This is a genomic window from Rhizorhabdus dicambivorans, from assembly GCF_002355275.1.
Classification (GTDB): Bacteria; Pseudomonadota; Alphaproteobacteria; order Sphingomonadales; family Sphingomonadaceae; genus Rhizorhabdus; species Rhizorhabdus dicambivorans.
In genome coordinates, this window is the sequence record NZ_CP023449.1 from 4,430,075 (window position 1) to 4,652,988 (window position 222,914).

Genomic DNA, 222,914 nt, shown 5'->3' on the forward strand with positions numbered 1-222,914 from the left:
CCGTCCGGAACACTTGGCCGATTAAGAAGCAGGGATGGATTGGCATTCAACTCGATATTCAAATCATGACTCATCGGGGTTTGCGCCTCGAATTTCTCTTCACGATATATGCCCGTGGGCTTCTGCGTCAATCGACGGCGAGGTACAAGAAAATCGGAACTGAAAGGCGCGCGGCACTGGGCTTTTGTTGCAAACGGGTGATGCCGGATATAGGTATGCTTCCATACCCATATGGGTTGCTGTTATAAGATCGATGCGCCTGGATGTCGTGCAGCTTGGCAGTCGCGCTGTCCCGTGGAGAAAAAATGCCATCCCTACCGCGTAAAAAACGCAAGGCGGCTCTCGAGCCGCTTTGGGAATCAGAAGGGCGATCCAGCGTCAAAAGAGAAGGAAGAGCGCTTGTTCTGGAAGCCGCAGCCGATGCTTTCATGGAACGTGGTTATGCTGCAACGTCGCTGGACGATATCGCGACATTGCTCGGAACTACCAAGGGGCAGATTTACCACTACTATCGCAGCAAGATCGATCTTTACTTCGACGTCGCGGTAGGCGCGTTCTACATGATCAATGCGCGTGTCGGTGAAGCAGCCGAACATGAAGGACTAAGCGCCATCGAACGCTTGCGGCGAGGGGTTCACGCAGCCGCCATGGAGATCATGCAGAATTACTCGTTCCACCGGGTTGCGCTGGAGGCGACGCAGTTTCAATTGATCGGGCGTCGTTCGACGACGCAAGAGAGGGCGCAGGAGCGTATTGCCGCGTTGCGGAAACAACTGGAAATGAGGCTGGGCGATCTCATTGGCAACGCCGTGAAGGAAGGCAGCTTGCACGTTCCGTCCATTCCCCTCGCCACAAAGGCGGCAGGCGGCTCGATCGCTTGGCTGACTGTTTGGTATGATCCCAAACGGCCCACGCCGCCCGAGAAATGCGAGAGGATTGCTTCCGGGGTAGCCGATTTCGTCATCGGGGGGCTCTGTCAGCCTGAGGTGGCGCCCTAGACGACGAAAGTGCTAAATGATGGTTGCATAGCCGTTGTTGATGGCCACCACACCACGCTCGACCGATTTCACGCGGAAGCTCACATGCCCTTCCTCCTGCCAAATCTCGGTGCTGAGCGTCTCTCCCGGATATACCGGCGCAGTAAAGCGCGCCTTCATCGTCCCGAGAGTCTCCGCGTTATAATTGCCCAGGCCGCGCAAGAGCGCGTGGCCTGCTACCCCGAAAGTCGCCAAGCCGTGCAAGATCGGGCGCTCGAAGCCGGCGGCGCGGGCAACGGCGGGGTCTGCATGAAGCGGATTCCAATCGCCGGAGAGGCGATAAATCAGCGCGGCCTGTGGCGACGTGGGTAGAACACATTCGAGATCCGGCGCGCGATCGGGAAGCTGGTGCGGCTGGGGTTGCGCACGCAATGGGCCGCCAAAACCCCCATCGCCTCTGCAAAATGCGACCGTTTCCACGGTAGCAAGCTGATCACCGCTCGCCTTATCGTATAGCGTCTTTTGCCAAACAACGAGCGCCCCGCGCCCTTCCCCTTTATCAATGACATCCGTCACTCGACTCGAACTGACGACCGTGCCTTCCGGGGGTAGCGGCTTGTGCAACGAAATGCCTTGCTCTCCGTGCAAGAGCTTCACCCAATCGACGCCCGTATCAAGATCGCGTATCCAGAAGCCGGGATATGCGAGCACGCTCGCCATCGTCGGTAACGCTTGAAGACCCTCCTCATAAGCGAAAGCCAATTGACCCTCGTCGCTGGGGTCGAGGCCGAGACCACAGCCAAGCGCATAAAGAATGGTGTCCTTGATCGTGTAGGACTGTTCCCTGTCCGGAATATGCAGGTTCAGCAGTTTATCGGGGTTTATCGCCACAATGATGATTTCCTGACAGCTCAATTTTAGGTGCAGCCGCATCTCGTTCGCGGGGATAGCGCATCTATTAATACATGATTCACAGCAAATGCTAAGACGAACGAGCACGTCCGACTTCACATATGTAATAAGTGGGAGGGTCGAGCGATGTAGATGGCACATCCTTGTTCGAGGAGGCATGATCGTTGTCATGCGTTTGGGGCATGTGCAGTGAAGAATGAGCAGTGGCGGACTTTTTGGAAACTGAGCGGGACGGTGCTGTGCTGCTCGTGGCGATGAACCGTCCCGAAGAGGTGCTTCACATCAAACAACACATTGCTGATAATTGCCCGGCTGGCGTTGTTGGGCGCCCAATTCGTGAGTAGGCACCTTCACCCTGCAGATTCTGAATGGAAGCCCAATTGATCTACAGCGGCATGAGCGAGGTTCAACGGGACGTCGTTGCGCGTTCCTTGCTCGGCAAGGTTTCATGACACGGTCTTTCTTCGACGCTCAGGCGACCTCGCCGCGTCTCCCAAGAATGCCGCAATTCCTTCAAGTTGATGGGCGCAAGCGAGATCCATAATGAGCAATTATCGCGGGTTCGAGAAATTCCTGATTGGTTCACAATGGGCTGAGCCTCACGGCAATGTCCGGCACACCGTCCTCGATCCCAGCAGCGGCGATGAAATCGGTACAGTGCGCCTTGCTGACGAAGCTGACATCGATGCTGCCTTGAAAGCAGCCCGCGCGGCATTGGATAGCCGTGTCTGGACAGACGCTCCGTTTGAGGAGCGCGCGGAAAGAATACGGGCGGCGCGCAGCTATTGCGAGGGTCAGATTGATCGGCTCGTTGAACTGAGTGCCAATGAGCTCGGCTTGCCAGTGTCCCAAAATAGAGGGCGGCATCTGGCGGCGCTCACCTATTTCGATGACGCGATCGAGCGCGCGAGGCCCTTTACGCAAACGGAGCTGAGGCCGGACCCCCTTACGCGCAAGACGGCTCTGGTAAGTCGCGAGCCTGTCGGCATCGTAGTCGCGATAATTCCGTTCAACGGACCATTCGCGATGGGCGTCAACAAGACCGCCCGTGCTCTGATGGCCGGCTGTCCGGTGATCCTGAAGACGTCCCCCGAAGGTTCTCTCCATGCGGAAGTGCTGGCAGAGGCTTATGCCGCTGCCGGCTTCCCCGCTGGCGTGGTCAGCGTGTTGCCGGGCGGTGCCGATGCGGGCATCCGCCTCGTCAACAGCCCAGACATCGGCATGGTCACGTTTACGGGTTCAACTGCGGCCGGCCGCGCGATCGCAAAGAGCTGCGCCGAAAACTTCACACGCTCCAGCCTCGAGCTCGGCGGCAAGTCCGCGAGCATCATCTGCGACGATGCCGACCTCGATGTCGTCATGGGCTGCCTGCCGATCGGCGCCTTTGGAAATTCGGGGCAGGTATGCCTGACGTTAAGCCGTACCTATGTGCACCGCTCCTTATTCGACACGGTCCTGGAGCGTCTCAAAGAGGCTGTTCAGGCCTTCGTCATCGGCGATCCGCGGGAAGAGACGACGATGCTTGGACCGATAGTGTCACGCCGTCAGCTCGATCACATCAACGGGCTGGTGCAAGGTGCGATCGCCGCCGGCGCAAAGGTGGTGACGGGAGGATCGATCATCGATCGGCCAGGAAACTTTTTCGAGCCCACTATTTTGACTGATGTCGCCAATTCGGCTGCTATCGTGCAGCAGGAAATCTTTGGGCCGGTGAACGTCATCCTCCCATTTGACGATGATGATGAGGCGATCCGCTTGGCCAATGAGAGCAACTTCGGCTTGCATGGCGCTGTCTTCACCCGCGATTTCGAACGCGGCCTCAGGATCGCCGAGCGCATCAAGACGGGTACGATCGCCCTTAACGGCTACGGCATCACCGCAACCGGCCCGTTAGGTGGCGTGAAATGGTCCGGCTGGGGCCGGGAGAACGGCCCCGAAGGCATGGAGCACTTCTACGAGTTCAAGAGCTTGTCGCTCGATACGGCCGCGGCTGAGCAGTATCGGGCGCTCAATGAGAAGTAACTAACTTGACCATTGCCGATAGCGACGCGACAAAAAAGGCCCAATAACGAAATGCACAACAGGAAAATCTTCTCCGCCGAACATCAATTGTTTCGTGAAAGCGCGCGCCGCTTCTTCCGTGAGGAAGTGGAGACCAACATCACGCAATGGGAAGCGGGCGGCATTGTTCCCCGTTCATTCTGGAAGAAAGCGGCGGCGCAAGGTTTCCTGTGCTGCAGCGTCCCCGAAGAATATGGCGGCGCCGGCGCCGACTTTTTTTACAACATGATCCTCTCCGAGGAAGGCGGGTACGGCATCGGTGCTTCGGCTCTCGGCATCTTCCTGCAATCCGACGTCGTGGCCTATTATCTGCTCAATTTCGCGTCCGAGGAACTCAAGGACAAATGGCTACCCGGAATGGCAGCGGGTGACGCCATAAGCGCGATCGGCATGACCGAGCCCGGCGGCGGAAGCGATCTCAAAGCCATCACCACGACGGCGCGGCGCGAGGGTGACGAGTACGTCATCAATGGCCAGAAGACATTCATCACCAACGGACAAAACTGCGATTTCGTGGTGTTGGCGTGCAAGACCGACCCAAGCAAGGGCGCCAAGGGCATCAGCCTCATTCTTGTCGAGACAGACCGTCCCGGATTCATGCGCGGCAAGAACCTCGAAAAGATCGGCCAGAAGTCATCGGACACGTCAGAGCTGTTCTTCACCGATGTGCGCGTTCCGGTGAGCAATCTGATTGGCGAAGAAGGCCGCGGCTTCGCGATCATGATGTCAGAACTGCCGCGAGAACGCTTGACAATCGCCGCGCGCGCGCTGGGCGAGAGCCAGCGAGCTTTCGAACTGACGCTGGACTACGTCAAGCAACGCAAGGCCTTCGGGCAAACCATATTCGACTTTCAGAACACGCAGTTCACGCTCGCCGAAATTAAAACGAGCATCGAGGTCGGCTGGGCTTTCTACGACCAGTGCCTCGCAAAGGTGCCAGATCGGACGCTGACCATCGAAGACGCGGCAATGGTGAAACTCTGGACGACGGAGAACAACAGCGTCGTCATCGACAAATGTCTGCAGCTGTTCGGCGGCTGGGGCTATATGAGCGAGTACCCAATCTCACGCCTTTACGTGGACAGCCGCGCACGCCGCATATTCGGTGGAACTTCCGAGATTTGCAAAACCATCATCGGGCGGTCGCTATAATACGGGGCCGCCGTGGACCGCTGTAGCGCGAACATAGAACAGGGCAAGGCGAACATCGCCTCGCTCGTCGAGCGCAGAAGTCGCTATACCGCCTATCCGCATCTGAGGGAGAAGCTTGGCGTCGAAAGCTTCGGCGAGCCGGTAGCCGAGCGTCGGGCCTGCAATGCTCGCACCTGATATAACAATTTTCAAACCAACTTGACGGCACTTCCAGTCTTCTCGACCCGCAAATCCCGCAGCAATGCCGCGACGGGAGCGCCCCGACGGTCGTCGCCCCTAGGGGCACAGCTTATGAAGCGAGACTTGCCCTGCAGTATCAGAGCGCTATCCTTGATGTAAGGGATGCCAGTGCATCTTCCATCGTCAACCAGGGTATGAGAATGAGTCTTAAAGCTGCGATCAGCACGACCGACGCGCCAGAGCCAGCCGTCAAGACGCGACGGCGCGGTGCCGCGCTCGAAGGCGCGCTGCTCGAGGCAGCCTGGGCGGAACTGCTGAGAGGTGGCTATTCCGGATTCACCATCGAAGGCGTGGCGCTACGGGCCAGGACCAGTCGCCCCGTAATTGCGAGACGCTGGCCCAGCCGTGGGGCTCTCGCCTTGGCCGCCTTCAAGCATCATATCGAGACCAGGCCGCTAACCATTCCGGACGAGAGCGACGTCCGTAGCGAGCTTATCAGCTATATCGTCGAGCTGTACGAACGCGATTTCCGCTTGGTGTTGATGATGTGGACGCAGATGGACGAATATTATCGTGAGGAGAATTCTTCGCCTGCCCGCTTTCGCGAGAGCCTGCTGGGCGGACAGGCATCAGCCGTCAGGTTCCTTCTCGAACGGGCGGCCAGGCGCGGCGAGGTCGACCCCGACAAGCTCACGGGAATGGTCATGGCCATCCCTGGCGCTTTCCTAGCCTACATCAGTGCAACGCAAGCGCCTATTGGCATCCGCGCAGCTGTCGAAGAAGTGATCGACACCATCCTCCTCCCGCTGGTCGCGACGAAAAAATATCTTCGAAGCCTGGGGATGTAAGAGGGCGTAGCGGCCATTCTCCGGCCCTCCTTTCGAGGGATCCGACAAAGTGACAACCGGTACGCCACCCGCTCCCACGCCAAGATTTACGGCTGGTACGTCGTGACGGCGTTGCTGCTCTGTCAGACGCTTGCCTCGCTCGATGCCAAATTGCCTTTCATTCTGGTCGAGTCGCTCGAGCACTGACTCTTGTGGATCAACAGCGTCGGCTTTGCCTCAGGCGCCTTCATCTGCGGCTTGCTCAGCGATTGCTCCAGCCCGATCAAGGCGCAAAATCTTGAAGATCGCCCTTTTGATCCTGTCGGTCTTCAACCTCTGAAGCGCTGTGCATTATGTCCTCGCAGGCCGTCGCATGCCGACCGCCATAGCGACCGAACCGGCGAGATGAGCGCCGAACGCGCGCCGCAATGCATTTTCAAGCGATAATGCGGGTCGCGGCAGCTTGCCGGTCAAGCCTTTGGCCCCTCGCCTCGCGAGCAGATCACCAGGGCGAGGCCTTGACGATAAGATTTGTTCAAGTATCTTATCCAGCTATCGCACCCTACTACCCGGGAGAGTGGAATGCCCCCGCTTCGGCTGGACCATGTGACGCTCAGCACCGCGCGCATGGATGAAACTGTCGCCTTTTACGGCGACATTCTTGGAATGCGGCCGGGCTATCGCCCCCCCTTGAGTCCAATGGCGTCAAAGTCGATGGCGCATGGCTTTATGCCGAGGGTGGTGATTATCCCATGCTGCACATCATCAATCGCAAACCAGAGGAAGGAGCGACCGGCGCGTTCAATCACTTCGCGCTTCGCGGTACCGGTCTTCTCGCCTTCCTCGATCACCTTCGAGCCCGTGCGATCGAGTTCAAGGCAGCACCTGTCGCCGACACTGCCGACAGTCAGGTTCACTTCTTCGACCCCAACGGCGTCAAGGTCGAAATGATCTTCGCTGAGCGCGTCGATCCATCTCTGCTGACCTGATCCGGCATGACCAACCGTCACAGCCTGCCGCCGCTCGACTATTCCCAGCCCTATCCGTCGCGGCGGATACCGGCGATGGGGCGCGCTGCCATCGCCACCTCGCATCATCTCGCTTCGATCGCCGGCATGGATATGCTGGCCAAGGGTGGCAACGCCGTGGACGCAGCCATCGCGGCAGCGATGGTGCTCACCGTCGTCGAACCCACCGGATGCGGAATCGGCGGCGACGGCTTCGCGATTCTGTGGGATGGAAAGGAACTGCACGGCCTTAACGGCTCTGGCCGATCGCCGGCCGCATGGACGCCCGAATATTTCAAGGAACTTAAAGCGGTACCGGAGCGCGGCTGGGATTCAGTCACCGTTCCGGGCGTGGTGTCGTGCTGGATCACGTTGTGGGAGCGATTCGGTTCGCTGCCGCTCGAAACCCTCGCATCGCCCGCCATCCGCCATGCGCGGGACGGCTTTCTCGTCACCCCGACGATCGCCGGCCTGTGGGCGCTCGGGGGGCAGAAGCTGAAGAGCCAGCCTGGCTTCGCCGAATGCTTCCTGCAGGGCGGTCGCGCCCCTCGCGCGGGCGAACTGTTCCGCTCCCCCGCCCATGCCGCGACGCTTGAGGCGATCGCGGCCACGCGGGGCGAAGCCTTCTACCGTGGCGCGCTTGCCGAGCGCATCGTTGCCGACGCTCAGGCGCATGGCGCCGCGCTCAGCATGGCCGATCTGGGCGAGCATCGCGCGGAATGGGTGGGCACCATTTCACAGCGCTTCGCCAATGGCGTCGTGCATGAACTGCCGCCGGCAAATCAGGGCCTGGCGACGCTGATCGGCCTTGGCATCCTGGAAGCGGCCGGCTGGCAGCCCTCGTCGACCGACGATCCGCATCAACTGCATCTGGCGATCGAGGCGACCAAACTCGCGCTTGCCGACGTCTATCGTCACCTGACGGACGTCGATGCGATGCGGATCGCGCCCGAGGCATTCCTCGACCCTGCCTATCTGCGGGAGCGGGCGAAGCTCATCGACCCCGATCGTGCGGGCGACCCTGGCCATGGCAAGCCGCGGCCCGGCGGCACCGTCTGCCTGGCGGCGGCCGACGACAGCGGGATGATGGTGTCGTTCATCCAGTCCAATTACAAGGGGTTCGGGTCGGGCGTGGTCGTCCCCGACACTGGCATCGCGTTGCAGAACCGAGGTGTCGGCTTCACGCTGGAGCCAGGGCATGTCAACCAGGTGGCGCCGCGCAAACGCCCCTTCCACACGATCATCCCCGGGTTCGCCATGGACCTGAATGGCGAGCCGTTGATGGCGTTCGGTCTGATGGGCGGACCCATTCAAGCGCAGGGCCATCTGCAACTTGCGCTCAGGATTCTCGGCTATGGTCAGAACCCCCAGGCGGCGGCCGATGCACCGCGCTGGCGGATCGATGCCGGGCGCAGGGTCGGCATCGAACCCGGCACCGACCCGGCACTGATCGATTATCTTCGGGCCAGAGGGCACGATATCGTCAGCGAAGAGCTGGATGCCACCTTCTCGTTTGGCGGTGCCCAGATCGTCCTGAAAACCGACGGCGGCTATGTTGCCGGCTCCGATCCGCGCAAGGATGGGCAAGCCCTTGCACGCTGAAATCGACCTTACCGGACGCTCCTTACCTCTCCCGTTCAAGGAATCGACAAAGTGAAAACCGACACACTCCCCGGCTCCCGTACCAAGCTTTATGCTTGGTACGTCGTGGCGGTGCTGATGCTCTGTCAGACGCTCGGCGCCATGGACTCCAAAGTGCTCTTCATTCTGGTGGAGGCGCTCAAGCGCGACCTGGGGTTGAGCGACACCCAAATCGGCCTGATCACCGGACCGGCATTTTCGCTCACCTATGCGATCAGCGCGATACCGATCTCCAAGCTTTCGGATCGCGGAGTCCGCGTTAATGTCATTGGCGGCGCGATCGTTTTCTGGAGCGCGCTGACCGCTCTGGGCGGGTTTGCGCTGGGCATGAAGACGCTGCTCCTGAGCCGCATCGGCGTGGCGGTCGGCGAGTCGGCGCTGACGCCGGCAGCCCATTCGATCATCGCTGATTACACCGACAAGGCCACGCGGCCCAAGGCCATCGCAACCTATTCGCTGGGGCTTGCGGTCGGAACCTTCCTTGCGCTTTCGCTCGGCGGCTTCCTGAACGACCAGTTCGGTTGGCGCACGACGCTGTTCATTATCGGCGCCACTGGCATCTTGCTGTGCGTGCTGGTGCTCACCACCGTCCGCGAGCCCGCACGCGAGCAGGCGACCGGCGCGCGCGAACTGCCCAAGGGAGACATTCGCAGCCTCCTCCGCAACAAGCCAATCCGCAACCTGATGTTGGGCGGCGCCGTGCTGGGGCTCAGCTCGGGCGCCCTGGGCGCCTGGGCTCCGGCCTATGTGATGCGCACTTTCGACCTCAGCGCAACGGCGACCGGCGCCTCGTTCGGCGCGGTCGCTGGCGGGACAGCCATATTGGGCATATTGGGCGGCGGCTTCATCGGCGGGTGGCTGGCGCACCGCGGGCCCCGCAGCGCGTACAATGTGCTCGCCCTGGCTTTCATCGTCGCCATGCTTGCCCAGATCGGCTCGCTGCTGACGAGCAACTATCCGCTGTTCATCGTTCTTACGGCGCTCAGCATCTTCCTGGTCGCCTTCTACCTCGCCCCGACTTACTCGACCATCCAGTCTGCCGTCGATCCGAGCGCGCGGAGCTTCGCTGCCGCAGTGACGATGTTCAGCATCAGCGGCGTGGGAATGGCCTCAGGCGCGTTCGTCTGTGGTTTGTTCAGTGATCTCCTCCAGCCCTATTACGGCGACGACTCCTTGAGGGCCGCTCTTATCATCCTGTCATTCTTCAAGCTCTGGGGCGCCGTGCATTATATTCTCGTCGGCCGTCATTTGGCGGACGTGGAGGTGCCCGAGGCCGCACCGGCGGGATGAATATTAGGAAGTGCGTACGTCTCCGCCATGGCGGAGACGTACATGAACAGGTGCCGGTGCTCGTGCCAAACTTTCCTCTGGCAGGAGCGGGACTGGCCGACCGGCAATTGTGACGCGCGCCGCCAAAGCGAGGCGAGAGCCAGGTGAATGTCTTAGTGCCTCAAGACGGTCGAGATAGCGACGTGCGAGGTCTTTCTCACCGCGGATCAGACGCGAACTATGCCAGTTTCCGCGCAATAATCGCAAACGAGCCGCCATTCAAAAAGCGGACGTCCAGCTGTAGGGAAGGAGACTTGCCGCATAGGCGGCGCAATACCCTTACCAGGTTGCGGCCATGTGGGTTCAATCAAGAATCAGCTTTTGCAGCTCACCAAGAGGCACGGGCCTATCATTATATCCGGAGACGACAATATTCGTCTTTCCAAGCCGCGAGAACAACTCGGCCAATTCAATCGCTTCGCTTGGGCTCCGGGCGCAGACGGTGGTCTGGCCAATGCCATCGAAGCGGATCCGGTAGAGTATGTTTGTCATTTTTGTTCCATAAGCACAAAGCTACGTTCTGGTGATACGAGAGCAGACTCCTTCCGGCGGCGGTCAATCATCCCAGTTGAGCCAGTTACGCGCTGTGCGCCCAAGCACATATTCACGCTCTTCAGCGGAAAGGTCGGGATTGTCCTTGATCGCGAAGAGCAGCTCCGCCCAGGTTTCGCCGGTCGGATTTACCGTCACGTCGCTTGCCCACATGATCCGCTCTGCGCCAAAGACGTTGATGGCCTTGCGCAGAAATGGACGAGCGCCTTCGTTTGGATAGCCCGCAGCATTGAGTCTGGACGGTGCGTGCGCCCATTTGAGCGCGACATTGTCCCGCTTCGCCAATTGAAGAACCGTGTCGAACGATGCCTCGAGCGGAGCGCCGCAGAGCTTGGACCAGTAATCCTGGCTGTCCGGCAGTCCTTCCATCTGCGTGATCGTCGGCACCATCGACATGCTCGGCGGCATGCCGCAGTGATCGATGATGATCTTGATATCCGGGAACTTCTCGAGATATCGGTTTAGCAGCGGCGCGTGCCCAAGAAGCGAGACAAAAAGCGGCAACCCGAATTCGGATGCGGCCGCAAATACGCTGTCATAGGCGCCTTCGGCGAAGGCAGCCAATTGGGATCGTGGCATGGGGCTCGTGATGCGCAGCGCGCGCGCATAGGTGCTGTCGCGCGCGAACCGTGCGACGCTTCGTATGTCCGGATCTTGAGGATCGACGCGCACGAGATATGAAAATCGGCCAGGATAGGTCCATGAGGCAAGCTCAGCGGTCGGCGACGTCGTTCTGACCGCGCCATCGCCGACTTTATAGGCTGGCTCGCCGGGCTTGGTTCCCCACCAGCCGCCCCACCATTCGTCGATGAGGACCGATTTGATGCCGATCGCGTCCATGGCAGCGATCTTTTCCGCAGCACCGCCGGGGCCAAGATGCACCTGAGTGTCAACAATATCCATCTTCTCTCCATCAAGTTCGTCAGTGCCGGTTGCCCCGGATTTTCCGGTGGCGGTATATTGCCGGACCGACATGTTCCTCCACCCTTCCCTTGTTCTTGTGCCCGGCCACCATCGTCCGGCGCATCAGAAGCCGTAAAGGTCGGCGGCGGTCTGGTAGACGATCTTGTGGCGCACCTTCTCGTCGACGCCGGCGAACATCTCGTCGCTCATCCGGCGCGAGTTCGGGTAGGTGCTGATCCCGTGCGGGAAATCCGTCTGAAACATCAGCGTGTCCTCACCCAGAAGGTCATAGGTGCGGATGGCCACCGTGTCGCGCAGGAAGGTGAGCTTGATGTTGCGGCGGAAATAGGCGCTCGGCTTTTCGGGGATGCGGCTCTCGAAGCCCTTCAGCTCGACGTTCTGGTAGCGCTCCCACTCATAGTCGGCGCGCTCGAGGATGTGCGTGACCCAGCCCGCCTCGTTCTCGGCCGAGATGAACTTGAGCTTGGGGTGGCGAACAAACACGCCGCCGAAGATCATGTTCAGCATCACCCGGACAAAGAGGTCGTACTTCATCGGCGACTTCGTCGGATCGCGGCCGCCCGACGACTGGATGAGGCTCGTCTTCTTGTTGCGGTCCCGCGCCGTGCCGGCGTGGATGTTGATCGACATGTCGTGGTCGACAGACGCCGCCCAGAGTGCGTCCATGCCCTTCTCGTGATACTGGGGCACGCCTTCGCCCGCGACCGTCGGGATCATCACGCCGACCAGGCCAAGCTTCTTGGCGCGCTGCATCTCCTCGATGGCGAGCGCCGGATCGTCGTTGGCGACCATCGCCACGCCCTTGAACCGGTTCGGATAGGCGCTGCAGAACTCGGCGAGCCAGTCGTTGTAGGCGCGCAGCAGCGCCCATTTGAACTCCGCGTCGTCGATGCCGTAAAAGCCAAGCCCGAACGTCGGGTACATGACCTCGCCCCAGATCGAGTCGCGGTCGATCTCCGCGATGCGCGCGGTCGGATCATAGGCCGACGGCGGAATGTCCTCTTCCCAGCGACCCGTCTGCCGGACCTCGCTGTTGCCCCGGAACACGCCAGCCGCCGTGCCTATGGGCGGCAGTTCGATGTCCTCGCACACCAGCCTGTCGCTGCCGTCCTCGCTGCGGACAAGCCGCGGCGCACGGTCGCGGAACTTGGCCGGAACACGCTCCTGCCACAAAAACCAGGGCTCTATGACGTGGGAGTCAGATGAGATGATCTTGTAGTCGGTGCCCATGAGATCCCTAACCATCACTATCTAGCCAAACCGAGCCCGCCCAAAACAGCTCCAAACGGGAAACTCGATAGATCCTCAAGCGGCAGCAGTATCTATCATCCTGCACCCCTTCTGCGAGGCATGGACGGGGAAATTATGTACATGATCGAATAGCGGGCCGAGTTGCGTGCCCTATAATTGAGACCGGCCGCCAACTTGACGGTAAGATGCTTATATGTATCTTAATCCCATATAGCCTGGAGGGACCAATGCCGGCGAGTCTAACCATTTCAAGCCGCGCCGCGGCAATGAAGCCTTCTGCCAGTATCGCGGCCAAGAAGATCGTCGCGGATCTGCGGGCAGCAGGCGAGCAGATCGTGGATCTGACGATCGGCGAGCCTGACATTCCCACACCGGCTCACATCATCGAGGGCGCGCTGCAAGCGATGGGGGCCGGGGAAACGCATTACACGCCCTCGGCTGGAGAGCCGGCCCTCCGCCAGGCGATTGCCGAGACGCTCCAGCGAGAAAAAGGACTGGCGTGCAGCGCCGAGCAGATCGTCGTCGGCTGTGGCGCCAAGCAGCTTATCTACGAGACGTTCGCCGCCACGCTCGATCCGGGCGACGAAGTTGTCATACCCGCACCCTATTGGGTCTCCTATCCCGACATCGTCACCCTGCACGGCGGCAGCCCCGTGATCATCCCCTGCGGGCAGGACACGGGCTTCAAGCTCACGCCTGCGCAGCTTGAGGCGGCGGTCACCCCGCGCACGCGATGGCTGGTCCTCAATTCTCCAAACAACCCGACGGGCGCGGTCTATTCGCGGCGCGAACTGGAAGGTCTTGCCGAGGTGCTGCGGCGCCACCCGCATATATGGGTCATGACCGACGAGATTTACGAGCATCTCTGCTATGAAGACATACGCGCGCTGAGCATGGTCGAGGTTGCGCCGGATTTGTTCGACCGCGCGCTGATCATCAACGGCATGTCCAAGGCTTATGCCATGACCGGCTGGCGGATCGGCTATGCCGCCGGTCCACGGCCGCTGATCGACGTGATCGTCAAGATGATCGGGCAGAGCACGACCTGCGCCAGTTCGGTGGGCCAGGCGGCGGCGGTCGTCGCGCTGACTGGGGATCAACGTTGCGTTAGCGAGGCGGCGGCGATGTACCGCGCTCGGCGCGACCGCATGCTGGAAATCCTTTCAGATGTGCCGGGCCTCGAGCTGAATGTGCCAGCGGGCGCCTTTTACCTCTATGTCGGAATAGCTGCCTTCATCGGTGCCCGCACACCCGCCGGCAAGCGCATCGCCACGGATCTCGATTTCTCGCTCTATCTGCTCGAGGAAGCAAAGGTCGCCGTCCTTGACGGGGGGGCCTATGGTCTCTCCCCATATCTTCGCCTGTCATTCGCGGCAGCGCCCGACGCGGTCGAGGCGGGCAGCAAGGCAATCGCCGCAGCATGCGGAGCGCTGGTCGTACAGAAGGAAGTGGTTCATGGCTGACGCAACCGCGAATACGCTCGAAGGGTTGGTCGCGGCGTTCCAGCGCAGTTCAACCGCGATCATCAGCGACAATCTCGAACGCTTGCCCGGTGCGATCGGGATACGTCCCTTTCACCGTGTCACGCAAACCATGGCGGGCCCCGCGCTTACCGTGCGTGTCGCCGCCGGCGACAATCTGGCGATTCACAAGGCGCTGGAACTCGTAAAGCCGGGCGACGTGGTCGTGGTCGACGGCGATGGCGACATCAGCCGCGCATTGGTAGGCGAAATCATGATGACGATCGCCCAGGTCGGGGGCGCGGCGGGCTTTGTCGTCGACGGCGCGATCCGTGACCTCAATGCCTTCGTCGAGGCTGGCTTTCCCTGCTTTGCCCGCGCGGCCATCCATCGCGGGCCTTTCAAGAACGGCCCCGGGCAGATCAACGTTCCGGTCTCGATTGGCGGCCTTATCGTAGGGCCCGGCGACATCGTGGTCGGCGATGACGACGGCGTGGTGGCGTTCCCGCAAGCAATCGCTGCCGATCTGCTCCAAGCGGTGCGTGCGCAGGAAGCCCGCGAAGAGGAAATTCTGCGCAGCATTCGCGACGGCACCTACACTGGCGCGTATGGCAAGACCTCCTGACGCCTACCAATAGCCCCGCTCTTCCCATCAGGGAAAGAAGCCGGGCATGTCGCGCGACATCCGGTCCGAGAAGTGCGTGGCGCGCTTTTCCAGGAACGCCGTGACGCCCTGGGCAGCATCGCTGCTGCTGCTGCGGGTGAAGATTCCGCGGCTACCAATGCGGTGCGCTTCCATCGGAAGGCTCATGCCCAAGCCGCGCCACAACATCCGCCGGATGAGCGCAGCCGCGACCGGTGCGGTATGGGCGGCGATCTCGCGCGCAAGCGCGCGGGTGGACGCCAAAAGCCCGTCATCAGGATACAATCGGGAGACCAGCTCGCCTCTCGACGCTCCCCGGGCATGAAGATGCGGCGAACATGAGTGCGATATCCGGGTCGAAAAGCGTGACCATCCTGATCATCGCACTTGCGTTCGTTCTGGCACTCGCGATTGTAAATGCAAATCGCTCGTGAACCGACACACCCTTCCGGATATCTAATACTTGATCCGTTCTCCGCACATCACGTTTGCCGACCGCACCTGCTTCCGCACCGTAACGGAAGCTCAGGAAGTGGCGGACTTGATCGCGGTGCTTCTTGACGGCGCGCGCGCAGGTGACGGCGATGCCATGCCCGATTCGATCAAGCTCGAATCGCTGAGCGGGGGGCGCAGCGGGGCCCATGTCTTCAGAATCGTCTCCTCCCAGGCCAGGGATCACACCTGTGCCGTCGCGCCCGCTGTGCTCAAGATCGCCACACGCGATGCAGGAATCGCCGAACAGAGGAACTACGAACGCTTCGTCCGCCCGCTGCTGCCGCCCTCATGCCGGCCCGACCTTCTGGCCTTCGCGAGCAAAGGCGGCCGGGCGGCGCTGCTCTATTCCTTGTTAGGGAATGGCGAGCGGCCGGTGACGCTCACCGATCGTCTGCTGGCAGGTGACGCCGTCGCGCTGGATAGCGTGCTTTCCTCGCTCATCGATACGCTGTGGCGATGCTGGTACCACCCCACCATCGCACGGGATCAGAGTGATCTTTCGCGCTATTATCTGCACCGCTATTTTGGCGATCTCTCCGCCGCGAGCGCAGCTGAAAGGGTGCTGTTCGAACATGCTGCGCGTTATTTCGGCCTGCAGCGCTGCGCCGAGGGCTACCGTGTCGGAGATGCCCGCTTCCCCAATCTTACCCGGACTCTGTTCGCATCCGGCCCTCGCGAGCATGTGAGCTGCGTGGTTCACGGCGACCTTAATTCGGATAATGTCGTGTTGGCGGCCGATGCCGGCGGGGGGCAACTGGTGGATTTCCAACGCGTCGGCCGGGGACATGCGCTGCAGGATCTCGTCACGCTCGAGGCCAGCGTGCGGATCAATCATCCCGTCTCGATGACCTTCAACGAAATCCTGTATCTTGAACGTCAGATGGCGTTCGGCCGGCCGGAAATCCAATCCCCTCATGCGACTGCCATCGCCAAGATCCGCGTCGTTGCGAGGCAGTTCTTCGGCGCCCTCGAATCGCCCGGCAACCACCATTTAGCAGTTGGCGCGGTCGGGCTGCGGTTGATGCGCGCGACCGACCTTTCCGATGCGGCCCGCGCCAGCATCATCGCCAGCGCATTGTGGTCGGCAAAGGCCCTCTCTGACGCTGAGACGGCCACGCCCCCGACGTCGTAACGCCGGGGGCGCGCCATCCGCGGCCTCCTCCATTCGCCGCCGGCGGCAGGAGGAGCGCCGCGAACCGACAGATCAGAAGTTAGCGCCGAGCTTTACGCCCCACAGGCGAGGTTCGCCGACCTGGGTCAGCAATGAGCCGGCACCCAGATTGGCATCGCTAATGCCGTTGAAATAGGTCTTCTTGAAAGCGTTGGTAACGAATGCCTGAACATTGAACCGCTGGTCTTCCGATTCCCACATGACCCGGAAATTGACCAAGCCATAGGAAGGAATATCCGCCAGCGAGATATTGCTCAATCCCGTGTTCTGCTTCGCTTGGGCTCGTCCGTCCGCCTGCAGCGTGAACGTGCCGACACCGCTCACAGGAATATGGTGCGCAATCGAAGCACTGAGATTCCATTTGGGCGTCGCCGGCAGCGGTCGCCCGACGAGTGGAACAGTGGTGCCCAGCGGGGTCTGGAAACGAACGGGAGACTTGGTGATCTCCGTGCGCAACAGTCCTCCCGAGAAGTTGAAATCCCACCTTTCGTTCGGCTTGTAATCGAGCTCGACTTCGGCACCGTACATCTCGGCTCGGCCGACATTGATGAACTGGGTCAAAACAGCGATTCCGCCCCCGGCCTGATTACCCGCTACAGTCAGCAGTTCCTGCTTACCATTGAACAGGTAATAGAAGGCCGCGAGGTTTAGACTCAGCGTCCGGTCGAAAAGGCGATTTTTGCTGCCAATCTCGAACGCGTTGACATGCTCCTGTCCGACCGGACCGGTCTTGGCTGCGTTCTCGGCCAGGCTTCCTGCAACATAGAAGACACTGTAGCCGACGCTTTTGGCGCCGCGCGAGTAGCTCCCATAGAGGCTGTGGTCCGGGGTCGCTTCGAACGTCAAGCTCACTCGACCGGTCACATCTTTGGTGACCGGATCAGGGTCGGCCACACCTGAACGCACATCGACTGCGGGAAGCACAGCGGGGCCGGCTTGCGTGGCGCCCCGGACCGCTGTGACCAGCTCGCGGTTCTCGATCGTATAGCGTGCCCCCGTGGTGAGCGTCAGTCGATCGGCGAACCGCCAATCGATCTGGCCGAACGCGGCGCCCGAGGTAGTATCGACACGCGCATTGGATGGCGCGATCACGGAAGCTGCATTGGTATTGGTGCGCCGCTGAACGACGTTCCGATTCTTCTTCTTGTCCTGATAGTAGAAGACCCCGGCCACCCAGTCGAAGGCCTGGCTTTCCCCCTGCAGCCGCAGTTCGTCGCTGAACTGCTCGCTTTCGTTGAACAGCTGCACATAGACGCGAAGATTGAGCGTGCTCGGCGTGGTGCCATCGCCGTCCAACCCGACCCGCGACTTGAAATGGGTGTAATTGGCGATGTTGATCAGCGATGCGCCGCCCAGGTCGGTTTCGAACTTCGCGGTGGCCGACGTCAGCTTGTGCTTGATCGCCAACTCATCGCGAGTGAGTTCAGTGATCGCGTCACCAGGCCGGATCGAGGTGATCGGCGGCTGCCCTCCGAGAACGATGGCGTCCACGCAGCGCGCAGCAAAAATCTCGGCTCGTGAACAAAGAGCGCGCGAAGCATCCCGCCACACGCCCGGCCCGTAATTGGGCGTGGACTCCGAATCTGTTTCCGAGTGAGTCACCTGCAGCCGCAGCGATGACGCGTCACCGATATCGAAATCGGTCGTGCTGCGCACGCTCCAGACCTCCCTGGCGCCAAGCTTGCGCGGTACACCCGCGAGCGTGGCCCGGTTTGTGTGATGGCCATCATGCGTTTCGAACTGGCCCGCGAGGCGCGTGCGTATGCCAGGGCTCAGCGCCCCGCTGACAGCGCCGTTGATGTTAAGCCAATTGTCCGATCCATAGAGCACGCTGGCCTTTTGCGTGAACTCGGCGGTCGGCGCCGCGGACACAAACTGCACCAGGCCGCCGGTCGTGTTCCGGCCGAACAACGTACCTTGAGGGCCACGAAGCACTTCGACGCGCTGCACATCGAACATGTGCCCCGCCAGGCTGTTCTCGTCGCCCAGATAGATGTCGTCGACATAAACCGCGACCGAGCTCTCGTTCACACGAGCCGTCGATCCATCCCCGCGCACGCCACGAATGCTCAGATCGGGTGCCGAGTTGGCGCCGCGCTCGAAGGTGATGTTGAAGTTCGGGGTTTGCTGGGCCACCGAAGTGAAGGTCGACAGATTGAGAGTCTGGATTTTTGCGGCGCTGACCACGCTGACAGAGATCGGCACATCCATCACCGCCTGTTCGCGGCGCTGTGCAGTCACGACGATTTCCCCGCTCCCTTCGCGTTGCTGCGCCAGAGCTTCGCCGCTCGGGATAACTAGCAGACAAGCTGTCGATCCGAGCAGCATCGCCGTCGTCGACTGCCAAGCGCGACGCGGCGCGGCGCGCAACTTCCAACCCATTTTGATCATCTCAATCTCCCCGTTTGATACTCTTCACCGTCATCAAACAATGGCTGCCCAGCTGCGGACGTTGCCGCCCTCAGACAAAGTCCTTCCTTGATCCCCTATCGATTCAGTGTCCGCTGCCGCGGCGACCCCGCCGACCTGCTCGACCTTCATCCGGCGATGCGAGGTGGGGATGAATGCCGAAATGCGCGGCCAACTTATTTCGTCTATTTATTTTGCACGGCATGCTCTTCGGGGTAAGTTACATAAGAAACCCGAAGAACTAAATTACATATGTGTTTCTGCTCTTACCCGCACATTCTTTTAATAACGTCAATTGGACAGTTATTATTGATGAATTGCGGTTCACACCGCCAATTCAGTAATTGCTTTAATCCCTTGTCCAATATTCTATCGCGTCTCCGCGAAAATCTGGATCGCCTCCTAGATAATAAGCATCCCATTTGGGCCCGTTGGACAGCTCCCAATGTTCGACCGCGATACCGTTCTCGAAACGCCACGCGCCCATGCCATCGCGTTCCCACACATGATCACCGCGCTTCGTGCGCGAGCGGAAATGCAGGATGCCGTAATTGTCGTCCGCAAGGATTTGGTTGATCGCGATAATCGAAACATCGCCGCCATCGCTGAGCGAGGCGCGTCGGCGCGCATAGGCTTTCAGGAAGGCCATGTCGCCTGTCGCCGCCAGCTTCACACCGCCGGTGTGGACGATCAGGTTCGGCGACATGCGAGACATGTACTTGGCAACATGCTCGGCATGGCGCTTGTCGCGCTCCTCGTCCGAGAGCTGTCCGCTCGCGGGGTCGGATTGCAGTTCGTGCCCGTACATCCCCGCCAGCCAGAGCGCATTGGGGTGATCAGCTGTCAGCATGATAATCCTTGATCTTGATACCGTTGTGGATTGCGCGCTTCTGCTCGGCAGGTGCGGCCGGCAGTCCGCTTGAACGCAATCGCTCGTTGCGCTGGCGTTCGCTTTCGACATCGGCCGGAATGAACTGCCACCCTTTGCCGACGAGGTTCTGGTTCGCCTCGGCAAAGGGCCGGTATTCCGCGTCATAGGCAGCGAAGGCCGCTTGCGGATCTTCGGCGTGGCGGGACAACTCGCCAGCAAGCACATAGGCGCCGATGAGCGCTAGACTGGATCCCTGACCCGTCACGAAGGATGGGGCATAGGCCGCGTCGCCCACCAGCGCGATTCTGCCCTTTGACCAGCTCGGCATACGGATCTGGCTGACAGTGTCCAAATAGAGGTCGTCTGCCTGGTCCAGCGCTTCCAGCAAGCGTGGAATGTGCCACTTGTCCTGGGAGAACAGCGCCCTGAAGCGTTCCCGCTGGACGTCGGGATCGCGCTCATCTGATGTCGGCATCGCATCGAGCGCCATCGTCAGCAGCGCAGTTATACGCTCGCGTCCGCGCACACTGCTTAGCCCAGCCATTCGTCCGACCGTGGAGAACACCTGCTGCTCGCGATCGAGGCCAAAGTCGTTGGGCAGGGTGAACCCGACGAAGAAAAAGCCGAGATGGCGGATGAACGCCGCTTCGTCCCCGAAGATGAACTGGCGCGTGGCGGAATGAAGTCCATCAGCCCCGATCACATAGGCGTAGCAGCCGCGCCGCCCCGAAGCGAATTCCACCTCGACCTCGCCACCGCGGTCGTTGAGCGCGATCACGTGATCGTTGAAATAATAGGTGCAGCGGTCTCGCGTGCGATCATAGAGCAATTTGGCCAGATCGCCGCGGGGCACCTCGACATCATGTCCGCGGCTTCCACCGCTGAATTGCTCGGGGTTCACGGACAACACCGTCTCGCCTTGACCGTCAAACAGCGTGAGCTTGCCTATATCGAGATGCGCTTCGCGCAACGCTTCGGACATCCCCATCCGCTCCGCGACGTCCATGGCCGATCCTCGCAGATCGATCGGATAACCGCCTCCACGAACCTCGGACGACCGCTCGACGATTTCCACATCGAACCCATATTCGGTGAGCCAATAGCCAACCGTTGGGCCCGCGATGCTCGCGCCGCAAACCAGAACCTTTAGACCATTACCTGGCGCCACCACTCACCTCGCTTGACAGCAAGCCGGCGAAACTCCCCGCCGCCTAAACCTCGCCAAAACAGCGCCGGAACCGAGGCTTACCTTGCCTCATCGCTGCGCTATTCCTGTAATAAGAGATGTTAGCGCATCTTATTTTTCTCGTCAACTAGAGTACGTCAATGAGTCTTAATTCGACCTCGAGCAGCGCCATTGAAGCGCGAATCGCACGTGATGGGGGTATGTCCACCGAGACCTTCCATGGCGCGATCTTCGGGATGCTCGCCTTGGGCGTGGCGCCGGATCGAAGCGATCCCGGCGGTGCGCAGCCTCATCATGAGATCATCTTGACGCCGGAGCCCGACGACTCCGGCTTCCAGAGCGAGGTGGAAGGCCGCTTGGCGAAGCTCCCAGACCTGCGCTCGGCCGCAAGGCAGCGCTTCTCCAATCAGGGATGTTTCTGTTGGTAGCGGAGGAGGGACTTGAACCCCCGACACGCGGATTATGATTCCGCTGCTCTAACCAGCTGAGCTACTCCGCCCCAAAGGCGCCCGCCAAAGCGGTGGAGCGGGCCTATAAGCGGGCCGTTGATCGCGGTCAACTGGACATTGGCGCTGTGCGCGATAGAGAGCGCGGTGACAGTCGAAAAGGCGGGGGAGATTCGAAATTGGCGCAGTATGACGTTCTGATCGTTGGAGCCGGCCATGGCGGGGCGCAGGCCGCAGTGGCGCTTCGGCAGAACAAGTTCGAAGGCACGATCGCCATCGTCGGCGACGAGCCCGAACTGCCCTATGAGCGCCCACCTCTCTCCAAGGAATATTTCTCGGGCGAGAAGAGCTTCGAGCGGATCATGATCCGCCCGGCCGCCTTCTGGGCCGATCGCAACGTCGAGATGCTGCTGGGCAAGCGCGTCACCGCCGTCGATCCCGCCGCGCACCAGGTCACGCTGTCCGACGGCTCGACCCTCTCCTACGGCAAGCTGATCTGGGCGACCGGCGGCGCGCCGCGCCGGCTGAGCTGCTCGGGCAACGATCTGCCGGGCGTCCATGGCGTGCGCACCCGCGAGGATGCCGACCGGATGCTGGCGGAGATGGAGCGCACCACCAACGTCGTCGTCATCGGCGGCGGCTATATCGGCCTGGAAGCGGCCGCCGTCCTCAGCAAGTTCGGCAAGAAGGTGACCGTGCTGGAGGCGCTCGACCGCGTTCTCGCCCGCGTCGCCGGCGAGGCGCTGTCGCGCTTCTACGAAGCCGAGCACCGCGCCCATGGCGTCGACGTCCAGCTCGGCGCCAAGGTCGACTGCATCGTCGGCGAGGGCCGGGTCACGGGCGTCCGCATGGACGACGGCACCGTCATCCCCGCCGACATGGTGATCGTCGGCATCGGCATCGTGCCCGCCGTCGAACCGCTGGTGGCGGCCGGCGCCGCGGGCGCCAACGGCGTCGACGTGGACGAATATTGCCGCACCAGCCTGCCCGACATCTATGCGATCGGCGACTGCGCGATGCACAGCAATGCCTTCGCGGACGGCGCGCGCATCCGCCTCGAATCGGTCCAGAACGCCAATGACCAGGCGACCACGGCGGCCAAGCACATCCTGGGCGCGGCCGAACCCTATCATGCGGTGCCGTGGTTCTGGTCGAACCAGTATGACCTGCGCCTCCAGACGATGGGCCTGTCGATCGGCTATGACGAGACGATCGTGCGCGGCGATCCGGCCAATCGCAGCTTCTCCGTCGTCTACCTCAAGAACGGCAAGGTGCTGGCGCTCGATTGCGTCAACGCGGTCAAGGACTATGTCCAGGGCAAGGCGCTCGTCGTCGGCGGCCATTCGCCCGACAAGGCCGCGCTGGCCGATCCGGAGACCCCGCTCAAGAGCCTGCTCCCGGCCTGAAGGGCCCCTTGGAACCGTAGCATCGCGTCCACGTTGGAAAACGCGCCGTACCGCTTGGGGACGAGGGATCGAAAATGGAACTGACGGTTTCGCTGGATACGTTATGTCGGCTGATCGTGCGGGCGCGCGAGCTTGAGGCTCAGGTGCCCGCGATCGAGAATGACGATGAGGACGATCCCACCGACAGCGACGATCCGCTGGCGGTGCTGGAGGACGAGGCCAACGAAGCGGTCGAGGACGAAGTCCGCACCCTGCTCGAGGACCTGCCCGAGGACGAGGCGGCGGAGGTGCTGGCGCTCGCCTGGGTCGGACGCGGCACCTATGACGCCAGCGAATGGGACGAGGCGCTGGAAGAGGCCAACGAGGACGACAATGATTCGGTCGTCGATCAGCTGCTCGATATGCCGATGCTGGCGGGCTATCTGGACGCCGGCCTCGCCGCCTTCGATCTCAGCTGCGACGGGGCCGAGCCTGATCGGTGAAGGAGGAAGCGCCGCGCGCTTCCGCCGAAGGCGTGAATCAGGCTCTTCGATGGTTGAGACCTTGATTCACGGATCAGGCTAACCAGCCTGATCCGATCAAGGTCTTCCAGGTCGACTGAACCTGTATTCCGCGATCGGCTCCCATGGGCCGCCGCGATACCACCAGAGGGCCATCCCGGTGATCCCGATCGGGCGCGGCCGAAAGTCGCTGCGCAAGTCCTGAAACAATGCCCGCGCCTCGGAAGCAGCCACCTTGTTCTGCACGGTGATGTGCGGTCGCCAGGCGGCGCGGTCCTGCGGCGTCAGACTTCCCTCCAGCGCTTCGGCGATCCGGCTTCGGATGGCGACGAGGCCCGGGCTGTCGACGCCCAGCGCGACGCCCCGCCCCAGCGCCAGCAGCCGGGCCACCCGCGCTGCCGGCCGCGCCGTCGTCCTGGCCTCGGCCATCAGCCGGCGCCTTATCTCGTCGAGCGCGGAGGGCGGGAGGTGGTGGAACAGGGTCAGGTGCGCGGGCAGCCGGTTATGTTCGGCCGGGTAATGGGCCCGGCGCAGACCGTCGGCCCAGGCGAGGTCCTCGGGGGCGAGCAGCGCGGAGACGATGATCGGGGCGGCGGCCATGCACCGCCAGCCTACACGCTCAGCGCTTGCGGATGAAGCAGACGCCTTCCTTGCCATCCCATCCGCTCGGCAGGCATTCCACGCGAGCGTCAGGAATGTGCCTGCGGACGTGGAGCTTGGCGGTGTCCCGCCAGATGGTGCGCTTGTAGCCGGGGAAGTCGGCCATGTCCTTCCAGGCCTGGCCCGCGTCGGCCGCCAGATCGCTGGCGAGATGGTCGAGCGGGGTGTTGTCCTTGAACATCATCATCCGGTCGATCTAGCCGAAGCCCGAATCGCCCGCTGTTACCGATGTCACAGGGGATATAAATGCGATCGATTCGCAGAAATCCCGGGTGCATGGGGTTGTTCGTTCGTTTTTTTATTTTTTTATGAGAAGGAGCCCGTTACGGCCCGACGGACAGCCATGCCGCGACGGCAGCCAAGCCACGGCAATCCTACATGTCAAGAACAAAAAGAAAACACCAGGCCCTATATCTCGACTTGGCTGCCGAGTTCCACGACGCGGTTGGTCGGCAGCTTGAAGAACTCCATCGCGCTTTCGGCGTTGCGGAGCATCCAGGAGAAGAGCTTCTCGCGCCACACCGCCATGCCGGGATGCTCTGACGGGAGCAGCGTCTGCCGGGCGAGGAAGAAGCTGGTGTCCATCATCTTGAACGCGGGCCCGCAGCTGCGCGTCGCGCCGAGCACGGCGGGCACGTCCGGATCCTCCATGAAGCCATAGTTGATCACGATGCGGAAAAAGCCTTGGCCGAGATCGCTGTGGCTTATGCGGTTCTCGAGCGCGACATAGGGCACGTCGGCGATGGTGACAGTGAGCAGGATGACCCGCTCGTGCAGCACCTTGTTGTGCTTGAGGTTGTGGAGCAGCGCGTGCGGCACGCCCTGCGCCTGCGAGGTCATGAACACCGCCGTCCCCGGCACCCGCACCGCCGAGTTGACCGCCGACTGGACGAACACCTTCACCGGCATCGCCGCCTCGCGCAGCCGGTTGATCATCAGCATGCGCCCCCGTGCCCAGGTGGTGAGCAGGGTGAAGGCGATGAAGCCGATCAGCAGCGGGAACCAGCCGCCATCCGGCACCTTGGTCAGGTTGGCGCCGAAATAGGCGAGGTCGACCAGCGCGAACACGCCGATCAGCGGCGCCGCCAGCCACTTGTTCCAACCCCACAGGTGGACCAGCACCACCGCGATCAGGCAGGTGTCGATCGCCATCGCGCCGGTCACCGCGATGCCATAGGCAGCGGCAAGGTTGGACGAGGTGCGGAACGAGATGATCAGCAGGATCACCATCACCATCAGTCCCCAGTTGATCGCCGGGATGTAGATCTGGCCGATCGATCCGGCGCTGGTATGGGTGATGCGCAGGCGCGGGATGAAGCCAAGCTGGATCGCCTGCTGGGTAACCGAGAAGGCGCCGGTGATGACCGCCTGGCTGGCGATCACCGTCGCCATGGTGGCGAGGATGACGAGCGGCAGGCGCAGCATCTCCGGCGCCAGCAGGAAGAAGGGGTTTTGGATCGTCTGGAGGGCGGTCGCCATGTCCTGGCTCAGGATCATCGCGCCCTGCCCCAGATAGTTGAGCATCAGCGCGGGGAGCACGAAGACCATCCAGGAAAGGCCGATCGGCTTGCGGCCGAAATGGCCCATATCGGCGTAGAGCGCCTCGGCGCCCGTCACCGCCAGCACCACCGAGCCCATGGCGAGGAAGGCGAAATGACCCTCCTCCAGGAAGAAGCGCACCGCATACCAGGGGTTGAGCGCAACCAGCACGGCGGGATTGCCCAATATGTGCCAGAGCCCCAGCACCGCCAGCACGGTGAAATAGACCAGCATGATCGGCCCGAACAGCAGCCCGACCCGCGCGGTGCCGCGCGACTGGATCATGAACAGGCCGATCAATATGCCCACCGCGATCGGCAGCACCCATTGTCCGAACCCCGCCTCCACCGTGGTCAGCCCCTCGACCGCCGACAGCACCGAGATGGCGGGCGTGATCATGCTGTCGCCGTAGAACAATGCCGTCGCGAACACCCCGAGCAGGATGATCCCCTTGCTCCAGCGCTTGCCCTCGGTCTGCCGGTTGATCAGCGCGAGCAGCGCCAGGCTGCCCCCTTCGCCCTTATTGTCGGCGCGCATGATGATCGCGACATATTTGAACGTCACCACCAGCATCATCGACCAGAAGATCAGGCTGAGGACGCCGAGGATGTGGAGTTCGTCCGGCGGCAGCGGATGATGCCCGGCGAAGGTTTCGCGGAAGGCGTAGAGCGGGCTGGTGCCGATATCGCCGAAGACGACGCCGATCGCGCCGACCACCATCGCGCCAAGGCTGCCCTGGCCGTGGCCGCCGCCATGCGACGCCCCCGGCGCAGCCGGCCCGGCCTGCTCCGCACCCGCTGTCGCGGCGCCCGTCATGCGACGATGGACTTCATGCCTGAAATACGCCCATTCCCAGCGCCCTTCGATCCCCCGGCGCATAGCGGCGGGCACCTAGCATTTGTTCCATGGGCCCGCAACACGCGGCGGTGAAAGCGCGCTGTGCCGTTAGGGGACCATTGCGAAGCGAGGGCCGTCCTTTCGAACAGGTCATCCCGGATGTGATCCGGGATCCAGCTTTTCCTGTCGACATTGGAGGAAGAAGCGGGATCCCGGATCACGTCCGGGATGACGCTGGGAAGGGTCGTCAATTTCCGGCGAGCAAGGTCCGCAGGGTCATCTGCGTCACCAGCCGCTGCACCCCCGGCAAAGCAGACAGCACGTCGCGGTGGACCCGCTCATAGCTGTCCCCCTCGGGCACCTGGACCTTGAGCAGATAATCCGACTCGCCGCTGAGCAGATAGGCTTCGCCGATCTGTGCGGTGCGCGCGAGCGCCTCCTCGAAAGCGAGCATCGTCGCCTGGCGCTGATCGACAAGGGTGACCTGGACGAACATCGTCGTCGGATTGCCGCGCGCCTCGGCCGAAAGCAGAGCGCGATAGCCGAGGATCACGCCCGCCTTCTCCAGCGCCTTGACGCGCCGGTGCGCCGCCGACGTCGACAGGCCGACGCGCGCGCCGAGCTGCTCGCTCGTCTGCGCCGAATCGCGTGCCAGTTCGGCGATGATCTTGCGATCGATCCGATCCATCGGGGATAATTTCCCACATGCTTGAAGGTGGAGCAAATATATCCCAGCGCCGGCTCCGTTACGACCCCAGTTCGCAACCTTTTTGCGGTCCATCGGCTTTATCATCGGCACCGGGTTACAGAGGGGTCAGGCATCATGCGCATCGGCATTCCGAAGGAAATCAAGAACCACGAATATCGGGTCGGTCTGACCCCGGCTTCGGTGGCCGAGCTGGTCGCCGCCGGCCATCAGGTGATCGTGCAGACCGGCGCCGGCATGGGCATCGATTTCGGGGATCAGGATTATCGGGATGCCGGCGCGACGATCGCCGCCGACGCGGCGGCCGTGTTCGCGGGCGCCGACATGATCGTCAAGGTCAAGGAACCGCAGCCGTCCGAGATCGCGCTGCTGGAACCGCGCCATACACTGTTCACCTATCTCCATCTCGCCGCCGACAAGCCGCAGGCCGAGGGGCTGATGCAGTCGGGCGCGACCTGCATCGCCTATGAAACGGTCACGTCGCCCTCGGGCGCGCTGCCGCTGCTCAAGCCCATGTCCGAGGTGGCGGGGCGCATGTCGATCCAGGTCGGCGCCCATTATCTGGAGAAGGAACAAGGCGGCCGTGGCGTGCTGCTCGGCGGCGTGCCGGGCGTGGCACCCGCGCGGGTCGCGATCCTCGGCGGCGGCGTCGCCGGTGTCCATGCCGCGCAGATGGCGGTCGGCCAGCGTGCCGACGTCACCATCTACGACATCAACAATGATCGCCTCGCCGAACTCGACATGCATTTCGGCAGCCAGATCAAGACCGCCTATGCCTCCAGGGCCGCGGTTGCCGCGGCGGTGGCGAAGGCGCATCTGGTGATCGGCGCGGTGCTGGTGCCGGGCGCCGCCGCGCCCAAGCTGGTGACCCGCGAAATGCTCAAGACGATGAAGCGCGGCTCGGTGATGGTCGACATCGCGATCGACCAGGGCGGCTGCTTCGAGACGAGCCGCCCGACCACCCACAGCGATCCGGTGTTCGAGGTGGAAGGCGTGATCCATTATTGCGTCGCGAACATGCCGGGCGCGGTCGCCCGCACCTCGGCCTTCGCGCTCAACAACGCGACGCTGCCCTTCGTGCTGAAGCTCGCCAATCTGGGCGCCGAGAAGGCGATGGCGACCGACCGGCACCTCGCCGCCGGCCTGAACGTCTCGGCCGGCAAGATTCGCCACCAGGCCGTCGCGGAGGCGCTGAACCTGCCGTTCGCCGGATGAATTGAAGTTTCTCCCCTCTCCCCCGGAGGGGAGAATCGGGAGAGGGGGATCGAGGCCCTGCCCCCTAACCTCCGGGCCTGACTACGCGGTTTCCCCCAAACCGCAGACCCCCTCTCCCACCCCTCTATGGGCACATCTCCAAATCGTCGCCCCGGCGGAGGCCGGGGCCGGCACGGGCTCTTGCGGCGACTTGGTCGCATAACCTCTTGCGGCCCCGACCTCCGCCGGGGCGACGCTGGTGGAGGGCGCTTACTGCGCTGCCTGGCCCTTGAGCCTTTCCAGCTCGATCAGCCGCTGTTCCAGTTCCGGGCGCCAGGGCGCATTGGCGGGGGAACGATCGAGCAGTGCGCGCCAGGTGGCCTCGGCGCGGTCGAACTGGCCGGCCTGCGCATAGGCGAGGCCCATGAAGAAGGGCGGCGCGGGATGATCGGGCGCGATCGCCTCGGCCCGCTGGAAGGCGAGCTGGGCGGCCGGAGACATCTGTCCGCCGTCATGGATCACCATCGCATTGCCCAGGCCCGCCCAGAGATCGGGGCTGTTGGGCCGCTTCGCCAGCCCCGCCTTGATGATCGCGATCGCATAGAGGTTGAGCCCCTGCGACTGCAGCCCTTCCGCGCTGCGCATCACATCCGCGTCGGTGCCGACCTTGGCCAGCATCTTGTCGTCCTGATGGAGGAAGGCGCTGTCGGGGACCTTCGATGCCTCCGGCGGCGGGGTCGGCTTGCCGGAGAGGCCGGGACTGCCCTGCCAGGCATAGCCGGCGACGCCGAGCAGCAGCGCGGCGGCGACCAGCTCGACCCCGCCCCTGGGCAGGCGCCCGAAGCGATAGAGCGCGGCGGCGACGATCAGCGCCATGCCCAGGAAGATCAGCCAGCCCGTCATCAGCTTTTCCTCCGCCGCTTGAGGCGACCGCTCACGATCCACAGCCCCAGGCCGAGGAACAGCGCCGGCAGCAGGTATAGCGGCCAGGTCAGCCCGTCGAGCGGGGGCTTGAAGCTCACCCAGTCGCCATAGCGCTCGATCAGCCAGGCGCGGATCGCCTCGGGCTTCTCGCCCGCCTCGATCCGGGTGCGGATCAGCGCGCGCATGTCGCCGGCCATCTCGGCATTGGAATCGGCGATCGACTGGCCCTGGCACACCAGGCAGCGGATCGTCTCCATCAGCACCTTGGCCTGATGCTCCTTGGCCGGATCGGCCAGCTGCTCATCGGCATATTTCGCCGCCGGCATCAGCGAATCGGCAAGGACGGGGGTGGCGAAGGCGAGGAGGAGGGCTGCCACCAACGATCCTCCCCATCGCAGATGGAGCGCCAGGTTGAATTGCCCCCGGCAATTCAAGATCGTGCCGGGGGCACGATCGACCTGGCACTGGGGACCGTCCGCGTTGCGGATGGTGGAGGGGTCGGGCAGAACCGAGAGGCTGGAAGACCCCTCCACCACGCTTCGCGCGGTCCCCCTCCCCATGCTGCGCACAGGGAGGATCTTAGGAAGAATATTCCTCATTTCGCATCCCCCAGTGCCGACATGATCCCCGGTACATCCTCCGGGTTGATCGCGCCGATATGCTGTTTGCGGATGATGCCCTTGCCGTCGACGATGAACGTCTCCGGCACGCCGGCCGAACCCAGCGCGATCTGGACGCTGCTGTTGGGATCGCCGCCGATCGCGCGGAAGGGATCGCCGTTGCGTTCGATGAAGCGCTGCAGATCCTCCGGCCGGTCGCGGATCGCGATGCCATATACCGGCACGCCCGCCTCGGCGAGCTGACGCAGCTGCGGCGCCTCCGCGATGCAGGGCACGCACCAGCTGGCGAAGACGTTGACGAGGTGCGGCTGGCCATTGGCCAGTTCGGCACTCGACAGGCCCGGCTTGCCGGGCAGCGCCGGCGCCAGGGCGAAGGCCGGCATCGGCTTGCCGACCAGCTTGGACGGGATCACCCGCCCCTCGGGCTTGATCAGTCCCCCCGCGAACACGACCAGGAAGACCAGGAACATGCCGAGCGGCAGCCAGATGAGCAGCCGGCGCATCAGATCGTCTCCCTGGGCGGCGCGTGCCGCATCTCGCGGCGCACCCGGCCGATCAGCGACAGCAGGCCGCCAAACGCGACCAGCGCGCCGCCCAGCCAGATCAGGGTGACGAACGGCTTCCACCACAGGCGAAGCTGCCACCGCCCTTCATCGTCGGAGCGGCCGACCACGACATAGAGCTGGCCGTCGAGGAGCGTCGTGATCGCCGCCTCGTTGGTTTCGGTCTGCGGCGAGGGGAAGTTGCGGGTCTGCGGGTGCAGCGTGAAGGGGGCGCCGTTGCCACGCCGGGCGACGACGGTTCCCTCGATCGCGGTATAGTTCGGCCCGGCGATCGGCTGCACATCGTCGAGCCGGACGCTGTAGGGGCCGACGCGATGCTCCTCGCCGATCCGGCCGGCGACCAGCGTCTCCCTGGTGAAGGCGCTCTCGGCGGCCATGCCGGCCATGCTGACGGCGATGCCGAGATGGGCGACGACCATGCCCCAGATATAGAGCGGGGTGCGCCGCAGATTGCGGCCCCATAGCGGCGCGATGCTGGCGACACCGACGCCCGCCGCCGCGACGAGGCCGAGCAGCGGGAGGATGCCGATGCCGGGCGCCAGCAGGACGACCGCCAGCAGCACCAGCGCCGAGAGCAGCATCGGCCCGGCGAGCCGGGTCAGCGTCGCCTTCAGGTCGTCGCGGCGCCAGCGCATGATCGGGCCGGCCGCCATGATCGCGACGAGGATCAGCGCCAGCGGACCCGCCGCGCTGTTGAAATAGGGCGGGCCGACCGACAGCTTCTCGCCGGTCACCGCCTCCGCGACCAGCGGATAGAGCGTGCCGACCAGGACGATGCCGAGGATCGCCGAGAGCAGCAGATTGTTGATGACCAGCGATCCTTCGCGGCTGACCGCATCGAAGCGCGATCCTTCGCGCACCGTGCCGACCCGGAAGCCGAACAGCGCCAGCGCGCCGCCGATATAGATGGCGAGCAGCGCCAGGATGAAGGTGCCGCGCCGGGGATCGACCGCGAAGGCATGGACCGAGGTGAGGATGCCGGAGCGCACCAGGAAGGTGCCGACCATCGACATCGAGAAGGCGACCACGGCGAGCATCACCGTCCAGGCGCGCAACCCCTCGCGCGTCGCCAGCACCGTCACCGAATGGAGCAGCGCGGTCGCGGCCAGCCAGGGCATCAGCGAGGCGTTCTCGACCGGGTCCCAGAACCACCAGCCGCCCCAGCCCAGTTCATAATAGGCCCAGTAGCTGCCGGCGGTGATGCCGAGCGTCAGCAATATCCAGGCACCCAGCACCCAGGGCCGCATCGCCCGGGCGAAGGCGGCGCCGACATCGCGCGTCACCAGTGCGCCGACCGCGAAGGAGAAGGCGACCGACAGGCCGACATAGCCGAGGTACAGCGTCGGCGGGTGGAAGGCGAGGCCGGGATCCTGGAGCAGCGGGTTCAGCCCCTGCCCCTCGGCCGGCGCCGGGTTGAGCCGGGCGAAGGGATTGGAGGCGAACAACAGGAAGGCGTAGAAGCCGAGGCCGATCGCCGCCTGGGCGGAGAGCGTCGCGATCAGGGTGCGTTCGTTCAGCCGCCGCTCGAACAGCGCTACCGCGCCGCCCGCCACCGCGAGGATCGTCACCCACATCAGCATCGAGCCTTCGTGGTTTCCCCAGGTGCCGGCGAATTTGTAGAGCAGCGGCTTGGTGGAGGCATTGTTGGCGGCGACCAGCGCCACCGACAGGTCGACCGTCACGAACAGCCAGATCAGCGTGACGAAGGAGATGCCGGCCAGCACCGCCTGCACCACCGCCACCGGGCGCACCGCCGCCAGCAGATCGGTCCGCTGGCTCGACACCCCCATCCAGCCGAGCACAAGCTGCAGGGCGGCCAGCGCCGCCGCGAGCCAGAGCGCCGCCAATCCCGCTTCAGCGATCATTTGTCGAGACTTTCCGTCTTGTGCATCTGGCCGGCCACCTGCGGCGGCATGTAGCGCTCGTCATGCTTGGCGAGGATGTTGGTCGCGACGAAGCGGCCGTCGGGCTGGAAGCTGCCCTCCGCCACCACGCCCGAATCCTCCTTGAACAGATCGGGGACGATGCCCTTGAAGGTCACCGGCACCGTCTCGGCATTGTCGGTGACGATGAAGTTGATCGTCACGCCGTCCGGCAGCCGCTCGATCGAGCCTTTCTGCACCATGCCGCCGAGCCGTACCGCGCGGCCGGTTTCGACATGGTCCTTCTTCGCGTCGCTCGGCGTATAGAAATAGGCCGCCTGGTCCTTGAGCGCCGACATGGCGAGCAGTGCCGCGCCGACAATCGCGGCCAGCGCGAGCAGCGCCAGGATGAGCCGCTGGTTCTTCGCCTTGAGTGCCATCAGTCCCGCCTGTTGAGAGCGTCGGCCTGCCGCTCCGCGCGGCGCATCCGCACGAAGCTGAGCGCCACCACGCCGATGGTGCCGATGATCGTGAGCGCATAGGCCGCGACGATGAAGGGCCAGTGATTCATGCGCCCGCCCTCATTCCGCCGTCATGCGCTTGAGCCGCGCCTCAACCTTCGCCTCGGCCAGCATCGCCCGCATCCGCATCAGCACCACCGCCGCGAACAGCAGCGTGAAGCCCAGGGTCGAGACGAGCAGCGGCCAGAGCAGCGAGGGATCGATCTTCGACCCACCCAGGCCGATGCTCTGCCCCTGGTGCAGGGTGCGCCACCATTCCACCGAATAATGGATGATCGGGATATTGGCCGCGCCGACCACCCCGAAGATCGCCGAGATGCGATCGTTGCTGCCGCGTTCGGCCCCGGCGGAGGAGAGCGCGATATAGGCGAGGTAGAGGAAGAAGAGGACGAGCATCGAGGTCAGGCGTCCGTCCCATTCCCAATAGGTGCCCCAGGTCGGCCGGCCCCAGAGCGAACCAGTGATCAGGCAGATCGCGGCGAACAGCGCCCCCGGCAGCGCGATCGCCCGCGCCGCAACGGCGGCGAGCGGATGGCGCCAGATCAGCTGCATGAGGCTGCAGACCGCGATCCCGCTCCAGCCGGCCATGCCCAGCCAGGCGGCGGGGACATGGACGTACATGATCCGCACGCTCTGCCCCTGCAGATAATCGGCGGGGGTCAGGAACAGGCCCGAAACGAGCGCCACCGCGATCAGCAGGCCGCCCGCCCAGCCTGCCCAAGGGGTCAGCGGGCGCGCGATCGACAGGAAGCGGGCGGGATTGGCGAAGATATGCACGGCGGAAGCGGGGAATAAGGGTCATTCGCGCCAACCGCAATGGGCCGTGGACGCCACCCTCGCCCGCGACGGGGCGAAGGGCTTGTGCGGCGGGCGGATCGAGGCCATTGGCCGCCACGATGCCCGAACCCGCCACGATGCACCGCGAAAGCCAGATAAGCCGCGGAATCCTGCTGCGCTGCCTGGCGGTGATCTGCTTCTCCATCATGAGCGCCGCGATGAAATGGGCGAGCGAGGATGGCGTCGCCGAGATCGAGATGCTGTTCTTCCGATCGACCATCGGCCTGCCGGTCGTGCTGGCATGGCTCGCGCTGGGGCCCGGCATCGGGGTGGTGCGGACCCAGCGGCCCAGGGCCCACCTGATCCGCTCGATGATCGGCATCATCGCCATCCTGTTGAATTTCGGCGCGCTGATCCGGTTGCCGCTGGCCGACGCGGTCACCATCGGCTTCACCGCGCCGATCTTCGCGACGATCCTGTCGGTGCTGCTGCTGGGGGAGAAGGTGGGCGTGCAGCGCTGGTTCGCCGTCGCGCTGGGCTTTGTCGGTGTCGCCCTGATCGTGCGCCCGGGCGGGATGATGCTCGACCATCTCGGGCTGCTGATGGCGATCGGCGGGGCGGTGGGCACGGCGGGCGTGACGGTGACGATCCGCCAGCTCGGCGCGACCGAGCATCCCGGCGCCATCGTCCTGTGGTTCTTCCTCGCTTCATCCCTGGTGAGCGGCGTGGGCATGCTGTTCGTGGCCCAGCCGCACAGCGCGTCCGCCTGGATGGCGCTGATCGTCGCAGGCGTGGCGGGCGCCGGCGCGCAGGTAGCGATGACCAGTTCGCTTCACGCCGCCCCGGTTTCGGTGATAGCGCCGTTCGACTATCTCCAGATCATCTGGGCGACACTGATCGGCTGGCTGGTGTGGACGGCCCTGCCCGATGCGAACATCCTGCTCGGAGCCGCGCTGATCGCGGCCAGCGGTCTTTACACCGCGTGGCGCGAGCACCGGCTGCGCCGCGAACGGATCGCCGCGACGCCGCCGCTGGAGTGACCGGGAGGGCTCAGCCCCGCCCGATCAGCCGCATCGCCATCCGATCGGCGACCACCGCCGCCGGCACGCCGGTGGCGGCGCTCTCGGCCCAGATCGATTCGAGCCGCTCGGGGATCTTCGCGACCCGCGCCTCGACCTCGGCCCGGTCGCCCTGGCCGAGATATTCGAGCGCGACATTGATGATGCCGCCGGCGTTGATGACATAATCGGGCGCGTAGAGGATGCCGCGCGCATGGAGGCGATCGGCATCGGCCGGGGTGGCGAGCTGGTTGTTCGCGGCGCCGGCGACGATGGGGGTCTGCAGCGCCTCGATCGAGCGCTCGTCGAGCACCGCGCCAAGCGCGCAGGGGCTCAGCACGTCGGCCTCGACCATCATGATCTCGTTCGCCGCGACCGCGACCGCGCCCAGTTCCTCGGCCAGGGTGCGGGCGCGCTTGCCGTCGACATCGGACAGGGTGAGCTTCGCGCCATCGGCGGCGAGCAGGCGGGCGAGCCCGCCGCCGACGCTGCCCACGCCCTGGATCGCGACATGCACGCCGCGCGGATCATCCTTGCCCAGCCCGCGCGCGATCGCCGCGCGGACGCCGAGATAGACGCCCTTCGCCGTGGTCGGCCCCGGATCGCCGCCGGCACTGCCCGCCGTCACGGGCAGGCCGGAGACATGGCGCGTCTCCTTCGCGATCGCCACCATGTCGGCGTCGCTCATGCCGACATCCTCGGCGGTGACATAGCGCCCACCCAGCGAATCGACCGCCCGGCCGAAGGCGGCGAGCAGTTCCGGCGTCTTGGTGCGCAGCGAATCGGCGAGGATGACGCCCTTGCCGCCGCCCATCGGCAGCCCGGCCATCGCGTTCTTGAAGCTCATCCCGCGCGAGAGGCGCAGCGCGTCGGTGATGGCGTCCGACGGGTCGGCATAATGCCAGAAACGGGTGCCGCCCGCGCCCGGCCCGAGATGGGTCGAGTGGATCGCGATCACGGCCGTCAGCCCCGACGCGGCATCGCGGAACAGGTGGACGCCCTCATGGTCGTCAAAATCGGGATAGGTCCAGGGAGCGGTCATCCGAGTCTCGCGCAATTTGATTACAATGTTGCGCAATAATATTTTTCTCAGGCGAGCGCCAGTCCGGAATCGCCATGGGGAAAAATGGGGCGATCGACGGGGATTGAACCCGCAACCTCCGGTACCACAAACCGGCGCTCTAACCAATTGAGCTACGATCGCCATGGACGCCGCTCGGCGTCGCGATGGCGCTCCATAAGGAAAGGCCCCGGCGGACGCAAGCCGGCATCGGCCGCAACGCTAACTCTACTCTTTCATTATCGTTGGGAATGCCTACATGGAGAAAGCTTGGAAGGGGCCGATCCGTGCTGTCTCAACGTACCCGCTACGCCATCCGCGCCCTGCTCCATCTCGCCGATAAACATGGCCAGGGGCCGATCCAGCTTGCCGAGATCGCCGAGCGGCAGAATATTCCGGCCAAATTCCTCACCGTCATCCTGTCGGAGATGAAGCGGGCCGGCTTCGTCGAGACGATGCGCGGCAAGGAGGGCGGCTATTGGCTGTCGCGCGCGCCGACCGAGATCACCTATGGCGATATCGTGCGCGCGACGCGCGGATCGCTGGCGCTGGTCCCCTGCGCGGCGCGCCTTGCCTACACGCCGTGCGACCATTGCATCGACGAGGCGGAGTGCCGCCTGCGCGGCGTAATGCTGTCCGTGCGGGACGAGACGGCGAAAATTCTCGACCAGCTGTCGCTCGCGGAAAGCATCCCCGCCTGACCCCGCAGGCGCTAGGCCGACTCCGCAACGATCCCGGAATACTGCGGCCTTGAGGCGCTTTAACGAGGCCTGAATGGGTACGGTGAACCGTGCCGATATTGCGCTTAGCCCTTCTTTTCCTGTCGATTTTTCGTTGACGCTCTTTCCCCCCGCGTTATGTCAACGGCAGGAACGGCGTTCGAGCCGGGCCGATATAATGCTTTGGGAGCTGCTCGAATGAAGAAGCTGAGCCTCGTTATTGTCGCCGCCGGCCTGATGGCTCTGGCTGCCTGCAACAAGCAAACCCCGGCTGAGAACGCCGTCGACAACGCCGCCGCCGCCCTGGAAAACCAGGCCGACGCGCTCGAGAACGCCGCTGACGCCGCCACCAACGAGGCGACCGAGAGCGCGCTCGAGAATGCGGCCGATGCGGTCGAGAACAAGGCCGACGCGGTCGAAGATTCGAAGTAATGGGCCGGCTCCGCACGGAGCCGTCATTGCTGAACGAGACGGGCGTCCCCTTCGGTGGGCGCCCGTTTTGCTTTGAACCAGCCCCGCTTCAGTCCGTCGCGGGCGTGATGCGCGTGGTAAGCCGGTCACTGACCACCGTCATGGTGAAGATCGGATCGGCGTCGGGGGGAACCTCGCACACCGCGTCCTCGAACGCGGCCCGGGTCGCGGGCTCCTCATAGGTCATCTTGTGGTCGAAGGCGTAGCGCCAGGTGGCCTCGTCGGGCCATTCGGCATAGCCGACGAAGCGGCCATCGGCGTCGCGGTGGAGGCGCGAGCCATAGCTGCCATATTTATCCCGGATCAGTTCGGTGCCGCGCGTCCACGCCTTGACGAACTGCTCCTCCTTGCCGGGATGCACCCGCCACCAATAGACTGCGACGAACATGAACTGCCCCTCCCCTTCCGCCTTATAGATTCGGCAGCGACTGGTCCGCCACGCCCCATCCCTTGAGCGTCCTCGATGTGGCCCGCTTCAGCAATGTCTTCGTATCACGGATCGTGAAGGCACCGGCCTTGTCGAAGCCGTCAAGCTCCTCCCATCCGATCGGCACCGCCACCGGGGCATTCTCGCGCGCCCGCGCGCCATAGGGCACCACCGCGGTCGCGCCCCGCTGGTTGCGCAGATAATCGATGAAGATGCGGCCCACCCGCTTGGCCTTGGCCATGTTGGCGACGAAGCGCTCGGGCTCGGCCTGGGCCAGCGCCTCGGCGAAGCGGTGGGAAAAATCCTTGACCACCGGCCATTCGGCCTCGGGCCGCAACGGCACGACGACATGGATGCCCTTGCCGCCCGACAGCATCGGGAAACTGACCAGCCCGATGTCGGCCAACATCGTCCGGATGTCCTTCGCCGCCTTCTTCACGTCGGCGAAATCGAGCCCGACATCGGGATCGAGATCGAAGATCATGCGATCGGGCTTCTCGATATCCTGGACCCGCGATCCCCAGATGTGGAACTCGATCGTCCCCATCTGCACGCAGGCAAGGATGCCCGCCGCGTCGTCGAGATAGAGATAGTCCTCGGTCTGGCCGTCCTTCTCCCGGATGGGGACGTGGTGGACATGGTCGCCGAACGAACCCGAATCATGCTTCTGGAAGAAGCATTGCTTGCCGCGCCCCTGCGGGCACCGGACCAGGCTGACCGGGCGGTGCGCCAGCCAAGGCAGGATCAGCGGCGCGATCGTCCGGTAATAGCCGGCGAGATCGCCCTTGGTGACTTTCGCCTCGGGGAAGATCACCCGGTCGGGATTGGTGATCTTCACATCCGAATCTTCGGGCTTGTCGACCTGTTCCACCGGCATCGGCTCCTCCCGTCGTACTTCGGCGGCCTTCTTGTCCGAACGCAGGCCGATGAAGCTGGCCTGGCGCAACACATCGTCATGAGTGAATTCGGCGAAGGCGATTTCGGCGACAAGATCGGGCTCGATCCAGTGAGCGCCCCGCCGCTCCGCGCGGGGGACGTCGGCAGCGGGCGTCTCGCGGGCGCGCTTCTCGAACTTCGCCGTCAGCATCTCCATGCTGTCCTGGTTGAAACCCGTGCCGACCTTGCCGGCATAAACCAGCTTGCCGTCCTTGTGCTGGGCCAGCAGCAGCGCCCGGAAGCGCCGACTGCTCTTGTCGCTGCGGCTCCAGCCGATGATCACGAACTCCTGCCGCCGCGTGCATTTGACCTTCAGCCAGCTGGTGCTGCGATCCCCGCGATAGATCGCGTCGGCGCGCTTCGAGATGATGCCTTCCTGCCCCGCCCTGCACATCGCGGCGTATAGCTTCTCGCCGGCGCCGATGACATGATCGGCATAATGGATCATCGGATGCTGGTCGGGCAACAGCCCGGCAAGCCTCGTCTTGCGTTCCACCGTGCCGAGGCCCGTCAGATCCTGTCCGTCCAGCGACAGCAGGTCGAAGGCGAACAGCTCGAAACCGCCGCCTTCGCCCTTGATCGCCTTCTGCAGGGCGGAGAAGCTGGGATTGCCCTGCTCGTCGAGACTGACGATCTCGCCGTCGATCAGGGCCGGGGGCAGGTCCAGCGCGGCGATGGCGTCGGCGACGGGCTGGAATTTCTCGGTCCAGTCGAGGCCCGAGCGGGTGTAGATCTTCACCTTGCCGCCCGCCGCCGCGACCAGCGCGCGATAGCCGTCGAACTTGATCTCGTGGATCCAGGCGCTGCCGGTGGGAACGCTGTCGACCAGCGTGGCAAGCTGGGGCTTGCGGAAAGCCGGCACCTTGCCGCTGCCAGGGGCCAAGGCATTGCCCGATCTCTTGCGGCCCCGGCCTCCGCCGGGGCGACGGCTGACTTCAGCGGCATGGCTCTCCGCCTTTGCCATCAAAGCATCGAACGCCTTGCCGCGCTTGCCCTTCAGGCTGGTCTCGCCCTTCCTGTCGGCGGCGATCTCCGCCATCGTACGGCCGGTCTTCACGCTGGTCAGTTCGCGCGCGACGAGATCGTCGCTGCCGCCCGCCGCCTCGTCGTCGATCTTGCGGAGCAGCCAGTTCTCGCGGCCGCGCTTTTCGCCAGGCCTGGGCTTCAGCCGGATCAGCAGCCATTCGCCCTTCATCCGCTCGCCATCGAGGGTGAAGTGGAGATGGCCCTTCTCCAGGTCCTTCTCGCTCTTGCCTTCGATCGGCGCCCAGCTGCCCTTGTCCCACAGCATCACCGTGCCGCCGCCATATTCGCCCTCGGGGATACTGCCCTCGAATTCAGCATAGGAGATCGGGTGGTCCTCGGTGCGGACGGCGAGACGCTTGTCGGCGGGATCGAGGCTGGGGCCGCGCGTCACCGCCCAGCTCTTCAGCACGCCATCCATCTCCAGCCGGAAATCATAATGGAGCCGGGTCGCATCATGCTTCTGGACGATGAAGCGGTGACGGTTGGAAGGGTCGAGCTTTCCAGCAGGCTCGCGCGTCTTCTTGAAATCGCGCTTGCGATTATATTCGGAAAGGCCCGCCATCGCTCAGGCCCGCTTGCGCGCCGGAGCTTTCGCGGCGGCCGGCTTCTTCGCGGGAGCCTTGCGCGCCGGTGCGGCCTTCTTTTCCGAAGCCGCCGGCCTGCCGCCCTCGACCGACTTCTTGAGCGCGGCCATCAGGTCGATGACATTGCCCTTGGCGCGGGGCGCCTCTTCCGCTTCCTCCTCGATGATCTTCCTGCCCTTGGCCTTGCGCTTCTTCTCGATCAGCGACTTGAGCGCATCGACATAGCGATCGTGGAACTCGCCCGCGTCGAACGTACCGCTCTTCTTCTCGATCAGCGTCTCGGCGAGATCGAGCAGGTCGGCATCGGGCTTGCTGTCGGGAATATCGCGGAAAAAGCCCTGCGCCTTGCGCACCTCGTCGGCATAGCGCAGCGTCTCCAGCACCATGCCGCGTCCGCACGGCTTCAGGCTCACCACATATTCGCGCCCGCGCATCGCCAGCTGGCCCAGCCCCACCTTCTTCGTCCGCCGCAGCGCATCGCGCAGGACGATATAGGCTTGCTCGGCCAGTTCGTCGGCGGGGACGACATAATAGGGCTTCTCGAAATAGATAACGTCGATCGCATCGGCATCGACGAACTGGATAAGCTCCAGCGTGCGCTTGCTCTCCAGCTTCACCGCGTCGATCTCGTCCTGCTCGAGCAGGACGTAATTGCCCTTCGACACCTCATAGCCCTTGACGATGTCGTCCGCGTCGACCGGGCCGACGCCGGGCACCACTTTCTCATATCTGATCCGCTTGCCCGACGGCTCGTGGATCTGGTGGAAGGCGATCTGCGCGCTGCTGCCGGTCGCATTATATATCTCGACCGGGATCGAAACGAGCGCGAGGCGGATCTGCCCCTGCCAATAGGCACGCGCGGCCATGATGATTCCTCCTGCGGAACGATGTGACGATTCAACCGCAGCGGCGCAGCTTCGTTCCCCTCTCTGCGCTAGGCGCATCGCAAAAGCCTGTCATAGTGCGGCGATGGACATCACCCGTCGCACCCTGCTGGCCGGAGCCGCCGCGCTGCCCGCCGCCGCCGAAGCCCTGGCGCAGGGCGAAGCGATGCCGCCGCCCGCCGAACTGGCGAGGGACGATGGCTGGTGGTCACGGGTGGCCGCGCTCTACGATGCACCACCGGACGAGACGATCCAGCTGGAGGCCGGGCAGTTCGGCGCGATGGCGACCAATGTCCGCCGCGTCTATGAGCGCCGGCTGGCGCGGATCAACCGGGAGACGACGATCTACACGCGCGGGCCCCTCGCCGCCGACCTGGCGGCGGTGCGCGAAAGCGCGGCCGCGCTGCTGGGCGTCGGCGTCGACGAGATCGCCTTCACGCGGGGCGGCAGCGAATCGATGGCGGCGCTGATCGGCGGCTATAACCGGCTGAAGCCCGGCGATGCGGTGCTCTATGCCGACCTCGACTATGACGCGATGCAGACGGGGATGGAATCGCTCGCCCGGCTGCGCGGCGTGAAGGCCGTGAAGATCGACCTGCCCGAGCCCGCCACCCGGCAAAACATCATCGACGCCTATGAACGCGCCCTGCGCGATCACCCCGCCGTGCGGATGATGCTGCTCACCCATCTCAGCCACCGCACCGGGCTGGTGCCGCCGGTCAAGGAGATCATCGCGCTCGCGCGCGCCCGCAATGTCGATGTGCTGCTGGACGTCGGCCATGCGCTGGGCCAGCTCGAATTCTCGCTGCGCGACCTGGGCGTCGATTTCGCGGGGATCAACCTGCACAAGTGGATCGCCAGCCCGCTGGGCGTCGGCCTGGTCTATATCCGCAAGGATCGCATCCCCGACATCGACCCCTGCCTGCTGGAGGGGGCGAGCGACCGGATCGACGCGCGGGTCCACACCGGCACGGTCAACTATGCGGCGCTGCTCACCGTCCCCGACGCGATCACCGTCCACCAGTCGATCGGCCTCGCCAACAAGGCGGCGCGGCTGCGCCACCTGCGCGATCGCTGGGCCGAGGTGCTGCGCGACGACAAGCGCTTCGAGATACTGACGCCCGACGATCCATCGATGCACGGCGGCATCACCTCGTTCCGGATCAGGGGCCGGACCAGCCCCGCCGACAATATCGCGCTCCGCAAGGCGCTGTTCGAGAAGCACGGCATCTTCACCGTCGAGCGGCTGGGGCCGGCGAAGGGCGCCTGCGTCCGCGTTTCGCCCAGCTTCATCAACGACAGCGCCCAGATCGACCGGCTGGTGAAGGCGTTGCGCGAGCTGGCGACGGTGACGGTGTAGCCGGACCGTGGCTTCCGCTTTCGCGGGAGCTTTGAATTCATCCTCTCCCTCCAGACCTGTCATTCCCGCCCTTCGACTGCCTGCAAGGCAGGCGCTCAGGATAAACTTCGGCTATATGCCGAAGGCGGGAATCCATATTCTCTGAAGTTCGAGCCTCTTGGCGGAAGGCTTATGGATCCCCGCATCCGCGAGGATGACGCGTGTTGGGAGCGGACGCTCTTTACGCAAAGGTCCCGGCTGCGCGGGAATGGCGATCCAAGAGTCCACCCGCCGCAGGAACCGGAAGCGCCCCTCTTGCGTAGTTAGGATGACCAGCCCCTGGCGAGTGCGCATATGAGCAGCTTCGTTTCCGTCAGAACGCCCCTGAAAATGGCCGGATATTGTCTGGCCCTGGCGCTGTCGTCGGCGGGTGGGGCGGAGGAAAGGCCCGTCAATGCGGCGGGCTATCCGACGATTTCCCTGGCCGAGGCGGGGCTGTCGGTCATGCCGCCGCATCCGGCCAGCGGAACCTCCACGAGTCCCGCCTGCGCCCGGACCGTCCGGCGCGAGGGGCAGACCGTACGCACCGACCCTTCTTCACAGCTGTTTCGGTGCCAGCGGTCCCGAGAGGCGAACGCGGCATCCCAATCGGAGCGGTAACCATCCTCAGCTGATCAGCTTGCGGAGGGTGGCGATCGTGTCGGCCTCCTCCGGCGGCTTGTCGCGCCGAATCCGCGCGATGCGGGGAAAGCGCATCGCCACGCCCGACTTGTGCCGCTTGCTGTCATGCACGCTGTCGAAGGCCAGTTCGACCACCAGCTTCTTCTCGACCTCGCGGACCGGGCCGAAGCGGTTGAGGGTGTTGTTCCGGACGAAGCTGTCGAGCCATTTCAGCTCCTCGTCGGTGAAGCCCGAATAGGCCTTGGCCACCGGCAACAATTCGCCCTCATCCGACCAGCAGCCGAAGGTATAGTCCGAATAGAAGCTCGACCGCTTCCCATGGCCGCGCTGGGCGTACATCATCACGCCATCGATCGTCAGCGGATCGCGCTTCCATTTGTACCACAGGCCGGTGCGCCGCCCCGCCACATAGGGGCTGTCGCGGCGCTTGAGCATCACACCCTCGATCGCCGCGTCGCGAGCGCCGGCGCGGGTTTCGGCGAGGTCCTCGAAATCGCGCGCGCCGATCACGGCCGAGACGTCGAAGCGGTCGGCGTCGAGCCGCGCCGCGAACGCCTCCAGCCGGGCGCGGCGCGCTTCCCATGCCTGTTCGCGCAAGTCGTCCTCGCCCTCGATCAGCAGATCATAGAGGCGGACGAAGGCGGGATAATCGGCCAGCATCCTGGCCGAGACATTCTTGCGGCCGAGCCGCTGCTGGAGCGCGTTGAACGAGGCGGCCGATCCGCCATGCTCGGCCGCGCCCTGCGCCTCGCCACGCACCAGCATCTCGCCATCGAGCACCGCGTCGATCCCCTGCGCCGCCGCCGCAATGTCGGGGAAAGTGGCGGTGATATCGTCGCCGGCCCGGCTGTAAAGGCGCACGTCGCCGCCGGTGCCGACGATCTGGACGCGGATGCCGTCCCATTTCCATTCGGCTGCATAATCGGCAAGGTCGACCGTCCCCTCCTCGAGCGGATGGGCGAGCATGAACGGACGGAAGAAGGGGGTGCCGCGAGGATCGGGCCGCTCGCCGCCCTGCCCCCAGGCGAACAGTTCGGCATAGGGCGGCCGCAGCGCGTGCCATACCTCTTCGACCGCATCGACATCGAGACCGAACGCCTGCGCGAAGCCCGTCTTGGCGAGCCGCGCAGAGATGCCGACCCTGAGGCCGCCGGTCGCCAGCTTGAGCAGCGCGAAGCGGCCGCTGGCATCGAGATGGTCGAGCATCTCGCCGAGCGCCGCCGGGGCCTCGGCCCGGCCCAGCTTCGACAGCCGATCGATCACGGCCGACAGGGTCAGCGAACCGTCGTCGATCTCGGCGGGCTGATCGATCCGCTTCGGCCAGATCAGTGCCACTGTCTCCGCGAGGTCGCCGACATAGTCGCGGCTCATCCGGAACAGCATCGGATCGACCCGCTCGTCGACGATCGCGTGGATCGCCGCGCTCTTGACCGCCGGCAGGCTGAGGTCGCCGGTCAGCGCCGCGAGCGCCCAGCCGCGATCGGGATCGGGGGCGTCACGCATATAATCGGCGATCAGCGCCAGCTTGGCGTTGCGCGAGCGGGTGTAGACGAGGCCGTCGAGCAGTTGGGAGAAAGCGCGCATCAGGCGGGCCTTGCCTCAAAACCGCCGTCATCCCGGACTTGATCCGGGATCCCGCTTTTCTTGCCCACGTCGGAAAAAGAAGCGGGACCCCGGGTCAAGCCCGGGGTGACGAAAATATGACTTCGCATCATCCCTCGTCCTCATCCTCATACCCCACCAGCGCCAGCGCGCGGGCGCGCATCTGGTGGAGGTCGCACCAGTGGACCAGGGCCTCCTCGCGGCCGTGGGTCACCCATATTTCGGAAGGGGCGACCTCACGGATCGTCGCGGTCAGCTCATCCCAATCGGCATGGTCGGATATCACCAGCGGCAGTTCGACATTCTTCTGCCGCGCGCGCTGGCGGACCCGCATCCAGCCCGAGGCCATCGCCGTGATCGGATCGGGCAGCCGCCGCGACCAGCGATCGTTGAGCGCCGAGGGTGGGGAGATTACCACCTTGCCGCGCATCTGATCGGCCGAGGCGCCGGTCGCCGGGTAGAGCTCGCCCAGGTCGACGCCGAAATCGCGATAGAGGTCGCACATCCGCTCCAGCGCGCCATGGATGTAGATCGGATCGGCATGGCCGTGGGCGCGCAGCTCCGCGATCACGCGTTGCGCCTTGCCGAGCGCATAGGCGCCGACCAGCACGCAGCGATCGGGCGCGGCGTGGAGCGCGCCGAGCAGCCGATCCATCTCCTGCCCGATCGGGGGATGGCGGAACACCGGCAGGCCGAAGGTCGCCTCGGTGATGAAGATGTCGCAATTGACCGGCTCGAAGGGCGCGCAGGTGGGATCGTCGCGGCGCTTGTAATCGCCGGTGACGACGACCCGCTCGCCGCCATGCTCCAGCAATATCTGCGCCGATCCCAGCACATGGCCGGCGGGCACATAGCTGATCTCGACCCCGCCCAGCCGGATCGTCTCGCCATAGGCGACGGGCACGCCCTCGGTCGTGCCATAGCGCAGCGCCATGATCGCCAGCGTCTCCGGCGTCGCCCAGCTGGCGCCGTGGCCGCCGCGCGCGTGATCGGCATGGCCATGGGTGATCAGCGCGCGCTCGACCGGCACCGACGGATCGATCCAGGCATCGGCCGGCCGGACATAGATGCCACGGGGGGAAGCTTCGATCCAATGCGCCATGCCCGATAGACGATAGCGCGCGACGGCGGTTCCCTCCAGCGACGGCGAAACCGCTATAAACGGCCATATATATCACAGTTTCGGGTGACAGCCGCCGTGACGGTCGATAATATGTTACCATCCGTAACATGGAATCCCGCCCATGGCTTTCACGATCAAGGTCAACGGCACCGATCGCAGCGTCGATGTCGATGAGGATACCCCGCTGCTGTGGGTGCTGCGCGACGATCTTGCCCTCACCGGCACGAAGTTCGGCTGCGGCGTCGCGATGTGCGGGGCCTGCACCGTGCATATGGACGGCCAGCCGCTGCGGTCCTGCTCGATGCCGGTTTCGGCCGTCACCGGGGAGATCACCACGATCGAAGCGGTCGACGGACGCGAGGCCAAGGCGGTGCAGGATGCGTGGATCGCGCATGACGTGCCGCAATGCGGCTATTGCCAGTCCGGACAGGTGATGAGCGCGGTGGCATTGCTGCGCGAGAATCCGAAGCCCGACGACCGGGACATCGATCTGGCGATGAACGGCAATCTGTGCCGCTGCGCCACCTATGTCCGCATCCGCGCCGCGATCCACAGCGCGGCCAAGGCACTGGAGGCCTGATGATGGGCAGCCACGATCTCCACCTCTCCCGCCGCGACGCCCTCATGGGCGCGGGCGCGCTTGTCATCGGCCTGTGCCTGCCGCTGGGCGGCGCCAAGGCCCAGGGCGCGGCCAAGGGCCCGCCGCCGATCCATCCGAACGCCTTCATCCGCATCGGCGCGGACGACAGCGTGACGATCATCTCCAAGCATATCGAGTTCGGCCAGGGCCCCTATACCGGCCTCGCCACGATCGCGGCCGAGGAGCTTGACGCCGACTGGTCGAAGGTCCGCGTGGAAAGCGCGCCCGCCAATGCGGCGCTCTACGCGAATCTCCAGCTCGGCGCGCAGCTGACCGGAGGATCATCGGCGATCGCGAACAGCTACGACCAGCTTCGGCGCGCGGGGGCGATGGCACGGGCGATGCTGGTGCAGGCGGCCGCCGCCGAGTGGAAGGTGCCCGCCACGGAGCTTACCGTGGAGAAGGGCGTGATCAGCCATGGGAAGAGCCGCCGCTCCTCGGGCTTCGGCCGGTTCGCGGCAGCGGCCGCCAAGCTGCCGATGCCGAAGACGGTCACGCTCAAGGACCCGTCGGCCTTCACCCTGATCGGCAACGACAATGGCGTGCGGCGCGTCGACAGCAGCGCCAAGTCGACCGGGCGCGCGACCTTCTCGATCGACATGTCCGCGCCCGACATGCTGACCGTCGTCGTGGCGCGCAGCCCGCGCTTCGGCGGCAAGCTCGCCAGCTTCGACGCGACCGAAGCGCTCAAGGTCAGGGGCGTCGTCGCGGTCAAGCCGATCTCGAACGGCGTCGCCGTCTATGCGAAGGGCATGTGGCCCGCGATCAAGGGCCGCAAGGCGCTCGCCCTTAGCTGGGACGACAGCAAGGCGGAGATGCGCGGCACCGAGGAGATGCTCGCCGACTATCGCGAGAAGACCAAGAGCCCCGGCCTGTCGCATGGCGCCACCGGCAAGGCCGACGCGGTGCTGGCGGCGGCGGGCGGCCAGGTGATCGAGGCCGAATATCTTTTCCCCTATCTCGCCCACGCGACGATGGAGCCGCTCGACGGCTTCATCCTGTGGGACGGCACCACCGCCCGCGCGCGCTTCGGTTCGCAGGGCCAGACGCTCGACCAGGCCGGCATCGCCAAGGTGTTCGGTATCGGCATGGACAAGGTCGAGATCGAGACCCTGCTGGCCGGCGGCAGCTTCGGCCGCCGCGCGCAGACCAATGCGCAGTTCGCGGTCGAACTGGCCGAGGTCGCCAAGGCGATGCCGGTCGGCACCCCGGTCAAGCTGGTGTGGACCCGCGAGGACGATATCCATGGCGGCTATTACCGCCCGATGTTCGCCCACCGTTTCAAGGGCAAGGTCGACAAGGGCCGGATCACCGCCTGGGCCCATACGGGGGCCGGGCAGAGCTTCATGATCGGATCGGCGTTCGAGCCGTTCGCGGTCAAGAACGGCGTCGACGCGACGATGAGCGAGGGGGCCAGCAAGCTGCTCTACGCCATCCCCGATTTCCGCTGCGACATGCATGTCATGAAGTCGCCGGTGACCACCTCCTTCTGGCGGTCGGTGGGCCATACCCATACCGGCTATGCGGTCGAATGCTTCGTCGACCAGCTGCTGGCCGCCGCCGGGCAGGACCCGGTCGAGGGTCGCCTGGCGATGATGGGCGACAACCCGCGCGCGGCGGGCGTGCTGCGGGCGGTAGCAAAACTCGCCGGCTGGAAGGGGCCGCAACCATCGGGCGGACGCGCGCGCGGCGTGGCGGTGGTCGAAAGCTTCAGCTCCTATGTCGCCCAGATCGCCGAGGTATCGGTCGGCGACAATGGCGAGCCGCGCGTCCACAAGGTCTGGGCGGCGGTCGATTGCGGCGTGGCGGTCAATCCCGACGTGATCCGCGCCCAGATCGAAGGCGGGATCGGCTATGCGCTGGGCCACGCCCTCTATGCGGAGGTTCCGCTGGTCGAGGGCATTCCCGCCGTCTCCAACTTCAACGATTATCGTTCGCTGAGGATCAACGAGATGCCCGAGATCGAGGTCTTCATCGTCAAGTCGGCCGAGGCGCCGACCGGGATCGGCGAACCGGGCGTCCCGCCCCTCGCGCCCGCGGTCGCGAACGCGATGGCCGCGCTTGGCCAAAAGCGTCCGGCCCGGCTGCCGATGGTGCGGGCATGAGCGGCCGGATCGCCGCCGTCGCCGCACTGGCGGGGCTCGCGCTCGCGGGCGCCGGCCTTGCCGCCGACACGGGACAGCCGGCGCCGCCGATGGCGACCGAACTGAAGCCGCTTTCCGATTTCCAGTCGATCGCCAACCGCAAGCAGCGCTCGCTGGCGCTGTTCGCGGAGGTCGGCAAGGTCATCCAGCATCCGCGCTGCCTGAACTGCCACCCGGTCGGCGAGCGCCCCACCCAGACCGACGCGATGCAGCCGCACATGCCGCTGGTCGTGCGCGGCGATGGCGGCATCGGCGCGGCGGGCCTGCGCTGCACCACCTGCCATCATGACCGGAATTTCGATCCGGCGGGCGTGCCGGGCAATCCCAAATGGCATCTCGCGCCCGAGGAGATGGCGTGGGCCGGCAAGTCGCTCGGCGCGATCTGCGAGCAGATCAAGGACAGGAAGCGCAACGGCGGCCTCGCCATGCCCGAACTGATCCGCCACATGGCCGAGGACGAACTGGTCGGCTGGGGCTGGCATCCCGGCGGCAAGCGCACCCCCGCGCCCGGCACCCAGGCGCAGTTCGGCGCGCTGTTCAAGGCATGGGCGGAATCGGGAGCGCATTGCCCGCCGGCGTGAACTGCAAGGCTTCCCAAGCCGTGATGCGTGAACCATCGCGGCTCCGTTATCAGTTCTCGGCCCATTGCTCAGCCGCCTGGCGGTCGGCGCGATAGCCGGCCAGCCTCTCTTCGACCTTCCCCGACTGGGCATTGGCCTCACGCTGCCGCGCCGCCGCTTCGTCGTAGAGGAACGGCAGATCGGCGTAGCGCGTGCCCCTGGTGACGGGCAGCGCCTCGTGCAGCATGCCGCAGCCGAAGATCACCGCCCCGCCGGTGGGCGCGCGGTATCGGCGCGAGCCGAATTCGGGGAAGACCAGATCGCCCCCCTCGAAGCCGTCCGCGTTGAGGTTGATCGTACAGGCGAAACGGCGGTGCGCCGTGCCCGCCGTGGTATTGTCGCGATGCGCCGCGAAGAAGCCGCCCGCTCCATTGGCGCTGTCGTAACAGGCGACGATATAGCGCTCCACGCGGGTGACGCGAAAGTTCAGGAAACGCTCGATGAGCGGAACCAGCCGTCGGCGCAGCCTGATCCGGATCTGCTCGCGCAGCGCTTCGTCGTCGATGGACAGGTCGGCGCGGCGCTTGGTCCGGTCGTCGACCATGCCGATCGTCTTCCCGTCGACTTCCCGCATGAAACCCGAGGGCCTGCCGCCCCGGGATTCGTAAAGCCCGACCAGATGCCGGCACAACGCTGGTTCGAAGACGCCCGGCACGATCAGGACCGGAGCATGCCCTTCGTCGCGCGGCGCCGACAGCTCGTCGGCGAGCCGGGCGAGCAGCGCGTCGCCCTCGCCGATCGGCGCGCGGGCGAGGACCCGCAGCATCGGATCGACCAGCAGCCAGAAATCGGTTTGGCCGCCCTCGGCGTCGATCGCGCCATAGCGCCGCGCCACGGACCCATCATAGTCCAGGAACCATCTGATCCCGGGCAGCAGGGTCGCGACCCGCCCGGCCGCGACGTCGCCCGGATCCCGCGTGACGCCGAAGAAGCGGGCGCGATCATCGTCGAACAGGCTGCGCCGCGCGATCAGCTGGCGCGCGGCAACCGCGCCCGCCTCGCTGCCCGCACTGCCCAGGAACAGCAGCGCCAGATACCGGCCCGCCTGGGTTTCGAAATGGAAATCGGGCGAGTTTCCGAGCACCGGCGCCGCGAACCAGGGCGCAATGTCCCCCGGCAGCGGCGCGGCTGCCCCCGCTTCACGCTGGACGGTCATCAGCCTTCGCCCGGCTCCTCGGCCAGGTCCTCGGCGGCATTGTCGATCTGTTCGGGTTCCTGGCCGCCGGTCACCGCATAGGACATGTCCCCTTCCCGCCAATAGGCGACCGAGGCCCCGTCATGGCGAACCGCCGCCGGCTCCTCCGGGGCGTCGCTGTCGGCGCGGATCGCGAAGATCGAGAGCTTCTGATCCTCGGGCGTGCGGACCATCAGCTGAAGTGCCGGCCCACTCTGGGAAGGGAATATCTGCGCATCGGTCACGGTCCAGCGCGCGGGCAGGCGAGGAAGCCGTATCTGCGTCTGGCGCTGCACCTCCCCGGCATCGAAGCGCGGGGTTTCGACCTGCGACGCCATCGCCTCGCGCAGCAGGCCGGTATGGTAGGCCTCGACCGCATCGCCGATATATTCGGGTGGCTTCGCCATCACGTCACGCGCAGGCATCAACACGATCGCCAGCAGCGCCGCAGCCGCCAGCCCCTGCACGATGCGCGTCGAGAACAGATGACGCAGCCGGCGCCCCTGCCCCTCGCCGAGCCGTCCCGCCAGCCGGGCCGCCGCCTCGCGCATCGCCGCCGGCGGCTCGTCCATCCCCTCCGCCAGCAGGCGCAGACTGGTCCGCAGCCGCAGGTCCCCCATGAACCGCCGGGCCGCCTCCGCGTCATGGGCCAGATGGTCCTCCACGGCGAAGCGGCGGCGCAGATCGAGTTCACCGTCCAGATAGGCCTGGATCTCAGCTTCGGTGACGGGTTCAGGATGCATCCTTGCCTCCCACGATATGGAGCCGCGTGGCTTCTGCGGCGGCGGGCTCGCGCAGTGCGGCGCGGGCGCGATGGAGCCGCGACATGACCGTGCCCACCGGGACGCCCAGGGTGGTCGCCGCCTCCTGATAGCTGAGCCCCTGCACCCCGATCAGGCTGAGCACCGCCCGATGCTCCTCGGGGAGCCCTTCGAACCGGGCGCCGATTTCGCGCAGGTGGACCACATGTTCCTGATGGGCTGGTGCGACCAGCCCTTCCTGAAGCTGGCCGATGCGCGTGTTGCGGCGCTGTTCATTCCCTTCGCGGCGCTTGGAGTCGATGAAAAGATTGTGGAGGATGGCGAGCAGCCAGGATCGCAGCGCATGTTCGGCACGATAGGTGGCGGCGCGCTCATAGGCGCGCAGCAGCGCCTCCTGGACGAGGTCGTCGGCGGCGACCGGATCGCGCGTCAGCGCCCGCGCATAGGCGCGCATCCGGGGCAATTCCCGTTCGATGTCGGCTGATGTCCATCCGCTCATGCCCCACCATACGGCGGGGCGCGGCCTTTATTCCATCGACGAGGCGCGGTTCAGCCGGCGCTCCGCCAGCAGATCGGCCACTGCCACCGCCGCCACGATGCCCAGGGCCAGGAAGGCCATCTTGCGTTTCGGATTGGCGGGGGCGGCGATATAGCCAAGCGCCGCCAGATCGAAGATGTCGCCCGCCAGCCGCCAGCGCACCGGGCCCACACTGGCCGGCGCAATCAGCCCGGCGACCCCGGTGGCGATCTCGCGCGCGGCGGCGATGCGGAACAATCGGCCGCCCATCTCGGCGCCCGCGCCGATGCCGCGCCCGAAGCGCGGCCCCAGGATCATGTCGGTGACGCCTGCCGCCAGGCTTGCCGCGCCGACCACGCGGCCGATCGTCTCGGCCTTCATCTCATCCTCCCACCTGTCGCACGGCCAACGCCGCCAGCCGCCCAAAGCTCCCTGCGCTAGTCAGGCGGCGCGCTTGCGGCGGGTTTCCCAGCCTTTCTTCGCGGCCGCCGAGCGCTTTTCATCGCTCTGTCTGGATCCCGACTTCCGGCCGCCCTTCCGCGAAGAATCGTGATTTTCCTTCTTGCCGCGACCCGAACCCGATTTGTTGCCGCCGCCCGATTCCTTGTTCACCGTAGCCCAGGCGCGGCGCTCGGCCTCGTCCTTGCCGACGCCGCGATCCTCATAGCCTTCCTCGATATGCGCGGCCTTCCGCTTCTGCTTGTCGGTATAGCTGCTCTTGTCGCCACGGGGCATGACGTCTCTCCTATGCCCGCTCCGCAGCTCAAAACTCCATCCGGGCGACGCTGTTCCAGCTATTAGCGAATTGGTCCAATGACTTGATGTGGATCAGTCTCGTCTGAGAATCGCTCGCAGCAGCAGCCGTATCCCCCGTCGCGCGTTCTCCCGCCGACACCACAGGAGGAATGACATGGCACAACCGGAGTTCACCGACGCGATAGCCCTGCTGAAGGCCGACCACCGCAAGGTGGAGGGTCTGTTCGAACAGTTCGAGAAGGCACGGGGCGACGCGACCAAGCAAAAGCTTTGCCACCAGATCTGCATCGAGCTGAAAATCCACACGCTGCTCGAGGAAGAAATTTTCTATCCCGCGCTGCGCGGCAAGATCGAGGACGACACACTCGACGAGGCCTATGTCGAGCATGACGGCGCCAAGGTGCTGATCAACGACCTGGAGGCGGCAACCCCCGACGCCGATTTCTACGATGCCAAGGTCAAGGTGCTGTCCGAGGAGATCAAGCATCACGTTCACGAGGAGGAGATGCCCAAGGAGGGCATGTTCGCCCAGGCGCGTGATACCGATGTCGATCTGGTAGAGCTGCGCGACCGGATGCTGGCCCGCAAGCAGGAACTGATGGCGCAGGCCGAGGCATCGGGCCTGCCGGCAGCGAAACCGCACGCGGTCAACCTCGTAACCGCCTGAGGAAGGGGCCGTGCCGGCTGGACAGCCGGCACGGCGGCCTCAGGGCCGAAGCCTGTCCTTCGGAGGCCGAGAATGAAAAGATATGCCTATGGGTGGCTGACGGCCATCTTCTTCCTGGTCTCGATCGCCGGCCATTGGGTGTTCGGCTGGTTCGCCTATGTCGACGAGGCGGCCCAGCACGCGCAGCAGCCGCAATTCGCCGAATATGCGGTGCTGATCGCGCGCGACACGTTCGAGAACTGGCAATCCGAATTCCTCCAGCTGATCTGGCAGGTCGTCGGCCTCGCCTATTTCCTCTATGTCGGCTCCCCGGCGTCGAAGGAGAATGACGACCGGCTGGAAGCCAAGGTCGACGCGCTGCTGCGCCTGACCGGCGAGCGGGGCGAGAAGATCATAGCCGATCTCGACGAGCGTTATCTGCGCACCCACGGCCACGCCCTGCCCCACGCGCATGGCGAGCCCCCCGTGGGAGAGTAAGCCGGCGATGACGGAGACCCTGTCGGCGACGTTGCCGGACGATGTCGAGGCGCTGACCCATGGGGTTCTGGAGCGGGCGGTCGCCGCCAAGCTTTCGCTCGTCACCGCCGAGAGCTGCACCGGGGGGCTGCTCGCATCACTGCTGACCGATGTCGAAGGGTCCAGCCATGTCTTCGAGCGCGGCTTCGTCACCTATAGCGAGGAGGCCAAGTGCGAACTGTTGGGTCTGAGCCAGGCGATGATCGACGAGTGCGGCGCGGTCAGCGAGGAGGTGGCGCGTGCCATGGCGCTCGGCGCGCTCGCAGGATCGCATGGCGACATCGCGCTGGCGATAACGGGCTTCGCCGGCCCGGGCGCGCCCGGGGACGAGCCCGGCCTGATCCATTTCGCCTGCGCCCGGCGCGACGGGCCCATCGCCCATCGCGAGGTTCATCTGGGGCCGCTCGATCGCGGCCCCGCGCGGATAGCCTGCATCCGCATCGCACTGGAGATGCTGGACGAGGCGATTACCCGAATCCCCTAGGCGCGGCCCCAAGGAATCGCTATCGGGCGCGCCATGACCGAGACCGTCTCCGAGATCGCCCCCGCCCCCATCACGCCACAGGTCGTCGCCGAGCACGGCCTGTCCCCCGAGGAATATGAGCGCATCCTGCATGCGATGGGGCGGACGCCGAACCTGACCGAACTCGGCATCTTCTCGGTGATGTGGTCCGAGCATTGCAGCTACAAGTCGAGCCGCATCCACCTGAAGAAGCTGCCGACCACCGGCCCGCAGGTGATCTGCGGCCCAGGCGAGAATGCCGGCGTGGTGGACATCGGCGACGGCCAGGCCGCCATCTTCAAGATGGAGAGCCACAACCACCCATCCTATATCGAGCCCTATCAGGGCGCGGCCACCGGAGTCGGCGGCATATTGCGCGACGTGTTCACCATGGGCGCCCGCCCGGTCGCCAACATGAACGCGCTGCGCTTCGGCCGGCCCGACCATCCCAAGATGCGCCACCTGATCTCGGGCGTGGTCCACGGCATCGGCGGCTATGGCAATTGCGTCGGCGTGCCCACCGTCGGCGGCGAGGTGAATTTCCACCCCGCCTATGACGGCAACATCCTGGTCAACGCGATGACGGTGGGCGTCGCCGAGACCAACAAGATCTTCTATTCGGCGGCCTCGGGCGTCGGCAATCCGATCGTGTATGTCGGCTCCAAGACCGGCCGCGACGGCATCCATGGCGCGACCATGGCCTCGGCCGACTTCTCCGAGGATTCGGAGGAGAAGCGCCCGACCGTGCAGGTCGGCGACCCCTTCACCGAGAAGCTGTTGATCGAGGCCTGCCTGGAGCTGATGGCATCCGACGCGATCGTCGCAATCCAAGACATGGGCGCGGCCGGACTCACCTCCTCCTCGGTCGAGATGGCGTCCAAGGGCGGGGTCGGCATCGAGCTGGACATGAACGCGGTCCCCTGCCGCGAGACCGGCATGACCCCCTATGAGATGATGCTGTCGGAATCGCAGGAGCGGATGCTGATGGTGCTCCAGCCCGGCCGCGAGGGCGAGGCCGAGGCGATCTTCCGTAAATGGGAACTCGATTTCGCGGTGATCGGCCATGTCACCGACACCGGCCACATGATCCTGAAGTTCAACGGCGAGACGGTGTGCGACATCCCGCTCGGCCCGCTTGCCGACGAAGCGCCGGCCTATGACCGCCCCTGGGTGCCGACGCCGAAGCGCGCGCCGCTCGGCCCGGTGCCGGCCAAGGGCAGCGTTCCCGACAATCTTCTCGCGCTGATGGCGTCGCCCGACCTCGCCAGCCGCCGCTGGATCTGGGAGCAATATGACCACATGGTCGGCGCCGACACCGTCCAGCGGCCTGGCGGCGATGCCGCCGTGGTGCGCGTCCACGGGACGAAAAAGGGGATCGCGATCAGCACCGACTGCACGCCGCGCTACGTCTTCGCCGATCCGGTGGAGGGCGGCGCCCAGGCGATCGCCGAATGCTGGCGCAACATCACGGCGGTCGGCGCGAAGCCGCTCGCGACCACCGACTGCATGAACTTCGGCAACCCGCAGCGGCCCGAGATCATGGGCCAGTTCGTCGGTGCGATCGAGGGCATGGCCAAGGCCTGCGCGGCGCTCGACTTCCCGATCGTGTCGGGCAATGTCAGCCTCTACAACGAGACCAAGAATGACGACGGGACGGGCAGTGCGATCCTCCCGACGCCGGCGATCGGCGGCATCGGCCTGCTCGCCGATATCGACGCCATGGCGACGATCGCCTTCAAGGGCGAGGGCGAGCATGTCCTGCTGATCGGCGACGATGGCGACCATCTCGGCCAGTCGCTATGGCTGCGCACCGTCGCCGGCCGCGAGGACGGCCCGCCCCCGCCGGTGGACCTGGAGCTGGAGAAGCGCAACGGCGATTTCGTCCGCGAGCTGATCCTCGACGGCAAGGTCAATGCCGTCCACGACATCTCGGACGGCGGCCTGCTGGTCGCGCTGGCCGAAATGGCGCTGGCCGGCGGCATCGGCGCCAAGATCGAGGAACTCGACCATGTGAAGGCCTTCGGCGAGGACCAGGCCCGCTATATCGTCACCACCGGCAACAGCGACGCGATCCTCGCCGCCGCGCTGACCGCGGGCGTCACCGCGCGCCGCCTGGGCACGACGGGCGGCGACAGCATCGTCGGCATTCCCCTCGCCAAGCTGCGCACCGCGCATGAGGGATTTTTCCCCGGGTTGATGGGGGCGTGACCAACGATCCTCCCTGCGCGAAGCGTGGGGAGGGGGACCACCCGCAGGGTGGTGGAGGGGTATTCGCGCTGGCCGCAAGCCCGAGACCGCTCGCAAGCAGGCACGTCAACTCCGCAAGGCGATGAGCCTGCCGGAAGTGCTGCTGCGGCAGGAACTGCGGAAGAAGGCGGCGGGCGCGAGGTTCCGGCGCCAGCATCCGATGGGCCCCTATATCCTCGATTTCTACTGCGCAGAAGCAAAGCTGGTCATCGAGGTCGATGGCATCAGCCATGACATGGGCGATCGGGCGGAACGCGACGAAGCGCGGGACGCGTGGCTGAAAGAACAGGGTCTCAAGGTTCATCGCATTTCCGCCAAGGACGTGTTGCGAGACCCTGTGGCCGTGGCCGATTCCATCCGTCGCCTCTGCGAGGAGCGCGGATAACCCCTCCACCATTCGCTTTGCGAACGGTCCCCCTCCCCATGCTTCGCATAGGGAGGATCTTTTAGCCCGCCGCGCTGCGCGCCATCTTTTGCGGGGTGAGCTGCTCGATCTCGATCGGCTCGTCGAAGGCGACGCCGAAGCGTTCCTCGTCGGCCCAGCGGACGGCTGCGGCGATCCAGTGGCCATCGCCGAAATCGATCTGCACCAGATCGCCGTCGCGGAAGCAGATGCCGCATTCGAGCATCGCGCCCGAGCGCGACAGGTTGCGCACCCGCCCGCTTTCGGTGCCGCGCGCGCTGCGGATCGTCGCCGTGCGGAGCACCGCGACGCGCGGGTCGCGGGTCACCAGCAGGCCGGGCATGGCGAATTTGGTCGAGCCGGCGACGCGGGCCCGTGCCTCGTCCGATGGCATCGGACGTCCGAAGATATAGCCCTGGATATGGCTGCAGCCCAGCGAGCGGATCAGCGCCAGTTCGTCCGGGGTCTCGGCGCCCTCGGCGGTGGTCTCCATGCCGAGGCTGTCGGCCAGCGCCACGATCGCGCGGATGATCGCGGCGTTGCGATTGCCGGGCACGGCGGCGCCGCGCACGAAGCTCTGGTCGATCTTGATCTTGTTGAACGGCGCCTTCTTCAGATAGCCGAGCGACGAATAGCCGGTGCCGAAATCGTCGAGCGCGAAGCGCACCCCGATCGCCTTGAGACGGGCGAACATCGTGTCGGTCGCGGCATCGTCGTTGAGGAAGACGCCCTCGGTGATCTCCAGCTCCAGCCGGTGCGCCGGGAGCTGCGCCGCCGCCAGCGCCGACATGACGATGCCGGGCAACGCCGGATTGGCGAACTGGATCGGCGAGATGTTGACCGCGACGCGCACGCCATCGGGCCAGTTGACCGCCTCCAGGCAGGCGGTGCGCAGCACCCATTCGCCGATCTGCGGGATCAGCCCGATCTCCTCCGCCACCGGAATGAAATCGGCGGGCGAGACGGGGCCGCGCGTCGGGTGGTTCCAGCGCACCAGCGCCTCGAAGCAGACCGTCGCCTCGCTCTGCGCATCGACCACCGGCTGATAGACGAGGTGGAGCCCGCCGTCGTTCATCACCTTGCGGAGGTCCATCTCCAGCAGGCGGCGGTCCTTGGCGCTGGCGTGCATCTCCGGCTGGTAGAAGCGATGGACGCCCTTTCCGTCCGCCTTGGCCGCATAAAGCGCGAGATCGGCGTTGCGGATCAGCGCGTCGGCGGCGGCACCATCATCGGGCGCCAGAGCGACGCCGATCGAAGCTCCGATCGAGACATGCGATCCTTCGACCAGATAGGGCTTCGACACTTCCTGGATGATCGCCTGGGCCAGCTGGGTGAGCCGGGTCCGCTCGACGATGCCGGGCAGCACCACCTTGAACTCGTCGCCGCCGAGCCGGCCGACCTGCCCGTCATTGTGGACGACCCGCTGGAGGCGTTCCGCGACCTGGCGCAGCAGGGCATCACCCACCGGGTGGCCGAGCGTGTCGTTGACCGTCTTGAAACGATCGAGATCGAGCAGGAACAGCGCGACCTTCTTCGGCCGCCCCGCGACGTCGCGCATCGATTCGTCGAGCGTGCGCCGCATCATGATCCGGTTGGGCAGGCCGGTGAGCGGATCATAGCTGGCGAGCCGCTTCACCTCGGCCTCCGAGCGGCGCATCTCGGTAAGGTCGGTGCCGCTGCCCCGGAAGCCCAGGAAATTGCCATATTCGTCGAAGGCCGGCCGGCCCGACAGCGACCACCAGCGGACATCGTCGCCCAGCGCCGCGCGCACCGCGATCTCCGAGAAGGCGAGCCGGGTCGCGAGATGGAAGCCCAGCGTCCGCTCGCCATCGCCGGTGCCGGTGCCGTCGCCGCTTTCGTGCAGGACGAGGCCGGTCATCGGGGTGCCTAGCAATTCTTCTACGGTCCGACCGAAGACGGCGGGGATCTGCGGCGAGATATAGCTGATCAGGCCGCGATCGTCGGTTTCCCAGAACCAGCCGCGGCCGCTCTCCTCGAACTCGCTCAGCAGCACCGACGCCTTGAGCGCGGCTGTCGCGTTGGTCAGCCAGCGCCGCGAAGCGACATAGCTGCGCTCCGAAATGCCACCGAGAGCGATCGCGGCGATGCCGAGCAGCGGCAGCAGCATCAACCCCGCAACCCACTGGCCGAGCGCGGCGACGACGGTGATCGACAGCGTCAGCCACAGCGCCAGCGCGGCGGTGGGCACGGGCGCGAAGACGAGGGTGGTGATGACCAGCAGCGCGGAATAGGCGATCGCCGCGAGCGGCCATTGCGGCGAGGCCATGTCCGCGGCCGCCCCGAGCATCCATGCCGACCAGCCCAGCCCCTGGACAAGGCCGAACAGGGCGACCACGAAGTGCATCCGTTCGGGGCTGCCCCACCCGGCCCGGCTGCGCAGCGCGAGCAGCCTGACCATGCCGCCGGCCGCCGACACCCCGAGCAGGGGTGCCAGGATCATCCAGGAACCGCCACTGCCGATGGCCGGCCAGCGGATCAGCCAGAGCCCGGCCGCGACCATGAGATTGGCGAGCAGCAGCATCGGCAGCGCATCCACCGCCATGCGCACGCGGTTGGCGATCGACTGGCGATCATGGGCGTCCCCGCGCGGAAACAGCCCGCGCAGGAAGCGAACGCGCCTCGTCTCGCCCTCACCCTTGGCCTCGATCGCCAGAGCCGATCGTCCCCGTACCCGCCGCATGCGGCGCTTCTCCTCAAACCCGGAAATTCGGAACGCCGCCGCCACCATGGCGGAGTCGCGTGCGAACCCCCGAGTCGGGGGTTAACCCAAGCTGCTTAATTTCGTTTGAACTTCGCCGTCGACGACGCTCGCGCGCAGCAGCCAGCGGCGGTCCCCCTCCAGCCCCAGCGCGGTGAGGGTGCCGCTGCGATAGGCGCCGGTATCGATCCCCATGCGGTTGGGCTGGATGTCCGGCTCGGTGCTGATCGAATGCCCGTGGACGATGAAGGCGCCATGATCGCCGCGATGTTCCAGGAACTCATGGCGGATCCAGCGCATGTCGCTGGGATTCTGTTCTTCCAGCGCGATTCCCGGGCGGACGCCGGCGTGGACGAAGACATAATCGCCGAAGCGGATCGCGTCGGGCAGGTTTTCGAGGAACTGGCGGTGCCGCTCGGGAATATGATGGCGCAGCGCCTCGATCGGGGGCAGCTCGTCGCCGAGCGTCGCGACCGGCACGCCATAGCTGGCGAGCGTCTCATAGCCGCCGAATTTCAGCCAGAGATTCTCCGACCGGTCCTCCATCGGGTCCATCGCGCGGACCATCGCCTCCTCATGATTGCCCATCAGCACATGGAAGGTGGCGAAGGCCGGCAGGGCGCTGATCGCATATTCGACCGTCTCGGCCGAATAGGGCCCGCGATCGACCAGATCGCCGAGCAGCACGACATGGTTGTCGGCGTGGGCACGGGCGCCGATATCGTCGCGGATATGGGCGAGCAGCGGGATCAGCAGGTCCAGCCGGCCATGGATGTCGCCGACCGCATAGACGCGCTGGCCGGCCGGTATCTGCGGCCGGGGCGCGTCGCCGCGCCGCTGCGTCAGCGTGTTCATCCGCTGCCGCCAACCGCGATCGCCGCCCTGATCTGGTCCCGCCTGGTTCAAGATATCGTCTCCGAACGGGTAAATATGGCGCTCCCCCGCCGGATTGGCAATGGAAGCGCCCCGGCCCGGACAGGCGCGGTTCAGGTGGATTGGTGATGAGCATCACCACGGCGATGGCCGCACCCCATCTACATGGTTGAAACCCCGCCCCTGTGACGCCATAGAGCAGCCGACCCATGACGCTGAACACACCCATCTCGTCCCGCACATCGCCATCCCAGGAAAGGTCTTTGCTTCGCTCGGTGGCGGTGCGCGCCTGGCGCTGGTGGCATGACCGCCGCACCGGCGGCCGCCGCGACGAGGTGGCGCTGGAGCTCAAGCCCTTCTCCTTCTGGGCTGGCCAGACCAGCGCGCTCTCGGGCGAGGGCGGCAGCAAGCCGAGCCTGGTGCCGGGCTATGCCTTCCACACCGAATATGTCCCGTCGACCGGCGGCCGGCTGAGCTATCGCATCCTGCTGCCGGGGCTGACCGGCACGCGCGGCCAGCTGCTGATCAATATCAACGGCATCACCGAGGATGGCGAATCGGTGGCGCCCAAGGTGATGGCCTTCCCGATCGACAAACTCGTCGCCGAAGGCGGCGAGATCGAGATGTCGAAGCTCGGCGCGCCGGGGCACAGCTACGCGATCATGGGCACGCTGACCGACGATTCGGACGCGCGGGCCGACCGGATCGAGATCAGCCTGACCGGGGGCGACAGCAGCGACGCCCTGCGCGCCCGCTACGATGCGGCCCGGCAGGATTTCCTGTCGGCGCCCGGCAAGGGGCCGCTGAAGAAGCTGGTCGTCAAGCGGCGCGCCACGCTGGCCCAGCCCACTTCGCAGATGTGCACTGCAGCACAGATGAAAGAGCCGGTCTATGCCGACTGGTGCCATCGCATGGCGAACGTCCCCAGCCGCCACCGCAAGCAGTGGGAATTCGTCTTCATCCTGCGGACGCTGGAATATCATGGCATGCTGCGCCCCGGCGCGCGCGGCCTGGGCTTCGGTGTCGGCATCGAGCCGCTGTCGTCGATCTTCGCCGCCAATGGCTGCACGGTGGTCGCGACCGATCTGGCCGCCGATGACGACCGCGCCCAGGTGTGGAACGACACGGCCCAGCTCGGCTCGAACCTGCGCCAGATCCACAATCCGCACCTGTGCGACGAGGCCAGCTTCTTCGAGCGGGTCAGCTATCGCGCGGTCGACATGAACGCGATCCCGGCCGACCTCGTCGATTTCGACTTCACCTGGTCGTCCTGCGCCTATGAGCATCTCGGCTCGATCGAGGCGGGCCTCGCCTTCTTCGAGAATTCGGTGAAGTGCCTGAAGCCCGGCGGCATCGCGGTGCACACCACCGAGCTGAACCTGAGTTCGAACAGTTCCACGCTCGAGAAGGGCGGCACCGTGATCTTCCGCCGTCGCGATTTCGAGGAGCTGGCGATGCGGCTGACCGCCCAGGGCCATGAGGTGATGCCGATCACCTTTGACAGCGGCGACAGCGAGCTGGACCGCTTCATCGACCTGCCGCCCTATTCGAGCGATCCCCACCTGAAGCTGCAGTTGCTGCGCTGGGTTTCCACCTCGTTCGGGCTGGTCGCCAGAAAAAAGTCCTGAAACCCTAAGGCAAAGGGCCGGCAACTCCGTCTTTGGCCTATGAGCCCGCGCGTTTTTGGTGCATTGCCGCAATAGAGCTTGCAACATATGCAAGCCTGTATATTTTCGGCGCACGCGGGGCCAGGGAGACGAGCGTGATAACACACGACATCCGGTCCGGAGCGACCACATCTGCACTATTGGAACGTGGCCGGGAGGTTATCCGGGCCGAAATCGACGCCCTCATCCAGCTCGAAGCGTTCCTCGACGAGAATTTCGCCACTGCGGTACAGATGCTCGATGCGACCCGGGGCCGCATCGTCGTCACCGGCATGGGCAAGTCGGGCCACATGGCCCGCAAGATCGCCGCGACCTTCGCCGCGACCGGCTCGCCCGCCATCTTCATCCACCCCGCCGAGGCCGCCCATGGCGATCTGGGCATGGTGCAGGATGGCGACACGCTGATCGTCCTCTCCAATTCGGGATCGACCCCGGAGCTTACTCCGGTGATGCAGCACTGCCGGGCGCTTCGCATCCGGATCATCGGCGTCGCCTCGCGCGCCGATTCCCCGGTGATGCAGGCCGCCGACGTCAAGCTGCTGATCCCGCAGGTGCGCGAAGCCTGTCCCAGCAACATCGCGCCGACCAGCTCGACCGCGGTCATGCTGGCCCTGGGCGATGCGCTGGCGATGGCGCTGATGGACCTTCGCGGGGTCCAGCGCGACAGCCTCAAGCAGCTCCACCCTGGCGGCGTGATCGGCCTGCGGCTGATGGCGGTGAGCGAGATGATGCACGGCGGCGCCAGCCTGCCGCTGGTTCGCCGCGAGACGCCGATGCGCGAGGTCATCATGACGATGACATCGATGGGCTTCGGCGCGGCGGGCGTGGTCGACGACGACGGCCGGCTGGTCGGCGTCATCACGGACGGCGACCTTCGCCGCCATATCGGCGATCTCGGCGACGGCCATGCGGTCGACGTGATGACCGCGAACCCCAAGACGGTGCCGCTCGACACGCTCGCCGAAGACGCGCTGATGATCATGAACGACTGCAAGATCACCACCGTCTTCGTGATGGAGGATGAACGCCCCGAGGTTCCGGCCGGCATCGTCCATATCCACGACTTCGTACGCTACGGCCTGAGCTGAGTCTTCCCGCTCGCATGACGGACGTCGCGGTCATCATCCCCGCGCGCTACCAGTCCTCGCGCTATCCGGCCAAGCCGCTGGCGCTGCTGACCGGCGCGACCGGCACGCCCAAGCCCCTGATCCAGCGCAGCTGGGAATGCGCCGCGACGATCGCCGATCCCGCCTCGGTATGGGTCGCGACCGATGACGAGCGGATCGCGGAGGCGGTGCGCGGCTTCGGGGGCCAGGTGGTGATGACCGCCGAAGCCTGCGCCAACGGCACCGAACGCTGCGCCGATGCGATCGCACGCCTCAGCATCGAGCCCGACATCGTCGTCAACCTGCAGGGCGATGCGCCGCTCACCCCCGCCCATGTCGTCACCGCGCTGGTCGACTCTCTACGGGCGGCGCCCGACATGGCGATGACCACGCCGGCGATCCGCTGCGCGCAGACCACCTATGCCCATCTCGTCGAGGATCAGGCGCAGGGCCGCGTCGGCGGCACCACCGTCGTCTTCGGCGCCGACCGGCGCGCGCTCTACTTTTCGAAGCGGGTGATCCCGCATCTTCCGCCCGAGGCGGCGTCGCAGCCCTTCCCGCCGGTCCATCTCCACCTCGGCGTCTATGCCTATCGGCCCGATGCGCTGCGGCGCTATGTCGCGCTCGGCATGTCGGAACTGGAGCAGCTCGAAGGGCTCGAGCAGCTTCGCTTCCTGGCCGGCGGGGTGCCGGTGGGAGTGGTGCCGTTCGATCCGATCGGCTGGGACGCGATCGAACTCAACAATCCGACCGACGTCGCCCCGATCGAGGCTATCCTCAAAGCGCGCGGGATCGAATAATAACCGCACGATGAGGGGTAGGATTCTGCGCAATCTGCTGGCGCCCTGGTGGGCAGCGCAGCTGCTGACCGGGGCCAAGTCGTTCCTCGACAATCCACTGATCGGATCCGACCGGCTCAATCGGCGGGGCCTCCACGCCGGCCGGGTGGAGCTTACCTATCGGCTGGCCGAGAAGCGCCGCGCGCGCCTTGGCGCGGCGCTCGAGCCGGCCGATCTGGCGGACTTCCGGCGCGACGGCTTCGTCGTGAAGCGGGATTTCCTGCCGCCCGAGACCTTCGCCGCGCTGCGCGACCAGCTGCTCGGCTGGACGGGCCCGGCCCGCGAGATGGTGCAGGGCGACACGATCACGCGCCGCTATGCCGTCGACCCGGCGATGCTGCGCGACGTGCCGGCGATGCGCGCCTTCGCCCGCGATCCGCGCTGGCAGGCGCTGGCCCGCTACGTCGCAAGCTTCGATGTCGAGCCGCTGCTCTACGTCCAGTCGATCCTCAGCCACCGCCGCGAGGCACCCGCCGATCCGCAGACCGCGCTTCATGCCGACACCTTCCATCCGACGATGAAGGCATGGCTGTTCCTGCAGGATGTCGGGCCGGAGGACGGGCCGCTCACCTATGTTCCCGGATCACACCGGCTGACGGCCGAGCGGATCGCCTGGGAAAGGCGGCGCAGCCTCGCCGTACGCGACAGCGGCGATTTCCTGTCGGCGCGCGGGTCCTTCCGCGTCGAGCCGGAGGAACTGGCGGGCCTGGGCCTGCCGCAGGCCACCGCCTTTGCCGTCCCGGCCAACACCCTCGTCGTCGCCGACACCTTCGGCTTCCATGCGCGCGCGCTCAGCCGTCTGCCGACCACCCGGATCGAGCTGTTTGCCTATAGCCGGCGCAACCCCTTCCTGCCCTTCGCCGGGCTGGATCCGTGGAGCCTGCCCGGGATCGCCGAACGGCGGATTCCGCTGCTGTGGCTGACCCATGACATCTATCGGCGCTGGATCGGCCAGCCCTGGGCCAGGGCGGGACGCAAAAGGCCGGGCGATGAGTGAGCCCGCCATTGCCGCAGCCCGGTTTCGATCACGGAGCCGGTCCGCTTCGGACTGAATCGGATCGACTCTGATTTCCTTTTGTTGCCGTGATTTCCAAGCCGGCAGATGTTCCATCTGCCTCGAAATCACTCTAAGGGCGAGCAGATGGACGCAGGCACCCAGGACCCCATCCGCGATCTCGACCCGTTCGGATTCATGGAGGGACAGGCCAGCGTCATCCGGCCGCTGGGCGGCAAGGAACGCAGCCTCGATCCGCGCTATGCGTTTCACACTCCCTATGTCGAGTTCCGCCCCGGCCGGGTGATGTTCACGATCCGCTTCGACCGGCTCCGGGCGACCTTCGGCGAGCTTCGCGTCAACATCAACGCCTTCATCCCGGGCAGCGGCCGCGACGCGATCTTCGTGACATCGGCGCGAATCCCGCTGAGCGACAGCATGGCGGCCGAGCGCGGGCTGGCGATCAGCTTCATGAGCGTCGCCGGCGCCACCTATGCCGCCTATGGCTATTGCACCGAGGGCACCGACGCCCAGGCCGCCGGCCTCTCGGTCCGGGCCGAACAGATAGAGAGCAGCGACGATCCCGCGCTCCAGCAGCCGCTGCTGCCGACCCGGCTGAGCACGCCGCCGCTGGTATCCGCAGTCCGGCTGGTGAACGACGCGGCGCCCTCGTTCCAGGACCCGGTTTCGCAGGCGATGAGCGCCGGCCAGCTTGCCGAGCCCGACGCGCATAAATGGCTGTCCAGGCTGTCGCCGCGTCCGAGCGATCCCGAGGCGCAATGGCGGCTCGCCTTCCTGGCCCAGGCGCTCGATCGCTATGGCGCGCTCCAGCCCGGCGCGCGCGGCATCGGCTGGGGCGAGGAGAGCCGCGCGCTCGCCCCGGTCTTCGCCGCCGCCCAGGCCGAGGTGGCGCTGGTCGATCCCCCCGCCGGGGACGGCAGCGCCCTGTCCTGGAACGCGATCGCCTGTTCGACGCTGGACGCCCGGCCGGGCCCGGACGGCCTGCGCCCCGGCATGATCCTGTCGCTGACCGACCAGCCGGCGGACGAGCGCGGCTTCGATTTCCTCTGGACGATCGGCCAGGCCGAGCAGGGCCATGCCGCCGGCAGCTGCGCCAACCACCTCGTCGAGCTGATGGCGATGCTGCGGCCGGGCGGGCCGGCGGTCCATCTGTTCGACGTGACGGCGGACATGAGCGACGGGCCTGCCCTTCCCCGCCGCGAGATCGACCGGCTGGCAGTAATGCTGCTCGCGCGCGGTTTCTCGGTCGCCCAGCTGAACTTTGCGGGGCTCGCCGAGCGCGGCGGCCCGGTTCCCTTCGGGCTGATCGTCCGCAAGGATTGAGCAGGCGCCGCCGACACCCGGCACGCGATTGATCTGCATCATGTCGTTTCGGTTGCAGCATTTCGGGCGCTCGCGCGTTTACCGCCCAGCCCATGACCGAACCCCAGATCCTCGCCTTCCTCATCCTCGGCGGCATGATGTTGCTCTTCATCTGGGGGCGGCTGCGTTACGACGTGGTTGCGATGGTGGCGCTGCTGGCATCGGTCGCCGCGGGCACGGTTGATCCGAAGAAGGCCTTTTCGGGCTTCAGCGACGATATCGTCATCATCGTCGGCAGCGCCCTGGTGGTGAGCGCGGCGGTCGCCCGGGCCGGCGTGGTGGAGAATCTGCTCGACCGGATGGCGCAGCGGATCACGCGTGTCCGCTGGCAGATCACCGTGCTGGTGGGCTCGGTCACCCTGCTGTCGGCGCTGGTGAAGAATATCGGCGCGCTGGCGATGCTGATCCCGGCCGCGCTCAAGATGGCCAAGCGCTCGGGCGGTTCGCCCGCCGTCTTCCTGATGCCGATGTCGTTTGGATCGCTGCTGGGCGGGCTGATCACGCTGGTCGGCACCTCCCCCAACATCATCGTATCGCGGGTGCGCGAGGAGATGACGGGCCAACCCTTCCTGATGTTCGATTATGCGCCGGTCGGCCTGGGCCTGTCGCTGGCGGGCTTGATCTTCCTGCGTTTCGGCTACCGGCTGCTCCCGCGCGATCGCCGCGCCGCCGCGTCGCTGAGCGAAGCGCTGGACATAGCGGATTATAACACCGAGGCGGAGGTGCCGCCGGGATGCCCGACGGCAGGCAGGACGGTGGGCCAGTTCGTCGATGCCAATGATGGAACGATCGTGGTGACCGGCATGATGCGCGGCACCCGGCGGCGCCGCGTCACCCTGCCCGACACGGTGATCGAGGACGGCGACACGCTGTTCCTGCGCGGCGAGCCCGACGCCCTGGCGAAGGCGATTGCGCGCGGCGGGCTGGAACTTGTCGGCCAGGACCGGGCGATGGTCACCGGCACCCGCGCCGAAGGGCGCGGCGTCATCGAGGCGGTGGTGACCCCGCAGTCGGCGCTGATCGGGGAAGCGGCCGGCGGCCTGGAGCTGCACGACCGCCACGGCCTGAACCTGATCGCCATCTCGCGCGCCGGCCATGTGATGACCGAACGGCTGGGCGATACGCGGCTGGCGGCGGGAGACGCGCTGGTGGTGCAGGGTCCGATCGACATCCTGCCCGGACAGATGCGTGCGCTCGGGCTGCTGCCCCTCGCCGAGCGGCCGATCCGGCTGGGAAGCATCCGGCGGGGCCTGTTGCCGGTGGCGATACTGACGGCGGCGATGGCGGCCACCGCGGCGGGGCTGGTGCCGGTCGCGGTCGCCTTTTTCGCGGCCGCGGCGGCGATGATGCTGACCGGGTCGATCAGCCCGCGCGAGGCCTATGAGAATGTCGAATGGCCGATCCTGATCATGCTCGGCGCGCTGATCCCGGTCAGCCAGGCGCTGCAGACGACCGGCGCGACCGACCTGATGGCGCATTGGCTGTCGGAAACCGCAAGGCAGCTGCCGGTGTGGGGCGCGCTGGGGCTGATCCTGGTCACCGCCATGGCGGTGACGCCGTTCCTCAACAACGCCGCGACAGTGCTGGTGATGGCGCCGGTGGCGGCGATGTTCGCGGGCGATCTCGGATACCGGCCCGAAGCCTTCCTGATGGCGGTGGCGGTCGGCGCGGGCTGCGATTTCCTCACCCCCATCGGACACCAGTGCAACACGCTGGTGATGGGGCCCGGCGGCTACCGCTTCGGCGATTATGCCCGGCTGGGCGCGCCGCTGTCGCTGATGGTGGTGCTGATCGGCGTGCCGCTGATCCTGCTGGTCTGGCCGGTGCGCTGACCGGCGGGCTCGACCTTCAAGCCCGATCCACGCTTCCACCCCGGAGGACCTGGCTTTAAGCGGAAATCATGAGCCTCGAATCGGTCCGCGCCTTCATGGCGCAACATGCCCCCGACATCGCGATCATCGACCAGGGCGCCAGCACCGCGACCGTGCTGGAGGCGGCCGCGACGCTGGGCGTCGAGCCGGGCCAGATCGCCAAGACATTGTCCGTCCGCGTCGGCAACGCGGTGATGCTGATCGTCGCGCGCGGCGACGCGCGGCTCGACAACCGCAAGACGAAGGATGCGCTGGGCGCCCGGCCGCGCATGCTCGGCGCGGAAGAGGTGGAGGCGCTGACGGGTCATCCGGTCGGCGGCGTGTGCCCCTTCGGCCTGGCGACGCCCCTGCCGGTCTATTGCGATCTGTCGCTTCGGGATTTCGACCTGGTCTATCCCGCCGCCGGCTCCCGCACGGCATCGGTATGCCTGACGCCGGAACGGCTCGCGGACCTTACCGACGCCCGATGGATCGACGTCTGCCAGCCGCCTGTCATCACCTGAAAAGAAAAAGGCCGGCGGAGCATCTGCTCACACCGGCCTTTCGTTCCTGGGAATATCGGAGTGGATCAGGCCTTGCAGCTCTGCGCCGGCTTGCCGGGCGCCGCGATCTCGACCTGGGGGCCATCGCCGCTCACCGAATAGCCTTCGGCCGTGTAGGGCTTGCCCGGCTCAGCCGCGGTCAGCGTGGTGCCGGGGGCGTCCTTCGCGGTCTTGTAGGCGGCGGTGTTGTTGCTGAAGAAGTCGACATAGACCAGGCCGCCGTCCGCGCAGCGATAGGTGCGGCTGGCGGTGACCATCGGCGGAAGCTCGACCGGCGACGCGGCGTTCAGCGTCGCGGCATCGGGATCATTGTCGTCGGCAGTGATGGTTTCCGGCTTGCCGCAGGCGGTCAGCAGGAGAGCGGAGCCGAGAACGGCGGCGGTGATGAAGCGGGAATGGATGTGCATAGCGGCGGTGTCTTGGAGTCCTTGTGTGCGGTGCGTCAAGTACGCCAAGCGGATGAAGGCCAGCTGAATGCCGAATTTTGCTCAGATTCGGGAAAAATCCGCGCTATCCAGCAAAAAATCCCGCAAAACCATCCACCGCTCCCGCTTTTCGCCATAGGGCCGCGTATAGGCGGGGCTGCTGGACGGCAGATCGAACAGGCTGAGACCGCTCCGCTCGCCCAGCAGCCGGCGACCGAGTCGCGCCGCCGTGCCGCCATTGAAGCCCACCGCGCGGAGCATCGGCAGGCCCGCGACCAGGCTCGCCAGATCGTTCGGCCGGTGGTCGCGGATCGCCCCGTCGAGACTTCCGGGGCGGACCGCATCGGCAACCACGTCCCACAGCCCCACGCCCGCCTGCCGCAATGCAGCGAGCCGGGCTTCATAATCGAGCCCGTGTAGATCCTCCTGCCCGATCACGGCGCCGGCCAGCCGCCAGAACTGGTTCTGCGGATGGGCATAATAGCGGGTGGCGCGCAGCGACGCCTCACCGGGCAGGCTGCCGAGCAGCAACAGCCGTGTGTCGGGCTGAACAATCGGGGGAAAACTGGCCTTGCGGGTCATGATATCTCGACAAGCAGCACAGAGACGCGCCAAAGAGAAGCTATGTTGGCAAGCCCGAGCCCGCTCGGCTAGGTAGCCGACCATGGCTACTGACAGCATCGCACCGAACGCGCTCGCCTTGATCGGCAACACTCCGCTGGTCCGCCTCAAAGGGCCGAGCGAGGCGACCGGCTGCGAAATTCTCGCCAAGTGCGAGTTCATGAATCCGGGCGGATCGGTGAAGGACCGCGCCGCGCTGGCGATCATCACCGACGCCGAGGAGCGCGGCCTGATCGCGCCGGGCGGGATCATCGTCGAGGGCACCGCCGGCAACACCGGCATCGGCCTGGCGCTGGTCGGCAATGCGCGCGGCTATCGCACGATCATCGTGATGACCGACACACAGAGCCAGGAGAAACAGGCCACGCTGCGCGCGCTGGGCGCGGAGCTGGTGCTGGTGCCGCCGACCGCCTATTCGAACCCCGCCCATTACGTCCACACCTCGCGCCGCATCGCCGAGGAGACGCCGGGCGCGCTGTGGGCCAACCAGTTCGACAACACCGCCAACCGGCTTGCCCATATCCGCACCACCGCGCCGGAGATCTGGGCCCAGACCGGCGGCCGGATCGATGGCTTCACCTGCGCGGTCGGCACCGGCGGCACGCTGGCGGGCGTCGGCCTCGGTCTAAAGGAATTTCGCGAGGACATCGTCATCGGCCTCAGCGATCCCCATGGCGCCGCACTGTACAATTATTTCGCCCATGGCGAGCTGAAGGCCGAGGGCAACAGCGTCGCCGAGGGCATCGGCCAGAGCCGAATCACCGCCAATCTCGACGGTGCACCGATCGACACCCAGTTCCGCATCTCCGACGAGCAGGGGCTGGAGCAGGTGGCCGCGCTCCTCGAGCATGAGGGCCTCTGCGTCGGCCTTTCCTCCGGAATCAACGTCGCGGGCGCGATCGCGCTCGCAGGGGAGCTGGGGCCGGGCAAGACCATCGTCACGATCCTGTGCGATTCGGGGATGCGCTACCTGTCCTCCCTGTTCAACCCGGCCTGGCTGGAGGCCAAGGGCCTGCCCGTTCCCCCGCTGCTGCGGCGCTGAGCCGTGCCGTCGCCCCGGCGGACCTTAGGCAAAAAAGATTGGCGATTGACCTCCGCCGCCGGCTGACGGACATATCCTTCATGGAGTTCGTCGCCTGATGCAGCGGGTCCGGATCGGCATAACCGGTTTGGCGGTCGTTTTCCTCGTGGTGCTCCTGGCGGCCGCGATCGTCGGCTTCCGCACCAAGGAGCGCACCGCCGAGACCAACGCCGCCGCCAATGCCAGCGAGGCCCCGCCCACCGATCCGCTCGCCGAACTGGGGGTGGCCCCCGGCGGCACGCCCAGCGACTCCAGCGCGACTCGCAGCGACCCCAGCACCCCCTGACGCCCCCGGCGGCGCCTGTCCCGACCGCCTGAACCGCCAGCCGCCCCTTTCAGCCGGGCGGACCGCCGATGCGCGTCCCACAGACTTATCCACAGGACCACCCACGCGGCACGCCGCGGATTCCCGGCCTGCGGAGCCGCTGACGCGCGCCCAGCGATGGCATGCGATTCCTGGAATCCACAGCCTGAACCATGGAAAACCATGAAATGGATCAAAAATGCTTTGAAAAACCAAACCGAGCCAAGTACACCCACATGGTGAAATGGGGTGGGGAGTATCGCGTGGCGTTTTGACGCCTCGGGCCGTCCAATCGGGATGGTCCGGCGCCTGCGATCCTCCCCTCTTGCTAACGGGGTGCGTCGGTGGCGGCGGGTGGTGCGGTCTTCAATGACGTTCATTTGAACGGCGTCGACCCCAAGGGGCGGGTATCGCTCCCGGCTGCCTTCCGTCAGACCATCGAAATCCGCTGCAGCAACGGCAGGGTCGCCAGCGGCCTGGGCAAAACGCTGCGCATGGCGATGCACCCGACGCTGCGCTGCATCGAGGTGAGCGACGGTCTCCAGATCGCCGAGACCGAGGAACAGATGACCGCGCACGCGCAGCGCATCTCGGAACAGACCAACGAACTGGTGGGCGACGTGCTGGACCGGCTGGAGGCCGAGACCTTCCCGCTGATGAAGGACGTCAACTTCGATCAGGCGGGCCGCATGGTCCTGCCCGACCGGCTGCGCGCCAAGGCCAATATCGGCGGCGACGCCTTCTTCGTCGGCCGTGGCCGGCGGTTCCGCATCTGGGCGCCGGACGAGCTGCGCAAGGCGGAAGCCGGCGAATCCACCGACGTGCTCGACGAGATGGACGACCTGCTCGCCCGGCGGAAGGAACGCGGATGAGCCCCGCCGCCCCCCATGTTCCCGTCCTGCGTGACGAGGTGATCGCCGGTCTCGCTCCGCAGGCCGGCGAAACCCATGTCGACGGCACGTTCGGCGCCGGCGGCTATACGCGCGCCCTGCTGCAGGCCGGCGCGCGGGTCTACGCCTTCGACCGCGACCCCGACGCGATCGCCGAGGGACGCGGCTTCGAGGCCGAGCAGGACGGCAAGCTGATCCTGGTGCCCGAACGCTTCTCGCGCATGGCCGAGGCGCTGGCCGAGCGCGGCGTCGACCAGGTCGACGGCGTCACCCTCGATATCGGCGTGTCGTCGATGCAGCTCGACCGGGCCGAGCGGGGATTCTCCTTCCAGGCCGACGGGCCGCTCGACATGCGGATGGAGCAGGCGGGCATGAGCGCCGCCGACTTCGTCAACGAGGCCGACGAGGAGGAGATCGCCGACGTCCTCTACGATCTGGGCGAGGAGCCCCGCGCGCGCCGCGTCGCCCGTGCGATCGTCCAGGCCCGCCCGATCAGCCGCACCGGCGAACTGGCCGAGGTGGTCCGCCGCGCGCTGGGCCACAAGCCGCACGAGAAGAAGGACCCGGCGACCCGCACCTTCCAGGCGATCCGCATCCACCTCAACGCCGAGCTGGACGAGCTGGAGCAGGGGTTGGCCGCCGCCGAGAAGGTGCTGCGCCCGGGCGGAAGGCTGGCGGTGGTCAGCTTCCATTCGATCGAGGACCGGATCGTCAAGCGCTTCCTGCGCGAGCGCAGCGGCGCGACGCCGGCCGGCTCCCGCCATCTTCCCGACATGCGCGGCGGGGGGCCGCGCCCCAGCTTCGAGGCGGTCGCCAAGCCCGTGCGCGCGGGCGAGGCGGAGATCGCCCGCAACCCCCGCTCGCGGTCGGCGACGTTGCGCGTCGCCCGCCGCACCGAGGCCTCGGCCTGGGCCTCCGGCCCGAAAAAAGAAGGACGTCAGGGATGATCACGACCCGCTTCAAGGATGTGGTCTGGACGGGGGGCATCTGCGTCGCCGCCCTCTCCTTCTACATGGTCTCGCAGTCGGTCGCGGCGAAGCGGGCCGAACTGTCGGGGGTGGAGCGCAAGATCGCTTCGACCCAGCAGGAGATCCGCCAGCTCCGTACCGAGATCGACACCCGCGCCGGGCTCGCCCAGATCGAGAAATGGAACCAGAATGTCTATGGGCTGCAGGCGCCCGGCGCCGAGCAGTTCGCGATGAATTCCGTCCGGCTCGTCGCGCTGACCGAGCCGCAGCCGCTGCCGCTCGATCCCGCGATCGTCGCCAGCCATGGCGCGGTCAGCAAGGTCAGCTATGACCGGATCGAGGATGGCGGCGCCAATGCCACGACCGCGCGCACCGCGGCGGCCACGCCCGCTCCGGCCGCGCCCGCCATCGCCCAGCCGGCGCTGCGCCAGGCCAATTATGTCCAGCCCAAGCCCTCGGCGCTGGCCCCCCAGGCCGCCTCGCCGGTACGCGAGATCGCGATGCGCAAGCCTGCGAAGCTGACCCGTCTCGACGACAGCTTCCTCGAGGATATAGGCGACGAAGGATCGGCTCACGCCCGCAAAGGCAGGCCATGAACGCGCCCGCCACGGGGCTCGCCCCGTCGCGCGAGCGCGCCATCGCCAGGATCAATGAGGGCGTCGGCATCGCCCATTACCGGCTGATGGTGCTGATGCTGCTGTTCGGGCTGATGGTCGGCGTGATCGGCATCCGCCTGCTCTACCTGGCCCTGTTCAACGCCCCCGACCGCACCCCGCAGGTCTCCCTGACCGTGCCGCGCGCCGACATCACCGATCGCAACGGCATCGTCCTTGCCGGCAACATCAAGGGGATCAGCTTGGCCGTGCGCCCGCCGCGCGTGATCGGCGACAAGGAGCGGCTGGCCGTCGAGCTGGCGCGGCTCTTCCCGACCCGCCCGGTCGACTATTATCGCGCCGTGCTGAACGGCAAGCGCAAGTTCGTCTATCTCGAGCGCGGCGCCACCCCCGCCAAGATCCACGCCGTCCGCCTGCTGGGCGAACCGGCGATCGAGGAGGTGCCCGAACCCAAGCGCTTCTATCCGCAGGGCACGATGGCCAGCCAGGCGATCGGCTATATGGATATCGGCGGCGTGCCGGTGAGCGGCATGGAGGCCTATCTCGACAAGCGGCTGACCAGCGCAGCCAATGGCGGAAAGCCTGTCGCGATGTCGATCGACGTGCGCGTCCAGGCGGCGGTGGAGAGCGCGCTCGCCGCGCAGGTGATCAAGCATAGCGCGGTCGGCGGCGCGGGCGTGGTGCTGGATGTCCACACCGGCGAGATACTCGCGATGGCGTCGCTGCCGGTGTTCAACTCCAACGCGCCCGGCCTCGTGCCGGTCGGCACCGATCCGCTGCGCCCCGACGCACGCTATAATCGCGCGATCAGCTCGGTCTATGAGCTGGGCTCGACCTTCAAGATGATCACCTTCGCCAATGCGATCGAAAACGGCGTCATCACCGATTTCGGCAAGCGCTACGACGCGACCGCTCCGCTGCAGGTCGGCCGCTTCAAGATCAAGGACGATCACCCCGAGAATCGCTGGATGTCGATCCCCGACATCATGATCCACTCGTCGAACATCGGCACCGCGCGGATCGCCGACGAACTGGGCGAGGCCCGCACCGCCGCCTTCTTCCGCAAACTGGGTTTCGACCGGCCGGTCGATCTGGAGCTGGGCGCGCGCGGCAAGCCGCTGTGGCCGGGCTTCTGGGCGCGGACAACGACGATGACCGCGGCCTATGGCCATGGCATCGCGGTGAGCCAGCTCCACCTCGCCAATGCCTATGCGGCGCTGGTCAACGGCGGCATCATGCGGCCCGCGACGATGCTGAAGCGCTCGCCGGGCGCGGTTCCCGCCGGCCAGCGAGTCATCTCCGAGGCGACCAGCCACCGCATCCGCCAGTTGATGCGGCTGGTGGTGACGCACGGCACCGGCAAGACCGGCAACGTCCCCGGACTGCGCATCGGCGGCAAGACCGGCACCGCCGAGAAGAACCTGAACGGCCGCTATATCCACAACAGCCTGGTCACCACCTTCGCCGGCGCCTTCCCGATGGATGCGCCCCGCTATGTGGTGGTGGTGACGATGGACGAGCCGCAGGGGATCAAGGAAACCTACGGCTTCCGCACCGCCGCCTGGACCGCGCTGCCCGCGGTCAAGAACATCATCGCGCGGATCGGGCCGATGCTGGGCGTCATCCCCGACACCAGCAAGGACATCGATATCTCCGACCTCAGGCCCTATATCTACGAAGAGCAGCTGGCCGCGAAGGACAGGGAGAAGAAGGAAAGCGCAATCCATGCGATTGACTGACCTCCTGCCCGACCTCGCTTCCGCAGCCGGTGATGCCCGCATCACCGGCTTCGCCATTGACCACCGCAAGGTGGCGCCGGGCACGGTGTTCGGCGCGTTCAAAGGCGCGCGTTTCAACGGAGAGGATTTCATCGCCCAGGCGGTGGCCGACGGCGCGATCGCGGTGGTCTCCGCGCCCGGCGTGTCGGTGGAGGGCGCGGCCCATGTCGCCGATGCCGAGCCGCGCCGCCTCTTCGCCCGGCTGGCGGCGCGCTATTTCGCGCCCTTCCCCGAGACGACCGTCGCCGTCACCGGCACCAACGGCAAGACCTCAACCGTCGAGCTGACCCGCCAGCTGTGGCGGATGGCGGGGTTCCACGCCGCCTCGATCGGCACGCTGGGCGTCACCACCGCCGACGAGCAGGTCTCGACCGGGCTGACCACGCCCGACATCGTCACCTTCCTGTCGAACATGGCGGGCCTGCGGAAGGAAGGCGTAAGCCATGCCGCCTTCGAGGCATCGAGCCACGGCCTGTCGCAATATCGTACCGAGGGCCTGCCGGTGCGCGCGGCGGCCTTCACCAATCTCAGCCGCGACCATCTCGACTATCACGGCACGATGGACGCCTATTTCGCGGCCAAGCTGCGCCTGTTCACGGAGGTGGTGGACCAGGACGGCGCCGCCGTCATCTGGGCGGACGATCCCCGGTCGGAGGAGGTGATCGCCGCCGTGCGGGCCCGTGGCGTCGGGTTGCTCAGCGTCGGCACCAAGGGCGAGACGATCAGGCTGGTCGAACGGACCCCCACCGCGCTCGGCCAGACCCTGAAGCTGGAGGTGGACGGCAAGACCCGCGAGGTGAAGCTGCCGCTGATCGGCGCCTATCAGGCCGCCAACGCGCTGGTTTCCGCCGGCCTCGTCATCGCGACCGGCGGGGAGATCGACCTGACCCTTGCCAACCTCCAGCGTGTCGCCCCCGTGCGAGGGCGGCTGGAGCGGGCGGCGATCACGAAGACGGGCGCGCCGGTCTATGTCGACTACGCCCACACCCCCGACGGGCTCGAAGCCGCGATCACGGCGCTGCGCCCGCACACCGAGGGGCGGCTGATCACCCTGTTCGGCGCGGGCGGCGACCGCGACACCGGCAAGCGCCCGCTGATGGGCGAGGTCGCGACCCGGCTATCCGACCGCACGATCGTCACCGACGACAATCCGCGCAGCGAGGACCCGGCACTGATCCGCCGCGACGTGATGGCCGGCGCGCCCGGCGCCACCGAGATCGGCGGCCGCCGCGAGGCGATCGCCGCCGCCATCGCCGAAGCCCGGGCGGGGGACGTCGTGCTGATCGCGGGCAAGGGCCATGAACAGGGCCAGATCATCGGCGACCGGGTGCTGCCGTTCGACGACGTCACGGTGGCGCGGGAGTGCGCGGCGTGAGGGGGCCCTCCCACTTCCGTCATGCTGAACTTGATTCAGCATCCATTGCCGCAACGCCCGATGCTGAAGCGCTGCGTGTCTGGATCCTGACTTTCGTCAGGATGACGATCGAGGAAGTGACCGCATGACCCCGCCTCTCTGGACCGCCTTCGACATCGCTGCCGCCGTCGACGGCGAGGTGCATGGCGACTTCGAGGCGACCGGCGTCGCCTTCGACAGTCGCGAGATCGGCCCGGGCGATCTGTTCATCGCGCTGTCCGGCGAGACCACCGATGGCCACCGCTTCCTCGACAAGGCCTATGCCGCGGGCGCGGCGGGGGCGATTGTTTCCCAAACTGCCAATGGCCCGCATGTTCGCGTCGCCGACACCATGGCGGCGCTCAATGCGCTGGGCGTCGCGTCGCGGGCGCGGGTGCAGGGCAAGGTGATCGGCGTTACCGGATCGGTGGGCAAGACCGGCACCAAGGAGGCGCTGTTCGCCTGCCTCGATCGCGCCCGGCCGGGCAAGATCCACCGCTCGGTCAAGAGCTACAACAACCATACAGGCGTGCCGCTCAGCCTCGCCCGCATGCCCGCCGACACCCGGATCGGGGTGTTCGAAATGGGCATGAACCATAGCGGCGAACTGGCCGCCCTGACCCGGCTCGTCCGCCCGCATGTCGCGATCGTCACCGCCATCGCCCCCGCGCACAGCGCCTATTTCGCGAGCGAGGCCGACATCGCCGACGCCAAGGGCGAGATATTCCAGGGGCTGGAAACCGGCGGCACCGCGATCATCCCCCATGACAGCCCGCATCGCGACCGGCTGATCGCCGCCGCCCAGCCCTATGCGTCGCGCATCCTGACCTTCGGCCTGACCCGCGACGCCGACATCCACGCGCAGGAGGTGATCCCGCTCGAACGCGGCACCCTCATCTCGCTGGTGCTGCCCGACGCCGAGCTGACCTTCACCATCGCCCCGCCCGGCGACCATTGGGTGTCGAACGCGATGGCCGTGATCGGCGCGGTATGGGCGGTGGGCGGCGACCTCGCCGCCGCCGGCCTGGCCTTCGCGGAGATGGAGGGCCTGCCGGGGCGCGGACAGCGCAGCCGCGTGCCTGTCGGAGACGGCGAAGCGCTGATCATCGACGAGAGCTACAACGCCAATCCCGCCTCCATGGCGGCGACGATCAAGATGCTGGGCGAGGAAAAGGCCGAACGCCGCATCGCCGTGCTCGGCGAGATGCGCGAACTGGGCGCGGGATCGCCCGACTATCATGCCGGGCTCGCCGGGCCGCTGCGCGAGGCGGGGGTGGATTATGCACTGCTCGTCGGATCGGAAATGGGGCACCTCGCAAACGCCCTTGAGGGGCGGATCGATTTCGCGCATGTGCCCGACGCCGGAGCGGCGCTCGAGTCGATCGAGACGCTCCTCGCGCCCGGCGACGCCATATTGATCAAGGGATCGAACGCGATCGGCCTGTCGCGCCTTGTCGAGCGTCTGCGCTCGCGGGCCGATGCCGTCGAAAGGACAGCATGCTCTACCTGATTGCCGATCAGCTCGGGTTTCCGGGGATCCTGAACCTCATCCGCTACATCACCTTCCGGGCGGGGGCGGCGGCGCTGACGGCGCTGTTCATCGGCCTGATCATCGGCCCCAGGTTCATCGGCTGGCTGCGCGTCCGCCAGGGCAAGGGCCAGCCGATCCGTGCCGACGGGCCGCAGACCCATCTTTCCAAGGTCGGCACCCCCACCATGGGCGGGCTGATGATCCTGATCGCGGTGATGGTGTCGCTGCTGCTGTGGATGGACCTGAGCAACCGCTATGTCTGGGCCTGCATCGGCGTGACGCTGGGCTTCGGCCTGATCGGCTTCATGGACGACTACGACAAGGTCAAGAAGCGCAGCCATCATGGCGTGTCGGGCAAGGTCCGACTGCTCGGCGAGTTCATCATCGCCGGGCTGGCGAGCTGGCTGATCGTCTCCGGCAACGGCACCCAGCTCTACGTGCCCTTCTACAACGGGCCGGTGATCGATCTCGGCCCCTTCTACATCGTCTTCGCGGCCTTCGTGATCGTCGCCTTCGGCAATGCGGTGAACCTGACCGACGGGCTGGACGGGCTCGCAACCATGCCGGTGGTCATCGCCAGCCTCGCCTTCTTCGTGATCGTCTATCTGGTGGGCAATGCGAAGTTCGCCACCTATCTGGGCATTCCCCATGTCCCCGGCGCGGGCGACCTGACGATATTGACCGCCGCGATCATCGGCGGCGGCCTGGCCTTCCTGTGGTTCAACGCGCCGCCGGCCGCCGTCTTCATGGGCGACACCGGCAGCCTGGCGCTCGGCGGCGCGCTCGGCGTCATCTCGGTCGTCGCGCATCATGAGATCGTGCTGGCGATCGTCGGTGGGCTGTTCGTGATGGAGACCGTGTCGGTCGTCCTCCAGGTGTTCTTCTACAAACGGACCGGCAAGCGCATCTTCCGCATGGCCCCGATCCACCATCATTTCGAACAGCTCGGCTGGAGCGAGCCGACCGTGGTGATCCGCTTCTGGATCATCAGCTTCGTCCTCGCCCTCGCCGGCCTCGCTACTCTCAAGCTGCGGTGATCACCAGTCCCGCCTTCTCCGGCAAGCATTATGCCGTCCTCGGCCTCGCCCGCTCGGGGCTGGCGACGGTCGAGGCGCTGCTCGCTTCGGGCGCGAAGGTGACGGCGTGGGACAGCAAGGAGGAGGCGCGGGCCAAGCTGAAGATCCTCCCCATCGCAGATGGGGAGGGGGACCGCGCGCAGCGCGGTGGAGGGGTCGGGCAGGACCTCAACACCGGAAAACCCCTCCACCGTCAGCCTGCGGCTGACGGTCCCCCTCCCCACCCTTCGGGCAGGGAGAATCTGGTTTTTGCCGATCCCCTCACCATCGATCTCACCGGCTATGAGAGCGTGATCGTCTCGCCGGGCGTGCCGCTCAACACGCATCCGATCGTCGGCCATGCCGCGCAATATGGCGTGCCAGTGATCGGCGATATCGAACTGTTCGCCCAGGCCCGCGAGGCCCTGCCGCCGCATGAGGTGGTGGGCATCACCGGCACCAACGGCAAGTCGACGACGACCGCGCTGATCACGCACATCATCGAGACGGCCGGCGTGCCCACCCTGATGGGCGGCAATATCGGCCTGCCGATCATGGGCCGCGACCCGCTCGAAAAGGGCGGCATCTATGTGCTCGAACTGTCGAGCTACCAGATCGACCTGACCTTCAGCCTCGATTGCGACGTGGCGGTGCTGACCAACATCACCCCCGACCATCTCGATCGCTATGACGGGTTCGAGGGTTACGTAGCGTCGAAGTTGCGCCTGTTCTCGATGCAAGACGCAGAACATTTTGCTGTGCTGGGCGAACCCCATATCGGCGAACGTTGGCTATCGCCCCGGATTCCGAACGCGAACCTGTTGTTGGCACTTGATTACAGCGATCGACAGGCGAACTGGCCAGCCTTGCAAGGGCCGCATAACCATCAGAACGCCGCTTGCGCTATCGCGACATGCGAAGCCCTCGGCATTTCTGAGGCTGCCATCGAGGAAGGCCTGCGCACCTATCCCGGCCTGCCGCACCGCATGCAGCGCGTTGCCGAGAAGAAGGGCGTGCTGTTCGTCAACGACAGCAAGGCGACCAACGCCACCGCCACCGCCCCGGCGCTGGGCGCCTATCCGAAGATCCACTGGATCCTCGGCGGCCTGCCCAAGACCGACGATCTCGACGATTGCGCGCCCTATTTCGATCATGTCGCCGCCGCCTACACGATCGGCCAGGCCGGGCCGATGTACGCCCGCATCCTGGCCGAGGCGGGCAAGAAGGTGACCGAGAGCGGCACGCTCGACCAGGCGGTGAAGGACGCCGCCGCCGCCGCCCGGCCGGGCGAGGTGGTGATGCTGTCGCCGGCCTGTGCGTCGTTCGATCAGTTCAGCGATTATGAGGCACGCGGCGACGCCTTCCGTCGCGCGGTGGAGGGGCTTTCGCTATGAACGTCACCATGTCCTTCGACTCCACCGTGTCCCAGCCCTCGCCCTATAAACGATCGCGTTTCGGGCGCGGCAAGCGCACCCCGATCGCCCGCTGGTTCTGGGAGATCGACCGGGTGCTGCTGCTGCTCGTCACCATGCTGATCGGCATCGGCCTGATCGCGGTGGCGGCCGCCTCCCCCGCCGCCGGCGTGCGCTATTCCTCGGCGGCGGCCGGCGTCACCGTCGCCGCACGCCATTATTTCTGGATGCAGATCGCCTGGACGATGATCGCGGTGCCGGTGATGCTCGGCGTCTCGGCTCTGCCCATGCAGGTGGCGCGTCGTCTTGCGCTGATCGGCGCGGCGGTGTTCCTGGTCCTGCTCGCGCTGGTGCCGGTGATCGGCAGTAGCGCCAACGGCGCCACCCGCTGGATCGGCGTCGGATCGGCCAAGCTGCAGCCGTCCGAATTCCTGAAGCCCATGTTCGCGGTGAGCATGGCCTGGCTGCTGTCGCTGCGCTCGAAGAATCCGGATCTGCCCTTCGCGCTGATCTCGGTGGTGCCGATGGGCGTCGTCGCGGTGCTGCTGATGAAGCAGCCCGATTTCGGCCAGACGGTGATCTTCGCCGCAGTGTGGCTGGTGCTGCTGATCATCGGCGGGGCGTCGATGAAGCTGATCGGATCGCTGATCGGCGGCGCATTCGGCGCGATCGTCGCCGCCTATTTCTTCTATTCGGTAGCCACCGAGCGCATCAACAAATTCCTGTTCAAGGAAGGCGACACCTATCAGGTGGACCGCGCCCATGCGACGCTGACCAATGGCGGCCTGCTTGGCACCGGCCCCGGCGCCGGCACCGAGAAATTCACCCTGCCGGAGCCGCACACCGACTATATCTTCTCGGTGATCGGCGAGGAATTCGGGCTGATCGCGTGCATCGCCATCGCCTGCCTCTACCTCGCCATCGTCGCGCGCGTGTGCCTGCGGCTGCTGCGCGAGGAGAATGATTTCCTGCTGCTCGCCAGCGCCGGCCTCGTCTCGCAATTCGGGATGCAGGCGCTGATCAACATGCTGGTCAATGTCGGCCTCGCCCCGTCCAAGGGCATGACCCTGCCGTTCATCAGCTATGGCGGCTCGTCGATGATCGCGCTGTCGATCGGCATGGGGCTGCTGCTCGCCTTCACCCGCGAGAATCCCCACCTCAAGGAGGCCACCTACACGGTGCGCTGGAACGGACGATGAGGGTATCGCGCCATTTCGCCCTCGCGGCGGGCGGGACCGGGGGCCATATGGTCCCCGCGCACGCTTTGGCGGCCGAGCTGATGCGGCGCGGCCACCGTGTGGCGCTGGTCACCGACGAACGCGGCGCGCGCATCCCCGGCCTGTTCGACGGCGTCCAGACCCATATCATCCCGGCCGGGCGGCTGGGCGGTGGCCCGCGCGAATGGCTGCAGGCCTTCCGCGATATCCGCGCCGGCACCGCGATGGCGGGCCGGCTCTACGACACGTTCGAGCCGTCGGCGGTGATCGGCTTCGGCGGCTATCCGGCGCTGCCCGCGCTGCGCGCCGCCTTCAAGCGCCGCATACCGACCGTGATCCACGAGCAGAACGCGGTGCTCGGCCGGGTCAACCGGCTGGTGGCGGGCCGGGTCGACGCGATCGCCACCGCCTATCCCGACGTCCAGCGGCTGAAACCCCGCTTCGACGGCAAGACGGTGCTGGTCGGCAATCCGGTGCGCGACGTGGTCCGCGAGATTCGCGAGCAGCCCTTCCCCGATCTTGGCCCCGACAGCATCTTCCGGGTGCTGGTGACCGGCGGCAGCCAGGGCGCCTCCATCCTGTCCGACGTGGTGCCCGACGGCCTGGCGCTGCTGCCGCAGGGCTTTCGCCGCCGCCTGCAGGTCACCCAGCAATGCCGGCCCGAGGATATCGAGGCGGTGCGCAGCAAATATAAGGTGCTGGGCATCCCCGCCGATCTCGGCACCTATTTCACCGACCTGCCCGAGCGCCTGGCCTGGTCGCATCTCGTCATCGCCCGTGCCGGCGCCTCGACGATCGCCGACATCAGCGTGGCGGGCCGCCCCGCCATCCTGATCCCGCTGCCGTCGGCCGCCGACGACCACCAGACCGCCAATGCCCGCGAGCTGGCCCAGGTCGGCGGCGCACGCGCGATCCGGCAGGAGAATTTCACGCCGCAGGAGCTGGCCAAGCAGATGCAGAAGCTGGCGCTCGACCCCAAGGCGCTGATCAATGCGGCCCGGCGCGCCCACAGCGTCGGCCGCCCCAATGCCGCGGAGGAGCTGGCCGACCTCGTCGAGCGGATCGGCCCCGATCCGATCGTCGAGCCGATCCCCGTGGAGAAACTGGAACTCCGTCCTCTGAAAGGCGCATTCGCATGAAGGGTGTCGCAACCGACATCGGCACCATCCATTTCATCGGCATCGGCGGCATCGGCATGTCCGGCATCGCCGAGGTGATGCACAATCTGGGCTACAAGGTGCAGGGCAGCGACATCGGCGAAGGCTATGTCGTCGAGGGCCTGCGAAAGCGCGGCATCGAGGTGTTCATCGGCCACAAGGCCGAGAATCTGGGCGATGCCGCCGTCGTCGTCACCTCGACCGCGATCAAGCGCGGCAATCCCGAGGTGGAACTGGCGCTGGAGAAGCGCATCCCCGTGGTCCGCCGCGCCGAGATGCTGGCCGAGCTGATGCGGCTAAAATCGACCGTCGCGATCGCCGGCACCCATGGCAAGACGACGACCACGTCGATGGTAGCAGCCCTGCTCGACGCGGGCGGCGTGGACCCGACCGTGATCAACGGCGGCATCATCAACAGCTATGGCTCGAACGCCCGGCTCGGCGCGTCCGACTGGATGGTGGTCGAGGCCGATGAGAGCGACGGCAGCTTCCTGCGGCTGGACGGGACGATCGCGGTCGTCACCAATATCGATCCCGAGCATCTCGACCATTATGGCTCGTTCGACAAGGTGAAGGACTGCTTCGTCGAGTTCGTCGAGAATGTGCCCTTCTACGGCGCGGCGCTGCTGTGCATCGACCATCCGGAGGTGCAGGCGATCATCCCGAGGGTGCGCGACCGCAAGGTCGTGACCTATGGCTTTTCGGCGCAGGCCGACGTGCGCGGCGACAATGTCACCCCGATCCCGGGCGGCAACCGCTTCGACGTGGTGGTCCGCAACCGCGACGGCGCCACCCGCCGGATCGAGGGCGTCACCCTGCCGATGCCGGGCCGCCACAATGTCCAGAACGCGCTGGCCGCGATCGGCGTCGCGCTGGAGATGAACATCTCCGACGAGATCATCGCCAACGGCTTCGCCAAGTTCGGCGGGGTCAAGCGCCGCTTCACCAAGGTCGGCGAGGTTCCGGCCGGCGACGGCGTCGCGACGATCATCGACGATTACGGCCACCATCCGGTCGAGATCCGCGCGGTGCTGGCTGCGGCGCGCGAGGGCGCCAAGGCGCGGGTGATCGCGGTCGTCCAGCCGCACCGCTTCACCCGGCTGCGCGACCTGATGACCGAGTTCCAGACCGCGTTCAACGATGCCGACAGCGTCTATGTCGCGCCGGTCTATGCCGCGGGCGAGGCGCCGATCGAGGGCATCGACGCCGACGCGCTCGTCGCCGGCCTCAAGCAGCGCGGGCACCGCTCGGCCCAGACGATCGCAGGCTCCGAGGCGCTCGCGAAGGTGCTGGCCGGGACCCTCGGCACCGACGACATGGTGATCTGTCTGGGCGCCGGTGATATTACCAAATGGGCGGGGGGCCTGGCAGACGCGATAGCGAAGGAGAAGGCAGCATGACCGATTTCTTCGGACCCTGGAAAATGATGCAGGACCAGGTCCTGCATATGCACAAGACCGCGGTGGATGCGGCGTTCAAGGCGATGGGCAGCGGCGAGCAGTTCGACAATGCGGCCAAGGCCGCGAAGGACCTCGCCGACATGCAGGCCCAGGCGTGGGAACGCTGGATGGCGATGTGGGGCATCGAGAAGAAGTGAATCCGGCCGCCAGCAGCGCGTCTTCCCTCCCGTCCCTGCCGCGCGTGCGCGGCCGGCTGACGGCGGACGCGCCGCTGGCACCGCTGGTCTGGTTCAAGAGCGGAGGATCAGCCGAATGGCTGTTCGAGCCCGCCGACATCGACGACCTGTGCGATTTCCTGTCCGCCCTCGATCCGGCGGTGCCGGTGATGGGGCTCGGCCTCGGCTCCAACCTGATCGTCCGCGATGGCGGCGTGCCGGGCGTGGTGGTGCGGCTGGGCAAGCCGTTCGCGAAGGTCGAACGGCTCGATCCGGTCACCCTGCGCTGCGGCGGCGGGGCGAGCGGTATCCTGGTCTCCTCCACCGCGCGCGACGCCGGCATCGGCGGGGTCGAGTTCCTGCGTTCGATCCCCGGCACGGTCGGCGGCTTCGTGCGGATGAACGGCGGCGCCTATGGCCGCGAGGTGAAGGACGTGCTGGTCGAGGCCGAGGTGGTGCTCCGCTCGGGCGAGCGCCGCACGCTGGGCCTCGCCGAGCTGGGCTATAGCTATCGCCACAGCCAATTGCCCGAGGGCGCGATCGTGACCGGTGCGACCTTTCGCGGCCATGCCGCCGAGCCCGCCGCGATCGGCGCCGAGATGGACCGCATCGCCGCCGAGCGCGAGGCGAGCCAGCCGCTGCGCAGCAAGACCGGGGGTTCGACCTTCAAGAACCCGCAAGGCCACAAGGCGTGGCAGCTGGTCGATCAGGCGGGCTGCCGGGGACTGACGCGCGGGGACGCGCAGGTCAGCGAGAAGCATTGCAATTTCCTGCTCAACCTCGGCGCGGCGACGTCCGCCGACATTGAGGCGCTGGGCGAAGAGGTGCGTGAGAAGGTGAAAGCGAAGAGCGGCGTGATGTTGGAGTGGGAGATACAGCGTGTGGGGGTGGCACTATGATCCTCCCCATACGCAGCATGGGGAGGGGGACCACGCGTAGCGTGGTGGAGGGGGAGCCGCATAGCGGCGCTTCCGCCGCTGCCCCCTCCACCGCGCCTGTCGGCGCGGTCCCCCTCCCCACCCTTCGGGTAGGGAGGATCTTTTCGTGACCGTGAAACCCCTCCACGTCGCTGTCCTCATGGGCGGCTGGTCGTCCGAGCGCGAGGTGTCGCTGACCTCCGGCAACGGCGTCGCCGATGCGCTGGAAAGCCTGGGCCACAAGGTCACCCGGATCGACATGGGCCGCGACGTCGCCCTCAGGCTCGCCGAGGCGAAGCCCGATGTCGTGTTCAACGCGCTGCACGGCACGCCGGGCGAGGACGGCACCGTCCAGGGCATGATGGACCTGATGGGGCTGGCCTATACCCATTCGGGCCTGACCACCTCCGTCATCGCGATCGACAAGGAACTGACCAAGCAGCAGCTCGTCCCCCACGGCATCCGCATGCCCGAGGGCAAGGTGGTGGAGAGCGAGAGCCTGTACGAGGGCGACCCGCTGCCCCGCCCCTATGTACTCAAGCCCGTCAACGAAGGCTCGTCGGTCGGCGTCGCGATCATAAAAGAGCGTGACAATCATGGCTCGCCGATTCATCGTGAAGCGCATGGTCCCTGGCAGAGCTTCCCGACCTTGCTGGCCGAGCCCTTCATCCGGGGCCGCGAACTGACCGTCGCGGTGCTCGGTGATCGCGCCCTGGGCGTGACCGAGCTGGTGCCCAGCAGCGGCTTCTATGATTATGAGGCCAAATATACCGACGGCCTGACCACCCATATCTGCCCGGCCGACGTGCCCCAGGACATTGCCGACGCGGCGATGAAGATGGCGCTCGACGCGCACCGGCTGCTCGGCTGCAAGGGCACGTCGCGCTCCGATTTCCGCTGGGACGACGAGCAGGGCGAGGCCGGGCTCTATCTGCTCGAGGTCAACACCCAGCCGGGCATGACCCCGCTGAGCCTGGTTCCCGAGCAGGCCCGCCATGTCGGCATGACCTATGCCGATCTGGTCCAGGCGATCATCGACGAGGCGATCGAAGGAGACAGCGCATGAAGGCCGCCCGTGCCCGCAGCGCCGACCGGCGCCCCCGCGTCGCCGCCCCGGCAAAGCGGCCGGCCGTGCGGCGCAAGGGGCCGTCGACGATCGACCGCGCCGTCGAGCAGCTGCCGATCGAGCGCGCCACGCTGCGCAAGGCCGGCAACTGGGCGCTGGGCATCGGCATAAGCGGCGCGATCCTCGGCGGTCTCATCGCGATGGGCCTGCCCCAGATGATCGGACTGATGATCGCCGAGGGGATCGGCGACGCCGGCTTCAAGGTCCGCAATGTCGAGATCCTCAACCGCCAGAAGGTCGACAGCGCCTTCGTCTACGATATCGCGATGCGCCAGCAGGCACGGCCGATGCCGCTGGTCGACCTCGACGGCACCCGCTCCGAACTGATGAAGCTCGGCTGGATCGCCGACGCCCGCGTGTCACGCCGCCTGCCCGATACGCTGGTGGTCGATATCGTCGAGCGGGTGCCGACCGCGATCTGGCAATATCAGCACCGCCTGGCGCTGATCGACAAGGACGGCGTCGTGATCGGCCCGGTCGACGACCGCGCCATGCCCGACCTGCCGGTGGTGGTGGGGCCCGGCGCCAACCGCCGCGCGACCGAGTTGTCCGCGCTGATGTCGGCGGCGCCGACGCTCAAGCCGCTGGTCACCGCCGCGAGCTGGCAAGGCGATCGCCGCTGGGACATCATCTTCCAGTCCGGCGAGAAGCTGATGCTGCCCGAAGGCGACGCCGAGGCAACGAAGGCGCTGCAATTCTTCGCGGTCGAGGATCGCCGCGCCGGGCTGCTCGGCAAGGGGCTGGTCTCGATCGACCTGCGCGACCCGAGCCGGATGGTGGCGCGCATGTCGCGCGAGCCCGGCAGCAAGATCGAAGCGGCGCCGCCGCTCAGTGCGAAATCGACGACGTGAGGGGTGGGCGTGACGCTTTTGGGAAAGGGGATGGCGATGGCTCAACCGCGCAATGACGGGCTGATCACCGCGATCGACATCGGATCATCGAAGATATCGGCGCTGATCGCCCGCGCCGACGACCAGGGCGAGCTGGAGGTGCTGGGCACCGGCCAGCGCGAGAGCCGCGGCGTGCGGCGCGGCTATATCGCCGACATGGAGGCGACCGAATCCGCGATCCGCGACGCGGTCGAGATGGCCGAGACCACGGCGCGCACCAATATCGACCATGTCTGGGTGAGCTTCTCGGCAGGCGGCCTCGTCAGCGACGTGGCGCAGGTCGAGGTCGATCTCGGCGGCGTCCAGATCGAACAGAATGACATCGACGAACTGCTGCGCCAGGGCCGCCGCTCGCTCAATCCGGAAGGCCGGATGGTGCTCCACGCGCAGCCGACCCTCTATACGCTCGACGGGCTCAACGGGGTCAAGAACCCGCTCGGTCTCCATGCCGACAAGCTGGGGGTGGAGATCCACGTCATCGCCGCCGAGCCATCGCCGGTCCGCAACCTCGCTCTGTGCGTCCGCTCGGCGCATCTTGGCGTGAAATCGATCGTCGCCTCCCCGATCGCGACCGGCGTCTCCTGCCTTTCCGAGGAAGACCGCGAGATGGGTATCGCGCTGGTCGAGATGGGCGCGGGCGTCACCAATGTATCGCTGTTTGCGGGCGGGCTGCTGGTGGGGCTCACCTCGCTGCCGATGGGCTGCGCAGACATCACCGACGACATCGCCTCGGCGTTCAACATCCGCCGGGCCCAGGCCGAGCGGCTGAAATGCGTCCATGGATCGGCACAGAATTCCCCGCGCGACAATCACGAGATGCTGGAGATCGGATCGCCCGAGGAGGTCGCCGACGGTGCCGATCCGCCGCGCATCAGCCGCGCCCAGCTGATCCAGGTGATCCGCCAGCGGCTCGACCACTGGATGGATGCGGTCGCCAAGGCGCTGACCGAGCTGGGCTATGTCGGCCCGGTCGGGCGGCAGGTCGTGCTGACCGGCGGCGGCGCGGAGCTGCGCGGCATCGCCGATTATGCGCAGGGCGTGCTCGGCCGCAGCGTCCGGGTCGGCCGGCCGCGGACCCTCGCGGGGCTTCCGGACGCGCATAGCGGCCCGGCCTTCGCGACGCTGGTCGGCCTCGCCCAGGTGGCGGCGACCAACCCCGCCGAGCTGCGGCCCTTCGCCGCCGAGCAGACCGTCCACCGGCCACAGCCGATGGGCCTGGTCGGCAAGATGATCGCCGCTTTCAAGAACGGTTATTGATGCAGGAAATCGCTTCCTTGATGCGTGGCTTTGGCATCCGCCAAAGCCTGCGGCACCGGCCCACTCCCCCGCCCGACCTCCCAATCAGCCTAATATTTGGGAGGTCGGGCGGAGGAGCGGGCCGGTGCGGTACCCCATCAGAGAAACGCCTGAGCCCGAAAACTGTGGATAGCGAAACTTTTCGCGTGCTTCGCCGAATCGCGTCTGGCAAGATTCGGTTGAATTGGTGCTTCGGCGGGCAGAGCCGCAAGGGAGAAAATCTATGACGATCGAGTTCATGCGTCCGCAGGTTGACGAGCTGAAACCCCGGATCAGCGTGATCGGCGTCGGCGGCGCGGGCGGAAACGCGGTCGCCAACATGATCGCCGCCGAGGTGCAGGGGGTCGACTTCATCGTCGCCAACACCGACGCGCAGGCGCTCAACGCCTCCTCCGCGGAGCGCCGCATCCAGCTCGGACTGAAGATCACGCAAGGCTTGGGCGCCGGCAGCCGTCCCGAAATAGGACGGGCCGCCGCCGAAGAGACCATGGAACAGGTCGAGAAGGCGCTCGAAGGTTCGCACATGTGCTTCATCGCCGCCGGCATGGGCGGCGGCACCGGCACCGGCGCCGCTCCGGTCATCGCCAAGGCCGCGCGCGACCGCGGCATCCTGACCGTCGGCGTCGTCACCAAGCCGTTCAGCTTCGAGGGCAACCGCCGCATGCGTTCGGCCGATGCCGGCATCGAGGAGCTGCAGAAGCACGTCGATACGCTGATCGTCATTCCGAACCAGAACCTCTTCCTGATCGCCAACCCGAACACGACCTTCAAGGAAGCGTTCCAGATGGCCGACCAGGTGCTGCAGCAGGGCGTGCGCGGCATCACCGACCTGATGGTGATGCCCGGCCTGATCAACCTCGACTTCGCCGACGTCCGCTCGGTGATGAGCGAGATGGGCAAGGCGATGATGGGCACCGGCGAGGCGACCGGCGACAATCGCGCGATCGAGGCCGCCGAGAAGGCGATCGCCAACCCGCTGCTCGACGGCGTCAGCCTGAACGGCGCCAAGGGCGTGATCGTCTCGATCACCGGCGGCGACGACATGCGCCTGCTGGAGGTCGACGAGGCCGCGAACCATATCCGCCAGCTGGTCGACCAGGATGCGAACATCATCTGGGGTTCGGCCTTCAACAACGAGCTCGAGGGCCGCATCCGCGTTTCGGTCGTCGCGACCGGCATCGAGGTCGATGCCGCCAACATGCCCGAGCCGGCTAAGAGCTTCAGCTTCCCGCCGCGCACGCCGATGCGCGAGGAGAAGTCGGTCGCGGTGCCGCAGACGCCCGCTCCGCAGCCGATCGTGGCCGAAGCCGCGCCGGAAGCGCCCGCCGCCCAGACCCCGGCGGCACCCGCCGCCGAGGCTCCGGCCGAGGAGAAGATCGTTCTCGAAGCGCCCGAGGCGGCCCCCGCCGCCGAGCCGCTGGAGCTGACCAACCTGTTCAATGACGAGCTGCTGCTCCAGCCCGAGGCGGCGATGCCGACCCCGGCCCCCGAGGCCACCCCGGTGGACGAGCCCGCCGCCAGCCGCCGCTGGGTCGCCGAGCCCGAGCCGGTCCGCCGCCCATCCTCCGCCGGCGCGACCCTGTTCGAGCGCATGTCGAACATCGCCCGCGGCGCCGCCAAGGCGCAGGTCGAGCCCGAGGATCAGGGCGCGGACAATGGCGATGTCCCGCGCTTCCTCAACCGTCAGGGCAATCAGTAAGCAGTGCTCCGGAACGCACCCGTGCCGATCGGCGCGGGTGCGGCTCGCCTCGACGTTCGGGTGCGGTTCACCTCTTGCGGGCGATAGGGTGAATGTCCCACAGCAGACCGCCCATGAAACGCTTTCCTTCTCTTAGCGCCCTGGCGCTGCTGCTTGCCCTCGCCGCGCCCTTTCCCGCTGCCGCCCAGTCGATGGACGGCGGCGCCGAGGAGCCCCTGATCGTCGATCCGATGGCGTCGGCCCGCGACGCAATGTCGCGTGGCGATCCTGCCGAGGCGCTCGCCCGCTATCTTCGCGTTCTGGCCCGCGATCCGGGCGACCTGGAAGCATTATCGGGCGCCGGCGCCGCCGCGCTGGCCGTCGGCGACGCCGATGCGGCTATCAACTTCTACGTCCGGGCCGAGAAGGTCTCGCCGAAGGACGGCCGGATCAAGGCCGGGCTGGGATCCGCGCTGGTGCAGAAGGAACAGCCCCGTGCGGCGCTGCGCCTGTTCAACACGGCGACCGATCTGGGCGTGCCGCCGGTCGACATCGCACTCGACCGTGGCCTCGCCTATGATCTGCGCGGCGACAACAAGAGAGCGCAGGCCGAATATGCGCTGGTCACGCGCACCCGGCCCGATCCGGAGGCCACAAGGCGGCTGGCGCTGTCGCTGGCGATGGGCGGCGACCGGATGAGCGCGCTCGCCATCCTCGATCCGCTGCTGCGCAAGCGTGACATCGCCGCGTGGCGCGCGCGGGCCTTCGTCCTGGCGATGACCGGCGACGCGCCGGGCGCCGAGGCGGCGGCCTATGCGGTGTTGCCCCGCTATCAGGCGGACGCACTCAAACCCTTCCTGTCCCGCCTGGCTTCGCTCAAGTCCGCCGAGAAGGCGGCGGCCGTGCATTTCGGCCGTTTCCCCGAGGATAAGGCGCCGGTCGAGATGGCCGAGGCGAGCCCGGTCGCTGCCCCCAAGGGCCGCGCCCCGGCCACCGCCGTCCGCCCGCCCGCGACGCCGCGCCCGGTGTTCGACAATGACGGCAGGCTGGTGATGCGCCCCGACGCGCCGACCGCCAAGGCCGGCGCGGCACCGGCAAGCCCACCCTCCCCCGCTCCCCCCGTGGTGCTCGGCGATGCGGAGCAGAAGGTCGCCGACCAGCGCAGCCTGGCCGAAGACCGGCGCGCGGCCCAGAAGCGCGCCGCCGCCGAAAAGGCCGCCGCCGAGAAGAAAGCCAAGGCGAAGGAAGAGGCGAAGGCGAAGAAGTCCAGTCCCGAACGCTATTGGGTCCAGGTCGCGAGCGGGGCCTACAAGCCCGACCTCGACAAGGAATGGGCGAAGCAGAAGGGCCGCTTCCCCAAGATCCTGGGCAACCGGACCCCGTGGACCACACCCTATAAATCGACCAACCGGCTGCTCATCGGCCCCTTCGCCAGCAAGGCGGCGGCACAGGAGTTCGTCAACGAGGCACGCGACGGCGGACTGAGCAGCTTCCCGGTGACGACATCCTCCGGCCAGCAGGTCGATCGGGTGAATTGACGGCCTCCGCCGGGCGACGGTTGCGGCGCCACTGCAAGATAAGTGTCATGATGGTGTAACAGCGTTGCCCCAAGAGCGACTTGGAACCGGAGTCGCAATGCAACGCTTTCTTCTGCCCGTCCTGATCGTTCTGTCCGCCACGCCCGCCTTCGCGGTGAGCGAACAGCCCCGCATGCCCAGCGAACGGGCCGCTTCGGTCGATCGCCTGTTCCCTGAGCTGGAGATCGAAGGCGATGGCTGGCGCGGGCTGCTGCCGATCATGCTGATGAACAGGGATGCCAGGCTGCAGCCCCGCTCGGCCGGCACCGAGCCCCGCCAGACGCCACCGCAGCAATAAGCGGGCCCATCGTCATTCCCGCCCTTCGACTGCCTGCAAGGCAGGCGCTCCGGATAAACTTCGGCTATATGCCGAAGGCGGGAATACACATTCTCTGAAGCTCGAGCCTCTTGACGGAAGGGCTTATGGATCCCCGCATCTGCGAGGATGACGCGTGTTGGGGGCGGACGATTCTGCACGCAAAGGTCCCTTCATTCGGAAATGACGAACGTATCGGCCTCCCCTCCTTCGGCTAACATCCGCAACAAGCGCAAGATAAGGCTTGTCTTGAGGCGCCGGCCCCGGCCATCACGGCGCGGATGACCCTCGCCCCCTACGCCTCCGATCCCGCCCGCAGCCGCGGCCGGTTCCACAGTTCGGGCGGCGGGGAGACGCGCGGGCCGCGCGACGATTTCCAGCGCGATCGCGACCGGATCATCCATTCGATCAGCTTCCGCCGGCTGCGCCACAAGACACAGGTGTTCGTGGCACCCGACGGCGATCATTATCGCGTCCGCCTGACCCACAGCCTGGAAGTCGCGCAGATCGGCCGGACGATCGCCCGCGCGCTCGGCCTGAACGAGGACCTGACCGAGGCGCTGTGCCTGGGCCACGACATCGGCCACCCGCCCTTCGGCCATGCCGGAGAGGAAGCGCTGGAGGCGGCGATGGCCGAGGCCGGCGGCTTCGACCACAATGCCCATACGCTGCGGATGCTGACCCGGCTCGACAGCCCCTATCCCGCGCATGAGGGGCTGAACCTGACCTGGGAAACATTGGAGGGGCTCGCCAAGCATAATGGGCCGGTGAGGAAGCGGACCTGGGCGATGGCCGAGATCGACGGGCGATGGCCGCTCGACCTCGACAGCTGGGCGAGCGCCGAGGCGCAGGTCGCGGCGCTCGCCGACGACATCGCCTATGACAATCACGACATCGACGATGGGGTCCGCGCCGGGCTGCTCAGCCTCGATCAGGTGCTGGAAGACCCGCTGATCCGCTTCAACTGGGATCGGGTACGGACGCGCTATCCCGATGTGCCGCAGCATCGCCTGCTCGGCGAACTGGTCCGCGAGCAGATCGGCTGCATGGTCAACGACCTGCTGACCGAGAGCCGCCGCCGGCTGGCCGAGGCGGCACCCCGATCGGTGGAGGATGTCCGCGCCGCCGGCCGCGCGCTGATAGGCTTCTCCGACGCGATGGCCGCGCGCGAGAAGGCACTGACCCGCTTCATGTACGCCAATCTCTATCATCACCCCCAGCAGCTGGAGATCGCCGTGCGGATGGGCGAGGTGATCGCGGGACTGGCGGTCGCCTACAAGACCGAGCCCGATCTGCTGCCCGAGCGCTGGCTGGAGACCTTGCCCGCCGAGGAACCCGGGCGCACCCGCCATATCGGCGACTTCATCGCCGGCATGACCGACCGCTACGCGCTGACCCGCTATCGCGAGTTGGTCGGCCCGATCGCGATCGAGGGCTTCTGATGGCGCGCGTCATCGCGCTGGCGGCGGCGCTGACCGGCGCGCTGCTCTGGGCGATTCTGGCCGTGATGCCACCCGCGCCGCTGGGTGCCGGCGCCCCGGCTACCGCCTTCTCCGCCACGCGCGCGCTTGCCGATATCAAGGCGATGGCGCGCGCGCCGCATCCGGTCGGCTCTGCGGAAAATGCCCGGGTGCGGGGCTATCTCGCCAGCCGGCTCCGGGCGCTCGGCGCGGAAGTCTCCGAACAGGCGGTGCCGCTCGGGTCGAAATCGCTCCAGCGGCTCGGCAAGTGGAGCGGGCGCGAAGAGCGGGGCGTGGTCGCCCGCAATCTGATCGGCGTCATCCCCGGCAAGGACCGGGCGAAGCCGGCGGTGCTGCTGATGGCGCATTATGACGGCGTATGGGGATCGCCCGCGGCCGCCGACGATGCGATGGGTGTCGCGGCCATCCTGGAGGCCGCGCGCGCGATGCGGGCACGCGGCGTGGGCGAACGCGACCTGATCCTGCTGTTCACCGACAGCGAGGAGGTAGGGCTCGACGGCGCCGATGGCTTCTTCAAGCGCCACGGGCTCGCCACCTATGTCGGGGCGATCGTCAATCTGGAGACGCGCGGCGCGGGCGGGCGGGCGAACATGTTCGAGACCGGCCCCGGCAACGGCGCGATGATGCGGCTCTACGCCGCGAAGGTCGCGCGGCCCGCGACCAACTCGCTCGCGGTGCTGATCTACGGCCTGATGCCCAACTCCACCGATTACACGGTGGCCAAGGCGAAGGGCATTCCCGGCTTCAACCTGGCCGTGCTCGATCGCGGCTGGGCCTATCATTCGCCGATGGCGACACCCGATGCGGTCGATCCCGCCTCGGTACAGGACATGGGCGATCAGGCGCTGGCGCTCACCTCGGCGCTGGCCTTCGCCTCCGAACTCCCCGCCCGCGCGCCGGACGCCAGCTTCGCCGACCTGATGGGACGGGTGACGATCGTCTATCCGGCAGCGGCGGGCTGGGCACTGCTGGCCGTGGCTGCGCTGCTGACAGGCCTCGCCTGGCGGCGCGAACGGCCGGCGCCGCGCGCGATCGGCGGGGGAATGATCCAGGTCGCGGCGCTGCTGCTGCACGGCTCGCTGCTGCTCACCGCCTGGAACGCTCTCTCGGGCAGCGGCGGCGCCAACTATTATGACCGGCTCGCCGCCCTTCCCCGGCTGGAGACCATGGCCGCGCTGCTGATCGCGGGACTGATGGCGATGCTGCCGCTGTTCCGCCGCCGCGAGCCCCGGCTGCTGATGATCGCGCCGGCCATGGCGCTGATGTGGGCGGGGCTGCTTACCGGCGGCGCGGTGATGATCATCCCGATCGCGCTGCTGGCGATGCTTGCTGCCTGGTTCCTGCCCGTCGCCGTCGAGGATCGCGGCTGGGGGGCGCTGCTGCTGCTCCTGCTGTCTGGCCTGATCGTTCAGATCGCCCAGCCCACCGCCGGCCCGTTCCTGCACTGGCCGCTGCTGCTCGCCGCCATCGCCTTCGCCGCGCGGGCCTGGCTGCCCGAACGGGCCGCGCTGGCGATCGCCGCGCTGATGGCGGCGATCGGGGTCGGCCATCTGCTGGCCCAGGCGCATTTCATCATGCTCGGCATCGGCGCGGAGATGCCGGCGGTACTGGCGCTGCTGCTGTTCGTGGCGCTGCCGCTGCTGCTGCCGCTCTGGCCCGCGCGCGCGCCGCGCTGGCTGCCCGGGACGGCCCTCGCCGCCGCGCTGGCCATCGCGCTGTGGGTGCGCCTCGATCCGATCGCGCCGTCGATTCCGGCCTACAGCCAGGCCGAAGGCGGCACCAAACATAAGGACTGACCTTTCGCCCCCGATCCGTTAAGGGGCTGCTCCACCCTCAACACCAGCGGATCCTGCCTTGACCACGCTCTATGCCAGTTTCGCCGACCGGATCGGCACCATTCTCGACGACCTTCAGGCGGGCGGACAGCTCCCGGCGGGGATCGAGCGACGGAATGTCACGGTGGAACCGCCGCGGGACCCGGCGCATGGCGACCTGGCGACCAACGCCGCGATGGTGCTGGCCAAGCCGGCGGGGATGAACCCGCGCGCGCTGGCCGAGCTGATCGTGCCGAAGCTGGCCGCGCTGCCCGAGATCGCCAGCGCGGAGATTGCCGGCCCCGGCTTCATCAACGTCCGGCTGACCGAACAGAGCTGGCGCGACGAACTGGGCCGCGTCCTGTCGACCGGCGCGGACTATGGCCGTTCGGCGATCGGCCGGGGCCAGCGGGTCAATGTCGAATATGTCTCCGCCAATCCGACCGGCCCGATGCACATGGGCCATTGCCGGGGCGCGGTGGTCGGCGATGCGCTCGCCACCCTGCTGGAGTTCGCCGGCTACGATGTGACCCGCGAATATTATATCAACGACGCCGGCGCGCAGGTACAGACGCTCGCCCGTTCGGCCCATCTGCGCTACCGCGAGGCGCTGGGCGAGACGATCGAGATTCCCGAGGGCTTCTATCCCGGCGATTATCTGATCCCGATCGGCCAGGCGCTCGCCGCCGAGTTTGGCGACCGCTATGTCGGCAAGCCCGAGAGCGAGTGGCTCGACAGCTTCCGCGAGAAGACCGTCGCGGCGATGATGGACATGATCCGCGCCGATCTGGCGTTGCTCGGAATCCACCATGATCTGTTCGCGTCCGAGGCCGCCGTCCAGAAGGCCGGCAAGGTCGATGCCGCGCTCGACCGGCTGACCGCCGAGGGGCTGGTCTACAAGGGCACCCTAGAACCGCCCAAGGGCGAGCTTCCCGACGACTGGGAACCGACCGAGATGACGCTGTTCAAGGCGACCGCGTTCGGCGACGACAGTGATCGTCCCGTGCGCAAGTCCGACGGCGGGCTCACCTATTTCGGCACCGACCTGGCCTACCACGCCCAGAAGGCCGAGACCGCCGACATATTGATCGACATCTGGGGCGCCGATCATGCCGGCACGGTCAAGCGGATCAAGGCGGCCGTGCAGGCGCTGACCGGCGGCAGGGTGGCGTTCGACGTCAAGCTCGTCCAGATGGTGCGCCTGCTGCGCGGCGGCGAACCGGTGAAGATGTCGAAGCGTTCAGGCAGCTTCGTCACGCTCGCCGATGTCGTGCGCGAGGTGGGCAAGGACGTGGTCCGCTTCACCATGCTGACCCGCAAGGCCGACGCGCAGATGGATTTCGACTTCGCCAAGGTGGTCGAGGCATCGAAGGACAATCCGGTCTTCTATGTCCAATATGCCCATGCGCGCGGCCGTTCGCTCCACCGCCGCGCGGCCGAGGCCGGGATAGACCTCACCCCCGCCGCCGACCTGCAGCTGCTCGACGGCGAGGAGCTGGCGCTGGTCAAGCTCGCCGCCCAGTTCCCGCGCATCGTCGAGGGCGCGGCGCAGGCGCATGAGCCGCACCGCATCGCCTTCTACCTTTATGACCTGGCCGCGCTGTTCCACGCGCTGTGGAACCGGGGCAATGATGATCCGTCTCGTCGCTTCCTGCTCACCGACAGGCCCGAAATGACACGCGCACGGCTGGCGCTCAGTGACGCGATCGGGCAGATTATCCGCAATGGTCTCGGCGTCATGGGCGTCGCCGCGGCGGAGGAGATGCAGTAATGACCGATTACTCGCGCGACAGGCTGGGCCCGGAGGACGAGGATCGTCTGCCGTGGCTCGAACCGGTCGAGGAAGAGTATGAGGAAGGCGGGGTCAGCACCGGCCGGCTGATCCTCTGGCTGACCATCGCCGTGGCGGTGATCGCGCTGATCATCGGCGGCTTCCTGTGGATGCGGAGCAGCGACAAGGCCGCCTCCGGCGATGGCGCGCTGATCAAGGCGCCCGACAGCTATTATAAGGAGCGCCCCGCCGAGCAGGCCGGCCCCACCGCCGACGACGAGATCGTCTACAGCGCGAGCAAGGGCAATGAGGTGGAGAGCGTGATCGACACCGGCAGCGCCGCCGAGACGCCGGTCAATGTCGACCGGCCGACGGCCGAGGCCGTGCCGCCCCCGACCGTTTCCGCGCCCAAGCCAGCACCCGCCGCCGCCAAGCCGACCGCGCCGGCGGCCAAGCCGACGGTAGAGCAGGCGCTGCCGAAACAGGCGGTGAAAACCGCGCCGGTGAAGCCCGCCGCGCCCGTGGCAGCTCCGGCGGAGCGCGAACCGGCCTCGGGCGGATCGATGGTCCAGCTCGGCGCCTTCTCCAGCCAGGCCAAGGCCAATGCGGCGTGGAAGAACCTGTCGGGCCGCTTCTCCTTCCTCAAGGACCTCACCCAGTCGGTCGTCCCGGTCCAGTCGGGCGACAAGACCCTCTACCGGCTGCGCGCGGGGGGCGGCAACGCGGGCGACATCTGCCGCCGGCTGCGCACCGCGGGCGAGAGCTGTTCGGTGATCGGATAACAATCTGAAGCGTCGCTCCGGCGGAGGCCGGAGCCGCGAGAGGCCTGTGAGCGCCCATTGCGTGGCGGCCCCGGCCTCCGCCGGGGCGACGTTCTTGTGACGGGGATTTTTCGATGACTCCTCTATTCCTCGGCCTCGCCGGAACCGAGCTCAGCGAGGCCGAGCGGGCCTTCTTCGGCTCCGTCGATCCCGCCGGCTTCATCCTGTTCAAGCGCAACGTCGCCGACCGGACCCAGCTGCGCGCGCTGACCGATGCCTTGCGCGCGCTGTCGGGCCGGGCCGACGTGCCGATCCTGATCGACCAGGAAGGCGGCCGCGTCGCCCGGATGCAACCGCCCGAATGGCCCGCCTTCCCGAAGGGTGAACTGTTCGACCGGCTCTATGACATCGCCGCCGTCACCGCGATCGAGGCCGCGCGCCACAATGCCGCGGCGATCGCGACGATGCTGGGCGAGGTCGGCATCAACGTGGACTGCCTGCCGCTGCTCGACGTCCGCCAGCCGGGCGCGCACGACATCATCGGCGACCGGGCGCTGGGATCGGAACCGCTGCGCGTGGCGGCGATGGGCCGGGCAGTGATCGAGGGCCTGCGCAGCGGCGGGGCGGTCGGCGTCGTCAAGCATGTGCCCGGCCATGGCCGGGCGATGGCCGACAGCCATGTCGAGCTGCCCGTCGTCACGGCCGATGCCGAGGCGCTGGAGACCGACCTGGCGCCATTCATCAGGCTGGCCGACGCGCCGATGGCGATGACCGCGCATGTCGTCTATCCCGCCTGGGATGCGGAGCAGTGCGCCAGCCTGTCGGCCAAGGTGATCGGCGACATCATTCGGGGCCGGATCGGTTTCGACGGGCTGCTGATGTCGGACGACCTGGGCATGCACGCGCTGAGCGGCGGCTTCGGCGAACGCGCGGCCGGCGTGCTGGCGGCGGGCTGCGACGTCGCCCTCCACTGCTCGGGCGACATGGCCGAAATGGAAGCGGTGGCCGGCGCGGTCGGACCGATCGGCGGGCAGGCGAAGCAGCGGCTCGACCGGGCGATGGCGACCGTGGCCGGTGCTCGACCGGCCGCGACGGTCGCGGAACTGATGGCCGAACGCGACGCGCTGATGGCGGTGCTGCCGGCATAAATATCCTCCCCGCCCGCAGGGCGGGGAGGGGGACCGCGCCGCAAGGCGTGGTGGAGGGGTTTTCCGACCGCAACACCGCCGCGGATTCCGATTTCGGGATTTACCCCTCCACCACGGCCTTCGGCCGTGGTCCCCCTCCCCATCGCGTCGCGATAGGGAGGATCGTCAGCCACCACATAAACGGGCCATCGCGGTAGCTTATCCACAACATCTTGTGGCCCAAGCATTTTCCGAATCACCAAATCCTGATCTACTTGCGCCATGTCAGGCGACGACGAGGAAGAGAATTTCGACCTGCCGCTCCACGAGCGTTCGGAGGATGTGCTGACGCTCGACCTTGACGGCTGGGAGGGCCCGCTCGACCTGCTGCTCAATCTCGCCCGCGCGCAGAAGGTCGACCTGGCGAAAATATCGATCCTGGCGCTGACCGAGCAATATATCGCCTTCATCGAACGGGCCCGGGCGCTCAAGCTGGAGATCGCCGCCGATTATCTGGTGATGGCGGCCTGGCTCGCCTATCTCAAATCCTGCCTGCTGCTGCCCAAGGACCCCGAGGTCGAGCCGAGCCCCGAGGAACTGGCGCTGCGGCTGCAGCTGCGACTCCAGCGGCTCGCCGCGATGCGCGAGGCGGGCGCCCGGCTGATGGGCCGCGACCGGCTTGGCCGCGATGTCTTCACGCGGGGCGCGCCCGAAGGATTGAAGGTGGTCCGCAAGGCGGCCTGGGATGCGACGCTCTACGACCTGATCTCCGCCTATGGCATGGTCCAGGCGCGCGGCGACGAGCCGGTCCACATCGTCCAGCGCCGCCCGGTGATGACGCTCGAACAGGCGATCGAGCGGGTGTCGCGGATGGTGGGTGCGATGATCGACTGGACCAGCCTGGAGGCCTTTCTGCCGAGCGAGGCGACCGGCGAGTTCCGCAAATCGGCGCTCGCCTCCAGCTTCGTCGCGGCGCTGGAGCTGGCCCGGCAGGGCAAGGTTTCGCTGATGCAGGAGGGCGCCTTCGCGCCGCTGATGCTGCGGGCGGCGGCGTGATCGAGGAACCGGACAATCTGCTCCGCGCGCTGGAGGCGGCGTTGTTCGCCGCCGAGGGACCGATGAGCCCCGCCGAGCTGATGACCGTGATCGGCGCCGACGGCCTGGGGGATGCCCTGCCCCGGCTCGCCGCGTCCTATGCCGGGCGCGGCATCGAACTGGTCGAACGCGGCGGCCGCTGGCATTTCCAGACCGCCGCCGACCTGGCCCATATCCTGCGCCGCACCCGCGAGGAGCCCCGCAAGCTGAGCCGGGCCGGCATCGAGACGCTGGCGATCATCGCCTATCATGAGCCGGTCAGCCGCGCCGAGATCGAGGCGATCCGGGGCGTGCAGATATCCAAGGGCACGCTGGACGTGCTGCTGGAAGCGGGATGGATCCGGCCGGCCGGCCGCCGGGAAGCCCCCGGCCGGCCGCTGCTCTATGCGACCACGAGCGCCTTCCTGACCCATTTCGGCCTTGGCAGCCGCCGCGATCTACCCGGCATAGCCGACCTCAAGGCCGCCGGCCTGCTCGATCCGGTCGATCTCGCCTTCGAACAGCTGCAGATGGAGCAGGGCGGCGGCGAGGAGGAAGCTGCGGACGCCGAGGATTGAACCCGGCCGGAGCGGGGACGCTCCTTCGGCGCCGCGCGCGACCGCAATCATCCCGTCACAATCGCGGCCCATGGCTCCGCCGCTTCCGACGCGCCCACCGCGACACGCTGGTCACGGCCATTGCGGTGGCGGGGGGTAGGCCCTAAATGGAGGCACTTCTAGGAGATTCCCCATGGGTGGTTTGAGCATCTGGCATTGGCTCGTCGTCGGCATCATCGTGCTGCTGCTGTTCGGCAAGGGACGCTTTTCCGACATGATGGGGGACGTCGCCAAGGGCATCAAGAGCTTCAAGAAGGGCATGACCGAGGAGGACGACTCCGCGCAGTCGGCCGCGTCGCGTCCCGCGCCGCGCCTGCAGCAGCAGCCGCCGCTCGACCCCAATCCCGACCAGCATCTGCAGCCGATGCAGGACGATCGGCCGAAGAGCTGATCCACAGGGACGATCGGGGCTGATCCCAGGCGATGCTCGACGTCGCGCCTACCGAATTGCTGCTTGTGGCCGTCGTCGCGCTCGTCGTGATCGGCCCGAAAGATCTGCCGCGCGCGATGCGCTTCGTCGGCCAGTGGATCGCCAAGGCGCGCGGCGTCGCCCGCCATTTCCGCTCGGGCCTGGATGAGGTGATCCGCCAGGCCGAGTTGGAGGAGATGGAGAAGAAGTGGGCGGCCGAGAATGAACGGATCATGCGCGAGCATCCGCCCCAGCCGCACCTGATCGAGGGTTCAGCCGACAGCGAAGGCGAGATGGTGCCGCTTGGCGGCCCGCCGCAATCGACCGACGCGCCGACGATCGCTGACGCCTATCAGGCTGCTGCCCGGACCGAGCCGGCCGCCGAGCCCGCAACCCCCGCCGCGCCCCAGGCGCCGGCCCAGGTCGACATGTTCGCCACCGACGATCCGCCCGTCGAGCCCAGGCGCAGCGGAGCCGATCCGCTGCCATGAGGGATATCGACGAGAGCCGCGCTCCGCTGCTCGAACATCTGCTGGAATTGCGCCGCCGCCTGCTGATGTCGTTGGTGGCGCTGGGCGTCTGCTTCGGCGTCTGCCTCTATTTCGCGCGCCCGATCTTCGCCTTCCTAGTCCAGCCCCTGCTGCGCGCGGGCCAGGGGAAGCTGATCTACACGCAGATCTTCGAAGCCTTCTTCGTGGAGATCAAGGTAGCCTTCTTCGCCGCGATGATGCTGGCCTTCCCGATCATCGCCAACCAGGTGTGGCAGTTCGTCGCGCCCGGCCTCTACCGCAACGAGAAACGCGCGCTGCTGCCGTTCATCCTCGCGACGCCGCTGCTGTTCCTGACCGGCGCGGCGCTGGCCTATTATGTCGCGATCCCGGTAGCGCTGCATTTCCTGCTCGGCTTCCAGGGTAATCTGGGTGGTGTCCAGCAGGAGGCGCTGCCGGCGGTGGGCAATTACCTGTCCTTCGTGATGCAGTTCCTGTTCGGCTTCGGCCTGTCCTTCCTGCTGCCGGTGCTGCTGATGCTGCTGGAGAGGGCCGGCATCGTCACCCGCAAGCAGCTGGTCGGCGCCCGGCGCTACGCGATCGTCGGGGCCTTCGCGATCGCGGCGGTGCTGACCCCGCCTGACGTGGGATCGCAGCTGCTGCTCGCGATCCCGCTGATCTTCCTCTACGAGCTCGCGCTGATCGGCATCTGGTTCACCGAGCGGGGCCGTAAAAGACAAGAACCCGAGACGGCCTGAACCGTCCCGGGTTTCCTTGCGGCCGGGCGACCGATAGATCGCCCGATCCTCTCCTGACTTATTTCGCGTCTTCGGCGGCGTTCGAGACGGCCTTGCCAGCCGAGGACACGTCCTTGCCTGCGCCCGACACCGTGTTGCAGGCCGACACGGCAAGCAGGGTGAGGCTGACGAAGGCGACGGCGATGGTGCGTTTGAACATGACAAAACCCTCTCTGCGATCTGAGGCTTCCCGGTGGGAAGCTGCGCCCGTCAATGCGTGATGCCTGGGCTTTGTTCCCCATGCGCAATGGATTCCGCAAGAAAGCGGCTGATATTTCAAAGGCTTGGATAAAAAAATTGGGCCCGGGCGCGTTTACGGGGGGGATAACGCGGCCGGGCCCTTTTTTGTGCGGATAGCGGGAGCGGGGGGGCAAAGCATCGCTATCCGAATTGCTGAACGGTCTGCCGTCCCCATGGTTCCACCGGTCGTGAAATTTTTTGGCCGCCCTGCATGTGGTGGAGTCAATCGAGCGTGGGGATGCGGATCCCGAAACGCCCGGTTTCGAGGTCCTGCGAGAGCGGAGCCCGGAACTGACGGGCGATTCCGGTGACAACCCGATCGAAGCGGGCGATGCCGGGATAGGCGTCGATCGCGGCGTCAGGCATGCCGACCGTCTCGATCCGCAGATCGGCACGGCCGGGCTCGTCGGCGGCCTCGAGCGAGATCAGCACCGAGCCCCGTGGATTGCAGTGCATCAGCAGCTCGACCACCTCGGTGATCAGGAAGGCCACCGGCACCGCGACGTCCTGCGTCACATAGGCGTCGATCATGTTGAGTGCGATCGGCATGCCGGTGGCGCTGGCCGGCGCCGACGCGCGCAGCGACGTGGCGAGTTCCCCCGCCAGCGCCCGCATCGCAACACCCCGATTCTCCTCCAGCTCTGCATAATGGTTGCGGTGGACGACGGCGAGCGCGTCGACCCGCCGCTGGATCGCGGCATAGGCGGCGGCAACCGGCCCCTCCGCGCCCCGGGCGTGCAGGTTGATCAGACTGGAGACGACCTGGAGGTTGTTCTTGACGCGATGATGAACCTCGCGGGTCAGCTTGGTCTGCCGCGCCAGGCCCTCCTCCAGTTCGCTGTCATGCTCATTGATTCGCGCCGCCGCGGCCGCGAAGCTGTCGGCGAGATCGCGTATCTCGTGGCTGGGCGTGGTCAAGCGCGGCAGGCGGAAGGCCGTCCGCCCCCCCTGCCAGCTGTCGATCGCCTGTTTGAGCTGGGCGAGCGGGAACAGCAGCAACCGGTTGACGATGAACCAGCCGGTCCAGGCCGCCGCCGCCCACATCAGGATCGGCAGCATCACCAGCAGCGCCGTCCGCGCCCGCGCGGGAGCCAGCCGATATTCGGCGACGAGCGCGATCCGTCCACCGGCCAACGGATGCGAAAGACGCAGCAGATCGGCATCGCCGGGCCGGCCATGTTCGAGCAGCACCAGCCGGGCGGGCCCCTGCTCCAGGGTCAGCCGCGCGAGAGGCAGGCCGCCATCGCCCCCGCCCGCGGGACGGATGGCATCGGCGGCGATATCGGCTTCGACCGTCAGGCTGCCGTCGGCCCGCTCGGCGGTCGTGCGGATCAGCCGACGCCGGACATCCAGCAAGACGCGCTCATGATGGGCATCGGCCGCGGTGAGCGGGGAGTTGGCGACGGCCAGGCGCCCGATTGGCGCCCCGTGCGACTGGCATAGCTTGCGGCCGAACGGATCGAACATCGCGACCGGAGGACGCCCTTCGGGACTGAGCCGGACCTGGCGGGCGATGACGTCGCAAAGATAGGCGGGATCACGCTGGCTGCTCGCCGCCGCGCGAACCGCGAACAGGCCGCGATCGATCACCGCCTGGGCCGTAGCGGCGTGCATCGCGGTCGCCGCCTCGGCGGCGGTCCGTCGCTCCGCCGAAGCGGAACGCGCCATGTCGAGCGACGTCAGCAGCGCGATGAAGCCAAGCGGGAGCAGGGCCGCCGACAGGATCAGCAGCATCTTGGTGCCAGTGGAAAGGCGGGCGAAGACGATCTTGACGGGACGCTTCATCCGCTGCCTTCACTCCTGCCCTGGGTCGGTCGCGCCCAAAGGCTGGCCTTGGCTGCGGGCATCGTCAATCCAGCTTGTTGAGCAGATCCAGGAATTCGGAGGGGACAGCTTCGTCGACCGTCTGCGCATAGACAGAGCGCAACGCCGAGCCCACGCTCGAATCGCGTGCGCTATCGGCCCGGCGTTTCCTGGCCGGTTTGGAGCCGGCTACATCGTTCGCCGGCGCCTTCGACTGTTCTTCCTTCGCCAACCGGCCCACGCCCCTGAGTTGCATTTCGTTGTCCAACTCTCCAAACGTAACGGCCCCACATGGACACCGCCCCTCTTGGATCGATCCGGCTGCGTACCATTTTACAAGCGTCCGTAAAATGCACGCATCGCGGATGAAACAAAAAACTCTTCCGTTGGTTCCATTATCGGAATGTCTCTTTTCGCACATTCGAATTTGGAAGCTGCGGACGGCTTCCGCGATATGGGTGGGGCTGCTATCTCCCGATCTCATGTGGCGGCGGACGACCGCGTCTATGAAGCCAGGGAGTGTTGATACCCATGTCGCTCGGCCAGAAACTTGCCCCCCACCTGCCCTTCCTGCGTCGCTACGCGCGCGCCCTTACCGGCAGCCAGAGCCACGGCGACAATTATGTCCGTGCCGCGCTTGAGGCGATCGTTGCGGCGCCGGACGGTTTTCCCCAGGATGTCGATGCCCGCGTCGGCCTGTACCGCACCTTCCAGGCAATCTGGAACTCCACCCATTATGACGAGATGGAAGGCACGGGCGGCGATGCCGATCGCGAGGCGATCGCCCAGGCCCGCCTTGCCGGCATCACCCCGCTGTCGCGCCAGGCGCTGCTGCTTACCGCGATGGAGGGCTTCACCGTCGCCGACACCGCCTATCTGATCGAGACCAGCCCCGAGGAGGTCGAGGCCCTGGTCGCCGACGCGATCGCCGAAATCGATCGCCAGACCCGCACCGACGTGCTGATCATCGAGGATGAGCCGATCATCGCCATGGATCTGGAGACGATCGTCCGCGATCTCGGCCACAGCGTCAGCGGCGTCGCCGTGACCCGTGACGAGGCCGTCGCCCAGGCGCATGCCCAGCGCCCCGGCCTCGTTCTCGCCGACATCCAGCTCGCCGACGACAGCTCGGGCATCGACGCGGTGAAGGATATATTGGCCGAATTCAGCGTGCCCGTCATCTTCATCACGGCCTTCCCGGAACGGCTGCTGACCGGTGAGCGGCCCGAGCCGACCTTCCTGATCACCAAGCCCTTCCAGCGTTCGACGGTAAAGGCCGCGATCAGCCAGGCGCTGTTCTTCAATGCCGCGACGATCGAGGCCTGAGCCGTTTCGTTACGCAGCCGGTTATGACGGAACCCGATCCGGTTCCTATTGTTGTATTGCTGGAACGGATGGCCCTGGCCGTCCCTCGAACAACGACGGGAATTGATCGTGCTGATGACCAAAAGACGGCCAATGGCACATTCTGGCAGCGGGACACCCCAGCACATGAACGATGATGATCGGGATGAGCCCGGCGCGGAGGCGCCGGTCGAACTCGTCGCGCTGTCGGACGACGAGTTCAAGGACGAGCTTGCGCGGGTGATCCCGCATCTCCGCGCGTTCGGCCGCTCGCTATCGGGAAACCGCGATCTTGCCGACGATCTGGTGCAGGAGACGCTGATGAAGGCCTGGGCGGCGCGCAAGCGTTTCCAGGCGGGCACCAATATGCGGGCCTGGACCTTCATCATCCTGCGCAACCTGTTCCTGTCGCAGATGCGCCGCGCCCGTTTCCGCGGCGAGTGGGACGAGCATACCGCCAACCGGCTGCTCGCCGCCCCGGCTTCCCAGGACCGGCACATCGAACTGGCCGACATGCAGCGCGCGCTGCTCCATCTGCCCCAGCCGCAGCGCGAGGCGCTGATTCTGGTGGGCGCGGGTGGTTTTGCCTATGAAGAGGCGGCCGAGATCTGCGGCTGCGCGGTCGGCACGATCAAGAGCCGTGTCGCCCGCGGCCGGGCGGCGCTGGAGCAATTGCTCGACCAGGGCCAGCTGCCTTCGCGTCGCGATCACAAGACCGATCCGTCGACCACGACGCTGCAGCAGATCATGGCCGACGTGGACATGCTCTCAAAAGAATGAAGTCGTAAATCCATCGCCCCGGCGAAGGCCGGGGCCGTAGGAGATGCCCGGGGCTACCCGGTCGCATAGGCTCTTACGGCCCCGGCCTTCGCCGGGGCGATGCCCGTTCAGGTGCGTTCAGCGATCCATCTTCTTGAGCAACCTGCTCATATCCTCGGGCAGCCCATAGCTGCCGGGATCGAAGGCCACCCGCAGCGCATTCCCGATCCCTTCATGGCGTTGCGGCGCATGCACGGTGCGCTGGGAGCGTGCTGACAGCTGGGAGTGAACGGGTTTATCCATACTAACATAACGCAATAGCTCGCCGCATGTTTCCCAATGTTGCACTCCCGTACGAATCGCTTATGCGAGGCGGCGATGACGGAGCGGGTCAACGAAAGAGCCTTTTCCAATGGCTTGCAGCGTATCCGCGAGCATTCGCCGTTTCTGGCGGGGCTTGCGGAGCGCCATCCGGACACGGTCGCCGCGGTCCGCGACTATGGGCTTTCCCGCGCGATCCGCGATGGTCTTGCCGCAGCTGTCGACGCGGACGTCGGCGTCATGCTGCGCCGCCAGCGGCAGATCGTTTCGCTGACGGTCGGGCTGGCGGATATCTGCGGGCTGGCACCGCTGGAGGAGGTGGTCGAGCATCTCTCCGCCTTCGCCGACCATGCGCTGGATGTCGCGATCCGGGCCGCGATCGGCGAACGCACCCCCGGTGAGGAGCCGCGCGGATTCGCGGCACTGGCGTTGGGCAAGCATGGCAGCCGGGAGCTCAACTATTCCTCGGACATCGACCCGATCCTGATCTTCGATCCCGATACCCTTCCGCATCGGCCGCGCGAGGAACCGGTCGAGGCGGCGGTCCGGATCGCCCGGCGCGTCGTCGAACTGCTCCAGACGCGCGACCAGAATGGCTATGTCTTCCGCGTGGACCTGCGCCTGCGCCCGTCGCCTGAGGTCTCCCCCCTCGCATTGCCGGTCGATGCGGCGCTGTCCTATTATGAATCGGCGGCGCTGCCGTGGGAGCGTGCGGCCTTCATCCGCGCCCGGGCTGCGGCCGGCGAGGTGGCGCTCGGCCAGCACTTCCTCGATTCGATCCGGCCTTTCATCTGGCGCCGTTCGCTCGATTTCGGTGCGGTGCAGGAAATCCGGCAGATATCCCGTCGCATCCGCGACCATTATGCGCAGGGGCAGCTGCTCGGCCCGGGCTATGACCTGAAGCGCGGCCGGGGCGGCATACGCGAGGTCGAATTCTACGCCCAGATCCACCAGCTCATCCATGGCGGACGCGAGCCCCAGCTGCGCACGCCCGCCACGCTCGACGCCCTGGCCGCGCTGGGCGAAGCCGGGCGGATCGAACCCGAGACCGCCGCCGGCCTGGCCGACGCCTATCGGCTGTATCGCACGATCGAACACCGCCTGCAGATGGTGGACGACCATCAGACGCATCGCCTGCCCAGGCAGCCGGAGGCGCTCGACAATGTCGCGCGGCTCCATGGGCTGGACGACGGCGCCGCGCTGGTGGCGCTGCTGCAGCCGCATATCGAGCGGGTCGGCGCGCTCTATGACGGGCTCGATCCCGAGGACGAGCAGCGGCTGCCGCAAAGCCCCGAGAAGCTGGAAGCCGCACTGGCAGGCGTGGGCTTCGCCGACCCGGCGGCCGCGCGCCAGCGGATCGAGGCGATGCGCGAGGGCAAGAGCCGGTCGCTGCGCACCCCCGTCGCCCAGGCCGCGCTGGAGGCAATGCTGCCGACGCTGGTGGCCGCGCTCGGCAAGGCGCCGTCGCCGCAGGACGCGCTCAACCGGTTCGAGGATCTGGTTACCGGGCTGCCGAGCGCGATCAACCTGTTCCGACTTCTCCAGGCCCGCCCGGCCCTGGCCCGCGCGTTGATCGACGTGCTGAGCCACGCGCCGACGCTCAGCCAGGCGCTCGGCCGCCGCCCGGCCCTGCTCGACGGGCTGATCGACGCCACCGCGCTCGCCCCGCCGCCGCCGCTGGAAACGCTGGTGGACGAATTCCAGGCCGGAGAACGCAGCGACAGCTATGAGCAACTGCTCGATGGCGTTCGCCAGCGGGTCGGCGAACGCCGCTTCGCGCTCGGCGTACAGCTGATCGAGGCGGTGTCCGATCCGATCGACGTGGCAAACGGCTATGCCCGCGTCGCCGAAGCGGCGCTCGATGTGCTGGCCCGTGCGACGGTCGCGGAGTTCGAGGAGAATCACGGCAGGATCCCCGGCGGCGAACTGATCGTCGTGGCACTCGGCCGGCTGGGCGGCGGGGCGCTGACCCACGCATCGGACCTCGACATCGTCTATCTGTTCACCGGCGACTTCATGGCCGAATCGGACGGCCGCAAGCCGCTCGGCGCCACTACCTATTTCAACCGGCTCGCCCAGCGCGTCTCGGGTGCCCTCTCGGTGCCCACCGCCGCCGGGCCGCTCTATGAAGTCGACACGCGGCTACGCCCATCGGGCACCCAAGGGCCGCTCTGCGTCTCGATCGACAGCTTCGCCCAATATCAGCGCGAACAGGCCTGGACCTGGGAGCATATGGCGCTGACCCGGGCGCGGACGATCTTCGGTTCGGCGGCGGCGCGCGGCGCGGTCGATGCGATCATCGCCGAGGTGCTGGGCCGCGAGCGCGACGATGCGGCGCTGACCGCCGACGTGGTCAAGATGCGCGGCGAGATCGCCAGGCACAAGCCGCCGTCGAGCCCGTTCGACGTCAAGCTGATCGCCGGTGGACTGGTCGATGCCGAATTCGCGGTTCACCTTCTCCAGCTCCGCCATCGTGCTGGATTCGATCCGCGCCTGCGCACCGCGATGCGGATGCTGGCCGACCAGGGTCTGATCGATCCGCAGCTTGTGCCGGCGCATGAGCTGATGACGCGGATGCTCGTCACCCTGCGACTCGTTTCGCCCGCTTCGGCCGAGCCGCCCGAAGCGTCGAAGCCGCTCGTCGCCCGGACCTGCGGGCAGGCCGACTGGGAGACGCTGGTTAAGGCATATGAAAGTGCGCGCGCGCTTGTCAGCAAGGAATGGAAGCGCGCCGCCGGCCTCGCCTGAGCCTCCGAAACGCCCGGATTTCCTGGGTCGTTCCGTTACGGCAAGGGTATGAAGGGAAAACAGGGTCACCGCCATTTTAACCAGTCTCACGCACCGAGGCTTAAAGGATCGGCTGCTAATCCAGCAGCATCAACTGTGTGTGTTGCGTAAGCGTGAGTAGATCGATGGCTGTATTCATCGAGGGGCGCCCCAGCGTATCGGGGCGCCCCCTATCTTCCGAGCGGAGACGCTCATGAGGCACGAACCCGATATCGGGTCGGCAAGCCTAGACCCGCGCCAGGACGCCGACCGCGGCCCCGGCCCGGCCCGGCTCCTCGCCGAGCTCGAACGCCGCTGCATGAACCTGAAGACGTCATCGGGCGGCGAAAGGATCGACACGCTGCTGACGCGGATCGACGAGTTCGCCGTCCTGGCATCGGACCTGATCGACGGCCTTCCCGCTCCCGCCACGATCGAAACGGCGATGCGCCGTGCCTTCGACGTCGCCCATGCCCGGCTGGAGGCGGCGTTCGCCGCCGCCGAGCAGGTGCTGCTTCCCCTGTCGCAGATGATGCTGACCGGCAAAGGCTTCGACAGCGCGGTGAGCGCGGCAGTCGAGCTGATGGCGATGCTCACCCCGATCCGCCACGATGCGCTGCGCCTCCATGACGGCCTGTCGCGCGAGTTGCGCGCGCTGCTCTATCCGGGCGTGTGCGATGCGATCGAGGTGCGGCTGGTGGACGCCGGCTTTGCCGATCCGATCCGCGCCGCCCGCCGCCTGCGCGAATGGCGCGAGGGCGGGCCAGCCACGCTGAAGCGCACGGCCGAACGGCGCGCGCTGGAGTCCGTGCTGCCGGGGCTGATCGATGCTCTCGAACGCTTCGAGGACCCCGACGGGACCCTTGCCGCGCTTGACGAGATCGTCTGCCGATTGCCGGCCGACGTCGACCTGTTCGGGCCGTTCGAGGCGCGGCCTTCGCTGATGGCTTCGCTGCTGGGGCTGCTCGGGCATGCGCCGAGCGTGTCGCGCCACCTGATCGCCCAGCCAGAGCTGATCCGCAGGCTGATCGACAGCAGCGCCTATGCGCCGCTGCCGCCACCCGGCGATCTCGATGCCGAGTTCAAATTGCTGCTGGGCGGCGGCGACCGCGCGGCGGGCCAGCTTCGCGTCGCCCAGGCGATCGACGCCTATCGTTTCGGGCTGGGCCTGCAGCTTGTCGAGGCGACCGCCGATGCGCTCGACATCGCCGTCTCCGGCTGCGACCTGGCCGAGGCCGGGCTGCGCGCGATGGCCGACGACGTGCTGGCGCGGATGAAGGAGAATCATGGCGAGGTGCCGGGTGCCGAACTCGTCATCCTGGCGCTGGGGCGGTTCGGCGGTCGCGCGCTCACCTGCCAGTCGGACCTCGACATCATCTATCTGTTCACCGGCGATTACCGGGCGCAGAGTGACGGCCGCAAGCCGCTGGATGCCAACGAATATTTCAGCCGGGTCGCGCAGCAGATCACCACCGCCCTGTCGACGGTGACGACGATGGGCCCGCTCTACGAGGTCGACACAAGGCTTCGCCCCTGGGGCGCCAAGGGAATGCTCGCCTGTTCGGCCGAGACGTTCGACCGTTATCACCAGGAGAATGCCTGGACCTGGGAGCATATGGCGCTGACCCGCGCGCGGCCGGTCTATGGATCGGAGGCTGCCCGCAAGGTGGTCAAAACGATCGTCGGACGGCGGCTGCGCCAGCAGCGCGACCCGTCTGCGCTGCTCGGCGACGCGGTGAAGATGCGCAGCGACATCGCAAGGCACAAGCCGGCGCGGGGGACGTTCGACGTCAAGCTGGTCAAGGGCGGGCTGGTCGATCTCGAGTTCGCGGTCCACGTCAACCAGCTCGGCCGGCATGTCGGCATCCATCCGCAACTGCGCAGCGCGATCCGCGCCCAAGCCAGCGCCGGGCTGATCGATCCGATGGTGATCGAGGCGCATGAGACGCTGAGCCGGATGCTGATCGTGCTCCGCCTGCTTTCGCCGCACAGCCAGGACCCCGCGCCCGAGCAGCGCGCCGTGATCGCCCAGGCCTGCGGCTTCGAGCAGTGGGACGCCTTGCAGGCCGCCTATGGCCAGGCCCGGATCGTGGTGCAGGAAAGCTGGGCTGCAGTCATCGCCGGACACAGTTTGCAGGAGAGTTGATCTTCAGAGCTTCCGCGAGGGCGGGAATCCATGGACGACGGCACGCTTGGACAATAAGCGTTCCAACCCTATGGGTTCCCGCTTTCGTGGGACAGAGGAGGACAGCGATGCTCAAGGAAGGCGATAAGGCCCCCGACGTGAAGCTGGAACTGCCTGACGGCAGCAGCACCAGCATCGCCGAACAGGCGGGAAAGATCGTCGTCCTCTATTTCTATCCGAAGGACGACACGCCCGGCTGCACCACCGAAGCCCAGAGCTTCACCGCGCTGGCCGACGAGTTCGCCGCGGCCGGCACCACGATCATCGGCGTGTCGAAGGACAATGCGGCCCGCCACAGGAAGTTCATCGACAAATATGGGCTGAAGGTCGCGCTAGCCTCGGACAATGATGGCGGCGTGTGCGAAGCCTATGGCACCTGGATCGAGAAAAGCCTCTATGGCCGCCAATATATGGGCATCGACCGAGCGACCTTCCTGATCGGCAAGGACGGCCGGATCGCGAAGATATGGCGCAAAGTGAAGGTCAAGGGCCATGCCGAGGCGGTGCTGGCGGCGGCGAAGGCGCTATAGAGTCCGATCAAAGCGGGTGGCGGGGTGGCCCCTGAAACAAGTTCAGGGTGACGTCCAAGCTATTGGTAACACGCGCCAAATGCGGCATGGCGGCGGACTATCTCGGCAGATGATCCTCGAAGGCCGCCACCACATCAGCATATAGCTTGCGCTTGAACGGTACGATCAGGTCGACCAGCTCGCGCGCCTCGACCCATTTCCAGGCCAGGAACTCGGGCTCGGCCGTCTCCAGATTCACGTCGGCGTCGGTGCCCAGGAAGCGGGCGACGAACCAGTGCTGGGACTGACCGCGATATTTGCCGCCCCAGACCTTGCCCATCAATTCGGGCGGCAGATCGTAGAGCAGTTCCTCGGGCGCCTTGGCGATGATCTCCACGAGGTGCGGCGGAATGCCGGTCTCCTCCTCCAGCTCGCGCAGCGCGCCGGCCTGCGGGTCCTCGCCCGGGTCTAGCCCGCCCTGCGGCATCTGCCAGGCGTCGATCGCATTGTCGATGCGCTGCGCCACGAACACCTTGTCCTCGGCATTGAGCAGCATGATCGCCGCCGCCGGGCGATAGGGAAGCGTCTTCTTCACGGCCGATATTCCTCGATCATCACCTTGAAGGCGGCGAGACAGCCGCGCAGATCCTCCTCCGAGGAGGGAATGGCACGGCGCAGCGTCAGCCAACCGTGGATATTGCCCTTCGCCTCGCGATAGACGACCGGCACGCCCGCCTCGATGCAGGCCATCGCGTAGGCACGCCCCTGGTCGAGCAGCGGATCGAGCGTCGCGGTCACCACCAGCGCGGGCGGCATGCCGCGCTGGTCGCCCAGCCGGGGCGAGGCACGCCAATGCTGGAAATCGGGGCCATAATGCTCGTTGAACCAGCGCAGCGTATCGAGGCTGAGCATATAGCCCTCGCCCAGCCGCTCGGTCGACGGATAGCGCTTGCGCAGGTCGACCGCCGGATAGAGCGGCCAGATCGCGATCACCGGAAGCGCCGCCGGGTGGTTGCGCAGGGCCATCGCGGTGACGATCGTCAGCGTGCCGCCCGCGCTGTCGCCGGCGATGGCGAGCGAATCGAATCGCCGGCCGAACAACACCCCCTGCTCCGCCACCCAGCGCGCCGCTTCCTCGCAATCATCGGGCGCCGCCGGCCAGCGATGCTCGGGCGCGAGCCGATAGTCGATCGACAGCAGCGGCAGATCGAGCCCGATCGCGATCTGCGCCGCCGCCGCGTCATAGATGTCGAGATCGCCGATCACGAAGCCGCCGCCATGGAAGAAGACCACCAGCGGCCCATCATCGCGCTGCGAACGCGCATCGTAGAAGCGCGCGGGAATGGTGCGGCCATCGTGCAAGGTGATGACCAGATCCTCCCGCGTCGCGATCGGCGGGCTTTCGACATCGGCGAACTGGCGCAGCCGCTGGGACATGGTGCGGGCAGTGGGGGGATCCACCTCATGCGTCCTGGGGCCGTCCCGCCCGTTGAGATCGTCGAGGAAGGCGCGGACGTCGGGGCGGACAAATTCCTGGTTCATGGCTTTCCATCGGCAAAAGCGGCTAGCGTGGCAAGATGCTGCATGTGGTCCACCATCCCCATTATGTCTCCCCCGCCAGCGTGGGGAGCCGCTTCAGCTTCGACAAATATGGGCTGGTGATGGCCGCGCTGTCGGAAAGCGGCGTCCGCCATGTGCTGCACCAGCCCGAGCCGATGCCGCGCCACTGGATAGAGGCGGTCCACGATCCCGACTATGTCGCCGAGGTCGCGGCCTCGGCGGTGCCGCCCGCCAAGGCGCGGCGGATCGGCTTCCCCATCACCGAGCGGGTGACGCGCCGCGCCTTCCTGGCCCCCGGCGGCACCTGGCTGGCGGCGAAGCTGGCGCTCGCCCATGGCTATGCCGCCAACAGCGCGGGCGGCAGCCACCATGCGCTGGCCGATACCGGCGCGGGCTATTGCGTGTTCAACGACCTGGCGATCGCGGCGAACCGGCTGCTCGCCGAAGGCGACGCGCGCCGGATCATGATCGTCGACCTCGACGTCCACCAGGGCGACGGCACCGCCGCGCTCACCGCCGGGCGCCCGGACATCTTCACCTTCTCGATCCACGCCGAAAGCAATTTCCCGGTGCGCAAGGCCCGATCCAGTTTCGACCTGGGGCTGGCCGACGGCGCCGATGACGCGGCCTATCTCACCGCCATGGCCGATCATCTGCCGCGGGCGATCGACGGCTTCGCGCCCGATCTGATCCTCTACCAGGCCGGCGTCGACCCGCACCGCGACGATCGGCTCGGCCGCCTCGCCCTCACCGACGAGGGGCTGCGGGACCGGGATCGCTTCGTGATGCACGCGGCACGGACGCGCGGCATCCCCCTCGCCAGTGCGCTGGGCGGCGGCTATGGCGACGACCGGATGGAGATCGCGCGACGGCACGTCCGGTCAGTGCTGGCGCTGCACGAGGCCTTTCAACAATTCGTCGCCCCGGCGGAGGCCGGGGCCGCAGGAGACTGACCATGCCCGGCCGTCACGAGGAGAATGGCGGCCCCGGCCTCCGCCGGGGCGACGACATGCGCGAGGACATCTCCGCCGCCTGCCGGGCGGTCCTCGACGAGCCCGAGCCGATCGCCAAGGTGAAGGCGGCGCGCCGGGCCGCGCGCGACTGGCGGGCGGGGCGGCTGGCGCACGGCTTCGCGGCGCCGATGCCCGACCGGCCGGCGCGCACCGGCCGCCCTCCCCTGCTGCCCCCGTCGCGCATGCCCAAGCGCGGGAAGGCGGGATCGGAGCGGGCGCGGATCGCGATGCTGCATGCGCTCGCGCATATCGAATATGTCGCGATCGACCTCGCCTTCGATCTGGCCGGTCGCTTCGGCGCGCATTTTCCGCCACGCTTCGTCGACGAATGGATTCAGGTCGGCGCCGAGGAGGCGATGCACTTCGCGCTGCTCGAACGGCGGCTGAATGCATATGGCGCACGCTATGGCGACCTGCCCGCGCATGACGGCTTGTGGGAGGCGGCGGAGGAGACGGCGGCCGATCCGCTGGCCCGGCTGGCGATCGTCCCGATGGTGCTGGAGGCACGGGGGCTGGATGTAACCCCTTCATTGATAAGCCGTTTCGAAGCAGCGGGTGACATGCGCTCGGGCCGCATCCTGCGCCGCATCGCCGAGGACGAGGTGGGCCATGTCGCGGCGGGCGTGGACTGGTTTCGATTCTCCTGTGCGGAAAGGCGAATCGATTGCGTGCAGACATGGCAATCGCTGGTCCGCCGTCACTTCCGGGGTATCGTTAAGCCTCCGTTCAACGACTCAGCGCGCGATAGGGCCGGTTTAACGAAAGACATGATGGCCGGGGTTGCCGCCCTCAGTGATCTTCCTCACACCCCTCTCTGTCGCGTGAGGGGGGGCAATTCCTGACGTCGGCGAAACAGGGTCTGGCCGGAAATCCCCGGTTGGTATCGGTTCCGGTCGCGGGGGAATTATGCGCCTTCTGGATGTTGTTGTTTCGGCCCTCTTCCGCACGCTCTCGATTTCTTCGATCCGCACCAAGGCGTTCGCCGCAGCGCTGCTGCTGACGGCGTCGGGCGCCCCTGCCCTGGCACAGGACGGCAATCTCTCTCCAAACGCCCAGGCAGCCGCACAGTTCCAGGCGATCTTCCAATCGTGGAAGAAGCTTGACGCGGTCCAGATCGGCAATAGCGGCGGCGCGATCTCCATCCCGTCGATCCAGCCGATCGCCAAATTCACCTTCACCAGCGCCTATGGCGTCCGCTCCGACCCGTTCCAGGGTTCGGCCGCGATGCATGCCGGCATCGATCTCGCCTCGCCCACCGGCACGCCGATCTATGCGACCGCCGATGGCGTGGTCGATCGCGCCGAATGGTTCGGCGGCTATGGCAACATGGTCGAGATCGAGCATGGCAAGGGCATCGCCACCCGCTACGGCCACATGTCGAAGATCGTCGCCCGCGACGGCCAGCGCGTGAAGCGCGGCGACCTGATCGGCTATGTGGGCTCGACCGGCCGCTCGACCGGCAGCCATCTTCATTACGAGGTCCGGATCGACGGCCGCGCCGTCAATCCCGTGCCCTTCCTGCAATCGGCCAACTATGTGATGGCCGCCAATGAGCAGGCCCAGGACGTCGCGCTCGGCGGCCCGGAAGACTAATCTTCACCAGATAGACGAAATAAAAGGGGAGGATGGGCCGCCGACGATTGTCGGCGGCCTTTTCTGTTCCTATTTTCAGGCCATGGATATCGACCTGACCCCCTCCGCCGCTGCCCGCGTCGCGAAGATCGCGGAAAAGACCGGCAAGCCGGCGATCCTCCGGCTGGCGATCGACGGCGGCGGCTGCGCCGGTTTCCAGTATAAATTCGAACTGGCCGACGCACCCGCCGAAGACGACATCATCGCGAGCCGCGACGGCGTCACCCTGGTGATCGACCCGATCAGCATCGATCTCGTCCGTGGCGGCTCGGTCGACTATGTCGAATCGCTCGGCGGCGCCGCCTTCCGCGTGACGAATCCCCAGGCGGCTTCGGGCTGCGGCTGCGGCACGAGCTTCTCGGTCTAGGAAGATCGGTCGTTCCGGCGAAGGCGGGACCTTTGCCGTAAAGGGCGGCCCGCGCTCACCACGCGTCATCCTCGCGGATGCGGGGGTCCATAATCCCCTGCACCAAGAGGTTCGAGCTTCAGAGGATATGGATTCCCGCCTGCGCGGGAATGACGGCTTTGAAGTGACGGATTATCCGGAGGTCCCGCGAAGCCGGGAACCCTTCGCCTTTGCGTCGCTGAAGAAAAATGAGATCCCGGCTTTCGCCGGGATGACGTTGGCCTTGCGCCACGCTATCCCCGCTCCCCATGAAGATCGCGACCTTCAACATCAACGGGATCAAGGCCCGTCTACCCCGCCTGATCGAATGGCTTGAACAGAAGGCGCCCGACGTCGCCTGCCTGCAGGAGATCAAGACCAGCGATGAGACCTTCCCGATCGCCGAGATCGAGGCGGCCGGCTATGGCGCGATCTGGCACGGGCAAAAGGGCTTCAACGGCGTGGCGATCCTCGCCAAGGGCGCCCAGCCGATCGAGCGGCGCAAGGGCCTGCCCGACGACCCCGATCCCACCCACAGCCGCTATATCGAGGCGGAGGTGGGCGGCGTGATCGTCGGATCGATCTATCTGCCCAACGGGAATCCGGTGCTGGGCCCCAAGTTCGACTATAAGCTGGCGTGGTTCGACAGGTTGATCGGCCATGCCGCCGATCTCTGGGCGAGCGAGCTGCCGGTGGTGCTGGCGGGGGATTACAACGTCATCCCCACCCCCTCGACCGACGACGTCTTCTCCGAACGGGCGATGGCCAGCGACGCGCTGACCCAGCCCGAGAGCCGCTCGGCCTTCCGCCGGTTGTGCAACGCCGGCTGGACCGATGCGGTGCGCACCGTCCATCCGCACGGGCCGGTCTACACCTTCTGGGACTATCAGGCAGGCGCCTGGCAGCGTGACGCCGGCTTCCGGATCGACCATCTCATGCTGAGCCCCGCCGCCGCCGACCGGCTTGCCGGCGCCGGGGTCGACAAGGACACGCGCGGGCTGGAGAAGGCCAGCGACCATGCCCCGACCTGGATCACGCTGAGGCCATAGCGCAACCCTCTGGCCCGCCCTTCCGTATCCATCGCATTGATCGATTTGGGAACGGGCGAATGGCTACCCAGGTTTCGCGCGGCCGCCCGCTGACCGCCGAGCGCAGGTTCTTCGCAGGCATGACGGTGGCGATGATCGCCTCGCAATTCCTGCGGATCGCGGTGTGGGACAATCCCGCCTGGCTGGCGTTCGCGCGGGCCGTGGGGCTGGTCGCCTGACCCCGATCTACCCGGCCCGATCCCGGCTTCAGGCGCCGCGATTCTTCGCGACGCTCTCGCTCATCCGGGCAAGTTGCTCGGGGGTCGCGGGGGGCTGCTTCGCCTTCCACTCGGAATAGGGCATGCCATAGACCGCCTCGCGGACGGTTTCCTTGTCATGTTCACCGGCGGCCGCCTCGCCCAGCCAGTCGGACAGGCAGTTGCGGCAGAAGCCGGCCAGCCCCATCAGATCGACATTCTGGGCGTCCTCCCGGTGCTGAAGATGGCGGACCAGCCGGCGGAACGCCGCCGCCGCATGCTTGTCGTCGATATCGTCGATCGTCATTGCATCTCTCCCTTATCGGTCGCGCCACGCCAGCAGCGACAGGCCGAACGCCACGAACAGCGCGCCGCTAGCCCTGCCGAACCGGCGCTGCCATTCGGCGCTGCGCAGGTAGCGGGCGAGCGTACGCCCGCCAGTCGCATAGGTCATGTACCATCCGGTCTCGATCACCACGAAGGTCGCCAGCAGGATGGCGAATTGCGGCGCCTTGGGCAGGGCCGGGCTGACGAACTGGGGGAAGAAGGCCGCGGCGAAGATCAGCGCCTTTGGGTTGCTGATACTGATCAGGAAGCCCTGGCGGAACAGCTCCGTGCCGGAACGGGCCCGGGGATCGAGGCCGTCGGCATCGATATCGAACGGCGCGCTGTCATCGCGCCAGGCCTTGATGCCGACCCAGATCAGATAGACCGCACCGATGACCTTGATCGCGGTGAGCAGCTGCGGCAGCGCCGAGAGCAGCGCGCTCATTCCCATCGCCGACAGGCCGAACAGACTGAGCAGCGCGATCATGCACCCCGCCATGGTGAAGGCCGCGCGGCGAAAGCCGTGGCGCATGCTCTGGGTCATCACGTGCAGCATGTTCGGCCCCGGCATCGCCGAGATCAGGAAGGTCGCACAGACGAAAATCCACCAGTTCTGGAGCGTCATTGTCCCACCGTCACCCCGGCGGAGGCCAGGATCCAGATACGCGGCATTGCGGTTCGTGCGTAGCGGCAATGGATGCCGAATCAAGTTCGGCATGCCGCGCCCGCGTCAGAGACGCTTCGAATAGATCCGGTAGGTCTTGTTGACCTTGCCGTTCACCGCTTCGGCGATCGAGGACATGCCCTGATTGTCTTCCAGGATCCAGCCGATCTCGCCACGGGTGGCGCCATAATGGGCGACCGAATCGCGGCGGATATATTCGATCATCATGAAGGCCAGCTGGCTCGCCAGCCTGGTCGCCTGAAGCTTCTTGACCACCCCCATCAGCGGCACGCGCATCGTCCGCACCTGCGGCTTGCGCAGCCGCCAGAGCAGCTTGGCCCAGTTGAACGGGAACAGCCGCCCATCGAGATCGGCCATCAGCTCGTTGAGATCGGGCAGGGTCATCATGAAGGCGACCGGCTCGCCCTCGACCTCGGCCACCCGGATCAGGTCCTCGAACACGATCGGCTTCAGCTTCTTGCCGGTATGGGCGATCTCGGACGCGGTGATCGGCACGAAGCCCCAATTGTCCGACCAGGCATCGTTGAGGATCGACAGGATCAGCGCGGCTTCCTCATCGAACCGGCTCTTGTCGACCTTGCGGATTCGGATGCGGGGATTGCGCTCGCCCGATGAGACGATGCGCTGGATCAGCGGCGGAAATTGCTGGGTGATATCGAGATCATAGGTCAGCAGATCCTTGATCCCGCCATAGCCCAGCGCTTCGATCCATGCCTGATAGGCCGGATTATGGTGGCCCATCATCACCGTGGGAGGATGATCGTGGCCCTCGACAAGCAGCCCCGGCTCTTCCCAGATCGAGCAGCTCACAGGCGCCATCACGCTGGTCATGCCACTGGCGCGCAGCCAGTCCTCGGCCCGGGCGATCAGCGCGGTCGCCACCTCCTGATCCACGGCTTCGAGCAGGCCCCAATTGCCGATACCGGGTCCGCCGCCCTGCTCGACCGGCATCGCCAGCCAGAGCTTGTCGATATGCGCGGAGATGCGGCCGACCAGCCTGCCGTCCCGCTCCGCAAGGAACAGCTGCTGGTCGGCATGTTCATAAAAGGGATTCTTGCCCGGCGTGATCAGTTCGAGCGCCTCCGTGCGAAGCGGCGGTATCCAGTTCGGATCGCCCGCGTTCAGCGTGTAGGCAAGCTCGACGAAGCGCTTCCGGTCCGCCGCGCCGGCGACAGGGCGGATCGTGACCGGCATCAGTGCGGGATGCGCTGGCTCGGATGGCCCATGGCGACGCCGCCGGACAGGCGCGCGACCCAGGGATAAAGCTCGGCCACCTCGGGCGTATAGCCCAGGTTGAACACGGTCTCGCTCTTCCTGTCCTTCTCGATCCGCTCGTAATAGGTGCCGAACAGGCGATCCCAGAAATAATTGGTGATGCCGAAATTGCCCCGCTCATCATGGAAATGATGGGCCATGTGGCGCGCCTTCATCTCCATCACCCATTTGCGCTTCGGCTTGTAGGCGAGGTGCTGGATGCAGTGGAAGAACTCATAGACGCAGGTGGTGATGAGCCCGGTCGCAAAGGCCGCCAGCGCCGCGCCGGTGCCGCCGATCGCATAGCCGATCGGCGCCGTCGCCAGCGCGATGGTCGGCAGGGTGGTGTGGAGCGCGCCGAACAGGATTTCGAGCCGGTTCGGGTCCTGGTGATGATCATAGTGGATGCGCTTCCAGGTCGCCGCCAGGAAGGGCACCTTGAACATCCAGCGGCTGTGCAGCACCCAGCGGTGCAGGCAGTACCAGACCAGCGGATAGACGAAGACCGACACGCCGATCGCGGCGAGGGTCGGCAGCAAGGGCGCCGGATAGCGGAAGAACAGACCGATCGCGATCGCGGCGCACAGCAGATAGCCGATGATCGCCGGATATTGGAAATAGGCGACCCACAGCTCGCGCAGGGTCATGCGGTCGAGATGATGTTCCTTCGTCCAGAAGGCGGGCTTGATGGCGGTCAGCTTCACTCAGAACCTCGAAAATAGGTCGACGGCACCCTGCACATGGGAAGCCACATATGGCCATGCGCTCTGGATTGGCAATGCGGCGCTTTTGCGACCGTCCGGCGACGAAACTCTATTCCTCGGTCCGGATCAGGACGGTCTCGCCGATCAGCAGGAACAGCAGGAAAGGCGCCCAGGCGGCGAGCATCGGCGGATATGCCCCGAGATTGCCCATCGCCAGTGCGAAATTATCCGCGACGAAATAGGCGAAGCCGAGCGCCATCCCGATCACCGCGCGAATGAAGAGATGGCCCGAACGGGCCAGGCCGAAGGCGGCCACCGCGGCCAGCAACGGCATCAGCACCGCCGACAGCGGCCCCGAAAGCTTGTGCCACAGCCCCGCCCGCAGCGGCCCCGTGGGACGGCCGGCCGCGTCGAGATCGGCGATCGCCGTGCGCAACTGGAGCAGCGACCGGGCGGCCGGCTCAACGCTGGCGAGGGTGAAGCGATCGGGGGTGACGCCCTTGGCGAAATCGAAGGCGGGGATCTTGCCTGTGACGCCCTTCGAAACGTCGAAGATCGTGGCATCGGCGATCCGCCAGCCGCCGGCCGCCTGGACGGCCTGACGCCCCTCGACGATCGCGATCAGCCGGCCGCCGTCGCGATCATAGATGGTGACGGTATCGAGCGCCGCCTTGCTGCCCCGTCCGCGCGCGGTGACGGCGTGGATAAGGTCGTCTCCATCGCGCACCCAGACATTGCCGACGATCCCGCGATCCCTGGGAATCGGCCCGTAATCGGCATCCTGCCAGGCGCTGAGCGTCGCGGTGGCCCGCGCCACCACCCGCTCGTTGAAGACGAAGGAGACGATCGCGACGCCGAGGCTGGCGACCACCAGCGGCGCAAGTATCTGGTGGGCCGAGATTCCGGCCGCCTTCATCGAGATGATCTCGCTGTTCTGGTTGAGCGTGACGAAGGTGATGAGGGTCGCGAGCAGTGCCGCGAACGGCAGGAAGCGCGCGATGATCTGCGGCGTCCGCAGCGTGACGTAGAGCCAGAGCTGGGCATCGCCATTGCCGGGATGGGCGAGGATGTCGCCCGATTCGCCCAGCAGGTCGAGCGCCATCAGCACGATGACCAGCGCCGCCAGCACCGCCGCGAAGCGGACCAGGAACATCCGCGCCATATAGAAGGTGATCGTCCGCGAGGCGAAGAAGGAGACGTTCATGGAGTTGAGCTTCATGCGGCCTCCTTGCGGCCGAGGCGGACCCAGCGGCCGACCGCCTTGAACGCCTTGTCGGCACCGCGCTCGAGCGCGCCGATCGGCTGGCCGCCGGGAACATGGGCGATGGTGCGGTACATCCACCAGACCAGGCCGGCGAAGGCGAGGAACGGTATCCACAGCGCCAGCAGCGGATCGATCCGTCCCAGCGCCGCGACCGAAGCGGCATATTCGTTGATCTTGTGCTGGGTGACGATCATCACGATCGACAGGAACACGCCCAGGGCCGAGGAACTTCGCTTGGGCGGAACGGCGAGCGCCAGCGCCAGCATCGGCAGCAGGAACATCGTCGCCACCTCGACCAGCCGGAAATGGAATTCGGCCCGAAACTGCGCCTTCTGCTTGGCCGAGGTGCCATCCTTGTGGGCGATCACCACCAGTTCGGGCATCGTCATTTCAAGGTCCTTGCCGCCGCGCTGGCGGAAGGCCTCCATCTTGGGAAGGTCGATCGGCAGGTCATGCCCCTCGAACTGCAGGACGCGCGGCTCCCTGTAATTGGGGGCGTCGTGGACGAGTACGCCTTTCTGCAGACGCAGGATGATCGTGTCGGGATCGTCGGTGGCAAGGAACTGGCCATGTTCGGCGGTGACGGCGAGGCTCTTGCCGTCCTTCGATTCGGTCATGACGAAGATGCCCGAAAGCTCTCGCCCACCCTCGCGGCTGCTTTCGACACGAATCGTCATCCGCTTGCCGAGCTTGGTAAATTCGCCGACCTTGATCGATGCGCCGAGCGCGCCCGAGCGCAGCTCGAAGCGCAGCCCTTCATAGGCGTAGCGCGAATAGGGCTGGATGAAGCCGACGATCGCCAGGTTGAGCGCCGCCAGCGCGATCGCATAATAATAGGGCACGCGCAGCAGCCGGCCATAGCTCATCCCCACCGCGCGGAACACGTCCAGCTCCGACGACAGCGCCAGCCTGCGAAAGGCGAGCAGGCAGCCGAGCATCAGCCCGATCGGGATGCCGAGCGACATATATTCGGGAATCAGATTGGCGAGCATCCGCCAGACGACGCTGACCGGGCCGCCTTCCGACACGACGAAATCGAACAGCCGCAACATCTTGTCGAGCGTCAGCAGCATCGCCGCGATCACGAGGGTCGCGAGCAGCGGCGTGGCGATCAGACTGGCGACGTAGCGGTCGGTAAGCGTGTCAAATCTCAACTTTTCGACGCCCCGTGACCATGTTCTGGCCGCAATCGCAGCCCAACTTCCGACTCATGGGGGCAGTGTGCCGGCCATGCGTCCGCGCACGGCTATAGCTTCCAGGAGTTATGAGGTCATGTCGAAACTTGTGGCTGTCATGGTTGGAGCGATGATCGCGGCGGGGCTCCCCGGCGCGGCGGGCGCCGCTATGCTCGGCCCGGACGCCGCGGTCTGCGAAGGCAGCGGCCCTGCCATGCTGGTCCGTGTCGAGGGCTTCAAGAAGCGCTCCGGCGTTCTGCGCGTCCAATCCTATGGCGGAAATCCCAATCGCTATTTCGACAAGGGCGCCTGGCTGAAGCGGATCGACGTGCCCGTGCCCGTTAGCGGATCCGTGGATGTCTGCGTCCCGGTGCCGGCCAACGGCACCTATGCGATCTCGGTGCGGCACGATGTCGATGCTTCGGGCAAGACCGGCATGAACGACGGCGGCGGCATGTCCGGCAATCCGCGGATGTCGCTGTTCGACGTGATGTTCAAGCGCAAGCCCGATCCGCGCAAGGTACAGGTCACAGTCCATGGCGTGACCCGCGTGCCGGTGACGCTCAACTATGTCCAGGGCGGCTCGTTCGGCCCGATCGCGATGGCGTCCCGCTGATGGCCGCCGTCGCGCTCCTCTCCAATCCGCGCTCGACCGGCAATCTGTCGATGCTGCCGCGGATGCGGAGCTTCTGCGCGGCGCAGAGCGACATCTTCCATTATGAAGTCGAGTCGGTCGAGCAGATCGGCGAGGCGCTCCGCACCATCGCCCGGGTGAACCCCAAGGTGCTGGTGGTGAACGGCGGCGACGGCACCGTGCAGGCGGCGCTGACCGAACTCTATCTGGGCGATCATTTCGATGGAGCACCGCCCCCGGTTGCGGTGCTGCCGAACGGCAAGACCAACCTGATCGCACTCGATCTGGGCGCGGTCGGCGATCCGATCGCCGCGCTGGAGCGGGTGATGGAGATCGCACGCTCCGACATCGAGGAGCATGTCGTGGTGCGCGAGCTGATCGCGCTGTCCGACGGCGACGGCGGCGCACGTCCCGTGCTCGGCATGTTCCTGGGCGGCGCGGGCCTCGCCGACACGATCCTCTATTGCCGCAACAAGATCTATCCACTCGGCCTGCCCAACGGGATCAGCCATTTCCTGACCGCCATCGCGGTGCTGGCAACCCTGATCCTCGGCATCCGCTCGGCCTTCCTGCCTCCGGCGGCGACGCCCATGAAAGTGTCGATGATGCGCCATGGCCAGTTTCAGGGCCGCTTCTCGCTGCTGATCGTCACCACCCTGCACAAGCTGCTGCTCGGCAGCAGCACGGCGGGCTCGGCCGCGGCGGGACCGCTGCAGATGATGGTGGTCGAACAGCGTCCGCTGCCGCTGCTGCGGGCGCTGCTGGCGGGTGTCTTTGGCCGGGTGGGTCGCGACGAGATGAAGGGCGTCCATTTCGGTCGTGGCGACGAGATCAAGATCGAGGGCGAACGCTCCAGCGTGATCCTCGATGGCGAGATTTTCCAGGCCGATGCGGGCAAGCCGATCATCCTCAAGACGACCCCACCGGTTCCGTTTCTCCGCCTCGCGGCCTGAGGGCTTTCTTTCGTCATGCTGAAACAAGTTCAGCATGACGGAATATTTTTCTAATCGGAGCCTGATGACCCTCGAGCAACTCGTCGCGGCGGAACTCGCCGAACCGGTCGACCCGCGCGTGTCTGCGATGGCGGCGGCGGTCGGGGCGAAATATGGCACGGCATCGCGCGCGGTGCTGTTCTACGGCTCCTGCCTGCGCGAGGCCAATCTCGACGGGCTGATGCTCGATTTCTACCTGATCGTCTCGGACTATCGGGCCGCCTATGGCAAGGGCTGGCTGGCCTTCGCCAACCGGCTGATCCCCCCCAATGTCTTCCCGTTCGAACATCACGGACTGGTCGCCAAATATGCGGTGCTGAGCGAGGCTGACTTCGCCCGGCTCGCCTCCTCGCGCACCCGCAATGTCTCGGTGTGGGCCCGCTTCGCCCAGCCGGCGCGCCTGGCCTGGGCGGCCGACGCGGCGGCGCGGTCAAACGCGGTCGCGGCGGTGAGTCTCGCGGCACCTGCGCTGCTGTCGGCGGCGCGGCCGATGCTGGCCGAGAGCCAGCCGGTCGAGCGTTTGTGGGGCGAGGCCTTCGCCCTCACCTATGCCGCCGAACTGCGCGCCGAACGCAGGACCCGCGCCGGATCGGTGGTCGATGCCGACCCCGAACGCTATCGCCGCTTCACCGCGCCCGTGCTCGCAGCCGCCGGGCTGGACGCGGCGATCGAGAACGACACCGTCCGCTTCCTCCGGCCGGCCGATCGCGGCGCGGGGCAGCGCGCCTGGGCCCGCCGCCGCCGCGAAGGCAAGGCGCTGACCCTCGCCCGGCTTGCCAAGGCGACCACCACCTATGCCGGCGGCATCGATTACCTTGCCTGGAAGATCAACCGCCACGCCGGCGCCGCGATCGAGATCAGGCCGTGGCAGCGCCGCTGGCCGATATTGGGGGCGATCAGCCTGCTGCCCCGGCTGCTGATGAAGGGGGCTGTGCGTTAAGAGCTAGGCATATCGAGGCGCTGCCAGCTTATGAAACTGGGTTTTGCCTGATCTGACGCATAGGCGACCAGCACGGACAGCATCTCGTCGAACGAGAAAAGACGTTCCGAAGACTTATCCCCCACGCCCACGCGCAGCGCCTGAAAATGTTGCATATGACCACCATCCCGCTTCTCGATGAAGAAGCGACCATCTTTAGCCATCGTCTGAATATATCGCTCGGGCGCGGAATGAAGGATTATGAAATCCCCCTCTCCCGCATCAAGCAAAGCCTGGTGGAGCCCACCTGGGGTGACCGGCCCTGCAACCTCCTCTCCGCCGACGCTGAGTTTTAACGTCGGCGAAATACGGACCGCAGCAACCGTGGAGAGTACCGATGAAGACTTCTCCGCCGTCACATCCTGCAAGAACCTGACGAGCGGCTCTCCCTGACGGCGATCCTTGTGAGCCATCCAAAAAATCAACGGAAATGACAACGACGCGACGATAAGCAGGGGCCAAAAACCGTCGCTGTTCGATGCTATTTTGAACATAATCCAAATCGTCGGCAGCAATATGAGTGCAGCCATCACTACACCGTTCAGGTCAGCCCCTGCGCGGCCACGAATGGTGCACCCCTTCTCGCTTTTGGAGACCCAACCAAAAAGCATCGGACCATGGTTGTCGAAGGCACTCAGCCAGAGACAAATGAGCGGTCCGGCAATCCAGCCCCTTGCTCCGTTTTTCGGATCGAACCACCGCTTGGTTCGGGATTGGATAGCAACCTTCGTTTCGGTCGGCGATTTCGAAGTGGCAATATGAAAGCTGAATCCGAAGGGCTGGAATGCCACGCTACGCCGCCTTTGACGTCGGCGCCGGCCCATGGCGGTCCATCGTCTGGGCGATGGCATTGCCCAGCGCCGCGATGGTGAAGGGCTTGCGCAGCACTTCATAGCCCGCGAAATCGTCGCTCTGGCCGGCTTCGCCGACATAGCCGGTGACGAACAGCACGGCGATGTGCGGGTGTTCGCGCGCCAGGGCGGCCACGAGTTCGGGGCCCGTCATGCCCGGCATCATCACGTCGGTGAGCACCAGATCGAAGTCCGCGCCCTCGGCCAGCATCGCCAGCGCATCCTCGCCCGAACCGCAGGCGCGGACGATATGGCCGAGTTCGGCAAGGCCGGCGCGGGTCGAGGCCTGGACGCGGGGATCGTCCTCCACCAGCAGTATCGAGAGCGGGCCGCCACGGGCCTTGGCGGCCTTGGACGGTTCGACGGCGCCCAGTTCCGACAGGCCGCCATGGTAACGCGGCAGGTAGAGCGAGATGGTGGTACCCTTGCCGACCTCGGATTCGACACGCACGTCGCCGCGCGACTGGCGGACGAAACCGAAAATCTGGCTGAGCCCGAGCCCGGTGCCCTTGCCGACCGGCTTGGTGGTGAAGAAGGGTTCGAAGGCCCGCGCCAGCACGGCCTTAGACATGCCGCAGCCCGTGTCCGTGACGCTGATCCGGACATAGTCCCCGGCGGCGAGATCGCCCGGGGCGCCCGCGGCGATCGTCTCGTCGGCCACCTGTATGTCGAGCCGGCCCGCACCATCCATCGCGTCGCGGGCGTTGACCGCAAGGTTAAGAATCGCGTTCTCCAGCTGATGCGCGTCGGTCCAGATCGGCCACTGCGCGCGGGTGACATCGACATGGACTGCGATCCGCTCCCCGAGCGTGCGATCGAGCAGCAGGTCCATGCCCGTCACCAGCTTGGCGGGCTGGATCGCGGCCGGCAACAGGGGTTCGGCGCGCGCGAAGGACAGCAGGCGCCGGGTCAGCGCGGCGGCGCGATCGGCACCCTCCATCGCCCCGTCGAGATGAACCCCGGCCTCGGCCGGACGCTGCGCGATCTTGCGCCGGGCAAGGTCCAGCCCGCCGACGACGACCGCCAGCATATTATTGAAGTCGTGCGCGATGCCGCCGGTGAGCTGGCCGACCGCCTCCATCTTCTGGGCTTGGGCAAGCTGCGCCTCGGCGCGGACGCGGGTCTCGCTCTCCTCGCGGAGCCGTTCATTGGCTTCCTGCAGTTCGCGCGTGCGCTCGCTGACCGCAGCCTCCAGCTGCGCCGCCCGATCGGCCTCGGCCTCGGCAAGGTCCGAAGCGCGGGCGCGTTGGGCGGCCGCCGCAGCCGCCAGCCAGCCGAGCAGGATGGCGACACCCATCAGCCCGATGCCGAGCACCGACAGCAGGGTAGCGAAGCCATTGGCCCGCTCGGCCGAGAAGAAGGTCGCCTCCGAACGCTGGCCCAGCCGCTCGCGCTCGCTTGCCGCAATCGCCTCCAGCGTATTGGAGATGGCGGGCACATTGGCCGATTCGCCGGCCTTGTTGAACATGCCGATCGCGTACCAGCCCTTGCCGACATTGGCGAAGGAGGCCGCCGCCGCCAGCTCCTTCTCGCGCTCGGCGGCCAGGCCTTCCAGCCGGTCGACCCGCGCCATCTGGTCCGGCTGCCCCTCGACCAGCCTGTCGAGCTGGCGCAGCTGGCTCTTCGCGCGGCGCCACTCGTCATAATAGATCGTGCCGATCCGCCGATCGCTGCTGACGACATAGCGGCCAAGCGCTGCCTCCGCGCGCGCCAGCGAGGCGTCGAGCGACCGGGTCAGCACCATGATGTCGTAGCTATGCTGCTCACGCAGCAACGCCTCGTCGCGCGCGGTGTTAGCGCGCGCGACCATCGCGACCACGGCGATCAGCAGGCCAAGAGCGGTGAACGCCAGCAGGGCGGTCGCAATCGCCCGCCACGCGGCCGGAGACAGTTCCCGCTTCAAGGCCTCGGGAGAGAATGTCGCCATGAGCACTTTGTATCGCACCCGCAGCGACGGGCAAAGCTGCTAATGTAACGAAAGGGTTCGACTTTCAGGGAATGACCCCGGTCGCCCGGCCCGCGCTTTCGAACATGCCCAATATCTGCTCGACCTGTTCGTCGCTATGCTCGGCGCACAGCGAGCAGCGCAGCAGGAACATGCCGGTCGGGGTCGCCGGCGGCCTGGCGGTGTTCACATAGAGCCCGGCTTCGAGCAGGCCCTGCCAAAGCGCCACCGCCTGGGCCATGTCGGTCAGGATCACCGCGATGATCGCCGACTGGGCGGTTTCGGTGCCGAGCTTGTAGCCCATGTCGCGCAGCCCCTGGTGCAGGCGGCGCGAATTCTTCCACAGATGGGCGCGCTTGTCGCCCGCATGCATCAGCTTGCGGATCGACGTGGCCGCGGTCGCGACCACCGAGGGCGGCAGCGAGGCCGTGAACACATAGGGCCGGCAGACGAGGCGCAGCACCTCGAACTTGGGATGGTTCGAGACGCAGAAACCGCCGACCGTGCCGACCGACTTGGAGAAGGTGCCGACGACGAAATCGATGTCGTCGGAGACGCCGGCCTCCTCGAACACGCCACGGCCATGCTCGCCGAAGAAGCCCATGCCATGGGCCTCGTCGCACAGGATCATCGCGCCGTGCTTCTTCGCGACGGCGACCATCTCCTTGAGCGGGGCGATGTCGCCCATCATCGAATAGACGCCCTCGAGCACGACCAGCTTGCCCGCCTCTACCGGCAGGCGGCCGAGCCGCTTGTCCAGATCCTCGACGCTGTTGTGGCGGAACCGCACGACCTCGGCGTTGCCGAGCGAACAGCCGTCATAGATCGACGCATGGCTGTCGGCGTCGAGGATGATGTAGTCGCCCTTGCCGGCGATCGTGGAGATCATCCCGAGATTGGCCTGATAGCCGGTCGAGAAGACGATCGCGTGCTTCGTTCCGTAGAACTCCTTCAGCGCGTCCTCGCATTCCTTATGGCCCTGATAGGTGCCGTTGAGGACGCGGCTGCCGGTGGTGCCCGCGCCGAACTCGTCGAGCGCCCTCTTGCCCGCCGCGACGACGTCGGGATCGAAGGTCATGCCCATATAATTATAGGTGCCGAGCAGGATGGTCTTCCTGCCGTTGATCAGCGCCTCGGTGGGCGACAGCACCTTGTCCATGACGATGCCGTAGGGATCGCGCACGCCGGTCGCGAGCAGCGCCTCACGCTCATTGATCAGCCCGTCGAACTTGGAGAAGAGATCGGTCGTCACCGGGGCTCAGCTCCGCAGTTTGGCGACGGCGTCGACGAGCTGGCCGACAGTCTCGATCTCGGCCTGCATGTTCATCGTGATGATGATGTCGAACTCGTCCTCCACCGCGGCGACGAAGTCCATCACGGTCAGGCTGTCCCATTCGAGATCGCCGGCGAAGCTCGTCGTCTCCTTCAGGTCGACGCCCTTCTTGTTGAAGGGCTCGATCTGCTCGGCGACGCGGGTGAAGATGTCTTCTCTGCTGCTCATCTTGCGTCCTTAAAGCGATTTGGCGGCAGATGGAATCATCCGTCGGCTCGCAAATCGCGGGGAATGAAAAATCCGTGGCGTTGCGCTTGCCAAGCGATTGCGGCGGCTTCGCGGCAGCCGCGCGGCGGCGCTTGGCAGCGTGCTGCCCGCCGTGCATAAATATGACAGGGGGCAAGTCGGAATAGGGGGGAATGTGTCGGCCGATCCAGCCAATCCGAACGGACCGCGCGTCTATGCGCCCGATTTCGTCCACCTGCTGCGCACCACCCAGTCGATCCAGTATCAGCTCAGCCAGATGGCGGACCAGAAAGCCAATCTGCTGATGGGCACGACCTTCGTGATCTTCACCATCACCATCGGCCAGGCCAAGAGCGGCAATCCGCCGGTCGCGCTGCTGATCCTCGGCGCCGCCGCCTTCCTGTCGGCGCTGCTCGCGGTGATGGCGGTACTGCCGTCCACCAAGGCGGTGCCGCGTGCCGACGGGCCGGCCAACCTGCTGTTCTTCGGATCGTTCAGCCAGCTGAGCGAGGAGGAGTTCATCGCGCTGATGATGAAGACGGTGCAGACCCATGAGGGCGTGTTCGAGGCCTTCGCGCACGATATCTACCAGAATGGCCGGGTGCTCGCGCGCAAGAAGTACAAGCTGCTCGGCTATGCCTATAAGGTGCTGGTCTGCGGGCTGGTCGCCAGCTTCGTCGCCTTCGTGCTGCATTTCGCTATCGGGATCGGATAGCTTAAAGCCAGCCCTTGGCGCGATACCAGTCGGCCGTCGCCCTGAATCCATCGGCCGCCTTCACCTTCGGTTCCCAGATCGAAGCCGGCGGGCGGTGCTTCGCCACCCAGTCGGGATGGCAGAAATAGCGCACCCGATCCGGCGTCAGCTTGGCCTTCTCCCCGAGCCGCATCCGCTCGACCATCGCCGCGAGCCGGAGCAGGAAGCCGGGCATTGCGATCGTGAGGAGGCGGGGCCGCCCCACCGCCGCCCCGATCAGCTTGCCGAAATCGCGGTGCGAATAGCCTTCCGCCACGCTGTCGTCAGGCTCGTAGGTCTGGCCGATCGCGGCATCGGCCTCAATGAGGTCAAGCAGCAGCCGGGCGAGATCGCCCGCCTCGATCAGCGACAGCCTTCCCCTGGGCGGCAACGGCAGCAGCCCCTTGCCCTTGGCCACGCGGAACAGCTCCAGCATCTCGCGATCACCTTCGCCATAGATGGCGGGGGGCGGATGATCGTCCAGTCGAGCGGAGCGTCGCGCACCAGCCGCTCGGCACCCCATTTCGACCAGCCATAGTCGGAAAGATCGGGCTCGCGCGCGGACAGCGACGAGACATGGATGAAGCGCCGCACGCCAACCGATTCGGCCGCGGTCAGCATCGAGGCGGTGCCGGTGACGTTGGCTTCGACGAAGCCGGCCAGCGCCGGTGCGTTGATGCAGCCGGCGATATGGATCACCGCGTCGGCACCCTCGATCAAATCCGCCAGCAGCCGGTGATTTTCCAGCGTGCCCCTGACCCATTCGACATTGGGGCGCGGCAGTTGCGGGCTGCGCGCCAGCGCGCGTATCTGATGCCCCCGTGCCGCCGCCTCGCGCAGGACATGGCCGCCCAGGAAGCCCGTGCCCCCGGTGACCGCCAGGATCACAGCAGCACCATATGATCGCGATGGACCAGAGCCGACCGTGGCGCATAGCCGAGGATCACCTCCAGTGCGTCCGACCGTCGCCCGACGATGCGGGCGGCATCTTCGGCGTCATATTCGATCAGGCCGCGCGCGATGGCGTGCCCGTCTGGCCCGACGATGTCGACCACGTCGCCGCGCGCGAACCGCCCGTCGACCGAGACCGCTCCGGCCGCCAGCAGGCTGCGTCCCTGCCCCAGCGCGGTGGCGGCGCCGGCATCGACCGCGATCCGGCCGCGCACCGTCAGCCGGCCGGCCAGCCAGGCCTTGCGCGCCGTCCCCTGCTTCTCGCCGACGAAGACCGTGCCGACGCCATCGGCATCGAAGGCGGCCAGCGGATGATCGCGCTTGCCCGAGATGATGGCGAGATGCGCGCCCGATCGCTGCGCGATCCGGGCCGCCTCCAGCTTCGAGACCATCCCGCCCGATCCCATGCCCGATGCGGATCCGCCATCGGCCATCGCCCGGATGCGCGCATCGATACGGCGCACTTCGGGAACGAGCTTCGCCGCCGGATCGCGATGCGGATTGGCGGTGTAGAGGCCATCGATATCGGACAGCAGGATCACCCCCTGCGCCTCGGCGGCCTGGCCGATGCGCGCGGCCAGCCGGTCATTGTCGCCGAAGCGTATCTCCTCGGTCGCGACCGAATCATTCTCGTTGATCACGGGCACGACGCCGAGGCTGAGCAGCCGATCGAGCGTCGAGGCCGCGTTGAGATAGCGACGGCGATCCTCGAGATCGTCGAGCGTCACCAGCATCTGGGCTGCGGTCAGCCCGCGATCGTGGAGCAGTTCGGCCCAGCAGTGCGACAGCGCGATCTGCCCGGTGGCGGCGGCGGCCTGCGCATCCTCCAGGCTGGCCCGCCCGCCCTTGGGCAGGCCGAGCCGCCGCGCGCCCAGCGCGATCGCTCCCGAGGATACCACGGCGATCTTCTGCCCCGCCGCGTGCCGCGCGGCGAGATCAGCGACGACACCCTCCAGCCATTGGCGCCGCACCTTGCCGTCGGGATCGACGAGCAGCGCCGAGCCGATCTTGACGACCAGCCGGGGGCAATTGGCGGGGGCGAAGCGGTCAGCGGACATATCTATTCCGTCGCCCCGGCGGAGGCCGGGGCCGTCACGAAATGGTCGCGCCGTGGCCTTTTGCGGCCCCGGCCTCCGCCGGGGCGACGAACAATCGTCGTCAAATCGGCGACCACGGCTCGGCTTCCCCGTCGTCATTGGCCGCCACCGTCTCGGGCGCGGGGCCCAGTATCTCGATGATATGATCGAGCACCGCGGGCAGGCCCTCTCCGCTCGCGCCGGAAAGCAGCATCACCTCGGTCCCGCTCTTCTTCGCGAGCTTCTTCGCCAGCTTGTCGCGCGTCTTCGCGTCGATCGCGTCGATCTTGTTGAGCGCGATGACCTGGGGCTTGTCGGCCAGCCCTGCGCCATAGGCTTCCAGTTCGCCCTGGACGATCTCATAGGCGCCGACCGGATCGTCGCCGCTGGCGTCGACCAGATGGAGCAGCACTCGGCAGCGCTCGATATGGCCGAGGAAGCGATCGCCGATGCCCGCCCCTTCGGCCGCGCCCTCGATCAGGCCGGGGATGTCGGCGACCACGAATTCGCGATTCTTGTGGCTGGCGACGCCGAGCTGGGGACGGATCGTGGTGAAGGGATAGGCGCCGACCTTCGCCTTGGCGTTCGAGACCGCGTTGATGAAGGTCGACTTGCCGGCATTGGGCAGGCCCACCAGCCCGCAATCGGCGAGCAGCTTGAGCCGCAGCCACACCCACATCTCCTCGCCGGGCCAGCCCGTGCCGTGCTGGCGCGGGGCCCGGTTGGTCGAGGTCTTGTAGCTGGCATTGCCGCGCCCGCCGTCGCCGCCGCGCAGGAACACCTCGCGCTGGCCCGGCACAGTGAAGTCGGCCAGCACCGATTCCTTGTCTTCGGACAGGACCTGGGTACCCACCGGCACCTTGATCACAAGATCCTCGCCGCCCGCGCCCGTGCGGTTGGACCCAGCGCCGCCATGGCCGCGCTGGGCCTTGAAATGCTGGGTGTAGCGAAAGTCGATCAGCGTGTTGAGGCCGGGCACCGCCTCGAAGATGATGTCGCCGCCCTTGCCGCCATTGCCGCCGTCGGGTCCGCCATATTCGATGAACTTCTCACGCCGGAAGCTTACCGCTCCCGGTCCACCGCTGCCCGAGCGGACGAAGATCTTGGCCTGGTCAAGAAAATGCATCGCGGCCCTTTATACGAAATGGCGGCGAAAAGAACCCTCGCGCTCCGCGACGGGTTCGTCATCCCGACGAAAGTCGGGCCTCAGCCGCGCTTCACCAGCCGCGCATGATCCGGAGCTGATGCGCCAGGGTCGCCCGCGCAGTTTCGCGCGGCACTTCGAGCGCGGCCGCGATCGGGCCGCCGATCATGCCCTCGCCCAGCGCGGTCAGCACCAGCATCTGGGTGATCTGGCGCAGCGGCGCGCCGCGATATTCGCCGAGTTCCTCGACCAGATTGTGGACGGCGTCGAGGATCGGCGCGAGCCCTTCATGCTCGCCGGACAGGATCATCCACGACATCAGCGCCGCCATGCCCTGCTTTTCGAAGGCATCGAAAGTGATATCGACGATCTCGCGCATATCGCCTTCGGTCTGGCGTGCCTCGACCACCTTTTCGCTGATCTCCACGATGATCCGACCGGTCATCATCTCCGCCATCGCCCGGCGCAGTTCACCCGCCGACCCGAAATGATGAAGGATGTTGGCATGGGTGCGGTTGATCCGCTTGGCGACCGCCATCAGCGTGACCGCCTGCGGACCGTCATCGATCAGGATGCTGCGCGCGGCTTCCAGCGCGAGCTGGCGCATCTCGTCGGTGGACAGGCGCGGACGGGTATGCGGCATCGGTGGGCCCTGACGATCTCAAACAGGCGCGAAGCGGACGCCCCCAAGGCAGCGGAAGCGACGGCCCCACGCCGTGGCCGCCGCGAATAGCATCGCCGCCGCGACCGAACGCAAAGCAATTTCTGTGTCCGCTGCAAGCCGTGCTTTGCCTGTGTGATGTCGCTAAAACAGTGACTTAGAGTCAATTTGCAACAATGTAAGCTGATCGCTTGAAAGCTTATTGCGCGAAGCGGCGCACAACGCCGCCCAGACCACCGAATGATGGCCCGTGGCGGCGATGCGGTCAGGCAGCCATCGCATCCTCGCGATCATAGCCGGCCTTGGCGGGGAACCGCGTCCGTCCCTGCGCGAAGGCCGTGCGGACATAGTCGACGCAGGGTTCGAGCGACCCGCGCGCCGCGCAGCTTCGGGCACTGACCGTGCCGGTCGGTTCGAAACCGAGCTTTTCGAGCACATGCGCGGAGGCCCGGTTCTCGGCGAAGTGACCCGCGACGAGCCGGGGCAGACGCAGGCCCCGGTCGGCCAGGTCGACCACCGCGCGCCCGGCCTCGGTCGCGAAGCCGAGACCCCAATAGGGCCGCGCAATCCAGTAGCCGAGCTCGGCGCCATCCGCGTGCGGCTCGAGGCCGATGCCGCCGACCAGCCGGGGGGCGCCATGGGTACGCGCGAAGATCAGGAAATTGGGCAGCGGGCCGGGATCGGCCGCAAGGAAGGCTTCGGCATCCTCCAGCCGATAGGGCCAGGGGACGCGCGCAAGCCGGCCGGCGACGGCGAAATCGCCGATCGCGTCGGCCAGCGCCCGCGCATCTTCCATCCAGCCGGGGCGCAGCAGCAGCCGCGGGGTACGAGCGAACATAATCTGAGAACTCCCTCTCCGCCGCCCCGAAAACGCCTTTGAACTTAAAAGGTTACAGGGCAGCGACAATTTTTTGAGGGAGACACGAAAAAGGGAGGGGGTGCGACCCTCTCCCTCATCGATCCGGCGTGCCGGACCTTCGGGTCGCCCTCTGGACGACCCGAAAAACGGTTCGTCCGATTTACTCGGCGGCTTCCGCCATAGCGTCGACCGAGACATATTTCCGGCCGAGCTTGCCGCTGTGGAAAGCGACGCGGCCCTCGGCCAGCGCGAACAGCGTGTGATCCTTGCCGATGCCGACATTGCGGCCCGGATAGACCTTGGTGCCGCGCTGGCGGACGATGATGTTGCCGCCGACGACGGTCTCGCCGCCGAACTTCTTCACACCAAGGCGGCGGCCAGCCGAATCGCGACCATTGCGCGAAGAGCCGCCTGCTTTCTTATGTGCCATCTCAAACTACTCCCTGGGCTCTTCGGATCAGGCTTCGGCGGCCGCAGGCGCTTCCGCCTTGGCCTTGGCCGGTGCCTTCTTCGCCTTGGCTTCGCCGCCGATCGACAGGATCTTCAGGATCGTGTGCTGCTGGCGATGGCCGTTGCGACGGCGATAATTGTGGCGGCGGCGCTTCTTGAAGACGATGACCTTCTCGCCCTTCGCCTGGGCGATGATCTCGGCAGAAACGCTCAGGCCCTTGACGTCCTTGAGGTCCGCGCCCTCGCCGGCCAGCAGGACATCGTCCAGCGACACGGTCGAACCCGCGTCACCCGCGATCTTCTCGACGACGATCTTGTCTCCTGCGGCAACGCGATACTGCTTGCCGCCCGTGCGCACGATAGCGAACATGGCCCTCATCACTTCTTCAAATCTGTTAGCGCAAAGGCAATGGCTCGCGGCCATCCACCCCGCACGGGAAGGGGCTCGCTATAGGGGGAGTCGCCGAAAGTCAACCATTATGGCCAGACCAGCCGCCCAAAATGATCAGGGGCGGCCGAAGCGGGTCCGCCTCAGTGCCTGTGTTCGCGGCGCAGGCGGTAGCGCCCGTCGGCATAGCTGTCGAACAGGCCATCGATCGCCGGATGGTCGATCATCTCGTCGCTGTCGTCCCGCACCAGATTCTGCTGGCTGACATAGGCGATGTAGCTGCTATCGCTGTTCTCAGCGAAGAGGTGATAGAAGGGCTGCTCCTTGGAAGGGCGGATATCCTCCGGAATCGCCTCATACCATTCGTCGGTGTTGGCGAAGACCGGGTCCACATCGAACACGACCCCGCGAAACTCGAACAGCCGGTGACGCACCACATCGCCGATCGCGAAGCGGGCGTGGGCGACGGGCGGGGAGATGATTCCCTGGTGCGGAGCGCCGATGACCGGCGGAATGGAAACGCTCTTTTCAATCACAGGGCTAATGTAGGGAAGTCTCATCGACATGCAAGCTGGCGCTTGGCAAGCGCGAATCCTTCCGCTAAGGCCCGCCCCCTATCGACTGGCAGGCGGCTCCACGGCCCCCTGCTTGCTCCTCTGCGGAGAGGTGCCGGAGTGGTCGATCGGGGCGGTCTCGAAAACCGTTGTGCCCGCAAGGGTACCGTGGGTTCGAATCCCACCCTCTCCGCCACCCTACGCTCCCTAGCGGGAGCTTCGGGTGGCAGGCCACCTTGGAATGAAACGAGGTCGGTCTGCCATCCATCATCCCGTTCCGCGATAACGCTTCCAGAGCTCCGTCATGCCTAGCCTGATGCTGCAGGGGACCGGCTCCGATGTCGGCAAGTCGGTGCTGGTGGCGGGGCTTTGCCGCGCCTTCGCGAATCGGGGACTCGTCGTCCGGCCGTTCAAGCCTCAGAACATGTCGAACAACGCGGCGGTGACGATTGACGGCGGCGAGATTGGGCGCGCCCAGGCGTTGCAGGCGATCGCCTGCCGGGCCGAACCGCATAGCGACATGAACCCGGTGCTGCTGAAACCACAGGCGGACATGACATCGCAGCTGATCGTCCACGGCCGGGTGCGCGGCACGCTGGGCAGCGCCGATTTCATCGAGGGGCGCCGTCCGCTGCTCCCGGAGGTGCTGGAGAGCCACAAGCGGCTGGCGGGACAGTGCGACATCGTCGTCGTCGAGGGCGCGGGATCGCCGGCGGAGATCAACCTGCGCAGCGGCGACATCGCCAATATGGGATTCGCGCGCGCGGCGGGGGTGCCGGTGGTCCTGGTCGGCGATATCGATCGCGGCGGCGTGATCGCGGCGGTGGTCGGCACCCGCAATGTGATCGACCCGGCCGACGCGGCGATGATCCGCGGCTTCATCATCAACAAATTCCGCGGCGACCCCACATTGTTCGAGGACGGCTATCGCGCGATCGAACGGCTGTCAGGCTGGCGCGGCTTCGGCGTGGTGCCCTGGCTGCCAGCCGTCGCCCGGCTGCCGAGCGAGGATGCGGTGATCCTTGAACGGGCTTCGGCCCGCGATGCCGGCCGGCTGCTGGTCGCCTGCCCGATCCTGCCGCGCATCTCCAATTTCGATGATCTCGATCCGCTGAAGCTGGAGCCCGGCGTCGAACTGGCGATGATCCCGCCGGGGCGGCCGATCCCCCCCGAGGCCCGGCTGGTGGTGCTGCCCGGTTCCAAGGCGACGATCGCGGATCTCGCCGCGCTGCGGGCGGAGGGCTGGGACATCGATATCCTGGCGCATCACCGCCGGGGCGGCGCGATCCTGGGGCTTTGCGGCGGCTATCAGATGCTCGGGCGGCAGATCAGCGATCCGGACGGGATCGAGGGGCCGGCGGGCAGCGCCGAGGGGCTGGGGCTGCTCGACGTCGAGACCCGGCTGTCGCCGGCCAAGACGCTGCGCCGGGTCCGGGGCATGGCGATGGGCGCGGCCTTCGACGGCTATGAGATGCATATGGGCGAGACGGCAGGGCCCGATACCGCCCGGCCCTTCGCCCGCTTCGACGACGGGCGCGGCGACGGCGCGGTCGATGCGCGGGGGCTGGTGATGGGCAGCTATGTCCATGGCCTGTTTGCAGCGCCCGGCCTGCGCGGCGCGCTGCTCGCCCGGCTTGGCGCGGTCTCGGCGGGCCGGGACCATCATGCCGATGTCGATGCCGCGCTCGATTCGATCGCCGGCTCGCTCGAACGCCATCTCGATATTCCGGCGCTGCTCGAACTGGCATCCACCTCCGCCTGATTGCCGTGGGGGCCCTTCCCTCCCTATAGCGGGGCGATGGACAGCGCGCCGGAACAGGGGGCGGCAGGCGCCCGGCCCGCATCGATCGCGCGAATCTGCGCCTGGACCGCTATCGGCGCGACCCTGGCGCTCGCCTTGGTGTTCCGCGTGATCGGGCTCGGCCACCTGCCGGGCATCAACGGCGACGAGGCCTGGTATGGCGTTCTGGCCGAGAAGATCGCCGCCGGCGCCTCGGCGTCATGGCGGACCCCCACCGGCAATCTGCCCGGGCCTTTCCAGCTGGGGCTGCTGCTGCTGCTCCAGCCCTTCTTCGATCCAGACTTCGCGCTGCTGCGCCTGCCCAGCCTGCTGTCTTCGATCGCCGCCATGGGGCTGGGTTGGTGGATCGTCCGCCACTTCTTCGGCGCGGGGGCGGGGCTGATCGCCCTGCTGCTGCTGGCGACGATGCCAGTGACGATCGCCTATGCGCGCTTCGGCTGGGACCCGAGCCATGTGCCGCTGATCGGTCTGGCCGCCGCCGGATGCGCGCTGGCGAACCGGCCGCTGCTCTGTGCGATCGCCTTCGCCATCGCCCTGGTGACGCATGCCACCAGCATATTCATCGCGCCCTTCCTGACCCTGGCCCTGCTGGGCGCGGCACGCGAACAGGAGGGCTGGCGGCCCGCACTTCGGCACGCCGGGCTGTTCTCGCTGCTTCTGATCCTCGCGCTCGCGGTGATGACGGTGACGATCTCGGGCGGGAACGCCTCGGTCCAGCCGGCGGCCATCGCGGAGCGGCTGGCCGATCCGCGGCAGTGGATCGCCTTCCTTATGCTCTACGGGCGGCTGCTGTCGGGTGATACCGTCTATATGTTCGTCGCCGGCACCGGCTTCGGTGCGCTGCGCCCCCTGGTCGACGTGACGACCATGGTTCTGCTGTGCGGGCTGACGGCGCTGGGGCTGCGATCGCTGAGCCGGCGGGGCTTCGGGCGCGAGGCGGGTGTGGTGGCCGGCTGGCTGGCGACGCTGCTCGGTTTCTTCCTGGTGGCCGGCAATGGCGCGATCATGCCCCATTTCGAGCGCTATGCGATGTGCCTGATCGCGCCCAGCACCCTCGCCCTAGCGGTGCTGGCGCGGGAGATCGGGGGGCGGCGCGAACGGCTCACCTTCCCGGTGGCCGCTACCGCATTGATCGCGGCGCTGCTGCTTGCCGGTTTCTGGCAGCATTATATCCGCGCGCTGGAAATGAGCGGCAGCCTATCCCATCGCGCCTTCCAGACCGGGCCGGTCGAACCCAAACAGGAGGCGTTCGACGCCATCCTGGCCGAAAGCGGCGGACGCCCAACGGGGGTGATGGCAGAGGACTGGTGGCTCGCCTGGCCGATCGCCTATCTCGCGGCGGGGCACGCGATCGACGTCACCGACGTCTCGACGCTGCCGCCAGGCCCGGTCGTGCCCGGCCGGCTGTGGCTGACATTCGCGGGCAGCGAGCTCGACCGCCGGCTGGCGGCAACGCCCGGCACGGTGCTGCGCCAGACCATCGCCGGCACGGGACGGCCGGCGCTGCTTCACCTCTGGCGGTCCGCGCGCTCCAGCCACTCGCCCATGCGCGCGACGAACCAGTCTGGCGAGAGCGCCTCCGCCAGGCGCGCCTGAGCGCGGCGGACGATCGCCATCCGGGCGCCCTCATCGGCAAGGAAGGGCGCGCAGGCCGCTTCGAGATCCGCATAGTCCCAGCGTACCGGCACATAGGTCTCGCCCGGCACGAACAGATCGGGCGCGGTGCGGATATGGGACATGTCCGGCTTGACCAGCAGGCAGCCTGCCATGATCGCCTCGAAATCGCGCCAGCATATCTCGCCATAGCCGAACGGGCTGACGCAGATTTTCGCCGAGCGCAATTCGCGGTCATAATCGGCCTGCGGCACCCGTTCGCGCGGCACCGCCACCGCCCAGTCCCGCGGCAGAGATTCGAGCGCCGCGACGGCGGGCGCGCGCAAGTCAAGCAGCCATTTGTCGGGCGCCACATAGGCGCGACCGCAGATATCGATCGTGCGCGGCGCGTCGGCGGGCCAGACCGTCAGCCCGGCGATCCGGTCGTCGAGCGCGACGTTCCAGCCGAGGTGGAGCGCCCCCAGCCGCGCCGGATCGATCCCACCCGAGGCCGGGATGATGTCGTCGGCAAAGGAGCGGCCGGCGCTCCGCGCGGCATGGTCGGTGAGATTGCTCTTGCCGATGAAGCGCCGGGCATAGTCGGCCGGATCGGCGAAGACATGCTTCTTCACATAGAGATCGCACAGATCGAGCAGCGCCGGCCAGAGGATCGCGCTGTCGTCGTCGCCATCGAAATAGACCAGCCGTGGCCCCCGGCCCGCCCAGCGCCTGGCCGTCGACGCCACGGCTTCGGCGGACCGGCGGAAGGAGATTTTGAGGCCGACGAGATCATAGTGCGACAGGGACGACGGGATCGGGCCATCGAGCGGCAACCAGTCGATGGCAAGGCCGAGGTCGCGGCGCAGCCGGGTGCGATGCCGCCAGATCGGCGCGAATTGCTGCTCGCTGGTATATTCGCGCCCGTCGCTGACCAGCAGCATCCGCCGGGCGGACGGGCGCAGCCCCACCGCCAGCGCGGCACGCCAGCCGCCGATCGCCCGACGAAGCCGTTGCCTCACCGGCCCGCCGCCCGGCGATAGGTGGCAAGCGCCTGCGCCACCACCTGATCCATATTATAATAGCGATAGGTGGCGAGCCGGCCGACGAAGATCACGTCGGGCCGGGCATCGGCCATCGCCTCGTAAAGCTTGTATCGTGCCTGGTTCTCGGGCGTGGGGACCGGATAATAGGGATCGCCCTCGGCGCTGGGATATTCGTAGCTGATCGAGGTGCGGGGGGCCTGCTGGCCGGTCAGCCATTTATATTCGGTGATGCGGGTATGGGGCACCGCCTCGTCGGGATAGTTGATCACCGCCGCCGGCTGGAAACGCTCGACGTCATGGGTCTCGTGATGGAAGCGCAGCGATCGATAGGGCAGCGGGCCGTGGGCGTGCCCGAAATATTCGTCGATCGGCCCGGTCCAGACGAGCCGGTCGAACGCGACCGCCCCCCGCGCCTCGGCGAAATCGATGCCGGTCAGCACCGTGATCCGCGGATGATCGAGGATGCGCTCGAACATCGCGGTGTAGCCCTCCGCCGGCATCGCCTGGAAACGATCGGTGAAATAGCGATCGTCGGTATCGGTGCGCACCGGCAACCGCCCGGCGACCGAGCGGTCGAGCCGGGAGGGATCGAGCCCCCACTGCTTGGCGGTATAGCCGCGGAAGAAGCGTTCATAGAGATCACGCCCCACCCGCGCGACGACGATATCCTCCGACGTCCGGATCGGATCGACCGGCTCGGCCCGCTCGGCGAGGAAGGCCTCCACGGCCGCATTATCCTCCAGCCCGGCATCATAGAGCCGGTTGAGCGTGGTCCGGTTGATCGGGATCGGCACCCGCAGGCCGCCGCCCAGATCGGCGAGGACGCGATGCTCATAGGGGCGCCAGCCGGTGAAGCGCGACAGATAGTCCACCACCTCCTGCGCGTTGCTGTGGAAGATGTGGGGGCCGTAGCGATGGACCAGTATGCCGGCCGCATCGCGTTCGTCATGGGCATTGCCGCCGACATGCGGGCGCCGGTCGATGACGAGCACCTCCAGACCCGCATCGGCGGCGAAACGCTCGGCCATAACCGCACCCGCGAAGCCCGCACCGACAACGAGCACATCGAAGCGCCGGCCCGCCAGTTCGGCGGGGCCGCCCATGCTTCTCACCGCGCCCGGCTCCGCTTCCACAGCGCAAGGCCGTAGATGATTAGCGCGACCGCGGCGAACAGGAACCATTGCACCGCATAGCTGCGGTGATTGTTGGGGATGGTTTCGATCGATGGGGCCACACTCGGCGAAAGGCCAGGCGCGCCGCCCTCCAGCACGATCAGCAGCGGCACCGCCCCGGGCGCGCCGCCCAGCACGCGCTTCGCCAGCACCTCGTCCGGAATGAGCAGCCCATCACCCTCGATCCGCTGGCCGATCGCGGGAAGCGCGGGTTTCACGCCGGGCGGGCTCCAGCCGAGATCGGCCATGATCCGCCGCCCGTCGATGAGGGTGCAGCCCAGGATGTTGCGGAAGCCGGGCTGTTCGCCGCGGCCGAAGCCGCCGACCTGGACCGGAGCCCCGGAAATGCGGCAGAGGATGTGGGCCCGGCGAAAAGCGGCGCGTTCGATCGGCAGGTCCGCCGGCAGGCCGTAGAGCGCCGGCTCATGCCGGGCCGCGCGATAGCTGGCGAGCAGCCCTTCCTTCCATTCGGCGCGGCGCAGCTGCCAGAGGCCGAGCGCGATCATCGCCGCGACGGCAAGGCCGACGACCAGCGTGGCCAGGATGGGCAAGCGGCGCATCAGTCGCGCTTCACGATGCGCCCTTCGCGGGCGGCATTCTTATATTCTAGGGCGAGCAGCAGCCCCTTGGCCACGCGCAGCAGCCCGACGGTGAGGATGAGGGTGAGCGGGACCCACAGCAGCAGGTGGACGAGCAGCGGCGGCGACCATTTCAGCTCGACCAGGATGGCAAGCAGGCTGACCAGCCCGCCGACGATCAGGATCAGGAAGGCGGCGGCACCGTCGCCCACATTGAAGCTGCGGTAATCAAGCCCGCATCCCCCGCAACGATCGGCAAAGCGCAGGAGGCCGGCGAACAGACCCGGCGCCCCGCAGCGCGGGCACAGGCCACGCAGGGCCGCATCGAGTGGCGGGGGGCGGTCGGGTCAGCCATGGCTTCGATGATGCCCTTTAAAAGAAAGGCGCGGCAGCAGGTCTCCCCGCCGCCGCGCCCCGATGTCCAGTCGGTCGGCCCGATCAGCCGTGAACCGGTGCACCCCAGCCGCCCCAGACATAGACGACGACGAAGAGGAACAGCCACACGACGTCGACGAAGTGCCAGTACCAGGCGGCGGCTTCGAAACCGAAATGCTGCTGCGGGGTAAAGTGCCCCTTATAGGCGCGGATCAGGCAGACGATCAGGAAGATGGTGCCCACCAGCACGTGGAAACCGTGGAAGCCGGTCGCCATGAAGAAGGCCGCGCCATAGTTGATGCCCTTGAAGGGGAAGGGCGCGTGCATATACTCATAGGCCTGCACCGAGGTGAAAACCGCACCGAGGATGATCGTCAGCCACAGACCCTTTTTGAGGCCCTCGCGGTCGCCGTGCAGCAGCGCGTGGTGCGCCCAGGTGACCGTGGTGCCCGAGCAGAGCAGCAGCAGCGTGTTGAGCAGCGGCAGGTGGAAGGCGTCGATCACCTCCAGCCCCTTGGGCGGCCAGACGCCCGCCGCATGGGTGATGCTGTTCGGCCCCTCGATGATCGAGGTGGCGCCCTCGTTGAACTGCAGCGCGACCGGGAAGAGCGAGAAATCGAACCACGCCCAGAACCAGCCGACGAAGAACATCACTTCCGAGGCGATGAACAGGATCATGCCATAGCGCAGGTGCAGCGACACCACCGGCGTATGATCGCCGGCATGGGCTTCCTTCACCACATCGGCCCACCAGAAATACATGGTGGCGAGCACGCCCGCGAGGCCGAGACCCATCACCTCGGCACCATAGGCCACCTTGTGCATCCACATGACCAGGCCGCCGAACAGCGCGAAGGCCGCGGCGGCACCCATGAGCGGCCATGGGCTCGGTGGAAGGATATGGTAGTCGTGGCTCTTGGCTCCGGCCATTTTCGTGCCCCTGATCGTTCGCCCGCAGGCCTATTGATGGATCGTCCTTAACCGCCCGCCCGTTCCGAATCCACAGCGGATTTGTCGGGGAAGAAGGTGTAGGACAGGGTGATTTCGTTGAACTTGCCCGCTTCCTTGTCCTTCAGGATGGCGGGGTCGACATAGTAGATCACGGGCATGCGTATCGTCTCGCCCGGCTGCAGCGTCTGGCTGGTGAAGCAGAAGCACTGGATCTTCGTGAAATACTGCCCCGCCAGTTCGGGCGTGACGTTGAAGCTCGCGGTTCCGGTGATCGGACGGTCGCTGAGATTGGTCGCGGTGAAGAAGGCCATCTTGCGCGCGCCGATCGCCGTCCGCTCGATCCTCTTCTCGGGGCCGAAACGCCATGGAAGGCTCGGCGAGACGTTCGCGTCGAAGCGGACGTTGATGATCTTGCCGGCCACCTCGCCCGGGGCGACGCCGGTGGTGCTGCGCATCGTCGTGCCGCCGAAGCCGGTGACCTGGCAGAACATCCGGTAGAGCGGAACCGCGGCATAGCCGAGCCCGAGCATGGCGATAGCGATCGCCATGGCGATCAGCCCGACGCGGGTGTTGCGGTCGGCGGGAAGCGCGAGGCTCATAGCATCTTCGCGATCGAGATCGCGTACATCAGGACGACGAAGCCACCCAGCAGCAGGGCCATCACGATCGCGCGCGACTTCTGGCGGCGGCGAATCTCGCTTTGGTCATCGGGGGTCATGCCAGCACCTTGTCGGCCACAACCAGGCCGAAGACGAGGAACAGATAGAGGATCGAATAGGCGAAGAGCTGCCGTTCGGGCTTCATCTTCGCCTGCTCGGTCTCGCGGCTGAAACCGACGCGCAGCGCCAGCAGCAGGAACAGGCCGGACAGCATGGCCGCGCCCACGCCATAGAGCGCGCCGGTCAGACCCAGCGGCCAGGGCATCACCGCCGCGACCGCCATCGGCACGCTGTAGAGCAGGATCTGGATGCGGGTGGCACGCTGCCCGACGACGGCCGGAAGCATCGGCACGCCGGCGCGCGCATAATCGGAGTTGATGTAGAGCGCGAGCGCCCAGAAGTGCGGCGGCGTCCACAGGAAGACCAGGGCGAACAGCAGCACGGGCAGCGTCTCGACCCGGCCGGTTGCGGCGGCCCAGCCGATCAGCGCCGGGAAGGCACCAGCGGCACCGCCGATGACGATGTTCTGCGGGGTCCGGCGCTTCAGCCAGACGGTATAGACGACGACATAGAAGAGGATCGAGACGGCCAGGATCGCCGCCGCGAGCAGGTTGAGCGCGAGGCCCATCAGGACGACCGAGAAGACGCCCAGGCCGACGCCGAAATGCAGCGCCGACTGGCGATCCATGCGTCCGGCAGGCAGGGGCCGGTTCGCGGTCCGCTTCATCATCGCGTCGAGATCGGCTTCATACCACTGGTTGAGCGCGCCGGCCGCGCCCGCGCCCAGCGCGATGCAGAGCACCGCGGTGAAACCCAGCACGGGGTGGATCGACGCCGGCGCCGCAAGCAGCCCGCACAGCCCGGTGAACACCACCAGGGTGAGGACGCGCGGCTTGGTCAGCGCGAGGAAATCGCGCCAGTCGGCCGCGTTCGCAACGGGATAAGCCTTGCTCGCCATGGTCTCTCAGTCGGTCCTAACGGAACCGCCGCTCAGACGTCTGTCGAAGCGGCGGCCCCTGTCTTTCGCTGCAGCGTCGATCAGTGGCTGTGATCGTCGCCAATGTGCGGCAGCTGCTCGAACTGGTGGTAGGGCGGCGGGCTCGACAGCGTCCATTCGAGCGTGGTTGCACCCTCGCCCCAATAGTTGCCCTCGGCCTTTTTGCCCGCGAACAGCGACCAGAAGACGTTGATGAAGAAGAAGATCATGCTGAAGGCCATGATCTCATAGCCGTGGGTGGCCAGCGAGTTCCACTTGGCGAACGCATCCGGATAGTCCGGGATACGGCGCGGCATGCCGTCGAGGCCCAGGAAGTGCATCGGGAAGAACAGCACGTTCACGCCGATGAAGAACAGCCAGAAGTGAACCTGGCCCAGGAACTCGTTGTACATGCGGCCCGACATCTTGCCGAACCAGTAGTAGAAGGCCGCGAACAGCGAGAAGACCGCGCCGAGCGACAGCACATAGTGGAAGTGCGCGACCACATAATAGGTGTCGTGCATATAGTTGTCGACGCCGCCGTTCGCGAGGACGACGCCGGTGACGCCGCCGACCGTGAACAGGAAGATGAAGCCGATCGCCCAGAGCATCGGCGTCTTGAAGGTCATCGAGCCGCCCCACATGGTGGCGATCCACGAGAAGATCTTGATGCCGGTGGGGACCGCGATCACCATCGTCGCGGCGGTGAAGTACATCTTCACGTCGACCGACATACCGGTGGTGAACATGTGGTGCGCCCACACGACGAAGCCGACCACGCCGATCGCGACCATGGCGTAGGCCATGCCGAGATAGCCGAACACCGGCTTCTTCGAGAAGGTCGAGACGATCTGGCTGACGATGCCGAAGCCCGGCAGGATCATGATGTACACTTCGGGGTGGCCGAAGAACCAGAACAGGTGCTGGTAGAGCACCGGATCGCCGCCGCCCGACGCATCATAGAAGGTCGTGCCGAAGTTGCGGTCGGTGAGCAGCATGGTGATCGCGGCGGCGAGCACCGGCAGCGCCAGCAGCAGCAGGAAGGCGGTGACCAGCACCGACCATACGAACAGCGGCATCTTGTGCAGGGTCATGCCCGGCGCGCGCATGTTGAAGATGGTGGTGATGAAGTTGATCGCGCCGAGGATCGACGAGGCACCCGCGATGTGCAGCGCGAAGATGCCCATGTCGACGGCGGGACCGGCCGAGCCGCTGGTCGACAGCGGCGCATAGACCGTCCAGCCCACGCCGGCGCCATGACCGGTGCCGCCCGAGACGAAGGACGAGCCGAGCAGCATCAGGAAGGCCGGGACGAGCAGCCAGAACGAGATGTTGTTCATCCGCGGGAAGGCCATGTCGGGCGCGCCGATCATGATCGGGACGAACCAGTTGCCGAAGCCGCCGATGATCGCGGGCATGACCATGAAGAACACCATGATCAGGCCATGCGCGGTGATCAGCACGTTCCACATGTGGAGCGCGGTGTCGAAATCGGGCGCGCCGCCCATCAGGGCGGTCCAGGTCTGGAGATACTGGATGCCGGGCTGGGCCAGCTCGGCGCGCATCAGGCCCGAGATCGCGCCGCCGACGATGCCGGCGAAGATCGCGAAGATCAGGTAGAGGGTGCCGATGTCCTTATGGTTGGTGGACATGAACCAGCGCTGGAAGAAGGCCGGCTTGTGATCGGCATCATGGTGATGCGCATCATCGCCATGCGCCTCGAAGTGCGATGCGGTTGCGGTTGTATCGGTCATGGGATCAGGCCTTAGTTCTGCGCGGTCGCAGGCTGGGACGTGGCGGGAGCGGCCGGGGCCGCGGGGCCGGCTGCCGGCGGGGCCGCCGGAGCGCCCTCGGCCGGAGCGGCGGTGGCGGCCGCGGGCGCGGCAGCCGGTGCTGCGGCCACTTCCTCGCCCGGCATCTTGCCGCCCTTCGAACGCACCCACTGGGCGAACTTTTCCTTCGAGACGACCTCGACCGCGATCGGCATATAGCCATGGCGGGCGCCACACAGTTCCGAGCACTGGCCGTAATAAACGCCTTCGCGTTCGGCCTTGAACCAGGTTTCGTTCAGGCGGCCGGGAACGGCGTCCATCTTGGTCCAGAAGGCGGGAACCGCCCAGCTGTGGATCACGTCGTTCGAGGTGACGATGACCTTGACGACCGCGTTGACCGGCACGACCACCCGCTCGTCGACCGCGAGCATGCGGGGCTCGCCGCGCTTCTTGGCCTCGGCGTCGGGCAGCATGTTCGAGACCAGCTCGAAATCGCCATTATCGGGATATTGATAGGTCCAGTACCACTGGTTGCCGATCACCTTGACGGTGAGATCGGGCTTGGGCTGGCCATATTGATGCGCGAGCAGCCGGATCGAGGGGACCGCGATCACCAGCAGGATCAGCACCGGGACCAGCGTCCAGATGATCTCGATCAGCGTGTTGTGCGAGGTCTTCGACGGAACCGGGTTCGCCTTGGCGCGGAAACGAATCACCGCATAGGCGAGCAGGATGAGAACGAAGATCGAGATGATCGTGATGATGGGCATGAGCAGCGAGTTGTGGAACCACTCCGCGCTCTCGCCGATCTCGGTCACCTGCGGCTGGATCTTGTAGCCGCCGGGAATCGGCTGACCGATATCGGCCTCCGGCGCACGGTGCTCGAAGGCCGGCGCAGCGGCGGGAGCGGCCTCTGCGGGGGCCGCCGCGGCAGGCGCCGCCGGGGCCGGAGCCGCTTCCTGAGCCTGGACCGCCACCGGAATGGCCGCCAGCGAAAGCGCCATCATGATTGTCTTCAACGTCTTCATCTTACCCCCGTGAAGCGCGGTGATTCCACGCCTGCCTGTTATCGGGCCCTACGAAATCGAGCGCCTTATAGGCGCGGCTCGCCTGTGCCTCAAGCACCGCTTGGCGCCGAATGCAAGCGGTTGAAGCGAATATATCCTGCCTCTATCTGGGCGAATGCTGCAAAGCGGCGCCGACTGACAGGGATACTGCGATGACCGACGAACAGGTACTGGCCGAATTTCGCGCTGCGGAAGCGCTGCTGGAAGGCCATTTCATCCTGTCCTCAGGCCTGCGCAGCCCGCGCTACCTGCAATGCGCGCGCGTGCTGATGAATCCCGCCCGCGCCGCGCGGCTGGCCGAGGCGCTGGCCCGCAAGATCCCCGACAAGATCAAGATCCAGCTCGGCGCGGTGGTCTCCCCCGCGATGGGCGGGGTGATCGCGGGGCATGAGATGGGCCGCGCGCTCAGCCTCGACGCGATGTTCGTGGAGCGGCCCGACGGAATCTTCCACCTGCGCCGCGGCTTCCGGCTGGAGCCGGGGCAGAAGGTGCTGCTGATGGAGGATGTCGTCACCACCGGCCTCAGCTCGCGCGAAGCGATCAAGGCGGTCGAGGAGGCCGGCGGCCAGGTGATCGCCGCCGCCGCACTGGTCGACCGGTCGAACGGCACCGCCGACCTGGGCGTGCCCTTTTATCCGCTGATCCGGCTGGAGGTGCCGACCTACGCCGTCGACGCGCTGCCGCCGGAACTGGCGGCGATCCCGGCAATCAAGCCGGGCAGCCGGGCGAAAGTCGACGCGTGAGCAGCCATCTGCGGCTGGGCGTGAACATCGATCACGTCGCCACGATCCGCAACGCGCGCGGCGGGCTCTATCCCGATCCGATCCGCGCCGCCGAGATTGCCTGCGCCGCCGGCGCCGACGGCATCACCGCCCATCTGCGCGAGGATAGGCGCCACATCATCGACGAGGATATCGGCCGGCTGATCGGCTCCATCCAGGTGCCCCTGAACATGGAGATGGCCGCGACCGAGGAGATGCTGGCGATTGCGCTGAGGCACCGCCCGCACGCCGCCTGCATCGTTCCCGAGCGGCGCGAGGAGGTGACCACCGAGGGCGGGCTCAACGCCGCCGGCCAGCATAATCATCTGAAGCCGATGATCGCCCGGCTCGCCGATGCGGGCATAAGGGTAAGCCTGTTCATCGAGCCCGACCCCCGTCAGATCGAAGCCGCCGTATCGCTCGGCGCGCCGGTGGTCGAATTCCATACCGGCCGCTACGCCCACACCGAAGGCGAGGAACGCGCCGCCGAACTGCGCCGAATCGCCGATGCCGCCGCGCTCGCCGCCAAGAACGGCATCGAGCCGCATGCGGGGCACGGCCTGACTTTCGACAATGTGCAGCCGATCGCGGCCATCCCCCAGATCGCCGAACTGAACATCGGCCATTTCCTGATCGGCGAGGCGATCTTCGAGGGACTCGGCCCGGTGGTGCAGCGGATGCGCCAGCTGATGGACGACGCGCGGTGATCGTCGGCATAGGTTCCGATCTCTGCAACATCGAACGGATTCAGAATTCTCTCGACCGCTTCGGCGACCGTTTCATCCAGCGCGTCTTCACCGACACCGAGCGCAACAAGGCCGAACGGCGCCCGTTCACCCGCGCCGGGACCTATGCGAAGCGATTCGCGGCGAAGGAAGCTTTCTCCAAGGCGGTGGGCACCGGCTTCAAGGCTGGCGTGTTCATGAAGGACATCGGCGTCGCCAACCTTCCGAGCGGCGCGCCCACCCTGGTTTTGACCGGCGGGGCCAAGGCAAGGCTTGACGCATTGACCCCGGCGGGCCACGCGGTGGAAGTACATCTGACGATGACGGACGATCATCCCTGGGCGCAGGCGTTCGTGATCCTGTATGCGCGCCCGCTGTAAGGAGGGGATCGCGTGAGCGATCGGCCGAGTGACGACATGGACAATGCGAGCGACGTGCCCGCCGCACCGGCCGAACCGCCGGTGGTTTCCAAGAAGCCTGGTACTGACTGGTGGGCGGAAGCGCGCGGCATCTTCTGGCTGATCCTGGCGGTGCTCGGCTTTCACAGCTTCATCGCCAAGCCCTTCTACATCCCGTCCGAATCGATGATGCCGACCTTGATCACCGGCGACCGGCTCGTGGTCACAAAATATCCCTATGGCTGGTCCTATGTATCGCCCAGCTTCCATGTGCTGCCCTTCATCCACGGGCGGGTGCTGGGCCGCCTTCCCGAGCGCGGCGATATCGTCATCCTCAAGCCGCCCCAGGCCGATACCGACTTCATCAAGCGCGTGATCGGCCTGCCCGGCGACCGGCTGGAGGTGCGCGGCGGCGTGGTGGTGATCAACGGCGTGCCGGTGAAGCGGGTGCCCGAGAGCCCGGCGATGATCCCGGTCGACGCCAATGTTCCCTGCGACCAGCCCGAGGTCGCCCGCTTCCGCATGACCGGCCGCGACGGCCAGCTCTATTGCGCGCTGCCCCGCTTCCGCGAGACGCTGCCCAATGGGCGCAGCTATGACACGCTGGACCTGGGCTATATGCCCGAGATCGACGATTATCCGGCGATCACCATCCCGGCCGGCCATATCTTCGTGATGGGCGACAATCGCGACCAGTCCGCCGACAGCCGCGTGCCCGCCTATCGCAACGGCCTCGACGGCCCGGTTCCGTTCGAGAATCTGGGCGGCCGCGCCGAGTTCATCACCTTCTCGCTGGACGGCACCACCAAGCTGTGGAACCCGATCAGCTGGTTCACCGCGCTGCGCGGCGGCCGGGCGGGAACGAGCCTGCACCCGAGCCGCGAGGAGCGTTAAGGGTGTGGGGGCGTTCGGCCCCCTCCCCCGCACACACTAGGGTCGGCCATATTCGGCTGTGTGATCGGTGCGCCCTTTTCATTCCCGCGAAAGCGGGAATCCATCGACGGCGGCCCGCAAGCGGCTCTTGTCCATCGTGACCGTGGATTCCCGCTTTCGTGGGAATGACGCCATCGAGCCAAACCCCGCCCAAAAAATTAGGGGCCGCGTTTTACCGCGGCCCCGTCCTCTCCTATCTCGCGAAAGCCGGAAGCTTACATGCCGCCATGGCCGGGCGGCATCGCGCCCATGCCCATCGCCTGCGGCGGGATGATCGCCTTCACCGTCACATCGAAGACGACCAGCGCGCCCGGCGGGATCTTGCCGGGCACGCCGCGCTCGCCAAAGGCCAGATCGGGCTTCATCCAGAAACGGTATTTGGAGCCGCTGTTCATCAGCTGGAGCCCCTCGGTCCAGCCGGATATCATGCCCTGCAGCGGCATCGGCGCCGGGCCACCATGACGTGCGCTCGAATCGAACACCTCGCCGTTGAGCAGCCGGCCTTCATAGTCGACGAGGACGAGATCATTCGCGGTCGGCTTGGGGCCGTCGCCTTCATCCAATATCCTGTACTGGAGGCCCGAGGGCGTCTCGACGACGTCGCCGCCCTTGTTGTCCGCGAGGAATTCGGCAGGCGTCTTGGCCATCGCCACCTGCTTCTCGGTGCCGATATAGGCCGCGCCCACACCCAGCAGAGCAACCGCCGCGATACCGACCCAGAGCTTGGGAAGCGACCCCTTCGCGATCGGACGAAGGGGAACGGCGGTTACTTCGGACATAGACGGTTCGCTCTCTCAGCCAGGATGGAAACTCCCGCCGCCCGGCCGACCGGACGCCGGGTAAGCCAACTAAAGCTTAGCGGACGCCGTCACGCTCCATCCGCTTGCGCTCGAGCTTGCGGGCGCGGCGGATCGCGGCGGCGCGCTCGCGGGCGCGCTTCTCCGAAGGCTTCTCATAATGACGGCGCAGCTTCATCTCGCGATACACACCCTCGCGCTGGAGCTTCTTCTTGAGCGCACGAAGAGCCTGATCGACATTGTTATCGCGAACGATGATCTGCATAAAAACCCAATTCTCCAATCATCTGCCCCAGCGAGCCATCCACGCCGCCGATCCGACGGTGTCTCCAGCCTTGGAGCAAAAAACATGTCGCCGCGGAATCGCTTCCACGTCGTGAAGCGCGGGCCCTATCAACCAAAGCATGATTCTTCAAGCGAAAGTGACGCTTTGCAGCGAGAACCGCCCCGGCCCGCTCCCCCCACCATGGCACCCTCAATGGGAGGCCGGGTGAGGGAGCCGGCCGGTGGGGCACGTTTCAGCTTTGCTGAAACCGACAAAAACCCGCTATAGCGGGTCATGACAAGGTTCACCGTCAACGGCCAGCCCATCCATTACAGGATGGACCCGGCGACCCCGCTGCTCTGGGCGCTGCGCGACGCCTCCAACCTCACCGGCACCAAATATGGCTGCGGCGCGGGACTGTGCGGTGCCTGTACGGTGCATGTCGACGGCCAGCCGGTGCGGGCCTGCCAGGTGCCGATCGGATCGATCGAGGGCAGCTTCGTGACGACCATCGAGGCGCTCTCGCGGGATCGCAGCCATCCCGTCCAGCAGGCCTGGGTGGCGGAGAACCTGCCCCAGTGCGGCTATTGCCAGTCGGGCATGGTGATGGCCGCCGCCGCCCTGCTCGACCGCAACCGCGACCCCAGCGACGCCGAGATCGACGCGGCGATGACCAATATCTGCCGCTGCGGCACCTATCCGCGCGTGCGGCGCGCTATAAGGCGGGCGGCGCGGGTCATGGCTGGGGGTGAGACGATCGCGGCTGCCCCCCCGCCGGGAATCGATCCCGCCGATGCGGCGCGTGCCGTACCCGCGCTCGATCCGAAGGCGCCCGCCTCCGGCCGGTGAATCTTTCTGTTTGCTGACGACCGGGTTCAGCCGGGACTCAGTCGACGCGACGCATAAGGCAGGCAAGGGTGGCATCATGCCGCCCATGTGGAGAATATTTCCGATGCGTAACCTTTCGAGGGCGATGATCGGCCTGCTGCTCGGGACGGCGATGCTGATCCCGTCCGTGGCACAGGCCCAGGAGCGCGGGCGCGATCGCGGCGACCGTGGCGGCGAGCGTTCGTGGCAGCGTGGCGGCGGCCAGCCCCGCGAGACGATCGGCGGCGATCGCGCGAACCGCGCCGAGATGGCGCGTGGCCGGGAAACGGTGCGGGCGGTGGAAAGGCCGGCGCCGGTGGTGCAGCCCCAGACCAGTGCATCGGATCAATCGCGCCGGCAGTGGCAAGGCGGCAATCGCGAATGGAATCGCGGCGACCGCGGCAATGCCGAAGGCCGGCGCGACTGGGGCCGCGAGCGCGCCAATGACGATCGCCAGCGCGATGCCGCGCGCGGCAGTGACGATAATCGCCGCCGGGACTGGAATCGCGATCGTTCCGATCGCGACAATGTCGGCCGCGACAATGACGGCAACCAGCGCTGGTCGAGCGACCGGCGCGACTGGAACCGCGACGGCCGCGCCGGAGACCGCAACTGGACCAGCGACCGCAACCGCTGGGACAACCGCAACGACGGCCGCTGGGACCGCAACTGGCGGAACGATCGCCGCTACAGCTGGCAGGATTATCGGAACCGCAACCGGCAGATCTATCGCCTGCCCCGCTACAATCCGCCGCGCTGGGGCTACAGCTATCGCCGCTGGTCGCCGGGCTTCCGCTGGGACGCGTGGTATTACAGCTCGAGCTACTGGATAGCCGATCCCTGGCAGTATCGCCTGCCCCCGGCCTATGGCGACTATCGCTGGGTCCGCTATTATGACGATGCGGTGCTGGTGGATATCCGCTCGGGCGAGATCATCGACATCATCTATTCCTTTTTCTTCTAGGCATGAAGTTGACACCTTGATTCACGGATCGGGCCGGGAAGCCCGATCCGATCAAGGTTGGGTTCGGCGAAGAGAGAGTGGCCGAAGGGGGCCCGGTGGCGAAAGCCGCCGGGCCTTTCCTTTTGCGTTGGAGCGGCCCGCGAAAAAGGGCGGGCCGTGGCACAAAATGTCAGGCCCGCAACAATCCGCCTGAAAGCCGCCTTCTAGCTGTCAATTGGCTGACGGAGACGTTCCCGCCGGGTTCAGCCGCGCTGTGCGAATCAGGAACCTGTGATGGCGCCCGAACATTGACGCCGCCACGACCGGTTATCGAAGTCGAAGTGGAGAAGGAGTAATCCGATGCGTACACCAATCATCCTGGCGCTGATGGCCGCGGTCGCGGCGCCCAGCATCGTCCAGGCCCAGTCGCTGGGCGAGGCACGGCAAAGCCAGCGCGAGGTCCGCGAGGAGCGCCGCGATCTGCGCGACGCCCAGCGCTACGGCGACCGCCGCGACGTACGTGAGGCCCGCAAGGACCTGCGCGATGCCCAGCGCGAGGCGCGGCAGGACTGGCGCGATTATCGCCGCTCCAACCGTGACGCCTTTCGCCGTCCCGCCTATGTCGGCCCGCGCGGCTACGCCTATCGGCCCGTCAACCCCGGCTACCGCTTCGCGCCGGCCTATTATGGCTCGCGCTATGTGATCGCCGATCCGTGGCGCTATCGCCTGCCGGCGGCCACCGGCTACAACCGCTGGATCCGCTACGGCAACGATGTGGTGCTGGTGAACAGCCGCACCGGCCGCGTCATCCAGGTGCACAACGGCTTCTTCTGGTAATCCCCGGCCAGAAGACCAAGGGCCCCGGCACTCCCCGCGAGTGCCGGGGCTTCTTGCGTCCGCTGTATGAGGGGAATAGCACGGAACAACGCGACGCCCGGGATATTCTCCAGATGATGATCAGACCCCTGCTTCTTGCCGCTACGATGATGGCTGCCGCCATACCGCCCGGCGCCGCCAGCCACGCCGCCGCGCCGATGGAGCAGACCGTCTCGCCGCAGGACAGTGCCCTGCTCAAGCTGTTCGCCGACAGCGACGAGGCCTCGCTCCAGCGCAATCCGATCAACGCCATCTACCGCGGCGACCTGCGCCACGCCGACCGGCTGGGCGACTATGTGACCGACGCCTATTTCGTCGCCGAACGGGAGGCCGCCGAAGCGGACCTGGCCGCGCTGAAGCGGATTGACCGGGGGAAGCTTACCGCGACCAACCGGATCGCCTACGATGTGTTCCGCTGGCAGACCGAGCTCAACCTGAAGGGGCTGACGCCGGCGATGCTCGCCATCACCGCGGTCCAGCCGATCGATCATTTCTCGGGCTTCCACAACAGCTATCCGGGCTTCGCCTCGGGCGGCGGCGCCGCGCCCTTCCGCACCCTTGAGGATTATGAGAACAACCTGAAGCGCCATCGCGACTATGTGGCGATGATCGACCGCTGGATCGCGAGGTTCCGCGAGGGCATGAAGGCCGGCGTGGTCGAGCCGAAGCTGGTGGTCAACAACATGATCGACCAGATCGACCTGCAGCTCGGCCAGGGGGTCGAGGGATCGACCTTCTACGGGCCGGTGAAGCAATTTCCGGAAGGCATCTCGCCCGCCGACCAGGCCCGGCTGCGCACCGAAGCCGCCGCGATCATCCGGGACGGGATCATCCCCGCCTATCAGCGCCTCCGCACCTTCCTGAAGACCGAATATCTGCCGGCCGCGCGCGACAGCGTCGGGCTGGTCGGGCTGAAAGGTGGCGACCGGCTCTATGCCCATCTGATCGAAAGCAACACCACCCTGCCGCTCAAGGCCGAGGAGGTCCACCAGCTGGGCCTGCGCGAGGTGGCGCGGATCACCGCCGAGATGGAGAAGATCAAGACGCAGGTCGGCTATCAGGGCAGCCTGGCCGAATTCTTCGTCTATCTGCGCGACGATCCGAAGTTCCAGCCCCCGAGCGCCGCCTGGATCCGCGAGGAATATTTCCGGATCGGCAAGCGGGTCGACGCGCGCATCCCCGAACAGTTCTCTCTGATCCCGAAAAGCCCGCTCGAGATCAGGGCGGTGGAACCCTATCGCGAGAAGACCGAGGCGGGCGGCAGCTATCAGCAGGGCACGCCCGATGGATCGCGACCCGGCGTATTCTATTACAACACCTATGATCTGAAGTCGCGGACGACGCCGGGCATGGAAACGCTCTACCTGCATGAGGGCGTGCCCGGCCATCATTTCCAGATCAGCCTGGCGCAGGAGAATGTCGCGCTGCCCGCCTTCATGCGCTTCGGCGGCAACACCGCCTTCGTCGAGGGCTGGGCGCTCTATGCCGAAACGCTGTGGAAGGAGCTGGGCATGGAGACCGACCCTTATCAGCGCTTCGGCGGACTTTCCGACGAGATGCTGAGGGCGATGCGGCTGGTGGTCGACACCGGCATCCACGCCAAGGGCTGGAGCCGCGACCAGGCGATCGATTACATGCTCAGCCACTCCAATATCGGCAAGACCGACGCCACCGCCGAAGTGGAGCGCTACATCGCCATTCCCGGTCAGGCGCTGGCCTACAAGGTGGGCGCGCTGACCATCCTGAGGCTCAAGGCCAGGGCGCAGGCCGAGCTGGGCGAGAGATTCGACCCCCGTATTTTCCATGCGCAGGTGCTCGATAGCGGCGCGCTGCCGATGTCGGTGCTGGAGGCGAAGATCGACGCGTGGATCAAGTCGGCGAAGCAGCCCTGATCCAGGCGTCGCCCCGGCAGAGGTCGGGGCCGGCCTGGGTTCTTTCCCAAGCTGCCTCCGGAGCCGCTGGCGGCCCCGGCCTCCGCCGGGGCGATCAATTACCCCCCTTGTGGCCGCGCCGCATGATACGCAACGGCGCGGCCGACATGCGTCCCGAGGACGCGATGCCAGTCCGAAAGGGGATGGACCGGCACGCCAACGCCGTGTCCTGCTAAGGGTTTCCCCTTAGGCCGAAAAATTAACGTGGATCAGGCGGTTTCAGGCCAGCGCTTCGGCGATCAGGCGGCGGCTGTTGGCAATGCCGTAGAGCGCGATGAAGCTGCCCATTCGCGGCCCCTGTTCCGCGCCGAGCAGCGTCTCGTAGAGCGCCTTGAACCAGTCGCGCAGCGAGGCGAAGCCAAAGGCCTCGTCCTTGCCGATCGCATAGACCTCGTTCTGAATGTCCTCGGCCGATGCGGTGGCAGGCATCTCCGCGAGCTTCGCGTCGAGCGCGCGCAACGCCGCCGCCTCGTTCGCCTCGGGCTTGCGGCGCTTGAGCGTCGGCGCGACGAAATCGCGATGATAGGCCAGCGCATGGCCGATCAGCCGGTCGAGCTCGGGATATTTCGCCGCCGATGCGTCGGCCACATAATTGGCGAGATAGCCCCAGACCTGTTCGGGCGAGGCATCCCCCATCACGCCGACCAGATTGAGCAGCAGGCCGAAGGTCACCGGCAGCGTCCCGGCCGGCACATCCTCCTGCGTGGCGCGGTGGATATGGTGGACCGGATTGCCGAGCCGCTGTTCGACCGGCTGCGCCGGATAGTTGCCCCGGAACTGCCAATATTCGTCGACCGCGCGCGGGATCACGCCCATGTGCAGCTGCTTGGCCTTCTTGGGCTCGCGATAGGCGTAGAAGGCCAGGCTCTCCTCGGGCCCGTAGGTCAGCCATTGCTCGAGGCTGAGGCCGTTGCCCTTGGACTTGGAGATTTTCTCGCCCTTCTCGTCGAGGAACATCTCATAGTTGAAGCCCTCGGGCGGGCGGGCGCCCAGCTCCCGGCAGATCTTCGAGGACTGGGTGACCGAGTCGATCAGGTCCTTGCCCGACATCTCGTAATCGACGCCCAGCGCGACCCAGCGCATCGCCCAGTCGACCTTCCACTGGAGCTTGGCCCGGCCGCCCAGGATCGACTGGGTGATCGTCTCGCCCCCAGGAACACTGGTGTCCTCGAAGCTGACCAGCCCCGCCTCCGCATCGACGACGGTGACCGGCACCTGAAGGACGACACCACTCGTCGGGCTGACCGGGAGCACCGGCGAATAGGTCGCCTGCCGCTCCTTGCGGAGTGTCGGCAGCATGATGCCCATGATGCCGTCATAGTGGCGCAATATGTCCTTCAGCGCCTCATCGAACTGCCCGCTTTCATAGGCCTCGGTCGCGGAACGGAAATCATAGTCGAAGCCGAAGCGATCGAGAAACTCGCGCAGCATCGCATTATTGTGATGCGCAAAGCTCTCATATTTGCCGAACGGATCAGGGATGCGGGTCAGCGGCTTGCCGAGATGCTCGCGCAGCATCTCCTGGTTGGGGACGTTGTCGGGGACCTTGCGCAGGCCGTCCATGTCATCGCTGAACGCGATCAGCCGGGTGGGGATGTCCGACAGCTCCTCATAGGCGCGGCGCACCATGGTGGTGCGAAGAACCTCGTTGAAGGTGCCGATATGCGGCAGGCCCGAGGGGCCATAGCCGGTCTCGAACAGCACATGGCCCTTGGCCGGCGCGCCCTTCTCATAGCGCTTGAGCAGCTTGCGCGCCTCCTCATAGGGCCAGGCCTTGGAGACGAGCGCGGCTTCGCGCAGGGCGGCGGGGGTGATCGCGTCGGACATGGGGCTCCCTGTAGCGCCACCTACCCGCGAATCAACAATTTGGGGATTTGCCACGACAACGCTGAAACCGTCATGCCAGCCCTTCGACTGCCTTGCAGGCGCTCAGGATAAACTTCGGCCCCGCCGAAGGCTGGCATCCATGTCTGCTTCCTGCTCAGAAGTCATCTGGCGAAAGAGAGACATGGACCCCAGCCTGCGCTGGGGTGACGTGGATTTCTGTTCCCTGATCGTTCCATCCTTCCTACATAGGTTTGATGCCTCTCGCCCTCCCCTATCCCGCGCTTCACGCGACCCATGGCGGCATCTGGATCGCCTCGCCGAACGGTGACGTGCGCGGGATCGGGCGGGGCGAGGCGACCGCGCGGGCGGCCGAGACGCCGATGATTGTGCTCAACGCGGCGGTCACCGCCGCCCGGCTGGGCATCGCCGAATTCTCGGGGCTCGACCTGCTCGAACTGTTCGCCTTCGTGCATCCGGCGCGGTTCGCGGTGCCGACGCCGGCCGGCCTTGCCCGTGCCCTGGACCTCACCCCGCCGGTCGACGATGCCCGCGCGCCCGCCTTCCTGATCGAAGCGGCGCAGACGCTGCTCGGGCGGATGGCCGAGCGCGACGACTGGGCCGAGGCCTATGGTGCCTGGAACAGCCACCAGTCGCTTGCCCGGCTGCGCTGGCCGTGGAGCCCCGCGATCGGACAGGTGCTGCGCGAACCGGCCCGGCCCGAACGCGGCACCTTCGCACGTCTGCCCGAATGGGACGAGGCAGGTAGCCGCCCGCCGCCGCTCAACGTCCAGCTCGGCGAGACCGAGACGCTCGACCGGCTGGCGATGCTGGTCGGCGAGCGCGCCGAACCGCGCGAGGGACAGAAGCATTACGCCACGGTCAACGCCCGCACCTTCGATCCGCGCGCGGGCGAAGGGCGGCCCAACCTCGTCCTGGCCGAAGCGGGGACCGGGATCGGCAAGACGCTCGGCTATCTCGCCCCCGCCTCGCTCTGGGCCGAGCGGGCGGGCGGCGCGGTCTGGATCTCGACCTATACCAAGGCACTCCAGCGTCAGCTCGATCAGGAGACGAGGCGCCTGTTTCCCGATCCGGCGATCCGGCGCGAGAAGGTTGTCGTCCGCAAGGGCCGCGAGAATTATCTCTGCCTGCTCAATCTGGAGGACGCGCTGCAGGGCGGCTTCCAGAACCGCGCCGCGATCCTCGCCCAGCTGGTCTCGCGCTGGGCGATGTACAGCCGCGACGGCGACATGGTGGGCGGCGACCTGCCCGGCTGGCTGCCGACGCTGTTCCGCCGCGCCGGCTCCACCGCGCTGACCGACCGGCGCGGCGAATGCGTCTATGCCGGCTGCCCGCATTACCGGAAATGCTTCATTGAACGGGCGGCGCGCGCCTCGGAGGGCGCCGACATCGTCATCGCCAACCATGCGCTGGTGATGATCCTGGCCCAGCGCGGCGCCGATGGCGGCCATCCGCTCGGCCGGATCGTGTTCGACGAGGGCCATCATCTGTTCGACGCCGCCGATTCGACCTTCGCGGCGGCGCTGACCGGCCAGGAGACGATCGAACTGCGCCGCTGGATCATCGGCCCCGAAGCCAAGTCGCGCGGGCGGCGACGCGGTCTGTCGGCCCGGCTTTCCGATGTCGCCAGCTATGACGAGGATGGCGCGCTGGCGATCGAGGCGGCCTCGGCGGCGGCCACCCAATTGCCCGCCGACGGCTGGCTGGGACGGCTCGGCGAGAACCTGCCTCTCGGGCCCGTCGAGCGGCTGCTCGCGGCGGTGCGCGCCAGCGTCTATGCCCGGGCCAGCGCCCAGGACGCCGGCTATGGGCTGGAGACCGACGCCGGCGAACCCGACCCCCAGCTGATCGATGCGGCCCAGCCGGCGATCGAGGCGCTCGAATCGCTGATGCGCCCGATGGCCCGGCTCAAGCAACGGCTCGCTGCGGTGATGGAGGACGGGCCCGACTGGCTCGACGGCCAGGCGCGCGCGCGGATCGAGGGCGCGATCGCGGGGCTCACCCAGCGCGGCCAGCTGGTCGCCGCATGGATCGCGATGCTGGCGCGGCTCGGCGGCCCGCTCGACCCCGACTTCGTCGACTGGCTGGCGGTCGACCGGATCGAGGGACGCGAGATCGACATCGGCCTGCACCGCCATTGGCTCGATCCGTCACGCCCGCTCGCCGAGACCGTGCTCAAGCCCGCCCATGGCGTGCTGGTCACTTCGGCCACGCTACGCGACGGCGAGGACTGGTCGGGTGCCGAGGCGCGCAGCGGCGCGGTCCATCTCGATCAGCTGCCACGCCATGTCGCGGTGCCCAGCCCGTTCGACTATGCCGCCCATGCCGAGGTGCTGGTGGTCACAGACCTGAAGCGCGGCGACGTGGCCCAGCTCGGCCAGGCCTATCAGCGGCTGATCACGGCGGCGGGCGGCGGCACGCTGGGCCTGTTCACGGCGATATCGCGGCTGCGCGCGGTCCACGCCCGGATCGCCGACCGGCTGGCGCGCGACGGCCTCCCCCTCTACGCCCAGCATGTCGACCCGATCGACACCGGCACGCTGGTCGACATCTTCCGCGACGACCCGCACGCTTCCCTGCTCGGCACCGACGCCCTGCGCGACGGCGTGGACGTGCCCGGCGATTCGCTGCGGCTGGTGGTGATGGAAGGGATTCCCTGGCCGCGCCCGACCGTACTTCACGCGGCCCGCAAGGCGGCGGGGGGCGGCAGCGTCCACGACGACCGGATCGTGCGCGCGCGGATGCGCCAGGCCTTCGGCCGGCTGATCCGCAGCGCGCAGGACCGGGGCCATTTCGTGCTGCTCGGCGCGGCGACCCCGTCGCGGCTGCTCGACGCCTTCCCCGGCGGCGTGCCGGTGCTGCGCGTCACCCTCGACGAGGCGGTGGCGCGGGTATCGCGTGGCGCGCCGGTGGCTCCGTCAACCGATGTTCTGCCCGGCCTGACCCAATCCTAGGGCGACGAACCAGCCCAGCACCGCCGCCCCGCCAAGCCACAGCATGAAGGCAGCGGCATCGCCGAGCAGGGCGCAGGCCAATCCGGGCAGGCAGGCCGCCGCCGCCAGCAGGCGACGGAGGCGAACCGGCATTTCACCATCATGCCGGCCGGTCGCGCGGCGGCGTTTGGGATCGCCCCGGCCCAGCAGCACGATCATGACGGCCGAAAAGGCGATGGCGGCGATGGGAAGCAGCAGCGTCATTCCGCCGCCTGCAAGCGGGGGCGGCGCCCGAAACGCGGGATGGAGCCGCCGAACCTGCGCCACAGCATCCAGCCACCGCCCAGCATCATGGCGCAATCAAGGGCGATGATGATCGGCTGGCCCACGGCCATCGCGCCCGCCCAGCCGGGCCCGCCCGCGATCAGACGGAGAAGCGGCAGTGCGACCAGCAACAGGCCCGTCGCGAGGTGCAATCCCCTGTCGAGCAGATCGTTCGAGCGGGCGAACAGCCCGCCGAGGATCGCCACCGCCGAAGCGATCAGGAAGGCGGCGGGCGTCCAATAGACGGCGGTGCCGAGCGGCATGGTGAACAGGAAGCCCACCGCCGAGGCGACCAGCGCGAACGGCAGGCCCAGCCCCACCACCGTCACCGCGCGTTCCAGCCAGCCGAGCGAGCGTGCCCCCTCGCGCCGCCGGACCAGCCAGAGGCGCAGGCCGGTAAAGGTGACGTAGCACATCGCGAAACCCAGCCCGAACCATATCGCCTTCGACAGGAGCCCCGCGAAATGGCCGAAGTGGATCGGCGCCATGATCGCCGCCAGCGTGCCCCCCGTCGAGGGCACCGTGCCGATCGAGGGCTTCGTCCGCTCGAACGCCGCGGTGGGGCCGCCATAGAGCAGGGTCAGCGGCTCCAATCCACCCGGAGCCGGATCGTGGAAGGTCGTGATCTTCGCGTCGGCCCGGCCATAATGCTCGATCGACACGAAGATCGGGGCTCCGCCCGCACGCCGCGTCGCGTCTGCCGCCATGCGGTCCAGATCGCCGATGGGGCGAAGGCTCTTGTCCTCCTTGCCGGGATTGCCGAACACCGCATCGCTGAGCGCCTGCTGGTCGCCACCGAAAGCCGCCATCGCGACGATCGGCACGCCGACCGTGCCGAAGAAGGAGAAGAAGCTGCCGGTGAAGGCGAGCAGGAAGGCGAAAGGCAGGCTCCACGTGCCCGCGACGCTGTGCCGGTCGCGATCCACGAGCACCGGATTGGCCCTCCGCCGCAGGGTGAAGATGTCCTTGAACAGGTGGCGATGGATCAGCAGCCCGGATATGGCGGCCACCAGCATGGCCAGTCCCAGGATTCCGGTCAGCAACAGACCCCAGGGATCGGGGACGTGCAGGCGTACATGGGTATCCACCAGAAAGCTCGACAGCGCATCGTCGTTGCGCGGGCCGAACACCTCCTCCCCGATGCCGCGGACGGTGTTCGCGACACTGCCATCGGCGCCGAGCTGATAATAGACGCCCCGGCTTACCGGCTCGCCTCGCGGCGATAGCTCGTGATGGTGGAAGAAGATGCCGAGCCGGCGATCACCGATCTCGAACATGTCGACGCCTTCATGGTCCCGTGCCGGCGTGCGGGCGGCCAGTTCCCGCACCGTCGCGTCGAACGGCCGGGCGAAGGCCGAACGGGTCTCCACATGACCGGCCGACCAGATGCCGATCTCCTCCGCGAACACCGCGACCATGCCCGTGACCACCACGGCATAGAGCAGCAGGCCGAGCAGGATGCCCGACCAGCCGTGGACGGCCACCATCAGCTTGGTGTCTTCCCTGGACAGGTGGATCATTTGCGGGTCTCCACGTCGCTCGCGGCCGGCGGGTTCAGGAACTGGTTGGCGACGAGGCCGGCATGCAGCGCGAACAGGCCCACCGCCACCGCCGCGACCCGGGCCAGGCTGGAATCCAGGCATGCGTGGAAGAACAGCCCGGCCCAGATCAGCGGCACCAGCACCAGCGGCAGGATCAGATTGTCGATTCCCGCCGCACCGCCGGGCAGCCACAACGCCATCCCGGCCATCACCGCCAGGGCGACGATGACGGCGCCGGGACCGGCGAAGAATATCCGGATCCATCTTCGCCGGCTGGCCATGGCTCCTCCCTCGCGCACTGGCTCCCCCCTCAATATCTGACGCTCAGCGTGGCGAGGATGCTGCGAGGCGCGCCGTGATAGCCCTGATCATAGTTCAGGGCCTCGATATATTTGACGTTCGTCACGTTTCGCAGGTTCACGCTCAGCGACAGATGCCGGTCCAGATCATAGCGGGCGAGCAGATCGATCAGGGCATATTGCGGCTGGGTCACGCGGATCGGCGCGCCGGTGGTGACCGACACCGAACCCGGCTCCAGATAGATGCGGCTCTGATAGCGCAGCGATGCGCCCAGCTTGACAGCCTGAAGAGCGGGCGGCGAATAGGTGAAGTTCAGGCGCGCCGTGCTGCGCGGCACGAACGTCCTCACCGATCCGCCGCCCTCGTCCCGCAAGCGCAGGAGCGTATATCCGCCGGTCGCCTGGAGCCCGGCGACCAGTTCGCCGCCGAACTCGAACTCCACCCCCTGCGATCTTGCATCGACGCCGCGATAGACGCTCTGCCCGATCGTGGTGTCGAAGCCGGCGAGTTCCGCCGTGTTGTTCTGGCGCGCCTGGAACAGGGCGATGCTGGCGGTCAGCCGGCCCTCATTCCATTCCCCTTTCAGCCCGACCTCGACATTGTTGCCTTCGATCGGGTCGAGCAGGCGGCGGTTGACGTCCACCTGGGTCTGGGGATTGAAGATGGTCGCATAGCTCGCATAGGCGCTGATGTTGGAGGCGACGTCCAGCGTCGCACCCACGAACGGAAGGACCCGGGTGCGCTTGTAGTTGGTAGGTGCGCCGTAGGAGAATCCGTCGCTGGTCGCGCGGGTGATGTTGCCGCCCAGCATCACCTTCAGCGGATCGGCCAGGCTCAGGCGGACCAGCCCATAGCCGGTTTCCCGCCGCGTATGCGTATCGAGGCTCAGATCATAGGCGGCCGGGAAGGCCGGTCGCGCGAAATTGCCGTCGAACAGCGTCGCCAGCGGCAGCGCGACGCCGATCGTGGCGAAGTCATAGCTTGAATATTGGCGATAGCGCTGCGCGGCGCGGTTCACGCCGAACATCACCTCATGATCGCGGCCGAACAGCGAGAGCTTGCCGGCGACATAGGCATCGAGGGTCAGGTTGCGGGTCCGCGCCCTGAAGGCACCGGGATAGCTGAACACGCCATCGCCGGTGGCGCGATCGGGATTGCCATAGACGTAGAACAGCTGATCATCTTCGTTGATCGCGCGCCGGACGAGGGTGATCCTCGAATTCCAGCCATTCCCGAAATCATGCGTCAAGTCGCTGAAGATCTGGCGATCGACCACGTTCCAACCCGCCCAGGACGGCCCGGTATTGGCCAAACGGTCGAGATCGATGCGGCTGCCGTCGGTATAATAGAGCGGCAGGGAGCCCCACATAGCGCCCCGCGTCTGGTGGTCCTGGTGGCCATAGCCGGCACTCAGCGTGGTTGCCGCGCCAAGATCGGCCTCGACAATCCCATAGCCCGTCCAGCGTCGCAGGCGGTAGCGGTCGAGATAGCTGTCGGTATCGAGATAGGCGCCGACGACGCGCCCCCGCAGGGCGCCGCCCTCGACCAGCGGAACGCTGACGTCGCCATCGACCCGCTTGTTCTCGAACGAGCCATATTGGACGCTGCCGGAAGCCTGAAGCCGCTTGACCGGCCGCTTGCGGATGAAGTTGACGACCGCCGAAGGATTGCCCGTGGACGACAGCAGGCCCGGCGCGCCCCGCACCACTTCGATATGGTCGTAGATCGCGGTATCGATCGACCCGGTCTGGATCTCGAAGGCGAAGGGCAGACCGATCCCGTCGACCTGGAAGGTCTGGATGTCGAAGCCCCGCGCCGAATATTGGATGCGGTCGGTCTCGACCGCCTGGACGTTCACGCCCGGCACGGTTGCCAGCAGCGCATTGACGTCGTTGAGCTGGAAATCCTCGATCTGGGCACGGGTGACGATGCTGATCGACTGGGGCGTCTCGCGCTGGCTGATCGGGAAGCGGGTCGTGGTGGTCTGGGCCTCCACGCCGTAGATGTTCTCGCGCTCGGTCCGCTGGCCGGTGACGATGATCTCCGCCCCGTCCGAACGGGCATCGGCCGCGTCGGCGGGAACGGCCACGGCGGCCGCGAGCAAGGCAATGACAGCAGACATCTTGGTTGACTCCCCTGAAACGATAGGCCGCGCTTAAGGAAGTATTTTTGTTTTTGCAACGCATTCTCAATAGCAATAAATTTCAATCATCCACGGGATGGATGGCGCGCGCATCGCCAGCCCCTTCCTTCCGACGCTTCTTTCGGGCATCACCGGGGAATGGCGGATGAGGGCGTGGGACAAGTGAAGAAGGTGACGCTGCTGCGGCACGCCAAGTCGGGCTGGGACGACCCCGTCTCCCGCGATTTCGACCGGCCGCTTAACGCCAAGGGCAAGCGCGCCGCGCATCGCGTCGGCGAATATCTGCGCCAGCACGACATCCATTTCGATCATGTCGTCGCATCCCCCGCCGTCCGCGTGGTGGAGACGATCGAGCATCTGGCCGAAGGCACTGGCGAGACGATCGCGCCCGCCTGGGACAAGCGCGTCTACCTCGCCTCGGCGGTGTCGCTCCTCGATGTGATCCAGGAAGCCGACGACCGGTACGACAATCTGCTGCTGGTGGGCCATAATCCCGGCCTGGAGGACCTGGTCCTCATGCTGGTTCCGGACAGTCCGGATGACGCGGCGCGCGACCAGGTCGAGGAGAAATTCCCGACCGCGAGCATCGCCGAGATCAGCTTCCCGGTCGATCGCTGGGAGGATATCCGCCCCAATGGCGGCGCGCTCTCGCTGTTCGTCCGCCCCCGTGACCTGGATCCCGCGCTGGGCCCGGATCAGAACTGAGCTTCCCCCTCTCCCCAACCGGAGAGGAGGCCATCAATCCATGTCGGCGGCCAGCGCCTGGACCAGCGACTCGCGAATCGCCAGCAATTCGGCGCGCGCGGGCGATGGGATGGTGGACTGATTGACCACCAGCACGGGTTGCGGCGCGATGGGCGTGCCGGGCGGCGGAGCCGCCGGCTCGGTGGCGGGGGCCGGCGACACCTTCTGCGCGAGCAGCTTCTGAACGCCCCGGATCGTATAGCCCTGCTCGTTGAGCAGGCTGTGAATGCGCCGCACCAGAGCGGCGTCGGCCGGCCGGTAATAGCGGCGGTTACCCGCGCGCTGGAGCGGCCGAAGCTGCGGGAAACGCGTCTCCCAATAGCGCAATATATGCTGCTGGATACCCAGCTCCGCCGAGAGCTCGCCGATGGTACGGAAAGCGTCCTCGGCTTTCTCTGCGCCGGAAGTCATTCAAAAAACGCCTTAATTTCCGGCCACGATCCGGTCGCGGAGCATCTGGCTGGCGCGGAAGGTGAGCACGCGGCGCGGTGCGATCGGCACCTCGACACCGGTCTTGGGATTGCGGCCGACGCGCTGGCCCTTCTCGCGAAGGATGAAGCTGCCGAAGCCCGAAACCTTCACATTCTCACCCTTGGCGAGCGCGGCGCACATATGCTCCAGCACCTGTTCGACGACGGCCGCGCTGTCGGCCCGGGACAGGCCGATCTCGCGATGCACTTCCTCCGACAGGTCCGCTCGCGTCAAAGTCCCCCGATCCAACGCCATACCGTCCCCCAATTACACTGAGTATCGGCCATCTTACGTTCACTACGAGGCGAATCAAAGCCGATTCCAAAGGGCTTAGGGTGCAAGGCGCTATTTAATACCGGATGGCCGCCGCGCCCCAGGTGAAGCCGCCGCCCATCGCCTCGAGCACGAGCAGGTCGCCACGCTTGATCCGCCCGTCGCGGATCGCGACGTCGAGCGCGAGCGGGACCGACGCGGCGGAGGTGTTGGCGTGCCGGTCGACCGTCACGATCACGCTTTCCGCGGGCAGGCCGAGCTTGCGTGCTGTAGCGTCGAGGATGCGGCGATTGGCCTGGTGGGGCACCACCCAGTCGATGTCGGACGTGGCCAGGCCGGCCGCATCCATCACCTCGCGCAGCACCGAGGCAAGATTGGTGACAGCGTGGCGGAACACCTCCTGCCCCCTCATCCGCAGCTTGCCGACGGTCTGCGTGGTCGAGGGGCCGCCGTCGACATAGAGCAGCTGATTGTGCCGGCCATCGGCGTGGAGCCTCGCGGCGAGCACGCCGCGCGTGCCTTCCTCCGCGCGCAGCACCACCGCGCCGGCGCCATCGCCGAACAGCACGCAGGTGGTACGGTCCTCCCAGTCGAGGATGCGGCTGAAGGTCTCCGCGCCGATCACCAGCGCGGTCGATGCCGCGCCCGAGCGGATCATGCTGTCGGCGACCGTCATCGCGTAGAGGAAGCCCGAGCAGACCGCCTGTACGTCGAATGACACGCAATCGTCGATGCCAAGCGCGGTCTGGACGATCGTGGCCGACGCCGGGAAGGTCTGGTCGGGGGTCGCGGTCGCGAGGATGATCAGGTCAATCTCGGTCGCGGCAATACCGGCCGCCGCGATCGCGTTGCGCGCCGCCTCGGTCGCGAGGGTCGAGGTGGTCTCGCCCTCGCCGGCGATATAGCGGGTGCGGATGCCGGTGCGCTCGACGATCCATTCGTCGGAGGTGTCGACGGTCCTGGCCAGTTCGGCATTGGTCACCTGGCGCCTGGGCAGCGCCGATCCGGTCCCGGTGATCACGGCACGGCGGGCAGTCTCGACGGTCACTCCACCCCTTCCTGCGATGGCTGCGGCTCGACCGCGTGGCTGCGGAAATCCTCCAGGTCGTCGGTGATGCGACGGGTCAGGTCCTGGCGCGCGATCTTGGCGGCCACGTCGATCGCATTGGCCACGCCGTTCGCGTCGGCGCCGCCATGGCTCTTCACCACCAGCCCGTTGAGGCCGAGGAAGACCGCACCATTATGATTGTTGGGATTGAGATGGTGGCTGAGCAGCGCGAAGGCGGGGCGCGAGAGCAGGAAGCCCGCCTTCGAACGCAACGAGCTGGAGAAGGCGCGCTTGAGGAGATCGGTGATGAAGCGCGCGGTGCCCTCCATCGCCTTGAGCGCGATATTGCCGGAGAAGCCGTCGCTGACGACGACATCGACCTCGCCACGGCAGACCCGGTCGGCCTCGATGAAACCGTCGAAGCGCCAGGCGCCGCCGGTCTGCTGACGCAGCATCGCGGCGGCATCCTTGAGCTCGCCGGTGCCCTTCAGTTCCTCGGTGCCGATGTTGAGCAGGCGGACGCGGGGGCTCGCCACGCCGAGCGCGAGTCGCGAATAGGCGGCACCCATCACCGCGAACTCGACGAGGTTCCGGGCATCGCAATCGGTGTTGGCGCCGAGATCGAGCATGACGACGTCCTGGTCGCCCAGCGTCGGCATCAGCGCGGCGAGGGCCGGCCGGTCGATGCCGTGCATCGTGCGCAGCGAAAGCTTGGCGATCGCCATCAGTGCGCCGGTGTTGCCGGCCGAGACGGCCGCCACCGCCTCCCCGTCCTTCACGGCGAGGATGGCGCCGCCCATCGAGCTGGTCTTGGTACGACGGATCGCCTGGCTGGGCTTGTCGTCGCCGGTGATGACGTCATCGCAGTGGACGACCCGCGAATCGGCGATCTGCGGATAGCGCGCCAGTTCGGCGCGGATCGCCGCCTCATCCCCGAACAGGGTGAAGCGCAGGCTCGAATCGCGATCACATGCCTGCGCGACGCCGGCGATCATCGTCGCCGGCCCACCGTCACCGCCCATCGCGTCGATTGCGATTCGCGGTGCCTTGTCCACGCTCATTCCCCCGTTGGCCTTGATCAGGCCTCGACGGAGATGATCTCACGGCCGTTATAATGGCCGCAGGCGTTGCACAGATTGTGGGGGCGCTTCAGCTCGCCGCAGTTCGGGCATTCCTGGAACGCATCGACCGTCAGCGCGTGATGGCTGCGACGCATGTTGCGCCGCGAGGGCGAGGTCTTTCTCTTGGGGACGGCCATGTCGGCACCTGTTCCTAGCTAGCAAATAAATAAAGCGACGAATGCCCGTTTCCCTTTCGGTCGGGCTCGCCGCGAGCGCGCGACCTATAGCGATTTCGCTCCGCGTTGCAAGTATCGCCGCGACCTGCCAATCATCTGCCCGATTTATGAACGGAGGGGGAAGATGATCCTGCCCATCACGCTGACGATCGCCGGCGCCGCGGCGATCGTGAACATCTGGCTGGCAATCCGCATCGTCGCGATCCGGATCAAGGCCAAGATCCTGATCGGCGACGGCGGCAATGCGCTGCTCGCGGCGCGGATGCGCGCTCAGCTCAACTATATCGAATATACACCGCTGGTGCTGATCCTGATCGGGCTGATCGAGCTGGCGCGGGGCACCCACACATGGCTGTGGGCGGTCGGCATCATCTATATCATCGGCCGCATCCTCCACCCCTTCGGGCTGGACAAGCAGACCCCCAATCCACTGCGGGCCGCCGGCATCCTGACCACCTGGATCGTGCTGATCGGCCTTGCCGGCTATGCGATCACCATCCCCTACACCACCAAGAACGGCATCGTGACGACAGTGGCGAACGACGGGCTGGGAGCGGGAAATTAAGCTGCTTTCGCTTCGCAAAAACTACCCTGCCACCGCCCGGTCCCCGACGAACGGGTTGCCCGCCCGTTCATGGGCGAAGGTGGACATCGGCCCATGCCCGGGCACGAACGCCGTCTCCCCGCCCAGGGGCCAGAGCTTCTTCGTTATCGAGGCGATCAGGTCTTCATGATTGCCGCGCGGGAAATCGGTGCGGCCGATCGAGCCCTGGAACAGCACGTCGCCGACCAGTGCCAGCTTTGACGGCGCGTGATGGAAGATGACATGGCCCGGTGTGTGACCCGGGCAATGAATGACATCGAGCACCAGATCGCCCACCGTCACCTGATCGCCATCGTAGAGCCAGCGATCGGGTTCGAAGGGCCGCCCCTCGATCCCATAAGCGCGGCCATCGTCGCCCAGCCGGGCGATCCAGAAACGGTCGTCGGGATGCGGCCCCTCGATCGGCACGCCGAGTTGTTCGGCGAGGATGCCGGTGCCCCCGCAATGATCGATATGCCCGTGGGTGACGAGCAGCTTCTCTATCGTCACGCCATGCTGCGCAGCCGCGGCCTTGAGCCGGTCGAGATCGCCGCCGGCATCGACGAAGGCGCCGCGCATCGTCTTCGTGCACCACAGCAGGGTGCAATTCTGCTGGAAGGCGGTGACGGGGATGATGACGGCCTTGAGGGGCGGCGTGTCGGTGCTGCTCATGCCGCCGACATGATCAAAGCGCCGGACCATTGCAAGGCTCACCGCCGCGCGGGTCGGCCGACCCATTAACCATGCCGGAAAAATTTCGAGGCGAATCGGTAACTTGCAGCTAGGGTGGAGGCCGTTGCCGAGTCGAAACCTTTCGCCTCGATCATTCGTATCTGTATCTTAGGACTACGTGACAGGGGCGTTGGTCGCGATGGCGACAAGGGCATTCGATCTGATCGAGACGATGCGCTTTGAGGCGCTCGACGGATTCGTCGAACTCGAGCGCCATCTTTCCCGAATGAAGGCCAGCGCCGAAACCTTCGGCTTCAGCTTCAACCGCCACGATTGCCGCAACGACCTGCAGGCCGCGACCTTCCGGCTGACCGAGGACGCCCGGGTACGGCTGATGCTCGCCCGCAGTGGCGCGCTCGCCATAGAAGTGCGGCCGATGCCGGCGCCGCCGGCCGAACCCGTCGACGTGGCCCTGGCCCCGCTTCCCGTCGCCGACGACGATCAACGCCTGCGCCACAAGACCAGCAACCGCAGCTTCCTCGACGAGGCGAAGCAGCGCGCGGGGACCTTCGAGGTGGTCTTCGTCCGTGCCGATGGGCTGCTTACCGAAGGCAGCTTCACGAATGTCTTCGTGCCGCGCGACGGCCGGCTGGTGACGCCCAGGGCAGGATCGCTGATGCCCGGCATATTGCGCGAGCGGCTGATCGAGGGGGGAGAGGCGATCGAGGGGGACCTTCGGCCGGCCGATCTCGCTGCCGGTTTCCTGATCGGCAACTCGCTGCGCGGGCTGATCTCCGCGAAGTTGGTTTCGCAACCGCACAACTGAAGGTTGAGGCTTGCGCCTGTCCAGCCTATAGGCGCCGCGTTTCAATCCCGCGTCGCAACAGGAAAGCGCCTCGCCATGAGCCTCATCGCCCCGGCCCTCAACCGCATCTCGCCCTCGCCCACGCTCGCCATGACGAGCCGGGTGCTTGAGCTGAAGGCGAAGGGGATCGACGTCATCGGCCTGTCGGCGGGCGAACCCGATTTCGACACGCCGGACTTCGTCAAGCAGGCCGCGATCGAGGCGATCAACGCCGGCAAGACCAAATATACCAATGTCGACGGCACCGCCGAGCTGAAGGCGGCGATCGCCGCCAAGTTCAAGCGCGACAACGGCCTGACCTATGAGGCCAGCCAGATCAGCGTGAATGTCGGCGGCAAGCACACCCTGTTCAACGCGCTGGTCGCCACCGTCTCGGCCGGCGACGAGGTGATCATCCCGGCGCCCTATTGGGTCAGCTATCCCGACATCGTCCAGTTCGCGGGCGGCACCCCAGTATTCATCCGCGCCGGCGCCGACCAGAACTACAAGGTGACGCCGGAGCAGATCGACGCCGCCATCACTCCGCAGACCAAGTGGGTGCTGCTCAACTCGCCCTCCAACCCCTCGGGCGCCGCCTATTCCGCCGACGAGCTGAAGGCGATAGCCGAGGTGCTGCGCCGCCATCCGCATGTCTGGATCATGACCGACGACATGTATGAGCACATCCTCTACGACGGCTTCGAATTCGCGACAATCGCCCAGGTCGCGCCCGACCTGTACGATCGCACGCTTACCATCAACGGCTGCTCCAAGGCCTATTCGATGACCGGCTGGCGGATCGGCTTCGCCGGCGGCCCGGTCGCGCTGATCAAGGCGATGGCCAAGCTCCAGTCGCAATCCACGTCCAACCCCTGCTCGATCGCGCAGGCGGCCGCGACCGCCGCGCTCAACGGCGACCAGGCCTTCCTCAAGGATCGCGCCGCCGCCTTCCAGAAGCGCCGGGACCTCGTGGTGTCGATGCTGAACCAGGCGAAGGGCATCAACTGCCCCCGCCCCGAAGGCGCCTTCTATGTCTATCCGGACGTTTCCGGCCTGATCGGCCTCAGCACCCCGAAGGGCAAGCTGATCGCCAACGACTCCGACCTGATCGATTATTTCCTCGACGATCACCAGGTCGCCGCCGTCCCTGGCGCAGCCTTCGGCGTCGAGCCGGCCTTCCGCGTCAGCTACGCCACCTCGGAGGCGATCCTGACCACGGCGTGCGAGCGCATCCAGGAAGCCGCGGCGGCGCTGCGGTAAGCGGGATCGTTTCGGGGCGCGGCGGCCAAAACGTTGAATCCGTTTGGCTGCCCCCCATCTGTGTGGCAATATAGTCACAGATGGAAAAAAGGTTTGCCCTTTGACCGACAGTCCTAACCGGCCGCTGATCGCCGGGATTTCGGCCGGCCTGCTGTTGCTGGCGGCGGCGGGAACCATGGCGACCCGCAGCCCGGCGGTAGCGCCTGCACCTCGAGTCGATCCCGGCCCGATCGTGCGAGTGCCTGCCCCTGCCGTCGATCCCGCCGAAGCAGGGAAGACCGCAACCGCCGTGTTCGCGGGCGGCTGTTTCTGGGGCGTGCAGGGCGTGTTCCAGCATGTCGATGGCGTGACCTCGGCCGTATCGGGCTATTCGGGCGGCAACGCCCAGTCGGCCGACTATGAGACGGTTGGCACCGGCGCCACCGGCCATGCGGAAGCGGTGAAGATCACCTATGATCCCAAGCGGGTCAGCTATGGCGCGCTGCTGCGCATCTTCTTCGCGGTGGTCGCCGACCCCACCACGCTCAATCGCCAGGGTCCGGATCGCGGCACCCAATATCGCACCGCGATCTTCCCCACCACGCCGCAGCAAAAGGCAGTTGCCCAGGCCTATATCGCCCAGCTCGGAGCGGCCAAGGTCTGGAAGGCACCGATCGTGACCCGGGTGGAGCGCTATCGCGGCTTCTATCCGGCCGAGAAATACCACCAGGATTTCCTCGTCCGGAAACCCGACTATCCCTATATCGTCTATAATGACCTGCCCAAGGTCGAGGCGCTGCGCGTCGCCTTCCCCACTCATTGGCGCAAGCAGCCGGTGACGGTGTACCCGGTCGGCTGACCATCACCCGGTCATTCCAGCGAAAGCCGGGATGACACCCATGGCCGTCACGCCGCCAGCGGGAACCCCAGCAGCTTTTGCTGAACCGCGACCAGCGCTCGGGCATCCTGCCCGACCATGTCGAGGATAGCCGGGTCGGCGGCGTCCATGCCGCCGGTCAGCACCCCGAAGGACGGCAGGATCAGCTTGCTCCGCCCCGCGACGAAGCAGGGCCGGGACACCCGCCGGCCGCGCAGGGTCACCTTATATTTGGGATGGTAATGGCCCGAAACCTCGGGCCGCCGGTCGTCGGCATCGGCCTCGTGCCGCAGAATCAGCCCCTGGAGCTCGACCTCCGCCGCCACCGTGCCACCGAGCGGATCGGAGAAGGCGCGGTCATGATTGCCGACGATCCAGGTCCAGCGCACCCGCGCCGTCAGCAGGCTCAGCAGCCCGCGCGCCTCGTCGCCGAGACGGGCAATGCCGCCGCGATCGTGAAAGCTGTCCCCGAGACAATAGAGCGCCCGCGCCCCGGTCTGCTCGACCAGCGCGGAGACGCGGCGCAGTGTCTCGATCGAATCATAGGGCGGCAACATCTGGCCGCGCACCGCATAGCTGCTCGCCTTCTCGAGATGCAGGTCGGCCAGCAGCAGGCTGGCGGAGTCGGGATGAAATAGCCCGCCTTCCGGCAATGCGCACAAGTCGACCGAACAGAACGAAAAGGGAACCATGGAGCCGATATATCCGGTTCGGCGGCGGGAGCAAGGCCTTGCCTTCCCGATCTCCAGTCGTTCCGGAGGAACCGGAATCGCGGAAGAACGCCCGGCGGCCTGGTCCTCGGATAATTTCAGCCTCCGCCGGAATGACGAAATGGGTCGCGGAGCCTTCCATCCCTCGCGCGAAATGACTAGCCCTAGGGGCATGGATCTTTACCTGCCCATTGCCGGCCTGTCGGTGAACATCCTCGTGATCATCGGCCTGGGCGGACTGGTCGGCATCCTGTCGGGCATGTTCGGCGTGGGCGGCGGTTTCCTGACGACGCCGTTGATGATCTTCTACGGCATTCCGCCGGCCGTCGCCGTGGCCTCCTCCGCGCCGCAGATCACGGGCGCCAGCGTCTCGGGCGTGCTGGCGCACGGCAACCGCGACGGCGTCGATTATCATATGGGCGCAGTGCTCGTGGTCGGGGGCGCGATCGGGTCGCTGATCGGCGGTTTCCTGTTCCGCATCCTCCAGGACGTCGGCCAGATCGATACGGTCGTCTCGGTCATGTATGTCGTGATGCTGGGGGGCATCGGCATCTTCATGGCGCGCGACGCGATCCACGCGCTCCTCGCCGAATGGCGGGGCGAACGCCCGACATCGACCAGCAAGCGCCACCATCCGCTGATCGCGGTGCTGCCCTTCCGCTGGCGCTTCTACCGCTCGGGCCTGTACATCTCGCCGCTGGCGCCATTGCTGCTCGGCTTCGCCACCGGCATCATGACCGTGCTGATGGGGGTCGGCGGCGGCTTCATCCTGGTGCCGGCGATGATCTATCTGCTCGGCATGTCCGCCCGCGTGGTGGTAGGCACCTCGCTGTTCCAGATATTGTTCGTCACCGCCGCGACCACGCTGGTCCATGCGATGACCACCCAGAAGGTCGACCTGGTGCTGACCGGACTGCTGCTGATCGGCAGCGTCACGGGTGCCCAGTTCGGCGCACGCTTCGCGATGAAGATGAAGCCCGAATATCTGCGCCTGATCCTTGCCTTCATCGTCCTGGTCGTCGCGATCCGGATGCTGCTCGGCCTCACCTGGCGCCCGCCCGAGATCTTCACGGTGCAGGCGTTGTGAGCGGGCTCCCGCCCGCGGTGCGGCACCAGCCCGCTCCCCCACCCGGCCCCCCATTGATTGTACCCTGTGGGAGGTCGGGTGGGGGAGCGGGCTGGTGCCGCGCGTTTCAGCGAAAGCTGAAACAGACAAGGCGACGCCGGCTTCTGATCTTCCTGCTGGCGCCGCTGCTGGTCGCGGCCGAAAGCCCGCGGCTCGTCCCCGATGTGTCGCAGCGCAAGATCGAGATCATCTATAGTTTCACCGGCGCCGAACTGCTGCTGTTCGGGGCGATCCTCTATCCGGGCGGCCGCGCGCCGAGCGACGACGCCCAGATCGCGGTGGTGGTGAAAGGCCCGCAGGAGCCGGTGCTGATCCGCGAGAAGCGCAAGATCGCCGGTATGTGGATCAACGCCGACAGCGCCGATTTCCGATCGGTGCCGAGCTTCTATGCGCTCGCCTCGTCGAAGCCCATCGCCGGCATCGTCGATCCGCGCACCGCCGTGATCTACGAACTGGGGATCGACAATCTCCAGCTGTCGCCCGCCAGCGGCGGCGACCCGGCCGAGGACCGCCGCTTCGAGGCTGGGCTGATCGACCTCAAGCGCCGCGGGGGCTATTATTCCGAAACCGACCGTGGCGTCGAAATCAGCGAAGGCGTGCTCTATCGCGCGCGCATCGCGATACCGGCGCGCGTCCCGGTCGGCAGCTACACCGCCGAGACCTTCCTGATCGAGAAGGGCCGGGTCATCGCCGCCGCGACCCGGAAGATCGAGATACATAAATCGGGGATGGAGGCCTTTGTCGCGCGTGCCGCCGAACGGCACAGCTTCCTCTACGGGCTGACTGCGGTACTGCTGTCGCTGATGCTGGGCTGGGCGGCGAGCGCCGCCTTCCGTCGCCTGCGCGAATAGGAGCCGTTCAGGCCTTCACGGTCTGCAGATGCGCGTCGATCAGCGCATCGCTGGTGGCGACCATCGCCGCACAGGGCCCCTGGCTGCCGAAGATATGATGCGCGCTCATCGCGCCTTCGATGACCAGCAGCAGGCCATCGGCAAGCTCCTCCGGCCGATCGACATGAAGCTCGCGGGTGATGCTGACGATCAGCGCCCTTGTGTCGGCCTTGCATTGTTCCAGCACGACACGGCCGGGATGGCCTGGCTCCGGAATCTCGACCGCGGTGTTGCTCATCGGGCAGCCACGGAAATCGGGCGCGGCGACCTTGCGGGCGAAATGGCGGATCACCGCGCGGAGTTGGTCACGAGGATCCTCGCCGGCCGCATCCAGGACCTCGCGCATCGCGGCACGCCCCTCCCTGGCGCTTTCCTCCAGACAGGCGGCGACCAGATCATCCTTGGAGGCGAAGGCGCGGTAGAGGCTCGGCTTGGTAACGCCGGCCTTGCAGACGATTTCGTCGACGCCGACCGCGCGGATGCCGCGATGATAGAAGAGATCGCGAGCGGCCTCGAACACGCGGACCGCGGCGGTCTTCTTTCCGGTTCCATCACCGTCGCAGCAGAAGGACTTCTTGGACGCAGACACGGTTGATCCCATCTCCTCAATGGGAGGTCTATGTAACAGTTCGGTACGCCTGTTTCAATATGGCGACGAACGGCCGGGATACAGCCTCCCGCCGAGGGAGCTCAGGCGCCGATCACCGGGTCTATCTTGGCACGCAGTTCCACATATTCCGCGGCCGGATCGCTATCCGCGACGATGCCGCCGCCGGCCCGGGCGATCAGTCGCGTGGGCGTCGCCGCGATCGAGCGGATGACGATGGAACTGTCCATCGCTCCATCCTCGCCCAGTGCGAAGACGACGCCGAAGAAGGGGCCGCGTCCCGAATCCTCGATCCCGTCGATGATCTCGACCGCGCGGCGCTTGGGTGCGCCCGTGATCGATCCACCGGGAAAGGTCGCGGCGAGCAGGCCGATCGCATCTTCTCCTTCGCGCAGCCGCGCCTCAACCGCCGAGACGAGGTGCCAGACGGAAGCGAATCGCTCCAGCCCGGCCAGCTGCGGGACGGTGACGCTCCCTTCCTCGGCAACAATCGAAAGATCGTTGCGCAGCAGATCGCAGATCATCAGATTCTCCGCGCGATCCTTGGGCGAGGCCGCAAGCCGCTCACCATTGCGGCGATCCTCCTCCTCATCGGCGCTGCGCGGGGCGGTGCCCTTGATCGGGCGGGTCTCGATCCGCCCGTCGCGATCACATCGGACGAAGCGCTCGGGCGAGGCGCTGAGCAGCGCGCTGCCTCCGCCCAGATCCAGATAGGAAGCGAACGGAGCCGGCGTGCGGGCACGCAGCGCGAGATAGGCGGCCGGGGCATCGAAGCCTTCGGGCCGCAAGGCGGTGAAGCTGATGCTGATGTTCGCCTGATAGATGTCCCCCGCGCGCAGATAGGCGAGCACCTCGCCGATCATGGCGCGGTGACGATCGGGATCGGTTTCCTCGGCCCAGTCGAGCGCCCCAGGGTCGGGCAGGACGGGGACCGGATCGGCGGCCAGCAACCGGTCCAGCCGCTGCGTGGCGCTCAGCGCCCCACGCGGCCGGGCGAAGCCCCAGGCACGCCGCTCGCGATGATCGAAGCCCAGCAGCAGATCATAGCGGCGGACCAACAGCGCCGGCAGGGCGGGATCGCCCCGATGACGGCTGGCGACACCGAGCGCGCTCGGCCCGAGATCATAGGAGAGCAAGCCGATCAGCCCGCCCGTGAAGGGCATCGGCCCCTGCCCCGACGCCGAACGATGCAGCCGGCGCAGCGCAGCGATTGCCTGGTCCATCGTGGCGACGGGCAGCCGCACCTCTTCGACGGGATCGACCGCGATATAGGAGGCGGCCGAACGCGGATCGCCCAGCGCAGCGCTGTCGAGGAAGGCGATGCCGGGCCGGCCCGCCAGCCGGGCGAACCAGTCGCCCGGATCGACCCAGGAAAGCTCGCGCGCCAGCAGATCGTCGGTCACTTGCTGCGCGCCTTGATCCAGAGATGGCGCGCCAGCATCAGCGGCGGCATGCGCATCCAGTGCGAGCGGACATAGAAGCCGAGGCGGTTGAGCGGCCGGATCGGCCGGCCCCACCCGTCGCGGGCCAGGATCCGGCGGATGAACAGCGCGTCGCGCATCCGGTCATGACCGGCGATGCGCGGTTCGACCGGGGTGGCGAACAGCCGATCGGCGAGACGCAGCGCCAGCGCCACGGGCCCTCGCATATCGTGGAGCCGGGCGCGGGCATCGAGCTTCTTCCAGAAATCGGGGGCCGAAGCGAACAGCCGCAGCAGCCGATCGATATCCCACAGGTTGCGCAGGCCGCCGGAGAGATCGCCATCGGCAAAGAGGTGGCAGGCCGCATGCACGATCATGTCGGCCGGACACAGGATGCGCAGACCCGCCGCAATCTCGATACTGTCGGCTACCAGCGCCCCGGCGTCCGGCGTCGGGCGCGCGGTGAGCGGCAATATCGTGTGATGCAGATCGATCATGCCGCCGCGATCGGGATGGATCAGCGGCGGCAGCTCATGCATCCACCGGCGATAATAGCCCTGGGTGTAGGGATCGTCCTTCGCCCAGACGAAGCCGGCGCCGAGCAGGGCGGCCTCGGCCTCGTCGATCCGATCGCGCGGCACCAATATGTCGAGATCGCCGACCACGCGGCCGACGGCGGCGGGGAGCCCCGCGAAGGCGAAGGCGCTGCCCTTGAGCAGGATCGGCGCGATGCCCAGCGGCGCCAGCGCGCGGCGCGCCATCTCCACCTCCCAGAGCGCCTGGGTGCGGCCGAACTCGGCCTCGGCACGGGCATCTTCCAGCGCGCGCGCGACCGGGCCGGGCAGCGGCATGTCGGCGAGGCGGTAGGCAAGGCTGCCGTCCAGCCTTTCGGCGCGGGCGATCGACAGCAGGCTGGTCCACGCGTCGGCCCCCAGGCCCAGCACCGAGACCGGATCGGCAAGCGCGGTGGCCAGCGGGCGGGCGTCCTTCATATCCCCGCCTCGGCGCAGAACTGCTCGACGATGGCGACGCCGCTGGCGCTGTCGGGATAGGCGAAGCGTGCGGCAGGCACCGTCTCGGCGATGGTGACGAGCCGATCGAACGCGGGCTGGCCGAGCGGGATATAATTGGTCGAACCCTCGGTGATCCGCGCGAACAGCTCCGACTTGCTGACGCCGTCGCTGGCCGGTTCATAGCCATAGGAGGGGAAGAGGATCAGCGCCGGCTCGGCGGGCTCGTCCATCCGGGCGACCGCGTCCTCGCGGGGGCGCAAGTGGCGCAGTTCGCCCTTGGGCGTGCCACTCAGACGCGGGCCGAACCGGGCGGGATCGGCAATCCGCGCCTCCATCTCCGCGATGGCGCTGTTCTTGAGGCTGATCGCACGCGGGAAGGGGAAGGCAAGGCCGGTCGCGAGGTCGATCAGCACGAACTCGTCGGCCATCAGCCGCCAGCCCGCCTCTCCCAGCAAGGCGGCGAGGGTCGATTTGCCGGAACCGCTGTCGCCGGGCAGGATCAGCGCCTTGCCGCCGCGCTCCACCGCCGCGGCATGAACGAGCAGGAAGCGGCGCTCGCCCAGCGCCACCTGCATGTTCATCGCCATCTCGATGGCGAGCAGGCCATGCCGCAGGGCCATCGGCACCGTGTCCGGCAGGACATGATCGCCCTCGATCGCAACCTGCGGATGCAGCCAGCGCCGCCACGGCCGCGGCGGGCCGATCCTGGCGGTGACCGTCGCCATGCCCTCCTCCGGCAACGGATAGCCCGCATAAAGACGGCGGAGCGCCGCGACCGGGGCCGACCACGGCGAACCGATCCGATAGGAAACCGGGCCGATGCGAACATGGAAAGCGTGCATCAGCCCGCCTGCACCAGCCCGATGGCGATCAGCTCGGCAAGCCGGGCCTCTACGACCGCCCGTGCCTCTTCATCCTCGGCTAGACCGAGATTGACGCACAGGCGGCACGTGAGCCCGGCGGCGCCATCCGGCGCTTCCGCGAGCAGCTGGAGCATTTCGGGCACCGGACTGTCCAGGAAATGGGTGGCGCCCGACGGACGATGGAAGATCAGACTCATCCCGTCGATCACGTGGGTGCGGCACTGGCCGGGATAATCGGTGCGGTAGGTCGGTGCTGTCACCGTTCGGCCGTAGCGGGCATGCCCGGATCAGATTCGGCTCTGGATCGAGGAATAGCAGGTATAGCCCTGCTTCCCCATCGTCAGCTTCTTGATATAATTGTTGAAGGCGTTGGTCGCGTTCTGGTTGTAGCCCGAGTAACGGGTGCCATAGGCCAGCGAGTTCTTGACGTCCTCGCCCTTCAGGGGGGTTTCCGGCGGATCATAGCTCTGCGCAGTGTTGGGGTTCACCACTGTACCATCCTTCTTGATCCATTTGCCCGCCTGGCTGCTCTGCGGAACCGGGATCGAGCAGGTGATCCCTGAAACCGCCGCATTGGCGATGCCCGGCTTGACCGTGACGATGGCCGCGGTGCCCAGCGTGGCTATCCGCAGCAGGCCGCGACGGCTCTGCAGCGCCTGCCCCTCTTCAACCTCTTCGGTCACCGGCCGATCGGCCTCGGGCTGCTGATCTTCGTTACGCATGATACTCCCCACACCGCTCCGCCGTCTTACCGCCAATCGCCAATCGAGGCGAGGGGCAGATTGCAACATCCATCACCGCGCGCCCGGGCTGGCTTTTCTGTCCGATAGATTTCACAATTCGGTTATAATGAGGACGGATGAAGCATGAAACCCTGCCGGAGCCCGGCCAGGATGGCGCAATGACCGAGCGGCGGCATGGTCGGGCCGCGCTGGCCTTCGCCATCGTCGCGGCGGCGGCGTGGCTGCTGGCCGCACCGCTCGCGGCATCGGCGGTGGTCGGCCTGGTCGCCGCCTTCTTCGTCTGGATTTCCACGGCGCCGGCCAGCCAGTTGCCGGTGCTCGTCCCGCCCCCCGCCGCCGACACGCCCGACCGCACCCAAGAGGTGATCGATGCGGTCGACGACGCGCTGCTGATCATTGAACGACAACGCATCACCTATGCCAACCATGCCGCGCGCCGACTGTTCGGCACCGAGCGGGTGGAGGGCGATTTCCGCCTCGCGCTGCGCCACCCGGTGGCCGCCGACCTGATCGCCTCCGATCGCGAGACCGACGCACCGGTGGAGATCGCCGGCCTGGGCGACGCTGATCGGCGCTGGGTGATGAGCGTCCGCCATGTCGAAGGCGGCGCAAAGCTGGTCACGTTGCGTGATCGCACCGACAGCTGGATCGCCGAACGGATGCGGGTCGATTTCGTCGCCAATGCCAGCCATGAGCTGCGCACCCCGCTGGCCACCATATTGGGCTTCATCGAAACGCTGAGCGAGGGCCGCGCCGCCGAGGATGCCGCGATCCGCCAGCGCTTCCTGGGCATCATGCTGGGCGAGGCGAAGCGGATGCAGCAGCTCGTCGACGACCTGATCTCGCTGTCGCGGATCGAGGCCGACCGCTTCGCCGTGCCGCAGACGTCGCTCGCGCTCGGCCCCGTGATCGATGAGGTGGCAGGCGTGATCCGATCCGGCATGCGCGAGGGTGGCGAGCGCATCCAGCTTTCCATCGAGCCGGTGCCCGATGTCCGCGCCGATCGCGTCCAGATGGGCCAGCTGCTCCACAACCTGATCGGCAATGCGATCAAATATGCCCGCCCCGGCAGCCCGATCCGGGTGTCGCTGGATCGGGTCCAGGGCAAGGTCCGCCTTTCGATCGCCGACGAGAGCGAAGGCATTGCGCCGGAGCACCTTCCCCGGCTCACCGAACGCTTCTACCGGGTCGATGCCGGCCGCAGCCGATCGATCGGCGGCACGGGGCTCGGCCTCGCCATCGTCAAGCATATCGCCGAACGCCATCGCGCGACGCTCGACATCGCGTCCAAGGTGGGTATCGGGACGACCGTGACTGTCACATTTCCGGTCATGTCGTCCGAGAACCTGTCATGATATTGCAACATCAAACCACCATAGGCCGCGCCTAGACGGTGCCGGCCTTCCGGGACCGAAAGGAATGGAAGATGGCAACGGGTCACACCGTCAAGGCATTCGACGAGGATCTGGGCCAGCTCCGCGCCCTCATTTCGGAAATGGGCGGACGCGCCGAGGCGGCGATCACCGGCGCGCTGGAGGCGCTGGTCAATCGCGACCTCGAGACCGCCGCGCAGATCGTTCAAAACGACAAGAAGATCGACGAGCTCGAAGCCGAGATCGAGCGCCAGGTGGTCCGCCTGATCGCGCTGCGCGCGCCGCTGGCCGACGATCTGCGCGAGGTGCTGGCCGCGCTGAAGATCGCGGGCGTGGTCGAGCGCATGGGCGACTATGCCAAGAACATCGCCAAGCGCGTTGCCCTGCTCCAGGAGACGCGCGGCATCGAGGCGCTGGCCGTGCTGCCCGCGATGGGCAAGGTCGCGGCCGAGATGGTCCGCAACGTGCTCGACGCCTTCGTCCTGCGCGATGCCGAGGCCGCTGTGGCGGTGACAGCGCGCGACAAGGCAGTGGACGATTTCTACAACAGCCTGTTCCGCACGCTGCTGACTTACATGATGGAAAATCCGCACAATATCACGGCGTCGACGCATCTGCTGTTCATCGCCAAGAATATCGAACGGATCGGCGACCATGCGACCAACGTGGCCGAAATGGTCTATTTCGCCGCGACCGGCAGGCAGATGGCCGAACGGGCCAAGGGCGAGGACCCCCTCGCAGGAGATAGTTGATGGCGCGCGCCCGGGTGCTTCTGGTCGAGGACGATGCGGCACTTGCCGAACTGGTCAGCTGGCATCTCGAGCGCGAGGATTTCGAGGTCGAGCGTACCGGCGACGGCGAGGAAGCAATCCTGCTGGCGCGCGAGACGCCGCCCGATCTGGTCCTTCTCGACTGGATGATAGAGGGCGTCTCGGGGATCGAGGTCTGCCGGCGCCTCCGTCGCCTGCCCGACACCGCCAATGTCCCGATCATCATGCTCACCGCGCGCGGCGAGGAGGAGGATCGGGTACGAGGCCTGGAGACGGGCGCCGACGACTATGTCACAAAGCCCTTCTCCCCGCGCGAACTGGTTGCCCGGGTCGGCGCCGTGCTGCGCCGGGTGCGCCCGGCGCTGGCCGGCGAGCGGCTCTATTATGCCGATATCGAGATGGACACGGCCAGCCACCGGGTACGCCGCAACGGATCGCCGATCGCGCTGGGCCCCACCGAGTTCCGCCTTCTCAAGCATTTCCTGGAGCATCCCGGCCGCGTCTTCTCGCGCGAGCGGCTGCTCGATTCGGTCTGGGGCCGCGACAGCGACATCGAGCCGCGCACCGTCGATGTCCATATCCGCCGGCTGCGCAAGGCGATCAACGTCGCCGATGCGCCGGACGTGATCCGCACCGTCCGGTCTGCCGGATATGCGCTCGACAGCGAGGGCATGCTCTGACGCACCCGATCGGCAAGGCTGTATTGTTATTATAATACAGTAGTGCTATTCTTCCCGCTGAAACCGGGAGAGAGCCCCATGTACAGCGAGAGCGATATTGATGGCGCGGTCGAGGCCGGCGCGCTGAGCCGCGAAGCAGCGACGGCGCTAAGGGCCCATGTCGCGGGGCAACGCGCCATGCCCGCCGTCGATGAGGAGAGCTTCCGGCTGCTGACCGGCTTCAACGATATCTTCGTATCGATCGCCGCCGTGCTGATGCTGGTGGCGACGGGCTGGATCGGCAACATGATCCGATTGCTCGCCCCCGAACATGGACCTTCTCCCTTCATCGGTTTCGCGGTGGCCGCCACCGCCTGGGGGCTGGCCGAATATTTCACCCGCGAGCGGCGCATGGCGCTGCCCAGCATCATCCTGCTGCTGGCCTATGCGGGCGGGCTGTTCCTGGGTTTCGCCGTGCTGATCGGTGTCACCTTCGGCCTCGAGCATGACCATGAGCAGAATGAGCGTGTGCTGGCGATGATCGTCGCCGCCGCTGCCGCGCTCACCGCGGGCGGCGTGTGGCTGCACTGGCGCCGCTTCATGGTGCCGATCACCGTGGCGGCCGGCGCCGCGACCCTGGCCGGCGTGCTGATGGCGCTGGTCGTGGCGGCGGTACCGACCATCGGCGGCCATATCCTGAAGCTGCTGCTGGTGGCGGGGCTCGGCGTCTTTTCGCTCGCCATGTGGTGGGACATGAGCGACCGCACCCGCACCACGCGGCGTTCCGACGTGGCCTTCTGGCTGCATCTGCTGGCGGCGCCGATGATCGTCCATCCGATCTTCGCGATGATGGGTATGCTCGAAGGCACCGCCGCGCCCGCGCAGGCTTCCTTCGTGATCCTGATCTATATCGCGCTCGGCTTCGTCGCCCTGGCGATCGACCGGCGCGCGCTGATGGTCTCGGCGCTGGTCTATGTGCTGTACGCCCTCTCGAGCCTGATCGAGCAGAGCGGTGCGGTCGACCTGAGCTTCGGCCTGACCGCGCTGATCATCGGCTCGGCACTGCTGCTGCTCTCGGCCTTCTGGACCGTGGCCCGACGCCATGTCGTCGGGCTGCTGCCGGACGATCTCGCGCTGCGACTACCCGTGATCGACCGGCTGCAGGCTGCCTGAAACCTCAGTCCTCGACGAGCTTCATCAGCCGCCGCTCGACCGGCGCCAGCACCGGGCCCAGTTCCTGGCCGCGCTTTAGGATGGCGCCGCCCTCCCCGATCAGCGCCCACATGCCCTGGCGGTTGCGCAGCGCGGGGCGTTTCTCGATGCGATATTCGGGACGCTCCGCGGCGCGGCGGAAAGCGGCGAAGCAGGCGGCCTCGCGGCCCAGGTCGATCGCATAGTCGCGCCAAAGCCCGGCAGCGACCATCCGGCCGTAGAGATCGAGGATACGCATCAATTCGGGCCGGTCGAACCCCACCTGCAGGGGTTTGCCCGGAAAAGGGGAGATCGTCCCCATTCAGCCGCGATCCTCAGGCCCGTTCACGATCCTCATCCAGTTTCGCGCGGACGGTATCGCGCTCGTCGAGCAGTTTGCCGATGCGACCGCGCAGAGTTTCCAGCTCGCATCGCAATATTTCAAGCTGCTGGGTCTGCGGGTCGAAGCGTTCGCTGCACGGCGTACCATAAGGCGTGAAGCCCTTCTGATATTCCTTGGCATCCACCAGCATCGGCCGCGCCGGGATGCCGACCACCACCTGGCCTTCGGCCACGTCCTTGGTCACCACCGCATTGGCGCCGACCCGCGCCCGCTTGCCCACCGTGATCGGCCCAAGGACCACCGCGCCCACGCTGATGATCGCGCCATCGCCTATCGTCGGGTGGCGCTTTCCGCCTTCGCCATTGGTGGGGTTCGTCCCGCCCAGGGTGCAGCCCTGATACATGGTGACATCATCGCCGATGATCGAGGTCTCGCCGATCACGACGAAGCCATGGTCGATGAAGAAGCGGCGGCCGATCTGTACGCCCGGATGGATGTCGATCGCGGTCAGCATGCGCGAGACATGGTTGACGAACCGGGCGAGGAAATAAAGCTCCGCCTGGAACAGCCAGTGCGCGATCCGGTGAAGCCCCAGCGCGAGCACGCCCGGATAGAGCAGAATCTCCCACCGCGAACGCGGCGCGGGATCGCGCGCCTTGATGGAATCGAGGTAGGAAATCAGACCATCGAACATCGGCTATACCTTCAGGGCCCACTCCATCGGGAACCGCCAATATAGGCCGCCCCTTCCGCCCTGCAAAGATGTTCCTGAGCGGTACGTCATAAGCAGGGCTTGTGAGGGCCCCGGGGGACCCTCCCCTGCCCTTGCGGACAGGGAAGGTCCAACGGCATCAATCGTCGGCGGCGATGCGCGCCTTGACGATCTTGCCGGGGCTGCGCGGCGGCTCGCCCTTGGGCAGCGCATCGACATGCTCCATGCCCGATTCGACCACGCCCCAGACGGTGTACTGGCGATCGAGGAACCGTGCGTCGTCGAAGCAGATGAAGAACTGGCTGTTCGCGCTGTCCGGATTCTGGCTGCGCGCCATCGAGCAGACGCCACGGACATGCGGCTCGGCATTGAACTCCGCCTTCAGGTTGGGCTTCTTCGAGCCGCCCATGCCGGTGCCGGTGGGATCGCCGCCCTGCGCCATGAAGCCCGGTATCACGCGGTGGAAGACTACACCGTCGTAAAAGCCTTCGCGAACCAGTTCCTTGATATGGCCCACATGGCCTGGGGCCAGATCCGGGCGAAGGTTGATGACGACATCGCCGCCCTCCAGGGTCATGATCAGCGTGTTCTCGGAATCGGCGGCCATCGGGCTCTCCTTTGCGTGAAAAAATCCGCCCCGTCCCTATCGCCAGACGTCCTCCGATGCGAGCGATGATTGCCCGGCCCGCGGCGGGGTGACATGGTGCGCGCGATGACCGAACCCACCAAAGACCAAGCCATCGTCCGCCTGGACCCGGTTCCCAAGGCCCTGGCCACCGCGCTGATCATGGCCGCGACCGTACTGGTCGTGCTCGACCAGACGATTGCCAATGTCGCGCTGCCGCACATGCAGGCGGCGCTCGGCGCCACGCCGGATTCGATATCCTGGGTGCTCACCTCCTATATCCTGGCGACGGCGATCGCGACGCCGCTCACGGGCTGGCTGGCCGGCCGGATCGGGCGCAACCGGCTGTTCGGCATCGCCATCGCCGGCTTCACCATGAGTTCGGCGATATGCGGCCTATCGGTATCGCTGCCGATGATGGTCGCGGCACGGCTGACACAGGGCTTCTTCGGCGCCTTCCTGCTGCCGATGTCGCAATCCTTCCTCTACGACATGAACAAGCCCTCGGAACAGATGCGGGCGATGACCATCTGGGGCATGGGCGTGATGATCGCGCCGGTCATCGGCCCGGCGCTGGGCGGGCTGCTGACCGAATATCTCAACTGGCGCTGGGTATTCTTCATCAATGTGCCGATCGGGGCGCTGGCCGCCATCGGCATCTTCGCGGTCATGCCGAAATTCCCCTCCACCCGCCGGACCTTCGATCATATCGGCTTCATCCTGATCGCCCTGGCACTGGGCGGGCTACAACTGGCGCTCGATCGCGGCACCCAGCAGGACTGGCTCGAATCATCGGAGATCATCATCGAACTGGGCATCAGCGCCGGCGCGTTCTGGATGCTGATCTTCCACCTGCGCCACCATCCCCACCCGCTCATCCCGATCCAGCTCTTCCAGAACCGGACCTTCGCCGGCGCGATGCTGTTGGCGCTGGTCGTGGCGCCGGTGGTGATAGCCGGCTCGGCGCTGCTTCCGCCGCTGATCCAGGTGCTGCTGGGCTACCCGGTCCTGGATTCCGGATTGCTCATGATGCCGCGTGGAATCGCCATGGCGATCAGCATGGTGATCGGCGGCAAGCTGATGCAGCATTTCGATGGACGGGTGGTGATCGGGCTGGGCCTGATGCTGATCATATGGTCGCTGTGGATACAGACGGGCTTCAGCCTCCAGATGGATTCCAGGCTGCTGATCTGGTCCGGGATCGTGCAAGGGGCCGGATCGGGCCTCGCCATCACCACCATCAATTTCGTATCGGTTTCCACGCTGCCCCCGGCGCTCAGGACCGATGGCGCCGCCTGCTACAGCCTGGTGCGCAGCCTCGGCTCGTCGCTGATGATCACGTTCATGACGTCGATGCTGGCGCGCAACATGCAGATCAACCATGCCGAGGTGGGCAGCGCGCTGCACGCCAGCAGCACCCCCTTCCTGATGCCGCAGATGCTGGGCGGCAGCCACTCAAGCGACCAGATCGCGGCCTTCGCCAATGCGGAGGTGACCCGCCAGGCGATGATGATCGCCTATATCGACGATTTCTGGCTGATGATGTGGCTGGGCGTGGCGGCGATCCCGATCCTGTTCCTCCTAAGCCCGGTCCGCTCCCGAAAGGGCCAGCCGATGGAGATCATGGAATAGGCCGGGCCGGGCCGCATTGCGATATCGTCGGCAGGCTCGTAGAGCGGCCGAAGCTCGCGGATCATCGGCGGAGGACGGCATGAGCGAAACCGAGATCGAGACCGCCGTCGAGCCGGCTGCGGCCGAAGCCCTGCACGATGAGGACGACCGGCTGAAGTCCAGCTTCGTCGACGCCGTCATCGAATGCGTCGAGCAGGGCGACTTCGAGGGCGCGCGCAGCCTGGTCCGCCCGCTCCACCCCGCCGACATCGCCGACCTTTTCGAGCTTGCACCGCAGGACATGCGGCGCCCGATCGCATCGGCGATCGCCGGGCTGCTCGATGGCGATGTGCTCGCCGAAATGAACGAATGGGTTCGCGAGGAACTGATCGAGGCGCTCGCGCCCCATGAGGTGGCCGAGATCGCCACCCAGCTGGATACCGATGACGCGGTTGCGATCATCGAGGAGCTGGAGGAGGAGGACCAGCGCGCGGTGCTGCGCGCGATGGAGCCCGACGACCGTGCCGCCATCGAGGAAGCGCTGTCCTACCCGGAGGAATCCGCCGGCCGCCTGATGCAGCGCGACCTGATCGCGGTGCCCGAACATTGGACGGTCGGCCATGTGCTCGACTATCTGCGCAAGAACGAGGATCTCACCACCGATTTCTGGGAGATCTACGTCGTCGATCATGCCCATCATCCGATCGGCACCTGCAAGCTGAGCTGGGTGATGCGCACCCCGCGCGCGATCGGCATCAGCGACGTGATGCAGCGCGAGCAGACCCTGATCCCGGTCGACATGGACCAGGAGGAGGTTGCGCTCCGCTTCCAGAAATATGCGCTCATCTCGGCGGCGGTGACGGATCCAAGCGGCCGGCTGGTCGGCATGATCACCGTCGACGACATCGTCCACATCATCCAGGAAGAGGCTGGCGAGGATATCCTCAAGCTGTCCGGCGCCGGCGATGGCGACATCAACGAGCCGATCCTCGAAACCGTGAAGGTCCGCCTGTCCTGGCTGGTGGTGAACCTGGGCACCGCCGTGCTCGCCGCCTCGGTGGTGGGGCTTTTCCAGGGGACGATATCCGGCCTTGTCGTGCTGGCGGTGCTGATGCCGATCGTGTCGGGCATGGGGGGCAATGCCGGTACGCAGACGATGGCCGTGGCGGTGCGCGCGCTTGCGCTCAACCAGCTTACATCGTCGAATACCGCGCGCATGATCCTGCGGGAATTCCGCATCGCCATCGCCAACGGGCTGTGCCTTGGCGCGCTGATCGGCATCGCGGTCTATCTGATCTATGGCAATCGCGATCTGGGCATCGTGATCTGCCTGGCGATGATCATCAACAACATCATCGCCGGCCTCGCCGGCATCCTGGTGCCCGTGAGCCTCGACAAGGCGGGCGCCGACCCGGCGGTCTCATCGGCGGTGTTCGTCACCACCGCGACCGACGTGATGGGCTTCTTCTCCTTCCTGGGGCTTGCCACATTGTGGGGTCTGCACGGTTGATCGCATCCCGGTCTATGCCGATATGACGGCGATGACCGCGCTCAACATGACCAAGATCGCTTTCGGCTGCGACGGCTTCGACGAGCTGCGCGCCCGCCTCGCCGCCCGTATCGAGCGCGGCGAGAACATCGTCCTGTCCACCCGTTACCTGCCCAAGCGGGTCGAGGAGATGACGGGAGGGTCGCTCTACTGGATTTCGCAGCACCGCTTCGGGCTGCGCCAGCCGCTGGTCGGCTTTTCAGAGCTTGAGGGCGGCCGGATCGGCATCGTCCTGGCCCCCGTGCTGATCGAGGTGGAGCCCCGCCCCCGCCGCGCCCACCAGGGCTGGCGCTATCTCAGCGCCGAGGATGCACCGAAGGACCTGCCGCAGGATGGCGCCTCGGGCGAAGGCATACCGGCCGCGCTGCACGCCGAACTGGCGGCAATGGGGCTGCTTTGAGCGGACCGGACACCTTCCGGGCTGGTGAGGCGGCTGGAGCCGAGCGATGCCAGCTTCGGCCAAAGATGGGGAGCGATCATCCAGCGCGGGGGCAGCAGCTGCGCGGGAACGGGTTGGAGCGGCGGGTTCGACATTCCCCGCCAAACCCGGACGGGCCGGCAATGTTCAAGCTGTTGCGTTCGGGTGACGACGAACCGAGCCAGGACAAGGTTCGGCGAGGCAAGGCAACGCGTAAGCGGGCGCCGCCGTCAATGTCCGCAATAGATATCGCCCGATCCCAGCTTGCTCTTCGTACAGCTCGGCCGCCCGCCGACATGGATATCGCCTGAGCCCACCACGCTGGCCTTCGCGACGCGGGTCGGCCCGATGGCGATATCGCCCGAGCCGGTGACCGATGCGGTGAGCAGGTCGACCTGCAGCCCTTCCCCGCGCAGATTGCCCGATCCCCGCACCGACGCATCAGCGCGACCGATGCGCCCCGCAAGAGTGAGGTCCCCGGACCCGGTGACGCTGGCGGTCAGCCGGCTGCTGTCGAGCCGGCCGATCGACAGATCGCCGGACCCGGTGAGCAGCGCGGAAAAGGCGGTGGCGCGGATACGGTCGACACTGAGGTCGCCCGATCCGGTGAGAGTCACCGCGCTGAGCATCGGCACGGTGATATCGACGAAGACCCGGTCGTTGCCGGTCCAGCTCATCCCGCTCCAGCCCCAGTTCTTCTCGGTGGTGACGACCAGCGTATCGCCGCGCGGCTCGACGACCAACTTGTCGATCCGTGCCTGCGGGCCCCGGGCGTTGACCGACGTCTTGGCGCCGGTGCGGACGCGCACCGTATAGGGGCCCTCGACCCGCAACTTGGCAAAGCCGGGCACCGGAAAGGCGCGCGTCGCGGCGGCGGCCGGAACCACCGACGCGGCGACGGCGAGACACGTCAGGGCGATGATCGATCGGCGCATCGGGCTCTCCTTCTCTCCTGTATTACAGCAATAATACGGAGTCGGGGAACGCCCAAACGAAAAAGGCGATCCCGCAGGACCGCCTGTTTCGCGTTCGACCGGAGCCGAAGCTTATTTGTTGTGGATCGCCGCGGCCTTGCGGAGGATCTCGAGGATCTTCTCCTGCGCGGTAGGCTCATCGACCGCTTCCATCGCCGCCAGCTCACGGGCGAGGCGGCTGGTCGCCGCTTCGAAGATCTGGCGCTCGGAATAGCTCTGCTCAGGCTGATCGTCGGCGCGGAAAAGGTCGCGGACCACTTCCGAGATCGAGACCAGGTCGCCCGAGTTGATCTTCGCCTCATATTCCTGGGCGCGACGCGACCACATGGTGCGCTTGATCTTGGGCTTGCCCTTCAGCGTGGTCAGGGCTTCGCCCATCGTCACGCTCGACGACAGCTTGCGCATGCCAACGGCTTCGGCCTTGTTGGTGGGCACGCGAAGGGTCATCCGCTCCTTTTCGAAGCGCAGGACGTAGAGTTCGAGTTTGGCTCCCGCGATCTCCTGGCTTTGCAGTTCGACCACGCGGCCGACACCATGCTTGGGATAAACAACATAATCGCCGACGACGAAGCTCAGCGCCTTGGCAGCCATTTAGCAGACCTTTCTTTGGGGTGCCGCACAGGCCCCGTCCGATCCGCCCTCCCCCCAGCGGCCGACGGCAATACTATACGGCGAGTCACAGGTTCCTTGTTGCAGGCGCTCTGAAATGCGCCCGGACACGAATCCCTGTAACACAGGTGTAAGCGAAAAACCAGCATCTCCGGCCTTTTGCCGAAGGCCGAGCCCAATTTTCAGCGATTTCGCCGCTGCGGCGTCGGCTCAGTCGCCCTGGCCGGGGTCCGGCGAGAAATGATTGTCATATTTGCCCTCGACGCCTTTCCACGAATCGGCGTCGGCCGGGGCTTCACGCTTGCGGGTGATGTTGGGCCACTGCGCGGCGAAGGTATTGTTCAGCTCCAGCCACTGCTCCAGGCCAGACTCGGTGTCGGGAAGGATGGCTTCCGCCGGGCATTCGGGCTCGCAGACGCCGCAGTCGATGCACTCGCTGGGGTTGATGACGAGCATGTTGTCGCCCTCGTAGAAGCAATCGACGGGGCACACCTCGACACAATCCATATACTTGCAGCGGATGCAGGCATCGGTGACGACGTAGGTCATTCTCAACTTTCCCCAAGGGCGGAACGCGGCCCCCGTTAGGTCGCGGCTCGGCCCGCGTCAACAGGGGGCGGGGAAAGGTCGGTATAGCAGGCCTGGGCCTCGGGCGATGGACCGCGACGGACGGGCAGCGCCTCGATCCGGATAACCCGCACCCGGCCGTGCAGGGGGAAGCTCAGCACATTACCGACATGGACAGCGGCGTGGGCCTGATCGACCACCCGCCCGTCGATCCGCATATGCCCGGCTTCGGCCACCTCCTGCGCGAGGCCACGGGTCCTGGTCAGCCGGGTGAACCAGAGATATTTATCGAGCCGCATTGCCGGTCGGATAGAGATCGGCAAGCGCCCCGAAGGCGTTGCCGGGCCGGTGGATCCGCTCCTTGCGCTGCTCGCGCTTGCCCTTCCACACCCAGGCTTCGGGCTCGCCATCCCCCCTGGCCGGGGGCGCGGCGCGGAAGCCGAGCGCCAACATCAGCTGGGCGAAGCTGGCATGCCGCAGGCCCAGCGACGTGGCCAGCCCCGGATCAGGGGTGAAGGGCGCACGCCCGGCCCGGGCATCATGCGCGAGCCGCGCCAGCCGCTCGACCAGATCGACCCGCAGCATCTGCGCGCCCAGCGCGCGGAAGCCGGCGCGGACCATCGCCTCACAGGCGTCGCGATCGGGCGGCGTGGCCATCGACACCGCGCCTGGCACCGGCAGTTCGGGCATCAGCTGATCCTCTGCCGCCGCGAACAGCGCGATCCGCCAGCGGGTCGGCTCCGGCTTCAGCAGGGTCGGGGAATAGACGTCGATGGTGCCGATCTTCACGTCGAGCCGTTCCGCGCGCGAACGGCCTTCGCGGTCGAGATGGTCGATCGCCGACGCGATCTCGGGACGCGCGATGATCCCGCCCGCCTCGGCGAGCGGCGACAGCAGCGCACGCAGCGAGGACGGACAGGCGGGATCGCGCGCGGCCTCGAGATAGCGGGCGAGCGGCTTCAGCTCGCGCTGGATGCGTCCCTCCAGCCAGGTCGCCAGCCGTTGCTCGACGCCGGCACGGTCCGCTGCCCCCAGCGTATCGAGCGCGCGGTGGAGGCGGATGCGTGGGGTGAGCAGGGTCCGCCCCTTCTCCAGCCGCGCGACGACGTCGCCGCGCCAGAAGATCGCGACCGGGCGACCGACATCGGTGGCCAGGCTGAACTGGCCGTCCTCGTCGGCCGCGAGCTGGCGCGCGCGGCTGGCCAGTTCCGCACCCAGCCGGCGCTCGGCCGCGGCCATCAGCCGCTTCATGTCAGTGTGGCGGGCGAGATGATCGGGCTTGAACCGGAAACCGATCAGCCGGCCGATCGCCTCGCCATCGACGGTGACGATCCCGTCATCGTCGACCTTGACCGGGAGCAGCAGATCGCCGCCCTTCGCGCCCAGGTCGCGCATCAGCACCGAGGTGCGACGGTCGACGAAGCGCTGGGTGAGCCGCTGGTGGAGCGCGTCGGACAGCTTCTCCTCCAGCGTGCGGGTGCGATTGGCCCAATGATCGGCATCGGCCAGCCAGTCGGCGCGGTGCGCGATATAGGCCCAGGTGCGCACCCCCGCGATCCGGTCGGCCAGGGTCTCGACATCGCCCTGGACGCTGTCGAGCCGGGCCAGTTCCTCGGCGAACCAGCTCCTCGGCAGATAGCCGTCGCCCTCGCTGAGATGACGGAAGATGCGCGAGACGAGGCGGCTGTGCGGTTCGGGGCCGGTCTTGCGGAAATCGGGCAGGCCGCACGCCGCCCAGAGCCGGCCGATCATCCGGGGGCCGCGGGCCCGCTCGCGCACCCAGTCCTCGTCGGCAAGCCGCTTGAGCACGGCGAGATCGACCGCCTGGGGCGCTGCGCGCAGCACCGGCCGGTCCGGACGCCGTTCGAGATCGCCAATCAGCGCATCCAGTGAGGCGAGCGACGGCTGGCCCTCGCGCCAGTAGAGATGATCGATCGGCGGGAAGACATGTCCCTCGATCGCATCGACCTCCTCATCCTCGAACCGCGCGCCGCTGCTGCCTTCGAGCGCGAGCGTGCCGAAGGTCCCGTCGCGCTGGTGGCGACCGGCGCGGCCGGCGATCTGCGCCATTTCCGAAATGGTCAGGCGGCGCGCGCGGCGGCCATCGAACTTGCGCAGCGACGCGAAGGCGACATGGGCGACATCCATGTTCAGGCCCATGCCGATCGCATCGGTGGCAACCAGATAGTCGACCTCGCCGGCCTGGAACATCGCCACCTGGGCGTTGCGGGTGCGGGGGCTGAGCGCGCCCATAACCACCGCCGCGCCGCCGCGCAGGCGCCTGAGCATCTCGGCCACCGCATAAACCTCCTCGGCCGAGAAGGCGACGATCGCGGAGCGCGGCGGCAGCCGAGACAGCTTGGTGGCCCCCGCATAGGTCAGCGTCGAGAAGCGCGGCCGCCCGATGATCTCGGCATCGCGGATCACCGCGCGGATCATCGGGCGCAGCGCTTCCGACCCCAGGATCATCGTCTCTTCCCGTCCCCGCGCGCGCAGCAGCCGGTCGGTGAAGACGTGGCCGCGCTCGGGATCGGTGCCCAGCTGCGCCTCATCCAGCGCGACGAAGGCGAATTCGCGATCGAGCGGCATCGATTCAGCGGTGGTCAGATAATATTGCGCGTTGGGCGGGAGGAGCTTTTCTTCGCCGGTGATCAGCGCCACCCGCTCCTTGCCCTTGATCGCCACCACACGATCATAGACCTCGCGGGCGAGCAACCGCAGAGGGAAGCCGATCATCCCGCTGGAATGGCCGCACATCCGCTCGATCGCGAGATGCGTCTTGCCCGTGTTGGTCGGGCCCAGCACGGCGACGACCGGCTGGGCGCTATAGCTGGCCATGGACGCAAGATTGGCATGGCCGGTGACGAACGCAAGCGCCAAGCGATCGAGGGGCGGTCAAACATGTTCGCCGCCCCGGGCGAAGGCTCGATGCAGGGCCGCGACTCGACTCACGGACGAAATGACTCGGCTCGTCGCATTGGGCGAATATAAACGGCCGGATTAGTTTGACTTTAACCATGCTCAGGCAGACTGATCCTGCCTGGACCGAAAATGTCTCGTCAGGGCAGATAGTTAGGCATTTTGTAAAAAGGGGCGGGGGGCTTTGTACCGCAACGACGGCCACGGATTCGCGACAGAGAGCTACGCAGCGGGCGCCGGCAGGGGCGCGCTCGTCCTCGTCCGGGCGAACCGCTTCCAGCAGATCGGCGCACCGATCGCCGACGCCGTCGACCGGCTGGCGGGGGCCGACCTGGTCGTCGACCTCGGCGCGCGGATCGGATCGCGCGAATGGTTCCGCGGTCTTTTCACCTGCCTCTCGCTATGCACCGCCGCCGGCATGCTGGCACCCGATCTCAAGCCGGTCAGCTTCAGCGCCGAACCGCCATTGAACCGCGCACAGGCCGAACAGGTCCGCGCGCTGGCGATCGCTCCGCTCAGCCTGGGCGGCGACACCGGCCACCGGATGGCGCCGACCAGCTACGCCGAGCCGCTGACCGACACCCCCGAACGCCCCCGCATCGAACTGAGCGCCACACTGGGCCAGGGCGACGGCTTCGCCCGGGTGCTCGAACGCGCCGGCGTTTCGCGCGATGAGGCCGGCAAGATCGCCTCGATGGTCGATGGCGCGGTGCCGCTGGGCGATCTCAACGCGGGCACGCGCATGGATCTCGTCCTGGGCCGCCGTGCGGTGAAGAGCGACCCTCGCCCGCTCGAGAGCCTCGACTTCCGCGCCCGTTTCGATCTCAAGCTCGCGGTGTCGCGGGTTGACGGGCAATTGCTGCTGAAGCGCATTCCGATCGCGGTCGATCATACCCCGCTGCGCGTCCAGGGCCGGGTCGGCTCCAGTCTCTACCGTTCGGCCCGCGCCGCCGGCCTGCCCGGCGACGCGATCGAGGCCTTCATCAAGGCGATCTCACAGAAGCTGTCGATGCGCGGCATCGGCTCCGACGCGCGTTTCGACGCGATCATCGAACATGCCCGCGCCGAAACCGGCGAGGTGAAGATCGGCAGCCTGCTCTTCGCCGGCGTGACCGAGGGCAAGAAGAAGGTCCAGATGCTCAAATGGACCAATGGCAGCCGCAGCCAATGGTATGAGGCCAATGGCGTCGGCGAAACCAAGGGCGTGATGCGCCAGCCCGTGCTGGGCCATCTCACGTCGAGTTTCGGCATGCGCTTCCACCCGATCCTCGGCTTCTCGCGCATGCACCAAGGCGTCGATTTCGGTGCGCCGATGGGCGCCCCGATCGTTGCCGCGAGCGATGGCGTGGTGGGTTTCGCCGGCCGGCATGGCGGCCATGGCAATTATGTGCGGCTGAACCACAGCGGCGGCATCTCGACGGGCTATGCCCATATGAGTCGCATCATCGCGCGGCCCGGCCAGCGCGTCCGCCAGGGCGAACTGATCGGCTATGTCGGATCGACCGGCCTCTCGACCGGCCCGCATCTCCATTATGAGATGTACCGCAACGGCAAGGCGATCAACCCGACCTCGATGAAGTTCACCACCGTCCAGCAGCTTGCCGGCCGTGACCTCGCCAATTTCAAGGCGAAGCTCAACAATTTGCTGTCGGTGCGGGTGAGCAATGGCGGTGGAGCATCGACGGTAAAGCGCGCCGATGCCGATCCGAAGGCCGCGCGCAAGGCGGGATAGGTTGGCGCAAAAGTGGAGGGCCGCCGACTCCTCCAGCGAACCGGCGACCCTCCTCCCCACAACGCCACGCGGGGATCTGGTTAAGCTATGGATGTGGTTGGGCGATCAGCAGTCGCGGTCGATCGCGCGGCCCGCCAGGGCGCCGATACCCGCGCCGACGATCGCACCAGTGGTGCCGTCGCCGCGATCGTAGCGGCCATTGCCGATCTCGTTGCCGAGCAGGCCGCCGGCGATGGCGCCGAGGATCGTGCCGCCGGTGCCCTTGTCACGGCAGCGGCCATAGCCGCGGCCATAATGGCGCCGGTCGCGATAATAGCCGCGATCACGATAGTAGCCACGCTCGCCCCGCGAATATCCGCGGTCGCCGCGATAGCCGCGGCCATCCCAATCGCGAACCTGTTCGAAACGGGCACCGCCATAATATTGGGCCTCGGCCGCCGCCGGGGCCACCGCCGAGAAGAGCGCCGCTGAAGCCGCTGCGGCAGCGAGAACCTTACGCAACATAAAAACCTCCTGTCTCAACCGCGCGTCGCGCAGGGCGGAACTCCTCAAGGGACCGTCAGGGGCCCGATCGATGAGACGCTTATGCCGCGATTCGCGTGAGCCGATGCTGAACATGGCTGTTGGCGCTCGTTCATGTTTGAAGGGCCCGCCATCAGGTGCCGGATCATCGCAAAGCTCTTGGGAATCGGAGCCCGACGCTCTATCGGCGCGCCATGAAGAAGGCTCTGGCCGCATTGCTGTTCTGCCTGGTGCCGAGCTCCGCCGGCTTCCCCCAGGGCGATGTCCGGGTCATGGCGACGCCGATCCCGATCGACCCAGCCGATCCTGCGCATCGGCAGTTCGGCCGGCTACGGTATCTGGCAGGGTGGCAGCTCGACAGCCGCCAGCGCGATTTTGGCGGCTATTCGGCGTTGTGGGTGCAGGGCGACCAGTTCCTGGCACTGGCGGACAATGGCCATTATCTCCGTTTCCGCATGGCGAGCCCGGGCGTCATAGATCAGGCCCGCTTCGCGGAGCTGCCCGCCTTCCCGGCCTATGACAACCGCAAGGGGGACCGCGATTCGGAATCGATGACGGTTGGGCCGAACGGAGACATCTGGGTGGGTTTCGAATTCCGCAACACGATCCTGCGCTACGCGCCCGGCTTCGCCATGCTCCATTCGATCGGCTGGCCGCCGGCCATGCGCAAATGGTCCCAGAACTCGGGGCCCGAGGCGATGGTGCGGCTGGAGGGCGGGCGGTTCGTGGTCCTGTCGGAAGGCAATGCCGTCGCGCCGCACGTCCATGACGCGCTGATGTTCCCGGGCGATCCGACCAGTGCGAGGAACCCGCCCTTCCATTTCGGCTATCGCCCCCCCAGGGGCTATGCGCCGACCGATGCGGCGCAGCTGCCCGACGGGCGACTCATCGTCCTCCACCGCCGCTTCGGGGTGTGGGATGGCTTCTCGGCGGCGCTTTCGATCGTGGAGCCCGCCGACATGAAGCCCGGCGCGACGGTGACGGGCGAGCAGATCGCCGAGCTGAAACCGCCACTGAACATCGACAATATGGAGGGGATCAGCGTCACCCGGGAAGGAGAGAAAACCATCCTATGGCTGATCTCTGACGACAATCAGGTGCCGATCGAGCGGACGCTGTTGCTGAAGTTCGAGCTTCAGCAATAGCTGTTTCTGTTTGCGCCCTCAGGTGCCGGACACCTGATGCTCAACAAAAATGGACACGAAAAAACCGGACCGCGATGCGATCCGGCTCCTCGTTCTGCATCCCGCCGGAGCGGAAAGCGAATCAGGCGGCGACGGCGGCCTGCTTCTTGGCGACTTCGCGCTTCAGGCGACGGGCGCGCAGCGAGAGGCTCTCGTCCTTCGACTTGAGCAGCCAGTTGTCCAGACCACCGACATGCTCGACCGAACGCAGGCCGTGGGTCGAGACGCGCAGCTTGACGCCCTTGCCGAGCGAATCGGAGATCAGCGTGACGTTCTGCAGGTTCGGCAGAAAGGTCCGCTTGGTCTTGTTGTTGGCGTGGGACACGTTGTGGCCCACTTGGCGGCCCTTGCCGGTCAGCTCGCAGATGCGCGACATTGTACTTCGTCCTGATGTTCGGGTTGCCCGGAAAGTGGCGCCGGATAACGGGCTTCCCCGGATTCGTCAAGCTAGCGCGAGCCCCGGATGCAACCGTTGTGAGAAACGATCGTTGTTCCGGCTCCATCGAGTAGCGCAGGAGTGCCTTGAGGTGAATACGACGCAAGACCATTATCGCGAATATCCCGCCCGCTCCAACGGCGCGCGCGTGGGCATCATCGTCGCGGTCGTCGCGATTCTCGCGATCATCGCCGCTTTCGCCTTCGGGCTGATCGACATCAACCAGACCAAGGAGATGAAAGCCCCCGACGTCCAGGTTTCGGGCGGCCAGGCGCCGGCCTTCGATGTCGATACCGCGAAGGTCGACGTCGGCACCAAGAATACCGACGTGACCGTACCCAAGGTCGACGTCGGCACGACCAAGGAACAGATCAAGGTTCCGACGGTCGACGTTCAGAAGGCCAACTGAGTTCGTGCGGCAGCAGGTTTCCGAAGCTTCGTCGCCCTGGGCGATCGTCGCGGCGATCCTGCTGCCGCCGCTCGGCGTTTTCATGCAGCGCGGGCTGACGCCCGCCTTCTGGCTGACCGTGGTGCTGACCTTGATCGGCTGGCTTCCGGGTGCGGTGTTCGCGCTGGCCCTGCTGCTGGCGCCCGAGCGGATTCCGCTACGCTAGCCAGGAAGCCCCACGCCCCCTAGAGCGGGGGCGATGAACTTTCCCTTGCCTTATCCTATGCGAATGGCGCTCGACCTTGCCGCCGAGGCCGCCGCCGATGGCGAAGTGCCGGTCGGCGCGGTGATCATGCGAGGGGACGAGGTGATCGCCGTGGCGGCCAATGCGATGGCCGGAGGCACCGACCCAACGGCCCATGCCGAGATGGAGGCGATCCGCGCGGCCAGTGCGCGGCTGGGCGCCCAGCGCCTCGATGATTGCGATCTCTATGTCACGCTGGAGCCGTGCGCGATGTGCGCCGGGGCGATTTCGCATGCCCGGCTGCGCCGGCTTTATTATGGCGCGGACGATCCCAAGGGCGGCGCGGTGGCGAACGGACCGCGCCTCTTCGCCCAGCCCACCTGTCATCACCGGCCCGACGTCTATGGCGGAATCGGCGAGGTCGAGGCGGCGGCGCAGCTCCGCGCCTTCTTCCGTGAACGGCGTTGAGGTAGCCCCCTGTTGGCAAATCGTTCGATTCGCGGCATGAACGGGTAAGCGCCATGCCGCATCCCGTCCCCCTGGCCCCCTTTCCGTGGTTCGATCTGGTCATCATCCTGGCCCTGGTCGCGCTCAACGGCCTGTTCGCTATGTCCGAACTGGCGATCGTATCGGCGCGCAAGGCGCGGATGGAGGCGATGGCCCGCGCCGGCCGTCGTGGCGCGCGCACCGCAATCGACCTGGCCGCCGATCCGAGCAAGTTCCTCTCGACCGTGCAGATCGGCATCACCCTGATCGGCATCCTTGCCGGTGCCTATTCGGGCGCGAGCCTGGGCGGGCCGGTCGGCGAACGGCTGGCCCTGCTCGGCGTTCCTGCGGAAAGCGCGGAAGAAATCGGCTTCGGCCTGGTCATCGTCGTCACGACCTTCCTGTCGCTGATCATCGGAGAACTGGTGCCCAAGCAGTTCGCGCTGAGGGCCCCGGAGCCGATCGCTGCGGTGATGGCGGTCCCCATGCTGTGGCTGTCGCGGGCGACCGCTCCGTTCGTGTGGCTGCTCGACCGGACCAGCGCCCTGATCTTCCGATTGCTGGGGCTCACCCGCGAATCGGAAAACCATGTCACTGCCGAGGAACTGCACCTGATCGTCGCCGAGGCGTCGTCCGCGGGAGTCATCGAGGAGAGCGAGCGGGCGATCATCTCGGGCGTTGTCCGCCTCGCCGACCGGCCGGTGCGCGAGGTCATGACCCCGCGCACCGAGGTCGAATGGATCGACATCAACGCTGGCCCGGACGATATCCGCGGCCAGCTGGCCCAGATACCGCATACCCGCATGCCGGTGGCGGACGGTTCGGTAGACCAGATGCTGGGCGTGATCCACGCGCGGGACCTGGTCGGCAGGCTGCTGCGCGGCGAGCCGATCGACCTGCGGGCGATGCTCCGCAAGGCGATCGTCCTGCCCGACCATGTCGACGCGATGGACGCGCTGAAGGCGCTGCGCGAGGCCGAGGTGCCGATGGCCTTCGTCCATGACGAATATGGGCATTTCGAAGGACTGGTGGCGCCGGCCAACCTCCTCGCCGCCATCGCGGGCGAGTTCGCGTCCGACCAGGACGAGGACACCGATCCGCCGATCGTCGAACGGGAGGACGGCAGCTGGCTGATATCGGGCGCCTTCGCCGCCGATACCATGGCCGACCGGCTGGGCATCGACCTGCCCGAGGACCGCGACTTCGCCACAGCCGCCGGTTTCGCGCTGTGGCGACTGAAGCACCTGCCCCAGACTGGCGAGTCGTTCGTACACAAGGGATTGCGATTTGAGGTCGTCGACATGGACGGACGGCGCATCGACAAGCTGCTCGTGAGCACCGTAAACGGCGAGGATTAGGGCTTTCCGTTCCACGTCGTGGCGCACGGATGGGGCGCCTCGTCGAAAAAAATCGCCCGAAAATGATCACGAGCCCAATTTTTCCCGCTTTCAGGCGACTTTCCAATTGCTCCTGAAAAAAAGCCCGCGCACAAGGGGCGCCTTGCGCCGCAGCCGCGGTGCAAAGAAGTTTTCTAACAAGCAGACCAGGAGTGATCATGAACACTGCCGACATCGCGGGCATCGTCGCCGCCGAACAGGGTATCGACAAGGCAGCCGCCAAGCGCGTCATCGATTCCGCCCTCAAGGCGATCACCGACGCCGCCAAGAAGGGCGAGGAAGTTTCGCTGCCGGGTTTCGGCAAGTTCAAGGTCGCCGATCGTCCGGCGCGCGAGGGCCGCAACCCCGCCACCGGCGCAACCCTGACGATCGCTGCGTCGAAGAAGGTTTCCTTCACCGCCGCCAAGGCGCTCAAGGATGCGCTGAACGGCTGATCCGGCCGGGTGGCGCCATGCGCCGCCCGCCATCGATCGAATTGGGGGGGGCGGCAGCGATGCCGCCCCTTCTTTTTTCCGGGAAGTGCGATGCGTGATCGGGTCCGATCGGAATGGCGCAAGGCGGTGCTGGTCTGCGCCAAATGCACCAAGCGCGCGAAAGGCGGCTTCGGCAAGCATGGCCGCAGGCCGCTGGCGCGCGAGCTGCGCGCCCTCGGCAACGGCCGAAAGGGGCGCAAGGCCGATTTCGGGGTGATCGAGACGCGCTGCCTGAAGTTGTGCCCCAAGGGGCGGGTGGTGGTGGTCGACGCGTCGGCGCCCGATGCGTGGCTGCTCGTCACCCCCCGGAACGCCGGTCGAAGAAATTGCCGAGCGGCTCGACCTGATCGCAAAGCCCTGAACCGCCGGCGGTCAGGGCTCAGCTCGCGTTGTAGCCGCCATCGACATTAAGCTCGGCCCCGGTGACGTAGCTCGCGTCGCTGGAAGCGAGGAAAGCCACGGCGGCGGCGACCTCGGCCGCAGTGCCGGGGCGGCCGAGCGGCGCCATCTTGACGAGATGGGCAATGAAATCGGCCTCGCTCGCATATTTTCCGGCGGCGACGGCGCGCTGGCTGCCATGGCGCAGCATCGGCCCGTCGATGAAGCCCGGGTGGATCGAATTGACGCGGATGCCGCGTGGCGCGAGTTCCAGCGCCAGGCTCTTTGTCAATATCGTCACCGCGCCCTTGCTTGCCGAATAGGCTGTGACTTCGGCCATGCCCTTCTGGCCGAGGATGGAGGAGATGTTGACGATGCTCGCACCGCCGGGCCGCCGCCCCGCAGCGTCGGCGAGCAGTGGGATCATCGCCCGGATGCCCAGGAACACGCCATCGACATTGACCGCCATCAGCCGCTGCCAATCCTGCAGCGCGATCGTCTCGAACGCGCACATCATGTCGGCCCCGGCATTGTTGACGAGGATGTCGATCCCGCCGCCGGCCCGCAGGGCGGCAGCCGCGGCCTCCCAATCCCGCTCGGAACGGACGTCGAGGACGAGAGGAGTGGCCCGGCCCGAACTGACGTCGACGTCCTCCAGCGCTTCAGGGCGAACGTCGGTATAGAAGACCGACGCTCCACGCTTGAGCAATTCATCGGCTATCGCCCGTCCCAACCCCTGGCCCGCGCCGGTCACCAACGCTGTCTGTCCCGCGAACTGCACCCTCATCCTCCTCGACCGAATGATCTTAACCGCCGCATAAACGTGAATCATAATTCGCGAAAGTGAGGGCGGCGCCTCTTCGCCCCCGCCTTTGCTCCAGTTGACGAGATGGCATGATCTTGATGCCGGACAGCTCGCGGGTCATGAGGGCCCGACAGCGAAAGGGAGACGAAGCGTGGACCTAATCGTGAGCCGGCAGGAAGCGGGCGTGCTGCACATCGTCCTGAATCGCCCCGCCAAGCGCAACGCGATCACCATCGCGATGTATGAGGCGATCACCGCGCTGCTGCGCCAGGCGGAGACGGACGGCATGATCGGCTGCGTGCTGATCAGCGGCAGCGGCGGCGCCTTCACAGGCGGCAACGACCTGCTCGACTTCCTTCAGGCACCGCCGGCGGCCGATGGTGGCGGGGCCATGGCCTTCCTCGACGCGATCAGCACCTTCCCCAAGCCGCTCGGCGCCGCGATCGAAGGGGTGGCGGTCGGCATCGGCGTCACCCTGCTGTTCCATTGCGATTTCGCGGTGGCCTCGGCCAATGCCAGCTTCTCGGCACCCTTCATCAGCCTGGGCCTGGTGCCCGAGGCTGCTTCGACCTATCTCGCCCCCCGGCAGATCGGACAGAAATCCGCCAATCGCCTGTTCCTGCTAGGGGAGGTTCTGGGCGCGGCGGAAGCCCTGGAGATCGGCCTGATCAGCCATCTCGTCGAAGGCGATCCGCTGCCCCGGGCAACGGAAGCGGCCCGGCAGATCGCCTCTCGATCCCCGCAAGCGACAATCGAGACCAAGCGGCTGCTGCGCGGCGCCACCGCCGATCAGGTCGCCCGCCAGATCGCGGCCGAGGCGGACGTGTTCGCCGACCTCGCCCGATCAGACTATTGCCGGGCGCTGTTCAAGCGGTTTCTGGAGGGCTGAGGTTGCGCTCCTGCGACCGAGGAGCGACGGCGTGGGTGGTGGAGCTGAGGGGAATCGAACCCCTGACCTCTGCAGTGCGATTGCAGCGCTCTCCCATCTGAGCTACAGCCCCGCACGCCGGGCGCTCCCTCTAACCGTAGCGCGGGCGCGATGCAACAGCGCAGAATCGCAAAATTTCCGACGCCCTCCTTCCGTGGCTGCGCGCCGGGTTGGCAGGCCAGCCAGCGCCCCGTCGCCGAGCCGTTTCGGCGGCGTCCAACCGTTCGCCGCCGCCCCGTCCCCGCTGGGCTCATCCAGGCGGAACGGTGCATTTCCCCAGGGGTTTTCCTGGTCCTGAGCCGGCACCGCTCCCAGCGGAACGACCCGGCCTGTCCAGTCCAGTATCAGGAGGATGCCATGGGATATGAACGCAGCACCGGCCGCTATTATCGCGACGAGGCCGATCGAGGCTGGCGCGACCGGGACGCTTATGGTCGTGACCGGGACTATCGGGCCCGCGAGAGAGATTATGGTCACCCGCGCGACTATCGCGACTATGATGAGGATCGCGGCTTTTTCGAGCGGGCCGGAGACGAAGTACGTTCCTGGTTCGGCGACGAGGAGGCCGAACGCCGTCGCCGCTGGGACGAGCGCCTGCGCGAACGCGACGAGGATCGCCGCTACCGCGACTATGAGGGCCGCCGCTATGAAGGCGCAGAGCGCTATACCGGCGCGCGCGCAGGCGATCTGGGCTCGGGCTATGGTTCCTACGGCCCCGACCATGGCGCGGGCCGCGGCGCGGGTGCGACGATGAACTATGGCCTCGGCGCGGCGCGCGATCATGACGGCTGGGGTCTCGATCCGAATTATCGCGCCTGGCGCCGCCGCCAGCTCGCCGAACTCGACCGCGATTATCACGATTATCGCCGCGAGAATGAGGAGCGCTTCCACAATGACTTCGGCAGCTGGCGCAACAACCGTCAGACCCAGCGCCAGGCGCTGGACCAGGTGCAGGAGCATCAGGAGGTGATCGGCTCCGACGGCGCCCATGTCGGCAAGGTCGATCATGTCCGCGGCGATCGCATCCTGCTCGCCAGGAACGACAAGGATGCCGACGGCCGTCACCATTCGATCCCCTGCTCGTGGATCGTAGAGGTAAGCGACAAGGTTCGGATCAACCGTACCGCCGCGCAGGCGCAGGCGGCGTGGAAGGACGAGGAGCGCGGCGAAGGCCCGCACTATCTCAACCGGGCCTTCTCCGGCACCTATTGATCGCCCTCCGTCGATCGAGGAAGGGCCGGCCTTGGCGCCGGCCCTTTTTCATGGACCCTTGATGCGGTGCAGCATGATGCCCCATAGCCGCACGATCGGATTTGCGGCCAGCGGAGACCATGTCCATGTTCCTGAAAGGCAAGACCGCCCTCATTACCGGCTCCACCTCGGGCATCGGCCTTGCCTATGCCAAGGCGCTGGCCAGCGAAGGCGCCAATATCGTCATCAACGGCTTCGGCGATGCCGCCGCGATCGAGACCGAGCGGACGGCGCTCGAGGCGCTCAGCGGCGCGAAGGCGATCTATGCGCCGCACGACCTGACCAGGGTCGAGCAGATCGAGGCGATGATGGCCGAGGCGGCGAGGGCATTCGGCGGGGTCGACATATTGATCAACAATGCGGGGATGCAGTTCGTCTCGCCGATCGAGGATTTCCCGGTCGCCAAATGGGACCTGATCATCGCGCTGAACCTCAACAGCGCCTTCCACACCACCCGGCTCGCCGTTCCCTATATGAAGTCGCGCCGATGGGGCCGGATCATCCAGACCGCGTCGGCCCATTCGCTGACCGCATCGCCGTTCAAATCGGCCTATGTCACCGCCAAGCACGGCCTGGCCGGGCTCACCAAGACGGTGGCCCTCGAAGTCGCGACCTTCGGCATCACAGCCAATTGCATCAGCCCCGGCTATGTGTGGACGCCGCTGGTCGAGAACCAGATTCCGGACACGATGAAGGCGCGCAACATGACCCGTGAGCAGGTGATGAACGACGTGCTGCTCGCCGGCCAGCCGACCAAGCAGTTCGTCACGGTCGAGCAGGTGGCGGCGATGGCGCTCTACCTGTGCCGCGATGAGGCCGCCGGCATCACCGGCGCGAACATGTCGATCGATGGTGGCTGGACGGCGCAATAGCCGCCTGAAGGGGGAGCTTGCCAAGCCCTGGTCGGCGGGGCACGCTGCATGGCGAGGGGGCGGGAGGAGACGATCGCTTTGCAGCTTGTCCGATGGAGCCTTGCGGGAGCGGCGCTGCTGCTGCTGGCGGCCTGTGGCTCCAATCAGATCGAGCCCAAGCCGCCCAAGCCTCGCCCCAATGACTGGCGTCAGATCATCACCACCGCCGACCGCGATCGGATCGCCCGCTGGCGCGCGGCATGGCTCGGCGGGCTCGACAAGGCGACCGCCGCCGGTAATGGCCCCCAGATCGCGGCGCAGGGCGCGCTGCTCAAGCCTGATTTCGCGCTCGACGATCCTCTGCTGCCGCCCGGCGACTATGGCTGCCGGGTGATAAAGATGGGTGCCCAGGCGAAGGGGCAGATGGATTATATCGCCTATCCCTTCTTCTCCTGCCGGGTGACCGCGCAGGACGGGCGGCTGCGGCTCGTCAAGCTCGACGGATCGCAGCGGCCGGTGGGAGACATCTTCCCTGACGAGGGGCGGCGAATGATCTTCCTCGGCACGATGATGCTGGGCGACGAAACCCGCCCGCTTCCCTATGGCCGCGATGCCGAGCGCGACATGGCAGGCATCGTCGAGCGGGTATCCCCACGCCGCTGGCGGATCGCCTTCCCCTATCCGCGCTGGGAATCGACGATCGACATATTCGAACTGGTGCCGAAAGGATGAACATGAAGCCTGTCCTGCCGCTGCTTGGCCTGATCGCCGCGCTGTCCGCCACGCCGCTGCGCGCCGATCCGCTCGAACAGGCGGTGAAGGCCGACATGCCCAGCCTGACCGCCATCTACCGCGATCTCCACAGCCATCCCGAACTGAGCTTCAAGGAAGGCCGCAGCGCCGGCATCATGGCCGCCGAAGCGAAAAAGGCGGGCTTCGAGGTGACGAGCGGGGTGGGCGGCACCGGAGTCGTCGCGGTGATGAAGAATGGACCCGGGCCGGTGCTGATGCTGCGCGCCGACATGGATGGGCTGCCCGTCACCGAGCAGACCGGCCTGCCCTATGCCAGCCAGATACCGGGCGTGATGCACGCCTGCGGGCATGACACCCATATGACCAGCTGGATCGGCATTGCACGCCGCATGGCGGCGATGAAATCGAGCTGGTCCGGAACGCTGGTGATGATCGGCCAGCCCGCCGAGGAAATCGGCTCGGGCGCGCGGGCGATGCTGAAGGACGGGCTCTACAGCCGCTTTCCCAAACCGAGCGTCGTGATAGCCTTCCACGATTCGGCACAGCTGCCCGCCGGCACGATCGGGGTGGTGGACGGCTTTGTGATGGCCAATGTCGATTCGGTCGACATATTGGTGAGGGGCGAGGGCGGGCACGGCGCCTATCCGCACCTCGCCAAGGATCCGATCGTGCTGGCCTCGCGGATCGTCACCACGCTCCAGACCCTGGTCTCGCGCGAAGTCGATCCACTGGAATCGGGGGTGGTGACGGTCGGCAGCTTCCAGGCCGGCACCAAACACAACATCATCCCGCCCGAGGCGAAACTGCAGATCACCGTCCGCTCCTACAAGCCCGAGGTGCGCCAGCATCTGCTCGACGGCATCGCCAGGATCGCGAAGGGCGAGGCGATTGCGGCGGGCATGCCCGACGACAGGCTTCCGGTGGTCGACTTCCAGGACCAGCGCACCCCCGCCACCTTCAACACGCACGACCTGACCAGCCGGCTGACCGGCATCTTCGCCGAGCGCTTCGACAAGGACCGGGTGGTGCCCGTCCGCTCGCAGATGGGCGGCGAGGATTTCAGCGAATTCTACCTGGCCGACACCTCGATCCAGTCGATGCTCTTCTGGGTGGGTGGGGTCCACAAGGACAAGTGGGCAGAAGCCAAGGGCGACATCACGCGTTTGCCTTCGATCCACAGCCCGTTCTGGGCGCCCGATGCGGAGGCCGTCATTTCCACAGCGGTCGAGGCGATGACCACCGCCGCTCTGGACGTCCTGAAAAAATAGGCACCCTCCCTGCGGAGGGGCTTCAGGCCGCCAGGGTGTTTGCGATCACCGTCGCCAGCTGCTCTATCCGGTAGGGCTTCGAGATCACCGGCGCATCGGCGAAGCCGCTGTCTGCGGGCAGGCCGTCATAGCCGGTCGCGAACACGAAGCGCTTGCCGCTGTCGCGCAGCGCGCGGGCCACCGGCAGGCTGTTCTCGTCCTTCAGATTGAGGTCCAGCAGCGCTATGTCGAATTCGGTGTCGGCGGCGCGCGCCAGTGCCTCGGCTACGGAGCCGGCCACGGCGGCCGTCCTGCAGCCTACCTCCTCCAGCATGTCTTCCGCCGTCATCGCGATGATCGTGTCATCCTCGACGATCAGTACCCTCGTTCCCGCAGGGGGCTGGCTCACGATCGATATTCCCTGTTGCACCCTGATCCATCCTAGATGGCGGAGAAAGTGGGCTTAATCAATCGCCCCGCTGTCTCGGCTCATCGATTCATCCAGTCCGAATGAGTGACGCCCGCCAGGCCGGGGCCTGGCGGGCGTTTCTCTTCCTCCCCAGGAAAAGACGGTGGGCCTGCTTACAAACCGGGGGGACGCGGCCTGTACGGGCAATCAGGTTCTGCGGCTCTTTTGCTCGACAACCGAGCAGGCGGCCATCCGGAGCGTCCCGAATTTGATGTCCAGATGTCGCTTCCCCTGATAGGAACCATGTAATTTTGTAAGATCTTTACGAAGGACGCCTCATGGCCAAGCAGGGCATATTCGCCGGGCCGCGGGTCAAGCGGCTACGGCGTGACCAGGGCCTCACCCAGCAGGCGATGGCCGAGATGCTGGGCATTTCCGACAGCTATCTCGCCCTGATCGAGGGCAACCGCCGGCCGCTCACCGCCGGACTGATCCTGCGCCTCGCCGAATTGTTCGACTTCGACATCCGCAGCCTCAGCCAGCAGGAACCGGGCGGTGGCGCTGCGGCGATGCGACGCCGGCTGAGCGACCCCCTGTTCGCCGATCTCTCGATCGACCGGGCCGAACTGGAAGCCTGGCTGGACAACGCCCCGACCGCCGCCGAGGCCTTCGCCCGGCTGTTCGACCATTGGCGGGAAGGAGGCGGCGGCGCGGCCGAGCAGGGCCCGGGCCCGGTCGCCGCCGCACGCCGCGAGATCGAGCGCTGGCGCAATCATTTCGCCGATCTCGACGCGCATGCCGAGGGGCTGGCCGATGAGTTGCGGATAGGCGCCGGCGATCTTTACGGCGCGATCACCGACCGGCTGCGCGTCAAGCACCAGCTCGCGATCCGCATCCTGCCCTTCGATGTGATGCCCGATCGCCTGCGCCGGCTCGACCTCCATGCCCGCCAGCTTCAGCTTTCCGAACTGCTCGACCCGGCGGCACGCACTTTCCAGGCGGCTTTCCAGCTTGCCCAGATCGAGGCCAAGGGCGAGATCGACGCGCTGGTATCCGGCGCGGCCTTCGGGGATCGCCCTGCCGAGCGGCTGTACCGTCGCCATGTCACCTCCTATTTCGCGGCGGCGCTGATGATGCCCTATGGCCGCTTTCTACGCGCCTGCGAGGCGACGGGCTATGACATCCAGCTGCTCCAGCGCCGCTTCGGCGCGGGCTATGAGCAGGTCGCCCATCGGCTGACCACGCTCCAGCGGGTCGGCGCGCGGGGCCTGCCCTTCTTCATGCTGCGGATCGACCGTGCCGGCCAGCTCTCCAAGGGCTATGCCGGGGCGAGCGGATCGGCGCTGATCGACGCGGTGCATCGCTGCCCGCTCTGGGGCATCCACCAGGCCTTCGACCAGCCGGGGCGCATGATCCAGCAGCTTGCCGAGCTCGAGGACGGCTCGCGCTGGTTCACCATCGCGCGCAGCGTCCGGCACCATGGCGGGGCGGCGGGCGTGCCGGCCGCCGAACATGTCGTGGCGCTGGGCCTTGCCGCCGAGCATGCCCACAGCCTCGCGCTGGCGCGGGGGATCGATTTCGCGGGTCCGGCGGAACCGATCGGGCTCGGCTGCACGCGCTGCCAGCGCATCGAATGCGTCCAGCGCGCCGCGCCCCCGGCAGGACGGCCGTTGACGATCAACGAGCGTGAGCGGGGGCTGGCACCCTTTTCGTTCGTGGGGGATTGACCGGCCGGCGCCGCCGTGCCGATTCAGGACGGCGTTGCCGCCGCCTCGTTCAGACGCCGCATCTGCTCCGCATCGAGCGCCAGCTCCATCGCGGGGATCAGACTTTCGACCTGCGCGACGCTGGTCGCGCTCGCTAGTGCGCCGGTCAGGCCGGGCGTCGCGAATATCCAGGCCAGGGCGATCTGCGCCTGGGTAGTTCCGGTCTCGGCCGCGATCCCGTCAAGCGCGGCCAATACGGCGTCGCCGCGCGGTGTGAAGAAATGCTTGAGCGAGTGCTCGCGCCGCGAGCCCGCGACCTGCCCGGCGCTGCGATATTTGCCGGTGAGAAACCCGCTTGCCAACCCGAAATAAGCAAGCCCGCCGACCTGCTGCTCAATGCAGAACGCCCGATAATCAGCAGGAAAACTGTCCTCGGCCATCAGGTTGAACTGCTGCTGGAGCGCGCCATAGCGCGCCAGACCCTTGGCCTCGGACAGGGCGAGCGCGGAGGCCAGCCTGTCCTGCGAGAAATTGGAGGCGCCGAGCGCGCGCACCTTACCCGCGCGGACGAGCCCGTCGAACGCTTCGGCCACGGCCTCCTGCGTCGCGCAATCATCGTCGAAATGCGCGTAATAGAGGTCGATATAATCGGTCTGCAGCCGCCGCAGCGACTGCTCGATACCGGCAATGATGATCGAGGGCTTGAGGCCCTTGTCGCCGTCGATCGCCAACAGGCCCACCTTGGTGGCGATCTGGACATCGGCACGGTTGCCGCGTGCCTTCATCCATTTGCCGATGATCGTTTCCGATTCGCCGCCGACATTGCCGGGGGCGAAGGCATAATAGACGTCAGCGGTATCGATCATCGTCGCACCAGCATCCACGAAGGCATCGAGCACGGCGAAGCTGGTTGCCTCATCGATCGTCCAGCCGAACACGTTGCCGCCGACGACCAGTGGTGCGACCGACAGGCCGGTGCTTCCCAATTTACGCAGTTCCGGCATCAATCTCTCCTCTCGATCGTCTCTGCCTTCTCGGGGGCCGTCCGCGCCGCGTCACTTCGCCAGAAGGATGGCCGGTCCGCTCAGAAAGGCGCGTCGAGGGTCTCATGACCCCTCGCCTTCAGCGCCTCGACAATCTTCTTGACCTCCTGGCTCGCCCCACGTGGCAGGATCATCACCGCATCGCGGGTGGCCACCACGATCAGATTCTCGATGCCGACCGCCGTCACGACGGGCCCTTCGCTGCGGATCATGCAGCCCCGCGTGTCGATCGCGACGACATCGCCCTGCAGCACGTTGGCGTTGTCATCGGGCACGCCGAGCAGGTGCAGCGCGTCCCAGCTGCCGACATCCGACCAGCCCATGTCGACCGGGACGACCGCGACCCGCTCGGCCTTTTCCATCACCGCATAGTCGATCGATTCGGAACGGCTCGACAGAAAGGCCTCGGCTGCGGGAATGACCATCGCCCCTTCGCGCGCCGCCGCGTCTAGCGAGGCGCGCACCGCCGCGAGCATCTCGGGCTCGAACCGCTCCAGCGCGGCGAGATAGGCATCGGCGCGGAACAGGAAGATGCCGCCGTTCCAGCTGTAACTACCTTCCGCCAGATAAGCCTGCGCGCGGGCGAGGTTCGGCTTTTCGATGAAGGCATCGACCTTGTGGACGCCCGGCGCGACGCTTTCGCCGCGACGGATATAGCCATAGCCGGTCTCGGGCTTGTCGGGCGTGATGCCGAAGGTGACGAGCCACCCTGCCTCGACCAGCGGCATCGCCTTCTCGATCGCGGCGAGGAAAGCGGGGCAGTCCTCGATGACATGATCGCTCGGCATCACCAGCAGGGGCGTCGCAGGCGCGGATTCGAGCGCCGCCAGCGCAATCGCGGGGGCGGTGTTGCGGCCGGCCGGCTCCAGCATGATCGCCGCCGGCTTTTCCTCGGCCAGCTGGGCGGCGATCTCCGTCGCGTGCAGCGCATTGGTGACGATGATCGGGGCGCCGAAACGGGCGCGGTCGATACAGCGCGCCGCCGTCATCTGAAGCATCGTCCGCTCGCCGGTCAGCGCGAGCAGTTGCTTCGGCTTTTTCGAGCGCGACAGGGGCCAGAGCCGTGTTCCCGAGCCACCCGACAGGATGACGGGCGTGATTAAGGTGGTGGAAATGGGCCGCTCCATGGTCCAGAAGAGGTTGTCGTTATCGGCTACAGAATGGACGAGCGGCAAGGGGGTTTCATGGACGAGGATATGAAACCGCTGGCGCGGCGCAGGCGATGGTAAGGCTGTTCAAGCATTATATCGCCTATCCGGTGCTGGTGCTGTGCGTCGCCGACTTCGCGGTGCTGTTGCTGGTCGCCGAGGCCGGCTGGGTATTGCGCATGCGGCAGATCGGCGCCGATCCCGGGCCGCTATGGAATCGCCTGCCGCAATTGCTGAGCTTCGCGCTGGCGATCCAGGCGCCGATGATCGGGGTCGGTGTCTATGCCGCCGAATCGATGCAGACTTTCCGCTTTGCCGCGGCCCGGCTGCTGGTGGCGATCTCGCTGGGCGTGATCCTGATCTCGGTGCTCAACTTCATATCGCCGGGCATCACGCTGTGGCGATCGAACTCGCTCTATTCGATGATCCTCGCGGTCGTGCTGCTGCTGATGGTGCGCGTGCTGCTCGGCGGCTTCGTCAGCGGCGACACCTTCAAGCGGCGGGTGCTGCTGCTCGGCGCCGGCCGGCGGGCGAAACGGGTCGCGGATCTGGAGAAGCGGATGGGGGCAGGCTTCCTGATCGTCGGCTGCGTCGACATGAAGGATGCGCCGCCACAGATCGAAACCGCGATCTCGCGCACCGATGTAGAGAGCCTTGGCCAGCTGGTCGAGAAGACCGAGGCCAATGAGGTGGTGCTGGCGCTCGACGAGCGGCGGAACACCGTGCCGGTCGACGCGCTGCTGCGGCTCAAGACCACCGGCGTCCACGTTACCGACATCTCCGACTTCGTCGAACGCGAGACCGGACGGATCGACCTCGACACGATCCGGCCCTCCTCGCTGATCTTCTCGGATGGCTTCTCCTCGGGCCGCGAATTGTCGATGGGGCTCAAGCGCATCTTCGATCTTGTGATGAGCGCGGCGCTGCTCGCAATCACCGCGCCGATCATCGTCGTGACGGCGCTGCTGGTGAAGCTCGACAGCCCCGGCCCGGCCTTCTACCGCCAGGTCCGCGTCGGCCGCTATGGCGCCACCTTCGAGATATTGAAGCTCCGTTCGATGCGGCAGGATGCGGAGGCCGGCGGCAACGCGATCTGGGCGCAGAAGGGCGATGCCCGGGTTACCCGCATCGGCCGGATCATCCGGCTGATCCGGGTCGACGAGCTGCCGCAGCTGTGGACGGTGCTGCGGGGCGACATGAGCTTCGTCGGTCCGCGCCCCGAGCGCCCCGAATTCGTCGCCGAGCTGGAAAAGCAGATACCCTATTATGCCGAACGGCACATGGTGAAACCCGGCATCACCGGATGGGCGCAGATCAACTATCCCTATGGCGCCAGCCTGGAAGATGCCCGCCACAAGCTCGAATATGACCTTTACTACACCAAGAACTACAGCCCCTTCCTCGATCTGCTGATCATGCTGCAGACGGTGCGGGTGCTGCTCTGGGCCGAAGGGGCCCGCTAGGGCCGGCGCTACCGATGGCACGGGGCCTCGAAGCGGCAATGCTCGCGCAACAGGCGGAAATGCCGACCGTCTATGCGACCAGCCTGCCCGAACCAGTAATCTTTGCGGGCATCCAGTGGGGCCATGCGCTGGCCGCCTTCATGTTCGCGGCGCTGGTCGGCTGGCAGATGACGGTGCGGACCGGCGGCCCCCGGCGGGTGGCGCTGACCCTGGCCTGCGGGCTCACCGCGCTGTGGTGTCTGCTTGTCGCGCGCTATGGCGCCGGCGGCATATCGTCGAGCGTGGCCAAGAGCCTTGCCGATGCCGCCTGGCTGGGCTTCCTGTTCGCGCTCCAGCCACCGACCGCGGCGGGCCGGCGCCGGCCCGTGATCCTCGCCATCTATGTGCTGCTGGGGACGCTGATCGTCGCCGCGATCGTGATCAAGCTGCTGCCGTTCGCCTTCACCGGCAGCCCGCGCATCCAGCAGGGCCTGTTCGTATCGGGGCAGGCGCTGCGCATATTGGTAACGATCGGCGGGCTCTGCCTGCTCCACAATCTCTACACCGCCGCTTCCCCCGAAGCGCGTTTCGGGCTCGGTTCCCCCATGCTGGCGCTGGCGGTGATGTGGGGCTTCGACCTCAACATCGCGACCGTCGCCTATCTGATCGACGGCTGGCCGATGGGGCTGTTCGCACTGCGCGGCATGCTGATGGTGCTGATCGCCCCGATGCTGGTCACCGTCAGCCGGCTGGCCACGCTCGATCGGGTCCGCGCGTCGCGCTCGGCGGGTTTCCAGACCCTGACCCTGGTGCTCAGCGGCGCCTATCTGGCGGCGATGGTGCTGACCGACAGGCTGCTCGCCCTGGGCGGCTATGAGCGATGGCTGCCCCAGCTCACCCTGGCGGCCGCCTTCTTCGCCTTCGCGCTGTCGCTGTTTCCGTCCACCCGCTATCGCCAGCGCTTCAAGAAGGCGCTCGGCCGTCACCTCTTCCACCATCGCTATGATTATCGCCTCGAATGGCGGCGCTTCACCGAAACGGTCGGCCAGCCGGGCGAGGCCGCGCCGCCGCTCGCCGAGCGCACCGTGAAGGCGATCGCCGACATCTTCGACTGCCCCGGCGGGCTGTTGCTGCTGCGCGGCCCGGACGGCGGGCTGGAGGCGTCGGCACGCTGGAACTGGCAGGAGCTGGACGCGCCCGTCGCGGCGGCCGGACCCGATCTCGCCACCCTGCTCGAAGCCCAGGGCGACGTGATCGAGATCGCGCGCATCCGCCAGGGCGAGGAGCCGGCCGCGCTGCCCCTGGTTCCCGAATGGATGATCGCGGAGGAGGTCGCTTGGGCGATCGTGCCGCTGATCCATTTCGACCGGCTGGTCGGCGCGGTGCTGCTCGAACGGCCGCGCGAACCGCGCCTGCTCGATGATGAGGATCATGATCTGCTGCGGGTGGCGGGGCGGCAGGTTGCGAGCTATCTGGCGGAGGCGCGTGGACAGGAGGCGCTTTCGGATGCCCGCCGATTCGACGAGTTCAACCGCCGCTTCGCCTTCATCATGCACGACATCAAGAATCTCGTGAGCCAGCTCAGCCTGCTCGCGCGCAACGCCGAACGCCATGCCGACAAGCCGGAGTTCCGCGCCGACATGATCGACACGCTGCAGAATTCGGTGGGCAAGATGAACGATCTGCTCGCGCGCCTGTCCCAGCATCACCGCGCCCGCCCCGACGAGCCCGCGCCGCATTCGCTACGCCTGCTGGTCGAGGAAACCCTGCGCGACCGCGCCCGCGCCTATCCGGTACGCATCGTCAGCAAGGACGATGTGATGGCGACCGTCGATCCCGACCGGTTCGAACAGGCGCTCGGCCATCTCGTCCAGAATGCGATCGATGCCAGCGGCGGCGAACCGGTCGAGATCGTCATTGCCCGGCGCGGGCTGGAGGCGGTGGTCGAGGTCGCGGACAAGGGCTGCGGCATGTCGGCCGAGTTCATCCGCTCGCGGCTGTTCCATCCCTTTTCCTCGACCAAGGAGGGCGGCTTCGGCATCGGTGCCTATGAGGCGCGCGCGATCGTCGTCGGCATGGGCGGGCGGCTCAACGTGCAGAGCCGCGAGGGCGAGGGCAGCCGCTTCACCATCACCCTGCCCATGGCCGCGCTGCTCAGCGGCACGATCGCGGGAGCCAGCGCATGAGCAATGCCAAACCCCGCCTGCTGATCGTCGAGGACGACGAGGGCCTTCAGAAGCAGCTGCGCTGGGCCTATGAGGATTATGAGGTCATCTCGGCCACCACCAGGCAGGCCGCGATCGATGCGCTGCGCCATTATGAGCCGAATGTGGTGACGCTCGACCTGGGCCTGCCGCCCGATCCGGACGGCACCAGCGAGGGCTTCGCCACGCTGGACGCGATCCTCGCGCTGAAGCCCGATACCAAGGTGATCGTCGCCTCGGGCCATGGCGCGCGGGAAGGGGCGCTGCGCGCGGTCGCGGCGGGCGCCTATGACTATTACCACAAGCCGGTCGACATCGACGAGCTGGGCCTGATCGTCGCGCGCGCCTTCCACCTGCACGATCTGGAGCGGGAAAATGCCCGGCTCCAGGCGCAGGGCGACGGCGGGGAAAGCGGCCTGCTCACCAACGATCCGGCGATGCTCAAGGTGGTCCGCACGATTGAGCGGGTGGCGAACACCGATGTCTCGGTGATGCTGCTCGGCGCCAGCGGCACCGGCAAGGAGGTGCTCGCGCGCATGCTCCACCAGGCGAGCAAGCGTAGCGGAGGCGCCTTCGTCGCGATCAACTGCGCCGCGATCCCCGAGAACCTGCTTGAGGCCGAACTGTTCGGCTATGAGAAGGGCGCCTTCACCGGCGCGATCAAGACCACCGAAGGCAAGATCGAACTGGCGCAGGGCGGCACCCTGTTCCTCGACGAGGTGGGCGACATCCCGCTGCCGCTCCAGGTCAAGCTGCTGCGCTTCCTGCAGGAGCGGGTGATCGAGCGGATCGGCAGCCGCAAGACGATCCCCGTCGATACGCGGATCGTCTGCGCGACCCACCAGGATCTCGACGCGATGATCGCCGAGACGCGCTTCCGCGAGGATCTCTACTACCGCCTCGCCGAGATCGTGGTGCGCATCCCGCCCCTGTCGCAGCGGCCCGGCGACGCGCTGCTGATCGCCCGAGCGCTGCTTCGCCGCCTCGCCCGCGAGATGGATTCGCACGTCAAGGGTTTCGCGCCCGACGCGCTCGCCGCGATCGACGGCTGGAGCTGGCCCGGCAACGTCCGCGAACTGGAGAACAAGCTGAAGCGCGCGGTGATCATGGCCGACGGCAAGCTGGTGACGGCCGAAGACCTCGATCTGACGCCGGACCGCGAGGACGGCGGCTATCTCAACCTCAAGGCCGTCCGCGAGGCCGCCGACCGCGCCGCCATCACCCGCGCCATCGCGCGCAGCGAGGGCAATATATCGAGCGCGGCGAAGATGCTGGGGATCAGCCGGCCGACCCTCTACGATCTGCTGAAGCAGTACGCGATCGAGGCGTGATCGACCATCACCCCAGCAAAAGCTGGCATCCATGTCTTTCTTCACATGAGATGGCATCCGGGGAGAGAACAGACATGGATGCCAGCCTTCGCTGGCATGACAGGGAGAGTTTGATTATTCGCCCCATCCATGACCGATCCCGCCCTTCTCGCCCGCATCGCCGACGCGCTCGACCGTCTCGCGCCGCCGCCCGCGCCGCATGCCGATCCCGCCGCGCACCCCGCCTATGTCTGGCGCGACCATGGCCTGGCCGAGACCCGTGCCTTCGCACCGCTGCCGATCGAGCTGCTGGCCGGGATCGACAGCCAGAAAGCCGCGCTGCTCGACAACGCCCGGCGGCTGGCGACGGGGGCTGCGGCGCACGACGTGCTGCTGTGGGGCGCGCGCGGGGCGGGCAAATCGGCGCTGGTCAAGGCCACCGTGGGCCATTTGCGGGGCGAAGGGTGCGACATCGCCCTGATCGAGATACCGGGCGACCGGATCGGTGACCTGCCCCGCCTGTTCGATCTGATCGCCGATGTGCCGCGCGCCTTCATCCTGTTCCTCGACGATCTCGGCTTCGACGATGCCGCCGGATCGCAGGGGCCACGTATCCTGCGCTCGATGCTGGAGGGCGGCGCCGAGGCGCGGCCGGCCAATGCCCGGCTCCACGTCACCGCCAACCGCCGCCACATCGTCTCGCGCGACCTGCGCGAGCAGGACAGCCCTATCAACCCGCGCGACGTAGTCGACGACAAGCTGGCGCTGGCCGACCGCTTCGGCCTGTCGCTGGGCTTCCATGTCTGCGACCAGGACAGCTATGTCGCGATGGTCCGCGGCTATGCCGACCGCTTCGGCCTCGACTTCGAACCGCTCGACGCGATCGCCTGGGCCACCCAGCGCGGCAGCCGCTCAGGGCGCGTCGCCTGGCAATATGTGGTGGAACTGGCCGGGCGGGCGGGGAAGAGCGTTTAGTCTAACCGAAGTCCGCGACGCCAAACGCCTGCGGGGCGATCCCAACGACCACTATCGCGGAATCGATCATGCCACCGCCATTGCTGGCATAGAAAAGATAGGTGTCGGCCCCCACGGCCAGCGCCGCCACCTCGCCATTACCCTCTCGATTGTCGAGCAGTTGCTGGGCCGTCGTCGCGGCGGCGCCCGCATTTGCCTGGGCCGCGCCGGTCAGTATCGCAGCAGGCGCAAAGCCGATCGCGACCCAGTCGGTCCCATCGGTGAAATCCAGGATTCGATCGGGCTGGGCGAGCGGCGAGCCCGACCCGCCGACCACGAAAAGATCGTTGCCGTCGCCGCCGCTCAATATGTCCTCGCCGAGATCGCCGGAGAGGATGTCGTTGCCGGTACCGCCACTGATTGAATCCGCACCCTGGCCGCCACGCAGCGAATCGTCGCCATCGCCTCCGCTGATGACATCCGATCCCAGGTTCCCGTTGACGGTGTCGTTGCCCGCTCCGCCGAAGATGCTGTCGTCGCTGCCACCGCCGTTGATGCGATCCGAGCCCTCGCCGCCGTCCAGCATGTCGTTGCCGGCATTGCCCTGGAGATAATCGCTTCCAGCTCCTCCCGAGAGGCTGTCCTCCCCGTCCGCCCCGCCCGATGCGGCACGGCCGTAGAGATGGTCGTTGCCCGCCCCCCCGACGAGCGTGTCGGCGCCCTCATAGCCGAAGATGTCGTCGTGCCCGTCGCTGCCGAGCAGACGGTTGGCGACTGCATTGCCGTAGATCAGGTCATCGCCACCGCCCCCGGTGGCGTTTTCGATCATCGTCTCCGAGAAGATCGCGACGGTGAAATAGTCAACCTTCACGACCTCCCCCTGCCGATCGAAGGTTATGAGAGGATCCCCCAGCGCACTCCAACTGCCGGATTCCAGATCGATCACGGCTTCTTCCGTGGATGAATTCCAGATGATCGTATCGTTGCCGCCGCTGTCGTAGATCGTCTCGAAATATTGGGACCCCGAATTGAACACATATTCGTTGTCGTCGGTGTTGAACGGCCTGGCGCCGTAGAGCGCCTGGACCGCCTCGATATCCAGCTGCATCGGCGTGGTCGGCAGATAGCTGATGCCGTAATCCGAGGCGGGCAAATCCGAATAGAGATTATAGGACATCACCGTGCTGTTCACGGAGTCCAGCTCGGGATCCAATATCTGCTCGTTGAGAGTGGAGCTTTCGAAGGGATGCTTCAGGCCCAGGGCATGGCCGACTTCGTGCAGCAGGGTGAAGAGCCCGAACGACCCCCGCTCGAAGCCGCCGAAATCCGTGGTGCTATCGAGCCATATGTCACCCGCTGCCGGGCCACTGGATGGGAGATAGGCGTGTGCTGCAGCGTCTTCATCCCTGGTATAGGCAAATCGAATGTCACCTACATTTGCCCCGGTATCGCTGGTCGCGGCGAAGCTGATATTGGCGTAGCGGCTCCACAGCTGAAGCGCCGTAACCGCCCCCGTGGCCGCCGCCGCATCGAGCGGGATCACGCCTCCCGTCGAAGGCTCGTTCAACGGGGAATAGGGGTTGGCCCAGTTGCCAGCGTTGATCGGGAAGCTGTAGGTCAGCGATGTCGTCGCGCCCGTGGCGACCCACCGGCTACCATGAGTCAGTGAAGACAGGTCGGGATCCGCCGGCAGGGTAATGCGTTCGGCCGTGACGGAGTTGCTGGTCGGCGTCGACATGTTTTCCCCTGCTCGCCGGATCGGCCGTTCCCGCTGCCGCGGCTACCGTAGGGGCATAGGGCGGGAAGCGCCGCCGCTCCATCCGCGATATCACCATATCGGAGGAAAAAAGGGAGAGGGCTACGCCGCCGCTGGCAGCCTGAGGCGTACCTGCAGTCCGCCGAGATCCTCGCTTTCCTCGAGCGTGATGGTTCCGCCATAGATGCCGATCACGTCGCGCACGATTGCGAGGCCGAGGCCGGTCCCGGGCTTGCCGGTGTCGAGCCGGGCGCCGCGCTCGAACAGCTTGCCGCGTTCGGCTTCGGGGATGCCGGGGCCGTCATCCTCGATCAATATCTCGACGACGTTCGGCTTTCGGTTGGCGGGGAAGTCGGCGATCTCGCGCACCACCGTCACGAACACCCGGCCCTGGCCATATTTGGCGGCATTCTCGATCAGGTTGCCGAGAATCTCGTCGAGGTCCTGCCGCTCGACATGGACCGTCGCCTTCTGGTCGCCGGCAAGATCGACCGTGACGTGCCGGTGCATCCGGCTCATCGCCCGCTCGACCGCCTTGAGCGACGGCCAGACTTCCGAACGGGCCTGGGCGTTCGCGCGGCGGCCGACCGCGCGGGCACGGGCGAGATGGTGATCGACCTGCCGGCGCATCGTCGTGGTCGACCGGATGACGGTCTCGGCCAGCTCCGGGCCACCGGCGGTGGCCTCGTTCATCAGCACGGTCAGCGGGGTCTTGAGCGCATGGGCGAGATTGCCGGCGTGGCGGCGCGCCTCCTCGGCCTGGCGTTCATTGTGGGTCAGCAGGTCGTTGAGTTCCTCGACCAGCGGACGGACCTCGTTCGGGAACTGCGCCTCGATCCGCGAGCTGGTGCCGGCGCTGACCTTGGCGACGGCGCGGCGCAGGCTGCGCAGCGGCCAGAGGCCATAGGTCGCCTGCAGCGCAGCCAGGATGATCAGCCCCAGCCCGAGGATCGCAA

General features: G+C 66.5%; 228 protein-coding genes, 4 tRNA genes and 2 pseudogenes (2 of these 234 running past the window's edge). 126 read left to right on the forward strand and 108 right to left on the reverse strand.

Annotation, left to right across the window (positions count from 1 at the left end):
- On the reverse strand, positions 1-74 hold the start of the coding sequence (locus tag CMV14_RS20780; RefSeq protein WP_096367873.1) for a TetR/AcrR family transcriptional regulator. The gene continues 598 nt to the left of window position 1, outside the view; 74 of the gene's 672 nt are visible here — the first part of the coding sequence; its start codon is at positions 72-74; its stop codon lies off the left edge, out of view.
- 201 nt (positions 75-275) lie between these two features.
- On the opposite strand from CMV14_RS20780, the gene CMV14_RS20785 reads away from it, so the two are divergent.
- Positions 276-998, forward strand: coding sequence for a TetR/AcrR family transcriptional regulator (locus tag CMV14_RS20785; RefSeq protein ID WP_176488953.1), 723 nt, complete (start codon positions 276-278; stop codon positions 996-998).
- Positions 999-1,010: 12 nt separating this feature from the next.
- Here CMV14_RS20785 and CMV14_RS20790 read toward each other — a convergent pair whose 3' ends face one another.
- Positions 1,011-1,910 carry a MaoC/PaaZ C-terminal domain-containing protein gene (locus tag CMV14_RS20790; RefSeq protein WP_096367800.1) on the reverse strand — a complete coding sequence of 300 codons (900 nt, stop codon included), beginning with the start codon at positions 1,908-1,910 and terminating at the stop codon, positions 1,011-1,013.
- Between the two features lie 522 nt (positions 1,911-2,432).
- Here CMV14_RS20790 and CMV14_RS20795 point away from each other — a divergent pair.
- From CMV14_RS20795 to CMV14_RS20820, 8 genes and pseudogenes are all read left to right on the forward strand, one after another.
- A complete protein-coding gene (locus CMV14_RS20795; protein WP_066961796.1) occupies positions 2,433-3,911 on the forward strand; it encodes an aldehyde dehydrogenase family protein in 1,479 nt (492 codons plus the stop codon).
- Between the two features lie 51 nt (positions 3,912-3,962).
- Complete coding sequence (locus CMV14_RS20800) at positions 3,963-5,102, forward strand: acyl-CoA dehydrogenase family protein (protein ID WP_066961793.1); 1,140 nt, start codon at positions 3,963-3,965, stop codon at positions 5,100-5,102.
- A 12-nt stretch (positions 5,103-5,114) separates the two neighbouring features.
- Entirely contained in the window at positions 5,115-5,279 is a 165-nt protein-coding gene (locus CMV14_RS26890; RefSeq protein ID WP_176488952.1) for a hypothetical protein, read from the forward strand.
- A 203-nt stretch (positions 5,280-5,482) separates the two neighbouring features.
- Positions 5,483-5,650: pseudogene (locus CMV14_RS27650) on the forward strand (hypothetical protein); the annotation flags it as partial.
- A 51-nt stretch (positions 5,651-5,701) separates the two neighbouring features.
- The gene (locus tag CMV14_RS20805) at positions 5,702-6,130 is read left to right on the forward strand and encodes a TetR-like C-terminal domain-containing protein (protein WP_238147106.1); all 429 of its coding nucleotides are present in this window, start codon (positions 5,702-5,704) and stop codon (positions 6,128-6,130) included.
- A 731-nt stretch (positions 6,131-6,861) separates the two neighbouring features.
- Positions 6,862-7,098: a VOC family protein gene (locus tag CMV14_RS27240; protein ID WP_096367801.1), complete on the forward strand. Its 237-nt coding sequence runs from the start codon at positions 6,862-6,864 to the stop codon at positions 7,096-7,098.
- Between the two features lie 6 nt (positions 7,099-7,104).
- Positions 7,105-8,718, forward strand: a complete 1,614-nt coding sequence (locus CMV14_RS20815; RefSeq protein ID WP_066961787.1) for a gamma-glutamyltransferase family protein — start codon at positions 7,105-7,107, stop codon at positions 8,716-8,718.
- 51 nt (positions 8,719-8,769) lie between these two features.
- The gene (locus CMV14_RS20820; protein WP_139114693.1) at positions 8,770-10,047 is read left to right on the forward strand and encodes a spinster family MFS transporter; all 1,278 of its coding nucleotides are present in this window, start codon (positions 8,770-8,772) and stop codon (positions 10,045-10,047) included.
- Between the two features lie 342 nt (positions 10,048-10,389).
- Here the strand turns inward: CMV14_RS20820 and CMV14_RS20825 are convergent, their stop codons facing one another.
- The 3 genes from CMV14_RS20825 to CMV14_RS20835 all read right to left on the reverse strand — a co-directional run bounded on the left by CMV14_RS20825 (position 10,390) and on the right by CMV14_RS20835 (position 12,792).
- Positions 10,390-10,578, reverse strand: coding sequence for a hypothetical protein (locus tag CMV14_RS20825; protein ID WP_066961782.1), 189 nt, complete (start codon positions 10,576-10,578; stop codon positions 10,390-10,392).
- A 63-nt stretch (positions 10,579-10,641) separates the two neighbouring features.
- The gene (locus CMV14_RS20830; RefSeq protein ID WP_083215794.1) at positions 10,642-11,613 is read right to left on the reverse strand and encodes an amidohydrolase family protein; all 972 of its coding nucleotides are present in this window, start codon (positions 11,611-11,613) and stop codon (positions 10,642-10,644) included.
- A gap of 51 nt (positions 11,614-11,664) precedes the next feature.
- Complete coding sequence (locus tag CMV14_RS20835) at positions 11,665-12,792, reverse strand: amidohydrolase family protein (RefSeq protein ID WP_066961781.1); 1,128 nt, start codon at positions 12,790-12,792, stop codon at positions 11,665-11,667.
- 287 nt (positions 12,793-13,079) lie between these two features.
- On the opposite strand from CMV14_RS20835, the gene CMV14_RS20840 reads away from it, so the two are divergent.
- Both CMV14_RS20840 and CMV14_RS20845 read left to right on the forward strand, forming a co-directional pair.
- On the forward strand, positions 13,080-14,276 hold the full coding sequence (locus CMV14_RS20840) for an aminotransferase class I/II-fold pyridoxal phosphate-dependent enzyme (RefSeq protein WP_217992404.1): 1,197 nt from the start codon (positions 13,080-13,082) through the stop codon (positions 14,274-14,276).
- The gene (locus tag CMV14_RS20845) at positions 14,269-14,898 is read left to right on the forward strand and encodes an RraA family protein (RefSeq protein ID WP_066961777.1); all 630 of its coding nucleotides are present in this window, start codon (positions 14,269-14,271) and stop codon (positions 14,896-14,898) included. The genes CMV14_RS20840 and CMV14_RS20845 overlap by 8 nt, the downstream gene beginning before the upstream one ends.
- Before the next feature lie 27 nt (positions 14,899-14,925).
- Here the strand turns inward: CMV14_RS20845 and CMV14_RS20850 are convergent, their stop codons facing one another.
- Positions 14,926-15,180: a Clp protease/crotonase-like domain-containing protein gene (locus CMV14_RS20850; protein ID WP_066961775.1), complete on the reverse strand. Its 255-nt coding sequence runs from the start codon at positions 15,178-15,180 to the stop codon at positions 14,926-14,928.
- Between the two features lie 199 nt (positions 15,181-15,379).
- On the opposite strand from CMV14_RS20850, the gene CMV14_RS20855 reads away from it, so the two are divergent.
- A complete protein-coding gene (locus CMV14_RS20855; protein WP_066961773.1) occupies positions 15,380-16,543 on the forward strand; it encodes a phosphotransferase in 1,164 nt (387 codons plus the stop codon).
- A gap of 72 nt (positions 16,544-16,615) precedes the next feature.
- Here the strand turns inward: CMV14_RS20855 and CMV14_RS20860 are convergent, their stop codons facing one another.
- The 3 genes from CMV14_RS20860 to CMV14_RS20870 form a co-directional block, all read right to left on the reverse strand.
- Positions 16,616-18,973 (reverse strand): TonB-dependent receptor, encoded by a 2,358-nt coding sequence (locus CMV14_RS20860; protein ID WP_066961770.1) that lies wholly within the window; start codon positions 18,971-18,973, stop codon positions 16,616-16,618.
- Between the two features lie 367 nt (positions 18,974-19,340).
- A complete protein-coding gene (locus CMV14_RS20865; RefSeq protein ID WP_096367803.1) occupies positions 19,341-19,841 on the reverse strand; it encodes a hypothetical protein in 501 nt (166 codons plus the stop codon).
- Positions 19,828-21,030, reverse strand: coding sequence for an FAD-dependent monooxygenase (locus CMV14_RS20870; protein WP_083215792.1), 1,203 nt, complete (start codon positions 21,028-21,030; stop codon positions 19,828-19,830). The genes CMV14_RS20865 and CMV14_RS20870 overlap by 14 nt, the downstream gene beginning before the upstream one ends.
- 218 nt (positions 21,031-21,248) lie before the next feature.
- On the opposite strand from CMV14_RS20870, the gene CMV14_RS20875 reads away from it, so the two are divergent.
- On the forward strand, positions 21,249-21,476 hold the full coding sequence (locus CMV14_RS20875; RefSeq protein ID WP_066961763.1) for a hypothetical protein: 228 nt from the start codon (positions 21,249-21,251) through the stop codon (positions 21,474-21,476).
- Here CMV14_RS20875 and CMV14_RS20880 read toward each other — a convergent pair.
- Positions 21,471-21,547, reverse strand: a tRNA-Met gene (locus CMV14_RS20880). The genes CMV14_RS20875 and CMV14_RS20880 overlap by 6 nt on opposite strands.
- 126 nt (positions 21,548-21,673) lie before the next feature.
- Between CMV14_RS20880 and CMV14_RS20885 the strand changes: the two genes are divergently transcribed.
- Positions 21,674-22,900: an NAD(P)/FAD-dependent oxidoreductase gene (locus tag CMV14_RS20885; RefSeq protein ID WP_066961761.1), complete on the forward strand. Its 1,227-nt coding sequence runs from the start codon at positions 21,674-21,676 to the stop codon at positions 22,898-22,900.
- Positions 22,901-22,974: 74 nt separating this feature from the next.
- The gene (locus CMV14_RS20890; RefSeq protein ID WP_066961758.1) at positions 22,975-23,382 is read left to right on the forward strand and encodes a DUF3775 domain-containing protein; all 408 of its coding nucleotides are present in this window, start codon (positions 22,975-22,977) and stop codon (positions 23,380-23,382) included.
- A 96-nt stretch (positions 23,383-23,478) separates the two neighbouring features.
- Here CMV14_RS20890 and CMV14_RS20895 read toward each other — a convergent pair whose 3' ends face one another.
- The 4 genes from CMV14_RS20895 to CMV14_RS20910 form a co-directional block, all read right to left on the reverse strand.
- Positions 23,479-24,000, reverse strand: a complete 522-nt coding sequence (locus CMV14_RS20895) for a 2'-5' RNA ligase family protein (RefSeq protein WP_066961757.1) — start codon at positions 23,998-24,000, stop codon at positions 23,479-23,481.
- A 19-nt stretch (positions 24,001-24,019) separates the two neighbouring features.
- Positions 24,020-24,247, reverse strand: a complete 228-nt coding sequence (locus tag CMV14_RS20900) for a hypothetical protein (protein ID WP_083215791.1) — start codon at positions 24,245-24,247, stop codon at positions 24,020-24,022.
- 221 nt (positions 24,248-24,468) lie between these two features.
- Positions 24,469-26,319, reverse strand: coding sequence for a potassium transporter Kup (locus tag CMV14_RS20905; RefSeq protein WP_408014390.1), 1,851 nt, complete (start codon positions 26,317-26,319; stop codon positions 24,469-24,471).
- Positions 26,320-26,683: 364 nt separating this feature from the next.
- Positions 26,684-27,124, reverse strand: coding sequence for an Lrp/AsnC family transcriptional regulator (locus CMV14_RS20910; RefSeq protein ID WP_066961756.1), 441 nt, complete (start codon positions 27,122-27,124; stop codon positions 26,684-26,686).
- Positions 27,125-27,259: 135 nt separating this feature from the next.
- Here CMV14_RS20910 and ald point away from each other — a divergent pair, with 135 nt between their 5' ends.
- On the forward strand, positions 27,260-28,357 hold the full coding sequence (gene ald, locus CMV14_RS20915; RefSeq protein WP_066961755.1) for an alanine dehydrogenase: 1,098 nt from the start codon (positions 27,260-27,262) through the stop codon (positions 28,355-28,357).
- 249 nt (positions 28,358-28,606) lie between these two features.
- On the opposite strand, the gene CMV14_RS20920 is transcribed toward ald, so the two are convergent.
- The 7 genes from CMV14_RS20920 to ccmC form a co-directional block, all read right to left on the reverse strand.
- Positions 28,607-29,239: a tetratricopeptide repeat protein gene (locus CMV14_RS20920; RefSeq protein WP_066961754.1), complete on the reverse strand. Its 633-nt coding sequence runs from the start codon at positions 29,237-29,239 to the stop codon at positions 28,607-28,609.
- Positions 29,239-29,640: a cytochrome c-type biogenesis protein gene (locus tag CMV14_RS20925; RefSeq protein ID WP_066961751.1), complete on the reverse strand. Its 402-nt coding sequence runs from the start codon at positions 29,638-29,640 to the stop codon at positions 29,239-29,241. Before CMV14_RS20925 ends, CMV14_RS20920 begins: the two co-directional genes overlap by 1 nt.
- A 215-nt stretch (positions 29,641-29,855) precedes the next feature.
- Positions 29,856-30,383 carry a DsbE family thiol:disulfide interchange protein gene (locus tag CMV14_RS20930; protein WP_066961748.1) on the reverse strand — a complete coding sequence of 176 codons (528 nt, stop codon included), beginning with the start codon at positions 30,381-30,383 and terminating at the stop codon, positions 29,856-29,858.
- Positions 30,383-32,308, reverse strand: coding sequence for a heme lyase CcmF/NrfE family subunit (locus tag CMV14_RS20935; RefSeq protein WP_066961746.1), 1,926 nt, complete (start codon positions 32,306-32,308; stop codon positions 30,383-30,385). The genes CMV14_RS20930 and CMV14_RS20935 overlap by 1 nt, the downstream gene beginning before the upstream one ends.
- Positions 32,305-32,745 carry a cytochrome c maturation protein CcmE gene (ccmE, locus tag CMV14_RS20940; RefSeq protein ID WP_066961744.1) on the reverse strand — a complete coding sequence of 147 codons (441 nt, stop codon included), beginning with the start codon at positions 32,743-32,745 and terminating at the stop codon, positions 32,305-32,307. The genes CMV14_RS20935 and ccmE overlap by 4 nt, the downstream gene beginning before the upstream one ends.
- Positions 32,745-32,876, reverse strand: a complete 132-nt coding sequence (gene ccmD / locus CMV14_RS20945) for a heme exporter protein CcmD (RefSeq protein ID WP_083215790.1) — start codon at positions 32,874-32,876, stop codon at positions 32,745-32,747. Before ccmD ends, ccmE begins: the two co-directional genes overlap by 1 nt.
- A 10-nt stretch (positions 32,877-32,886) precedes the next feature.
- Entirely contained in the window at positions 32,887-33,603 is a 717-nt protein-coding gene (gene ccmC, locus CMV14_RS20950; RefSeq protein WP_066961741.1) for a heme ABC transporter permease CcmC, read from the reverse strand.
- 119 nt (positions 33,604-33,722) lie between these two features.
- Here ccmC and CMV14_RS20955 point away from each other — a divergent pair, with 119 nt between their 5' ends.
- Complete coding sequence (locus CMV14_RS20955; protein WP_066961738.1) at positions 33,723-34,643, forward strand: DMT family transporter; 921 nt, start codon at positions 33,723-33,725, stop codon at positions 34,641-34,643.
- Positions 34,644-34,653: 10 nt separating this feature from the next.
- On the opposite strand, the gene CMV14_RS20960 is transcribed toward CMV14_RS20955, so the two are convergent.
- Positions 34,654-35,703, reverse strand: a complete 1,050-nt coding sequence (locus CMV14_RS20960; protein WP_066961736.1) for a Glu/Leu/Phe/Val family dehydrogenase — start codon at positions 35,701-35,703, stop codon at positions 34,654-34,656.
- 85 nt (positions 35,704-35,788) lie between these two features.
- Positions 35,789-35,865 (reverse strand) — tRNA-His (locus CMV14_RS20965).
- A gap of 143 nt (positions 35,866-36,008) precedes the next feature.
- Between CMV14_RS20965 and CMV14_RS20970 the strand changes: the two genes are divergently transcribed.
- Positions 36,009-36,422 carry an RrF2 family transcriptional regulator gene (locus tag CMV14_RS20970; protein ID WP_066961734.1) on the forward strand — a complete coding sequence of 138 codons (414 nt, stop codon included), beginning with the start codon at positions 36,009-36,011 and terminating at the stop codon, positions 36,420-36,422.
- A 216-nt stretch (positions 36,423-36,638) separates the two neighbouring features.
- Positions 36,639-36,872 (forward strand): hypothetical protein, encoded by a 234-nt coding sequence (locus CMV14_RS20975; RefSeq protein WP_066961731.1) that lies wholly within the window; start codon positions 36,639-36,641, stop codon positions 36,870-36,872.
- 88 nt (positions 36,873-36,960) lie between these two features.
- On the opposite strand, the gene CMV14_RS20980 is transcribed toward CMV14_RS20975, so the two are convergent.
- Genes CMV14_RS20980 through ku form a run of 3 tightly spaced genes read right to left on the reverse strand, consistent with a single transcriptional unit; the run spans position 36,961 to position 40,750 of the window.
- Positions 36,961-37,299: an antibiotic biosynthesis monooxygenase family protein gene (locus CMV14_RS20980; protein WP_066961728.1), complete on the reverse strand. Its 339-nt coding sequence runs from the start codon at positions 37,297-37,299 to the stop codon at positions 36,961-36,963.
- A gap of 22 nt (positions 37,300-37,321) precedes the next feature.
- On the reverse strand, positions 37,322-39,862 hold the full coding sequence (gene ligD, locus CMV14_RS20985) for a DNA ligase D (protein ID WP_066961726.1): 2,541 nt from the start codon (positions 39,860-39,862) through the stop codon (positions 37,322-37,324).
- Between the two features lie 3 nt (positions 39,863-39,865).
- Positions 39,866-40,750 (reverse strand): non-homologous end joining protein Ku, encoded by an 885-nt coding sequence (gene ku, locus CMV14_RS20990; protein ID WP_066961723.1) that lies wholly within the window; start codon positions 40,748-40,750, stop codon positions 39,866-39,868.
- 103 nt (positions 40,751-40,853) lie between these two features.
- Here ku and CMV14_RS20995 point away from each other — a divergent pair, with 103 nt between their 5' ends.
- Both CMV14_RS20995 and CMV14_RS21005 read left to right on the forward strand, forming a co-directional pair.
- Entirely contained in the window at positions 40,854-42,128 is a 1,275-nt protein-coding gene (locus CMV14_RS20995; protein WP_066961719.1) for an aminotransferase class V-fold PLP-dependent enzyme, read from the forward strand.
- Positions 42,129-42,461: 333 nt separating this feature from the next.
- Positions 42,462-42,767 (forward strand): hypothetical protein, encoded by a 306-nt coding sequence (locus CMV14_RS21005; protein ID WP_066961712.1) that lies wholly within the window; start codon positions 42,462-42,464, stop codon positions 42,765-42,767.
- A gap of 6 nt (positions 42,768-42,773) precedes the next feature.
- Here CMV14_RS21005 and CMV14_RS21010 read toward each other — a convergent pair whose 3' ends face one another.
- Together CMV14_RS21010 and CMV14_RS21015 are read right to left on the reverse strand one after the other, a co-directional pair.
- A complete protein-coding gene (locus CMV14_RS21010; protein WP_066961709.1) occupies positions 42,774-44,372 on the reverse strand; it encodes a cisplatin damage response ATP-dependent DNA ligase in 1,599 nt (532 codons plus the stop codon).
- Positions 44,373-44,499: 127 nt separating this feature from the next.
- Positions 44,500-45,492 carry a ligase-associated DNA damage response exonuclease gene (locus tag CMV14_RS21015; protein ID WP_066961705.1) on the reverse strand — a complete coding sequence of 331 codons (993 nt, stop codon included), beginning with the start codon at positions 45,490-45,492 and terminating at the stop codon, positions 44,500-44,502.
- Between the two features lie 142 nt (positions 45,493-45,634).
- Between CMV14_RS21015 and CMV14_RS21020 the strand changes: the two genes are divergently transcribed.
- The 3 genes from CMV14_RS21020 to CMV14_RS21030 are packed head-to-tail and all read left to right on the forward strand — an operon-like array spanning position 45,635 to position 48,878.
- Positions 45,635-46,093, forward strand: a complete 459-nt coding sequence (locus CMV14_RS21020) for a (2Fe-2S)-binding protein (RefSeq protein ID WP_066961702.1) — start codon at positions 45,635-45,637, stop codon at positions 46,091-46,093.
- Positions 46,093-48,258, forward strand: coding sequence for a xanthine dehydrogenase family protein molybdopterin-binding subunit (locus CMV14_RS21025; protein ID WP_238147107.1), 2,166 nt, complete (start codon positions 46,093-46,095; stop codon positions 48,256-48,258). Before CMV14_RS21020 ends, CMV14_RS21025 begins: the two co-directional genes overlap by 1 nt.
- Complete coding sequence (locus CMV14_RS21030; protein ID WP_066961697.1) at positions 48,255-48,878, forward strand: Isoquinoline 1-oxidoreductase subunit; 624 nt, start codon at positions 48,255-48,257, stop codon at positions 48,876-48,878. Before CMV14_RS21025 ends, CMV14_RS21030 begins: the two co-directional genes overlap by 4 nt.
- Positions 48,879-48,927: 49 nt before the next feature.
- Here the strand turns inward: CMV14_RS21030 and CMV14_RS21035 are convergent, their stop codons facing one another.
- The 5 genes from CMV14_RS21035 to CMV14_RS21055 are packed head-to-tail and all read right to left on the reverse strand — an operon-like array spanning position 48,928 to position 52,104.
- Positions 48,928-50,073 (reverse strand): 2OG-Fe(II) oxygenase family protein, encoded by a 1,146-nt coding sequence (locus CMV14_RS21035; RefSeq protein WP_066961694.1) that lies wholly within the window; start codon positions 50,071-50,073, stop codon positions 48,928-48,930.
- Positions 50,073-50,834 (reverse strand): anti-sigma factor family protein, encoded by a 762-nt coding sequence (locus CMV14_RS21040; protein ID WP_066961692.1) that lies wholly within the window; start codon positions 50,832-50,834, stop codon positions 50,073-50,075. Before CMV14_RS21040 ends, CMV14_RS21035 begins: the two co-directional genes overlap by 1 nt.
- Positions 50,824-51,351 carry a sigma-70 family RNA polymerase sigma factor gene (locus tag CMV14_RS21045; RefSeq protein WP_066961689.1) on the reverse strand — a complete coding sequence of 176 codons (528 nt, stop codon included), beginning with the start codon at positions 51,349-51,351 and terminating at the stop codon, positions 50,824-50,826. Before CMV14_RS21045 ends, CMV14_RS21040 begins: the two co-directional genes overlap by 11 nt.
- 27 nt (positions 51,352-51,378) lie before the next feature.
- The gene (locus tag CMV14_RS21050; protein WP_066961686.1) at positions 51,379-51,750 is read right to left on the reverse strand and encodes a hypothetical protein; all 372 of its coding nucleotides are present in this window, start codon (positions 51,748-51,750) and stop codon (positions 51,379-51,381) included.
- Between the two features lie 60 nt (positions 51,751-51,810).
- Complete coding sequence (locus CMV14_RS21055) at positions 51,811-52,104, reverse strand: plasmid stabilization protein (protein ID WP_066961683.1); 294 nt, start codon at positions 52,102-52,104, stop codon at positions 51,811-51,813.
- 175 nt (positions 52,105-52,279) lie between these two features.
- On the opposite strand from CMV14_RS21055, the gene CMV14_RS21060 reads away from it, so the two are divergent.
- The 5 genes from CMV14_RS21060 to CMV14_RS21080 all read left to right on the forward strand — a co-directional run bounded on the left by CMV14_RS21060 (position 52,280) and on the right by CMV14_RS21080 (position 56,442).
- Positions 52,280-52,792: a hemerythrin domain-containing protein gene (locus CMV14_RS21060; protein WP_066961681.1), complete on the forward strand. Its 513-nt coding sequence runs from the start codon at positions 52,280-52,282 to the stop codon at positions 52,790-52,792.
- Positions 52,793-52,864: 72 nt separating this feature from the next.
- Positions 52,865-53,269, forward strand: coding sequence for a DUF6766 family protein (locus tag CMV14_RS21065; protein ID WP_066961677.1), 405 nt, complete (start codon positions 52,865-52,867; stop codon positions 53,267-53,269).
- Positions 53,270-53,276: 7 nt separating this feature from the next.
- On the forward strand, positions 53,277-53,792 hold the full coding sequence (locus CMV14_RS21070) for a CinA family protein (RefSeq protein WP_238147108.1): 516 nt from the start codon (positions 53,277-53,279) through the stop codon (positions 53,790-53,792).
- A 33-nt stretch (positions 53,793-53,825) separates the two neighbouring features.
- Entirely contained in the window at positions 53,826-56,018 is a 2,193-nt protein-coding gene (purL, locus tag CMV14_RS21075; RefSeq protein ID WP_066961671.1) for a phosphoribosylformylglycinamidine synthase subunit PurL, read from the forward strand.
- Between the two features lie 121 nt (positions 56,019-56,139).
- Positions 56,140-56,442, forward strand: a complete 303-nt coding sequence (locus tag CMV14_RS21080; RefSeq protein ID WP_066961667.1) for an endonuclease domain-containing protein — start codon at positions 56,140-56,142, stop codon at positions 56,440-56,442.
- A 61-nt stretch (positions 56,443-56,503) separates the two neighbouring features.
- On the opposite strand, the gene CMV14_RS21085 is transcribed toward CMV14_RS21080, so the two are convergent.
- Positions 56,504-59,161 (reverse strand): EAL domain-containing protein, encoded by a 2,658-nt coding sequence (locus CMV14_RS21085; RefSeq protein WP_066961968.1) that lies wholly within the window; start codon positions 59,159-59,161, stop codon positions 56,504-56,506.
- Positions 59,162-59,242: 81 nt separating this feature from the next.
- Positions 59,243-60,034 (reverse strand): metallophosphoesterase family protein, encoded by a 792-nt coding sequence (locus tag CMV14_RS21090; protein ID WP_066961664.1) that lies wholly within the window; start codon positions 60,032-60,034, stop codon positions 59,243-59,245.
- 281 nt (positions 60,035-60,315) lie between these two features.
- Between CMV14_RS21090 and CMV14_RS21095 the strand changes: the two genes are divergently transcribed.
- The 7 genes from CMV14_RS21095 to CMV14_RS21125 all read left to right on the forward strand — a co-directional run bounded on the left by CMV14_RS21095 (position 60,316) and on the right by CMV14_RS21125 (position 68,415).
- Complete coding sequence (locus tag CMV14_RS21095) at positions 60,316-61,680, forward strand: SAM-dependent methyltransferase (RefSeq protein WP_238147109.1); 1,365 nt, start codon at positions 60,316-60,318, stop codon at positions 61,678-61,680.
- Positions 61,681-61,814: 134 nt separating this feature from the next.
- Complete coding sequence (locus CMV14_RS21100; protein WP_066961658.1) at positions 61,815-62,807, forward strand: KpsF/GutQ family sugar-phosphate isomerase; 993 nt, start codon at positions 61,815-61,817, stop codon at positions 62,805-62,807.
- Positions 62,808-62,821: 14 nt separating this feature from the next.
- A complete protein-coding gene (locus tag CMV14_RS21105; RefSeq protein WP_066961655.1) occupies positions 62,822-63,625 on the forward strand; it encodes a 3-deoxy-manno-octulosonate cytidylyltransferase in 804 nt (267 codons plus the stop codon).
- A gap of 10 nt (positions 63,626-63,635) precedes the next feature.
- Entirely contained in the window at positions 63,636-64,661 is a 1,026-nt protein-coding gene (locus tag CMV14_RS21110; RefSeq protein WP_066961652.1) for a phytanoyl-CoA dioxygenase family protein, read from the forward strand.
- 144 nt (positions 64,662-64,805) lie between these two features.
- The gene (locus CMV14_RS21115; protein WP_066961649.1) at positions 64,806-66,002 is read left to right on the forward strand and encodes a hypothetical protein; all 1,197 of its coding nucleotides are present in this window, start codon (positions 64,806-64,808) and stop codon (positions 66,000-66,002) included.
- Between the two features lie 92 nt (positions 66,003-66,094).
- Positions 66,095-67,873 (forward strand): SLC13 family permease, encoded by a 1,779-nt coding sequence (locus CMV14_RS21120; RefSeq protein WP_066961647.1) that lies wholly within the window; start codon positions 66,095-66,097, stop codon positions 67,871-67,873.
- Between the two features lie 68 nt (positions 67,874-67,941).
- A complete protein-coding gene (locus tag CMV14_RS21125) occupies positions 67,942-68,415 on the forward strand; it encodes a YbaK/EbsC family protein (protein ID WP_066961640.1) in 474 nt (157 codons plus the stop codon).
- A 65-nt stretch (positions 68,416-68,480) separates the two neighbouring features.
- Here CMV14_RS21125 and CMV14_RS21130 read toward each other — a convergent pair whose 3' ends face one another.
- Both CMV14_RS21130 and CMV14_RS21135 read right to left on the reverse strand, forming a co-directional pair.
- Complete coding sequence (locus tag CMV14_RS21130; protein WP_066961635.1) at positions 68,481-68,861, reverse strand: hypothetical protein; 381 nt, start codon at positions 68,859-68,861, stop codon at positions 68,481-68,483.
- Positions 68,862-68,942: 81 nt separating this feature from the next.
- Positions 68,943-69,461: a DNA-deoxyinosine glycosylase gene (locus CMV14_RS21135; RefSeq protein WP_066961631.1), complete on the reverse strand. Its 519-nt coding sequence runs from the start codon at positions 69,459-69,461 to the stop codon at positions 68,943-68,945.
- Positions 69,462-69,543: 82 nt separating this feature from the next.
- Between CMV14_RS21135 and CMV14_RS21140 the strand changes: the two genes are divergently transcribed.
- From CMV14_RS21140 to tatC, 31 genes are all read left to right on the forward strand, one after another.
- Complete coding sequence (locus CMV14_RS21140) at positions 69,544-70,542, forward strand: cysteine synthase A (RefSeq protein ID WP_066961629.1); 999 nt, start codon at positions 69,544-69,546, stop codon at positions 70,540-70,542.
- Positions 70,543-70,687: 145 nt separating this feature from the next.
- Positions 70,688-70,867 carry a hypothetical protein gene (locus CMV14_RS21145; RefSeq protein ID WP_238147110.1) on the forward strand — a complete coding sequence of 60 codons (180 nt, stop codon included), beginning with the start codon at positions 70,688-70,690 and terminating at the stop codon, positions 70,865-70,867.
- A gap of 398 nt (positions 70,868-71,265) precedes the next feature.
- Positions 71,266-71,757, forward strand: coding sequence for a division/cell wall cluster transcriptional repressor MraZ (locus CMV14_RS21150; RefSeq protein WP_238147111.1), 492 nt, complete (start codon positions 71,266-71,268; stop codon positions 71,755-71,757).
- Positions 71,754-72,722: a 16S rRNA (cytosine(1402)-N(4))-methyltransferase RsmH gene (gene rsmH, locus CMV14_RS21155; RefSeq protein ID WP_066961622.1), complete on the forward strand. Its 969-nt coding sequence runs from the start codon at positions 71,754-71,756 to the stop codon at positions 72,720-72,722. Before CMV14_RS21150 ends, rsmH begins: the two co-directional genes overlap by 4 nt.
- On the forward strand, positions 72,719-73,339 hold the full coding sequence (locus CMV14_RS21160; RefSeq protein WP_066961621.1) for a hypothetical protein: 621 nt from the start codon (positions 72,719-72,721) through the stop codon (positions 73,337-73,339). The genes rsmH and CMV14_RS21160 overlap by 4 nt, the downstream gene beginning before the upstream one ends.
- Positions 73,336-75,096, forward strand: coding sequence for a peptidoglycan D,D-transpeptidase FtsI family protein (locus CMV14_RS21165; RefSeq protein ID WP_066961619.1), 1,761 nt, complete (start codon positions 73,336-73,338; stop codon positions 75,094-75,096). The genes CMV14_RS21160 and CMV14_RS21165 overlap by 4 nt, the downstream gene beginning before the upstream one ends.
- Positions 75,083-76,510 (forward strand): UDP-N-acetylmuramoyl-L-alanyl-D-glutamate--2,6-diaminopimelate ligase, encoded by a 1,428-nt coding sequence (locus CMV14_RS21170; RefSeq protein WP_066961617.1) that lies wholly within the window; start codon positions 75,083-75,085, stop codon positions 76,508-76,510. The genes CMV14_RS21165 and CMV14_RS21170 overlap by 14 nt, the downstream gene beginning before the upstream one ends.
- A 124-nt stretch (positions 76,511-76,634) precedes the next feature.
- Entirely contained in the window at positions 76,635-78,038 is a 1,404-nt protein-coding gene (locus CMV14_RS21175) for a UDP-N-acetylmuramoyl-tripeptide--D-alanyl-D-alanine ligase (protein WP_066961615.1), read from the forward strand.
- On the forward strand, positions 78,026-79,096 hold the full coding sequence (mraY, locus tag CMV14_RS21180; protein ID WP_066961613.1) for a phospho-N-acetylmuramoyl-pentapeptide-transferase: 1,071 nt from the start codon (positions 78,026-78,028) through the stop codon (positions 79,094-79,096). The genes CMV14_RS21175 and mraY overlap by 13 nt, the downstream gene beginning before the upstream one ends.
- Positions 79,093-80,508: a UDP-N-acetylmuramoyl-L-alanine--D-glutamate ligase gene (gene murD, locus CMV14_RS21185; RefSeq protein ID WP_066961611.1), complete on the forward strand. Its 1,416-nt coding sequence runs from the start codon at positions 79,093-79,095 to the stop codon at positions 80,506-80,508. The genes mraY and murD overlap by 4 nt, the downstream gene beginning before the upstream one ends.
- Positions 80,505-81,725 (forward strand): FtsW/RodA/SpoVE family cell cycle protein, encoded by a 1,221-nt coding sequence (locus CMV14_RS21190; RefSeq protein WP_066961609.1) that lies wholly within the window; start codon positions 80,505-80,507, stop codon positions 81,723-81,725. Before murD ends, CMV14_RS21190 begins: the two co-directional genes overlap by 4 nt.
- On the forward strand, positions 81,722-82,882 hold the full coding sequence (gene murG, locus CMV14_RS21195; protein ID WP_066961607.1) for an undecaprenyldiphospho-muramoylpentapeptide beta-N-acetylglucosaminyltransferase: 1,161 nt from the start codon (positions 81,722-81,724) through the stop codon (positions 82,880-82,882). Before CMV14_RS21190 ends, murG begins: the two co-directional genes overlap by 4 nt.
- Entirely contained in the window at positions 82,879-84,300 is a 1,422-nt protein-coding gene (gene murC / locus CMV14_RS21200) for a UDP-N-acetylmuramate--L-alanine ligase (RefSeq protein WP_066961605.1), read from the forward strand. The genes murG and murC overlap by 4 nt, the downstream gene beginning before the upstream one ends.
- The gene (locus CMV14_RS21205) at positions 84,297-84,497 is read left to right on the forward strand and encodes a hypothetical protein (RefSeq protein WP_066961603.1); all 201 of its coding nucleotides are present in this window, start codon (positions 84,297-84,299) and stop codon (positions 84,495-84,497) included. The genes murC and CMV14_RS21205 overlap by 4 nt, the downstream gene beginning before the upstream one ends.
- Positions 84,494-85,414, forward strand: a complete 921-nt coding sequence (gene murB, locus CMV14_RS21210) for a UDP-N-acetylmuramate dehydrogenase (RefSeq protein ID WP_176488950.1) — start codon at positions 84,494-84,496, stop codon at positions 85,412-85,414. Before CMV14_RS21205 ends, murB begins: the two co-directional genes overlap by 4 nt.
- Positions 85,415-85,559: 145 nt before the next feature.
- A complete protein-coding gene (locus CMV14_RS21215) occupies positions 85,560-86,498 on the forward strand; it encodes a D-alanine--D-alanine ligase (protein ID WP_066961600.1) in 939 nt (312 codons plus the stop codon).
- The gene (locus tag CMV14_RS21220) at positions 86,495-87,409 is read left to right on the forward strand and encodes a cell division protein FtsQ/DivIB (RefSeq protein WP_066961598.1); all 915 of its coding nucleotides are present in this window, start codon (positions 86,495-86,497) and stop codon (positions 87,407-87,409) included. Before CMV14_RS21215 ends, CMV14_RS21220 begins: the two co-directional genes overlap by 4 nt.
- A 36-nt stretch (positions 87,410-87,445) precedes the next feature.
- Positions 87,446-88,705, forward strand: a complete 1,260-nt coding sequence (gene ftsA, locus CMV14_RS21225) for a cell division protein FtsA (protein WP_066961962.1) — start codon at positions 87,446-87,448, stop codon at positions 88,703-88,705.
- Between the two features lie 262 nt (positions 88,706-88,967).
- Positions 88,968-90,443: a cell division protein FtsZ gene (gene ftsZ / locus CMV14_RS21230; RefSeq protein ID WP_066961596.1), complete on the forward strand. Its 1,476-nt coding sequence runs from the start codon at positions 88,968-88,970 to the stop codon at positions 90,441-90,443.
- A gap of 113 nt (positions 90,444-90,556) precedes the next feature.
- Positions 90,557-91,960 carry an SPOR domain-containing protein gene (locus CMV14_RS21235; RefSeq protein WP_238147112.1) on the forward strand — a complete coding sequence of 468 codons (1,404 nt, stop codon included), beginning with the start codon at positions 90,557-90,559 and terminating at the stop codon, positions 91,958-91,960.
- 97 nt (positions 91,961-92,057) lie between these two features.
- Positions 92,058-92,297: a hypothetical protein gene (locus CMV14_RS21240; RefSeq protein ID WP_066961592.1), complete on the forward strand. Its 240-nt coding sequence runs from the start codon at positions 92,058-92,060 to the stop codon at positions 92,295-92,297.
- A 299-nt stretch (positions 92,298-92,596) separates the two neighbouring features.
- Positions 92,597-93,757 (forward strand): deoxyguanosinetriphosphate triphosphohydrolase, encoded by a 1,161-nt coding sequence (locus tag CMV14_RS21245; protein WP_066961589.1) that lies wholly within the window; start codon positions 92,597-92,599, stop codon positions 93,755-93,757.
- The gene (locus CMV14_RS21250; RefSeq protein WP_066961588.1) at positions 93,757-95,592 is read left to right on the forward strand and encodes a M20/M25/M40 family metallo-hydrolase; all 1,836 of its coding nucleotides are present in this window, start codon (positions 93,757-93,759) and stop codon (positions 95,590-95,592) included. Before CMV14_RS21245 ends, CMV14_RS21250 begins: the two co-directional genes overlap by 1 nt.
- A gap of 58 nt (positions 95,593-95,650) precedes the next feature.
- Complete coding sequence (argS, locus tag CMV14_RS21255) at positions 95,651-97,381, forward strand: arginine--tRNA ligase (protein WP_066961587.1); 1,731 nt, start codon at positions 95,651-95,653, stop codon at positions 97,379-97,381.
- Positions 97,381-98,163: an SPOR domain-containing protein gene (locus CMV14_RS21260; RefSeq protein ID WP_066961586.1), complete on the forward strand. Its 783-nt coding sequence runs from the start codon at positions 97,381-97,383 to the stop codon at positions 98,161-98,163. Before argS ends, CMV14_RS21260 begins: the two co-directional genes overlap by 1 nt.
- A 113-nt stretch (positions 98,164-98,276) precedes the next feature.
- A complete protein-coding gene (gene nagZ, locus CMV14_RS21265; protein ID WP_066961583.1) occupies positions 98,277-99,290 on the forward strand; it encodes a beta-N-acetylhexosaminidase in 1,014 nt (337 codons plus the stop codon).
- Positions 99,291-99,551: 261 nt separating this feature from the next.
- Entirely contained in the window at positions 99,552-100,325 is a 774-nt protein-coding gene (locus CMV14_RS21270; protein WP_066961582.1) for a segregation and condensation protein A, read from the forward strand.
- A complete protein-coding gene (gene scpB / locus CMV14_RS21275) occupies positions 100,322-100,921 on the forward strand; it encodes an SMC-Scp complex subunit ScpB (protein WP_066961579.1) in 600 nt (199 codons plus the stop codon). The genes CMV14_RS21270 and scpB overlap by 4 nt, the downstream gene beginning before the upstream one ends.
- 172 nt (positions 100,922-101,093) lie before the next feature.
- Positions 101,094-101,351 (forward strand): twin-arginine translocase TatA/TatE family subunit, encoded by a 258-nt coding sequence (locus tag CMV14_RS21280; protein WP_066961576.1) that lies wholly within the window; start codon positions 101,094-101,096, stop codon positions 101,349-101,351.
- Between the two features lie 32 nt (positions 101,352-101,383).
- Complete coding sequence (gene tatB / locus CMV14_RS21285; RefSeq protein ID WP_096367804.1) at positions 101,384-101,860, forward strand: Sec-independent protein translocase protein TatB; 477 nt, start codon at positions 101,384-101,386, stop codon at positions 101,858-101,860.
- Complete coding sequence (gene tatC / locus CMV14_RS21290; protein WP_066965819.1) at positions 101,857-102,615, forward strand: twin-arginine translocase subunit TatC; 759 nt, start codon at positions 101,857-101,859, stop codon at positions 102,613-102,615. Before tatB ends, tatC begins: the two co-directional genes overlap by 4 nt.
- Before the next feature lie 58 nt (positions 102,616-102,673).
- On the opposite strand, the gene CMV14_RS21295 is transcribed toward tatC, so the two are convergent.
- From CMV14_RS21295 to CMV14_RS21305, 3 genes are all read right to left on the reverse strand, one after another.
- Entirely contained in the window at positions 102,674-102,814 is a 141-nt protein-coding gene (locus tag CMV14_RS21295; RefSeq protein WP_066965822.1) for an entericidin A/B family lipoprotein, read from the reverse strand.
- Positions 102,815-103,116: 302 nt separating this feature from the next.
- Positions 103,117-104,679: a sensor histidine kinase gene (locus CMV14_RS21300; RefSeq protein ID WP_066965825.1), complete on the reverse strand. Its 1,563-nt coding sequence runs from the start codon at positions 104,677-104,679 to the stop codon at positions 103,117-103,119.
- A gap of 64 nt (positions 104,680-104,743) precedes the next feature.
- Entirely contained in the window at positions 104,744-104,953 is a 210-nt protein-coding gene (locus CMV14_RS21305) for a NepR family anti-sigma factor (protein ID WP_176488949.1), read from the reverse strand.
- Positions 104,954-105,228: 275 nt separating this feature from the next.
- On the opposite strand from CMV14_RS21305, the gene CMV14_RS21310 reads away from it, so the two are divergent.
- Together CMV14_RS21310 and CMV14_RS21315 are read left to right on the forward strand one after the other, a co-directional pair.
- The gene (locus CMV14_RS21310; RefSeq protein WP_066965828.1) at positions 105,229-106,023 is read left to right on the forward strand and encodes a response regulator; all 795 of its coding nucleotides are present in this window, start codon (positions 105,229-105,231) and stop codon (positions 106,021-106,023) included.
- Positions 106,024-106,188: 165 nt separating this feature from the next.
- A complete protein-coding gene (locus CMV14_RS21315; protein ID WP_066965831.1) occupies positions 106,189-106,821 on the forward strand; it encodes a sigma-70 family RNA polymerase sigma factor in 633 nt (210 codons plus the stop codon).
- A 117-nt stretch (positions 106,822-106,938) separates the two neighbouring features.
- On the opposite strand, the gene CMV14_RS26895 is transcribed toward CMV14_RS21315, so the two are convergent.
- A complete protein-coding gene (locus CMV14_RS26895; RefSeq protein WP_176488948.1) occupies positions 106,939-107,103 on the reverse strand; it encodes a hypothetical protein in 165 nt (54 codons plus the stop codon).
- A 75-nt stretch (positions 107,104-107,178) separates the two neighbouring features.
- Here CMV14_RS26895 and CMV14_RS21320 point away from each other — a divergent pair, with 75 nt between their 5' ends.
- The 3 genes from CMV14_RS21320 to CMV14_RS21330 all read left to right on the forward strand — a co-directional run bounded on the left by CMV14_RS21320 (position 107,179) and on the right by CMV14_RS21330 (position 112,602).
- Positions 107,179-109,869 carry a bifunctional [glutamine synthetase] adenylyltransferase/[glutamine synthetase]-adenylyl-L-tyrosine phosphorylase gene (locus tag CMV14_RS21320; RefSeq protein ID WP_238147113.1) on the forward strand — a complete coding sequence of 897 codons (2,691 nt, stop codon included), beginning with the start codon at positions 107,179-107,181 and terminating at the stop codon, positions 109,867-109,869.
- A 232-nt stretch (positions 109,870-110,101) separates the two neighbouring features.
- The gene (locus tag CMV14_RS21325) at positions 110,102-112,033 is read left to right on the forward strand and encodes a [protein-PII] uridylyltransferase family protein (protein WP_066965837.1); all 1,932 of its coding nucleotides are present in this window, start codon (positions 110,102-110,104) and stop codon (positions 112,031-112,033) included.
- A gap of 107 nt (positions 112,034-112,140) precedes the next feature.
- Positions 112,141-112,602, forward strand: coding sequence for a peroxiredoxin (locus CMV14_RS21330; protein WP_066965840.1), 462 nt, complete (start codon positions 112,141-112,143; stop codon positions 112,600-112,602).
- A gap of 97 nt (positions 112,603-112,699) precedes the next feature.
- Here CMV14_RS21330 and CMV14_RS21335 read toward each other — a convergent pair whose 3' ends face one another.
- Positions 112,700-113,137 carry an RNA pyrophosphohydrolase gene (locus CMV14_RS21335; RefSeq protein ID WP_066966056.1) on the reverse strand — a complete coding sequence of 146 codons (438 nt, stop codon included), beginning with the start codon at positions 113,135-113,137 and terminating at the stop codon, positions 112,700-112,702.
- Between the two features lie 35 nt (positions 113,138-113,172).
- Positions 113,173-114,123, reverse strand: coding sequence for an alpha/beta hydrolase (locus CMV14_RS21340; RefSeq protein WP_066965843.1), 951 nt, complete (start codon positions 114,121-114,123; stop codon positions 113,173-113,175).
- Between the two features lie 35 nt (positions 114,124-114,158).
- Between CMV14_RS21340 and CMV14_RS21345 the strand changes: the two genes are divergently transcribed.
- The 6 genes from CMV14_RS21345 to CMV14_RS26900 all read left to right on the forward strand — a co-directional run bounded on the left by CMV14_RS21345 (position 114,159) and on the right by CMV14_RS26900 (position 118,438).
- A complete protein-coding gene (locus CMV14_RS21345; protein WP_066965846.1) occupies positions 114,159-115,094 on the forward strand; it encodes a histone deacetylase family protein in 936 nt (311 codons plus the stop codon).
- A 56-nt stretch (positions 115,095-115,150) separates the two neighbouring features.
- Positions 115,151-115,996 carry a ferritin-like domain-containing protein gene (locus tag CMV14_RS21350; RefSeq protein WP_066966059.1) on the forward strand — a complete coding sequence of 282 codons (846 nt, stop codon included), beginning with the start codon at positions 115,151-115,153 and terminating at the stop codon, positions 115,994-115,996.
- 64 nt (positions 115,997-116,060) lie between these two features.
- Positions 116,061-116,747, forward strand: coding sequence for a M23 family metallopeptidase (locus CMV14_RS21355; protein WP_066965849.1), 687 nt, complete (start codon positions 116,061-116,063; stop codon positions 116,745-116,747).
- A gap of 82 nt (positions 116,748-116,829) precedes the next feature.
- Complete coding sequence (erpA, locus tag CMV14_RS21360; protein ID WP_066965852.1) at positions 116,830-117,153, forward strand: iron-sulfur cluster insertion protein ErpA; 324 nt, start codon at positions 116,830-116,832, stop codon at positions 117,151-117,153.
- Between the two features lie 287 nt (positions 117,154-117,440).
- Entirely contained in the window at positions 117,441-118,220 is a 780-nt protein-coding gene (gene xth, locus CMV14_RS21365; protein WP_066965854.1) for an exodeoxyribonuclease III, read from the forward strand.
- Between the two features lie 59 nt (positions 118,221-118,279).
- Complete coding sequence (locus CMV14_RS26900) at positions 118,280-118,438, forward strand: hypothetical protein (RefSeq protein ID WP_176488947.1); 159 nt, start codon at positions 118,280-118,282, stop codon at positions 118,436-118,438.
- A gap of 28 nt (positions 118,439-118,466) precedes the next feature.
- Here CMV14_RS26900 and CMV14_RS21370 read toward each other — a convergent pair whose 3' ends face one another.
- From CMV14_RS21370 to lptF, 6 genes are all read right to left on the reverse strand, one after another.
- Complete coding sequence (locus tag CMV14_RS21370) at positions 118,467-118,763, reverse strand: DUF1244 domain-containing protein (RefSeq protein ID WP_066965856.1); 297 nt, start codon at positions 118,761-118,763, stop codon at positions 118,467-118,469.
- 12 nt (positions 118,764-118,775) lie between these two features.
- A complete protein-coding gene (locus CMV14_RS21375) occupies positions 118,776-119,408 on the reverse strand; it encodes a LysE family translocator (protein ID WP_066965858.1) in 633 nt (210 codons plus the stop codon).
- Positions 119,409-119,513: 105 nt separating this feature from the next.
- A complete protein-coding gene (locus tag CMV14_RS21380; protein ID WP_066965860.1) occupies positions 119,514-120,662 on the reverse strand; it encodes a hypothetical protein in 1,149 nt (382 codons plus the stop codon).
- Positions 120,662-121,369 carry a sterol desaturase family protein gene (locus CMV14_RS21385; protein WP_083215965.1) on the reverse strand — a complete coding sequence of 236 codons (708 nt, stop codon included), beginning with the start codon at positions 121,367-121,369 and terminating at the stop codon, positions 120,662-120,664. Before CMV14_RS21385 ends, CMV14_RS21380 begins: the two co-directional genes overlap by 1 nt.
- 166 nt (positions 121,370-121,535) lie before the next feature.
- Positions 121,536-122,630, reverse strand: a complete 1,095-nt coding sequence (lptG, locus tag CMV14_RS21390; protein WP_066966062.1) for an LPS export ABC transporter permease LptG — start codon at positions 122,628-122,630, stop codon at positions 121,536-121,538.
- Between the two features lie 11 nt (positions 122,631-122,641).
- A complete protein-coding gene (lptF, locus tag CMV14_RS21395) occupies positions 122,642-123,844 on the reverse strand; it encodes an LPS export ABC transporter permease LptF (RefSeq protein ID WP_066965865.1) in 1,203 nt (400 codons plus the stop codon).
- Positions 123,845-123,962: 118 nt separating this feature from the next.
- Between lptF and CMV14_RS21400 the strand changes: the two genes are divergently transcribed.
- The 3 genes from CMV14_RS21400 to CMV14_RS21410 all read left to right on the forward strand — a co-directional run bounded on the left by CMV14_RS21400 (position 123,963) and on the right by CMV14_RS21410 (position 126,431).
- Positions 123,963-124,481, forward strand: a complete 519-nt coding sequence (locus CMV14_RS21400; RefSeq protein WP_066965867.1) for a DUF2141 domain-containing protein — start codon at positions 123,963-123,965, stop codon at positions 124,479-124,481.
- A complete protein-coding gene (locus CMV14_RS21405) occupies positions 124,481-125,452 on the forward strand; it encodes a diacylglycerol kinase family protein (RefSeq protein ID WP_066965871.1) in 972 nt (323 codons plus the stop codon). The genes CMV14_RS21400 and CMV14_RS21405 overlap by 1 nt, the downstream gene beginning before the upstream one ends.
- A 64-nt stretch (positions 125,453-125,516) precedes the next feature.
- Positions 125,517-126,431 (forward strand): hypothetical protein, encoded by a 915-nt coding sequence (locus CMV14_RS21410; protein ID WP_066965873.1) that lies wholly within the window; start codon positions 125,517-125,519, stop codon positions 126,429-126,431.
- On the opposite strand, the gene CMV14_RS21415 is transcribed toward CMV14_RS21410, so the two are convergent.
- From CMV14_RS21415 to CMV14_RS21430, 4 genes are all read right to left on the reverse strand, one after another.
- Positions 126,428-127,261, reverse strand: a complete 834-nt coding sequence (locus CMV14_RS21415) for a 6TM ABC transporter family protein (protein WP_139114738.1) — start codon at positions 127,259-127,261, stop codon at positions 126,428-126,430. The genes CMV14_RS21410 and CMV14_RS21415 overlap by 4 nt on opposite strands.
- A gap of 1 nt (position 127,262) precedes the next feature.
- Positions 127,263-129,248 (reverse strand): ATP-binding protein, encoded by a 1,986-nt coding sequence (locus CMV14_RS21420; RefSeq protein ID WP_066965879.1) that lies wholly within the window; start codon positions 129,246-129,248, stop codon positions 127,263-127,265.
- A 64-nt stretch (positions 129,249-129,312) separates the two neighbouring features.
- Positions 129,313-130,518 carry a serine palmitoyltransferase gene (gene spt / locus CMV14_RS21425; RefSeq protein ID WP_066965888.1) on the reverse strand — a complete coding sequence of 402 codons (1,206 nt, stop codon included), beginning with the start codon at positions 130,516-130,518 and terminating at the stop codon, positions 129,313-129,315.
- A 6-nt stretch (positions 130,519-130,524) separates the two neighbouring features.
- Entirely contained in the window at positions 130,525-130,767 is a 243-nt protein-coding gene (locus CMV14_RS21430) for an acyl carrier protein (RefSeq protein ID WP_066965891.1), read from the reverse strand.
- Positions 130,768-130,960: 193 nt separating this feature from the next.
- Here CMV14_RS21430 and CMV14_RS21435 point away from each other — a divergent pair, with 193 nt between their 5' ends.
- A complete protein-coding gene (locus CMV14_RS21435; protein WP_066966065.1) occupies positions 130,961-131,500 on the forward strand; it encodes a Pycsar system effector family protein in 540 nt (179 codons plus the stop codon).
- Between the two features lies 1 nt (position 131,501).
- Here the strand turns inward: CMV14_RS21435 and CMV14_RS21440 are convergent.
- The 8 genes and pseudogenes from CMV14_RS21440 to hspQ form a co-directional block, all read right to left on the reverse strand.
- Positions 131,502-132,406, reverse strand: a pseudogene (locus CMV14_RS21440) (NAD-dependent epimerase/dehydratase family protein).
- Positions 132,403-133,527 carry a glutamate 5-kinase gene (gene proB, locus CMV14_RS21445; protein WP_066965898.1) on the reverse strand — a complete coding sequence of 375 codons (1,125 nt, stop codon included), beginning with the start codon at positions 133,525-133,527 and terminating at the stop codon, positions 132,403-132,405. The pseudogene CMV14_RS21440 and the gene proB overlap by 4 nt, the downstream one beginning before the upstream one ends.
- A 100-nt stretch (positions 133,528-133,627) precedes the next feature.
- Positions 133,628-134,671, reverse strand: a complete 1,044-nt coding sequence (gene obgE / locus CMV14_RS21450) for a GTPase ObgE (RefSeq protein ID WP_066965900.1) — start codon at positions 134,669-134,671, stop codon at positions 133,628-133,630.
- Positions 134,672-134,762: 91 nt separating this feature from the next.
- Positions 134,763-135,332: a TetR family transcriptional regulator gene (locus CMV14_RS21455; RefSeq protein ID WP_066965904.1), complete on the reverse strand. Its 570-nt coding sequence runs from the start codon at positions 135,330-135,332 to the stop codon at positions 134,763-134,765.
- A gap of 283 nt (positions 135,333-135,615) precedes the next feature.
- Entirely contained in the window at positions 135,616-136,188 is a 573-nt protein-coding gene (locus tag CMV14_RS21460) for a GNAT family N-acetyltransferase (RefSeq protein ID WP_066965907.1), read from the reverse strand.
- Positions 136,189-136,369: 181 nt separating this feature from the next.
- On the reverse strand, positions 136,370-136,639 hold the full coding sequence (gene rpmA / locus CMV14_RS21465) for a 50S ribosomal protein L27 (RefSeq protein ID WP_066965910.1): 270 nt from the start codon (positions 136,637-136,639) through the stop codon (positions 136,370-136,372).
- 27 nt (positions 136,640-136,666) lie between these two features.
- Complete coding sequence (rplU, locus tag CMV14_RS21470; RefSeq protein ID WP_066965913.1) at positions 136,667-137,029, reverse strand: 50S ribosomal protein L21; 363 nt, start codon at positions 137,027-137,029, stop codon at positions 136,667-136,669.
- Positions 137,030-137,190: 161 nt separating this feature from the next.
- Complete coding sequence (gene hspQ / locus CMV14_RS21475; protein WP_238147316.1) at positions 137,191-137,580, reverse strand: heat shock protein HspQ; 390 nt, start codon at positions 137,578-137,580, stop codon at positions 137,191-137,193.
- Between the two features lie 127 nt (positions 137,581-137,707).
- Here hspQ and CMV14_RS21480 point away from each other — a divergent pair.
- From CMV14_RS21480 to CMV14_RS21490, 3 genes are all read left to right on the forward strand, one after another.
- A tRNA-Ser gene (locus tag CMV14_RS21480) sits at positions 137,708-137,797 on the forward strand.
- Between the two features lie 108 nt (positions 137,798-137,905).
- Positions 137,906-139,363 (forward strand): cobyric acid synthase, encoded by a 1,458-nt coding sequence (locus tag CMV14_RS21485; RefSeq protein WP_066965916.1) that lies wholly within the window; start codon positions 137,906-137,908, stop codon positions 139,361-139,363.
- 36 nt (positions 139,364-139,399) lie between these two features.
- A complete protein-coding gene (locus CMV14_RS21490) occupies positions 139,400-140,998 on the forward strand; it encodes a glycosyltransferase family 39 protein (protein WP_066965919.1) in 1,599 nt (532 codons plus the stop codon).
- On the opposite strand, the gene CMV14_RS21495 is transcribed toward CMV14_RS21490, so the two are convergent.
- The 10 genes from CMV14_RS21495 to coxB form a co-directional block, all read right to left on the reverse strand.
- Positions 140,911-142,014 carry a glycosyltransferase gene (locus tag CMV14_RS21495; protein WP_083215963.1) on the reverse strand — a complete coding sequence of 368 codons (1,104 nt, stop codon included), beginning with the start codon at positions 142,012-142,014 and terminating at the stop codon, positions 140,911-140,913. The two genes, CMV14_RS21490 and CMV14_RS21495, sit on opposite strands and share 88 nt — an antisense overlap.
- Positions 142,011-143,141, reverse strand: a complete 1,131-nt coding sequence (gene glf / locus CMV14_RS21500; protein WP_083215967.1) for a UDP-galactopyranose mutase — start codon at positions 143,139-143,141, stop codon at positions 142,011-142,013. The genes CMV14_RS21495 and glf overlap by 4 nt, the downstream gene beginning before the upstream one ends.
- 5 nt (positions 143,142-143,146) lie before the next feature.
- Positions 143,147-143,770 (reverse strand): SURF1 family protein, encoded by a 624-nt coding sequence (locus tag CMV14_RS21505; RefSeq protein ID WP_066965922.1) that lies wholly within the window; start codon positions 143,768-143,770, stop codon positions 143,147-143,149.
- Complete coding sequence (locus tag CMV14_RS21510) at positions 143,770-144,105, reverse strand: DUF983 domain-containing protein (RefSeq protein ID WP_096367806.1); 336 nt, start codon at positions 144,103-144,105, stop codon at positions 143,770-143,772. Before CMV14_RS21510 ends, CMV14_RS21505 begins: the two co-directional genes overlap by 1 nt.
- 121 nt (positions 144,106-144,226) lie before the next feature.
- Positions 144,227-145,093, reverse strand: coding sequence for a cytochrome c oxidase subunit 3 (locus CMV14_RS21515; protein ID WP_066965927.1), 867 nt, complete (start codon positions 145,091-145,093; stop codon positions 144,227-144,229).
- A 47-nt stretch (positions 145,094-145,140) separates the two neighbouring features.
- Complete coding sequence (locus tag CMV14_RS21520) at positions 145,141-145,713, reverse strand: cytochrome c oxidase assembly protein (protein ID WP_066965930.1); 573 nt, start codon at positions 145,711-145,713, stop codon at positions 145,141-145,143.
- Complete coding sequence (locus CMV14_RS27410; protein ID WP_255250150.1) at positions 145,710-145,832, reverse strand: cytochrome c oxidase system small membrane protein; 123 nt, start codon at positions 145,830-145,832, stop codon at positions 145,710-145,712. Before CMV14_RS27410 ends, CMV14_RS21520 begins: the two co-directional genes overlap by 4 nt.
- Positions 145,829-146,731, reverse strand: coding sequence for a heme o synthase (locus CMV14_RS21525; RefSeq protein WP_066965933.1), 903 nt, complete (start codon positions 146,729-146,731; stop codon positions 145,829-145,831). Before CMV14_RS21525 ends, CMV14_RS27410 begins: the two co-directional genes overlap by 4 nt.
- Before the next feature lie 80 nt (positions 146,732-146,811).
- Positions 146,812-148,503: a cytochrome c oxidase subunit I gene (ctaD, locus tag CMV14_RS21530; protein ID WP_066965937.1), complete on the reverse strand. Its 1,692-nt coding sequence runs from the start codon at positions 148,501-148,503 to the stop codon at positions 146,812-146,814.
- Between the two features lie 11 nt (positions 148,504-148,514).
- Entirely contained in the window at positions 148,515-149,549 is a 1,035-nt protein-coding gene (gene coxB / locus CMV14_RS21535) for a cytochrome c oxidase subunit II (protein WP_066965940.1), read from the reverse strand.
- Positions 149,550-149,740: 191 nt separating this feature from the next.
- Between coxB and pyrE the strand changes: the two genes are divergently transcribed.
- Genes pyrE through lepB form a run of 4 tightly spaced genes read left to right on the forward strand, consistent with a single transcriptional unit; the run spans position 149,741 to position 152,366 of the window.
- Positions 149,741-150,331, forward strand: coding sequence for an orotate phosphoribosyltransferase (gene pyrE, locus CMV14_RS21540; protein WP_066965943.1), 591 nt, complete (start codon positions 149,741-149,743; stop codon positions 150,329-150,331).
- Complete coding sequence (locus CMV14_RS21545; RefSeq protein ID WP_066965946.1) at positions 150,328-151,056, forward strand: pyridoxine 5'-phosphate synthase; 729 nt, start codon at positions 150,328-150,330, stop codon at positions 151,054-151,056. The genes pyrE and CMV14_RS21545 overlap by 4 nt, the downstream gene beginning before the upstream one ends.
- Positions 151,053-151,454 carry a holo-ACP synthase gene (gene acpS, locus CMV14_RS21550; RefSeq protein WP_066965949.1) on the forward strand — a complete coding sequence of 134 codons (402 nt, stop codon included), beginning with the start codon at positions 151,053-151,055 and terminating at the stop codon, positions 151,452-151,454. Before CMV14_RS21545 ends, acpS begins: the two co-directional genes overlap by 4 nt.
- 36 nt (positions 151,455-151,490) lie before the next feature.
- The gene (gene lepB / locus CMV14_RS21555) at positions 151,491-152,366 is read left to right on the forward strand and encodes a signal peptidase I (RefSeq protein WP_066965952.1); all 876 of its coding nucleotides are present in this window, start codon (positions 151,491-151,493) and stop codon (positions 152,364-152,366) included.
- 254 nt (positions 152,367-152,620) lie between these two features.
- Here the strand turns inward: lepB and CMV14_RS21560 are convergent, their stop codons facing one another.
- Both CMV14_RS21560 and rpsU read right to left on the reverse strand, forming a co-directional pair.
- Positions 152,621-153,184, reverse strand: coding sequence for an FKBP-type peptidyl-prolyl cis-trans isomerase (locus CMV14_RS21560; protein WP_066965955.1), 564 nt, complete (start codon positions 153,182-153,184; stop codon positions 152,621-152,623).
- Between the two features lie 76 nt (positions 153,185-153,260).
- Complete coding sequence (gene rpsU / locus CMV14_RS21565) at positions 153,261-153,467, reverse strand: 30S ribosomal protein S21 (RefSeq protein WP_029548939.1); 207 nt, start codon at positions 153,465-153,467, stop codon at positions 153,261-153,263.
- Positions 153,468-153,761: 294 nt separating this feature from the next.
- Here rpsU and CMV14_RS21570 point away from each other — a divergent pair, with 294 nt between their 5' ends.
- The 4 genes from CMV14_RS21570 (at position 153,762) to CMV14_RS21585 (ending at position 158,045) form a co-directional block, all read left to right on the forward strand.
- Positions 153,762-154,316, forward strand: a complete 555-nt coding sequence (locus CMV14_RS21570; RefSeq protein ID WP_066965958.1) for a (2Fe-2S)-binding protein — start codon at positions 153,762-153,764, stop codon at positions 154,314-154,316.
- A 103-nt stretch (positions 154,317-154,419) separates the two neighbouring features.
- Entirely contained in the window at positions 154,420-155,298 is an 879-nt protein-coding gene (locus CMV14_RS21575) for an RcnB family protein (protein WP_066965961.1), read from the forward strand.
- Positions 155,299-155,637: 339 nt separating this feature from the next.
- Positions 155,638-156,114: an RcnB family protein gene (locus CMV14_RS21580; RefSeq protein ID WP_066965964.1), complete on the forward strand. Its 477-nt coding sequence runs from the start codon at positions 155,638-155,640 to the stop codon at positions 156,112-156,114.
- Positions 156,115-156,227: 113 nt separating this feature from the next.
- A complete protein-coding gene (locus CMV14_RS21585; protein WP_066965966.1) occupies positions 156,228-158,045 on the forward strand; it encodes a DUF885 domain-containing protein in 1,818 nt (605 codons plus the stop codon).
- A 258-nt stretch (positions 158,046-158,303) separates the two neighbouring features.
- Here CMV14_RS21585 and CMV14_RS21590 read toward each other — a convergent pair whose 3' ends face one another.
- A complete protein-coding gene (locus CMV14_RS21590; protein WP_066965969.1) occupies positions 158,304-159,911 on the reverse strand; it encodes a lysine--tRNA ligase in 1,608 nt (535 codons plus the stop codon).
- A 254-nt stretch (positions 159,912-160,165) separates the two neighbouring features.
- Between CMV14_RS21590 and CMV14_RS21595 the strand changes: the two genes are divergently transcribed.
- Entirely contained in the window at positions 160,166-162,883 is a 2,718-nt protein-coding gene (locus CMV14_RS21595; RefSeq protein WP_066965972.1) for an ATP-dependent DNA helicase, read from the forward strand.
- Here the strand turns inward: CMV14_RS21595 and CMV14_RS21600 are convergent.
- Genes CMV14_RS21600 through CMV14_RS21615 form a run of 4 tightly spaced genes read right to left on the reverse strand, consistent with a single transcriptional unit; the run spans position 162,848 to position 167,149 of the window.
- Positions 162,848-163,126, reverse strand: a complete 279-nt coding sequence (locus tag CMV14_RS21600) for a hypothetical protein (RefSeq protein ID WP_066965975.1) — start codon at positions 163,124-163,126, stop codon at positions 162,848-162,850. The genes CMV14_RS21595 and CMV14_RS21600 overlap by 36 nt on opposite strands.
- A complete protein-coding gene (locus CMV14_RS21605; RefSeq protein ID WP_066965977.1) occupies positions 163,123-164,706 on the reverse strand; it encodes a PepSY-associated TM helix domain-containing protein in 1,584 nt (527 codons plus the stop codon). Before CMV14_RS21605 ends, CMV14_RS21600 begins: the two co-directional genes overlap by 4 nt.
- Positions 164,703-165,008 carry a hypothetical protein gene (locus tag CMV14_RS21610; protein WP_066965980.1) on the reverse strand — a complete coding sequence of 102 codons (306 nt, stop codon included), beginning with the start codon at positions 165,006-165,008 and terminating at the stop codon, positions 164,703-164,705. Before CMV14_RS21610 ends, CMV14_RS21605 begins: the two co-directional genes overlap by 4 nt.
- Before the next feature lie 29 nt (positions 165,009-165,037).
- Positions 165,038-167,149, reverse strand: coding sequence for a TonB-dependent siderophore receptor (locus tag CMV14_RS21615; protein WP_066965983.1), 2,112 nt, complete (start codon positions 167,147-167,149; stop codon positions 165,038-165,040).
- A gap of 183 nt (positions 167,150-167,332) precedes the next feature.
- Between CMV14_RS21615 and CMV14_RS21620 the strand changes: the two genes are divergently transcribed.
- On the forward strand, positions 167,333-167,875 hold the full coding sequence (locus CMV14_RS21620; RefSeq protein WP_238147317.1) for a SixA phosphatase family protein: 543 nt from the start codon (positions 167,333-167,335) through the stop codon (positions 167,873-167,875).
- Between the two features lie 33 nt (positions 167,876-167,908).
- On the opposite strand, the gene CMV14_RS21625 is transcribed toward CMV14_RS21620, so the two are convergent.
- The 5 genes from CMV14_RS21625 to rpmF form a co-directional block, all read right to left on the reverse strand.
- Positions 167,909-168,325, reverse strand: coding sequence for a MerR family transcriptional regulator (locus CMV14_RS21625; protein WP_066965989.1), 417 nt, complete (start codon positions 168,323-168,325; stop codon positions 167,909-167,911).
- A 12-nt stretch (positions 168,326-168,337) separates the two neighbouring features.
- Complete coding sequence (locus CMV14_RS21630) at positions 168,338-168,640, reverse strand: integration host factor subunit alpha (protein WP_066965992.1); 303 nt, start codon at positions 168,638-168,640, stop codon at positions 168,338-168,340.
- Positions 168,641-168,734: 94 nt separating this feature from the next.
- On the reverse strand, positions 168,735-169,706 hold the full coding sequence (locus CMV14_RS21635) for a beta-ketoacyl-ACP synthase III (RefSeq protein ID WP_066965995.1): 972 nt from the start codon (positions 169,704-169,706) through the stop codon (positions 168,735-168,737).
- Positions 169,703-170,761 carry a phosphate acyltransferase PlsX gene (plsX, locus tag CMV14_RS21640; RefSeq protein WP_066966075.1) on the reverse strand — a complete coding sequence of 353 codons (1,059 nt, stop codon included), beginning with the start codon at positions 170,759-170,761 and terminating at the stop codon, positions 169,703-169,705. Before plsX ends, CMV14_RS21635 begins: the two co-directional genes overlap by 4 nt.
- 23 nt (positions 170,762-170,784) lie before the next feature.
- Positions 170,785-170,964, reverse strand: coding sequence for a 50S ribosomal protein L32 (gene rpmF / locus CMV14_RS21645; RefSeq protein WP_066965998.1), 180 nt, complete (start codon positions 170,962-170,964; stop codon positions 170,785-170,787).
- Between the two features lie 163 nt (positions 170,965-171,127).
- Here rpmF and CMV14_RS21650 point away from each other — a divergent pair, with 163 nt between their 5' ends.
- Positions 171,128-171,568, forward strand: coding sequence for an MAPEG family protein (locus CMV14_RS21650; RefSeq protein ID WP_066966001.1), 441 nt, complete (start codon positions 171,128-171,130; stop codon positions 171,566-171,568).
- Positions 171,569-171,589: 21 nt separating this feature from the next.
- Here CMV14_RS21650 and CMV14_RS21655 read toward each other — a convergent pair whose 3' ends face one another.
- On the reverse strand, positions 171,590-172,288 hold the full coding sequence (locus tag CMV14_RS21655) for an MBL fold metallo-hydrolase (RefSeq protein ID WP_238147114.1): 699 nt from the start codon (positions 172,286-172,288) through the stop codon (positions 171,590-171,592).
- A gap of 169 nt (positions 172,289-172,457) precedes the next feature.
- Here CMV14_RS21655 and CMV14_RS21660 point away from each other — a divergent pair, with 169 nt between their 5' ends.
- The 3 genes from CMV14_RS21660 to msrA all read left to right on the forward strand — a co-directional run bounded on the left by CMV14_RS21660 (position 172,458) and on the right by msrA (position 175,200).
- Complete coding sequence (locus tag CMV14_RS21660) at positions 172,458-173,084, forward strand: aminotransferase class IV (protein ID WP_066966080.1); 627 nt, start codon at positions 172,458-172,460, stop codon at positions 173,082-173,084.
- Positions 173,085-173,159: 75 nt separating this feature from the next.
- Positions 173,160-174,362 (forward strand): pyridoxal phosphate-dependent aminotransferase, encoded by a 1,203-nt coding sequence (locus CMV14_RS21665; RefSeq protein ID WP_066966004.1) that lies wholly within the window; start codon positions 173,160-173,162, stop codon positions 174,360-174,362.
- 100 nt (positions 174,363-174,462) lie between these two features.
- Positions 174,463-175,200, forward strand: a complete 738-nt coding sequence (gene msrA / locus CMV14_RS21670; RefSeq protein ID WP_066966008.1) for a peptide-methionine (S)-S-oxide reductase MsrA — start codon at positions 174,463-174,465, stop codon at positions 175,198-175,200.
- Between the two features lie 47 nt (positions 175,201-175,247).
- Here msrA and pdeM read toward each other — a convergent pair whose 3' ends face one another.
- Positions 175,248-175,910, reverse strand: coding sequence for a ligase-associated DNA damage response endonuclease PdeM (gene pdeM / locus CMV14_RS21675; RefSeq protein WP_066966011.1), 663 nt, complete (start codon positions 175,908-175,910; stop codon positions 175,248-175,250).
- Positions 175,911-176,100: 190 nt separating this feature from the next.
- On the opposite strand from pdeM, the gene CMV14_RS21680 reads away from it, so the two are divergent.
- Positions 176,101-177,015, forward strand: coding sequence for a sulfite exporter TauE/SafE family protein (locus CMV14_RS21680; RefSeq protein WP_066966014.1), 915 nt, complete (start codon positions 176,101-176,103; stop codon positions 177,013-177,015).
- A gap of 116 nt (positions 177,016-177,131) precedes the next feature.
- On the forward strand, positions 177,132-177,905 hold the full coding sequence (locus CMV14_RS21685) for a TIGR02186 family protein (RefSeq protein WP_066966083.1): 774 nt from the start codon (positions 177,132-177,134) through the stop codon (positions 177,903-177,905).
- 7 nt (positions 177,906-177,912) lie between these two features.
- Here the strand turns inward: CMV14_RS21685 and CMV14_RS21690 are convergent, their stop codons facing one another.
- From CMV14_RS21690 to CMV14_RS21715, 6 genes are all read right to left on the reverse strand, one after another.
- The gene (locus CMV14_RS21690) at positions 177,913-178,533 is read right to left on the reverse strand and encodes a TetR/AcrR family transcriptional regulator (RefSeq protein WP_238147115.1); all 621 of its coding nucleotides are present in this window, start codon (positions 178,531-178,533) and stop codon (positions 177,913-177,915) included.
- Between the two features lie 101 nt (positions 178,534-178,634).
- Positions 178,635-179,954: an anthranilate synthase component I family protein gene (locus tag CMV14_RS21695; RefSeq protein ID WP_066966020.1), complete on the reverse strand. Its 1,320-nt coding sequence runs from the start codon at positions 179,952-179,954 to the stop codon at positions 178,635-178,637.
- Complete coding sequence (locus CMV14_RS21700; RefSeq protein WP_066966025.1) at positions 179,951-180,964, reverse strand: nucleotidyltransferase domain-containing protein; 1,014 nt, start codon at positions 180,962-180,964, stop codon at positions 179,951-179,953. Before CMV14_RS21700 ends, CMV14_RS21695 begins: the two co-directional genes overlap by 4 nt.
- The gene (locus CMV14_RS21705) at positions 180,961-181,827 is read right to left on the reverse strand and encodes an HprK-related kinase A (RefSeq protein ID WP_066966027.1); all 867 of its coding nucleotides are present in this window, start codon (positions 181,825-181,827) and stop codon (positions 180,961-180,963) included. Before CMV14_RS21705 ends, CMV14_RS21700 begins: the two co-directional genes overlap by 4 nt.
- The gene (locus CMV14_RS21710) at positions 181,827-182,108 is read right to left on the reverse strand and encodes an HPr-rel-A system PqqD family peptide chaperone (protein ID WP_176488946.1); all 282 of its coding nucleotides are present in this window, start codon (positions 182,106-182,108) and stop codon (positions 181,827-181,829) included. Before CMV14_RS21710 ends, CMV14_RS21705 begins: the two co-directional genes overlap by 1 nt.
- Before the next feature lie 27 nt (positions 182,109-182,135).
- Positions 182,136-182,570, reverse strand: a complete 435-nt coding sequence (locus tag CMV14_RS21715; protein WP_066966030.1) for a hypothetical protein — start codon at positions 182,568-182,570, stop codon at positions 182,136-182,138.
- 137 nt (positions 182,571-182,707) lie between these two features.
- On the opposite strand from CMV14_RS21715, the gene CMV14_RS21720 reads away from it, so the two are divergent.
- From CMV14_RS21720 to CMV14_RS21735, 4 genes are all read left to right on the forward strand, one after another.
- Positions 182,708-183,946, forward strand: a complete 1,239-nt coding sequence (locus tag CMV14_RS21720; RefSeq protein WP_066966033.1) for an ATP-binding protein — start codon at positions 182,708-182,710, stop codon at positions 183,944-183,946.
- 71 nt (positions 183,947-184,017) lie between these two features.
- Complete coding sequence (gene phoU / locus CMV14_RS21725; protein ID WP_066966089.1) at positions 184,018-184,716, forward strand: phosphate signaling complex protein PhoU; 699 nt, start codon at positions 184,018-184,020, stop codon at positions 184,714-184,716.
- Positions 184,716-185,414, forward strand: coding sequence for a phosphate regulon transcriptional regulator PhoB (gene phoB, locus CMV14_RS21730; RefSeq protein ID WP_066966036.1), 699 nt, complete (start codon positions 184,716-184,718; stop codon positions 185,412-185,414). Before phoU ends, phoB begins: the two co-directional genes overlap by 1 nt.
- Positions 185,415-185,492: 78 nt before the next feature.
- A complete protein-coding gene (locus CMV14_RS21735; RefSeq protein WP_066966040.1) occupies positions 185,493-186,566 on the forward strand; it encodes a hypothetical protein in 1,074 nt (357 codons plus the stop codon).
- Positions 186,567-186,570: 4 nt separating this feature from the next.
- On the opposite strand, the gene CMV14_RS21740 is transcribed toward CMV14_RS21735, so the two are convergent.
- From CMV14_RS21740 to CMV14_RS21750, 3 genes are all read right to left on the reverse strand, one after another.
- Positions 186,571-186,906 (reverse strand): DUF2794 domain-containing protein, encoded by a 336-nt coding sequence (locus CMV14_RS21740; RefSeq protein ID WP_066966043.1) that lies wholly within the window; start codon positions 186,904-186,906, stop codon positions 186,571-186,573.
- A 13-nt stretch (positions 186,907-186,919) separates the two neighbouring features.
- Positions 186,920-187,621 (reverse strand): serine O-acetyltransferase EpsC, encoded by a 702-nt coding sequence (epsC, locus tag CMV14_RS21745; protein ID WP_066966045.1) that lies wholly within the window; start codon positions 187,619-187,621, stop codon positions 186,920-186,922.
- 157 nt (positions 187,622-187,778) lie between these two features.
- The gene (locus CMV14_RS21750) at positions 187,779-188,246 is read right to left on the reverse strand and encodes a peptidylprolyl isomerase (RefSeq protein ID WP_066966047.1); all 468 of its coding nucleotides are present in this window, start codon (positions 188,244-188,246) and stop codon (positions 187,779-187,781) included.
- Positions 188,247-188,351: 105 nt separating this feature from the next.
- Here CMV14_RS21750 and CMV14_RS21755 point away from each other — a divergent pair, with 105 nt between their 5' ends.
- The 3 genes from CMV14_RS21755 to CMV14_RS21765 all read left to right on the forward strand — a co-directional run bounded on the left by CMV14_RS21755 (position 188,352) and on the right by CMV14_RS21765 (position 191,824).
- Positions 188,352-189,896: a DHA2 family efflux MFS transporter permease subunit gene (locus CMV14_RS21755; protein ID WP_066966092.1), complete on the forward strand. Its 1,545-nt coding sequence runs from the start codon at positions 188,352-188,354 to the stop codon at positions 189,894-189,896.
- A gap of 79 nt (positions 189,897-189,975) precedes the next feature.
- Positions 189,976-191,385, forward strand: a complete 1,410-nt coding sequence (gene mgtE / locus CMV14_RS21760; protein ID WP_066966050.1) for a magnesium transporter — start codon at positions 189,976-189,978, stop codon at positions 191,383-191,385.
- Positions 191,386-191,407: 22 nt separating this feature from the next.
- Positions 191,408-191,824 carry a DUF1489 family protein gene (locus CMV14_RS21765; RefSeq protein WP_096367807.1) on the forward strand — a complete coding sequence of 139 codons (417 nt, stop codon included), beginning with the start codon at positions 191,408-191,410 and terminating at the stop codon, positions 191,822-191,824.
- Positions 191,825-192,072: 248 nt separating this feature from the next.
- On the opposite strand, the gene CMV14_RS21770 is transcribed toward CMV14_RS21765, so the two are convergent.
- From CMV14_RS21770 to CMV14_RS21790, 5 genes are all read right to left on the reverse strand, one after another.
- On the reverse strand, positions 192,073-192,777 hold the full coding sequence (locus CMV14_RS21770; protein ID WP_066965772.1) for a head GIN domain-containing protein: 705 nt from the start codon (positions 192,775-192,777) through the stop codon (positions 192,073-192,075).
- Between the two features lie 111 nt (positions 192,778-192,888).
- A complete protein-coding gene (locus CMV14_RS21775; protein WP_056379508.1) occupies positions 192,889-193,407 on the reverse strand; it encodes a CarD family transcriptional regulator in 519 nt (172 codons plus the stop codon).
- Positions 193,408-193,635: 228 nt separating this feature from the next.
- Complete coding sequence (fdxA, locus tag CMV14_RS21780) at positions 193,636-193,974, reverse strand: ferredoxin FdxA (protein ID WP_066965770.1); 339 nt, start codon at positions 193,972-193,974, stop codon at positions 193,636-193,638.
- 35 nt (positions 193,975-194,009) lie between these two features.
- Positions 194,010-194,291, reverse strand: a complete 282-nt coding sequence (locus tag CMV14_RS21785) for an RNA-binding S4 domain-containing protein (protein WP_066965767.1) — start codon at positions 194,289-194,291, stop codon at positions 194,010-194,012.
- The gene (locus CMV14_RS21790; protein ID WP_066965813.1) at positions 194,278-196,830 is read right to left on the reverse strand and encodes a helicase-related protein; all 2,553 of its coding nucleotides are present in this window, start codon (positions 196,828-196,830) and stop codon (positions 194,278-194,280) included. The genes CMV14_RS21785 and CMV14_RS21790 overlap by 14 nt, the downstream gene beginning before the upstream one ends.
- 265 nt (positions 196,831-197,095) lie before the next feature.
- On the opposite strand from CMV14_RS21790, the gene CMV14_RS21795 reads away from it, so the two are divergent.
- Positions 197,096-198,643 carry a M23 family metallopeptidase gene (locus CMV14_RS21795; protein ID WP_066965764.1) on the forward strand — a complete coding sequence of 516 codons (1,548 nt, stop codon included), beginning with the start codon at positions 197,096-197,098 and terminating at the stop codon, positions 198,641-198,643.
- Positions 198,644-198,748: 105 nt separating this feature from the next.
- Here CMV14_RS21795 and CMV14_RS21800 read toward each other — a convergent pair whose 3' ends face one another.
- The gene (locus tag CMV14_RS21800; RefSeq protein ID WP_066965762.1) at positions 198,749-199,147 is read right to left on the reverse strand and encodes a glycine zipper 2TM domain-containing protein; all 399 of its coding nucleotides are present in this window, start codon (positions 199,145-199,147) and stop codon (positions 198,749-198,751) included.
- Between the two features lie 212 nt (positions 199,148-199,359).
- On the opposite strand from CMV14_RS21800, the gene CMV14_RS21805 reads away from it, so the two are divergent.
- On the forward strand, positions 199,360-200,310 hold the full coding sequence (locus tag CMV14_RS21805; protein WP_066965759.1) for an esterase-like activity of phytase family protein: 951 nt from the start codon (positions 199,360-199,362) through the stop codon (positions 200,308-200,310).
- Between the two features lie 121 nt (positions 200,311-200,431).
- On the opposite strand, the gene rpmB is transcribed toward CMV14_RS21805, so the two are convergent.
- Positions 200,432-200,725 carry a 50S ribosomal protein L28 gene (rpmB, locus tag CMV14_RS21810; protein ID WP_066965755.1) on the reverse strand — a complete coding sequence of 98 codons (294 nt, stop codon included), beginning with the start codon at positions 200,723-200,725 and terminating at the stop codon, positions 200,432-200,434.
- Positions 200,726-200,876: 151 nt separating this feature from the next.
- Here rpmB and CMV14_RS21815 point away from each other — a divergent pair, with 151 nt between their 5' ends.
- The 6 genes from CMV14_RS21815 (at position 200,877) to CMV14_RS21840 (ending at position 204,184) form a co-directional block, all read left to right on the forward strand.
- Positions 200,877-201,194, forward strand: a complete 318-nt coding sequence (locus CMV14_RS21815) for a hypothetical protein (RefSeq protein ID WP_083215956.1) — start codon at positions 200,877-200,879, stop codon at positions 201,192-201,194.
- Positions 201,195-201,198: 4 nt separating this feature from the next.
- Positions 201,199-201,399: a YqaE/Pmp3 family membrane protein gene (locus CMV14_RS26580; RefSeq protein WP_066965752.1), complete on the forward strand. Its 201-nt coding sequence runs from the start codon at positions 201,199-201,201 to the stop codon at positions 201,397-201,399.
- A gap of 33 nt (positions 201,400-201,432) precedes the next feature.
- Positions 201,433-201,885 (forward strand): nucleoside deaminase, encoded by a 453-nt coding sequence (locus CMV14_RS21825; RefSeq protein ID WP_066965749.1) that lies wholly within the window; start codon positions 201,433-201,435, stop codon positions 201,883-201,885.
- Positions 201,886-201,938: 53 nt separating this feature from the next.
- The gene (locus CMV14_RS21830; protein WP_066965746.1) at positions 201,939-203,261 is read left to right on the forward strand and encodes a hemolysin family protein; all 1,323 of its coding nucleotides are present in this window, start codon (positions 201,939-201,941) and stop codon (positions 203,259-203,261) included.
- 197 nt (positions 203,262-203,458) lie between these two features.
- Positions 203,459-203,734, forward strand: coding sequence for an HU family DNA-binding protein (locus CMV14_RS21835; protein WP_066965744.1), 276 nt, complete (start codon positions 203,459-203,461; stop codon positions 203,732-203,734).
- A 90-nt stretch (positions 203,735-203,824) separates the two neighbouring features.
- On the forward strand, positions 203,825-204,184 hold the full coding sequence (locus tag CMV14_RS21840) for a (2Fe-2S) ferredoxin domain-containing protein (protein ID WP_202820872.1): 360 nt from the start codon (positions 203,825-203,827) through the stop codon (positions 204,182-204,184).
- Here the strand turns inward: CMV14_RS21840 and CMV14_RS21845 are convergent.
- On the reverse strand, positions 204,153-204,932 hold the full coding sequence (locus tag CMV14_RS21845; RefSeq protein WP_176488945.1) for an SDR family NAD(P)-dependent oxidoreductase: 780 nt from the start codon (positions 204,930-204,932) through the stop codon (positions 204,153-204,155). The two genes, CMV14_RS21840 and CMV14_RS21845, sit on opposite strands and share 32 nt — an antisense overlap.
- A gap of 175 nt (positions 204,933-205,107) precedes the next feature.
- On the opposite strand from CMV14_RS21845, the gene CMV14_RS21850 reads away from it, so the two are divergent.
- A complete protein-coding gene (locus tag CMV14_RS21850) occupies positions 205,108-205,845 on the forward strand; it encodes an enoyl-CoA hydratase-related protein (RefSeq protein ID WP_066965739.1) in 738 nt (245 codons plus the stop codon).
- A gap of 36 nt (positions 205,846-205,881) precedes the next feature.
- Here the strand turns inward: CMV14_RS21850 and CMV14_RS21855 are convergent.
- Positions 205,882-205,957, reverse strand: a tRNA-Ala gene (locus CMV14_RS21855).
- 284 nt (positions 205,958-206,241) lie between these two features.
- On the opposite strand from CMV14_RS21855, the gene CMV14_RS21860 reads away from it, so the two are divergent.
- The 4 genes from CMV14_RS21860 to CMV14_RS21875 all read left to right on the forward strand — a co-directional run bounded on the left by CMV14_RS21860 (position 206,242) and on the right by CMV14_RS21875 (position 210,007).
- Positions 206,242-207,096, forward strand: a complete 855-nt coding sequence (locus CMV14_RS21860) for a DUF2171 domain-containing protein (RefSeq protein WP_066965736.1) — start codon at positions 206,242-206,244, stop codon at positions 207,094-207,096.
- Between the two features lie 119 nt (positions 207,097-207,215).
- The gene (locus CMV14_RS21865; protein ID WP_066965733.1) at positions 207,216-208,007 is read left to right on the forward strand and encodes a 3-hydroxybutyrate dehydrogenase; all 792 of its coding nucleotides are present in this window, start codon (positions 207,216-207,218) and stop codon (positions 208,005-208,007) included.
- A 48-nt stretch (positions 208,008-208,055) separates the two neighbouring features.
- The gene (locus CMV14_RS21870; protein ID WP_066965730.1) at positions 208,056-208,718 is read left to right on the forward strand and encodes a DUF4893 domain-containing protein; all 663 of its coding nucleotides are present in this window, start codon (positions 208,056-208,058) and stop codon (positions 208,716-208,718) included.
- Between the two features lie 2 nt (positions 208,719-208,720).
- Positions 208,721-210,007 (forward strand): amidohydrolase, encoded by a 1,287-nt coding sequence (locus CMV14_RS21875; RefSeq protein ID WP_066965806.1) that lies wholly within the window; start codon positions 208,721-208,723, stop codon positions 210,005-210,007.
- 22 nt (positions 210,008-210,029) lie between these two features.
- Here the strand turns inward: CMV14_RS21875 and CMV14_RS21880 are convergent, their stop codons facing one another.
- Positions 210,030-210,395, reverse strand: coding sequence for a response regulator (locus CMV14_RS21880; protein ID WP_066965803.1), 366 nt, complete (start codon positions 210,393-210,395; stop codon positions 210,030-210,032).
- A 338-nt stretch (positions 210,396-210,733) separates the two neighbouring features.
- Here CMV14_RS21880 and CMV14_RS21885 point away from each other — a divergent pair, with 338 nt between their 5' ends.
- Complete coding sequence (locus CMV14_RS21885; RefSeq protein WP_066965727.1) at positions 210,734-212,122, forward strand: helix-turn-helix domain-containing protein; 1,389 nt, start codon at positions 210,734-210,736, stop codon at positions 212,120-212,122.
- Between the two features lie 23 nt (positions 212,123-212,145).
- On the opposite strand, the gene CMV14_RS21890 is transcribed toward CMV14_RS21885, so the two are convergent.
- Both CMV14_RS21890 and CMV14_RS21895 read right to left on the reverse strand, forming a co-directional pair.
- Positions 212,146-213,105 (reverse strand): aldo/keto reductase, encoded by a 960-nt coding sequence (locus tag CMV14_RS21890; protein WP_066965725.1) that lies wholly within the window; start codon positions 213,103-213,105, stop codon positions 212,146-212,148.
- An 80-nt stretch (positions 213,106-213,185) separates the two neighbouring features.
- Positions 213,186-214,271 carry a mannose-1-phosphate guanylyltransferase/mannose-6-phosphate isomerase gene (locus tag CMV14_RS21895; protein ID WP_066965800.1) on the reverse strand — a complete coding sequence of 362 codons (1,086 nt, stop codon included), beginning with the start codon at positions 214,269-214,271 and terminating at the stop codon, positions 213,186-213,188.
- A 95-nt stretch (positions 214,272-214,366) separates the two neighbouring features.
- Between CMV14_RS21895 and CMV14_RS21900 the strand changes: the two genes are divergently transcribed.
- The 4 genes from CMV14_RS21900 (at position 214,367) to CMV14_RS21915 (ending at position 220,223) form a co-directional block, all read left to right on the forward strand.
- Positions 214,367-215,755, forward strand: a complete 1,389-nt coding sequence (locus tag CMV14_RS21900; protein ID WP_066965723.1) for a TIGR03013 family XrtA/PEP-CTERM system glycosyltransferase — start codon at positions 214,367-214,369, stop codon at positions 215,753-215,755.
- A gap of 14 nt (positions 215,756-215,769) precedes the next feature.
- Positions 215,770-217,920, forward strand: a complete 2,151-nt coding sequence (gene prsK, locus CMV14_RS21905; RefSeq protein WP_238147116.1) for an XrtA/PEP-CTERM system histidine kinase PrsK — start codon at positions 215,770-215,772, stop codon at positions 217,918-217,920.
- Positions 217,917-219,269 (forward strand): PEP-CTERM-box response regulator transcription factor, encoded by a 1,353-nt coding sequence (gene prsR, locus CMV14_RS21910; RefSeq protein ID WP_066965720.1) that lies wholly within the window; start codon positions 217,917-217,919, stop codon positions 219,267-219,269. The genes prsK and prsR overlap by 4 nt, the downstream gene beginning before the upstream one ends.
- A 129-nt stretch (positions 219,270-219,398) precedes the next feature.
- A complete protein-coding gene (locus tag CMV14_RS21915; protein ID WP_066965718.1) occupies positions 219,399-220,223 on the forward strand; it encodes an ATP-binding protein in 825 nt (274 codons plus the stop codon).
- 1 nt (position 220,224) lies between these two features.
- On the opposite strand, the gene CMV14_RS21920 is transcribed toward CMV14_RS21915, so the two are convergent.
- Positions 220,225-221,940, reverse strand: a complete 1,716-nt coding sequence (locus tag CMV14_RS21920) for a M10 family metallopeptidase C-terminal domain-containing protein (protein ID WP_066965716.1) — start codon at positions 221,938-221,940, stop codon at positions 220,225-220,227.
- A 120-nt stretch (positions 221,941-222,060) separates the two neighbouring features.
- A protein-coding gene (locus CMV14_RS21925; RefSeq protein ID WP_066965713.1) for a sensor histidine kinase crosses the window boundary here: on the reverse strand, positions 222,061-222,914 show its 3' portion. It continues 577 nt past the right edge of the window; only the last 854 of its 1,431 coding nucleotides appear in the window; its start codon lies beyond the right edge, outside the window — the gene reads right to left on this strand; the stop codon is at positions 222,061-222,063.

What these genes read in the sequence shown, in the direction of transcription:
- CMV14_RS21260 (WP_066961586.1), top strand. Translation starts at nt 97,381, where the DNA reads ATGACCGATTACTCGCGCGACAGGCTGGGCCCGGAGGACGAGGATCGT.
- ccmE (WP_066961744.1), bottom strand. Translation starts at nt 32,745, where the DNA reads ATGGCACTCAAGGCGAAGAACCAGCGGCTCATCCTGGCGCTGCTCGCG.
- mraY (WP_066961613.1), top strand. Translation starts at nt 78,026, where the DNA reads ATGCTCTACCTGATTGCCGATCAGCTCGGGTTTCCGGGGATCCTGAAC.
- CMV14_RS21490 (WP_066965919.1), top strand. Translation starts at nt 139,400, where the DNA reads ATGGACAGCGCGCCGGAACAGGGGGCGGCAGGCGCCCGGCCCGCATCG.
- CMV14_RS21355 (WP_066965849.1), top strand. Translation starts at nt 116,061, where the DNA reads ATGCGCCTTCTGGATGTTGTTGTTTCGGCCCTCTTCCGCACGCTCTCG.
- CMV14_RS21800 (WP_066965762.1), bottom strand. Translation starts at nt 199,147, where the DNA reads ATGTTGCGTAAGGTTCTCGCTGCCGCAGCGGCTTCAGCGGCGCTCTTC.
- CMV14_RS21190 (WP_066961609.1), top strand. Translation starts at nt 80,505, where the DNA reads ATGAACGTCACCATGTCCTTCGACTCCACCGTGTCCCAGCCCTCGCCC.
- CMV14_RS20875 (WP_066961763.1), top strand. Translation starts at nt 21,249, where the DNA reads ATGTCCACCGAGACCTTCCATGGCGCGATCTTCGGGATGCTCGCCTTG.
- CMV14_RS21705 (WP_066966027.1), bottom strand. Translation starts at nt 181,827, where the DNA reads ATGCACGCTTTCCATGTTCGCATCGGCCCGGTTTCCTATCGGATCGGT.
- CMV14_RS21370 (WP_066965856.1), bottom strand. Translation starts at nt 118,763, where the DNA reads ATGACGATCGACGATATCGACGACAAGCATGCGGCGGCGGCGTTCCGC.
- CMV14_RS20865 (WP_096367803.1), bottom strand. Translation starts at nt 19,841, where the DNA reads ATGCTGACAGCTGATCACCCCAATGCGCTCTGGCTGGCGGGGATGTAC.
- CMV14_RS20845 (WP_066961777.1), top strand. Translation starts at nt 14,269, where the DNA reads ATGGCTGACGCAACCGCGAATACGCTCGAAGGGTTGGTCGCGGCGTTC.
- CMV14_RS21615 (WP_066965983.1), bottom strand. Translation starts at nt 167,149, where the DNA reads ATGTCTGCTGTCATTGCCTTGCTCGCGGCCGCCGTGGCCGTTCCCGCC.
- CMV14_RS21735 (WP_066966040.1), top strand. Translation starts at nt 185,493, where the DNA reads ATGTACAGCGAGAGCGATATTGATGGCGCGGTCGAGGCCGGCGCGCTG.
- CMV14_RS21235 (WP_238147112.1), top strand. Translation starts at nt 90,557, where the DNA reads ATGAAACGCTTTCCTTCTCTTAGCGCCCTGGCGCTGCTGCTTGCCCTC.
- CMV14_RS21920 (WP_066965716.1), bottom strand. Translation starts at nt 221,940, where the DNA reads ATGTCGACGCCGACCAGCAACTCCGTCACGGCCGAACGCATTACCCTG.
- CMV14_RS21060 (WP_066961681.1), top strand. Translation starts at nt 52,280, where the DNA reads ATGGCACAACCGGAGTTCACCGACGCGATAGCCCTGCTGAAGGCCGAC.
- CMV14_RS21580 (WP_066965964.1), top strand. Translation starts at nt 155,638, where the DNA reads ATGCGTACACCAATCATCCTGGCGCTGATGGCCGCGGTCGCGGCGCCC.
- CMV14_RS21830 (WP_066965746.1), top strand. Translation starts at nt 201,939, where the DNA reads ATGCCGCATCCCGTCCCCCTGGCCCCCTTTCCGTGGTTCGATCTGGTC.
- epsC (WP_066966045.1), bottom strand. Translation starts at nt 187,621, where the DNA reads ATGTTCGATGGTCTGATTTCCTACCTCGATTCCATCAAGGCGCGCGAT.
- CMV14_RS21035 (WP_066961694.1), bottom strand. Translation starts at nt 50,073, where the DNA reads ATGACCGTCCAGCGTGAAGCGGGGGCAGCCGCGCCGCTGCCGGGGGAC.
- CMV14_RS20960 (WP_066961736.1), bottom strand. Translation starts at nt 35,703, where the DNA reads ATGACCGCTCCCTGGACCTATCCCGATTTTGACGACCATGAGGGCGTC.
- CMV14_RS21585 (WP_066965966.1), top strand. Translation starts at nt 156,228, where the DNA reads ATGATGATCAGACCCCTGCTTCTTGCCGCTACGATGATGGCTGCCGCC.
- CMV14_RS21600 (WP_066965975.1), bottom strand. Translation starts at nt 163,126, where the DNA reads ATGACGCTGCTGCTTCCCATCGCCGCCATCGCCTTTTCGGCCGTCATG.
- CMV14_RS21065 (WP_066961677.1), top strand. Translation starts at nt 52,865, where the DNA reads ATGAAAAGATATGCCTATGGGTGGCTGACGGCCATCTTCTTCCTGGTC.
- CMV14_RS20935 (WP_066961746.1), bottom strand. Translation starts at nt 32,308, where the DNA reads ATGATCGCTGAAGCGGGATTGGCGGCGCTCTGGCTCGCGGCGGCGCTG.
- CMV14_RS21825 (WP_066965749.1), top strand. Translation starts at nt 201,433, where the DNA reads ATGAACTTTCCCTTGCCTTATCCTATGCGAATGGCGCTCGACCTTGCC.
- CMV14_RS21655 (WP_238147114.1), bottom strand. Translation starts at nt 172,288, where the DNA reads ATGGTCCGGCGCTTTGATCATGTCGGCGGCATGAGCAGCACCGACACG.
- CMV14_RS21455 (WP_066965904.1), bottom strand. Translation starts at nt 135,332, where the DNA reads ATGCCGCATACCCGTCCGCGCCTGTCCACCGACGAGATGCGCCAGCTC.
- CMV14_RS20920 (WP_066961754.1), bottom strand. Translation starts at nt 29,239, where the DNA reads ATGACGGGCTGGCTGATCTTCCTGGGCATGGCGCTGATCGTCGCCGCC.
- CMV14_RS21835 (WP_066965744.1), top strand. Translation starts at nt 203,459, where the DNA reads ATGAACACTGCCGACATCGCGGGCATCGTCGCCGCCGAACAGGGTATC.
- CMV14_RS21305 (WP_176488949.1), bottom strand. Translation starts at nt 104,953, where the DNA reads ATGCAACTCAGGGGCGTGGGCCGGTTGGCGAAGGAAGAACAGTCGAAG.
- CMV14_RS21915 (WP_066965718.1), top strand. Translation starts at nt 219,399, where the DNA reads ATGACCGATCCCGCCCTTCTCGCCCGCATCGCCGACGCGCTCGACCGT.
- tatC (WP_066965819.1), top strand. Translation starts at nt 101,857, where the DNA reads ATGAGGGATATCGACGAGAGCCGCGCTCCGCTGCTCGAACATCTGCTG.
- CMV14_RS21270 (WP_066961582.1), top strand. Translation starts at nt 99,552, where the DNA reads ATGTCAGGCGACGACGAGGAAGAGAATTTCGACCTGCCGCTCCACGAG.
- CMV14_RS20995 (WP_066961719.1), top strand. Translation starts at nt 40,854, where the DNA reads ATGGACATCACCCGTCGCACCCTGCTGGCCGGAGCCGCCGCGCTGCCC.
- CMV14_RS20890 (WP_066961758.1), top strand. Translation starts at nt 22,975, where the DNA reads ATGGAACTGACGGTTTCGCTGGATACGTTATGTCGGCTGATCGTGCGG.
- CMV14_RS21345 (WP_066965846.1), top strand. Translation starts at nt 114,159, where the DNA reads ATGCTGCATGTGGTCCACCATCCCCATTATGTCTCCCCCGCCAGCGTG.
- CMV14_RS21460 (WP_066965907.1), bottom strand. Translation starts at nt 136,188, where the DNA reads ATGTTCGCTCGTACCCCGCGGCTGCTGCTGCGCCCCGGCTGGATGGAA.
- CMV14_RS21115 (WP_066961649.1), top strand. Translation starts at nt 64,806, where the DNA reads ATGGACGCAGGCACCCAGGACCCCATCCGCGATCTCGACCCGTTCGGA.
- CMV14_RS21205 (WP_066961603.1), top strand. Translation starts at nt 84,297, where the DNA reads ATGACCGATTTCTTCGGACCCTGGAAAATGATGCAGGACCAGGTCCTG.
- prsK (WP_238147116.1), top strand. Translation starts at nt 215,770, where the DNA reads ATGGCACGGGGCCTCGAAGCGGCAATGCTCGCGCAACAGGCGGAAATG.
- CMV14_RS21320 (WP_238147113.1), top strand. Translation starts at nt 107,179, where the DNA reads ATGACGGAGCGGGTCAACGAAAGAGCCTTTTCCAATGGCTTGCAGCGT.
- CMV14_RS20840 (WP_217992404.1), top strand. Translation starts at nt 13,080, where the DNA reads ATGAAGCCTTCTGCCAGTATCGCGGCCAAGAAGATCGTCGCGGATCTG.
- proB (WP_066965898.1), bottom strand. Translation starts at nt 133,527, where the DNA reads ATGTCCGCTGACCGCTTCGCCCCCGCCAATTGCCCCCGGCTGGTCGTC.
- ccmD (WP_083215790.1), bottom strand. Translation starts at nt 32,876, where the DNA reads ATGAATCACTGGCCCTTCATCGTCGCGGCCTATGCGCTCACGATCATC.
- phoB (WP_066966036.1), top strand. Translation starts at nt 184,716, where the DNA reads ATGGCGCGCGCCCGGGTGCTTCTGGTCGAGGACGATGCGGCACTTGCC.
- CMV14_RS21125 (WP_066961640.1), top strand. Translation starts at nt 67,942, where the DNA reads ATGAGCCTCGAATCGGTCCGCGCCTTCATGGCGCAACATGCCCCCGAC.
- CMV14_RS21740 (WP_066966043.1), bottom strand. Translation starts at nt 186,906, where the DNA reads ATGGGGACGATCTCCCCTTTTCCGGGCAAACCCCTGCAGGTGGGGTTC.
- CMV14_RS21375 (WP_066965858.1), bottom strand. Translation starts at nt 119,408, where the DNA reads ATGACGCTCCAGAACTGGTGGATTTTCGTCTGTGCGACCTTCCTGATC.
- CMV14_RS21900 (WP_066965723.1), top strand. Translation starts at nt 214,367, where the DNA reads ATGGTAAGGCTGTTCAAGCATTATATCGCCTATCCGGTGCTGGTGCTG.
- CMV14_RS21315 (WP_066965831.1), top strand. Translation starts at nt 106,189, where the DNA reads ATGAACGATGATGATCGGGATGAGCCCGGCGCGGAGGCGCCGGTCGAA.
- pdeM (WP_066966011.1), bottom strand. Translation starts at nt 175,910, where the DNA reads ATGGTTCCCTTTTCGTTCTGTTCGGTCGACTTGTGCGCATTGCCGGAA.
- CMV14_RS21330 (WP_066965840.1), top strand. Translation starts at nt 112,141, where the DNA reads ATGCTCAAGGAAGGCGATAAGGCCCCCGACGTGAAGCTGGAACTGCCT.
- CMV14_RS21310 (WP_066965828.1), top strand. Translation starts at nt 105,229, where the DNA reads ATGTCGCTCGGCCAGAAACTTGCCCCCCACCTGCCCTTCCTGCGTCGC.
- glf (WP_083215967.1), bottom strand. Translation starts at nt 143,141, where the DNA reads ATGGGCGGCCCCGCCGAACTGGCGGGCCGGCGCTTCGATGTGCTCGTT.
- CMV14_RS21245 (WP_066961589.1), top strand. Translation starts at nt 92,597, where the DNA reads ATGACCCTCGCCCCCTACGCCTCCGATCCCGCCCGCAGCCGCGGCCGG.
- CMV14_RS20830 (WP_083215794.1), bottom strand. Translation starts at nt 11,613, where the DNA reads ATGTCGGTCCGGCAATATACCGCCACCGGAAAATCCGGGGCAACCGGC.
- xth (WP_066965854.1), top strand. Translation starts at nt 117,441, where the DNA reads ATGAAGATCGCGACCTTCAACATCAACGGGATCAAGGCCCGTCTACCC.
- CMV14_RS21770 (WP_066965772.1), bottom strand. Translation starts at nt 192,777, where the DNA reads ATGCGCCGATCGATCATCGCCCTGACGTGTCTCGCCGTCGCCGCGTCG.
- lepB (WP_066965952.1), top strand. Translation starts at nt 151,491, where the DNA reads ATGGACAATGCGAGCGACGTGCCCGCCGCACCGGCCGAACCGCCGGTG.
- CMV14_RS21020 (WP_066961702.1), top strand. Translation starts at nt 45,635, where the DNA reads ATGGCTTTCACGATCAAGGTCAACGGCACCGATCGCAGCGTCGATGTC.
- murG (WP_066961607.1), top strand. Translation starts at nt 81,722, where the DNA reads ATGAGGGTATCGCGCCATTTCGCCCTCGCGGCGGGCGGGACCGGGGGC.
- CMV14_RS21625 (WP_066965989.1), bottom strand. Translation starts at nt 168,325, where the DNA reads ATGACTTCCGGCGCAGAGAAAGCCGAGGACGCTTTCCGTACCATCGGC.
- CMV14_RS20930 (WP_066961748.1), bottom strand. Translation starts at nt 30,383, where the DNA reads ATGCGCCGGCTGCTCATCTGGCTGCCGCTCGGCATGTTCCTGGTCTTC.
- CMV14_RS21665 (WP_066966004.1), top strand. Translation starts at nt 173,160, where the DNA reads ATGAGCCTCATCGCCCCGGCCCTCAACCGCATCTCGCCCTCGCCCACG.
- CMV14_RS21790 (WP_066965813.1), bottom strand. Translation starts at nt 196,830, where the DNA reads ATGGCCAGCTATAGCGCCCAGCCGGTCGTCGCCGTGCTGGGCCCGACC.
- CMV14_RS21875 (WP_066965806.1), top strand. Translation starts at nt 208,721, where the DNA reads ATGAAGCCTGTCCTGCCGCTGCTTGGCCTGATCGCCGCGCTGTCCGCC.
- rpmB (WP_066965755.1), bottom strand. Translation starts at nt 200,725, where the DNA reads ATGTCGCGCATCTGCGAGCTGACCGGCAAGGGCCGCCAAGTGGGCCAC.
- CMV14_RS21885 (WP_066965727.1), top strand. Translation starts at nt 210,734, where the DNA reads ATGGCCAAGCAGGGCATATTCGCCGGGCCGCGGGTCAAGCGGCTACGG.
- CMV14_RS20815 (WP_066961787.1), top strand. Translation starts at nt 7,105, where the DNA reads ATGACCAACCGTCACAGCCTGCCGCCGCTCGACTATTCCCAGCCCTAT.
- ald (WP_066961755.1), top strand. Translation starts at nt 27,260, where the DNA reads ATGCGCATCGGCATTCCGAAGGAAATCAAGAACCACGAATATCGGGTC.
- CMV14_RS21055 (WP_066961683.1), bottom strand. Translation starts at nt 52,104, where the DNA reads ATGCCCCGTGGCGACAAGAGCAGCTATACCGACAAGCAGAAGCGGAAG.
- CMV14_RS21080 (WP_066961667.1), top strand. Translation starts at nt 56,140, where the DNA reads ATGAGCCTGCCGGAAGTGCTGCTGCGGCAGGAACTGCGGAAGAAGGCG.
- CMV14_RS21295 (WP_066965822.1), bottom strand. Translation starts at nt 102,814, where the DNA reads ATGTTCAAACGCACCATCGCCGTCGCCTTCGTCAGCCTCACCCTGCTT.
- CMV14_RS21400 (WP_066965867.1), top strand. Translation starts at nt 123,963, where the DNA reads ATGTCGAAACTTGTGGCTGTCATGGTTGGAGCGATGATCGCGGCGGGG.
- rsmH (WP_066961622.1), top strand. Translation starts at nt 71,754, where the DNA reads ATGAGCCCCGCCGCCCCCCATGTTCCCGTCCTGCGTGACGAGGTGATC.
- CMV14_RS21335 (WP_066966056.1), bottom strand. Translation starts at nt 113,137, where the DNA reads ATGCTGCTCAATGCCGAGGACAAGGTGTTCGTGGCGCAGCGCATCGAC.
- CMV14_RS21005 (WP_066961712.1), top strand. Translation starts at nt 42,462, where the DNA reads ATGAGCAGCTTCGTTTCCGTCAGAACGCCCCTGAAAATGGCCGGATAT.
- CMV14_RS20800 (WP_066961793.1), top strand. Translation starts at nt 3,963, where the DNA reads ATGCACAACAGGAAAATCTTCTCCGCCGAACATCAATTGTTTCGTGAA.
- tatB (WP_096367804.1), top strand. Translation starts at nt 101,384, where the DNA reads ATGCTCGACGTCGCGCCTACCGAATTGCTGCTTGTGGCCGTCGTCGCG.
- CMV14_RS21220 (WP_066961598.1), top strand. Translation starts at nt 86,495, where the DNA reads ATGAAGGCCGCCCGTGCCCGCAGCGCCGACCGGCGCCCCCGCGTCGCC.
- CMV14_RS21870 (WP_066965730.1), top strand. Translation starts at nt 208,056, where the DNA reads ATGGCGAGGGGGCGGGAGGAGACGATCGCTTTGCAGCTTGTCCGATGG.
- CMV14_RS20895 (WP_066961757.1), bottom strand. Translation starts at nt 24,000, where the DNA reads ATGGCCGCCGCCCCGATCATCGTCTCCGCGCTGCTCGCCCCCGAGGAC.
- fdxA (WP_066965770.1), bottom strand. Translation starts at nt 193,974, where the DNA reads ATGACCTACGTCGTCACCGATGCCTGCATCCGCTGCAAGTATATGGAT.
- CMV14_RS21840 (WP_202820872.1), top strand. Translation starts at nt 203,825, where the DNA reads ATGCGTGATCGGGTCCGATCGGAATGGCGCAAGGCGGTGCTGGTCTGC.
- CMV14_RS21590 (WP_066965969.1), bottom strand. Translation starts at nt 159,911, where the DNA reads ATGTCCGACGCGATCACCCCCGCCGCCCTGCGCGAAGCCGCGCTCGTC.
- pyrE (WP_066965943.1), top strand. Translation starts at nt 149,741, where the DNA reads ATGACCGACGAACAGGTACTGGCCGAATTTCGCGCTGCGGAAGCGCTG.
- CMV14_RS21570 (WP_066965958.1), top strand. Translation starts at nt 153,762, where the DNA reads ATGACAAGGTTCACCGTCAACGGCCAGCCCATCCATTACAGGATGGAC.
- CMV14_RS21135 (WP_066961631.1), bottom strand. Translation starts at nt 69,461, where the DNA reads ATGACCCGCAAGGCCAGTTTTCCCCCGATTGTTCAGCCCGACACACGG.
- CMV14_RS21860 (WP_066965736.1), top strand. Translation starts at nt 206,242, where the DNA reads ATGGGATATGAACGCAGCACCGGCCGCTATTATCGCGACGAGGCCGAT.
- CMV14_RS20955 (WP_066961738.1), top strand. Translation starts at nt 33,723, where the DNA reads ATGCCCGAACCCGCCACGATGCACCGCGAAAGCCAGATAAGCCGCGGA.
- CMV14_RS21340 (WP_066965843.1), bottom strand. Translation starts at nt 114,123, where the DNA reads ATGAACCAGGAATTTGTCCGCCCCGACGTCCGCGCCTTCCTCGACGAT.
- CMV14_RS20835 (WP_066961781.1), bottom strand. Translation starts at nt 12,792, where the DNA reads ATGGGCACCGACTACAAGATCATCTCATCTGACTCCCACGTCATAGAG.
- CMV14_RS21140 (WP_066961629.1), top strand. Translation starts at nt 69,544, where the DNA reads ATGGCTACTGACAGCATCGCACCGAACGCGCTCGCCTTGATCGGCAAC.
- CMV14_RS21175 (WP_066961615.1), top strand. Translation starts at nt 76,635, where the DNA reads ATGACCCCGCCTCTCTGGACCGCCTTCGACATCGCTGCCGCCGTCGAC.
- CMV14_RS21050 (WP_066961686.1), bottom strand. Translation starts at nt 51,750, where the DNA reads ATGAAGGCCGAGACGATCGGCCGCGTGGTCGGCGCGGCAAGCCTGGCG.
- CMV14_RS21280 (WP_066961576.1), top strand. Translation starts at nt 101,094, where the DNA reads ATGGGTGGTTTGAGCATCTGGCATTGGCTCGTCGTCGGCATCATCGTG.
- CMV14_RS20825 (WP_066961782.1), bottom strand. Translation starts at nt 10,578, where the DNA reads ATGACAAACATACTCTACCGGATCCGCTTCGATGGCATTGGCCAGACC.
- CMV14_RS21350 (WP_066966059.1), top strand. Translation starts at nt 115,151, where the DNA reads ATGCGCGAGGACATCTCCGCCGCCTGCCGGGCGGTCCTCGACGAGCCC.
- CMV14_RS21120 (WP_066961647.1), top strand. Translation starts at nt 66,095, where the DNA reads ATGACCGAACCCCAGATCCTCGCCTTCCTCATCCTCGGCGGCATGATG.
- CMV14_RS27240 (WP_096367801.1), top strand. Translation starts at nt 6,862, where the DNA reads ATGCTGCACATCATCAATCGCAAACCAGAGGAAGGAGCGACCGGCGCG.
- ftsA (WP_066961962.1), top strand. Translation starts at nt 87,446, where the DNA reads ATGGCTCAACCGCGCAATGACGGGCTGATCACCGCGATCGACATCGGA.
- CMV14_RS21680 (WP_066966014.1), top strand. Translation starts at nt 176,101, where the DNA reads ATGGATCTTTACCTGCCCATTGCCGGCCTGTCGGTGAACATCCTCGTG.
- ctaD (WP_066965937.1), bottom strand. Translation starts at nt 148,503, where the DNA reads ATGACCGATACAACCGCAACCGCATCGCACTTCGAGGCGCATGGCGAT.
- CMV14_RS21030 (WP_066961697.1), top strand. Translation starts at nt 48,255, where the DNA reads ATGAGCGGCCGGATCGCCGCCGTCGCCGCACTGGCGGGGCTCGCGCTC.
- CMV14_RS20975 (WP_066961731.1), top strand. Translation starts at nt 36,639, where the DNA reads ATGAAGAAGCTGAGCCTCGTTATTGTCGCCGCCGGCCTGATGGCTCTG.
- CMV14_RS21575 (WP_066965961.1), top strand. Translation starts at nt 154,420, where the DNA reads ATGCGTAACCTTTCGAGGGCGATGATCGGCCTGCTGCTCGGGACGGCG.
- CMV14_RS21650 (WP_066966001.1), top strand. Translation starts at nt 171,128, where the DNA reads ATGATCCTGCCCATCACGCTGACGATCGCCGGCGCCGCGGCGATCGTG.
- CMV14_RS21700 (WP_066966025.1), bottom strand. Translation starts at nt 180,964, where the DNA reads ATGAAGGACGCCCGCCCGCTGGCCACCGCGCTTGCCGATCCGGTCTCG.
- rplU (WP_066965913.1), bottom strand. Translation starts at nt 137,029, where the DNA reads ATGTTCGCTATCGTGCGCACGGGCGGCAAGCAGTATCGCGTTGCCGCA.
- nagZ (WP_066961583.1), top strand. Translation starts at nt 98,277, where the DNA reads ATGACTCCTCTATTCCTCGGCCTCGCCGGAACCGAGCTCAGCGAGGCC.
- ftsZ (WP_066961596.1), top strand. Translation starts at nt 88,968, where the DNA reads ATGACGATCGAGTTCATGCGTCCGCAGGTTGACGAGCTGAAACCCCGG.
- CMV14_RS21410 (WP_066965873.1), top strand. Translation starts at nt 125,517, where the DNA reads ATGACCCTCGAGCAACTCGTCGCGGCGGAACTCGCCGAACCGGTCGAC.
- ligD (WP_066961726.1), bottom strand. Translation starts at nt 39,862, where the DNA reads ATGGCGGGCCTTTCCGAATATAATCGCAAGCGCGATTTCAAGAAGACG.
- rpmA (WP_066965910.1), bottom strand. Translation starts at nt 136,639, where the DNA reads ATGGCACATAAGAAAGCAGGCGGCTCTTCGCGCAATGGTCGCGATTCG.
- CMV14_RS21605 (WP_066965977.1), bottom strand. Translation starts at nt 164,706, where the DNA reads ATGATCCACCTGTCCAGGGAAGACACCAAGCTGATGGTGGCCGTCCAC.
- CMV14_RS21525 (WP_066965933.1), bottom strand. Translation starts at nt 146,731, where the DNA reads ATGGCGAGCAAGGCTTATCCCGTTGCGAACGCGGCCGACTGGCGCGAT.
- CMV14_RS21775 (WP_056379508.1), bottom strand. Translation starts at nt 193,407, where the DNA reads ATGGCTGCCAAGGCGCTGAGCTTCGTCGTCGGCGATTATGTTGTTTAT.
- CMV14_RS21595 (WP_066965972.1), top strand. Translation starts at nt 160,166, where the DNA reads ATGCCTCTCGCCCTCCCCTATCCCGCGCTTCACGCGACCCATGGCGGC.
- CMV14_RS20905 (WP_408014390.1), bottom strand. Translation starts at nt 26,319, where the DNA reads ATGGTGGTCGGCGCGATCGGCGTCGTCTTCGGCGATATCGGCACCAGC.
- murC (WP_066961605.1), top strand. Translation starts at nt 82,879, where the DNA reads ATGAAGGGTGTCGCAACCGACATCGGCACCATCCATTTCATCGGCATC.
- CMV14_RS21010 (WP_066961709.1), bottom strand. Translation starts at nt 44,372, where the DNA reads ATGCGCGCTTTCTCCCAACTGCTCGACGGCCTCGTCTACACCCGCTCG.
- CMV14_RS21405 (WP_066965871.1), top strand. Translation starts at nt 124,481, where the DNA reads ATGGCCGCCGTCGCGCTCCTCTCCAATCCGCGCTCGACCGGCAATCTG.
- erpA (WP_066965852.1), top strand. Translation starts at nt 116,830, where the DNA reads ATGGATATCGACCTGACCCCCTCCGCCGCTGCCCGCGTCGCGAAGATC.
- CMV14_RS26895 (WP_176488948.1), bottom strand. Translation starts at nt 107,103, where the DNA reads ATGGATAAACCCGTTCACTCCCAGCTGTCAGCACGCTCCCAGCGCACC.
- rpmF (WP_066965998.1), bottom strand. Translation starts at nt 170,964, where the DNA reads ATGGCCGTCCCCAAGAGAAAGACCTCGCCCTCGCGGCGCAACATGCGT.
- CMV14_RS21765 (WP_096367807.1), top strand. Translation starts at nt 191,408, where the DNA reads ATGACGGCGATGACCGCGCTCAACATGACCAAGATCGCTTTCGGCTGC.
- CMV14_RS27410 (WP_255250150.1), bottom strand. Translation starts at nt 145,832, where the DNA reads ATGACCCCCGATGACCAAAGCGAGATTCGCCGCCGCCAGAAGTCGCGC.
- CMV14_RS21420 (WP_066965879.1), bottom strand. Translation starts at nt 129,248, where the DNA reads ATGGCGACATTCTCTCCCGAGGCCTTGAAGCGGGAACTGTCTCCGGCC.
- prsR (WP_066965720.1), top strand. Translation starts at nt 217,917, where the DNA reads ATGAGCAATGCCAAACCCCGCCTGCTGATCGTCGAGGACGACGAGGGC.
- purL (WP_066961671.1), top strand. Translation starts at nt 53,826, where the DNA reads ATGACCGAGACCGTCTCCGAGATCGCCCCCGCCCCCATCACGCCACAG.
- CMV14_RS21045 (WP_066961689.1), bottom strand. Translation starts at nt 51,351, where the DNA reads ATGAGCGGATGGACATCAGCCGACATCGAACGGGAATTGCCCCGGATG.
- CMV14_RS21520 (WP_066965930.1), bottom strand. Translation starts at nt 145,713, where the DNA reads ATGAGCCTCGCGCTTCCCGCCGACCGCAACACCCGCGTCGGGCTGATC.
- CMV14_RS20790 (WP_096367800.1), bottom strand. Translation starts at nt 1,910, where the DNA reads ATGCGGCTGCACCTAAAATTGAGCTGTCAGGAAATCATCATTGTGGCG.
- CMV14_RS20900 (WP_083215791.1), bottom strand. Translation starts at nt 24,247, where the DNA reads ATGATGATGTTCAAGGACAACACCCCGCTCGACCATCTCGCCAGCGAT.
- CMV14_RS21515 (WP_066965927.1), bottom strand. Translation starts at nt 145,093, where the DNA reads ATGGCCGGAGCCAAGAGCCACGACTACCATATCCTTCCACCGAGCCCA.
- CMV14_RS21715 (WP_066966030.1), bottom strand. Translation starts at nt 182,570, where the DNA reads ATGCGTAACGAAGATCAGCAGCCCGAGGCCGATCGGCCGGTGACCGAA.
- phoU (WP_066966089.1), top strand. Translation starts at nt 184,018, where the DNA reads ATGGCAACGGGTCACACCGTCAAGGCATTCGACGAGGATCTGGGCCAG.
- CMV14_RS21785 (WP_066965767.1), bottom strand. Translation starts at nt 194,291, where the DNA reads ATGCGGCTCGATAAATATCTCTGGTTCACCCGGCTGACCAGGACCCGT.
- CMV14_RS21805 (WP_066965759.1), top strand. Translation starts at nt 199,360, where the DNA reads ATGAAGAAGGCTCTGGCCGCATTGCTGTTCTGCCTGGTGCCGAGCTCC.
- lptG (WP_066966062.1), bottom strand. Translation starts at nt 122,630, where the DNA reads ATGAACGTCTCCTTCTTCGCCTCGCGGACGATCACCTTCTATATGGCG.
- CMV14_RS21070 (WP_238147108.1), top strand. Translation starts at nt 53,277, where the DNA reads ATGACGGAGACCCTGTCGGCGACGTTGCCGGACGATGTCGAGGCGCTG.
- CMV14_RS21750 (WP_066966047.1), bottom strand. Translation starts at nt 188,246, where the DNA reads ATGGCCGCCGATTCCGAGAACACGCTGATCATGACCCTGGAGGGCGGC.
- CMV14_RS21165 (WP_066961619.1), top strand. Translation starts at nt 73,336, where the DNA reads ATGAACGCGCCCGCCACGGGGCTCGCCCCGTCGCGCGAGCGCGCCATC.
- CMV14_RS21560 (WP_066965955.1), bottom strand. Translation starts at nt 153,184, where the DNA reads ATGTCCGAAGTAACCGCCGTTCCCCTTCGTCCGATCGCGAAGGGGTCG.
- CMV14_RS21380 (WP_066965860.1), bottom strand. Translation starts at nt 120,662, where the DNA reads ATGCCGGTCACGATCCGCCCTGTCGCCGGCGCGGCGGACCGGAAGCGC.
- CMV14_RS21025 (WP_238147107.1), top strand. Translation starts at nt 46,093, where the DNA reads ATGATGGGCAGCCACGATCTCCACCTCTCCCGCCGCGACGCCCTCATG.
- CMV14_RS21755 (WP_066966092.1), top strand. Translation starts at nt 188,352, where the DNA reads ATGACCGAACCCACCAAAGACCAAGCCATCGTCCGCCTGGACCCGGTT.
- CMV14_RS21865 (WP_066965733.1), top strand. Translation starts at nt 207,216, where the DNA reads ATGTCCATGTTCCTGAAAGGCAAGACCGCCCTCATTACCGGCTCCACC.
- CMV14_RS21090 (WP_066961664.1), bottom strand. Translation starts at nt 60,034, where the DNA reads ATGAACACGCTGACGCAGCGGCGCGGCGACGCGCCCCGGCCGCAGATA.
- CMV14_RS21250 (WP_066961588.1), top strand. Translation starts at nt 93,757, where the DNA reads ATGGCGCGCGTCATCGCGCTGGCGGCGGCGCTGACCGGCGCGCTGCTC.
- CMV14_RS21385 (WP_083215965.1), bottom strand. Translation starts at nt 121,369, where the DNA reads ATGACCCTGCGCGAGCTGTGGGTCGCCTATTTCCAATATCCGGCGATC.
- CMV14_RS21325 (WP_066965837.1), top strand. Translation starts at nt 110,102, where the DNA reads ATGAGGCACGAACCCGATATCGGGTCGGCAAGCCTAGACCCGCGCCAG.
- CMV14_RS21610 (WP_066965980.1), bottom strand. Translation starts at nt 165,008, where the DNA reads ATGGCCAGCCGGCGAAGATGGATCCGGATATTCTTCGCCGGTCCCGGC.
- ku (WP_066961723.1), bottom strand. Translation starts at nt 40,750, where the DNA reads ATGGCCGCGCGTGCCTATTGGCAGGGGCAGATCCGCCTCGCGCTCGTT.
- CMV14_RS21170 (WP_066961617.1), top strand. Translation starts at nt 75,083, where the DNA reads ATGCGATTGACTGACCTCCTGCCCGACCTCGCTTCCGCAGCCGGTGAT.
- CMV14_RS21130 (WP_066961635.1), bottom strand. Translation starts at nt 68,861, where the DNA reads ATGCACATCCATTCCCGCTTCATCACCGCCGCCGTTCTCGGCTCCGCT.
- CMV14_RS21105 (WP_066961655.1), top strand. Translation starts at nt 62,822, where the DNA reads ATGACGGACGTCGCGGTCATCATCCCCGCGCGCTACCAGTCCTCGCGC.
- CMV14_RS21240 (WP_066961592.1), top strand. Translation starts at nt 92,058, where the DNA reads ATGCAACGCTTTCTTCTGCCCGTCCTGATCGTTCTGTCCGCCACGCCC.
- obgE (WP_066965900.1), bottom strand. Translation starts at nt 134,671, where the DNA reads ATGCATTTTCTTGACCAGGCCAAGATCTTCGTCCGCTCGGGCAGCGGT.
- CMV14_RS20795 (WP_066961796.1), top strand. Translation starts at nt 2,433, where the DNA reads ATGAGCAATTATCGCGGGTTCGAGAAATTCCTGATTGGTTCACAATGG.
- CMV14_RS20860 (WP_066961770.1), bottom strand. Translation starts at nt 18,973, where the DNA reads ATGATCAAAATGGGTTGGAAGTTGCGCGCCGCGCCGCGTCGCGCTTGG.
- CMV14_RS21630 (WP_066965992.1), bottom strand. Translation starts at nt 168,640, where the DNA reads ATGGCGTTGGATCGGGGGACTTTGACGCGAGCGGACCTGTCGGAGGAA.
- mgtE (WP_066966050.1), top strand. Translation starts at nt 189,976, where the DNA reads ATGAGCGAAACCGAGATCGAGACCGCCGTCGAGCCGGCTGCGGCCGAA.
- CMV14_RS21485 (WP_066965916.1), top strand. Translation starts at nt 137,906, where the DNA reads ATGCCTAGCCTGATGCTGCAGGGGACCGGCTCCGATGTCGGCAAGTCG.
- CMV14_RS21085 (WP_066961968.1), bottom strand. Translation starts at nt 59,161, where the DNA reads ATGCGGCGGGTACGGGGACGATCGGCTCTGGCGATCGAGGCCAAGGGT.
- CMV14_RS21720 (WP_066966033.1), top strand. Translation starts at nt 182,708, where the DNA reads ATGAAGCATGAAACCCTGCCGGAGCCCGGCCAGGATGGCGCAATGACC.
- CMV14_RS21660 (WP_066966080.1), top strand. Translation starts at nt 172,458, where the DNA reads ATGGCGACAAGGGCATTCGATCTGATCGAGACGATGCGCTTTGAGGCG.
- CMV14_RS21430 (WP_066965891.1), bottom strand. Translation starts at nt 130,767, where the DNA reads ATGAGCAGCAGAGAAGACATCTTCACCCGCGTCGCCGAGCAGATCGAG.
- CMV14_RS21890 (WP_066965725.1), bottom strand. Translation starts at nt 213,105, where the DNA reads ATGCCGGAACTGCGTAAATTGGGAAGCACCGGCCTGTCGGTCGCACCA.
- CMV14_RS21300 (WP_066965825.1), bottom strand. Translation starts at nt 104,679, where the DNA reads ATGAAGCGTCCCGTCAAGATCGTCTTCGCCCGCCTTTCCACTGGCACC.
- coxB (WP_066965940.1), bottom strand. Translation starts at nt 149,549, where the DNA reads ATGAAGACGTTGAAGACAATCATGATGGCGCTTTCGCTGGCGGCCATT.
- rpsU (WP_029548939.1), bottom strand. Translation starts at nt 153,467, where the DNA reads ATGCAGATCATCGTTCGCGATAACAATGTCGATCAGGCTCTTCGTGCG.
- CMV14_RS21895 (WP_066965800.1), bottom strand. Translation starts at nt 214,271, where the DNA reads ATGGAGCGGCCCATTTCCACCACCTTAATCACGCCCGTCATCCTGTCG.
- CMV14_RS20910 (WP_066961756.1), bottom strand. Translation starts at nt 27,124, where the DNA reads ATGGATCGGATCGATCGCAAGATCATCGCCGAACTGGCACGCGATTCG.
- CMV14_RS21015 (WP_066961705.1), bottom strand. Translation starts at nt 45,492, where the DNA reads ATGGCGCATTGGATCGAAGCTTCCCCCCGTGGCATCTATGTCCGGCCG.
- CMV14_RS20980 (WP_066961728.1), bottom strand. Translation starts at nt 37,299, where the DNA reads ATGTTCGTCGCAGTCTATTGGTGGCGGGTGCATCCCGGCAAGGAGGAG.
- CMV14_RS21505 (WP_066965922.1), bottom strand. Translation starts at nt 143,770, where the DNA reads ATGCGCCGCTTGCCCATCCTGGCCACGCTGGTCGTCGGCCTTGCCGTC.
- CMV14_RS21160 (WP_066961621.1), top strand. Translation starts at nt 72,719, where the DNA reads ATGATCACGACCCGCTTCAAGGATGTGGTCTGGACGGGGGGCATCTGC.
- CMV14_RS21040 (WP_066961692.1), bottom strand. Translation starts at nt 50,834, where the DNA reads ATGCATCCTGAACCCGTCACCGAAGCTGAGATCCAGGCCTATCTGGAC.
- CMV14_RS26900 (WP_176488947.1), top strand. Translation starts at nt 118,280, where the DNA reads ATGGCTACCCAGGTTTCGCGCGGCCGCCCGCTGACCGCCGAGCGCAGG.
- CMV14_RS21110 (WP_066961652.1), top strand. Translation starts at nt 63,636, where the DNA reads ATGAGGGGTAGGATTCTGCGCAATCTGCTGGCGCCCTGGTGGGCAGCG.